The sequence below is a fragment of the Rhizobium sp. RHZ02 genome (genome assembly GCF_014851575.1).
Taxonomy (GTDB): Bacteria; Pseudomonadota; Alphaproteobacteria; order Rhizobiales; family Rhizobiaceae; genus Rhizobium; species Rhizobium altiplani.
Map to the genome: position 1 here is coordinate 170658 of NZ_JACUZX010000004.1, position 226515 is coordinate 397172.

Below are 226515 nucleotides of genomic sequence, written 5' to 3' on the forward strand. Positions count from 1 at the left end.
GGGCGGGTCGGTCTATGCCGCCGGCGGCGGCGGCTGGGCGGATCACGGACGCATGCTCGGCTATGCAGCGGTCAACGTCGGCAAGCCGGAACTTGTGTCGATCGACGAGCTGAAGGACGACGACTGGATCGCGACGGCCGCCGCGATCGGCGCGCCGGCTTCCACGACACCCTGGGAGATGCAGGGCATCGACTATGTGAAGGCGGTGCAGCTGCTGCAGGACGAACTCGGCGAAAAACTGTCCGGCCTGATCATCGGCCAGAACGGCAAGTCGTCGACGCTGAACGGCTGGCTGCCCTCCGCCATTCTCGGAACAAAAGTCGTCGATGCCGTCGGCGATATCCGCGCGCATCCGACCGGCGACATGGGCTCGATCGGCATGGCGGGCTCGCCCGAGCAGATGATCCAGACGGCGGTCGGCGGAAACCGCGCCGAAAGCCGATACATCGAGCTTGTCGTGAAGGGGGCGACGGCGAAGATCTCGCCGATCCTGCGGGCGGCTTCCGACCAGTCGGGCGGCTTCATCGCCAGCTGCCGCAATCCGCTGCGCGCCTCTTATGTGCGTACCCACGCAGCACTTGGCGGCATCTCGATGGCGTTGGCGCTGGGCGAGGCGATCATTGCGGCTGAGAAGAACGGCGGTTCAGCCGTGATCGATGCCATCTGCAAGACAACAGGCGGGCACATCCTGGCCGAAGGCATCATCACCAAGAAGGACGTCGTCTATACCAAGGAGGCCTTCGACATCGGCACGATCGTCGTCGGCTCCGGCGACAAGGCGGTGACCATGCATGTGATGAACGAATACATGGCCGTCGACGACATCGAGGGCAAACGGATCGCCACCTTCCCCTCGGTTATCACAACGCTCTCGCCCGAGGGCGAGCCGCTGAGCGTCGGTCAGTTGAAGGGTGGGATGCATGTCTTCATCCTGCATGTGCCGATGAGCATCATTCCGCTGTCGGCAAGCGTTCTCGACCCGACCGTCTATCCCCCGGTGGAGAAGGCGATGGGGATCGAGCTTGCCCGCTACGCGCTCGCGGCAAAGGCCTGATCGCATGGCGCGGGACGTCGGCCTCGAGGAATTGCTGAGGGAAGAGCTGGGTACTATGTCCGGTCTCAGCGAGAAGCCGATGTTCGGTGGTTTGGCCTTTCTGCTCGACGGCAATCTCCTTTGCGGCGCCCGACAAGACGGCATGCTGGTCCGCCTCGGCAAAGGCAATGACGGCTGGGCGCTCGATTTGCCCGGCGCGGTGCAGATGCTTTCCGGCGGTCGCGCCATGCACGGCTGGATCCGGGTCGGCGCGGAGATTTACGGCGATGACGATTTGCGGCGCCGCCTCCTGGAGACCGCGACGGCCTTTGTGCGCTCACTGCCCGCCAAGTGAACGGAGCTTGGGCCCAAGAGACCCAAAAAAGACAGAGATAGAGGAACGACCAAGATGCCGAAGCCCAATCCACGTCACCCGAAATTTCCGATACCGGGCGGGCCGGAGCTGCGCGCCAAGGGTTGGCGGCAGGAGGCGCTGCTGCGGCTCCTGGAGAACGTTCTCTCCGTCGGTGAGGATCCGGACAATCTCATCGTCTATGCCGCGCTCGGCAAGGCAGCGCGCAACTGGGCGGCGCACAAGGGCATCGTCAAGGCACTGACCGAAATGGACGAGGACCAGACGCTGCTGATCCAGTCCGGCAAGCCGATCGGCCTCGTGAAGACGCATCCGAAGGCGCCGCTTGTCATCATGGCGAACTGCAACATCGTCGGGCAATGGGCGAAGGCCGAGGTCTTCTACGAGCTGCAGCGCAAGGGGCTGATCTGCTGGGGTGGGCTGACGGCTGGCGCGTGGCAGTATATCGGCAGCCAGGGCGTCATCCAGGGCACCTATGAAATCTTCATGCGCATTGCCGAGCGCCGGTTCGGCGGTGATCTCTTCGGACGCTTCGTGCTGACGGCGGGGCTCGGCGGAATGGGCGGCGCGCAGCCGCTCGCCGGCCGCATGGCGGGGGCCGCCATCCTCTGCATCGACATCGATCCCGAGCGCGCGAAGAAGCGCCAGGAGATCGGCTACTTGCAGGAAATCGCGCCGGATCTCGATACGGCGCTTGCGATGATCGATGCTGCCGTGAAGGACAAGCGGGCGCTTTCGGTTGGTCTCGTCGGCAATGCTGCGGAAATCTATCCCGAGATCGCGCGGCGCGGCATCGTGCCGGATATCGTCACCGACCAGACCTCCGCGCACGACCTCGTCTACGGCTACGTGCCGAAGGGCATGAGCCTTGCGCAGGTTCGCGAACTGCGCGAGGACGGTCAAGGACAGCTGATGGCGGCAAGCCGAGCTTCGATCGTGCAGCACGTCACTGCCATGCTGGACTTCCAGAAGAAGGGCTCCGAGGTCTTCGACAATGGCAACCTTATCCGCACACAGGCCAAGGAAGGCGGCGTCGCCAACGCTTTCGACATTCCGATCTTCACCGAAGCCTATCTGCGACCGCTCTTTGCCCGGGCAATCGGCCCTTTCCGCTGGATGGCACTGTCAGGCGCGGAAAGTGATATCGCCCGGATCGACGTTCTGCTGCTCGAAATGTTCCCAGACAACAAGATCATCACCAACTGGATCCGGTTGGCGCGCGAGCACGTGCCCTTCGAAGGACTGCCGGCGCGTATTGCCTGGCTCGGTCACGGTGAACGCACGATGCTTGCCCGCCGGGTCAACGAGCTCGTAGCAAGCGGTGAACTGAAAGGGCCCGTCGCCTTCTCGCGGGATCATCTTGATGCCGGCGCGATGGCGCATCCGAACATCATGACCGAGCGGATGAAGGACGGCTCCGACGCGATCGCCGACTGGCCGCTGATCGACGCGATGATGCTCTGCTCGTCGATGGCCGATCTCGTCGTCGTCCATTCCGGCGGCGGCGGCTATGCCGGCTACATGACGAGCTGCGGCGTCACCGTCGTGGCCGATGGCACCGACGCTGCCGACGAGCGGCTCGACCATGCGCTTACCAACGACACGGCGCTTGGCGTCATGCGCTATGCCGATGCCGGCTATGACGAGGCGCTCGACGAGGTGGCCAAGAAGGACGTTCCCTACATTAGGCTCGGATAGCGCTAAGGCACCTGTCTCGGAAACATTTCTGTCCGATTACGCTATGGCGTGGCGCAACCGATCGATCGCAGGTCGTGCGCCTCTGATAGAGATCGAGTGTTGATTCGACGCTGCCCTTCCAACGAACGGACCCGCCATGCAGCCCCGCACCTACGGTATGCTCCTCGTCAGCATTGCTACGATCATGTGGAGCACCGCGGGGCTCTTCGTCCGCGCGCTCGATCTCGATGTCTGGACCGTGCTCGGATGGCGCTCGCTGTTTGGCGGTCTGGCGCTGACGATCATCATTCTGGCAAAGAAGCGGATCAGTGCGGAACCCGGCAAGGTACCGCTCTATTTCTATCCGCTGTTCGGTCTCATGGCCGCTATATCGATGTATGGCTACATCGGCGCGCTGAAGCTGACGACAGTCGCCAACGTGCTGGCGATCTATGCGACCGTCCCGTTCGTCGCGGCAGCCATCGCTTATGTCTGGTTGAAGGAGAAGATCAGCAGGCGTGTGCTCATCGCCAGTATGATCGCCTTCGTTGGCGTTCTGATCGTTGCAGGTTTCGGCGCGAGGCCCCAGGACATCGCCGGCAACGCGCTGGCGTTCTTGATGACGCTGACCTTCAGCATCCTGCTCGTCGCGGCGCGGCGCTACCCCGCACTGCGCTTGGCGCCGGTCAATGCGCTTGGATCCGGCTTCTGCGTGCTGCTCTGCCTGCCACTGATGTCGCACGCGATACCGAGCCTGCAGGAGATCCTCGTGCTTGCCGTCTTCGGGTCGACGACATCGGGAATCGCCTATCTACTGTTCATGACCGGCGGCCGCTATATTCCCTCGAGCGAGGCCGGGTTGATCGGTCTGCTCGACGTCGTGCTCGGCCCGCTCTGGGTCTGGCTCGCCTTCTCCGAGACGCCAACGCTTTCCACGATCATCGGCGGCGTGATCATCCTGATCTCGGTCTTCTGGTATCTCTGGAGCGGCATGGCGCGGTCACAGCAGCCACGCCGCACCTTGAAGAACGTTTAGCCGACCCATTATTTTTCGCGAAGATTACCGCTTCGCCAGCTTTGCAGCGGTGAGCGCCGCGACCATGCCAAGCGCCAGCAGCGACAGCGTGAAGGCGACGACGGCGTTCCAGCCATCAGCACCCCAGAAATAGCCACCGACCGAACCGGCAACACTGGAGCCGATGTAGTAGGACAATAGATAGAGCGCGGACGCGTGCCCCTTGGTGCCATGGGCAAGGCGACCAACGAGGGCGCTCGCCACCGAGTGGGCGACGAAGAAGCCCGATGTCAGCAACACGATGCCAAAGACGATCAGCGGCAGCGAGGATGACAGCGTGACCGCGACGCCGACCGCCGCAATCGCAATGCCGGCCGGCAGCACGATGAAATGGCCGATGCGATCTCCAAGCAGGCCGGCGATCCAGGATGCGGCGATACCGAACAGATAGACCGTGAAGATCAGGCCGAGTTCCGTCTGGTTGAGATTGTATGGCGGCTGAACGAGGCGGAAACCGATGTAGTTGTAGACCGTGACGAAGCTGCCCATGGCGAGAAATCCGATGGCGAAGAGCAATGGCAAGGCCGGGTTGCCGATGTGGCCGACCCAGGCCCTCACGTGAAAGCGGACATCAAAACCCTTACGCGGCGCAAAATTGCGCGACGCGGGCAGCAGCAGGAAGAAGCCAATTGCCGCGGCAAGGCCGAGTAGGCCAAGCGAACCCAATGCAATGCGCCATGAGAAGAACTCAGCCAATGTTCCGGTGACGACGCGGCCTGCCATGCCGCCAAAAGCATTACCGGCGATGTAAAGACCCATTGAGGCGCCAAGACCGCGGGGATCGATCTCTTCCGAGAGATAGGCCATCGCCACGGCCGGCACGCCACCCAGCAGCAACCCTTCTAGCGCGCGGATGACGAGCAGCGCGTGCCAGCTCGACACGAGGGCGCAGGCGATCGTGCAAAGGGCAGCCCCGAGCAACGAGGCGAATATCAGGATGCGGCGGCGGAAGCTTTCGGAGACGGCAGCGGCACAGAAGATCGCGAAGGCGAGAAAGCCGGTCGACAGAGATAACGACAGAGAGCTCGCGGCCGGGCTCACGCCGAAGTCCGCGGCAAAGATCGGCATCAGTGGCTGCACGCAATAGAGCAGCGAGAAGGTAGCAAAGCCGGAAAGGAAGAGGGCGAGGCTGGCACGTCGATAAGGTGACGTGCCGCGCAGCAAGAACTGCTTTTCCTGCATTTCCGCCGTCGTTCGCACGAGGTGGAGATTCGGACGGGGATGGGTTTCGGAGGCGTCTGGCGAGCTGTTTGCGGCGCGTTGCATTGGGGGTACCAACCTTTCACGCCTTTTGATCTAGCCAGCAGCGCGCCATTTGTCCAATATATGAAAATACCATTCTTCATAGCTTTTGGAGATACCGATGGAGTTGCGCCATATCCGCTATTTTCTCGCCGTCGCCGAAGAGGGAAATTTCACCCGCGCCGCAGCAAAACTCGGCATCGGCCAGCCGCCACTCAGCCAACAGATCCGCGATCTTGAAAACGAGATCGGGGCGGCACTGTTTCATCGCGTCCCACATGGCGCGGAACTGACGGAGGCGGGGAGCGCCTTTTTGCCGGAGGGTCGCGCTGCCATCGCGGCCGCCGAGAAGGCGAAGCTCGCCGCCCAGCGCGCCACCCGAGGCGAGACCGGTCGGCTGGCGCTCGGCTTCACGGCGTCCTCAGCCTTCAACACGGCGGTCAGCGGCACGATCCGTCGCTTTCGCGGGCAGTGGCCAGAGGTGAGCCTCTCCTTGACCGAGATGAACAGCAACTGGCTGATGGAGAAACTGCTGCGTGAGGAAATCGACGTTGCCTTCATCAGGCCCGGCCTGGAGGATCCGAAGAACGTCACGCTGAAACGCCTGGCGGATGAGCCGATGCTGATTGCCTTGCCGGCGCACCACCCGCTTGCGAAATACGAGAAGGTGCCCGTGTCGGCGCTTGCCGGCGAGCCGTTCATTCTGTTTCCGCGGACGGTTGGCCTCAGTCTCTATGATGATATCGTGCGTGGCTGCCGCGATGCCGGTTTCGAGCTTGTCGTGACGCAGGAGGCGCCGCAGATCCCATCCGTCGTCAATCTGGTCGCCGCCGATCTTGGCGTATCGATTGTGCCAGCCTCGATTGCCCACCTGACACTCGACGGGGTCGCCTATCGCCAGATCGAGGGGCCGCCGCTGGTGGCGCGTCTCGGGCTTGCGATGCTGAAGGCGCAGCGGTCGCGCGTCGCCGCAAACATGATGAGCCTCGTCTGATCAGCCGGCAGGATCCCAATAGGGCGGATCGCCGAAGGTCTTGCGCAGGTGGTCGGCGACAGCGCGCAGCTTGGCGGACGGATTGCGCCCCTCCGGATGCGCCATGTAGATAAACTCGGCTTCCGGCCTGTAGCCGACATCGATCTCCTGCAGCTGTCCCACACTGATAGCAGGCCCAGCAATGAAGGCTGGCAGAAGCGCGATACCGAGACCCGCAGCCGCGGCATCGCGGATCATGTCTCCATTGTTCATGCCGACGGCCTGGCTTGCCCGCACGACGATGGCTCCATCCGGCGTCTGGAACCGCCAGTCCGCAACGCCCCGGTTGGTGTAGAAGATGCCTTTATGGCCATCGAGATCGGCAAGGGTCTTCGGCACACCATGGCGGCTGAGATAATCCGGTGATGCGACCAAAAGCCGACGGCTGCGACTGAGTTTCCACACGACCAACCGGGAGTCGACGATCGGACCGTGCCGGACCACGGCATCATACCCTTCCGAGGAGACATCGACGCGGCGGTCGTCGATGTCGAGCACCAGTCGGATTTCCGGATGCGCGGCCAGAAACGGGTATAGCGCGGGGCCAAGATGCATGCGCCCGAAGGTAACGGGGGCGGCAATGCGCAGCGGGCCGGACAACGTGCCTCGGCGCACCGCCATCTCGGCGGTGGCTTCCTCGATTTCCTGAACGATCCGCGTCGCGCGCTCCAGAAAGGCCGTGCCGTCTTCTGTCAAAGTGAGTTTTCGCGTGGTGCGATGCAGAAGCACACCGCCAAGCGACTTTTCAAGCTCCGCAAGCCTCTCGCTGACGACAGACTTCGATAGGCGCAGGCGTCGGGCAGCCTCGCTGACCGAGCCGGATTCCACGATCGCCACGAAGGCCGTTATTCCCTCAACCCTGATCATCGTTCGGCAAATCCGAATTCGAGTTCCACCATTTGGAGACTAATCCGAACGAAAAGAAAATGCCATCTTCTGCCCATCGAAAGGGACGGCAATCGCCATCCCAACCCCATACTGGAGATGGAACAATGAACCGCTTGAATGGAAAAGTCGCCATCGTCACTGGCGCAAGTGCCGGCATCGGTCGCGCAACGGCCAAGCTCTTTGCGGCCGAAGGCGCCAAGGTCGTCGTCGGCGCCCGCCGCCAGGCTGAACTCGAAAGCCTGGTCGCAGAGATCAAGGCAGCCGGCGGATATGCCGTTGCAGTTGCCGGCGACGTCCGCTCGGAAGACTATCACAAGGCGCTGGTCGCCACCGCCGTCGAGCGCTACGGCAAGCTCGACATTGCCTTCAACAATGCCGGCATCCTTGGCGAAGCCGGCCCGAGCACCGGTGTTTCCGAGGCCGGTTTCACCGAAGCGCTGACGATCAACCTGACGGCCTCCTTCCTGGCTGCCAAGCATCAGATCGCGCAGATGGAAAAGGATGGCGGCGGCTCCGTCATCTTCACCTCGACTTTCGTCGGCTACAGCTTCGCCTTCCCCGGCGTTGCCGCTTATGCCGCCAGCAAATCCGGCCTTATTGGCCTGACGCAGGCGCTCGCTGCCGAATTCGGCCCGAAGAACGTGCGCGTAAACGCGGTTCTGCCGGGTGCGGTCGATACCGACATGTATCGCGAGATGAACGACACTGAGGGCAAGCAGAGCTTCATCACCAACCTGCATGCGCTGAAGCGTGTCGCAGCGCCAGAGGAACTTGCGCGCTCCGTACTCTACCTCGCATCCGACGACTCGAGCTTCGTCACCGGTACGGCCTCGTTGGTCGATGGTGGCGCATCGATCACCCGCACCTGATCCTGCGTTCGACTATCCGCTCTGACTGGACAAGCTTTCCGGAAAAGAGCGGATTATCGCGACGGCATTTTCATCACATCATCCAAGGCAGCAACGGGCGCTCGCCCAACGGGAACACAGGAACTCACGACAATGGCACGCTTACAGAACAAGACAGCCCTGATCACCGGCGGCACCAGCGGCATCGGCCTCGAAACCGCCCGTCAATTCATCGCCGAAGGCGCTCGCGTTGCCATCACCGGCAGCAGCGAAAAGAGCGTCGCGGCGGCCCGTGCCGAATTTGGCGACAAGGCGTTGGTCATCCAGGCGGATGCCGGCAACGCAGCCGGCCAGAAGGTCGTCGCCGGCGCGATCAAGGAGAGCTTCGGGCATCTCGACATTCTTTTCGTCAACGCCGGCGTGGCGGAGTTCGGTGCGCTCGAACAATGGAGCGAGGAAGCCTTCGACAGGTCGGTCGCGATCAACGTCAAGGGACCTTTCTTTCTGATCCAGGCCCTTCTGCCGCTGTTTTCGAAGCAGGCTTCGATCGTTCTCAACACGTCGATCAATGCCCATATCGGCATGCCGAATTCGAGCGTCTACGCCCTGACCAAGGGCGCGCTGCTGACGCTTGCAAAGACGCTCTCCGGTGAACTGATCGGCCGCGGCATTCGCGTCAACGCCGTCAGCCCCGGGCCCATCGCGACACCGCTCTATGGCAAGCTCGGCATGTCGGAAACCGACACCAAGGCAAGGGCGGCACAGATCCCGGTCGGCCGGTTCGGCGATGCCGGCGAAGTCGCCAAAACCATCATCTTCCTCGCCTCCGACGAGGCTCCCTACATCGTCGGCAGTGAGCTCGTTATCGATGGCGGGATGAGTAACCTCTGAGGACCGAGACCCATCAGAGGATGCCTGAGAAGGCCGCGGACCCCTCTCCTCCGCGGCCTTTCCGTGTTCATCAGCCGGCATCATGAGGACGACGGCGGGGAGGAGAAGCGCCGGATCGCGGCCCGCACTTACGCCGAACGCTTCGTCCTGCTCCTGATATAGACCCAGTCCGCTGCCAGCATGACGACCAGCGACAGGCCAACGAACGGGAAGAACACTCCGCAAACAGCGAGCATCGCGATCAGGCCGCGGACAACACGCTTGTCAGCAGGCATCGGCGGGACGCCGAGCGAGCCCGCTGGGCGTCGCTTCCACCACATGACGGCCGCCGAAACCGCAAGCAGGATGATCGCCGCGCAAGCGGCAAGCAGCACCAGTTGGTTCGCAAGCCCGAACTGCTGACCGAGATGAGTGTTGATGCCCCATTCGAGCGATTTGCCGAGCGGACCGTAGTCGGCATAGCTCATGTCGATCAGCGGCGTCCCGGAATATTGGTCGAGATGCACGACCCGCTGCTTGGAAAGATCGTCGGGATAGACCGATCCGGTAAACACCCCATCCGCTGTGGTTGGTATGTTGACGGCGTAACCCCGATGCAGGCCAAGACGATCAAAGGTGGCTACGGCGTCATCGAGGCCAATCGCCTGTGCATGATGGGCGTGCCCTGACGAGTGCGGTACTTGCGCCTGCTCCAGCGACCAGGATGTCTTGGCGACGTGGTCGAGATGCTCGTCGGACATAGGCACGGCAACCCGCACGCCCGCGGGATAGCCGAAGTTGTTGCCATTGGCCCATTCGTTGACCTTGCCGCCCCAGACCCCCGACCAAGGCATGCCTGTGATGGCCAGGAAGACGATGAAGAAGCCGACGAAGATACCGGTGACCGCATGAGTGTCCCGCCAGAAGACCCGCCGCTTAGGGGTGCCGCGAACGGAGAGAACACCGCCTGTCTGTAGGCGTGGCCACCAGAGGTAGACGCCGGTGGCAACCAACAGGATCGACCATCCGGCGGCGATCTCGATCAGCATACGCGCGTAGTTGCCGAAATATTTGAGGCTGTGGAGGTAGCGGATCGTCCACATGACAGTGCCGCGATCCGGCAACGCGCCCAGCACCTTAGCGGTATACGGATTGACGTAGACGGCAAGTTTGCCTTCCGCCTCGGTGCCGATGGTGACTTCGGCAGAGGCATCGGGCGTGGCAGGGTCGGTAAACTTGACTGCAATTCCGGGGTAAACAGCAAGGGCAGCAGCCACCATCGTGGAAGGTGCCGCGCGGTTTGCGCCTTGCTGCACTTCGACGCGCTTGAGTTCGGAATGGATCACCGCGTCAATCTCATCCTTGAACAGGTAGAGGCCGCCGGTGATCGCCAGCGTGATCATGAAGGGCAGGACAAGAAGGCCTGCGTAAAAATGCCAGCGCCAGACGGCGCGATAGAGGTCGGAGGCGGAGCGCGCGGAGGCGCTGACGCTCTCGCGACCGATGGTAAGATCGGACATGGAGGACTCCCAACGTAGGAAAATCGAACCTCGGCGTGACGCGCGCGAGGTCGAGCGATGACGTCAGGCAGTAATGGGAGGTGCTCGCGGTTCAGCGATCCGCCCGCGTAAAGCGGGCGAAACGTCAGCATCGGTTCGGATCGCTGCGTCGATTGCAGTTTCGACTGCGACGTAGAGGACCGCCGCCTGCGCGGCGAGAACTGCCGGCATGGCAGCCGATGCCAGACGGCAGAGCGTGCCGCACGGGCACTCGGGCGCCTTCTTGGCCGGCAAGTTGCCATGTCCGGCATCGTCGATGGAACCGTGTCCGCTTGAAGAGCAGATGATTGCGAAGGGATCGACGGCGGACGCCGCCATGGAACCCTGCACAGTGCCGCTCAGCAGTCCTTGGATCAGGAATAGACAGGCGACCAGCAGCGCGACGGCGCTGGCCGATACCCGATCCCGCAAGATGCTTCGCATGGTCCCCATGCTTCGCTCCATGCCACAAGAGGGCAGCATTGTCACTGCGACCAACGCGCTTCCGGTGCCGATTGCTTATTATTCCCCAAAGGCTTAGGGTTTGATGCAATCAGATAATCGATGGGAAAAGCCATGGTTCTCAGCGGCAAACGCATCCTCCTCATCATTTCAGGCGGGATCGCGGCCTATAAAAGCCTGGACTTGATCCGACGGCTCAGGGAGCGGGGTGCGTCCGTGCGACCGCTGATGACGACGGGGGCGCAGGAATTCGTGACGCCGCTTGCCGTCGGCGCGCTCGCCGCCGATCATGTGTTCACCGATCTTTTCTCCCGCCAGAAAGAGCAGGATGTCGGCCATATCCGGCTGGCGCGCGATTGCGACCTCGTGCTGATTGCGCCGGCGACGGCGGACCTGCTCGCCAAGATGGCGAATGGGCTTGCGGACGACCTTGCCTCGACGGTGCTGCTTGCGACCGACCGTCCGGTACTCGCCGCCCCCGCCATGAACCCGCACATGTGGGCGCATCCGGCAACCAAGCGCAACGTCGAGACCCTGCGCGGCGACCATATCCGTTTTATCGGACCGATGTCAGGCGAGATGGCGGAGAGCCGCGAAGCGGGCGTCGGCCGGATGGCTGAGCCGCTCGAGATCGTCGCGGCCGCGGAAGCGCTGCTCAACGATGGACCGAGGCCGCTTACCGGCCGCAAGGCGATCGTCACCTCGGGGCCGACTCATGAGCCGATCGACCCTGTGCGCTACATCGCCAATCGCTCTTCCGGCCGTCAGGGGCACGCGATTGCCGCCGCCCTCTCCGCCCTTGGGGCAGATGTGACACTCGTTTCCGGGCCAGTCTCTGTCCCTGATCCCATGGGTGTGAAGGTCATTCACGTCGAGCGCGCAGACCAGATGCGCGACGCCGTTCTCGCCGCGCTTCCCGTCGATGTCGCGGTGATGGTTGCGGCCGTCGCCGACTGGCGTGTTGCCTCGGCCGCCGACCAGAAGATCAAGAAGCATCCGGGCGAATCCATCCCGACGCTCGCGCTGACTGAAAATCCCGATATTCTGAAGACCGTCGGTCATCACACGCTGCGGCCGAAGCTGGTGATCGGCTTTGCGGCGGAGACCCAGGATGTCGAGAGCAACGCCATGGCGAAACTCGAACGCAAGGGGGCTGACATCATCGTCGCCAACGACGTTTCGCCCGCAACCGGCATCATGGGCGGCGTTCGCAACAGGGTGAAGATCGTCGCTCACAGCGGCATCGAACAGTGGCCAGACCTTGCGAAGGAAGAGGTTGCGACGAAGCTCGCGGCGATGATCGCTGAACGGCTCAAGCAGTAATCGCGACCGGGGCGGTCTTTGCCACGGCCAGCGCCGGACGAAACGGTGCGATATCGAGGCCAATGTCGGCAAGCGTAACGGCACTGCCATCCGGGATCTCCGCCCAGGCATCGACATCGTCGTTGAGCGGCTCGGACACCAGGCAATAGCCCCTGCCGACAGGAGACGCGTAGAGCGTCGGCGCCTTGCGGTCGGTCGCATAACGGATCGCATAGAGTAACTTGCCATCGGAAAAGGCGGCCGTGTAGCGCACCAAGACTGAACCCAGGACGTTTTCGGCAAGGCCCTCTACGAAGCGTATCATCTCCGCCATGGCTGCCATCGGCGTCTGGCGCAGGCCAAACTGCAGGGCGAGCAGGAACATCAGTTCGGAATCGGTGGTCCCGCCGCGCGCGTTGAAAAGCTCATCGTCTAGCATGGCCTCCATGGGACGGCGCAGCCGTTCGAAGCCTGAGATCTGGCCGTTGTGCATGAAGGACCAGTTGCCGAAGGTGAAGGGATGGCAGTTGTCGCGCCGCGTGCCGCCGCCGGTGGCGGCCCGCACATGCGCCAAGAACAACGGCGACCGGATCTGCCGCGCAAGGCTCTTCAGGTTGCAGTCGGACCAAGCCGGCAAGGTATCGCGGTAGCGCCCTGGCTCCAGCCGGTCGCCATACCAGGCGATGCCGAAGCCGTCGCCATTGGTGGGGGTTTTGGCGCGGGTGGCGCAATGCGACTGCTCGATCAAGGAGTGCGCGGGCGAGGACACCAGTTCCTCCAGATAGAGGGGGTCTCCACGATAGGCTGCCCAGCGACACATGCTCTTTCCACTCCCGAGCCCGCCCTGAGGCGGGAGAATGCCGAAACGCGACAGTGATTGTCGAATCCGATGGTTAATAAGACCTGAACGGCCTCGTGGCTTGCAAGCGGAAGATGACAAATTTCCGGCGGCGGACGCGATCACATTGCGCAATGGCGCATCTTCTTTTGTGAACAGTGCGTTGCCGGGCAGGCTGATTTCGCGGATGCCGGTCAGGCGGCTATAGTCCCGGGCAAGTTGAACCCTTCGAGAGGATGCCATGTCGATCCGTCCCGTAAAGCATATGAGCACCGCAACTCCGACGATGGAGGGCGCCGGCGTGAAGCTGCATCGCGTCTTCGGCTTCGGGGATCCGTCAATGACCGACCCGTTCCTTATGATGGACGATTTCCGCAATGACAATCCGGCCGAATACATCCGTGGCTTTCCCTGGCATCCGCATCGCGGCATCGAGACGATCACGTACGTGCTCGCCGGCACGGTCGAGCACGGCGACAGCCTCGGCAATCGCGGCCTGCTCGGCGCCGGCGACATCCAGTGGATGACGGCCGGCAGCGGCATCATGCACCAGGAAATGCCGAAGGGCGATTTCGCCGGACGGATGCACGGCTTCCAGCTGTGGGCCAACCTGCCCTCGTCGCTAAAGATGACGGCGCCACGCTATCAGGACGTCAAATCAGCCGACATTCCTGTCGTGGTCGACGACGACGGCACTGCCGTACGCGTTATCTGCGGCAACTTTTGGGGAAAGGCGGGCCCGGTTGACGGCGTGGCTGCCGAACCGATCTATCTCGACGTCTCGGTGCCGCCGGGCAAGAAGAAGCGCCTGCCCGTCGACACCTATCGCAACGCCTTTGCCTATATCTTCGTTGGCTCCGGAACGTTCCGCGACGCCTCCAAGCCGTTTGGCGTCCGCGTCGAGAAGGAGGTCAACGGGGAGGAGTTGAACATTCGCGATATGTCCGGCAACCGCACGCTCGTCGTCTTCGACAGCGGTGATGAAGTGACCGTGCAGGCCGGCGACGAAGGCATCCGCTTTCTGCTCGTTTCGGGCAAGCCAATCGAGGAGCCGGTCGCCTGGCATGGGCCGATCGTCATGAACTCGCGAGAGGAGATCATGCAGGCGATGCGGGAACTGCAGAACGGCACCTTCATCAAGGCCGCACATTGAGCCGGCTTATCCACAGGCGCTACCACTAAATCTGTATATCGACACAACGAAACAACATTTCATTGTAAACGTTGGCGTATTCCCGACAGCGAGGAAATGAAATCGGGCATTCCTGAAGATGTGGCAGCGACTCGGCCGAGGTTTTTTCTTGCATCGCGGACGAATCATCCTACCTTCTTTCCATCGACAACAGAACGAAAGGAAGGTGATCCAATGTCTAATGAGATTTCAGACCTCGTAAAAGGCATGGAAGTGGTGATGAAAGCGAGGCAGCCCTCGCTCTAAGCCCCACCTTCCTAGGATCGCTTTGACGGTCCGGCCATTTACAGGCCAGAACTCATGGAAAGGGTCGCCTCGAGCGGCCCTTTTCATTTTCCATCACAGGATTGACGACGCCCACGATCTTGGCGTATTCGTAAAGTCATCAAATGACTTTACGAATACCGACGATGCAACCACTCGCAAAAACGAAGCTTGCCGACACGGCCATCGAGGCAATCCGCGCCGAGATATTGGGTAAGCGTTGGGCCGTTGGGGAAAAACTGCCCAACGAGGCAACGCTGTCGTCCATGCTCTCCGTCAGCCGCGGCACCATACGGGAAGCCGTCCGCGTGCTGGTGTCGCAGGGCCTTCTCGAAACCAGGCAGGGCTCCGGAACCTACGTGCTGTCTACCACCGATACGAGGCTGCCGCTCACCATGGCGCGTCGTGCCGGTCTGCGTGATCTCTTCGAGGCCCGGTGTGCACTCGATGTCGAGGCGGCGCGGCTGGCCGCGGTACGACAAACTCCGCAAACCATTGCGGAATTGAGGGCGCTTCTCGCCAAGCGGGGCAATTTCGAAGGCGGCGACAAAAGCGGCTTCGTCGAACGCGACCTTGCCTTCCACCAAGCCGTCATTGCGGCTTCCGGCAACCGCGCGATGGTTGAGATCTATCAGTTCTTCTCCGCCTCGATCGCCGAAACGATCGCGGCGACTTTGGACAATGAGATTCCCGAGCCTGATCTGCAGGCGCATGCCGACATCATCGACGCGATCGCCACCGGCGATCCGCAACAGGCCGACGCGGCCGTTCGCCGCTTCATGGCTCCCATCATCAGCGCTCTCGACCGGATGCTCCATTCATGACCACCCCCCTTCAGGACTCCGCGGAGGTCTACGACCTCGCGGGCGAGCAACTTATCGATGCCGAAGCCGATAGCGTTCCCCAACCACAACCCCCAGTGGGCAGCAGTGCAGCGGCACGCTTCCTTCTCGGGGTTAGTCTCGTCCTGATCGCCTTCAATCTGCGGCCGGTCTTCTCCAGCGCCTCCGCGCTGCTGCCCGAAATCAAGACGGAACTCGGCCTCTCGTCGCTCGGCGCCAGCTTGCTGACCACCCTGCCCGTCGTCTGCCTCGGTGCTTTTTCACCAGTGGCGCCGCGGCTTGCCCAACGAATCGGAGCAGAGCGTACGCTTCTGGGGGTACTCATCCTGCTGGCCCTCGGGACAGCGCTCCGGGGCCTTTCATCCGTTCCGCTACTGTTTATCGGCACCGCGCTCGCCGGCGCTTCCATTGCTGTCGGCAACGTGCTGCTGCCTGGCTTGGTCAAGCGTGACTTTGCCGATCGCGCCGCGCTGATGACCGGCTTCTACACGATGGCGCTCTGCGCGGGCGCGGCAAGTGCTGCGGGCTTCACGTTGCCGCTCGAGCACGTTCTCGGCGACTCGCTCTCCAGCGCACTGGCCGCCTGGGGGCTGCCCGCGCTGATCGTCGGGATCATCTGGTTGCCGCAAGTGCTGTCCACCAAGAGCCAGGTCAAGCGCAGCGGCTTTTCCGTCCAAGGACTCTGGCGAGACCGGCTGGCATGGCAGGTCACGCTCTTCATGGGCCTGCAGTCTGCTCTGGCTTATTGCGTATTCGGCTGGCTCGTTCCCATCCTGCGCGAGCGCGGCGTTGACGGTGTCACCGCGGGAGCGATCGTTTCGGTATCGGTGATGGTTCAGGCCGCGGCTTGCCTTGTAGCTCCGCAGATCGCCGTGAGGGGCAAGGATCAGCGACTGATCAACGCGTCGCTCTGTGCCGTCGCCGTCGTCGCCTTGCTCGGCCTACTGTTTGCGCCGCTCTCGACGATCTGGGTCTGGGCCGTGCTGCAGGGCATCGGCCAGGGCGGCCTGATCGCCGTCGCCATGACGACAATCGTGCTGCGCTCCCGCGATCCGCATGTGGCGGCCCATCTTTCCGGCATGGCGCAATGCGTGGGCTACCTGCTTGCGGCGATTGGCCCGCTGGTCGTCGGGCTCATCCGCGGCTGGACCGGCAGCTTTGCGTGGTCGGCCGTGCTTTTCGTCGCGCTTGGCGCCGGGGCTGCGATCAACGGCTGGAACGCCGGCCGCGCGGAATATGTGAATGCGCAGACGATCGAAAAAATGGACTAACGCCCCCCTCACCATCTGTTGATTTCTCCCGCCAGACGGCGATGTTTAGGTTACGCCTCCAATACCGCTTCCGTCGGAGGACAAGTTTTGCGTTTCCTATCCGCCATCCTGCTTGCAACAGCCTTGCTGGCGCCACTCGCACCCGCCATGTCGCAGGAGGGTCGAGGCGAACCTGCCACACGGGCCTCATCGAGCGACGGCGTACTGAAGCTGCTGCCGGAGGACTCGGTCACCCAACACGCACTGAAGATCGGCGACCGGACGCTCGACTATGTGGCCACGGCCGGAACGCTTGATCTCTTCGCGCAAGACGGCACCAAAACAGGCGCTATATTCTACACGGCCTATGTCGCCAAGAAAGGCGCCCCCGACCGCCCGCTGACCTTTGCCTTCAATGGCGGCCCCGGTGCGGCGTCGGCATTCCTGCATCTCGGCCTGATGGGGCCGCGTATCCTGGACTTCGGCCCGAAAGGCGACGATGGGGCCGACGCGAAGTTGGTCGACAACCCGCACACCTGGCTCGACTTTACTGATCTTGTTTTCATCGATCCGATCGGAACTGGCTGGAGCCGGACCGCCAAGGCCGACGACGCCTCCAAATACTACAACGTCAATTCCGACGCAGAGAGCATCGCGAAGGCGATCGCTCTTTATGTCACTCACAACAATCGATCCGGTTCGCCCAAGTATCTTCTCGGCGAGAGCTATGGCGGCTTTCGCGCCGCCAAGGTGGCCGGCGCCCTGAAGGACAGCCAGGGCATTATCGTCTCGGGCGCGATCATGCTTTCGCCGCTGCTCGAGGGGCAACTGATGTTCAATGCTGATCAGTTTGCGCTCGGCGCGGCACTCGAATTCCCCTCGCTTGCAGCAGCGCACATGGACAGACGCAGCGCTTTCGATGAAGGGCAACAGCGCGATGCGGAGAAATTTGCGCTTGGCGACTATCTCACGACACTCGCCGGCCCGACGCCAACAGGCGAAGCCGCTAAGGCCTTTTACGAGAAAATTGCCGGCATGACCGGGATCCCCTCAGATGTCGTTGAGAAGAACCGTGGCTTCCTCGGAAATGCTTACGCCAAGCAATCAGAAGGGCAGGACGGGCGCGTTGTCAGCCCTTACGACGCGGCGTTCTCGACGCCCGATCCTTATCCGGAATCAGACTCCGATCGCGGCGACGACGCCATCCTCGACGGGTTCACCCGTGCCTATGGCGGGGCCTTCGCCGACTATGCGCGCAGTGAACTCGGATTCAAGACCGAGATGACCTATTCGCTGCTCGACAGCGATATCAATCGCAAGTGGGAATGGGGCGGGCGTGGCGGCGGTTCCATGCGGCAGGCGAGCGTTACCGACGATATCCGCCAGCTTCTCGCCTCCAATCCGAAATTCCGCCTGCTGATCGCCCATGGCTATAGCGATCTCGTGACGCCCTATGGGGTGAGCCGCTATGTTGTCGACCACCTGCCGGCGTCGCTTGCCGGCGAGCGCGTGGCGCTGAAGGTTTATCGTGGCGGCCACATGTTCTATACGCGGGCCGACCAGCGCGCTGCCTTCACCGCCGGGGCAAGGGCCTTCTTCGCCGGACGTTCTGCTGCAATGCCGGCTGAATGAACTGGGTATCCAACGCGAAAACCTGAGATTTTCTCGCGTTTTACGCCAAAATGGGTTGCCTTCGGCCGATGCCGACATAGGTAAGTCACCATGTCATACCCCAGTAAGCCATTTCCTGCCACGATGCCGCAACCGGCCTCGGGGCAGACGGAATTGCTGAGCGCCCTTTCGTCCTCCCCTCAAGACTGCGCTCTTTTTCTCGATATCGATGGGACGGTGCTTGACCTGGCCGAGATGCCGGACGCGATTGTCGTGCCGCCGTCTTTGCCGGCGGCGCTTGACGCGGTCTCGCGAAGGCTTGGCGGTGCGCTTGCCTTGGTAACAGGGCGAGCGCTTGCCTATGCCGACGCGCTGTTTGCGCCATTTCGTTTTCCGATCGCCGGCTTACACGGCGCCGAACTCCGTCGACCGGACGGCAGCGTCGCGAAAGCCGAGACCACTGGCGCATTCGAAGCGATGAAAGCGGATCTTCGCAGGGCGGCTGAAAGCCTGGACGGTGTCATCGTGGAAGACAAAGGCGCCGCCGTTGCCGCTCACTATCGCCTTGCGCCGCAGAGGCAGGCAGAGGTGGAGCCGATCATGGAGGCCATGCTGTCCAAGGTAGGGCCCGACTGGACCTTGCAGCGCGGCAAGATGGTTCTCGAAATCCGACCGGCCAGCGCCGACAAAGGTCAGGCCATAGAGGCGTTTCTTTCGATGCCGCCATTTGCCGGCAGGCGTCCGATCACCATCGGTGACGACGTCACGGATGAGGCGATGTTCCGTGTCGCCAATCGCCAGGGCGGCCTCTCCGTTCGGGTCGGCTCGCCCTCCGACACCACCGCCGCCTTGACGCTGCCTTCGGCGTCGGCGGTGCGGGAACTGATCGCGCAGCTCGCCGTTTGATCCCAAGCACCACGTGCTGCCCTCCCAGGAAAGGAATTTTCGTGTCCCGTCTCGTCATCGTTTCCAATCGCGTGCCAGCTCCCGTGACGGAGGGCGCAGCCTCGGCCGGCGGACTGGCGGTGGCGCTGAAGGCGGCGCTAGAAGAACGCGGCGGTATCTGGATGGGTTGGTCCGGCAAGTCGAGCGAAAACAACGAGCCCGGCCCGCTCTCCCTGACGGAGGAAGGCAAGATCACCTATGCACTGACCGATCTCACCGGCAAGGACGTCGAGGAATACTACTTCGGCTTCGCCAATCGCGTGCTTTGGCCGATCTGTCACTATCGGCTGGACCTTGCGGAATACGGCCGCAAGGAGATGGCGGGATATTTCCGCGTCAATCGCTTCTTCGCGCATCGGCTGGCGCCGTTGCTAAAGCCTGACGACATCATCTGGGTACATGACTACCATCTGATTCCGCTGGCCGCGGAATTGCGGCAGATGGGCTTCAAGAACCGCATCGGCTTTTTCCTGCACATTCCCTGGCCGCCCGCCGATGTGCTCTACACCATGCCGGTTCACGAGGAGATCATGCACGGACTTGCGGCCTACGATCTTGTCGGCTTCCAGACGGACCACGATCTGGAGAACTTCGCCGGTTGCCTTCGCCGCGAGGATATGGGCGATGCCATCGGCGACGGCCGCTTCACGGCGAATGGTAAGGTCTTCAAGGGCGGAGCCTACGGCATCAGCATCGAGACGGCCGCCTTTGCCGAGTTCGCCAAGAGGGCCGGCAGCCATCACATGGTGCAGAGGGCGCGGCAGAGCATCAAGGACCGCGACCTGATCATCGGCGTCGATCGGCTGGATTACTCCAAGGGCATCACGCAGCGGCTGGATGCCTTCGAGCGCTTCGTCGTCAACAATCCGGCCCACCAGCGCAAGGTAACCTATCTCCAGATCACCCCGAAATCGCGGTCGGAGGTGCCGGAATACGAACAGATGCAACGCACCGTCGCGGAGCAGGCAGGCCGCGTCAACGGTGCCTTGGGAACCGTGGACTGGGTGCCGGTCCGCTATATCAACCGCTCCGTCAGCCGCCCAATCCTCGCCGGTCTCTATCGGCTCGCCAAAGTCGGACTGGTCACGCCGCTTCGCGACGGCATGAACCTCGTGGCAAAGGAATATGTCGCAGCGCAGGACCCGGAAGATCCCGGCGTTCTGGTGCTCTCCCGCTTTGCAGGCGCGGCGCGCGAATTGAAGAGCGGCGCGCTGCTGGTCAATCCCTATGATATTGAAGGAACGGCCAACGCGCTGGCGCGCGCCCTGAACATGCCGATGGAAGAGCGCCGCGAGCGCTGGCAGCGGATGATGGACTATCTGCTTGAGCACGACGTGTCGCGCTGGTGCGACGACTTCCTCAATGACCTGGCTGCCTGAGCGCGAGTTCAGACGATTCCCGCCTCTGCCATAAGCCATGCCGTGAGCAGATCGCTTTGAGCGTCGCGTGTTCGCGGCGGCAACAGCCAGTAACCCCGGTCCGTCGCCTCCAGCGTCGGGCCTGCGGTTCTCAGCATCCCCGACGCGAGCAGCGGGTCGACGAGGCCCATCCATCCGATGGCAACGCCCTGCTCACCGATAGCGGCCTGCACGACCAGAGAGTATGTGTTGAAGCTCAGATCGCCCTGCCCCGCGTTAGGATTGCGACTGACCCCGAGTTGCGCGAAGTACCGCCGCCAATCGAACCAAGGCGAAGGCTCCGGCGCATCGAGATGGATCAGGCGTGCGCGGGCAAGGTCAGCCGGCGTGACGATAGCGCCATGGCGATCAAGGAAGCCCTGCGTACAGACGGGCGTGACCCTTTCCGGCAAGAGCAGAACGGCCTGGCGCTCGAACTCCGCGCGCGTACCAAAGACAACGGCAACATCGCCGTCATCAGAGCGGCCGCCCTGCACTCGCTGCGTCGCGACAATCTGAATATCGACGTTCGGGTAAAGGGCGCGGAACGCATGCATGCGCGGAATCAGCCATAGCGCGGAAAACGCATAATCCGTGCGCAACCGGATGATCGGCCGATCTGCTTCGTTGGCGAATCGCCGCGCCAGTTCATCGATGTCGCTGACACTCTTTGCCACGACATCGAGGAGACGCTGGCCTTCCGGCGTCAACTCCACTCCCCGATGCTGCCGCTTCAACAGGCTGACGCCGAGTTGCTCCTCCAAACGACGGATCTGATAGCTCACGGCCGGCTGAGTCAGGCCAAGAACACTTGCCGCCGCCGACAGGCTCCCAGTCTTGCCAATTTCCGCGAAGATGCGCATCCACCCAAGATCGAGACGACGGCTTTCCATAAAAATTCCTTAGAGGAGACGTCAAAAAATGCCTACTTCACAGGTCATGCGATATTGATAATCAATAAATCAAACAGATGGCAAACGTGAGGGATTCTCGAACTCTAAGCAGTCGATGCCAACTAGAAGACCTCCGCAGACGCGGCTAAGTTCCCGCTCTCGCAAACTGAAGGACGATACGCATGGCGCGCCCGAATATTCTCATTCTGATGGTCGATCAGTTCAATGGCACGCTGTTTCCAGACGGACCGGCTGATTTTCTTCACGCGCCTCATCTGAAGGCCCTGGCAGAGCGTTCGGTGCGCTTCGCCAACACCTATACGGCAAGTCCGCTTTGCGCCCCGGCACGGGCATCCTTCATGTCCGGGCAGTTGCCGAGCCGGACTCGCGTTTATGACAATGCCGCCGAGTTTGCGTCCGATATCCCGACCTTCGCGCACCACCTGCGGGCAGCGGGCTATCATACCGCCCTGTCGGGAAAGATGCATTTCGTCGGCCCCGACCAGCTGCATGGCTTCGAGGAACGTCTGACGACCGACATCTATCCCGCCGATTTCGGCTGGACGCCTGACTACACCAAGCCCGGCGAGCGCATCGACTGGTGGTACCACAATCTCGGCTCGGTGACGGGCGCCGGCGTTGCAGAAATCACCAATCAGATGGAGTATGATGACGAGGTCGCCTACAACGCGACCCGCAAGCTCTACGACCTCTCGCGCCGTCACGACGACCGCCCCTGGTGCCTGACGGTGAGCTTCACGCATCCGCACGACCCCTATGTCGCGCGCCGCAAGTACTGGGACCTCTACGAGAATTCCCCAGCGCTGGATCCTGAGGTCGGCACAATTCCGTTCGACGAGCAGGATCCGCACTCGCAGCGTCTGTTGAAAGCCTGTGACTATGATGCCTTCGACATCACGCCGGAACAGATCCGGCGCGCGCGACAGGGCTACTTCGCCAGTATCTCCTACATCGACGACAAGATCGGCGAGATCCTTGACGTGCTCGAGCGCGGGCGGATGGCGGACAATACGATCGTTCTGTTCGTTTCCGACCACGGCGACATGCTTGGCGACCGCGGCCTCTGGTTCAAGATGTGCTTTTTCGACGGTTCATCGCGGGTGCCCCTGACGATCGCGGCGCTGGGCTGGACACCGGCCTCTATCCGGCAGCCTGTCTCGACGCTTGATGTGACCCCGACGCTGGCGGCACTGGCGGGCATCGACATTGCCAAGCTGGCGCCATGGACGGATGGCGAGGACCTGACGCCACTTGCAACAGGCACTGGCGGTCGTGGCCCGGTGCCCATGGAGTACGCCGCGGAAGGGTCGGAAGCGCCGCTCGTCTGCCTGCGGGATGGCCGCTTCAAGCTGACGCTCTGCGACAGGGACCCGCCGATGCTGTTTGATCTGGAGGCGGACCCGAAAGAGCTGATCAACCTCGCCGGCGATACCGGGTATGCCGACGTCCTGGCGAAGCTCACAGCCCTGGCCGAGAAACGCTGGAACCTGCAGAATTTCGATGCCGCCGTGCGCGAAAGCCAGGCACGCCGCTGGGTGGTCTACGAAGCGTTGCGGAATGGGGCGTACTACCCTTGGGACTACCAGCCACTGCAGAAGGCGTCAGAGCGTTACATGCGCAACCACATGGATCTGAACGTACTGGAGGAAAGCCAGCGCTATCCGCGCGGCGAGTAAATTGCAGCAGCACACCTCAGCCACTACACTCCGCACGCAAAACAGGAGGCTTCGATGCAGATCAGTGCACGCAATCGCTTGAAGGGAAAGATCGTCGAGGTGAAGAAGGGTGCGACCACGGCGCACGTCCGGATCGATATCGGCGGCGGCTCCATCGTCACGGCCTCAATCACCAACGAAGCGGTCGATGAACTCGGGCTTGCCGCAGGCGGCGACGCCTATGCGGTCATCAAGGCCTCTGATGTCATGATCGCCGTCGACTGACGGTCAGGCTTTCCTGCAATAATGTGCTACGTCGTCGCCGGTCTGGAAATCGCCAGGCTGCGGCGGTGCGATCGGCTTGAACAGCGTGCGATCGGGCTTCAGATCGAGAAGCGGTGTCCCGTCCAGGCAATCCATCCCCCGCACCAGCAAGACGCCGACTTCGACCCCTTCCAGCTTGACGATCGAGGTACCGATCGGATTTGGCCGCACCGGCGAGCGAAGCGAAAACGTGCCATGGACTTTTCCGCTATTGGCGGGGCTTTGCAGAACAAGATCGCGCCGCGCCCGATCCAGCCAATAGAGTATTTCCAGCCGCTCGAAGGCTTCCACGCCCCTGAGAGCCTGTCTCCAAGGCTCGAATATCTCGATTTTGCAGAGCGGACCGTCGTGCCGCCCCTGGCGCGGTGTCTCCATGCGCGAGGTCCAGGGCGTCGAGATACGCCCGATGAACACTAGGCCAGCGTCGGTCGCCGGGGGCACTTCAACGGCGACCTCATTTTCCCTGATTTCATTCTCGCGAACCATGAACCGCTCCCTTTCGGAACGGCATCATGGCAGATCGTTGTATCCAATCCAATATCACGCCGCCTTGACGGCGTGATATTCCTTGAGGGCGGCCATCTTGATCGCCGGATAGCGCTCGGCCTCGTAACGCAGCGAGAAGCTGTCCTGCGCCAGGAACACCGGATCATGATCCAGATCCCGCGCGATATCGCCGCGACGCGCGGTGATGAACTTTTCGAGCTCCGCCGGCTGATCGGCCGAAATCCAGCGGCAGACGGAAAAGCGCGACATTTCAAAGGAAACCGGCAGGCCATATTCGGCCATCAGGCGCTCCTTCAGAACATCGAGCTGCAGGGCGCCGACAACGCCAACGATAGCCGGCGAACCATCTTCCGGCGAAAACAGCTGGACGACGCCTTCTTCAGCCATCTGTTGCAGCGCTTCCTTGAGCTTCTTCGCCTTCATGGCGTCTTCCAGACGTACGCGGCGCAGGATTTCCGGCGAGAAGTTCGGCACGCCCTGGAACACCAGCGACTCTCCTTCCGTCAGCGTATCGCCGATGCGCAGCGTGCCGTGGTTGGGAATGCCGACGACGTCGCCGGCGTAGGCCGTATCGGCCAGCTGGCGCTGCGAGGCGAAGAAGAACTGCGGCGCGGTGAGACCGAGCTGTTTGCCGGTACGCGACAGGCGAGCCTTCATGCCGCGCTCGAGCTTGCCGGAGCAGATGCGGGCAAAGGCGATGCGGTCGCGATGGTTCGGGTCCATGTTGGCCTGGATCTTGAAGACGAAGGCGGTCATCTTGTTGTCGGTCGCCTGCACGGTGCGGATATCGGCCACCTGGTCGCGCGGCGGCGGCGCAAACTCGCCGAGCGCGTCAATGAGGTCGCGAACGCCGAAATTGCGCAGCGCCGAACCAAAGAAAACCGGCGTCAGATGGCCTTCGAGGAAGGCCTTCTTGTCGAAGGGTTTGCAGGCCTCGATCGCCAGCGTCGTCTCCTCGACGAACGCGTCGCGCTCGTTTTCCGGCAAGCGATGGGCAACCATCTCGGGATCGGTGACCTTCGTCATGATCTCCTGCGTGTCGGCACCGCGCACCTCGTTCGTTGCGAGGTGATAGGAGCCGCAGAAGGTCTTCGACCGTCCGATCGGCCACGTCACCGGCGCGCAATCGAGCGCCAGCTTTTCCTCGACTTCATCCAGGATTTCGAACGGGTCGCGGCTTTCGCGGTCCATCTTGTTGATGAAGGTGATGATCGGAATGTCGCGCATGCGGCAGACTTCGAACAGCTTCAGCGTCCGCGGCTCGATACCTTTGGCGGCGTCTATCACCATGACCGCGGCATCGACGGCCGTCAGCGTGCGATAGGTGTCGTCGGCGAAGTCTTCGTGGCCGGGCGTATCGAGAATGTTGAAGACATTGTCCTTGTACTCGAACGTCATGACCGAGGTGACGACGGAAATGCCGCGCTCACGCTCGATCTTCATCCAGTCGGAGCGCGTCTGCATGCGATCCTTCTTTGCCTTGACTTCGCCGGCAAGCTGGATGGCGCCGCCGAACAGCAGCAGTTTTTCGGTGAGCGTGGTCTTACCCGCGTCCGGGTGCGCGATAATAGCGAATGTGCGGCGGCGGGAGACCGCCTCGGCGAGACTTTCGGCCATGATGTGAATCCTGTGGAATTGCGGCGTATCTAGCGATTAAAGCCCGTCATTGCAATTGACCTTGGCGCATCGGGCGCAAACTAATGCCCCATGACAATCCATACCGATACGCGCCCGACACTCAACATCATCCGCCTCGCCAATGGCCAGGGCCTCGATCTGCCCACTTACGAAAGCAAGGGGGCGGCCGGCATGGACCTGCGCGCCGCCGTTGATGCCGACGCGCCGACCATTCTACAGCCTGGCAAGCGTGCGCTGGTGCCGACGGGCTTCGTCTTCGAAATTCCGGAAGGATTCGAGGGCCAGGTACGCCCGCGCTCCGGCCTTGCCTTCAAGCACGGCCTCACCTGCCTCAATACGCCGGGAACGATCGACAGCGACTATCGCGGCGAGGTAAAAGTCCTGTTGATCAATCTCGGCGAAGAGCCGTTTGAGATCACAAGGGGCATGCGCATCGCGCAGATGGTGATTGCGCCGGCAATCCAGGCCCATATCTGCGAAATCTCCGAGGCGAGTGCCACGGCGCGCGGCGCTGGTGGCTTCGGCTCGACCGGCGTATGACCTCCAAGGGTATCGATCATTCCGGCCTGACCTTCCGCCGAGACTATTTCGGCGACCTCAAGGCCTGGCAGGCACTGGTCGATCTCCTGAAGGACACATTCGCTATCGATATCGGACCGTTGCAGCAAATGGGCGGGCCGGACCCGAGCAGCATGCCCTTCGGCTGGTTTGACGGCGATGGCCTGCTTGCCGCCAATCTTTCGGCCTTTGCAATGCCGCTTGTTATCAACGGTCGACCGCTGAATGCTGCCGCCTTCCAGTCCGGTGCGGTTCGCCCGCCTTGGCGTGGGCGCGGCTTGTATCGCGACCTGACCCAAAAGGCGCTCGCCTGGTGCGAGGAGAAGGGTTTCGAAGCCATCGTGCTCTACACCGACAAGCCGGCGCTCTATGGACCTTACGGCTTTCGCGTGCTGCCGCTGCACGCTTATTCCGGCAAGGCACCGACGGTACCGAAAGCACAGAGGTCGGCCCGGCGTCTCAATCCGCGAGAAACGGCTGACCTGAAGATGTTAAGCGCCGCCTTGAAGACGCGTCAGCCGGTCTCGGACGTGCTCGCCGTTTGCGAGAGCGCCGCGATGTTTCTGATCAACACCCAGCTCGATCCTGGCGTCAGGATCAGCTGGCTGGAACGGGAACGGGTCGCAGTTGCATGGAAGATGGACGCGCCGCGACATGTCATGCTGCTCGACGTCGTCGGCGGCAGTATCCCGTCGCTCGCGACGATCATTGGTGCACTCGACGTCGAGGCTGAGATCGTCGATGTGCTGTTTTGCCCGGAAAAGCTTGACTGGAGTGGACAGGCGAAGCCTCTTGAGAGCCACACGCGTCTGATGATCCGAGCGCCCGGCACCATCGCCTTCGATCGACCAGCCATGCTCTCGCCGATGGCCGACTTCTGAGCTACCGCTCGCGCGAAAGCGGAGGCAGACGCCGCTTGACCGGCGATGCCTTGACCATCGAGGTGCTTGTTTCGGCCTTCTCCGCAACCTTGTCGAGGATCGTGTCGAGCTGCGGCATCGAGCGGACGACGAGCCGGGCAATGAAACAGTCATCTCCCGTCACCTTGTCGCATTCCACGAACTGAGGCGTCTCCTGGATGATCCGCTGAACGACATGCAATTGCCCGGGCAGCGGCCGAACGCGCACGATCGCCTGCAGCGGATATCCAAGCGCCGCCGGGTCGATGTCGATCGTGAAGGCGGCGATGATCCCGCGCTCTTCCAGGCGGCGGAGGCGTTCAGCGGCACTGGGCGAGGACAGCCCGGCAGCCTGGGCCAGTTCCTTCAACGAGATGCGGGCGTTCTCCGCCAACGCCTCCAGGATCTTCTGGTCGACATCGTCGATCACATTATCATTAGGCAAAACAGACATTATCCCTCACAATGACAGGAAAGATCCGCAACCAACCTAATGCAAACTATATAATGCAGCGCACTGCCGCAATAGTCTTCATCCATCGAGATGGAGAGATGTGATGCAGAGCGAAATCCGCGCCGGCACGACCCAAATGACCGCCGCAATGCTGATATCGGGGACAATCGGTTGGTTCGTGGTGATGTCCGGCCAGCCGGTGAGCGGCGTGGTGTTCTGGCGCTGCCTCTTTGGCGCGATCAGCCTGCTTGTCGTATGCGCGGCAATGGGGCTGCTGCGACCGGGCGTCATCAGCCTGAAATCGGCAGGCATCGCTGTCCTCGGCGGCGTGGCCATCGTGCTCAACTGGTTGCTGCTCTTTGCATCCTACGGCCACGCATCGATTTCGATCGCGACGACCGTCTACAACACGCAGCCTTTCATGCTGCTTGCGCTGGGCGCCCTGTTCCTCGGCGAAAAGATCACCGCCGCAAAGCTGTTTTGGCTGACGCTGGCCTTTGCCGGCATGGCGGCCATCGTCGAGGCCAAGCCGGCCGCGGCGGGTGGCCATGAGGGATATGGCCTCGGTATCCTGCTGGCGCTCGGTGCCGCCTTTTTCTACGCTCTCGCGGCGATCGCGGCAAAATGGCTCAAAGGAACGCCGCCGCATCTTATCGCGCTGATCCAGGTGGTGACCGGTGTGCTGATGTTGCTGCCGACGGTGAATTTTTCTGAGCTGCCCACAAATGGCCAGTCATGGTCGATCCTGATTACCCTGGGTGTCGTGCATACCGGTCTGATGTATGTGCTGCTTTATGGCGCGATCCAGAAGCTGCCGATCCATCTGATCGGAGCGCTGTCATTCATCTATCCGATTGCGGCGATCCTGGTGGACCGTTTGGCCTTCGGACACGCCTTGCAGCCGCTGCAGCTCGTCGGCGCTGCCGTCATTCTGGTCGCTGCGGCCGGAATGAACCTTGGTTGGACGCCCGCGCAGCTGTTGCGTACGCGGGCGGGCTGATGATTTAGATCCTTTCAGGTTTAAAGGACCGGCTACTTCTGCTGCCGGGTCGTTTCGAACAGGAACCAGGTGCGGCGCTCAGCCTCGTCGATCCAGACCTCCAGCAGGCTTGTCGTCGCGAAATCATTATGCTCTGAGCAGACATCGTGCGTCTCGCGCAACAGCGAGACCAGCTGCTTGTTGTCATCACGCAGTTCCGCCAGCATGTCCTCAGGCGTGACGTAGTCTGCATCGTTGTCGTTGATGCGTTGCAGGCGGCCGATATGGCCGATCGAGCGCAGTGTCGTGCCGCCGATTTTGCGGGCGCGCTCGGCGATCGCATCGGTGGTGGCGAAGATCTGCTCGGCCTGCTCGTCGAGCATCAGGTGATAGTCGCGAAAATGCGGCCCCGACATGTGCCAGTGGAAATTCTTGGTCTTCATGTAGAGCGCAAAGACATCCGCCAGCAGCGCCGCCAGGGCGGCCGAAATATCCTGAATGGCATTGCTTTTCAGGTCGGTGGGGGTGGCGAGCGGGGCGAGTTTGCGCTTTTCGGCGGCAGTGGGGCTCATCAGTGTCTCCTTTGGCGAGCGGCGGGTGGCAGGTGTCGGCGCGGTTGGGGGATGCAGGCTCCACCAGCCATAATCACCGCCTTGGAACTAGAACCGCGACAGGCAGCGTCAATAGCGACAAGCGACCGCAGCATGATGACAGAACGACGCTCCTTGAATGGAGCGAGCCGCAGGCGTAGAAGGCGGCTGAAGCAGGAGTCCACATCATGTCATTCACCGCCCTTTTAGCTTACGCTGCGGCGCTGTTCATCGCGGCGGCAATTCCGGGACCGGGCATCACGGCGATCGTCGCGCGCGCGCTCGGTTCGAATTTTCGCGAGACGTTTTTCATGGGCCTCGGCCTCGTGCTGGGCGACATGACCTATCTGACTGCCGTCATCCTCGGGCTCGCCTTCGTGGCACAGACCTTCACCGAGGTCTTCATCGTCATCAAGGTCGCCGGTGCGCTCTATCTCTGCTACATCGCCTACAAGCTATGGACCGCCGGGCTGCTGCCCCAGGACATCGCGGCCAAGAAGGCAAGCAGTGCCGGCATGAGCTTCCTGTCCGGACTGCTGGTCACGCTCGGCAACCCCAAGACCATGCTTTTCTACGTCGCCCTGGTGCCGACGCTGATTAATATCAACAGCGTCGGACCTCGCGAATACTGCACCCTCCTGGCAACCACCTTCGTCGTCCTGCTCGTGGTTCTGGTGCCCTATATGCTGCTGGCGTCGCGGGCGCGCATCATGCTCAAGCAGCCCCGCGCGCTGCAGGCGCTGAACAAGACAGCGGCAGGCATTCTGGCCGGTACGGCAGCCTTTATCGCCACCCGTACGGCGTGAAAAATTCAACCGGCAAAGTTCGGTTCTTAAAGGTTTTTTTCTCAAAGGATGGCCTCAAGCGGGTGAAGCCAGACTGGTTTCCATGCGCCTTTGACCCTATTCTCTCCGCACATTTCACCCAGGGAGAGCCTAATGTCGAAGAAACCTGGCCGCGGCCGAATCTATTCCTCGATCACCGAAACCATTGGCGATACACCGATCGTGCGGCTCGACAAGCTCGCCAAGGCGAAAGGCGTAAAGGCGAACCTGCTGGCCAAGCTTGAGTTCTTCAATCCGATCGCGTCAGTAAAGGACCGCATCGGCGTCGCGATGATCGAGTCTCTGGAATCGCAGGGCAAGATTTCGCCCGGCAAGACGACCCTCATCGAGCCGACATCGGGCAATACCGGGATTGCGCTGGCTTTCGCCGCTGCGGCGAAGGGATACAAGCTGATCCTGACCATGCCGGAAACCATGTCCGTCGAACGCCGCAAGATGCTGGCGCTGCTTGGCGCCGAGCTCGTGCTGACGGAAGGTCCGAAGGGCATGAAGGGTGCGATCGCCAAGGCTGAGGAACTGGCTGCGACGCTCCCGGATGCGATTATCCCGCAGCAATTCGAAAACCCGGCCAACCCGGAAATCCACCGCCGCACGACGGCCGAGGAGATCTGGAATGATACCGACGGTACGGTCGACATCCTGGTTTCCGGCATCGGCACAGGCGGTACCATTACGGGCGCCGGCCAGGTGCTGAAGTCGAAGAAGCCCGGCATCAAGGTGGTCGCCGTCGAGCCGACAGAATCTCCGGTCCTTTCCGGCGGCCAGCCGGGACCGCACAAGATCCAGGGCATCGGCGCAGGCTTCGCGCCGGCAATCCTCGACACCCATATCTACGACGAGATCGTTACGGTAAGCGGCCCCGAGGCGCTGGACCTTGCCCGCGAAGTCGCCAGGCTCGAAGGCGTGCCCGTTGGCATCTCCTCCGGCGCAGCACTGGCCGCTGCTATCCAAGTCGGCCAACGAGACGAGAATGCTGGGAAGAATATAGTTGTGATCATTCCGTCCTTTGCCGAGCGCTATCTCTCGACCGCGCTGTTCGATGGCCTTGGAAGCTAGGCAACGCCTTTTCTGCAGCATCTGGGGCGCCTCGGCGCCCCTTTCTGTTCAGGCAGCCGTGCTTGGCCGCTCACCGGCGATGCGATAGGAAATTGCCTCGGCGAGGTGAATGCGGCCCACCGTCTCGTTACCGTCGAGATCCGCGAGAGTGCGCGCCACCTTCAGTACACGATGGTAGCCCCGCGCCGAAAACCTCATTTTCTCGGCCGCGTCGCGGAGCAGTTGCAGGCCGGCAGGTTCGGGCGCGGCGTAATTTCTCGATCATGGCGGTTGAGCAGCGAGCGTTGGTGCCGACGCCTCCAAGCCCGGCCGCCTCAAAACGGCTACGCTGGATATCGCGGTCACGGCCGACGCGGCGGGCGACATCCGCGCTCCTTTCAGCCGGCATCGGCCGGATGAGATCGACAGCGGAAACGGCGAGCACATCGATGCGGATGTCGATACGATCCATCAGCGGACCTGATATGCGCGCCTGATAATCCGTCATGCAGCGCGGGCCGCGGGCGCGCCGGCCATGCCGCAGCGGCACGGATTCATGGCCGCAACCAGCTGGATGCTGGCGGGGTAAGCCACGCGATGATTGGCGCGTGCGATGATGCACTCGCCCGTTTCCAGAGGTTGGCGAAGGGCATCCAGCGCCTGCGGCGAAAACTCCGGGAACTCATCGAGAAACAATACGCCGTGGCGGGCAAGCGACGCCTCGCCGGGCTTCGCTCGAAGACCACCTCCGACCAGTGCCGCCATGTTGCCGAATGATGGGGGGTCCGGAAGGGGCGTCGATCCGAAAGCTTTCCGCCGGACAATTGTCCGGCCACCGAATGGATCATCGAGATTCGAGCAGTTCGGCAGCCGAAAGCGATGGCAAAATCGAGGGCAGCCGAGCGGCGAGCATCGATTTTCCCGAGCCGGGAGGACCGACCATCAGCAGATTGTGGCCACCAGCCGCAGCCACCTCGAGCGCCCACTTGGCACTCTCCTGCCCTTTGATATCGGCTAGATCAGGCAGGTTCGCCGTATTCGCGCGGATCGCCGGTTCCGGACGGGCGGAACCTGGGTGCCACGAACGTGATTGGCAAGCGCGATGAGGCTGCGCGGCGCGAGGATGTCGATATCGGGACCGGCCCAGGCTGCCTCCGCACCGCTCTCGGCCGGACAGATCAAGCCCTTGCCGATCGCGTTGGCGCCAATGGCCGCCGGCAGTGCCCCCCGGCAACGGGAGCGATCGTGCCGTCGAGATTGAGCTCGCCGATAACCACGTAGCCGGAGAGCTCGTCCGCGGGGATCGCGCCGAGAGCGGCCATCAAGCCGAGGGCAATCGGCAGATCGAAGTGGGAGCCCCCTTTCGGCAAGTCGGCCGGTGCCAGATTGACGGTAATCTTCTTGGCTGGCAGAGCCAGGCCGGAGGCGTGCAATGCCGCGTGAACGCGCTCTCGACTTTCGGCAACGGCCTTGTCCGGAACCCCAACGATCTGGGTCACGACCCGCCCGGGCGCGACCATGACCTGAACTTCGACCGGAACACCCTCAATGCCCTGAAATGCAACCGTGCTGACGCGTGCGACCATGCCCCAATCCCCTGTGCCGCAACCCACTACACTACAGTTTAACGACGTATCATTGTCGACAATTGCAATCTTTCATAGAAAACAGAATGGAACAAGAACAATAAAAGAACGAATTCAAGCCTGCGCTGTAGTCAGGTTGTGGTTGGTTGCACTAGCAGAACAAAGTAAGGAAACGCCCGGATCGATGCCAATCTGGGCGCTCACAAACTCATTATAATTTTGCGGAAGAGCTCTCCTCACCGCGCATGAGGCGGCGAACCCAAGCGCTAGGCGCGCTTGCGCTCAATCGCGTCCCAAAGAAGGGCTGAGATGTCGGCGCCGCCAAATTTGCGGACCTCCCGAATGCCCGTCGGCGACGTGACGTTGATCTCCGTCATGTAGTCGCCGATGACATCGATGCCGACAAAGAGGAAACCGCGTTCCTTGAGCGCAGGGCCGATACGCTTGCAGATTTCGATTTCGCGGACCGTCAGGTCAGTTGCCTCGGCGCGGCCGCCGACATGCATGTTGGAACGGCTGTCGTGCTCGGCGGGGACGCGATTGATGGCGCCGACCGGCTCGCCGTCGACGAGCAGGATGCGCTTGTCGCCCTTGCGGACATCCGGGAGATATTGCTGCGCGATGAAGGGCTCGCGGAACAGCTGACCGAACATTTCGAGCAGCGACGACAGGTTGCGGTCGTCCCTGGTCGAATGGAAAACGCCGGCGCCGCCATTGCCGTAGAGCGGCTTCAGGATGATGTCGCCCATCTCGTCCCTGAACCGGCGAATTTCGGCCGCGTCCTTGGTGATCAGCGTCTTCGGCATCAGATCTGCAAATTCGGTGACGAAAATCTTCTCGGGCGAATTCCGGACCCACGCCGGGTCGTTGACGACGAGCGTCTTCGGGTGGATTCGCTCCAACAGGTGCGTCGAGGTGATATAGGCCATGTCGAACGGCGGGTCCTGGCGCAGCAGGATCACATCCATCGTCGACAGATCCACGCGTTCCGGCGCCCCCAGCTCGAAGTGATCGCCCTTGACGTCGCGCAGCACCATCGGCTCCACGGTGGCGTACAGATTGCCATCCCTGAAGCTCAGGCGCTCAGGCGTGTAATGGAAGAGCTTGTAGCCACGGGTCTGGGCTTCCAGGCTCATCGCAAAGGTGGAATCGCCTGCAATATTGATGCCGGCAACATGGTCCATCTGGACCGCTACATTCTTGATCTTGGCCATTTCCGTCCCTTAGCTGATGCCGGACAGATGTAGGCTGCAGATGCCTTGAAAGCAACGCCAATCAATGGCGTCCGGGGCGACGAGCGGGCGAATTCCTCAGGCCGCGATGCCGCTCTTCGGCGCCTCGCCGCGCAACAGGCTGCGAAGCCGGTAGACAAGCGCGACCGGCTTCGGAAACGGCTTTCTCAGGAATGCGACCTTGCGCACATAATTGTCGACGCGCCAGCAGGCCCAGGTGCCCGCCGCGAAGAACGCAACGTCGCCAGCCTCCAGCGTCCGCTCCGTGCCATCCTCGGCAACAATATGGACGCCACCTTCAAGGATCATCACCGTTTCGTCCCAGTAGAAGTGCCAGCGGAATTCGCCGGCTGTGCAATCCCAGATCGCCGTATATGCCGCATCATCATTGCTGCGCGAATGCTCGCCGGTGCGGGCCTGCGGCTCGCCGCTGATGATCCAGTCCGGGTTGATGGGCGTCGCGTGCATGACGAAGTTATCCCCGGACTTCGCCACGAAGGTCTTTGCTGCCGGTTGCGGAAGACTCGGAAAGGGCACCACTCGTGCGGCCATCGCGACCACGCTCGCCAGCATCACATGAATACCCATGAGTAACCCCCGCTGCTATCCAGTCCTTGTCGGGATAGCAGAGAGTCGTAAAGGCACCGTACAGGCGGTCGGTACAATTTGAATGATCAGCCCAAGGCGTCAGGCGATTTCCGTTTTCACCTGGACGACCTGCGGAGACACGGTATCGCCGATGCGCTTCCCCGTTTCCTGATTGAAGAAATGCAGCTTCTCGGTAGCCACCACCAGGCGCAACTCCGACTTCAGCTCTGTCTCAGGGGACAGGACTGCCGTCAATGATTGGTCGCCCAGATTTCCATGCACGAGACGCTGGGAACCAAGCTCTTCCACATAGTCTACCGCAACGGTCATGGCATGTTCGCCCGGACCGGCAAGGCGGAGGTCCTCGGCGCGAATGCCGACGGTGACCGGCCCCGATGTAGGAGCAAGCCCCGCAAGGTCGATCATGCTTGGCCCCAATGCGAGCTTGTCGCCATGCAGTTCGCCCTTGAGCAGGTTCATGGCCGGCGAGCCGATGAAGCTCGCGACGAAGGTCGAGGCCGGGGTGTGGTAGACCTCGAGCGGCGCGCCGATCTGCTCGATCTCGCCGCCGTTCAGAACCACCAGGCGATCGGCCAGCGTCATGGCTTCCAGCTGGTCGTGGGTGACGTAGATCGAGGTGGTGCCGAGCCGGCGTTGCAGGCGCTTGATCTCGCCGCGCATCGAGACGCGCAGCTTGGCGTCGAGGTTGGACAAGGGCTCGTCGAACAGGAAGGCCGCCGGCTTACGCACGATCGCGCGGCCCATGGCAACGCGCTGACGCTGGCCGCCGGACAAGGCGCGCGGCTTGCGCTCGAGGTATGCTTCGAGCTGCAGCATGCGCGCGGCTTCCGCGACGCGGGCGTCGATCTCGGCCTTCGGCGTCTTGCGATTGCGCAGGCCGTAGGCAAGGTTTTCATAGACCGACATATGCGGATAAAGCGCGTAGTTCTGGAAGACCATGGCAATGTCGCGCTCGGCCGGATCGATCTTGTTGACGACGCGATTGCCGATCTTCACGTCACCCTTGGAGATCTCCTCCAGTCCCGCGACCATACGAAGCAGAGTGGATTTTCCGCAGCCGGAGGGGCCGACGAGGACGATGAACTCGCCGTCCTTGATGTCGATGCTCACGGATTTCACCGCATGCACGTCCCCGGTATAGATCTTGGAGACCTGATTGATTTCGATGGCGGCCATCGGCGTTTCCTTTACTTGTCGCTTTCGGTGAGGCCCTTGATGAACCAGCGCTGGAACACCACGACGATGATGACAGGCGGTAGCATCGCGAGGATCGCGATCGCAAAGGCTTCGTTGTAATCGGGGATCTGAGCGCCGACCCAGACCAGCAGGATCTGCTTGATGCCGCGTACCAGCGTGTAGAAGCTCTCGTCATTGGTCATCAGCATTGGCCAGAGATACTGGTTCCAGCCATAGACGAACATGATGATGAAGATGGCTGCCACCATCGTCTTCGAGAGCGGCACGATGACGTCGAAGAAGAACTTGATCGGGCCGGCGCCGTCGATGCGCGCCGCCTCGAGCAGCTCGTCCGGGATCGATTTGAAGAACTGCCGGAAAAAGAAGGTGCCGGTTGCCGAGGCGAGTAGCGGCACGATCAGGCCGGTATAGGTGTTGATGAGGTGCAGTTGGTGCATCACCTCGTAGGAAGGAAGGATGCGGACCTCGAGCGGCAGCAGCAAGGTCGTGAAGATCATCCAGAAAAACAGCGTTCCAAGTCGAAAGCGGAAATAGACGATCGCATAGGCGGCGAGCATCGACAGCACGATCTTTCCGACGGCAAAGCCGATACCGAGGATCAGCGAGTTCATCAGCATCCGCATGCCGGTCACCTGTCCGGTGAAACCACCTTCGCGGTTCAGGACCGCATTGTAGGTCTCGACGAAATGGTTCCCCCACCTGAGCGTCAAACCGTTGCGGTGAATTTCGGCCGCCTCGTGCGTCGAGGTGAAGAAGGCGACAACGACGGGCGCCATCATGACGAAGACGCCCAGGAGCAGGATAATGTGATCGGTTATCTTGAGACGATACATTGCGCCCCCTCAATTGTAGTGAACGCGCCGCTCAAGGAAGCGGAACTGGAAGACCGTGAGCACGAAGACGACAATCATCAGGATTACCGACTGGGCCGAGGAGCCGCCGAGGTCGTTGCCACGGAAGCCGTCCATGTAGACCTTGTAGACAAGGGTGATCGGATTGTTGGCGGCCTTGTCCTTCACGATCACGTCGACGATACCGAAGGTATCGAACAGCGAATAGGTGACGTTGATGACGAAGAGGAAGAAGGCAGTCGGCGCCAGGAGCGGCAGGATGACGGTCCAGAAGCGGCGGAAGCCCGAGCGGCAGTCGAGCGCCGCAGCCTCGCGAACGGAAACGGGAATGCCCTGAAGGCCAGAGAGAAAGAAGATGAAATTATACGGGACCTGCTTCCAAACGGAGACGACCACCATCGCAAAGGCCGTGTCGAAGTAGTTCAGGCCGATCTTCATGTCCCAGCCGAACAAGGCGGCGAAACGCACGAAGGGGCCTATGTGCTGGTCGAAGAACATCATGCCGATCAGGCCGGCGACCGGCGGGGCGATCGCATAGACCGAAATTAGCACGGTCTTGTATGCCGAGCTGCCGCGAATGACAGCGTCCGCCTTGACCGCCAGCAGGAGGCCAAGCGACAGCGAGAAAAACGTGACAAGCGCCGTGAAGATCGCCGTAAAGCCGGCAATCGAGCGGTACTCCGCGCTTTCGAGGATGCCCTTGTAATTGTCGAAGCCCACGAAGGTGGAGCCGAAGCCGAAGGGATCCTCAAGGAAGAACGAGGACTTCACCGCCTGAACGGACGGCCAATAGAAGAAAATGAAAATCACCGCCATCTGCGGCAGCAGGAAGAGATAAGGCAGCGTTGGCGACGAAAACTGCACGCGCTTCATGGCGAGACCTTTTTGCAAAGCGGTTCCGGAGACGGCCAACGCCCCCGGAACCGTTGTCTTTCAGCAATGGGCTAGATCAGCCGGCAGTCTTGGCAAAACGCTCGAGGAGCTGGTTGCCTTCCTTCTCGATGGTGTCGAAAGCGTCCTTGACGGAGGTTTCGCCCGAGAAGATGCGGCCGTATTCGCGTTCCATTATTTCGCGGATCTGCGGGTAGAAGCCGAGGCGGTAGCCCTTCGACCATTCGCCATCATCCAGCTTCAGCTGCTTGATACCGACTTCGGCAACCGGCTCCTTGTCGTAGTAGCCTTCCTTCTTGGCGAGCTCGTAGGCTGCCTCGGTGATGGCGACGTAACCGGTTGCCTGGTGGTAGAACTTCTGGATCTCAGGCGAGGTCAGGAACTGGAAGAAGTCGGCAACGCACTTGTTCTCCTCAGCCGACTTGCCGGACATTGCGAAGAGCGCCGCGCCGCCGATGAAGCTGTGGGTGCCGGCGCCCTTGATCGCACCCCAATACGGCAGGAAGGTTGCCGAGAAGGGCATCGTTGCCGTCTTCTTCAGGCCGCCGAAGGAGCCCGAGGAACCAATCCAGAGAGCGACCTTGCCTTCTTCGAAGGGCTTCTGGTTGTCGTTCCAGCCGGCGCCGTAGTACTTGAAGTAGCCTTCGTCGGACCAGGCCTTCAGCTTGTCGAACATCATGATGAGGTTCGGATCGGTGACCTTGAGCTTGGTGTCGACAACGCTGTCGTAGCCGTTGTTGTTGGTGGCGAACTGGATGTTGTTGCGCGAGAAGAAGTTCTCGGTGAATTCCCAGGTCAACTGCGACTGGACGAGCGGGATATAGCCGGCCTCCTTGAGCTTCGGAGCAATTGCTTCGAACTCTTCCCAGGTCTTCGGAGCTTCGACGCCAGCCTTCTTCAGCGCTTCCGGATTGATGTACATAATCGGTGCGGAAGAGTTGAAGGGCATGCCGACGAACTTGCCGTCAGCGGCGGCGTAGAAATAGCGAACGCCGGGAATGAAGGCATTGCGGTCGAACTTGTAGCCGGCGTCCTTGATCAGGTCTTCGGCCGGAACGACAGCTCCCTTGGCGTTGATGATGGTTGCTGCACCTGCGTCGAAGACCTGCAGAATGTTCGGCTGTTCGCCCGAACGGAAGGCCGCGATGCCGGCGGCAAGTGCTTCTTCATATGTGCCCTTGCTGACCGGGGTCAGGGCGCAGGCGGACTGCGCAGCGTTGAACTTCTGTGCAACCTCATTGATGACTTCGCCGTTGCGGCCGCCCATGCCGTGCCACCAGGTGATGTTGGTCGCAGCAAAGGACGACGACGCCGAAAAGCTGACCGCCATGGCGGCCATAGAAATTTTCTTGAACATGGCTAATCCCTCTCCACCAATTGTTGGGGTGAGGAGTGCAATAGAGGCCTTCCATGACGCCTCCTTGATGGTTTCATGACAGGACTGTTACAGCCGGATTCTTTTGCACGCGATTGCAATGACGTCAGAAGGCATTCGGAAAGTTCGCGGCAGGCGGCCGGGCAGGATGGCCACGATGTCGTAACGCCGCGAAAGCAAAGCATAATCGCGTTGTCGCTGTAGCCACAGATCGCTGGCCGCTCTGATGCGGTTTTGCGCTGTAGGAGACACGGCGTCGATCGCGCTCATCTCCTCGCGCCGCGCCTTCACTTCAACAAAAATCGCCAGGTTGCGCTTACGTGCAATGATGTCTATTTCCCGGAGCTTGGTGCGATAGCGCAGCGCGACGATGCGATAGCCCTTCAGCATACGATAAAGAGCAGCGAGATACTCGGAGACCTGGCCCCGGCCGAGCGCCCTGCGGCGGTCGGCAGCAGCAGCCCTATCGCCCATCGCCGCCCTTCATGTCGAGAAGCCGCTGGTAGAGTTCCTTCTTGGAGACGCCAGTCAGCTTCGATGCCTCGGCTGCCGCTTTGGAGGTCGGCAGGGTTCTTGCCAGATAGGCCAAGATCGCATCGACATCGGCAGCTTCGACCACCCGTTCGGGAGGAGGACCTATGACCAGCACGATCTCGCCTTTGACGTTGTCGACATCGGCGTAGTGGGCAGCCAGCGTCCCTAGGGTACCACGGCGAAACTCTTCGAAGGCCTTGGTCAGTTCGCGACAGACGCAAGCCGACCGGTCTGCACCGAGCACATCGGCGGCGGCGGCAAGGGTCGCAGCAATGCGATGCGGCGATTCAAAGAACATCAGCGTCGCGGGGGCTGCCTCTAACTCCGCCAGCCGATCGCGACGGGCCTTGTCCTTGGTCGGCAGAAAACCGGCGAACAAGAATGCATCATTCGGCAGGCCGGAACCCACGAGAGCCGCAAGCGGTGCCGAGGCACCGGGGATTGGCACGACGCGATAGCCGGCCTCGATGGCGCTCTGTGCGAGGCGATAGCCGGGATCGGAGACCAGGGGCGTTCCGGCGTCCGAGACGAGAGCGACTGACTTGCCGGCCTCCAGCGCCTGCAGGAGCCGCGGACCAGCCTCGTCGGCATTGTGTTCGTGATAGGCATAGGGGCGGTTCTGAATGCCAAAACGGTCGAGCAAGACGCGGGTGACGCGCGTGTCTTCGCAGGCCAGCACATCGGCGCCGGCAAGCGTTTCCAACGCACGCAGCGTGATGTCGCCGAGATTGCCGATCGGCGTCGCAACGAGGTAAAGCGCCGGCTCCAACGGTCGTGCCGGAACGGACATATTGTGCAGGCGGAAGCTGCGTTGCCTGCCGCCATCGGCCATCACATCGTCATTGCTCAAGGTATCGATACTCTCCTCTGGTTTCCGCTTTTATGGGCGAGACCCCGCCGTTCGGCAAGGCCGCAGCAATTTCTGTGTGCATTGCACCGGAAAACGGCAAATGCACTGGCGCGGCCATTCGCGCCTCTTGCAATCGGTCTCAAAATCCTGCCATTTTGCCTATCCACTCTATGGTCCCTTTTGGGCAAAGGCATTCCTTGCGGCGCGCAACATGCGCGCTCAAGCAGTAACGGTCGAAAGCGGTAGCATCCCATGCGTATTACAATTGAGCGGTCCAACCTTTTGAAGTCGCTGAACCACGTGCATCGCGTGGTCGAACGCCGGAACACGATCCCGATTCTGTCCAACATCCTGCTGCGCGCCGACGGCCAGAATCTGGACATGAAGGCGACCGACCTCGATCTCGAAGTGACCGAAGCGACGCCTGCGAATGTCGAACAGGCCGGCGCCACTACGGTCCCCGCCCATCTTCTTTACGACATTGTGCGCAAGCTGCCTGATGGCTCCGAAGTTCTGCTGGCGACCAGCACCGACGGCGGCTCGATGACCGTCCAGTCCGGTCGTTCCAAGTTCTCGTTGCAGTGCCTGCCGGAGTCGGACTTCCCTGACCTCACCGCCGGCACCTTCAGCCATACCTTCAAACTGAAGGCGACCGATCTCAAGATGCTGATCGATCGCACCCAGTTCGCGATCTCGACCGAGGAAACCCGCTACTATCTGAACGGTATCTTCTTCCACACCATCGAGAGCAAAGGCGACCTGAAGCTGCGTGCCGTCGCAACCGATGGCCACCGCCTCGCCCGCGCCGACGTGGATGCACCATCCGGCTCGGAGGGCATGCCCGGCATCATCATCCCGCGCAAGACCGTCGGCGAACTGCAGAAGCTCGTCGATGTGCCTGATGCGATGGTGACCGTGGAAGTCTCGGACGCCAAGATCCGCCTCAGCATCGGCTCGATCGTCATGACCTCGAAGCTCATCGACGGCACGTTCCCGGACTACCAGCGCGTCATCCCGACCAACAACGACAAGGAAATGCGCGTCGATTGCACGACGTTCGCTCAGGCCGTCGACCGCGTGTCGACGATCTCCTCTGAGCGCGGTCGCGCCGTCAAGCTCGCCCTCTCCGACGGCCAATTGCTGCTCACCGTCAACAATCCGGATTCCGGCAGCGCAACCGAAGAAGTCGCGGTCGGCTACGACACCGACTCGATGGAAATCGGCTTCAACGCCAAATACCTGCTTGATATCACCGCGCAGCTTTCCGGCGATGAAGCGATCTTCCTGCTCGCCGACGCCGGCTCGCCGACGCTCATTCGCGACACGGCTGGCGACGATGCCCTTTATGTGCTGATGCCGATGCGCGTCTAGCCGCGCGTCGCATCTACGGTGCAAACTTTGCCAATTGCGACGTCAGGCCTTGTTTTTCGGCGGAACTGACTGCAATTAGAGAGCGGGCTGTTTTGTTGCATATCTAGGAGGACGGGCATGGCGTTGCGCCTAAAGGAACGGCTGGGCAAAAAATTCGATGAAGAAATCCGCTTCTTCAAAGGAATGATGCAGGGGCCGAAGACTGTCGGTTCGATTGTTCCCACCTCCTCCATAACGGCCCGCAAGATGGCAAGCGTCATCAACCCGCATTCGGGACTGCCGGTCCTTGAGCTCGGCCCGGGTACCGGCGCAATCACCAAGGCCATTCTTGGTCGCGGCGTGAAACCCGAGAAGCTGGTCGCCGTCGAATATTCGACGGATTTCTACGAGCACCTGGTCCGGCTCTATCCGGGCGTGAACTTCATCAACGGCGATGCGTTCAATCTCGACAAGACGCTCGGATCGATGAAGGATCAGACGTTCGATTCCGTTGTATCCGCCGTCCCGCTTTTGAATTTCCCGATGCAGGCGCGCATCGCGCTGCTCGAAAGCCTGCTCGACCGCTTGCCGGCAGGCCGCCCCGTTGTCCAGATCTCCTACGGCCCGGTGTCGCCGATCATCGCGCGGCCGGATCGCTACCATATCCAGCACTTCGACTTTATCGTCCGCAACATTCCGCCGGCACAGCTCTGGATCTACCGACGCGGCTGACCCGGTGTTCGGCCTCTACGTCACCCATCCGCAGGTGAGGATCGACGCAGCGGTTCCCGTGCCGAAATGGGGGCTGTCGGAGATCGGCGCCGCACGCGCCCACAAGGCCGCCGAACGCCGCTGGGCAAAGCAGCTGCGCCGCATCGTTTCCAGCGACGAGACAAAGGCGATCGAGACTGGCGAGATCCTTGCAGCCGCAGCGGAGGTGACCGTCGAGATTGTCCACGACATGCATGAGAACGACCGCTCGGCGACCGGTTTCATGCCGCCCCCCGAGTTCGAGAAGGCCGCAGATTGGTTCTTTGCACATCCCGAGGCGAGCTTCAAAGGCTGGGAGCGCGCGATCGACGCCCAGCGGCGTATCGTTTCCGCCGTCACAGATATCCTCGCGTCGCACAATCCCGCCCTTCCCATCGCATTCGTCGGCCATGGAGGCGTGGGCACGCTGCTCAAGTGCCACCTTGAGGGCCGCCCGATCCGGCGTGATGGCGATCAACCGGGAGGCGGTGGCAATCTCTACTGTTTCAGCCTTGCGGATCGACGCCCGTCGTGCGACTGGACGCCTATCGAAGAATGGCAGGGATGGATGTGAGATGGACGTACGCGAACGCCTGATCGTCGGGCTGGATGTTCCAACACTTGGCGAGGCCGAAAGGATCGTCCATACGCTCGGCGACGACGTCGTCTTCTATAAGATCGGATATCAGCTGGCTTTTGCCGGCGGCCTGGAATTTGCGCGCGATCTTGCCAAGAGCGGCAAGAAGATCTTCCTCGACATGAAGCTGCTCGACATCGACAACACGGTTGCATCGGGTGTCGAGAACATCGTCAAGATGGGCATGTCGATGCTGACGCTGCATGCCTATCCGAAGGCGATGAAGGCCGCCGTCGAGGCCGCCAAGGGCTCCGACCTCTGCCTGCTCGGCGTGACCGTACTGACGTCGATGGACGAGCAGGACCTGGTCGCGGCCGGCTACGAATACGATCCGCATACGCTGGTTTTGCGCCGCGCCGAACAGGCCCACCTCGCCGGTATGGGCGGCATCGTGTGCTCCGCAGAGGAATCGGCGGCCGTGCGCAAGATCATCGGCCCCGATATGGCGCTGGTCACGCCGGGCATTCGCCCTGCCGGCGCCGACAAGGGCGACCAGAAGCGCGTGATGACGCCGGCTGACGCACTGAAGGCCGGCTCCAGCCATCTGGTCGTTGCCCGCCCGATCGTGAAGGCAGCCGATCCCCGCGAAGCGGCTCGTGCAATCCTCGCCGAAATGTCGGCGGCCCTTTAATAGTCTGACAAACAGGGAGGACCTGAAATGGCAAAGGCATATTGGATCGCACGCGTCGATGTTCGTGATGTCGAGCGCTACAAGGACTACGTCGCAGCAGGAAAGCTAGCCTTCGATAAGTATGGCGCCAACTTCCTCGCCCGGGGCGGCGCGATCACCGAGCTCGAGGGCAAGTCCCGCGCACGCAATGTTGTGATCGAGTTTCCCTCGATGCAGCACGCTGTCGATTGCTATAATTCGCCGGAATACCAGATCGCTGCGAAAATCCGCCAGGAAATCGCCGACGCCGAAATGGTCGTCGTCGAAGGCATCTAAGACGAGTTCTCAGCCGTGAGATCTGCGGCGCGATGACCCTTTTCGTCGGGTCGCGATTGGTCTAAGACGAAACCAGATCGACCACACAACCGAGCCTTTCGAGGAGCCTGTCATGACCCTTGCCAACCTGCCGCCACTCGTTACCGTGTTCGGAGGGTCCGGCTTCATCGGCAGGCACGTCGTCCGTGAACTCGCAAAGCGCGGCTATCGCATCCGCGTCGCCGTTCGCCGCCCGGATCTCGCCGGCTTCCTGCAGCCGCTCGGCAATGTCGGCCAGATCTCCTTCGTTCAGGCAAACCTTCGCTACCGCAACTCCATCGACCGTGCCGTCGACGGAGCCGACTTTGTCGTGAACTGCGTCGGCATTCTGCACGAAGCCGGCCGCAACTCCTTCGAGGCGGTTCAGGAGTTTGGCGCACGTGCTGTCGCTGAAGCCGCTCGCGGCGTCGGCGCCAAGCTGATCCACATCTCAGCAATCGGCGCAAACGCGCACTCCGATTCAGCCTACGCCCGCACCAAGGGCCGCGCAGAGGCAGCGATCCACGCGATCAAGCCGGATGCCATCATCTACCGCCCGTCCGTCGTCTTCGGTCCCGAGGACAGCTTCTTCAACAAGTTCGCCGACATGGCGCGCATCGCGCCGGCGCTGCCGCTGGTCGGCGGCGGCAAGACGAAGTTCCAGCCGGTCTATGTCGTCGACGTGGCCGAGGCCGTGGCAAAGGCAATCGAGGGCAAGGTGACCGCAGGCCAGGTTTACGAGCTTGGTGGCCCCGAGGTGCTGACCTTCCGCGAATGTCTCGAGGTCATGCTCAAGACAACCTGGCGCAAGAATCGTCTGGTTTCGCTTCCCTTTGGCATTGCCTCGCTCATCGGCAGCATCGCCTCGCTTATTCCGTTCGTCACACCGCCGATCACCGCCGACCAGGTGCGTCTGCTGAAGAAGGACAATGTCGTTTCGAAGGAAGCAGAAACCGAAGGCCGGACACTGAAGGGTATCGGCGTCACACCGACGCTGGTGAACTCGGTCATCGGCTCTTACCTCGTGCAGTACCGCCCGCACGGGCAGTACACCGGATCGGGCAAGGCGGCCTGAGAGCTGCGACCTTCCCAAAGCAACACGCCGCTCGCGACCTTCACGGGCGGCGTTTCTCGTGGAAGGTTTTTTCAGAATCGCAGAAGTTGTGAACGCTTTTTTCCCTGTAGCAGACCGGCACTCGTTGCATAAAAGTCGCACGTAAAAATTAGCGGAATTAACACCAAATTTAGCAGGAACATTTATTGCTATTTGTCATTCCACTGACTACACACCCCGCGCGTTTCCCAATGGACTCAGCGCCTTGACGGCGCACTAACGACTTTTGAAAGGCTTTCTTCGATGGGTAGGTCAATCGCGCTCCTGTTTGCGTGTGCGGCGCTGGTTATTCTGGCAGGCTCCTTCATTGCGCCCGGATCGGTTGCAGCGGTGAAGGGTGAGTGCTCGCCGGCCTACGGTGTCGATCCCTGCGAGACCGGCTCGATCAGCCGATAATAAAAAACCGGCGCTCTTCACGCCGGTTTTTTTCTTGCCTTGCTTTCGGTAGTGGAACTGATCCGCATCCGCGCCACAAGGACTCGGATGCGTCGATCAAGTGCGTCTCAGGCGATCATGCCTAATGCCGCCATGCCGAGCAGGATAGCGCCGAGAATGATGCGGTAGATTGCAAACACCGTAAACCGGTTGCTCCTGATGTAGGACAGCAGCCATTTCACGGCGATAAACGCAACAATCGTCGAGACGATGAAAGCGATGCCGAGGCTCGTCCAATCCTCGTTTGCAGCCCCGCCATCCTTGAACGTCTTCAGCAGTTCGTAGCCGCTTGCGGCATACATGGTCGGGATGCCAACCAGGAAGGCGAATTCGGTCGCGGCGGCGCGATTGCCGGTGCCGGCCAGCATGGCAACGAAAATCGTGGCGCCGGAGCGCGACGTTCCCGGGAAGACGCCGGCCACCACCTGGGCAATACCGACCAAGATGGCGACGAGCCAGGTAATCTCCTTGTGAGGCGGTCGACGAGCGGCGGCCCATTCGGCAAAGATCATCCAGATACCGCCGATGATCAGCGCCCAGGCAATCGGCGTCGCATTCTCCGGCAGTTGGAAGCCGAGCTTCTTGACGACCAGTCCGAGGATCGCCGTGATGAGAAACGCGACGATCAGCTTGGCCGCGTAAGTGCGATTGCGCGGATCACGCCAGCCCAGGACGAGATCCAGGAGGCGACGCCAGTAAATAATGGTGACGGCGAGAATCGCGCCCGCCTGAATGACGATGTTGAACATGTCCGACCGGTGGCCGAGCCATTGCTCAGCGATGATAAGGTGGCCGGTGCTCGAAATCGGCAGAAACTCGGTAATTCCCTCTATTATGCCTAGAATTATAGAGTTCACATAATCCATACATTCTCTCCGTGGAGTTTGGTCGGGCTTTGATTGGGGTTATGGCGTCCGGAAATGACGAAGGCAGGGCGGGAAAACAAAAATCCGTTTTTCGAGCACGCCCACCTCCTTTGTCAGGGAGTTGGCTACCCGACTCGCTTGTATTGAAAGGGCCAAGCTCCTATAGCTTCAACGAATAAGTCATGACTAGGGCGCGATGATCATCGCGCTCCCGCAACATGCCACACACCTCAAAAAATCCGAGAATCAATGCCCACGCTCTATCATCATCCCATGTCATCCGCATCACGCTTCGTTCGGCTGATCCTGACGGAGTACGGCTATCAGGCGGACCTGATCGAGGAGCAGACCTGGGAAAAGCGCCGGGATTTCCTCGCGCTCAACCCGGCCGGAACCTTGCCGGTTTATGTCGATGACAGCATGCGGGCGTTGTGCGGCGCGGCTGTGATCTCCGAGTATCTCGACGAGACGCACGGCGTGCTCAAGCGTGATCGCCGGCTCCTGGCGGAAGATCCATTCCAGCGCGCCGAGATTCGCCGGCTGACGGAATGGTTCATGCAGAAGATGGAAACAGACGTGACCAAGCCGCTCGCCCGCGAGCGGGTCTACAAGCTGCAGATGACGGCGGACCAGGGCGGCGGCGCGCCTGATTCCAAGATCCTCCGCACGGCGCGGGCGAATATCCGCCAGCACATGAAATATCTGGGCTGGCTTGCCGGCTCCCGACAGTGGCTGGCCGGCGACCGCATGAGCTATGCAGATCTCGCTGCTGCCTCGGCCGTTTCCATTCTCGACTATCTCGGTGAAATCGACTGGTCGGAAGCTCCTCTCGTCAAGGAGTGGTATCAGCGCCTGAAGTCGCGTCCATCCTTCCGGCCGTTGCTCACCGAGCGCGTGCGGGGCCTGACCCCGGTTTCGCACTACGCCGACCTGGATTTCTGACGAGGGCCTTCAATGGCCATGGAAAACAAGGACCAGAAACGCCGCGATACCCTCACCGCCTTCGTTCGGTCGGAGGCGAAGGCCTTGGGTTTCGACCTCTGTCGCATCACGCGACCCGACGCCATACCGGAAGCCAAGGAGCGGCTCGGCGAATTCATTGACGCCGGGCGGCATGGAACGATGGAGTGGATGGCGGAGACCCGCGACAGGCGCGGCGATCCACGCACGCTCTGGAGCGACGTCCGGTCGATCGTCGTCTTCGGCCTCAATTACGGACCGGATGAAGATCCGCGCGAGATTCTGACAAAACCCGGCAAGGCTGCAATCTCGGTCTACGCGCGCAATCGCGACTATCACGACATCATCAAGGGGCGATTGAAGGAGATCGCAACACGCTTTGCGGCGCGCGCCGGGGCGGATGTGAAGGTCTTTGTCGACACGGCTCCGGTGATGGAAAAACCGCTCGCGGCAGCGGCCGGCCTCGGCTGGCAGGGCAAGCATACGAACCTCGTCAGCCGCGAGCACGGATCATGGCTTTTCCTCGGCTCGATGTTCACGACCGCGGATCTGAACATCGACGCGCCGGAGATTGACCACTGTGGCTCCTGCCGCGCCTGTCTCGATATCTGCCCGACGAAGGCCTTTCCCGGTCCCTACCAGATCGACGCACGGCGCTGCGTCTCCTACCTGACCATCGAGCACAAGGGGCCGATCGACCCGGCGTTGCGGTCCCTGATCGGCAACCGGATCTATGGCTGCGACGACTGTCTCGCCGCCTGCCCATGGAACAAATTTGCCCATGAGGCCTCCGAGATGAAGCTGCAGGCCCGGGAGGACTTGAAGGAGCCATCGATCGAGTATCTGCTCGGCCTCGATGATGCCGCCTTTCGCACATTCTTCAGCGGCTCGCCCGTCAAGCGTATCGGCCGCGATCGGTTCATCCGCAATGTGCTCATTGCCGCCGGCAATTCGAACGATCGCCGATTTGTCGAGCAGTGTCGGAAACTGTCAGAGGATCCCTCCCCGGTCGTACGCGGCATGGCAATTTGGGCCATGTCGCGCCTTCTCGAGGCTGGCGAATTTTCTGCCTTTGCGGCACAAAGGCCAGATGAGTCGGATAGCGATGTCCTGAGTGAATGGCGCCTGGCGGGAGCAGTTTGATGCAAGTGATGATTTTCGGCTGCGGCTATTCGGGCACGGCGATCGCCAAGGCTTTCATGGCGGACGGCGCGCGTGTCTCCGGTACGACGCGCTCGGAAGACAAGGCAGCTGCCCTGCGTGGCCAGGGCATCGACGCTTTCGTGTTTGACGGCGACGTGCTGGACGAGAAATTGAGCGAGGCGATGCGGGGCGCGACCCATCTCGTCCAATCCATTGCGCCGCGCGATAATGGTGATGCGCTGATCAGGCTCGCTGGCGACCGTCTGAAGGAGATGATGCCCAAGCTCCAGTGGATCGGCTATCTCTCGACGGTCGGCGTCTATGGCGATCACAAGGGAAATTGGGTCACCGAGGAAATGCCCTGCACGCCGGTTTCCGGCCGCTCGAAGGAGCGGCTGGAAGCAGAAGACGGCTGGATGGCCATCGGCGCCGCCATCAATGTTCCGGCGGCGGTTCTCCGCCTCTCCGGTATCTACGGGCCAGGCCGCAATGCCCTTTGCAATCTGGAACGCGGTACCGCACGGCGATTGATCAAGAAGGATCAGGTTTTCAACCGGATCCGGGTTGAGGATATCGGCGCGGCGACGCGGTTCCTCGCCGACCGTGGGCTCGGCGGCATATATAATGTGACCGACGATCTGCCCGGCCCGCCTCAGGACGTCATCGTCGAAGCAGCCCGGCTGCTGGGCGTCGAGCCGCCGCCGGAGCAGCCATTCGAAACTGCCGAGCTCACCCCGATGGCGCGGTCCTTCTACGGCGAGAACAAGCGGGTCTCGAACGCCAAGCTGAAGGCGGCGGGCTTTATCTTCGCCTTCCCGACCTATCCCGCCTCGCTCGCGCAGCTGATGCAGAGCAACAGCTGGCGAGGATAGCGACGCCTCAAATCGAGACGCCGAGCGCCGGCTCGGCCTTTACCCGTGCGAGCGGCGGGAATGCGAGGGCTATTGCGGCTGCGCCGAGCCCGACCAGAGCGGATCCGATGAAGAGCCACGAGTAGTTGTCAAAGGTGTCGAAGATCCATCCGCCGATAAGAGGACCGAAGGCCATCCCGAGGCTGGAGAGCATCGTCGCCGCGCCGAACACCGTACCGATGATGCGTGGCCCGAAATATTCTCGCGCCAGAACAGCATAGAGCGGCATCACGCCGCCATAGGCGCTGCCGAAGATAATGGCGAGGGCGTAGAATTCGCCGAGCCTGCTGACGAAGAGGTAGGTCGCAAGCGCAATCGCCTGGACGAGCAAACCGGCGACGAGCACCGGCTTCACCCCGACCCTGTCGGCCAGCCCGCCATAGAGAAGCCGGCCGCCGAGCCCCGCAAGTCCCTCGACGCTATAGATGCTGACGGCGGCCATTGGCGCTATGCCGCAGATCGTCGCGTAACTGACCATGTGAAAGATCGGACCGGAATGCGCAGCGCAGCAGGCGAAGAACGTCAGCCCCAACACAATGAATTGTGGCGATCGGAACACCCGCGAGAGCGAAGGCTGTTCCCCGCTTGTTGCAGTGGCGGTCGCGCCGTCCCCTGCCTCTGCCGGCGGGCGCCGAACCAGCAAGGCTGCCGGAAGCAGCAGGACCCAGGCAGTGATGCCGATCAGCAGCATCGCGGTTCGCCAATCATAGGCAGAAATGAGCCAGCGTGCGAAAGGTGAGATCGTCATGGGCGCGACACCCATGCCGGCAGAGACAAGGGAGACGGCGAGGCTGCGGTTCTCCTCGAACCACCCGGTCGTCGTCGCGATCATTGGCGCGAAGAAGGTGCTGGCGGCAAGCCCGACCAAAATCCCGTAGGTCAGCTGAAACTGCAGAAGCGATTCCGCGCGGCTTGCCAACACAAGGGCCAGGCCAAGGCCGGCAGCACCGATCAGAACGACAACCCGCGCGCCGAAGCGATCGCTCGCAGTGCCCCACAGGAAACCGCCAATCCCCATGACAATGAAATTAAGTGTCATCGCGCTCGCAATGCCAGCGTGCGACCAGCCGGTCTCGGTCGCGATTGGCTCCTGGAAGATTGCCAGGGAAAACATCGCGCCGAGTGCAACGCAGGTCATCAACGCCCCGGCAGAAACAATGATCCAACGATAAGGTATGCTCATGATTTCGCAGCCTCCCTGCCCAATTTGAACGAGGCGCGCACTGCTTGCGCGCTTGCAAGCTAAAGACGTTTGAATGTCACCGTTTTGGACACACCCGGGGCGTTTTTATGCTATGCCGCAGCGACTTCCGTCGACTTGCATATCACGACTTGCCTGCGGGGCGAGAGCGGGCGGCAGACTTTTCGTCTTGCGATTGTATTTGTCGATCACAAATAGCGCGGTTTCAGGGTAGGAAATTTCTACTTCCTGCATTCGGCGCATATAATATAGCGCCTGATTGTGGTTAACGGCCTCTGAATTTGCGCAAATGAGGCACTAATTATGGCAATCGCGCAAAATTATTTTCGTTAATTTTGTGATCTTTGGTTGCGTGGATCAGGCCTTGCAAAAAACGTTCTAATTTTACTTGATTTCATTATCTTTTTTCCCAATCATTCGATTTTCTGTGGCGCACATGCCGCGCATCTAGCCATCACGTATATTACACTTTGTAATATTCCGTGATAATTGGGGGCACTTTTTCGCCACACTTGGCCGGATTCAACCCTCCCACCGCCCACAAGGCGCGAGTTCAACAATTGAGGGGACAATCCGTTTTGAAGAAAATCTGCCGTTCTGTCATCGCCGCAGCAACAATTGCAGCTTGCTCTACTATCCTTCCCGTTGAAGGATTTGCTGCAAATGGTTGCGGTGGCGCTTCATGGTACGCACTTCGCTCCAAAACCGCCTCCGGGGAACGTATGAACCCGACCATCAATACTGCAGCACATCGTTCGCTGGCATTTGGCACGAAGCTGAAAGTTACCAACAGCAAAAACGGACGCAGCGTCGTCGTCCGCGTCAATGATCGTGGCCCATTCATTCGCGGCCGCGTGCTCGATCTCTCCCGCGCTGCCGCCCAGAACATTGGCATGGTCAGCAGTGGCACGGCAAAGGTCTGCTACGAAGTCATAGGCTAAGCGTTCGCCCGTACACGAACGGGTCGCTTGCTCTTGCCGCCAATCGCGTCTACGACGCGGTCTAGACTTGTGTACTATCCGCTGCGTCTGTCGCGCTTCCTGCGGATTGTTCACAAGCCCGGTATTTTGATCCAGGCGATAGGAGCTGTTTGAATGCGGTTGGGCGGTCGGCTCGAAGGGGCGATTTCGGTTCTTGCAGATATCGATGCCCGCAGACGGCCTGTCGCCGATGCATTGAAGGACTGGGGTCTTGCCCATCGGTTTGCCGGATCGGGCGATCGCGCCGCAATCGGCAATATCGTCTACGATGCCCTTCGCATGCGCCTCTCCCACGCCTGGCTGATGGACGATGACAGCGCATCCGCTATCGCCCACGCCGTGATGTTCCGGCAATGGGGTTTCACGCCAGAAAGCCTCGCCGCGGAACTCGCAGACGACAAGTTCGCACCAAGCCCGCTTTCGGAAGCTCAGCTTTCCGCTTTCAACAGCCGCCAGCTGGCCGACGCGCCCGCTCACATCCAGGGCGATATTCCCGAATGGGTCCAGCCCTCGTTTGAAAGCGCCTTCAACGATCACTGGATCGTCGAGGCGCAGGCCCTCGCCGAGCGTCCGACCCTCGATCTGCGCGCCAACATCCTGAAGGCGACCCGCGACAAGACAGTCAAGGCGCTCGAAAGAGCCGGCGCACAAGAGGCGGCGATCGCGCGTTACGGCATCCGGATTCCCGCCGGCGAAGGCGCCTCAAGGCTGCCAAACGTGACCGCCGAGCTTTCGTTCCAGAAAGGCTGGTTCGAAGTGCAGGACGAGGGGTCGCAGATCGTTGCCGATCTCGTGCTCCCAAAAGACGGCGAACAGGTTCTCGACTACTGTGCCGGTGGTGGCGGCAAGACGCTCGCCATGTCGGCGGCGATGCACAACAAGGGCCAGGTTCACGCCTATGATGCCGACCGCAAGCGGCTCGCGCCGATCATCGAACGGCTGAAGCGTGCCGGAACGCGCAATGTCCAGGTGCACGATGACGCCAAGGCTCTGAAGAGCCTGAGCGATCGCTGCGACAAGGTGCTCGTCGATGCGCCATGCACGGGAACCGGGACCTGGCGGCGGCGGCCCGACACCAAGTGGCGCCTGACCGCGAAGAACCTCGACGAGCGCACGACCCAGCAGCAGGACGCGCTCAAGCAGGCGAGCGCCTTTGTCCGTCCGGGCGGAGAACTGATCTACGTGACCTGCTCGGTGCTGCCGCAGGAAAACGAGGAGCAGGTCCGGCGTTTCACCGCAGAAAACGGCGACTACGAGATTGTCAGCGCCCTGCCTGCGTGGGATGGACTGTTCGGAAAGGACAGCCCACGTCCTCGTTCGTCCGACGGCAAGACCATCACGCTGACACCCGCCTCCACCGATACGGACGGTTTCTTCTTCTGCCGCATGCAGAGGAAAGGCTGAGCCCTCGCTCAGCCGGCAGACTTCTGACAAAGCCGTCAACTCAATTGATTTTCTGAGGGCGAGATACCCATCGCCGTCATACCGGCCTCGAGCCGGTATCCAGCGCGATCAAGTCCTTGATCGCGAAAAACTCTTCAGCCCCGCAGACGCGCGGCGGGCTGGATTCCGGCTCAAGGCCGGAATGACGGAGAAGCAGGGGGTGTCAAAACAACAAGAGGTTCGTCAGACCGCGCGAATACACTTAAAATCATTCCAAACTAGAGTGTTTGACACCAGTTTGCTTTTGGGCGAAGAGATTTTTCGTCGGACCTCAGACGGAAAGTCCGCACAGGAGAGGATCATGAAACTCAACAAGAATTTCCGCGCAGCCGTGGCGCTGGCGCTGGCCCCAGCCGCTCTGCTGGCCATTCCCGCTTACGCGGCCCCGGATGCTGCTGCAGTTGTAAAACACTACGCCGACGTTGCGCATGCCAAATACGAAGACTCGCTGACGACGGCCAAGGCCCTCGACGCGGCAATCGACGCCCTGCTCAAGGACCCGACCGACAAGACATTGAAGGCTGCCCGCGCCGCGTGGATCAAGGCACGCATCCCTTACCAGCAGACGGAAGTCTATCGCTTCGGCAACCCGATCGTTGACGACTGGGAAGGCAAGGTCAACGCCTGGCCCCTCGACGAAGGCCTGATCGATTACGTCGATGCGTCCTACGGCACCGAGAGCGACGAGAACGCGCTCTACGTCGCCAATGTCATCGCCAACAAGACGATCAAGATCGACGGCAAGGATGTCGACGCGTCCAAGCTGACTCCTGAATTCCTGTCCGGCACGCTGGCCGAAGCCGGCGGCGTCGAAGCCAACGTCGCAACGGGCTATCATGCCATCGAATTCCTGCTCTGGGGCCAGGACCTGAACGGCACCGGTCCCGGAGCTGGCAACCGCCCTGCCACGGACTACGACCTGAAGAATTGCACGCACGGCAATTGCGATCGCCGTGCCGAATATCTGAAGTCCGCCTCGACGCTGCTGGTCTCCGACCTTCAGGAAATGACCAACATATGGGCTCCGGAGGGCGAAGCCACCAAGCATGTCGAAGCCGATCCGAAAGCCGGTCTCGTTGCCATTCTGACCGGAATGGGCTCCCTCTCCTACGGTGAACTGGCCGGCGAGCGCATGAAGCTCGGCCTGCTGCTGCACGATCCGGAAGAAGAGCATGATTGCTTCTCGGACAACACCTTCAATTCGCACCTCAACGACGCGATCGGCATCGCCGCTGCCTACACGGGCGACTACACCCGCGTCGACGGCACGAAGATGAAGGGACCGTCGCTGCACGATCTCGTCGCAGACAAGGACGAGAAGCTCGACAAGGAAATGCGGGCCAAACTCGACGCGACGCTCAAGGCAATGAATGTCATGGCGAAGCGCGGTCTGAACGTCGAGAAGTACGACCAGATGATCGGCGAAGGCAACAAGAAGGGCAACGCCGTCGTTCAGGCCGCCATCGACGGTCTCGTCGACCAGACCAAGACGGTGCAGCGCGTTATTGCCGCACTCGATCTCGGCACGGTGAAGCTTGAAGGTTCCGACAGCTTGGATAATCCTGGCGCGGTCTTCCAATAAGTGAAAAGGCGGGCCGCTTCGTTCGACGCAGCGGCCCGAAACTCTCGAATGCCTCCCAGACCGGCTCGTCGTCTTCTCAGTTGCGCAGCATTTTGCGCCGCGATTGCCGGATTCTCCGTTGCGCTGGCATCCGGGTTCGATCTTCCGACGAAACGACGCGACCTTTCCGACGCGGATATGAAGCGCGTCGCCGATGTCACGCGGCCGACCACGGATTTTTCCAAGGCCGAGCAATACGAAGCGATGCAGGCCGGCGGCGCCACCTCCATCGATCCGGTCACGCAGGATTCCTTTTCGCATATCTCGGCGACAATCCCCTTTGAAGAAGAACAGCCGTTCCGGCTCGGAAATGCCCTTTTCAAGAAGCTCTGGGTCTCCGCCCCTTCCTCGACGCAGGCCTCAGATGGTCTGGGGCCACTCTTCAATGCCCGCTCCTGCATGAGTTGCCACTTGAACGACGGCCGCGGCAAGCCGCCGGAAGGTGGCGTCAGTGCCACCTCGATGTTCCTGCGCCTGTCGCGCCCGGCGACAACGCCTGATGAGCAGCGGGCGATTGCCAGCGCCGAAGTCGTCAATTTCCCGGACCCAATCTACGGCCACCAGTTGCAGGATCTTGCGGTTCCAGGGCTTCCCTCAGAGGGCAAGATGGCTATCCGCTACACCGAGGAGCCCGTGACGCTCGGCGACGGCGAGACCATCTCGCTCCGCCGTCCGACATACGAAGTGACCGACCTCGGCTATGGGCCACTCGACCCAACAACGACGATCTCGCCGCGCGTTGCGCCGGCGATGATCGGGCTCGGGCTGATCGAGGCCATCCCTGAAGCGGACATCCTTGCCCACGCCGATCCGGACGATGCGGACGGCGACGGCATCCACGGCAAGGCGGCCATCGTACGCGACCATCGCACCGGCAAAGTTGCGCTCGGGCGCTTCGGTTGGAAGGCACAGAATGCGAGCGTGCGCGACCAGAGCGCGGATGCCTTCTCCAATGACATTGGCATTTCGACGCCGGACCGAGCCGACCCGCATGGCGATTGCGCAGAAGCCGAAGCCAAGTGCGGGAAGATGCCGACCGGCGTGCAGAAGCGCCTTGGCAAGGAGGAGGCCCCCGGCCCGATCCTCGACCTCGTCACCTTCTATTCGGCCAACCTTGCCGTTCCTGCCCGCCGCAAGGCGAGCTTCCCCGCGACCCTTCAGGGCAAGAAAATCTTCTACCAAAGCGGCTGCATTTCCTGCCACATGCCGAAGTTCGTCACGCGGCGCGACAGCGCCGACAAGGCTCAAGCCTTCCAGCTGATCTGGCCCTATTCCGACTTCCTGCTGCACGACATGGGCGAGGGTCTCGCGGACGGACAACAAGTCGGGAGCGCGAACGGACGTGAATGGCGCACGCCGCCGCTATGGGGTATAGGTCTGACCCAGACTGTCAGCGGGCACAGCTTTTTCCTCCACGACGGCCGCGCCAGAAATCTCACCGAAGCGATTCTCTGGCATGGCGGCGAGGCTGAAAAGGCGCGTGACGCGTTCGCATCCCTGCCCGGGGATGACCGGCAGGCACTGATTACATTCCTGGAGTCCCTTTGATGCGCCTTTGGCAACCTCTTGTCCTCTCCCTTGTCCTTGCTACGTCTGCCTTCGCCCAGACTCCTCCCGCACCGCAAGCCGGTCTGAACGAGGAGGCGGTCTCCGGAGTCATGCAGCGGGCGGTCGATGAGGTGATCCGCCCAGGCTATCGCAATGCCCAGCAATCGGCAGCACGCCTGACAACGGCGATGAAGGACCTCTGCGAGGACGCGACGCAGCAGAAGCTGGACAAGGCGCGGTCAGCACTCGACGACATGATCCGCTATTGGTCGGTCATTGAAATCGTTCAGACTGGACCAGTGATCCAGGACAATCTCTTCGAGCACATCCTGTTCTACCCCGATCGCAAGGGCGTCGCCCTGAAGCAGGTTCAGGCTCTGATCGCCAAAGCCGATCCCAAGGATACGACTGTCGATGCAATCGCCGGCAAGAGCGTCGCGCTGCAGGGGCTGACTGCGCTCGAATACGTGCTCCACGGCACCGGTTCGGAAGACCTGACGACGCAGAAGAACAGCTTCCGATGCCTCTATGGCGCTGCGATTGCCGGTAACATCCAGCGTGAGGCGGGCGAGGTCGTCGCGGCTTGGGAAAAGCCCGACGGCGTGCAGGGAAGCTGGAAGCATCCCGGCCCGCAAAGCGAAGACTTCATGGACAACAAGGAGGCCATAACCGCTTTGCTCGGCATCCTCGTTCATGGCGCGGAGACCGTTCGCGATCAACGGCTCGAGCAGTTCTACAAGGGCAAGGACGCCACGCCTCGTCCACGCATGGCGATCTACTGGCGCTCCGGGAACACCTGGAAGTCGATGACGGCCAACGTCGAGGGACTTCGCACACTCTGGCAAAAAGCCGGCATGGCCGAGCTCTTGCCAGCCGACAAGAAGCCGATCGCCGACACGATCGATGCCAATTTGAAGTCGCTGCTTGAGGCGTTGCAGAAGCTCAACCCCGATATCGAAGTTGCAACAAGCGACGCCGAGAGGGCAAAGCTCGATGCTCTTCTGGTCAGCACGCGCGAGCTGATCACCAAGATCAGCGATGACTATGGCGCGGCAATAGGCCTTTCAGCGGGCTTCTCCTTCTCGGACGGCGACTGAATCCATGTGGAATAGCTCCGCGATCGATCGGCGCAGTTTCGTCAAGGCGGCCGGGCTGACTTTCCTGGCTGCCCTACAGCCGCGAGCGCTCATGGCACTTGAGCGCGCGGATGCGATCTATGCGTCAGGGATGCGGACCGCGAACGGATCCTACGCCGTTGCGACGGTCACGGAGCGCGGCGAGATCGTCGATCAAATCGCCCTTCCGGCACGCGCCCATGGCATGGCCTTCAGCAACGCGACGGGAAAAACCGTCGCGTTTGCGCGCCGCCCCGGCACCTATGCGATGATCTTCGATCCCCGCGGCAAAAACGAGCCGATCACCATTGCAGCCGCCGAGGGGCGCCACTTCTATGGCCATGGCGCCTTCTCGCCGGACGGCCGGATTCTCTATGCCAGCGAGAACGCCTTCGACGCCAACCGCGGCATGATCGGCCTCTACGATGCGACCGGGCGTTTTGAGCGCATAGGAGAGTTCGAGACCTACGGTGTCGGTCCGCATGACATGACCGTGGCCGACGACGGGCGCATGCTGATCGTTGCCAATGGCGGCATTGAAACGCATCCGGATTTCGGCCGCGCCAAGCTCAACCTCTCCAATATGCAGCCTTCGCTGACGCTGATCGATGCGGCAACCGGAGCCCTGATCGAAAAGCACTCCCTCCCATCGCAGTGGGCGCAGCTCTCCACCCGACACGTCGATGTCGACGCGAGGGGCCGCATCTGGTTTGCCTGCCAGTATGAAGGGCACCGCAACGACCTGCCGCCGCTCGTCGGCTCCTTTGCCAAAGGCGAAGACCTGCGCTTCGTCGATCTGCCGGAGGAGACGACGCGCCGGCTTGCCAACTATGTCGGCGCGATCGCAATCAATCGCGGTGAAGGGCTCGTCGGCGTCACGTCTCCCAAGGGCGGCGCGTCCGTGACAATCGATGCGAAGAGCGGACGCGTGCTTCGTGAAGAGATTGTGCCGGATGCGGCAGGGATTGCCGCAGCCAAGGCCGGCTTTGCCGTGTCATCCTATGAAGGCGGATTTTTGTCGACGCAGAGCGACGTTACCTGGGACCAGCACATCGTGCGCATTGCGGCCGTCTGAATTGTGCGCAAAAGATCGCTAGCGATCTGGCTGGAGAGTCCAGCCGCCCTATTTCCGGCGAATGAGCAAAGCCCTGACCTACGTCGTCTTCGTCGCCATCGCACTCGGCGGGGGGCTCGCCATCGGCGTCAACAATCTGCCGGAGGAATGGTATCAATCTCTCGCCAAGCCGCCGTTCAATCCACCTGATTGGATATTCGGACCTGTCTGGCTCACCCTCTATGTTTTGATTGGTATTGCCGGGGCACGGACGTGGTTGCGCGGGCATCTGTCTGTCGGCATGCTTATCTGGGCCTGGCAGATGGTGCTGAACTTTCTATGGTCGCCGTTCTTCTTCGGCCTGCGAATGCTGTCGGCCTCGCTCGTCGTCATTGTGCTGTTGCTCGGACTGATCCTCGGCTTTGCCGCAAACCGCTGGAATTCGGATCGGACCGCCGCCCTGCTCTTCGTGCCCTATGCAGCCTGGGTTGGCTTCGCGACCTTGCTCAACGCCGCGATCGTCTATTTGAACTAGCGATCAGCGAGAAAATCGAGCACGCGCCGTTCGAGAACGGCTGCCGCCGCTGGATCGAAGGCGGCGAGCGACCGATCGGAAAAAAGATGCGCGTCCCCTCGATAGAGGAAAAGCCTGACATCCGCCGACTCGGCAACCAACGCCTTCGCCGCCTCGATATCACCGTCTCCAACGAAGAACGGGTCGGCGTCCATGGCATGGATCTCAGCCCGCAAGCCTTTCGGCCAGGCCGAGCCGAATTCCGAACGCGGCAAGCAGGCGTGAAGGAAGATCGCACCCCGCGCACCGGCACGCGTCTGAGCCAGATATTGTGCCGGGAGCACTCCCAGGGAAAACCCGACATAGACGAGATCGGCTGCAAGGCCATCCACGGCGCGGGCTCCACGTTGGATGATCTCGCCGAAGCCGGTCTCCTGGGCGTGCTGCACGCCCTGCTCCAGCGTGTCGAACGTCCGGCCGGCAACCAGGTCAGGCGTATGTACGACGTGCCCGGCGGCCCGCAGATCGCCAGCAAAAGCGATGACGCCTCGCGTCAATCCAAGCGCGTGGTGAAACAGCACAACCTCTGCCATGGCGAACCTCCCGGTTGTTTCGCGCGGGCGAGACGAGCAGCACCTCAGTCCGATCTGGCGACCCAGTCGTGCCAGTCGGCTTCGCTGCCGTGGAACACATTCAGGTCAATGCGGCCATCAACGCCGTGCGAGATGCCGGAGCCCGAATACTGCCAGAATACCCACCGGCGTCCGGGATAAACCTTCGACGGGTGGGCTGCAACCGAACGCAGCCAGAAGGGATAGTTCAGGAAGGCGCCCTTGAGGTTGTCGCGATAGAAGTCCGGCGCGGTGTAGATGATCGGCCGCTGGCCATAGTGCTGCTCGAGCTTGTCCATGAAGACCTGCATCTTCTCGCGAACCTTCTCGGGCGAGACCCGCCGCTTGCAGCTCGACTCGCCGTTCCATTCGACGTCGATGACCGGTGGCAGAGCCCCGGCTTCGCGGGGAACGTTGCGGATGAACCAGTCCGCCTGTTCGCCCGCGGTGCGGCACCAATAGAAGAAGTGATAGGCGCCCCGCCTCATCCCAGCTTGCTTGGCGTCGCGCCAGTTCTTCCGGAACATCGGATCGAGATGGTCACCGCCGTCGGTCGCCTTGATGTAGACGAAATTCGCACCCTGCGTTCTCAGCTTGTCCCAGTCGATGTCGCCCTGCCAGCGCGAAACGTCGACGCCATGGACGGCAAGCTTTCTGGGCGAGGAAGAGCCGAAATTGATCGGTTTGACGTCGCGGAAACGATGACTGTAGACCCGCGAACGTGTGCGCGGCGTCTCGTCAATTTCGGGCGCTGCGGGCGTCAGGACGGCTGGCACTGCCGTTGCCATCGGCCTTTCCGACGGCACGGGAGCGGTGGCCACTCCGGCCTGTTGTGTGAAGGCTTGCGGCTGAGGCACCGGGCCGGCCCAGGCCAATTCCTCCTGTTGCGGCGCGGCTGGCGTTGGCGCCTCGGCGACATCAGCTGAGGGAACAGGGCTCACCGGCATGACGCTGGCCGGCACGGGCGCGCTTGGGCGTGCGACCGAGCTGGTCGTCTCCCGCGACGGGATTCCCGCGACGAGGCTGTCCGGTCCCAAACTGGACGTGCAGCCCGACAAGGCGAGACAAGCAAGGAAGAAAGCTGGCGCAGCCAATAGACGCATAAGAACCCGCACGCAAAACAATTGTCGACGACAGATTCGCTGCCGCCAGGGACCCATCGAAAAGCAATGGCTAACGGAGATTTACCAAAAAAGACTGAATCCAATCTTTACGCCGGGCACGTGCATGCGCGTCAGACAAGCGACCGCATGGCACGGGAGCACTCTGCCAACAGATTTCCGGGAAGCGCTTGTCTGATGCGGCGCAGCATGCCACTTTCGCGATCGCAAGAAAGGCGCGATGATGACCGACAACGACAGCGGCGATTTCCACGAGCGAATCCGCCAGAACTTTACCCGCCAGGCGGCGTTGCATACGCTCGGCGCCGAACTGACCCGCGTCGGGCGGGGGTTGGTGGAGATCGAACTGCCTTTCGACGTCAAGCTCACCCAGCAGCACGGAATTCTGCATGCCGGTGTGATCTCCGCTGCCCTCGATTCCGCTTGCGGCTTGGCGGCCTACAGCGTCATCGACGCCGAGGCGTCCGTTCTGACGATCGAATTCAAGGTCAACCTGCTGTCGCCAGGCCGTGGCGATCGCTTCCTCTTCAGGGGCGAAATCACCAAGCCGGGATCGAACATCATCGTTGCGGACGGGCGCGGCTATGCGATCGGCGACGGACCGGCAAAGCTGATCGCTTCCATGACAAGCACCATGATGATCATCCGTGGCAGAGAGGGCATTTCGGGATGAAGTTTGAGCTGAAATCGGTCGCCGGCAAATCCATTCTCTTCGTGATGGCGGCGGAGGCCGAGTACGGTCCGTTCCTACGCTCCCGCTTCGAGCCGCTGATGACGGGGGTCGGTCCCGTCGAGGCGGCAATCGTCCTCACCCGGGCGCTGGCGCAATTAGCGCAGGCCGATGAGTTGCCCGACCTCGTCGTTTCGCTCGGCTCGGCGGGCTCGGCAAAGCTCGAGCAGACCGAGGTCTATCAGGCCACCTCCGTATCCTATCGCGACATGGATGCATCGCCACTCGGTTTCGAGAAGGGGCGCACGCCGTTCCTCGATCTCCCTGCCACCATCGACCTGCCGCTTAGAATCCCAGGCATTCCGGAGGCAAGCCTGTCGACCGGCGGCAACGTCGTGTCCGGGCAGGCCTATAATGGTATAGCCGCCGATATGGTCGACATGGAGACCTTCGCAATCCTGCGCACCTGCCAGGCTTACGAACTGCCGCTGATCGGCCTGCGCGGGATTTCCGACGGTGTCGAAGAGTTGCAGCACATTTCCGGCTGGACAGAATACCTGCATGTCATCGACCGCAAGCTTTCCTATGCCGTCGACAGCCTGTTTACGGCTCTGGAAGACGGCGTATTCTGGTTCTAACCCCTGCGGGATAGGGACAATCAGCACAATAAAATCCTCGGCCGGGGGATTTCGCGCATTGCAAGACCGGGTGCTTTTCATTAAAGGCTCGCCATGACCCAGACAGCACATCCAGACAGCGTCCTCATCGTCGATTTCGGCAGCCAGGTAACCCAGCTGATCGCACGCCGCGTGCGCGAAACGGGTGTCTACTGCGAGATCGTTCCCTTCCAGTCCGCCGAAGAAGGCTTCAAGCGCCTGCAGCCGAAAGCCGTGATCCTGTCCGGCAGCCCGGCCTCGACGGTTGATGAAGGCTCGCCCCGCGCGCCCCAGATCATCTTCGACAGCGGCCTGCCCGTTTTCGGCATCTGCTACGGCCAGCAGACGATGTGCATGCAGCTCGGCGGCAAGGTCGAGAGCGGTCATCACCGCGAATTCGGTCGCGCCTTCCTCGAAGTCGACGAAGACAACCAACTGTTCGAAGGCCTCTGGTCGAAGGGCTCCCGCCATCAGGTCTGGATGAGCCATGGCGACCGCGTGACGGCGCTGCCTGAAGGCTTCAAGGTCGTCGCGACTTCGCCGAACGCGCCATACGCCTTCATCGCCGACGAGAAGCGCAAATATTATGGCGTGCAGTTCCACCCGGAAGTCGTGCACACGCCCGATGGCGCCAAGCTGATCGGCAACTTCATTCACAACATCGCCGGCATCAAAGGTGACTGGTCGATGTCGGCCTATCGCCAGAAGGCGGTCGAAGCGATCCGCGAGCAGGTCGGCGACAAGCGCGTCCTCTGCGCCCTTTCGGGCGGCGTCGACAGCTCGGTCGCAGCACTACTGATCCACGAAGCGATCGGCGACAAGCTCACGTGCGTGCTCGTCGACCACGGACTGATGCGCAAGGACGAGGCGGCCAACGTCGTCGCCATGTTCCGCGAACACTACAATCTGCACCTCATCCACGTCGACGCATCCGACAAGTTCATCGGCGAGCTCGAGGGTGTTTCCGATCCAGAGACCAAGCGCAAGATCATCGGTCGCCTGTTCATCGAGACCTTCGAGGAAGAGGCCAAGAAGCTCGGCGGCGCCGACTTCCTCGGCCAGGGCACGCTCTATCCTGATGTGATCGAAAGCGTTTCCTTCACCGGCGGACCGTCGGTGACGATCAAGTCGCACCACAATGTCGGCGGCCTTCCCGAGCGCATGAACATGCAGCTCGTCGAGCCGCTGCGCGAACTCTTCAAGGACGAAGTGCGCGTGCTTGGCAAGGAGCTCGGCCTGCCCGACTCGTTCATCGGCCGCCACCCCTTCCCGGGTCCGGGTCTCGCGATCCGCTGCCCGGGTGGCATCACCCGCGAAAAGCTGGAGATTCTCCGCGAAGCCGACGCCATCTATCTCGACGAGATCCGCAAGGCCGGCCTCTACGACGCCATCTGGCAGGCCTTCGCCGTGCTGCTGCCTGTCCAGACCGTCGGCGTCATGGGCGACGGCCGCACTTACGAGTTCGTCTGCGCGCTCCGCGCCGTGACGTCCGTCGACGGCATGACTGCGGATTTCTATCACTACGACATGGAATTCCTCGGGCGCGCCGCAACCCGCATCATCAACGAGGTGCGCGGCATCAATCGTGTCGTGTATGATGTGACCTCGAAACCGCCCGGCACCATCGAGTGGGAATGATTTGAGAGTCGCCTCAATCGAGGCGACATCCATCAGAAATCAAGTGACTGCTGCACCGGCTTTGGCGGCGCCAGGCTAACGCCTTCGAGCTCCAACATCCTCTGCTTGGACGTTGAGCCGCCGGGCGCGGAGAAGCCTCCGATCTTGTTTCCGGCCGCTAGCACGCGATGGCAGGGGATGATCAAGGCGACCGGATTTTTCGCCATCGCCTGGCCGACGTCGCGGGCGGCCTCCGGCCCTACGCCGAGTTGTTTCGCGAGCGCACCGTAGGTGGTCGTGTGGCCCCAGCCGATCTGGCGGGCAGCATCGTAAACCTGCCTGAAGAAGGCATCCTGACCAGCGAGATCGACCTTCACGGCTGAGAAGTCCGTCGGCTCTCCGCTGAAATAGCGCTTCACTGCGGCAACAGCTTCGGCAACGGCAGCCGTCGGCTTCGCCGGCTCGGCGCCGGGAATGCGGCGAAGGAGCAATCGCTCGGTTGCCTCGGCACTCGACGTCGGCAGCTGAAACCGCGTAATGCCGACATCATTCCAGGCGATGCCGCAGAAGCCACCGCTCGTCTCGAAAATCAGATAGTGATGCATTGCCTGTTGCATGGGTCATTGCCTCCCTGCTGCTCTTCTCCGAAGATCGTGCCGTCGCGGCCCGAATTCAACCCGTTTCTTGCTTCGCACGAGCTTGCTCCGGTCGATCGCTCGCCCGTATGTTCTTTTTTTGTTCTTGCCATTTCAAGATCAAATGTTAGCAGGCATCTTTCGATTTCGCTTCGCCGAAGACGCGCCAACAACCATCGCGCTTCGCCAGAGAGAGTCTTTTCTTTGCGATATTGCCGGATCCGCAATCGCTCGACGAATGCGTGTCGATCCAGCAGTGGCTACAGCGGGAACACCTTCCCCTCGCATCGCCGCGTCCGCCGGCGGCCGTGCATGTCTCGCTCTATTGTGTCGGCAAGAGCGCCCGCATTCCCGAAGGGGTCATCGCGGCGGCACGCCAGGCAGGAACGGCGATCGAGGCGTGTCAGTTCGAGCTCGTCTTCGACCATATCATCACCTTCCTGCTGCCGCAGGACAACGCGATCGTACTCGAAGGCAATGGCGGACGGGAACTGTGGCAACTGCATGTGCAGATCGCGATCGAGGTGCACCGGTTGGGCGCAGACGCCAATCTGAACCCGAACTTTCAACCTCACACCACGCTCCTCTGCGACAAGGACGTGGTGCCGCGGATCGCCCTGCGGAGGCCGGTCGTGATGGCTGCGCACGAATTCGTTCTGCTGCACAATCGCGTCAAGCAGGCTACGAAGAGCTCGGGCGCTGGCCGCTTCATGCGCGCGGATAACACCTTGCCTCCAGCTATCGAACTCGCTTAAAGCTCCTGCGACAAGGCATCAAGCGGAGAACGACATGAACACGTCCGAGATCATTATTGCCGGTGACACGGCGGGTATCGAGTGGCGTTTGCCGGTTCTTCATTTCAATGGCAGCGATCCCAAGGCACCGAAGGTCTACATTCAGGCGGCTCTCCACGCCAACGAGCTGCCGGGCACGGCGTTGGTTCACTTCCTGTGTGAAAGACTGCGCCAGTCGGAAAACGCCGGTCAGATCAAGAGCGACTTCATCGTCGTCCCGCATGCCAATCCGATCGGGGCGGCCCAGTCGCATTTCGGCGAACTTCAGGGCCGCTTCGATCTTGGATCGCGCACCAATTTCAACAGGGAGTTTCCGCTGATCTCGGTGAAAGATCGCGACGGGTTGCTTGAGGACCTCGAGCGCCGTTCGGCCGTCGAGAAACTGAAGCGCCAGCTGCTGCATATGGCGCTCGGCTGCGATCTGGTGATCGATCTGCATTGCGATGATGAATCCCTGCAATATGCCTATATCGACGAGGCATTCTGGCCGGAGGCGGCCGATCTGGCCTCTGCGATGGAGATGGAAGCCGTTCTTCTCTCCGATGGCGAGAGTTCCGCCTTCGAGGAGGCCGTCGGTTTTGCCTGGAAATACGAGACCCTAGAGAAACAATCGCGCCTGCCCGGCAAGCTGTCTGTCACCGTTGAGCTTCGCGGCCGGCGTGACGTCTATCCCGAGATGGCGAAGAAGGATGCCGAGGGATTGTGGAAATTCCTGGCAAGCCGCGGCGCAATCGATGCCCCGGTCTCGCTGCCCGCTTTCGATGGCCCCGCTGTCCCGCTCGACAATATCGAGGTGGTCCGCGCGCCGGAGGCCGGCACGGTTCTCTTCCAACGCAACATCGGCGAATGGGTTGGCGAAGGCGATGTGCTTGCCACGTTGATCACCCGCCCCGGCATGGCTGACGGCAGCATCGAGATTTGTGCACCACAGGCCGGCCTGATCGTGACGCGCAGCTCCGAACGGCTGGTTCGCCGGCGCGCCGACCTGATGAAGATTGCTTGCAAGACCGCCAGCAAGGCAACACGCAAGCCTGGAACGCTGGAGGACTAAGTGACCGTCACCATCTACGGCATCAAGAACTGCGACACCATGAAGAAGGCCCGAACCTGGCTGGAAGAGCATGACGTCGCCTACCAGTTCCATGACTACAAGGCTGTCGGGATCGATCGCGCGCATCTGCAGGCCTGGACGAAGGAAGCCGGGTGGGAAACGGTGCTCAACCGAACAGGCACGACCTTTCGGAAGCTGCCCGAGGCCGAGCGCGAAAATCTCGACGAGGGCAAGGCGATCTCGCTGATGCTGGAGCAGCCATCGATGATCAAGCGGCCGGTTGTCGAGGCAGACGGCAAGTTGCTCATCGGCTTCAAGCCCGAGATCTACGGCAGCTTCTTCAAGGCCTGATCGATGTCGAAAACCACACGCGCCACGCAGGTTCTGAGCCAAGCCGGAATTGCCTTCACGGTCCATACCTACGACTATGATCCGAATGCGGAGCGCGTTGGCCTGCAGGCGGCAGAAGCGCTTGGCGAGGAGCCGCATCGCGTGTTGAAGACGCTGATGGCGGAGGTCGACGGCAAAGCGGTCTGCGTCGTCGTGCCGTCGGATCGTGAAGTCAGCATGAAGAAGCTCGCAAGCGCCTTCGGCGGAAAGTCCGCCAACATGATGAAGCCCGCCGATGCCGAGCGCCTGACTGGCTACCACGTCGGCGGCATCAGCCCGTTCGGCCAGAAGAAGCTCGTCCCGACAGCAATCGAGGAAACAGCGCTGACGGAGGCGCAGGTCTACATCAACGGCGGGCAACGCGGCCTGCAGGTTCGGCTGGACCCGAAGGACGCGTTGAAGACGCTGAAGGCTGCCGCCGCGCCCCTCATTGCCTGATCTCAGCTGAAGCGTGACAGCAGCGAGGTCAGCGTCGCGACATCAACCTCGCTCAGCTTGGCGCCGAAGTTCTCCTCGATGGCTCTGGCATAGACCTTCCACATGCGCTTCTGCAGCGCGCGTCCCTCCTCGGTAACGACCACCCACTGCCCGCGCCCGTCCTGATCGAAGCTCTGGCGCTGCACCAGCCCTGCCTTCTCGAGGCGGTCGATCAGTCGCGAAAGATTGTATTGGGCTAGCAACGTTCGTTCTTCGATCTCGAATGGCCGCAACTTGCCCTGCGGCGACCGCACCAGTTCCCAGAGCACGTCGTACCAGCCGAGCGTTGGGAGCCCGGCCTGCTTGAGATCCGCTTCGATCTGACCGAGCAGTCGCTGCTGCGCGCGCATCAGCCCGATCCAGGCATCGATCACCGCATCGGAGGGCGTGGCTCTATTCGTCTTTCTACTCATACATGCATTTACATCTATCTTGAATTCTGGCGCAACAGCTATTACATGCAATTGCATCTACAATGGAGATTGCCACGATGGATCATTTGCCACCTCAAGTATCCGGTTCCGCTCTGCTGCTCGTCAGCCACCACCTTTGCCCCTACGTACAGCGCGCCGCGATCGCGCTTGCGGAAAAAGGAGTGCCGTTCGAGCGCGTGAATATCGACCTCGCGGACAAACCGCGCTGGTTCCTTGAGGTCTCGCCGCTCGGCAAGGTGCCTCTGCTTTGCATTCGCCTCAGCGACGGCAGTCAGGACGTGCTCTTTGAAAGCAGCGTAATCTGTGAATATCTGGAGGAGACGCAGGACGGCCGCCGCCTTCATCCATCCGACCCGCTGACACGCGCCCGCCACCGCGGCTGGATGGAGTTCGGCTCTTCGATCCTCTCCGATCTCTGGGTCTACGAAACGACGCAGGATCGCGCGCAGCTGGAGGCGAAGCGGCAGGTGCTCGCATCAAAGTTCGCCACCATCGAGGCGGAACTGAAGGATGGCCCCTACTTTGCGGGCGTGGACTTCAGCCTGGTCGATGCCGTGTTTGCGCCGATCTTTCGCTACTTCGACGTCTTCGACGCCATCGGCGGCAGCGGCATTTTTGCCGGCCTGCCCCGCGTCCAGGCCTGGCGGACAGCGCTGTCCGAGAGACCGAGCGTGAAGGCCGCCGTCGGACCTGACTATGCCGACCGGCTGATGGCCTTCCTGAAGCGCCACGACGCGGTGCTGTTGCAGCAGCCATCCGTTTCGGCGGCCTAATCCCGCGTGTGGGCCGATGGCGGCAAAGAGCTGCCATCGGTCGACAAGCGAGCTTCAATTTCGCCGTAAAGGGGTCTAAGTCTACCGGCCAATCCGTTTTGTTCGAGGAGTGACCGATCATGAATTTCATGCCGCAAAGCCAGACCTCCGTGGATCCCGTAAAGCTTGAGAAACTGGCGGAGGTGGCCGTCAAGGTCGGGCTGCAGCTGCAGACGGGCCAGGATCTCGTGATCACGGCCCCGGTCGTCGCCCTGCCCCTCGTGCGCCTGATTACCCAGCATGCCTATATGGCAGGTGCCGGGCTGGTGACAGCGTTCTATTCGGACGAGGATTCGACGCTGGCGCGCTACCGATATGGCAGTGATCAGAGCTTCGATCGCGCCTCCGACTGGCTCTACGACGGCATGGCCAAGGCCTATGCCAAAGGCACTGCACGCCTTGCGGTTTCTGGCGACAATCCGATGCTGCTTTCGGAACAGGATCCGGCAAAGGTCGGCCGTGCCAACCGGGCGAACTCGGCGGCCTACAAGCCGGCGCTGGAAAAGATCTCGAATTTCGACATCAATTGGAACATCGTCTCCTACCCCAACCCGTCCTGGGCAGCGCTCGTCTTCCCTGACGATCCGGAAGCAATCGCCGTTGCCAAGCTCGCCAAGGCGATCTTCGCGGCGTCGCGCGTCGATGTCGAAGACCCGATTGCGGCCTGGGCCGAGCACAATGCCAATCTCGCCAAACGCTCGCACTGGCTGAATGGCGAGCGCTTCGCCTCGCTGCACTTCAGGGGACCTGGCACCGATCTGACGGTCGGTCTTGCCGACGGTCACGAGTGGCACGGCGGCTCGTCGACGGCCAAGAACGGCATTACCTGCAATCCGAACATTCCGACCGAGGAAGTCTTCACGACCCCGCATGCGTTGCGCGTCGAAGGCCATGTTTCGAGCACCAAGCCGCTGTCCCATCAGGGCACGCTGATCGACAACATCCGGGTTCGCTTCGAAGGCGGCCGGATCGTCGAAGCGAAGGCTTCGCGTGGCGAGGAAGTGCTGAACAAGGTGCTGGATACCGATGAGGGCGCGCGCCGCTTGGGCGAAGTGGCGCTGGTGCCGCATTCCTCGCCGATCTCGGCCAGCGGCATTCTCTTCTACAACACGCTGTTCGACGAGAACGCGTCGTGCCACATCGCGCTCGGCCAGTGCTATTCGAAGTGCTTCGTCAACGGCGCAAGCCTGACGCAGGAGCAGATCAAGGCGCAAGGCGGCAACTCGAGCCTGATCCACATCGACTGGATGATCGGCTCCGGCCAGGTCGATATCGACGGCATCAAGCCGGACGGCTCGCGGGTTCCGGTGATGCGTCAGGGCGAGTGGGCCTGACCGACATCGTGCGCTGACTGAGCCAGACGCTCGCGAGCACCATCGCGAAGCCGAAGAGCTGCGCGGGCGTCAGGCTTTGCCCGAGAGCCAGCCAACCGATAAGGGTGGCGGTGACCGGGCTCAGGAAGCCCAACGAGGCCGCAGCTGACGGTTCGATGCGCGCGAGCCCCCGGAACCACAGCAAATAGGTGAACGCTGCGCCGATCAGGCCAAGATAGGCGATGCCCAGCACATTGGCCGCGGTCGGCACCGGCAGTGTGGGTTCGACGAAGAAGGCGACGGGCGCGAGCAGGATGCCGCCGGCCGTGAGTTGCCATGCGGTAAAGGCCAGATTCGAAACCGGCGGAACCCAACGTCGCGTCAGCACCGTGCCGAATGCCATCGAAACCGCCCCCGCAATGCCGGCGGCAACGCCGATCGGTTCGAGCGCCGCATTGGGTGTGAGCACGAGAAGTGCCACACCTGTCATCCCGACCACGCCGGCCCCAACGGCAACGGCGTGGATCGGCCGGCCGAGGAAAATGCGCGACAGCAGGATGACGATGAGCGGCTGAATGGCTCCGACGGTCGCGGCAACACCGCCCGGCAGACGATAGGCCGACACGAACAGCATTGCCCAGAAGAACGAGAAATTCAGGCCGCCGAGCACGAAGGCGCGAAGCCACCAGATTCCCTGCGGCAGCTGCCGGACGATCGCAAGCAGCAGAAGCCCGGCCGGCAGAGCCCGCAGGAAGGCGACCGTCAGCGGATATCCGTGCGGAAGAAAGGATGTCGTGACGAAATAGGTGCTGCCCCAGATCGTCGGAGCCAACGCCGTGATCAGCACCTCGGAAAGCGGTGCTTGAGTTTTCTTCATCTCAAGAATCTCTACATCAAGATAAATACAATGTAGCGCCATTTATCTTGACGTCAAGATACGCGATGATAACAGTCTTCGCAGAAGAACGGGCTGACCGATGGATCGCGTCGACAAGATACTTGCGCAATGGAAAAACGAGCGCCCCGACCTCGATACCCAGGCGATGGGCATCATGGGGCGACTGAAGCGGCTGACGACGCACCTCGCCCGCGAGGTCGACCAGGTGCTGCAGCAGCAGGGGCTCTCCTCCTCGTCCTTCGATGTGCTGGCAACCCTCAGGCGTTCAGGCGCGCCATATCGGCTCTCCCCCGGCGATTTGCTCTCCATGACGATGGTCAGTTCCGGCACCATGACCAACCGGATCGACCAGTTGGAGAAAGCGGGCCTGGTCGAGCGCGTTCTCAATCCGGATGATCGGCGAAGTGTTCTCATCGCCCTGACCGAAGCCGGATTTGCCGCCGTGGAAAGTGCCGTCGGCCTCCACGTCGCCAATCAGCAACGCTTGACGCAGGGTTTCAGCGCGGAGGAGAAGGCCCAGCTCGACGCCCTGCTGCGCAAGTTTCTGGCGACATTCGAGTAGCCGGGCCAGCGGCCCTCCTCGTGTGTGCCGTGGCATCGACGGACGGCAGCCTCCCTGTCTTTGGCCTCAGATGTGCAGGTCAACCCAGATGGCGGCATGATCCGACGCCGCGTGTTTCGGCTCGGTGAGTTCCGGATAGGTCTCCCAGCGTTTCGGCCGGCTTCCGGGCCAGGCGCCCTTGCGGAAGACACCGCCTCGCTCGACCTTGTCAAAAAGCTTCGGCGACAGGAACAGGTAGTCGATCTTGTTTCCGGCGTTGCCAAGACCGAAGGTCCCAGGAAAGCCGCCGTCATCGAACGCGGGATGCGTAAAGGCATCCTTCAACGTGCTCTCCTTCAACGGCGCCAGCGGGGCGCTATCCGGCGTGTCGTTGAGGTCGCCGATCAGTGCGATGTGGTCGAATCCTTCCGCGAGACGCTTCTCGTAGATCTCGCGCGCCCGTTGCGCTTGCGCGTGCCGGCGAGCATCGGAGGACTGAGCGCTGCCGAAACCCTTGCTCTTGAAATGATTGACCATGACAAGCAGCGTCGTTCCCCCGGGCGTCGTCACGTAATATTCGGGGCAATCGCGCGAGAAGATCGGGTTGCTTGACGCGTCCCTGTCATCGACGTGGCTGCGCATGATGTCGAGCGCTAAACCCTTTCGGGTCATCAGCCCGACATCGATGCCCCGCTCGTCATTTCCGTCGATCACCATGACCTGCGTGAAGGGGTTGCCGCCAACGGCCGGCAGCACCTGGGTGTTGAAAGCGGTGAGCACAGGCCGACTCTCGACTTCAACGATGCCGAGAATATCGGCCTCGAGATCACTCATGACGCGCGCCGTGTTCTGCATGGCGATCTCGTTGATCGGCTCGTCACGCAATTCCAGCGATCCGACCCAGTCGATGCGACCGTTGGCGGTGATGACCACGCCGCCGGCTCTCGGCCGTTTCAGAAGACTGCCCCTGTTGCGCCGAAGAATGACGAAGGGACCCGTATCACTCTCCTCCATGCCGAGCTCGATGATCAGCGTGGCCATGCGCGCCTTGTCGGCTTCGCTGTAGGTCACCTGCCCCAGCAATTTCTCCAGTTCGGCAAAGCGGTCGAGAACAACCCGGCCGTCGGCCCAGGTTTCCAGGTTCATCGCCTTTGCGCGGTCGAACAGGTTTTCGACATTGAAGGATGCAAGTCTCATGTCACGTCCTCCCGTTTATCGGGGATAATGACACGTATATGTTGCATTTCAATGATGTCGCCCAGGATTGGGTCGTCAGCACCTATCTAGAAGAGAGTGCCTTGCTTTGGCGGCGCCTGCTCATCCTGTGGTTTTTGTGCTCGTTTCTTCGGCGTGGATGAAGACGGGAGCCCCTCGGTGGTCACCGCGCCGACGCGACCATCCGCGAATTGGATTGAGATACCCGAGCCTGCGGACAACATTGCAGCCTGTGACACCGGCCTATTCTCATCGTCCCGGATAACTGCAAAGCCGCGCTTCAAGACATTCTCGTAGGACAACGACTGCAGCACGCGATACTGCGCCGCGACCTCGCCGCGTGCCCGCGTCAGCTGATGCGCCACCGCTGTGTCGGCGTGACGCGATAGATTGGCGAGACGGTCGCGCAGCCGCGATGTCTGCGTCTTCAGACGAGCCGGCAATGTCGCAAAAATAGCATCCGCACGACTGACTGGAGCTCTGGAACGCTCGATAAAACGCTCGATCGTGCGCTCCGCACGCGTGATCCGTTCGTTGAGATACTGGCGGCGCTCGGTGATGCGGTTCGAGAGGACATCGGGCCGCAAATGCGCCGCCGTTCGCTCGAAGCTGCGGCGCTTGTTGATCGTGTTGAGTTCGAGGCCGCGGCCGAGACCGGCGGCAGCCTCGTCGAACCGGCGACGCGGCAGCGCCAAGAGCTGATCCAGCGACGGCAGCGCGCGGACCAGCGCCCGGACGGACTGGCGATGGTGATCCATGCGGCGGCTCATGCAACCCTGTAGGCGGGCGCCAAGAGCGGCCGTCTGCGCCTCCAGTTCGGCCTTCACGGGAACGGCCATTTCAGCCGCACCGGTCGGGGTCGGTGCACGCACATCGGCAGCGTAGTCGATCAGCGTCCAATCCGTTTCGTGGCCGACCGCAGAGATCAGCGGAATCTGGCTTTCGGCCGTCGCGCGAACGACGATTTCGTCATTGAAGCTCCAGAGATCCTCGAGGCTGCCGCCGCCACGCGCGACGATCAGGACATCAGGGCGGGGCATGTCCCCACGCGTCTCGAAGCTATTGAAGCCTCGGATGGCATTGGCGACTTCCTCGCCCGAGCCTTCGCCCTGCACCTTTACCGGCCAGACAATGACATGAACCGGGAAGCGATCGGAGATGCGGTGGAGAATGTCGCGAATGACGGCGCCTGTGGGCGACGTCACGACACCGATCACCTTTGGCATGAAGGGAAGCCGCCGCTTGCGGGACGGGTCGAACAGGCCCTCGGCGCCAAGCCGGCGCTTGCGCTCTTCGATCAGCGCCATCAGCGCGCCGGCGCCGGCCGGCTCCAGCGTCTCGATGACGATCTGATATTTCGATGAACCCGGGAAGGTCGTGATCTTACCGGTGGCGATTACCTCCATCCCTTCCTCGGGACGGAATTTCAGCCTTGAGAAGTTGCCCTTCCAGACGACGGCATCGATACGGGCACGGTCATCCTTCAAGGAAAAATAGGCGTGACCGGAAGAGTGCGGGCCCCGGTATCCGGAAATTTCGCCGCGCACGCGCACCTGGTCGAAGGCTGTCTCGACCGTGCGCTTGATCGAGCCGGACAGCTCCGAAACCGAGTACTCGGTAAGATTGCTCGGCGAATCATTCTCGAAGACGTTGCTCATGATCCTGTTCTAGCCGATGAGGCGGCAAAGAGCAGCCTCCAAAGGGGGATGATTTTATGCGCTCTTCCGTAGCCAAAGCCGACGGCACCCTTATTTTTCGTTCAGCATCAACAGCTTAGATCGGCCGAACCGGAAAGCAGGCGAATCGATCACCTCTCCGTTTCCCCCGGCAATCCTTGCGGAGCGAAGATCGGACAACCGACAAGAGGAGTTTTCCATGTCCGACCGTTTCGCCTCCCATGCCCCTTCGCTCACCGGTCCCGCGAGCGCCGGTTTCGCCATCATCCCCAATGACAGTCTTGACCTCGTTGAGATCACGAGGGCAGTCTATGTCGGCATCGGTGGAGACCTTGTCGTGACCGTGGCGTCTGGGCAGGCGCTCACCTTTGCTTCGGTTCCAGACGGCTCGGTCCTGCCACTTCGAATCTCTCGGGTCCACGCCACCGGCACCACGGCAGAGAGCATTCTTGGGCTGACCTCGCTTGCCTTTGTGCTGCAGGCCGGAATCGTGCCGGTTGCAACCACTGGGGAAAAAGGTAATAAGCCGCGAGATTAATTGTTCGGTAAGATGGACACGCCTATGCTGCCGCGACTCAGGAGAGGCTGATGATCGCTCTGACGACCACAACACTTGGTTTCGCTACCGCGCCAATGCGCTCGATCTTTTCGATGGTGTTGGTTGGCTGCCTCATCTGCGTCGCCTATGCTGGTGCGGCCTGGGTCTCATCCACATCCATTCTTGATCTTGCGGCCGCCATCGTCTGCTATGACGCTGGTCTCATGATCTGCCTGCTTGGCCTCTACGCCTTCGATCGCAGCCGGGACCGCCGACGCTTCATCTAGGCCTTACGAGCCGGTGGGCATGTAACGGAAGAGCCGGATGGGCGCGCCCCCGGGCGTCGGTATGGATTGCAGGTAAGCCGGAACGACGCCCTTCGCCAGTTGCGCATAGAGGCCGTCCGGCTTCATTTTCGTAAGCTCCCTGGTCTGCGGATTGTCGGCGCAATAGGCAAGGACCGTAGCCCCGACCCCCTTCAGGAAGGCCTCGGCTTCCTGCGGTTCTGCCAGGCCAATATGTATTTCCGTCAGCATGCCGCCCTGGTTTCGATGATACGGCGCCGCCAGTATGCGATTGCCGGTAAAGCGAAGGATCGACACACCGACGTCCGACGGAGCGACCACCAGGCCGGCCGGCAAATCGGCCAAAGGCGCGATGGACGACTTCGACGAGCAGGACGGTTTTGCGGGTGCGGTCTGCAGGATGCTTTCACCATTCCCCATCTGCATGCCGATAAGCCCCCCCGCTAACCCCCACACCGCCGCCACGCTTAAGAGAACCGTGGAAAGGTAGCAAAAGGCGGCCGCGACATCTTCGCTGTCACTGGCCGATAACCGGCGCATGTCGATGATCAGCAATGTCAGCGGCAGGATTGCAAGAAGATTGGAAAACGCGGTGCCGCGCACTTGCACCGCGGCGATTGTCCAACTGACGGCGAGAAGGGACAGCAGAACAAGATGGACCCGCACGCGATCGCCGTAAGCGAGGCGGAACACGCAGACGGCAAGCGCAAAAGCCCCAGTCGAATAGTAGAAGCCAAGCGTAAAAGGGTCCTGCCAATTGGCGCCAAGGATCGACTGTGCCTCCTGCACGCGGTCCAACCAGAGCTCGACAAGAAGCGGATCGAGGTCGGCCAGCGGACTATGAAGGCACTGCGGAGCGATCGTGACGGCGGAGACGAGCACGACCGCGCCGATCCCGCCGACGGCCGCAAATCGCAGCAGTCGGCTCCGTCCGCTCGCGAACGTGGCGGCAAAGAGCAACAGCCCGCCGCCGATGGCCGCAAGACTGTAATAGCCGAGCGACAGGTTATCGCAGGTCACGGCCGAATAAAGCCTTGGCGGAACGGTTCCGACGAAAAGCAGGCTGATGGACAGAGCCAGGGCGAGCCCGAAAGCCTTGGCAGCGCGCGCGAACGGCTCGCCTTCCCAAGCCCACGAAACGGCGACGACAACGCATACCACCGCCACGAACGGCGTCGTTTCGGCCCCAATCGCGATCGCCATCGCGGCCGCCAGCCCGGCGACGGCGTAGCTGAGCGGCCGATGGTTTTCGTCGAGCAACATCGCCGTCATGATGGCGACCAGTGCAAACTGGACGTTATGGTGGTCGATGGCGCCCGGCAGAAAGCGGTTGTTCGGAACCAGGAGCAGAGCGGTGAGCCCCAAGGCGACATGCATGCCGAACGTGCCGCCGATGCGGCGGCCGGCAAGTCCCATGGCCCACAGGCTCGGAACGATCAGCGACAGCGGCCAGACGGCCAGCGCAACCGCCTCTGCCCGCTCTTGCGGGAAAAAGAAGCCGAAAAACCGGATCAGCGTCGCGATCGGAAGGTCGATCAGCCGGGACCAGTGCATCAGCGTACCATCACCGAGTCCCATGCGGTATTGCATGAGGTCGAACCAGCCCTGCCCGTTCAGGAAATCACGCACTTCGACAAGCCGCATCCCGTCATCATTATCGGCGCCGACATAGTCGGTCGCGCTAGGCAGCTTCAGAGCGAGGATCGCGGCAATAAGGACAGCGCTGTAAAAAAGCACCGATGGCCATAACCGGGTCATCATGGTGCGCAGCTTGGCGATCGGCGATGCCGATGTGGAACCAGGGATCATCTGGGCTACATTCGTCATGAAGCGGATCTCACCGTTTGAGTGCCAAGATCCTACCGTTCGCCGGTCAAGAAACCGTAAAAGTCCTGCTCACGCGCAGTTTTCGCCGGCTCCATAGCCACTTGTTAACGCGCGCCGTCTATTCTTGTCGAGATTTCTTCGCCGCGGGTGTGATCATGACCGGATCGCGTATCGACAATCTGAATATTGCCGTGCTCCTGCCCTGCTACAACGAGGCCTCGACGATCGGCGCCGTTGTCCGGGGATTCAAGTCTGCGTTGCCGGGCGCCCCCATCCACGTCTACGACAACAACTCCACGGATGGCACGGCACTCCACGCGATGCTTGCCGGTGCCCACGTGGTGCGCGAACGTCGGCAGGGCAAAGGCCACGTTGTCCGGCGCATGTTCGCCGACATCGACGCCGACATCTACATCATGGCCGATGGCGACGGCACCTACTCGCCCGACGATGCTGAGGAACTGATCCGCACCCTGCTGACGGAGCGCGCCGACATGGTCGTCGGCACACGGCGCGGCGTCCATTCGGATGCCGGCAGGCAGGGGCATGCCTTCGGCAACAAGATCTTCAACATGATGTACCGGACGATCTTCGGTACCGATTTCACCGATATCTTCTCGGGCTACCGCGTCTTCTCGCGACGCTTCGTCAAGAGTTTCCCTGCCGTCTCGGGAGGCTTCGAGATCGAAACGGAAATGTCCGTGCATGCGTCGCGTCTGAAGCTGCCTGTCAGCGAGCTGGAACTGGATTACGGCCGTCGGCCGGAAGGTTCTCACTCGAAGCTTTCGACCTTCAAGGATGGCGCCAAGATCCTCTGGATGTTCGCGATGCTGATGAAGGAAACGCGGCCCTTCGTGTTCTTTGGCATCATCAGCGCGATTTTTATGTCAGCGAGTCTCGGATTCATGACGCCCGTCCTCTTCGAGTATTTTGAAACGGGTCTCGTCAGCCGAATGCCGACATGGGTCCTGTCTATGGCACTGATCATGGTGTCGTTCATGATGTTTACCGCCGGCGTGATCCTCGATTCCGTTTCGCGCGCCCGCGCAGAGCAGCTTCGCATCCACTATATGAGCCTTATGGCTCCGCGCCCGCGCGAGCAGACACCCTTGCTGGCTGATGATCTCGACGATTATCATCAACAGTCGGCCAAGATCAGCACCAGATGAAGAAGCTGCTCCGCTTCGGGATTGCTGGCGGCCTTGGCTTTATGGTCGATGCGGGCGTTCTTGCGCTCTTGCTGCATATCACGCCGCTTGGCCCATTCATTGCTCGCGTGATCGCGATCGCTCTGGCAATGGCAGCGACGTGGATCTTCAACAGAACATTCACCTTCGATCGCTCGGGACACTCGCTCGCCGTCGAGGGATTTCGCTACGGCTCCGTCGGGGTGACGGCGGCGCTGGTGAACTATGGGCTTTATTCGGCGCTGCTGCTGCGGCTACCTGACTTGCAGCCACTCGCGGCGATGGTTCTTTCCACCGCCGCGTCCACGGTCTTCAGCTTCGTCGGCTATTCCCGCTTCGTTTTTCGAGGCGACTGAGCTCAGACGGGCTCCCAGCCGTCCTTCTCGCTGGCGCGGTAGATCGCATCGATGAACTTCTGGCTGAGCTTCGAGCTCTCCAGCGTCACCACCTCTTCATTCTCACCCTTGGCAGCGCGCGCAAAGGCCTCGGCTTCGCGCTTGTACTGGCGGCTGTCGGGGAAGCGGAAGATCGTTGATTCATTGTGGCTGCGGTTGGTGAGTTCGATCTCCTCGGCGCCCCAGCGGTCAGCATTGAACGGTGACTTCACCTCGATGAAGCCGTCGGTGCCATGGAAAACCATGACCTGGCGGTTCGCCATCTGGGTAGCGATATAGAAGGTCAGTTCAAAATCGCCGAAATCGGCCTTGACGCTGGAATAGATGTCGGTGCCGAATTCCGGGTCGCGGCGGGTGACGGCCTGGACGCGCAGCGGCTCCTTGCCGGTGGAAAAGCGTGTGCCGATCGTCGGATAGACGCCGATATCAGGCAGCGCGCCGCCGCCGAGTTCGGGAATGTTGCGCATGTTGCCGGGGTCGCGGTTGAAATAGGTGAAGGCGCCCTGAACATGCAGGAGTGTGCCAATCGCGCCGTCCGTTATCAGCGAGCGAACCTTCCGCCAGACCGGTGCGTAGGTGACCATGTAGGCTTCGGTGATGAGAACCTTGTTGCGGTCGCGGGCGGCAATCAGGCTGTCGATCTCGTCTGCCTTGAGCGCGATCGGCTTTTCGCAGAGCACGTGCTTGCCGGCATCGGCGGCCTTGATCGTCCACTCGACGTGCTGCGAGGTTGGCAGCGGAATATAGACGGCATCGATCTTGTCGGAAGCGAGCATCTCCTCGTAGGAGCCGAAGGCGTGCGGAACGGAAAAACGATCCGCCATCTCGCGAGCCCTCGCCAGATCGCGGCTCGCAACGGCCGTCACGACGCAGTTTTCCGCATCCTGAATGGCGGGTACGACGAGTTCACGGCCGATCTTTGCGGTCGAAAGAATACCAAAACGCAGCATAGCCTGGGTCCTTCTGGTTCGATTTTTGCGCACCTTAGTAAGCCGGCCACGGCGGCGCAATGGCGCGATCACAAATCGCGGAGTTGGTTTCCATTCGTTCGAAGCCACGCTAGGTTAGACTTCGGCGGTGTTCTGCCGCGTCAACGATTTCAATCAATCCTGCACTTTAGGAGAGCGCTATGGATATGCGCCGTCTTGGAAAAACCGGCCTTTCGATCGCCCCGATCGTCTTGGGCGGCAACGTCTTCAGCTGGACCGCCGACGAGAAGACGTCCTTCGATATTCTCGATGCCTTCTTCGACGCGGGCTTCAACACGATCGACACGGCCGACGTCTATGGAGCGTGGGTGCCGGGCAACAAGGGCGGCGAGTCCGAGGAGATCATCGGCAAGTGGCTGAAGCGCGGCAAGGTGTCCCGCCACAAGGCTGTCGTCGTCACCAAGGTCGGCTCCGACATGGGTCAGGGCAAGACGCTGAAGGAAACCTATATCCTGAAGGCGGTTGAGGATTCGCTGCGCCGGCTGCAGACCGACTATATCGACCTCTATCTCTCGCATTGGCCGGACGAGAACACGCCCTATGAGGAGACGCTCGGCGCCTTCGCCAAGCTGAAGCAGCAGGGCAAGATCCGCGCGATCGGCTGCTCCAATCTCGACGCCACGCAGCTTCAGGCGTCCTTCGATGCCGCCGAGAGGGCCGGCGTGCCGCGCTACGATGTCATCCAGCCGGAATACAATCTCTATGCACGCGCGAGCTTCGAGGGACCGCTGGCTGATCTCTGCGTCAAGGAAGATATCGGCGTCATCACCTATTTCAGCCTTGCCGCCGGCTTTCTCTCCGGAAAGTATCGCACGAAGGCCGATACGGAAGGCCGCGCCCGCGAAGGCCGGGTGGCGCAATATCTCGACGACAAGGGACTGCGCATTTTGGCAGCGCTCGACAAGGTCGTGGCGGAAACCGGCGCCAAGCCGGCAGAGATCGCGCTTGCCTGGCTGCTCAGAAAGAAGGGCGTGACGGCGCCGATCGCCAGTGCTACCAGCCTGTCGCAGCTTCAGAGCTTGACCAAGTCAGCGACGCTTTCACTCTCCGATGACGCGATGGCGCTGCTCGACAGGGCCGGCGCCGCCTGACGGGAGGGACCGATGACCGTGACGATCCGCGATGCGAAGCCCGAGGACGAAGCGCGCTGGCGCGAGCTTTGGGCCGGCTATCTCGCCTTCTACGAGGTCACGGTCGATCCTGACATCACCGATGCGACATGGCGCCGGGTCTTCGATCCGGCGTCTGCGATCTTCATGCGTGTCGCCGAGGTGGACGGCAAGATGATGGGTTTCACCCTCAGCCTGACGCATGAGGGCACCTGGATCCGTGGCAAGGACTGCTATCTCGAAGACCTCTTCGTCGATCCGGCCGCACGCGGAAAGGGTGCGGGCCGCGCCTTGATGGACGATCTCGTTTCGCTCTGCAAGAAGAACGGCTGGTCGCGGCTCTACTGGCACACCAGCGAACAGAACAAGACGGCGCGGGCGCTCTACGACAGCTATGTCGAGAACGACGGGCACATCCGCTACCGCATCAATTTCTGAGCGGCGGGAAGCCCTCATACAAGCCGGCGTGGCTGCCCTCCCAGTTCCCCATGCCCGGCTTCGTCAGGATGCCGCGTGGCCTCACATAGCTCTGGATGACCCGGCGCGGGCGTTCGTGCCATTGGATGTTGAAGGCCCAGAGCTTCGGGAAGAAGCAGAGCGAGGCATAGGGCAGATGATCGTGGATCCACCATGCCAGCCTCTGCCAGTCCTCTTCGTTGCTGTAGTTGTCGACCATCCACGGGACGACGACACAGGCGGTGGCACCCATGCAGCCATCGAAATCGCGCAGGTCCCAGATGTGATCGGCGGCCGTCGCGGCATTTAACGAGCAGTTGAGGTTGTTGCGGTTGCCGAACTGGTTGACCTCAGGCGAGCGATAGCCGGAACGGATGTGCAGCCGGCCGAACGTCGCCTGCAGCGGTTCCAGCAACTCCTCGCAGAGCCGCCTTCCCGCTTCGATCGCCAGATCGGGATTTTCGGGGATATTCGGAATGCGATAGAAATCGGCGATTTCGGAATGCAGGAAATCACGGAGGAAGAAATTCTTCGAAAGGCGCGCACGCCCGAGTTCCTCCAGGCCCTTCATCGATCCAGGTTTCTTCACGAAAAGCTCCCGTTGGTTGAACGTCTCACTCTGCCTCCCCCGGCGATCAACGCAACCCGAAAACGACCGGAACAATTAGCTACCTCTTGTCTTTCCCTAGCGTCCGTAGCTCCCCACCAAGGAAGCGCGGATCCCCCACACCCAGGAAGGTAGAGACAATGGCCAAAGAAAAGACCCTCGACGATCTATTCTACGATACGCTCAAGGACATCTATTTTGCCGAGCGGCAAATCCTGCGCACCCTGCCGAAAATGGCGCGGGCGGCTCAATCGCAAGAGCTGAAGGCCGGCTTCGAAAAGCATCGCGAGCAGACCGAGGGACATGTCGAGCGCCTGCAGCAGGTCTTTGACCTCGTCGGCAAGCGCGCCCAGGGCAAGACCTGCGAGGCGATCCAGGGCATCATTGCCGAGGGCGAAGAGATCATCGATGAGTTCAAGGGCTCGCCGGCTATCGATGCCGGTCTCATCTCCTCTGCGCAGGCAGTGGAGCACTACGAGATCGCCCGCTACGGCACGCTGAAGACCTGGGCGCAGACCCTCGGCAAGAAGGACGTCGTTGCCCTGCTCGACAAGACGTTGCAGGAAGAAGCGGCAACCGACAAGACATTGTCGAAGCTGGCCATGACGGCTGCCAACCAGAAGGCCGCGGCCTGACCGTCGATCCGGCGGGATGCCCAACGGCATCCCTCCGCTTCACCCGACATAACGGAAGAAGTCGATGAAGGCACGCAGAGCTGGCCGCATCTGGCGCCGGCTCGGATAGTAGATGAATGGCCCCGGATAGGGCGAACACCAGTCCTCCAGCACACGGACGAGCTTGCCGCTTGCCAGTTCGTGCTCGACGCGCAGGTCGAACAGATAGGCGAGCCCCACGCCATTCAGCGCCGCGATCAATCCCAGCCTGTCCTCACTGACGATCAAGGGACCATCGACTCCCACAACCAGCTCCTGGCCGTCCTTTTCGAATTCCCAGCGATAGATCGTGCCGTTTGTAAAACGCCGCTTGATGCAGCGGTGGTGAACCAGATCGGAGGGATGCAAGGGTTTCGGGTGCCGCTCAAAATAGTCGGGAGAACCCGCAATCACCGTGGTCAGATTCGGCGAGGCCCGCACGGCGACCATGTCCGCCTCGAGGCTCTCCTCCAGGCGAATGCCGGCGTCGAAACCTTCCCGAACGATATCGGTGAACCCATCCTCATTGGCGATTTCGAGCGTGATATCAGGATAGCGGTTCAGGAATTCGCCAAGCCGCGGCGCAAGCAGGATATCCGAGGCAAAACGCGGCGCGGAGATGCGCAGATTTCCGGCCGGCCTTCCGCCCGCCTCGGTGACCGCTTCTAGCGCGATCCCGATTTCATCAAGCGCCGGCTTCAGGCGCTGCAGCAGCAGACGCCCCTCCTCCGTCGGCGCGACACTGCGCGTCGTCCGTGCCAGCAGCCGGACGCCGAGGCTTTCTTCCAGGCGCGAGATCGCGTGGCTGACGGCAGATGGCGCAATTTCCAGCTCCTTGGCGGCCGCGCGAAAACTTCGTCGTTCGGAAACGGCGGCGAGAACGACGAGTTGGGCAAGCTGCGTGCGGTTCATTGATCGAACGATTAGAACAGCCTGTTACGGATTGCACCTATTTTTTGAAGGCTGATGGGGCGCTAGGTTTCATCAGTACCCGGCATCGACCGTGGTTTGACCTTTCGCTCACAAAGGAGCCCCGCATGAAAACCCGCAAACTCGGAAACGACCTTGAAGTCTCTGCCGTCGGCCTCGGCTGCATGGGCATGAGCTTCGCCTATGGTGCCAGTGACGAAAACGAGTCGATCAGGACGCTGAACCGTGCCGTCGATCTCGGTATCACCTTCTTCGACACGGCCGAAATGTACGGCCCCTACACCAATGAAGAGCTCCTCGGCCGGGCATTGAAGCCCGTGCGCGACCGCGTCGTCATCGCCACCAAGTTCGGCTTCAAGCTGGATCCGAATAAATCCGGCGCCGCAGCCCTGACCGGGGTCGACAGCCGCCCGGAAAACGTGAAGCGAGTGGCAGAAGCCTCTCTGAAACGGCTCGGCGTCGAAACGATCGACCTTTTCTACCAGCATCGTGTCGACCCCAATGTGCCGATCGAGGAGACCGTCGGCGCGATGGCCGAGCTGGTACGCGAAGGCAAGGTTCGCGCACTCGGCCTTTCGGAAGCCGGCAGCGCCACGATCCGCCGCGCTCATGCCGTCCACCCCATCGCAGCACTGCAGAGCGAATATTCGCTCTGGACCCGCGACCCGGAAAACGGCGTTCTCCACACCTGCCGCGAACTCGGGATCGGCTTCGTGCCCTATAGCCCGCTTGGCCGTGGCTTTCTGACGGGCGCGATCCAGAAGCCGGAGGATCTTGGCGCCGACGATTTCCGGCGCCAGCTGCCGCGCTTCCAGTCGGACAATTTCGACGCCAATGTCGCGCTCGTGGCCAAGCTCGAGGCACTCGCTAAGGAGAAGGGCGTGACCACCGCACAGCTGGCGCTCGCCTGGGTCCTGCACCAGGGCGACGACATCGTGCCGATCCCGGGCGCTCGCAAGGTGAACCATCTCGAGCAGAACGCCGCCGCAGCCGATATCGTGCTGAGCAAGACGGAGCTGACCGAACTGACAGAGACCATCTCGCTCGATAAGATTGCCGGCAAGCGCTACTCCGACGCGTCGCTCGCGATGACCAACCTCTAGCCGAAAGGCGGAGGCATCGATTGCCCCCTGCCGCATCCGGCGATCTTGCCGCACCCATTCGCTGCACTATGCTATTGGGCATGTTCCTGGCGAGGTGAGACATGTCGGACCAGCAGGCAATCGAAGCAGTCGTCCATCTCTACGTCGAGGGCATGTCCTTCGCCAACGAAGCTGCATTGCGGAAGGCCTTCCATCCGCAGTGCGACATCATCGGGCACTACGAGAACGCGGTCGAGTGGCTGAACCGGGAAGAATTCATTGCCGCGATCGTCGCCGAAGGTTCGGCACCACCCACAACCCAGCCGCACATGGACATCCAGATGCTTGACATCGTCGGCGATGCGGCGTGCGTGAAGGTCAGCGACGATTTCGCCGGCATGCGCTTCACCGATTACCTCTCGATGCTGAAAATCGACGGCCGCTGGACGATCGTCAACAAGCTCTACTATCTCCACACATAAAAAAGCCGGCGAGACGATCGCCGGCCCAGCTTGCTGACAAAGCCTTATAGCATATTGGGATGGAAGCTCTCTCCGTCGTCACCCCGGCCGATGAGCCGGGGTCGAGCGCGCGCAAGTCCTTGCGCGCAAAAGGCCTTTCGCACCGCAGGCGCGGTGCCGCTGGATGCCGGCACAAGGCCGGCATGACGGAGAAACCGAACGTTCCGCAAAAAGAACACTTCGTCAGCAGTCGGAGCCGGCGAAATGATCGCCGGCCCTTTGCTAAGGGAGATCTTGGCCTCAGGCTCTGAGAACACCACCGGTGAACTTCGTCACGCTGGCAACGATCTTCTCAGTCAGCGCCTCGAAATCCTCGTCGGTCAGCGTGCGCTCGACCGGCTGGATCTGCACTTCGATCGCTACCGACTTCTTGCCTTCACCGAGTGACGGACCCTCGAAGATGTCGAAGACATTGACTGATGTGACCAGCTTGCGGTCGGCACCGGTCGCGGCCTTGATGATCGCGCCGGCTTCCACCGACTTGTCGACGACGAAGGCAAAGTCGCGCTTGACGGCCTGGAAGGCAGACAGTTCCAGCGCCGGCTTGGTGCGGGTGGCTTTCTTCTTCGGCTCGGGCATGGCGTCGACATAGACCTCGAAGCCGCAGAGCGCGCCCGAGACATCGAGCGCTTCCAGCGTCGAGGGATGGAACTCGCCGAAATAGCCGAGCACGACCTTCGGACCCATCTTGATCGTACCGGACCGGCCGGGGTGGAACCATTCGGGACCGCCCTGCTCGATCTGGATGTTGCCCATCGGCAGGCCGCAGGCTTCGATCACGGCCAGCGCATCGGCCTTGGCGTCGAAGACGTCCACCGGCTTGCCGCCGCCCTTGGCAGCGTTCGACCACATGCGGCCTGCGCCTGACATCGATGCCGTGCCGCGACGGACGCCGCCGGCAACGCGGCGCTGGCCTTCGGGCCGGTCGTTCTCATAGGTGCCGGACACCTCGAAGATCGCAACGTCGCCATAGCCCTTGTCGCCATTCCGCTGGGCAGCCGTCAGCAGGCCGGGGAGCAGCGAGGGGCGCATGTCGGACATATCGGCAGCAATAGGGTTGGCAAGCTTGAGTGCCGGCAAGCCGCCGCCGAAGAGCTTTGCCTGATCCTCTGAGATGAACGACCAATTGACGGCTTCCAGCATGCCGCGCGAGGCAAGCGCGCGCTTGGCGATGCGAGTGCGGATCTGCAGCGTCGTCAGGATCCTGCCGTTGACGGCTGCATGGCTTTCCAACGGCGCCGGCTTGATGTTGTCGACGCCGTGGATGCGCATGACCTCTTCGACGAGGTCGGCCTTGCCATCGACATCGGGACGCCAGGAGGGAACGGCGACGGAAACGCGTTCGCCCGAACCGGTAACCTTGAAGCCGAGGCGCGTCAGGATCTCGGTGCTTTCCTGCGTGGAAACCTCAAGACCCGTCAGGCGCTTGACCTCGGAGAAGGGGAAGTCGACGATCTTTGCGTCATAACCCATGTAGCCGACGACCTCTGCCTTGGCGGCCGTGCCGCCGCAGAATTCGAGCACCAGCTCGGTGGTGCGCTCGAGACCGGGAACCATATACTCCGGATCGACCCCGCGCTCGAAGCGGTAGCGGGCATCGGTGATGATGCCGAGGCCGCGGCCTGATTTCGCGATGTTCATTGGATCCCAGAGAGCGCTCTCGATCAAGACGTCGGTGGTGTTCTCGTCGCAGCCGGAATGCTCGCCGCCCATGATGCCGCCAATCGACTCGATGCCATCGGCATCGGCGATCACGACATTATTCGGCCCAAGCTTGTACTCGCGCTGATCGAGCGCAAGCACCGTCTCGCCGTCCTTGGCGCGACGGACGGTCAGGTTGCCCTTGACCTTGGCGGCGTCGAAGACGTGCATCGGGCGACCCTGGTCGAAGGTCATGTAGTTGGTGATATCGACGAGCGCGTTGATCGGGCGAAGACCGATAGCGAGCAGACGCTGTTGCACCCATTTCGGGCTCGGGCCGTTCTTGACGCCGCGTACGAGACGCAGCGCAAAGCCCGGGCAGAGCTTCGGATCGTCAAGGTCGAGCGTCAGCCTCACCGGCGTCTCGCCTTCAACAGTGAAGGACGGTGCCGGGCGTGTCTTCAGCGTGCCGAGGCCGGAAGCAGCCAGGTCACGCGCGATGCCGTAGATCGAAGTGCAATCCGGACGGTTCGGCGTCAGGTTGATCTCGATCATGGGATCGTCGAGATGCGCGTAGGCGGCGTAGCTTTCACCAACCGGCGCATCCTCGGGGAGATCGATGATGCCATCGTGGCTGTCGGAGATCTGCAGCTCCTTCTCCGAACACATCATGCCGTGGCTTTCGACGCCGCGGATGTTGCCGACGGTGAGCGTCACGTCGATGCCGGGAACATAGGTGCCGGGGGCCGCGAAGGCGCCGATCAAGCCGGCGCGCGCATTGGGAGCGCCGCAGACGACCTGGACGGGGGCGCCCTTGCCGGTATCGACGGAGAGAACCTTGAGGCGATCGGCCTGTGGGTGTTTCTCGGCGGTCAGGATCTTGGCGATGACGAAGGGCTTGAACGCCGCCTTGTCATCGACGTCCTCGACCTCGAGCCCGATCTCGGTCAGGCGGGTGCAGATTTCATCGAGGGTCGCATCCGTTTCCAGATGATCCTTCAGCCAGGAGAGTGTGAACTTCATAATCTCTATCCTCCCTTACGCGCTCAGGCCGCCGAACAGCGTCGGCATGTCGAGCGGGCGGAAGCCGTAATGGGTCATCCAGCGGACGTCGGCGTTGAAGAAGTCGCGCAGATCAGGCATGCCGTATTTCAGCATGGCGATGCGGTCGAGGCCCATGCCCCAGGCAAAGCCCTGGTATTCATCGGGATCGAGACCGCCGGCGCGGAGCACGTTCGGATGCACCATGCCGCAGCCAAGGATCTCCATCCAGTCGGTGCCTTCGCCGAACTTGACGATCGGACCGGAGCGGTCGCACTGGATGTCGACTTCGAAGGACGGCTCGGTGAACGGGAAGAAGGACGGGCGGAAGCGCATCGTCACACTGTCGACCTCGAAGAAGGACTTGCAGAACTCTTCGAGCACCCAGCGGATGTTGGCAACATTCGCCTTCTTGTCGACGACCAAGCCTTCGACCTGGTGGAACATCGGCGAGTGCGTGGCGTCCGAATCCTGGCGGTAGGTCTTGCCGGGGATGATGATGCGGATCGGCGGCTTCTGCGCTTCCATGGTGCGCACCTGTACCGGCGAGGTGTGCGTGCGCAGCACCTTGCGCTCACCGTTTTCATCCGGATTGAAGAAGAAGGTGTCGTGCATCTCGCGGGCCGGGTGGCCTTCCGGGAAGTTCAGCGCCGTGAAATTGTAGTAGTCGGTCTCGACATCCGGACCTTCGGCGATCGAGAAACCCATGTCGCCGAAGATCGCGGTGATTTCGTCGATGATCTGGCTGATCGGATGGATACGGCCGCGCTCGGCTGGCGAAGAGCGTACCGGCAGGCTGACGTCGACCGTCTCGGCCTTCAGGCGCGCATCGATCGCGGCCTTCTTCAGCTCCGCCTTGCGGTCGGTGATTGCGTCGGTGACGGCGTTCTTCAGTGCGTTGATGGCAGCGCCGCGCGTCTGGCGCTCTTCCGGCGTCATTGCACCGAGCGTCTTCAGGAGCTCGGAGACCGAACCCTTCTTGCCGAGCGCGCCAACACGCACGGCTTCGATCGCCGGCTCGTCGGCAGCGGCTGCCACATCAGACAGAAGTTGCTTTTCCAGGGTTTCGAGTTCGGTCATCTTTTCCTGCCTCACAGGGCGTCAGTCTTGTCGATAATTCACGAAAACATGCATCGAATAGCTCAAGCGCCACGATGAAGCGTCGCAGATCACTACCCATGTGCACGCGGCCAATCAACCGGGCACACCACAAAAAGCCCGCGACGTCGAGAGAGGAACGGCCCATCGCGGGCAATGCCGTCTCAATCGCCATCGCGCCAAATGCAAAGAACCCGCGCAAGCCTGGCCAGCGCGGGTCCTAAATCATCGAAGCAAAAGCTCTGACAGCGCCGGCTTAGTTGACGGCTGCTTCAAACTCGTTCTTCGTACCGGCGTCCTTCAGGTACTCGAGAGCCTTCTTGGAGGCAGCAACGAGTGCACCGAATGCTTCAGGCTCATGGATTGCCATGTCGGAGAGAACCTTACGGTCGACTTCGATGCCAGCCTTGTTCAGGCCGTCGATGAAGCGGCCGTAGGTCAGGCCGAATTCGCGGACAGCGGCGTTGATGCGCTGGATCCAGAGGGCGCGGAAGTTGCGCTTGTTGATCTTGCGGTCGCGGTAAGCGTACTGCTTCGAACGATCGACAGCAGCCTTCGCAGCGCGGATGGTGTTCTTGCGACGGCCGTAAAAGCCCTTAGCGGCCTTCAGAACCTTCTTGTGCTTGGCGTGGGCGGTAACGCCTCTTTTTACACGTGCCATTTCATGATCTCCTTAATCTAAAGCGTTCGCGGAATAGTCTTAGAGACCGTTCGGCAGGTAGTTCTTCACGACCTTGCGGCCATCGGGTTCTGCGAGAACCATCGTGCCACGTGCATCGCGGATGAACTTGTTGGTACGCTTGATCATGCCATGGCGCTTGCCAGCAGCTGCAGCCTTGACCTTGCCGGTCGCGGTGATCTTGAACCGCTTCTTGGCAGCAGACTTCGTCTTCATCTTGGGCATTTTGCTACTCCGTTTCTGGACCCCCTGCTCTTCATCAAAGAAGCCTTCTTGCGATGCCCGGTTTCCGGCCGTCGCAACAAGGTGCGGGAGCGTTTGTTGTTGATCTGCGGCTCCGGTGATGAACCGTTCCGCAAGCATTCGAAACCGCCACGGCATGCCCTGCCGGTCAGTTCGGACGCGCGCTTATAACCGCAGCGTCATAAAAGTGCAACGGGGCGGCCAATGAATCTTCTAAGCAATGGCGGGAGGCCGGCTCGCCATGGCCGGAAGCATCAGTTTCACCTGCAGCCCGCCCCACCGCGAGGCGGAAAGATCGAGCCTGCCGCCGTAAGCCTCAAGGATATCGCCCGAGATCGCCAGCCCTAACCCAGTTCCTGCCGTGCCTTCATCGATCCTGACACCGCGCTTCAGCATCAGGTCGTAGCTACCAGGATCGGCGCCGGGTCCATCGTCGGAAACGCTGAGCACGACATCATCCTGTAAGCGACCGGCGGAAAGATCGATGCGCGTTCTGGCAAAGCGCACGGCATTGTCGAGTACGTTGCCGAGTGCCTCGGCGATGTCCGCGGGGTCCGCCTGAACCGTCAGGGCGGGGTCGATATCGAGATGCCAGTCGATCCCTTTCTCTTCGGTGAAAGGCGTCAGCACATTGACGAGCTTTCCTGCAATGCCGAGCAGCGACGTCGTGGCCATTTGCTCCACTCCCATGCGGGCGGCCTGCAGTTGTCGGTCGGCGCGCTGGCGGACCAGCTCGATCTGTTGCAGAGCCGTTTCGCGCTGGTCCTCGGGCAAGGCTTCAACCAGGTGAGACAGCACCGTGAGAGGCGTTTTCAAACCATGGGCGAGGTCGCTGGCACGCGCGCGGGCGCGCTCGATCGCCGTCTCCCGCTCGCTGAGCAGCAGGTTGATTTCACGAACCAGCGGCTTGACCTCGCTCGGCCCCTGCGTGCAGATATGTGAGCTGCGGCCGGCCCTGATATCCGCAACGCGCTCGCGAAGCCGCACCAGCGGGCGCAAGCCCACCCACCCCTGCAAGAACGCCGCGAGGAGCAGCATGCCGCCGGTCGAAAGCAGCATCAGCCGCAACGGCCGGTGATAGCTTTCAAGCGCCGCTTCCATCTCGGGCTTGGAGAAAGCCGCATAGACGGTGAAATTCTTCTTTGCGGCGCCTTCGCCAAGCGCCATCGTCTTCATCGACACCAGCAGCGGCGAGCCATCCGGCCCGTCCGTTTCCCGGAACCCGCAATACATGTCCTTCGACAGGTCATCCGCGGTGATCTCCTCGTCCCACAGCGAGCGAGACCGCAGCGGCTCCTCGTTGCCATCGGGAGAGATCTGCCAGTAGCGGCCGCCGGCGGGGATCTGGAAGCGCGAGTCGGCAGGCTCGTTCTTCAATTCAAGAGCGCCATTCTCCACGCTGAGCCGCGCCGCCAGCGAATCCATCACCGACGTCATTTCGTTGGAATACTGGTCGGCCAGATAATCCGCGAACAGGTGGCTAAGCACCGCCCAGACGAGCATCAACGCCAGCGCGATCGCGACAAGCGCTCCGGCAGCGAGGCGAAAATGCAGCGAGTGGATCACCGAGGTCGCCCCGGAAGAACATAGCCGAAGCCGCGCCGGGTCTCGATGGCGTCGCTGTCCGTCTTCTTGCGCAGCCGCGCCACCATAGCTTCCACGGCATTCTTGGCGGCATCGTCATCACGGCCCTGAACCTGGCTCGCCAGTTCGGTCGGGCTCAGGACCTCACCGGGCTTGCCGATGAAAAGCGCTATCATCCGGTATTCGAGCGGACTGAGATCAAGTTCGCGTCCATCGAAGGTGACGCGCCTTGCGCTTTCATCGAGAGTGAAGCGGTTGGCGGATTTGACGCGCGATGCGATGGCGCCGGTGCGCCGCAGGAGCGCTCTCAGGCGAGCCAGCAGCTCCTCGGTACGAAACGGCTTCGGCAGATAGTCATCGGCTCCCGCATCAAAGCCGTCGACACGCTCCATCCACGAGCCGCGGGCAGTGAGAACAAGAACCGGCGTGTTGATGCCCGCGCCGCGCCAGCGTTTCAGGATCGACAGGCCATCCATGCCGGGCAATCCGAGGTCTAGGATGATGGCTGAGTAATCGCCCGTCTCGCCCTCTTCCCATACAGCAGGCCCGCTTGCAAATACCTCGACGCGATAGCCTTCCCGCCCAAGCTGTTCGACCACATGGCCGGAAATATTGGGATCGTCCTCCGCCAACAGGATACGCATAGCCCCTACCCTCCCAGCAATGCTCCGTTGCGGGCGTCGACTCGCAATGTCCTGATCGCGCCCGTCCCGTCGCGAACTTTCACTTGATACACATCGCCGAACATGGATCGATGGAGATTGACGTCGATGACCCGACCGTAGCGTTTTGCGTCGATCCGCTGCAGAACGGTCTTCAGCGGCAGGATCCGGCCCTCGCGAACGGCGTCGCGCGCGCGATCGGAATCGGTGTTCCGGCCGCCACTGCCGCGGCCGCTGCTACCGCCGCCTCCGCCTCCGCCGTGGTCGTCGCCGCCGTCATCATCCGCGTGATCGTCGTGGCCGCCACGACCGGAATTGGAACTGCCGCTGCCCGAGTTGGAACCCGAGGATCCGGACGAACCAGAGCCCGACGAGCCGCTGCCTCCGCTCGAACCGCTCCCACCGCTGCTGCCGCCGCCATCATCGCTGCCACCATCCTTGGCCTCAGCATGGGAAACGAACATCGGGCCGGCCGCAGAGAGCGCTATGGCCAGCATCAACATCGTCATGAAACTGCGACGGCTTCTATTCATTGAACTTCAATGTACCTCAATGCTTCTGCAATCGCGGAACCTACACTGAACACTTTATCGCGACCAGACAAGGCTCCGATAAACCAGGAACTCCGCCGGGGCGCGGCGGAGTTCCTTCTTCCGAAGGGGTGGCCGGAAGACCGCGCCGGGCAGATTATTGCGCCGAAGCGGGAAGTATGTTGACGCTGGTGATTGCGCCAGGATTTCGAATAAAGTCACCTCTGTGAGGATGCGCGATCACCTCGTGTGCCCCATGCTCAAGCTCAACCTCGACCTCGAGGCGCCGGCCGAGTTGATCGACGGCGACAAGCGAACCGTTCAGCAGTCCCGTCAGGCTCGCTTCGGACACCGAAAGGGTCACTTCCGGGCGATTGTCGTTGCGGCCGCCGCGGTGCTCGCCAGGATTGTCGTCATGGTTGGCTCCGTCATCGCGTCCACGTCCACGGCCGTGATCGTCATCGCCGTCGTCATGACCGCTGCGACCGCTATGATCATCACCGCCACGCCCGCTGCCGCTGTTGTCATCACTGCCACCGCTATGGCTGGATCCACTGTTGCCGCTGCTGCTGCTTCCACCGCCATCATCGCTGCCGCCGCGAGCGAATGCCAACGACGAAAAATGGCCTGACGTGAACGTCTGCATTGTCGGGAGCGACAAGGTCACCGTGATTGCGGCGACGGAAGCCAATAACGCGTGTGAAATGGTCTTCTTCATGATCTTTGCCTTCTGCTCTCTTCTTGTTGAGAACAGATTGCCAAAGTCTCTCTGACAGACTGTTGAGTGCGTTTGTCAGCATCCTGTCAGATTGGTCCGACCACAGCCCCAAAATACAAAAGCCGCCCTTACGGACGGCTTTGATTGGAGAGTGGCGACGCGCCTCACTTCGGCGCGAGTACCATCATCATCTGGCGGCCTTCGAGCTTGGGCTCGGCTTCGACCTTGGCATATTCGGTCGTGTCGGCCTTCACCTGCTGCAGCAGCTTCATACCAAGTTCCTGGTGCGCCATTTCACGGCCGCGGAACTTCAATGTCACCTTGACCTTGTCACCGTCTTCAAAGAAACGGCCCATCGCCTTCATCTTCACCTCATAGTCATGGGTGTCGATGTTAGGGCGCATCTTGATCTCTTTAACTTCGACAATCTTCTGCTTCTTGCGCGCCTCGGCAGCCTTCTTCTGGTTGGCATATTTCAGCTTGCCCAGATCGAGGATCTTGCATACAGGCGGTTCGGCATTGGGGGAGATTTCCACCAGGTCGAGGCCGGCTTCCTCAGCCATTTTCAGGGCCTGGTCGGTGGGCACAACACCCAAGTTCTGTCCTTCAGCATCAATCAGCTGAACTCGGGGGATGCGAATTTCCCGGTTCGAGCGCGGCCCTTCCTTTACGGGCGCGTCGGCTTTAAAGGGTCTGCGAATGGTCGTATTCTCCTCGCGTTGTTTCGGATCGCTGCAGCCCGGGCACTCCCGATGACGGAAGTACAAATGTCGTTTCACCATTGCTGCAACGGAGTCGGTACCATCCTTTAGCGGAAAAATCACCTGCTGTCAGCCTGTCAAGAATCTGTTTTATAGGCCAAAACAACTGGAGTTCCGCGATGTCTGACGCAAATCTCACTTACAACCAACAATATCTTACCGTCGGACAGGGCGAAGCTGCGCGCGAGATCGCCTATATTGCGCGTAGCCAACCTGGCCAAACGGCCGGCCCAACCCTCGTCTGGCTCTCCGGATACCGCTCTGACATGAGCGGCAGCAAGGCGGTGGAGCTGGACAGGTTCGCGGCCGAAAACGGCCTTGCCTGCCTGCGCCTCGACTATTCCGGCCACGGCCTGTCCGGCGGCAAATTCACCGACGGGACGATCTCGCGCTGGCTCGAGGAGGCGCTTGCGGTAATCCTCCACGCGGCGCCCGAGCGCATCCTCGTCGTCGGCTCGTCGATGGGCGGATGGATTGCGCTCAGGCTGGCGCAGGAACTCGCCAAGCGGCAGGACGGGCCGAAGCTCGCGGGCATGGTGCTGATTGCGCCGGCTCCCGACTTCACCTCCGATCTGATCGAGCCGAACCTCACGAAGAAGGAGAAGGCCTCGCTGGCCGAGCGCGGCTACTTCGAAGAGCGGTCGGCCTACAGCCCCGAGCCAAACATCTATACGCGAACCCTGATAGAGGACGGGCGCGACAACAGCGTGCTCAACGGCATCATCGAGACCGGCTGCCCGGTCCATATCCTGCAGGGGATGAAGGATCCGGACGTTCCCTATCAGCACGCTATGAAGCTCGTGGAGCATCTCCCCGCCGACGACGTCGTGCTGACCTTCGTGCGTGATGGCGATCACCGGCTGTCGCGGCCCCAGGACATCGAGCGCATGCTCGCCGCCGTCAAAGGGCTTATCCGCTAGGCCAAACGATCCATGTGTGCCAAATCCTAACGGATTTTAACCATATTGGCGGGTAGTGGCACCTTCCCCAGAAGTAACGATTGACTCTCCGAGCCTCCGTCCGTTAACTTTTTGTTAACAATACATGGGCGATGCAAGGGAACAGCGGGCGTGCGGATCAAGGGTTTCGTCGTGGCCATGATGGCCATGTTTGCTATGTCTACAGCCGCAACGCCGGCTTCCACCAACAATCTCTCGATGGTTACCGGCGCTGCGACGTCCCAGCCGATCGGCCATTACGACTTCTGCCAGAGCCATCGCAATGAATGCGGCCCAAACCGCAACGTCTCGCCGGCCGAGATGTCGGAAGGGAAATGGGGAATGGTGCGGTCCGTCAACACGATGGTCAACAACAACATCACGCCGATGACCGACAAGGAAATCTACGGCAAGGATGAGGTCTGGGCTTATCCGACGACCGCAGGCGACTGCGAGGACTTCGCCCTGCTGAAGCGCCGCATCCTGATACAGCGCGGAATTTCGCCGGCTAATCTTCTTCTCACGGTGGTCCGCAAGCCCGATGGCGAAGGTCATGCCGTGCTGACGCTGCGCACCAGCAACGGCGACTTCGTGCTCGACAACCTGGCGTCCAACATCAAGCCATGGTTCGACACGCCCTACTCCTTCATCAAGCGCCAGTCGAGCAACAATGCCGGTCGCTGGGTCACCATCGAAAATGGCCGCGACGTTCTGGTCGGTGCTTTGCGATAAGCGATAGTAGATTGAACGAAAAAGGCCGGCGAAACGCCGGCCTTTTTTATGCACGACGCCAGTTAGTCTAGCCCGTCATTCCGGCGCATCGCCTGTGCATTCGCGCGCCAGATCAATTCACCGCGTCGATCGCTCCGTAGTGCCGGAGCTCGCTTTATCCATTGCCGATCAGAATGCCGGCACCGAGAACGAGACCGCCGCCCACGACCACCTGGAAAGCAGCGCGCAGGAATGGCGTTTCCATAAATCTGTTCTGGATGAAGGCAATCGCCCAGAGTTCGAAGATCGCGATGATCACGGCCATCGTCGTTGCGATCCAGAAGTACGGGATGAGATAGGGCAAGGTGTGGCCGAGACCGCCAAGCGCGGTCATGACGCCGCAGGCGATGCCGCGCTTGATCGGCGATCCGCGGCCTGAAATCTTGCCGTCGTCATGTGCCGCTTCTGTGAAGCCCATCGAGATGCCGGCGCCAACCGAGGCGGACATGCCGACAAGGAAGGTCTGCCAGGTGTTCTGGGTCGCAAAGGCGGCTGCGAAGATCGGCGCCAAGGTCGATACCGAGCCATCCATCAAGCCGGCAAGGCCGGGTTGCACATAGGTGAGCACCAGTTGGCGGCGGGCAGCGTGATCTTCCTCCGCCTTGACGTCGGCCGGCGTGTGCTTGTCGACAAGCATGTGAGTAATGTCCTCATGGCCCTGCTCCGCCAAGGCGAGGTCACCGAGCAACTGCCGGGTCTGCGCGTCCGTGACGCGCCGTGCCGCTTCGACATAGAAGCGATAGGCCTGCTGCTCCATCGCTTCGGCTTCACCGCGGATTTTCTCGAGCGACAGGTTGCGTCGCAGCCAGTCGGGTTTGCGCTCATAGAAACCCTGAACATGTTCCCGGCGAATGAGCGTGATGCGTTCACCGAACCGCTGGCGATAGATTTCGATCAGGGACTTGCGATGGGTGTCCTCGACCTCGGCCATCTCTTCGAAAATTTTAGCGGACGCGGGATAGTTGCTGCGCAGCATGTCGGCGTAGGCGAGATAGATGCGCGCGTCCTCCTCTTCGGCCCCAATGGCGAGTGCGAGTATTTCCTGTTCCGACAAAGAATCGAACGAGCGCTTGGATGACCAAAAAAGCCTGGACAGCATGACAACCTCAATTTTAGAATTATTCTAAAATAGAGGCTGCCGGCGCGTCGGTCAAGTTTTCACAGGCATGGAAGCCAGTGAATTGACGCATGGCCGCGGCAAGTAAAACGACGCACAGCTTCGCGTACGTGCACCGCCTTTAGCTGGCATCGGAAATAACGTGCACGCTACAGTCTACATCTACGCCGAAAGTGTATGATTACTGGGCAAAAAACCATAACAAAAGCGGGTTGAAATTTACAACTCATGGGATTGAGATATTATGGAAGGCGGGCATAGTACTATGCGTATTGATTGCATTTATAAGGGAACATAACGGTGCCAGATCCGGTAGATATTATTGTTGGTAAAAATGTACGGACACTGAGGGCCAAACGACGCATATCGCAGCTGGAACTGGGCGAGGCGCTGGGGCTGACTTTTCAACAAATTCAGAAATACGAGAAAGGCACCAACCGCGTATCCGCAAGCAAGCTTCACCAGATCGCGGTTTTTCTGGGCGTTGATATTTCGGAACTGTTCGAGGGCGCCAACCCGTCTGACGGATCAGCGCGGCCAGGGCTGAGCCCCGAAGCCTATGAGCTTGCCCTGCACTATGACAAGCTTCGCTCTGCGGCAGGCAAGGAGGCCGTCAAGACCATCTTGTCGATCATGACCGGTGAAAGCTACATCGAGGCTTTGCGCTGAACCCTGTCGGTCAGTGCAACTCGCACGCGTGAAGCGCGATGAGCAAGTCGTCCTGCGTCCGATGGCCAGCATGGTAGAGATCGATCGCGATGCTCGCGATGGAAAGTCCCTGCTGGCTGCGCAGCTTGATGTTGCGCTCGGCACACCAGGAATAGAGCGCGCCGGCGAGCACATCGACATCATCGGACTGCAATGACAAAGAAGTGGCTGCTGCCGTCATGGAAGTTGCCCTTGTTTTTGGTTTATCCCCGAAAGGATACTGGCCGCTTTGCTTCTATTTGCAAAGCGGCATTCACTGCCTGCGTTAACGCAAGGCAGACTTGCATTTTTGCTTGTTTCATAATGGAACACCCAGCAAGCGCCGGCGCTATTCTGACGCGACCCGGTACTCCAGCGAGGCCGAGCATGCCGCGATCGCATCCAGCATTTTCTCGAACCGCGGGTGATCGCGCACCGAATCGAGGTCCGAATCATGCTTGAACCATAGGATGTGATAGCAGGACGATTGCGGCAGCAGTTCTTCCAACAGATCGAGTGCGGCGTCGCATTCGTCCAACAAAGCATAGACACACGCGATGTTGTATTGCGCAACGATGTCATCCGGATCAATCATCTGCGCGCGCTTGACCCACTCCTTAGCGCGTTCCGCATCGCCCATGTGAGCCAATGCGAGCGCACCGCGATGGGCCGGCCCCGAGTTTTCCGGATGCCGCTCCAAGGCCTCTTCCGCACGCTCGATGCAGACGCGCGCCCAATGCGCTCGCTCCTCCTCGAGACCAAGCGACCGGCATGCGCTCATCAGATGAATGGGCGAGAGATAGTCGTCGGGGCGGATCTCGGCCGCCCTAGTGAAGAAGGTGATTGCCCCCTCGAACTTGCCCTCCATGAAAAGGAAGCGACCATAGTGGAAATTCGCTTCATAGAGATCGGGCTCCAGCGCCAGCGCCTTTTCGAACTCCACAAGAGCCTCCTCGTCTCGCCCGTCCTGGTGCAGCGCCAGTCCGCGCGACGCATGCGCCTCGGCAAGATTCGGATCGAGCGCCAGCGCCTTGGCACTCAGATTGAGTATCCCCTGCAGTGTAAACTCACCCGCATGCCAATCGCGCAGCGCCGACTCGCAATCCGCCATGCCGGCATAGGCACGGGCATATTCCGGATCCAACGCAACGGCCGTTGCAAACATGCGCCGGGCCAGAAGTAGATAGGGCCTTGTCCAGGTGTGAGACAGCTGTCGTCCACGCAGATAATAGGTGTAGGCCTCGACATTGCTTGTCGGCTCAGCTGCGATCGCCTGCCTCTCCTCGGGTAGCAGCTTGATCTTGAGTTGATCGACGATTGCGTGGGTGATCTCGTCCTGGATTGCGAAAATATCGGTGAGGTCGCGATCGAAGCGGTCCGCCCAAAGGTGCCCGCCATTTCTCGCATCGATCAGCTGTCCGGTGATGCGGACGCGCTGGCCGACCTTGCGCACGCTCCCCTCGAGAACGAAGTCGACACCGAGTTCCGACGCCACCTGCTTCACCTGCACGGACTTGCCCTTGTAGGTGAAGGCGGTGTTGCGGGCGACCACGTAGAGGTTCGACACCTTCGAGAGGTCGGTGATGATGTCCTCGGTGATGCCGTCGGAAAAATACTCCTGCTCGGCATCGCCGCTCATGTTGGTGAAGGGCAGCACGGCGACAAGCTGCTTGTGCTTTTTTCGGGCTGCGGTCAAAGCCGCCTTGTTCACTTTCAGTGGCAGCGCCCGCTGCGGCGAAATCATATAGACCCGGACCGGTTCCTTGATGTTCTTGAGGCGGTGTTCCCCGCGATCCTCGAAGGACAGGTCGAGCCGTGAGCCGACATGGTCCTTGACGGTGGCCGAAACGGCAATGCCTCCTGGCTCAGCCAGCGCCTCCAGCCGCGCAGCAACATTGACGCCGTCCCCGAAGATATCGCCCTCCTCGACAATGACGTCGCCGAGATGGATGCCGATCCGAAATTCGATACGTTTGTCTTCGAGCACCGACAGGTTTCGTTGCGCGGCCTCTCGCTGCACCTCATCGGCGCAGGCGACAGCATTCACGATGCTGGAGAATTCCGCCAGCATGCCATCGCCGGTCAGCTTGACGATGCGTCCGCGGTGCTGTGCAATCTTCGGATTGAGCAGCTCCGTGCGGCAGGTTTTCACCGCACTTAGCGTTCCGGATTCATCTATGCCCATCAACCGGCCATAGCCGACGATGTCGATTGCGAGGATGGCTGCGAGACGGCGTTCCAAGTGTCCCTCGACGCTATACGGTTTTCGTCACACTAATTTAGCCTTTTATTATCTCAATGTCCCACCATTCATTCGGTCGACCCGGGATAATAAGGTGTTTTTGACGTTCGAACGTTGAGACAACCCTGCGTAGGCGACCTGACGAAGCAAACAACAAAGGCCCGGCTGCAGCAGCAACCGGGCCTTTGTTACATTTCATATAGGGTCGATCAGCCCTCGAAGAATTCCTTCATGCGCGCGAAGAACCCGGTCGATTCCGGATTGTTCTCCTTCGAGGAGAGTTGCTCGAACTCCTGGAGAAGTTCGCGCTGGCGCTTTGTCAGCTTCTGGGGAGTCTCGATCTGGATCTGGATATAGAGGTCGCCCGTCTGCGGCGAACGAAGCACCGGCATGCCCTTGCCCTTCAGGCGGAACTGCTTGCCGGCCTGCGTGCCTTCGGGCACCGTCACACGCGACTTCGTGCCATCGAGCGTCGCCACGTCAAAGGTGCCGCCGAGTGCCGCCGTCGTCATCGAGATCGGAATGGTGCAGTAGAGGTCGGCGCCGTCACGTTGGTAAAACTCATGCGGCTTCACCGACAGGAAGATGTAAAGATCGCCCGCCGGACCGCCGCGCATGCCGGCTTCGCCCTCGCCCTGCAGGCGGATGCGGGTGCCGTCTTCGATACCGGCCGGAATGTTCACGGACAGCGAACGCTCTTCGGTGACGCGGCCCTGGCCATGGCACTTCGTGCACGGATCGGGAATGATCGTGCCACGACCATGACAGGTCGGGCAGGTCCGTTCGATCGAGAAGAAGCCCTGGGCAGCGCGCACGCGACCCGAGCCCTGGCAAGTGCCGCAGGTCTTCGGCTGCGTGCCGGGTTTCGCACCCGAGCCGGAGCAGACGTCGCAAGTGATCGAAGTTGGCACGCGGATCTGCGCGGTCTTGCTGGAGAAGGACTCCTCCAGCGAAATTTCCATGTTGTAGCGAAGATCGGCGCCACGCTCGCGGCCGCCCGAAGAGCGCTGCCGCTGGCGGCCGCCGCCCATCATCTCGCCGAAGATATCCTCGAAAATGTCGGAAAATCCGCCGCCGCCAAAGCCGCCGCCCATGCCGCCGCCGCCCATGCCGCCATGCTCGAAGGCAGCGTGACCATATCGGTCATAGGCCGCACGCTTCTGCGGATCCTTGAGCATTTCGTAGGCTTCGTTGATTTCCTTGAACTTGCGCTCGGCGTCGTGGTCGCCCGGATTCTTGTCCGGATGGTACTTCATGGCGAGTTTGCGGAAGGCGCTTTTCAGCTCTTTTTCGTCCGCCGTCTTGGCGACACCCAGCGTTTCGTAAAAATCGGCTTTTGCCATTAAGGATTAGACCCCGGAAATGGTTTTCCGGCTGCCGTGGTGGGCAGCCGGAACGTCAGTTTCAAGCTAGACCGTCTCGTCTCGCTTAGGCGGACTTCTTGCGGTCGTCGTCCTTGACTTCTTCGTAGTCGGCATCGACGACATTGTCGTCGCCGGCTTCCGCGGATGCGTCTGCTGCCGCACCGCCTTCAGCCTGCTGTGCTTCGTAGATCGCCTGACCGAGCTTCATGGAGACTTCCATGAGGGTCTGGGTCTTTGCCTTGATGTCTTCAGCATCCGGCTCGGTTGCTTCGACGGCAGACTTCAGAGCAGCGATCGCATCGGAGATCGCGGTGCGGTCGGCCTCGGAAACCTTGTCACCATAATCCTTCAGCGACTTTTCCGTGGAGTGGATCAGGCTTTCAGCCTGGTTCTTGGCTTCCACGGCCTCGCGGCGCTTCTTGTCGGCTTCGGCATTGGCTTCGGCGTCCTTGACCATCTTTTCGATGTCGGCGTCGGAGAGACCACCAGAAGCCTGGATACGGATCTGCTGTTCCTTGCCGGTGCCCTTGTCCTTGGCCGAAACCTGCACGATGCCGTTCGCGTCGATGTCGAAGGTGACTTCGATCTGCGGAACGCCACGCGGTGCCGGCGGCAGGCCAACGAGGTCAAACTGACCGAGCAGCTTGTTGTCGGCAGCCATTTCGCGCTCGCCCTGCGAAACGCGGATGGTGACGGCCTGCTGGTTGTCGTCGGCGGTCGAGAAGGTCTGCGACTTCTTCGTCGGGATCGTCGTGTTACGCTCGATCAGACGGGTGAAGACGCCACCGAGGGTCTCGATGCCGAGGGACAGCGGGGTTACGTCGAGAAGCAGAACGTCCTTGACGTCGCCCTGCAGAACGCCAGCCTGGATGGCTGCGCCGAGTGCCACGACTTCGTCAGGGTTGACGCCCTTGTGTGGCTCCTTGCCGAACAGCTGCTTGACGACTTCCTGGACCTTCGGCATGCGGCTCATGCCACCGACGAGAACGACTTCGTCGATCTCGGCTGGCGTGACGCCGGCATCCTTGAGAGCAGCCTTGCACGGTGCGATCGTGCGCTGGATCAGATCCTCGACCAGGCTTTCGAGCTTGGCGCGGGTCAGCTTCAGCGTCAGGTGCTTCGGGCCGGTTGCATCAGCGGTGATGAACGGCAGGTTGATTTCGGTCTGCTGCGAGGACGACAGTTCGATCTTTGCCTTTTCGGCAGCTTCCTTGAGGCGCTGCAGAGCCAGCTTGTCGCCCTTGAGGTCGATGCCGTTGTCCTTCTTGAACTCGGCAACGAGGTATTCGACGAGACGCATGTCGAAGTCTTCACCGCCGAGGAAGGTATCGCCGTTGGTGGACTTCACTTCGAAGACGCCGTCGCCGATTTCGAGGATCGAGATATCGAAGGTACCGCCACCCAAGTCGTAAACGGCGATGGTCTTGCCGTCCTTCTTGTCGAGACCGTAGGCAAGGGCTGCCGCCGTCGGCTCGTTGATGATGCGCAGAACTTCGAGGCCAGCGATCTTGCCGGCATCCTTGGTTGCCTGGCGTTGTGCGTCGTTGAAGTATGCGGGAACGGTGATGACGGCCTTTTCGACCTTTTCACCGAGATAGGATTCAGCGGTTTCCTTCATCTTCTGAAGGATCATCGCGGAGATCTGGGCAGGCGAATAGCCGGTGCCGCGGGCCTTGACCCATGCGTCGCCGTTGTCGCCCTTGGTGATCTCGAAAGGAACGAGAGCCTTGTCCTTTTCAACCGTCGGATCGTCGTAGCGGCGGCCGATGAGGCGCTTCACTGCGAACAGCGTATCCGTGGGGTTGGTGACTGCCTGGCGCTTGGCCGGCTGACCGACGAGGCGTTCGCCATCTTCGGAAAATGCTACGATCGAAGGCGTCGTGCGCGCACCTTCGGCGTTCTCAATGACCTTCGCGTCCTTGCCGTCCATGACAGCGACGCAGGAATTTGTCGTTCCGAGGTCGATACCAATTACTTTTGCCATGTCATTCTCTCCTTGAAGCAAGCTGTCGGAACCCCGAGAAGGCATTTCCCTGACAGCCCCTTACGGGATGGGTCTTTAAGATTAACGCAATCGTGATTGCGGTGATGCCGCGTATATAAGGAGCGGTTTTCGGGACTGCAAGGCGAGAACTAGCCAGAAAACCGGCAAAAAAAGCGCCCAACAGCTAATTTTGGCACGCACAGGACGATGGCGTTTTTCTGGCCAAAACCCGTCGACTATTGTCCCATGATCAAGTCAAGCAAGGTCGTCCGTTTCCGATGGTGCGCCGGCGACGGTTCAGGCTCGCCAATATCACCCCGCGGCAGCGCATCACCGTAGCCATAACCACCGTCATCGGCGATGTCGGCGGGCGGCACCGGACCGCCATTGACCGGGGCGATCGGCTGGCGTCTTGGCCGGTCATTCGCCTGTGGATAGCGCTCGGCGCTTTCACCAAAGACACCGGAGAGAATGCTGCCGATTGTCGTCGGCTCTTCAAGCGGCGGCGCCATACCGGGCTCCGCAGACGCCATCGGCTGGTCGCCGAAGCCGGGATTGGCTGCCGGATCAGCCATGAATTGCCCGTTGCCGAACAGTGGCGCCGGCGACAGTCCCTTGTGCGCGGCGACCATGAATTCCTGCCAGGCCTTGGCCGGCAAGCCGCCGCCCGTCACCTTCTTCATCGGCTTGCCATCGTCGTTGCCAAACCAGACGCCGGTTGTGAGGTTGCTGGTGAAGCCGACGAAGAGCGCGTCGCGCGAATTCTGGGTCGTGCCGGTCTTGCCCGCGGCCTGCCAACCGGAAAGCTTGGCGCTCTTGCCCGTTCCCTGGTTGATGACGCCCATCATCATCGTGTTCATGTTGGCAGCAATCGCCTCCGACAGGACACGGGGCGGGTTGTCGTAGGTATTTTCGTAGAGCACCTTGCTGCCGTCAGCCGTCGTTACGCGTCGGATCACATGCGGCGTCGCCTTGTAGCCGCCATTCATGAAGGCGGCATAGGCGCCGGTGAGCTCGGTCAGCGACACTTCCGACGTACCAAGAGCGATCGAGGCATTGGGCTGCAGTTCCGATTCGATGCCGAGGCGGTGCGCGAGCTTGATCACCTGGTCCGGCCCGTCATACATGACCAACTGGGCCGCGACGGTGTTCAGCGACTTTGCAAGCGCCGTCGCGAGCGTCACTTCGCCATTGTACTTCTTCTCGTAGTTCTCAGGCGTCCAATCGCCGATGCGGATCGGCGCGTCGTTGAACACCGAAAACGGCGTCAGACCTTTTTCCAACGCCGCTGCATAGACGAACGGCTTGAAGGACGAGCCCGGCTGGCGCTTGGCGGTGACGGCGCGGTTGAACTGGCTGTCGGCATAATCCCTGCCGCCGACGAGCGCGCGGATTGCGCCGGTGCCATCGAGTGAAACCAGGGCTGCCTGCGACGTATCGAGCTTGGCGCCGTCCTTGCCGAGCACATCGTTCAGCGACTGCTCCGCGCGCTTCTCCAGCGTCTTGTCGATCGTCGTATCGACGACGATGTCTTCCTTGACGTCGCCGATCAGGCCAGGGAGCTGGTCCATGACCATATCCGCGACATAGTGGCCGGCGCCCGACCAGTAGCGCTTCGCCTTGGCTGGCGTCTGCGACATCGCGGTCTTCACCTCGTCGTCGGTGATATAGCCTTGCTCGCGCATCGTCTGCAGGACCACCTGCGCGCGGGCATTGGCGGCCTCGGGATCGCGCGCCGGCGACAGCCGCGACGGCGCCTTGACGAGTCCGGCAAGAAGGGCTGCTTCACCGAGGTTCACGTCGCGTGCGGACTTGTTGAAGTAGCGACGCGAGGCCGCTTCGACGCCATAGGCGTTCGAGCCGAAGAAGACGCGGTTGAGGTACATCGCAAGGATCTGGTCCTTGGTGTATTTCTGCTCCAGCCATAGCGCGAGCAGGACTTCCTGCACCTTACGCTCAAGCGTGCGGTCCGGCGACAGGAAAAGGTTCTTTGCAAGCTGCTGTGTCAGCGTCGAGCCGCCCTGAACCATGTGGCCGGTCGTCAGGTTGGTGACGAGGGCGCGTGCGAGGCCAAGGGGATCCACGCCGAAATGCGAATAGAAGCGGCGGTCTTCAATGGCGACGATCGCTTCCGGGATGTAGGGCGACATGTCTTCGAGCGCGAGCGCTTCGCCGCCCGTCGTGCCGCGATTGGCGATGACGCTGCCATCGACGGCAGTTATCTTGACGTTCGGCGGGCGATCCGGAATGGCCCAGGTGCTGGCGCTCGGCATACGCGACCCGTAATAGACGACGAGGCCAGCCACGCCGATCCCGGCCCAGATGCCGAAAACGATGCACCAGTAGAGGATGCGACGAATGAAGCCGAAGAAGCTTCCACCCTCGCGTTCGCGACGACCACGTCTGCGTCTTTCGGGTTGGCGCGCGCGAGACGATTTTGACGGCGATCGCTTGGTCGAACGTCCCCTGACGACACGGTCATCGGCGTCGAGCGAAAAATCGTCATCATCGTCGCGGTCGTCGCGACCGCCGAAGGAAGGTTCGATCCTGTCGCGTGATTTGCCTCTGCCCGCCATCTAGTACCGGTACGCCCCTTCTTCGCTCCTTGCGCGGCGACGCCGCAGAAACCGTGCTTTGCCAAACGGTTCTCCGCCCGGTTGAACTTTAAATGCGGCGATTTAAGGGGTGGTTAAGAAGTGGCTAGACCGGCCCGCCCTTGCCCCAACAATGTCAAATTTGGTTCAGCCCCCGTTCACCGAACCGGCTCTCTAATCCATGTGCAAGGGACTTGCATAACAGAGGTGCAGAGATGCGTATTAGAATGATTGCAGCTGCGATCGCCATGTGTGGATTTGGCGTTACCGCGGCTGAAGCGATGCCGGTCGCGCCGCTGAACGGCGTTGCGGCCAAGAATACGGTACTCGTCGATTACGCCTGCGGGCGCGGCTATCACCTGACCCGGTGGGGCAATTGCCGGCCGAACTGGGACCGACCGCCACCGCCGCGTTACGGCTGGCGCGCCGATCGCCGCTACGGATGGGGCGGCCCGCCGCGCCATGACTGGCGCTATGAGCGATCCTACGGATGGGATCGCCCGCCACCGTGGGTGCGCGGACGCGATTGGCGCTGATTAAGACAGCAAGGCCCGGGCCGCTCAGCCTGGGCTTTGTTATAATTCGTTTACCAAGCCCCGCTTTTTTGGCATGGCTGCCATTCGTTGCGACTGTCACAAATCTGACGTATAGCACGCCGGATTGCGCCTGAGATTAGCGCAGCATGCGCAATATGTAGGCATTCATGACCATCGACATTACCAAAAGCGAAGAATTCAAGCTGCGTGAAGTTTGGGACGTGCACGAGTTTGCACGCCGCTACCGGCTGACAAAAATGGAAGAGAGCCGCCTGAAGATGCTTCACGGCCCGTTCGCGGAATTGCGCGACCTCCTCGCCGGTCGGCAGCGTTCCGTTTCTCTCTGGTAACAGGGAACCATTAGCGAGCTGGTGGATTAACGCCCTAGCGAAACACGCCCTACACGTTTCGCTAAAGGTCGGCCGTCTCCCCCTCAAACGCGCCGATCGCGATCAGGCCCGGTGTCTCTCCCAGAGCGCCGGGCCTTCTCATCTCCCCAATATAAAGGGCGGTCTCGCGGCCGCCCCGATGCGTCACTGCTGGTTGCCGCAGGCCGGATCACGCGGCGGGCAGCGTGGAGGCCCACGACGGCCCTCACCGCCGCGACGCCAGTTCCCATCGTCGTTGCCCTGCGGCGGGCGCTGGAAGTCCGGACGATTGTCATGGGGCCGTCCCTGGAAATCCTGGCGGCCGGGGCCGCGGTCGAAATTCGGTTGCTCGGGACGACGGTCCGGTCCGCGGTTTCCATCGAGCGTCCGATCGGGACCGCGATCAAAATCGGGTCGCGGACGCCCGGGGCCAGGGTTTCCGTCGAATTCTGGCGGCCGCACCACAGCGGGCGGGCGATCGTAAACAGGATTGCGACGCCAACGATCGCGCTCCCGATAGAAATCGCGACCGCGGTAATAGCGGTCCCAGTAATTTCCGACGCTGAAGACCACGGTCGGGATTCCGAGGGGACGGTAATATTCCGGACCCACATAGACGCGACGGCTCTGGTAGAGCGCCTGCACATAGCGACCTGCGACCCAGCCGCGCCCACCGTAGAACTCCACGTCGCACCAAGGCACATCGGCGAGGCAGCCATGGATTTCCACCGATTCACCGGCCGGAATGACGGTTACAGGGGGATATTGCGTGCTTGGTCCGGCCCGCATGTTGACGTTGGCTGTCGCATATCCCTCTGCCGCCTCGGCAATCGCCGGCGCGAGCAAGAGGGCGGCCGCTGCAGCGGCCTTCATCAAGATGGACTTCACGTTTCAACTCCTCTGACGACGCTGGCGACCGCGCCGCTTGTGTTTTCCGAAAAGGTGCGCAAGCGCCCGGGCACGGCTTCGGCGTTCGCCGCCTCGCGCCGATTTCAGCTCAATCACCTTTTCTTTCAATGATTTGTAGTCCGCGCCGATGAACCTGACTTGAACGCGTGGGCGCTTCAAAATTCAAAAATGCAACACATCTACTTGAAACGCGCGCTCGGCATTCCGACGTGCGAACCAACATATTGCAGCCGATGGAAAGCTGTGCGCGCCAGCAACGTTGCCGCTTCCACCGTCCTGATCGAGGCTCAGCGTTAACCGTTGGTTAACCTTTCCCGATCAGTCTGGCTGCAACATTCGCTTCCTCCTTGACCACGGATGTACTGGCATCGAAGTGAAGCGGATGACGAAAGGCCGGCTCGTTCCGGCCTTTTTGTTTTTCTGGCGTTCAAAGACGAACGCTTTTCCAGCCTATTTGGCCAACGCTTCCAGGATGCGGATCCAAGAACGGATGCCCTTGTGGTAGGAAGCGAGTTCGTACTTCTCGTTCGGCGAGTGAATGCGATCATCGCTGAGACCGAAGCCGACAAGCAGCGACTCCATGCCGAGCATCTTCTGGAAGTCGCCGACGATCGGGATCGATCCGCCCATGCCGATCACCACGGCCGGTTTCGGCCACTCGTCGGAGAGCGCATTCTTGGCCTTCGTCAGCACCGGCGAATCATAAGAGAGGTGGATGGCCGGCGAACCGCCATGCGGATGGAAGTCGACCGAGCAGTCCGCCGGGATTTTCGAGCGGACGTAGCTGCGGAAGCTTTCGCGGATGGCGTTCGGATCCTGGGTCCCGACGAGGCGGAAGGAAACCTTGGCCGAAGCCTTGGCTGCGATCACCGTCTTGAAGCCCTCACCGGTGTAGCCGCCCCAGATGCCGTTGATCTCGGCGGTCGGACGCGCCCATGTGAGCTCGAGAACCGACCGGTCCTTTTCGCCCGACGGGATCGACAGGCCGACCTCGCCCAGGAAGGTTTCCGCCGTTTTGCCGAGCGTTTCCCAGGATGCCTTGATATTGGCAGGCGTTTCCTCGACGCCGTCATAGAAGCCTTCAAGGGTGATGCGGCCGGTCTCATCGTGCAGTCCGGCAAGCGCGGCAGTCAGGATATGGATCGGGTTCGCCGCGGCACCGCCGAACAGGCCGGAATGCAGATCGCGGTCGGCGGCCGTCACGACGATTTCCTCGCCGACAAGACCACGAAGGGCTGCTGCGATTGCCGGTGTATCGCGATCCCACATGCTGGTGTCACACACGAGCGCATAGTCCGCCTTCAATTCCGCGGCGTTGGCCTCAAGAAAAGGCTTCAACGACGGCGAACCCGATTCCTCTTCGCCTTCGAAGAGGATGGTGATGCGGCAAGGCAGTGCACCCTTGACTTCCTTGTAGGCACGGCAGGCCTCGACGAAAGTCATCAACTGGCCTTTGTCGTCGGCGGTGCCGCGGCCCGTCAGGATCTTCCGGCCGTTGCCGACATCCTTGATCGACGGTTCGAAGGGATCATTCTCCCAGAGCTCGATCGGATCGACTGGCTGCACGTCGTAGTGGCCGTAGAACAGCACATGCGGCGCATCAGCGCTTGCGCCGGCGTGATGGGCCACGACCATGGGGTGGCCGGGCGTGTTACGCACGGACGCCTCGAAACCCAGGGTCTCGAGATAGGAAACCAGCCATTCAGCCGCCTTGCGGCACTCGGCCTTGTAGGCCGGGTCGGTGGAAATGGACTTGATGCGCAACAGCTCGAACAGCTTGTCGAGGCTCGATGTCAAATTCTGGTCCGCACGCGACAGCACCGGCATTACGTCAGTCATTTTCGACTCCTTTTGAAATTCGGCGGGACGATAGACCAAAGGCCGGTCGCTTTCGAGACGAAAAAGCAGGCAGGGAGCCAATGGCGAGAGATGGGCGCGTCAGACACACCCGGGGGACGAGAGCACGAATAGCTGGCGGCGGGCGAGAGTTCTTTTCAGCGCATGCGGAGGGGTTCGACCATAACGGCGGCGGAACAGTGTCGATTACAGCTTCTTGGCATTGTCGAGCAGGCGGCGGATGTACTCGAGCGTCAGTTCGCGCTCGAAGCTCTTGAAGCCCTGAAACAGGGCCAGGTCCGCTTCACGCGCCGCCTCGATGGCGTCGTCTTCCATGCCTTTGGCCTTGTCCGTGAGAAAGATCAGCTGCGCGCGCTTGTCGGACGGATGCGGACGACGATCGATCAACCCGTCGCGCGCCATGCGCGCAAGCGTGTTCGCCATCGTCGCCTGTTCGATGTCGACGCGGGCCAGCAACTGCTTCTGCGTCAGCCCGTCCTCGGCCCAGAGTTCGAGAAGAACGGGGAATTGCCCGGGCGAAAAGCCGAGCCGCGCCGCGCGCTGCTGGAGCGAACGAGCGAAGCCCTTGGCCAGCTGGCTGGCAAGGTAAGCTCCCGAGTCCATTCGATTAATTCCCATCTTCTCAATTAGTCGCAGAAAACTCGATGAAACAATGCAACAAATCGCATACGACGCATCACAAATGCTTCATCGCAGGCTATGTTCGAAAGATAGAGCAGCAAAACAAAGCCGCCATAGCCTGGAGGTCTGGCTATGGCGGCTTTAAAATGGGGACAAAGGCCCGGAGAGGGGATAAGGCCTTTGTCCAAGTCCGAAGCGGCGGGGGACAAGCCAGCTATCAGACCCTCGACGCGATCAAACACGATCAAACGCCGGTAGTAATCATTTGTGATCGGGAATGTGGCTTTTCAAGGGAAAGCCGAGGATTGACTATTACAAATTAGTAACACTTTGGTGAGCCAGAAACTTTTCACCCTCGGAACTTTATATGGACCTTCCAAGGTCGCCGCGCTATCCATGACGCCATGAAAAAAGGCGATCATCTCTTCCTAATCGACGGCTCCGGTTTTATCTTTCGAGCCTTTCACGCACTTCCCCCTTTGACCCGCAAATCCGACGGTTTGCCGGTGGGCGCCGTGTCGGGTTTCTGCAACATGCTGTGGAAACTCCTGACCGATGCGCGCGACACATCGGTTGGCGCGACCCCGACGCATCTGGCCGTCATCTTCGACTATTCGGCAAAGACGTTCCGCAAGGATCTCTACGACGCCTACAAGGCGAACCGCTCGACACCGCCCGACGAACTCATCCCTCAGTTCGGTCTCATCCGTCACGCCACACGGGCCTTCAACCTGCCGTGCATCGAGACGGAGGGCTTCGAGGCCGACGACATCATTGCAACCTATGCTCGCCAGGCCGAGGCGCTCGGCGCCGACGTGACGATCGTGTCTTCGGACAAGGATCTGATGCAGCTGGTGACGACCAACGTCCACATGTACGACAGCATGAAGGACAAGCAGATCGGCATTCCTGATGTCATCGAGAAGTGGGGCGTTCCACCCGAGAAGATGATCGATCTCCAGGCGATGACCGGCGACTCGGTCGACAACGTGCCTGGCATCCCCGGCATCGGCCCGAAGACGGCGGCGCAACTGCTTGCCGAGTACGGCGATCTCGACACGCTTCTCGAACGCGCGACCGAGATCAAGCAGGAGAAGCGCCGGCAGACGATCATCGAGAATGCCGACAAGGCCCGCCTGTCGCGCGAGCTCGTGCGGCTGCGCACCGATGTTCCGCTTGAACTCAAGGTCGAAGACCTGATCCTTGAGCCGCAGAACGGACCGAAGCTGATCGGCTTCTTGAAGGCAATGCAGTTTACCTCGCTGACGCGGCGCGTGGCCGAGGCTTGCGATTGCGATGCCAGCGCGATCGAAGCCGTGGATGTTCCGGTCCAGTGGGGTGCGGCAGCGCGCGGGCCGGATCTCGACGCCGCAGAGCCCGAGCCGGTTGCCGGCGGCATTCCCGACGTTGCCGGCGAGGCCGTGCCCGTTCCGGCAAAGGCGAACGGCGCGAATGGTCGCGAGGGTACCTTCCGGCCGGGCGATCTTGCCAAGGCGCGCGCCGAGGCCTTTGCCTCCCTGCCCTTCGACCACTCGCGCTATGTCACCATTCGCGACATCGCGACGCTCGACAAATGGATTGCCGATGCGCGCGACACCGGACTGGTTGGCTTCGACACCGAGACCACGTCGCTCGATGCGATGCAGGCGGAGCTCGTCGGCTTCTCGATGGCGATTGCCGACAACGACAGGAACGCCACCGGCACCAGCATTCGCGCCGCCTACGTCCCGATCGCCCACAAGACGGGCGTCGGCGATCTGCTCGGCGGCGGGCTTGCGGACAACCAGATCCCGATGCGAGATGCCCTGCCCCGGCTGAAGGCACTGCTGGAAGACGAGTCGATCCTGAAGGTCGCCCAGAACCTCAAATACGACTACCTGCTGATGAAGCGCTACGGGGTCGAAACCAAGAACTTCGACGATACGATGCTGATCTCCTACGTGCTCGACGCAGGCACCGGCGCGCACGGCATGGACCCGTTGTCGGAGAAGTTCCTCGGCCACACGCCGATCGCCTACAAGGACGTGGCCGGCAGCGGCAAGTCGAACGTTACATTCGACCTCGTCGATATCGATCGCGCGACGCACTACGCCGCCGAGGATGCGGAGATCACGCTCAGGCTCTGGCTGGTGCTGAAACCGCGCCTTGCCGCCGAGAAGCTGACCACGGTTTACGAACGCCTCGAGCGGCCCTTGCTTCCGGTCCTGGCACACATGGAAGAACGCGGCATCACCGTCGACAGGCAGATCCTCTCGCGCCTGTCCGGCGATCTCGCACAAGGCGCCGCGGCACTCGAGGACGAAATTTTCAAGCTTGCAGGCGGTCGCTTTACCATCGGCTCGCCGAAGCAGCTGGGCGACATCCTGTTCGGCAAGATGGGACTTGCCGGTGGTACGAAGACGAAGACCGGCCAATGGTCGACCTCGGCAAGCGTTCTCGAAGACCTCGCTGCCGCGGGCTTCGAACTGCCGCGCAAGATCGTCGACTGGCGCCAGCTGACTAAGCTCAAGTCCACCTACACGGATGCGCTGCCGGGATACGTGCACCCCCAGACGAAGCGGGTTCACACCTCGTATTCGCTGGCCTCGACGACGACAGGTCGCCTGTCCTCCTCGGAACCAAACCTGCAAAACATTCCGGTTCGGACGGCGGAAGGCCGCAAGATCCGTACTGCCTTCATCTCGTCGCCGGGCCATAAGCTGATTTCGGCCGACTACAGCCAGATCGAGCTGCGCGTGCTCGCCCACGTCGCCGAGATTCCGCAGCTGACACAGGCCTTCGCCGACGGCGTCGACATTCATGCGATGACCGCATCGGAGATGTTCGGCGTGCCTGTCGAGGGCATGCCGTCAGAAGTGCGACGTCGCGCCAAGGCCATCAACTTCGGCATCATCTACGGTATCTCAGCCTTCGGCCTTGCCAATCAGCTCTCGATCGAGCGCTCGGAAGCGGGCGACTACATCAAGAAGTATTTCGAGCGCTTCCCCGGCATCCGCGACTACATGGACAGCCGCAAGCAGATGGCGCGTGACAAGGGTTACGTCGAAACGATCTTCGGGCGGCGAATCAACTATCCGGAGATTCGCTCGTCCAACCCGTCGGTTCGCGCCTTCAACGAGCGCGCCGCGATCAACGCGCCGATCCAGGGATCAGCCGCCGATATCATTCGCCGGGCCATGATCAAGATGGAGCCGGCGCTGGCCGAAGCAGGGCTTGGCGACCGCGTGCGCATGCTCCTACAGGTGCACGACGAACTGATCTTCGAAGTCGAGGACGCAGACGTCGAAAAGGCGACGCCGATCATCGTTTCGGTGATGGAGAACGCCACCATGCCGGCGCTCGAAATGCGGGTGCCGCTGAGAGTCGACGCGCGTTCGGCCACCAACTGGGACGAAGCGCACTGAGCGCTTCGTCGAAAGTTCATTAAAATTTTCATTGCCTTCCAAGCCACTGATATAAAATGATTTTCCTTTTGTTTTTCGCCGAATGACCGCGCGGATGGAAGGAACTTATTAACCTTCATTTCCTAATTCGAAAGCCGATATTAGTTGCTAATCATGAGTGAGTAGCGGTCGTATGCGCTTTCCGAGAACCAATCTGACAGGGGCCGAGGAGATTTCCGCGGAAGTCGAAGGTGAACAGCTGCAGGAACACGCAGGCGAGAAGCCTACGGCACCAATCTGGCAGAGCAATTTTTCACTGGCTCCGAATGTGCGGTTCACCCGCACGCCCGAGAATCTGATCAATCCGAAGCGCGTACCGGCGCCGCCCTTTCGCACGCCGCCGCTTGCGCTGCAGGAACGCGTTGCGGCGGAAATCGGCGCGAGCGTGGAACAGCAGGCACCTGTTGTCGCGAACGCTCCGGTCGAGGTCTACGAAGCGGAGATCGCGCCGGCGATCGAGGTGCAGCCGACTGCCACCGCATTGCCGTTGATGTCGGTCGAGCCCGAGACTCACACCGTTGTCCGCGCATCCACGGAACTGGCTGCCATCTCGGACTTCGCATTCTGGGAGGTCATGGCCTTCGAGGAAGCGGCGGCCGAACCGATCCTGTTGCCGCCGGTCTCCCTGCCGAAGGCAGAGGTTAGCCCCGAATCGATCATCAGCCGGTTCCGCGTCATGGAGTGGCGGCCTGGTCGGCAACAGCCCGCAATGGCCGTAGCTTCGGTGCCTCAGCCGGTCGCCCCAGCCGCTGTCGCGCCTTCTCCCGGTTTGACGCGTGGCCGCGCCGCGCAAAACCCGGTCGCGACCGAACACAGCCGCGTGGAAGAAGCGGCGCAAGTCGAGCCGAAAGTGCAGCCTATCGCTCCGCTGCCAGTTCGCGCTTTGGCGCCGCAGCCGCTCGCACCGGCACCGCGTTTTGCCGCACCGAAGGTCGTCGCCTCGAGGGTCGATGCCTCAGGCTACGAATTCCCGTCGCATTCGCTGCTGCAGGAGCCGCCTGAACGTGTCGGCGAGATCATGTCGCAGGAGACGCTGGAGCAGAATGCCGGCCTTCTGGAAAGTGTTCTCGAGGATTTCGGCATCAAGGGCGAGATCATCCATGTCCGCCCCGGCCCTGTTGTCACGCTTTACGAGTTCGAGCCGGCACCGGGCGTCAAGTCTTCCCGCGTCATCGGCCTCGCCGACGATATTGCCCGCTCGATGTCGGCCCTGTCGGCGCGTGTCGCCGTGGTTCCCGGCCGCAACGTCATCGGTATCGAATTGCCGAACGCGCTGCGCGAGACCGTCTACTTCCGTGAGATGATCGAAAGCCAGGATTTCGAGAAGAGCGGCTACAAGCTGGCGCTCGGCCTCGGCAAGACGATCGGCGGCGAACCCGTCATCGCCGAGCTCGCAAAGATGCCCCACCTGCTCGTTGCCGGCACCACCGGTTCGGGTAAGTCGGTCGCCATCAACACCATGATCCTGTCGCTGCTTTACCGGATGTCGCCCGAGCAGTGCCGCCTGATCATGGTCGATCCGAAGATGCTGGAACTCTCCGTCTATGACGGCATCCCGCACCTTTTGACGCCCGTCGTCACCGACCCCAAGAAGGCCGTCATGGCGCTGAAGTGGGCGGTGCGCGAGATGGAGGATCGGTATCGCAAGATGTCACGCCTCGGCGTGCGCAACATCGACGGCTACAACAGCCGCGTGGCGCAGGCGCGCGACAAGGGCGAGACCATCCATGTCATGGTCCAGACCGGCTTCGACAGAAGCACGGGCGCTCCGATCGAGGAGAGCCAGGAGATGGACCTGACGCCGATGCCCTATATCGTCGTCATCGTTGACGAAATGGCCGACCTGATGATGGTCGCCGGCAAGGAAATCGAAGGGGCGATCCAGCGCCTGGCGCAGATGGCGCGTGCTGCCGGTATCCACCTGATCATGGCGACGCAGCGCCCGTCGGTCGACGTCATCACCGGCACGATCAAGGCGAACTTCCCGACCCGTATCTCCTTCCAGGTGACGTCGAAGATCGACAGCCGCACTATTCTTGGCGAACAGGGCGCGGAACAACTGCTCGGCCAGGGTGATATGCTGCACATGCAGGGCGGCGGGCGGATTTCGCGCGTGCACGGACCGTTCGTTTCCGATGCCGAAGTCGAGAAGGTCGTCGCGCATCTGAAGACGCAGGGTCGGCCGGAATATCTCGACACCGTCACCGCTGACGAGGAAGAAGAGGACGGGGAAGAAGAGGACAGCGCAGTCTTCGACAAGAGCGCCATGGGCTCCGAAGACGGCGACGAGCTTTACCAGCAGGCGGTCAAGGTCGTGATGCGCGACAAGAAGTGCTCGACCTCCTACATCCAGCGCCGGCTCGGCATCGGCTACAACCGTGCGGCTTCGCTCGTCGAGCGCATGGAGAAGGAAGGTCTCGTCGGCCCGGCAAATCATGTCGGCAAGCGCGAGATCGTCGCTGGACGCGGCGAAGGCGAATAACGCAGTGGCAGCGGCATCCCACAAGGGGTGCCGCTGCCAGCAGTAATGTCCGCGCCGGAGAATGCTCCGGTACGGCTTGGCCTGGCTGGGAATGGGCAGGCAGCGGTTGTGGTCTATGTGGGTTGTCAGGCGGTACCGCCTGCCCGATTGCATCGAGGTCCCCGCGCTTCCAGGCCGACAGGAGCGTCTCTCGGCCTTTCCGTTGCGGTTGATCGCCGGTCCTGACGCCTGCGATCCTCCTCCTGCAAACATCATCGAACGCTGGACTTTCAACCCGTTTTGTCAGATCCGGCTCGCGACCCGGCTCCCTGTCCAATGACGTCATCAATGTGCGCCAGATCGTTGGCGCGGGGATCGACGGGGAAGATCCGTTCGTCCAAATCACTGAAAGTTCATTCGATTTTTTCCACGCACAACAAAATTGCGCCGTGACATCAGTCCACTTCGCCAGCCGCGAGACGTAAGGTCTCGCGTACGAAGTCGGTCTTGCCGCCTGTGTAATAGGCCCAATCGTCGTTCGCCTCGCTCATCAGGCGAAGCTTCAGCGCCGCGTATGCTTGCGCCCGCTGGGGATGCGCCCGCAAGTAATCGCGGAAAACGATGCGATCGCGGAGCACACGGTTATCGGATGAACAGAGATAGAGCCGCGCGCCATAGGAGCCCTTGCCGCAGGTGAAGGTCCAGCTCTGGTCGTTGTATTTGTCACCGTGAAACGCGTAGACGGAGAGGCCTTTTACCCGCTCGATCGCGGTCAGCAGCCCATCCTCGTTGCGGAAAGCAGCGTGCAGATCGATCTTGGGCTTCGCGGCAAGGCCCGGAACCGATGTGCTGCCGACATGATGAAACACCGGTGCCAAGTCGGATAGCACCGGCTGCAGCTCTGCTTTGACCTCGTTGAAAAGCCGTGGCCACTCGGGATCGTAAGGAACGACAACGATTGCCATCGTACCTCCCGATCCTAAGCCACTTCGGTGAGGAAGCGGTTCAGCGCATCCACGATCCTGCGCTCGCCGTCTTCAAGCGAGCCGCTGTTATCGACGTCGGTCACGTCGTAGTCGCCACGCACCGTCAGCGGGCCGCGGGCGAGCCGCGCCATGATGTCTTCATGCGTCTCGCGACCGCGCGCCTCGAGTCGGCTTGCCAGAACCTCGGCAGTCGCCGTCACATTGATGACCTTGAGCCGCGGGAAAACAGCCTTGAAATGGTGAAGCGCCGAGCGCGAGCCATTGGCGATGACCAGATTTCCCTGCGCGAGCGACACCGACACTTCAGCTGGAATGCCATATTTCAAGCCGTGCGCTTCCCACCAGACCGCGAAGCTCCCGGCCTGCTCCATCGACGCAAAGCCCTGGTCGGACACGGCGAGATGCTGCTCGCCGCCGGCATGGGTGTGGCGAGTAATGACGCGTCGGACGAAATGCACCTCAGGACGACCCCGAAAGTGCTTGGCGGCGAGCGCCATCAGCGTGTCCTTGCCGGCGCCACTCGGGCCGACGACGACGACCATGATGCCGTGCTCGGTACCTGGAACGATGTGAGGTTCGTGCGACGGGTTCATGCGACACGGCGCCCTTCACGCCAAACAGCACGGGTGACCGGCACGCCGTGATCACGGAAAACGCGGACGAGATCGGCGCGCAGGCCAGTGGCGATGCGGCCGCGGTCGTTGAGGCTAACCGTGCGAGCTGGCGTCGCGGTGACCATGGCGATCGCCTTCGGCAGCGAAATGCACTCCACCTCGTCGGCAATCAGGAAGGGTGCGTAGAGCAGGCTGAGCGGGACGTAATCAGAGGACAGAACGTCGAGCACGCCGCGTTCGGCGAGATCGCGGGCGGCGATATTGCCGGAATGCGACTTGCCGCGCACGATGTTCGGGGCGCCCATCAGCACGCTCATGCCATGCTCGTGCGACGCCTTGGCGGCGTCGAAGCTGGTCGGGAATTCGGCGAGGCGTACGCCGTTCTCGATGGCTTCGTCGACATGGGCGAGCGTCGCGTCGTCGTGGCTGGCGACGGTGATGCCGCGCTCGGCGCAGACCTTGGAAATGGCCGTGCGGTGCGGCGTGGAATTGCGGTCAGATTCGGACACGCGACGATCAACGAACTTGGCGAACTCCGCATCGGAGAGACCGCGCTTCTTCTGGTAGTAGAAGATGTACTGGTCCATCGTCTGGAACTGCCGCTGGCCGGGCGCGTGGTCCATCAGCGAGACAAGACGGACATAGGGATCGTTCTCGAAATCGGCGAAGTGCTGCAGCACGTTGTCGGCGGAGACCTCGCAGCGCAGGTGAAGCAGGTGCTCTGCACGCAGGCGGCCCTCCTGCTCGGCCTTCTGGATCGCATCGGCCATTTCGCGCATCTCGCCATGTTCGAAGCCGCCGTCCTCGTCGGCGCCCATGCGCAGGCAGTCGAAAACCGTGGTGATGCCTGAGGTGACGATCTGTGCGTCGTGCGCCTGGATTGCCGCCGTCTTGTGCCAACGCAGGCCGGGGCGCGGCGAATAGTGACCTTCCAGATGGTCGGTGTGCAGTTCGACGAGACCCGGGATCAGATAATCGCCTTCGAAATCCTCACCGACGCGGGAACTGCCCGTCGAGATATCGGCGATCTTGCCATCGCGGACGAGGACCGATCCTTCAACGATCTCATTCTCGAGAACGATGCGGGCATTTGAGAAGACTGTTTCTTTGGTCATCGAATATGGTCTTTCAATTTTTAGCGCCGGCGAGCGGCCACCAGGAATGGGCTTTGAACGGCGCGCCCCGCGCCTCCTCGACGAAAACGGCAAGGCCGCAAATGGGGAGCGGGCGGCCGATAAAGGCGGCGAAACGCTCCGCCAGAATGGCCTTCATCACGCCTGCACGCTCCTGCGGCACCTGGCCGGTCAGCGTCATGTGGAACCCGAAATCATCCATCACATAGGGATAGCCCCAGCGCAACAGATTGGCCCTCTGGCTTTCGCTCAGTTTCTCCGGGTTGCGGCGCGCTATATCCGCATCCGACAACGCGGCGCGAAACGGTTCGAAGGATTTTACCACCGTGGCGGCGAAATCCTGAAGCGGCGGATGCAGAAAAGCGGGCACCAGCGCAAAGAATTTACCCAACTGCCCAAGCACCAGCTCGGGAATGTCGAAGGCGGACGTGCGGGCGGCGAAATCCTCGACCACCTGGATCAGGTCCTTTTCGGTGACGGAGGCGGCCAGATGGAACGGTGCCTTGATCGTCGCGTGGAAAGCGTAGCGGCGAGGATCGGCTGTCAGTTCGAACTGCTCGGCGGCTGGCAGGTCCGGACAATCGGGAGCCGGATAAATTTCACCGGTGAAGGCATCGCGGCCGAGCCAGAGCGCGGCCGTGCCGTTCAAGGGGTCATCCTTCGGCGGTGTGAAATAGAGTGCGTAGCGCAAGGCTCGTATCCTGGGAATCGCTCGGAATGCGGTCGCAGTCTTCAGTGATTTGACCACGACCGCAAGCTGGCTTCCGGCTAAAAGATTTCCGTGACAGAATGATGATGGTCCTGAACGATCCCGCGCTTTTTTCAGTGGGCCTTGGTCCCCATCAGACGGTGACGCAGGGCGTTCGACGCCATGTCGAAGAGGAACACGACGATCAGGATCAGCAGCACCATGTAGGCGACGTTTTCCCAGTTCGCGTTGGTGCGCATCGCTTCCCACAGCTTGAGACCGATGCCGCCAGCGCCAACCGCGCCGATGATCGTTGCGCCGCGTACGTTCGATTCCCACTGGTAGAGCGTCTGGCTGACGAAGACCGGGACGATCTGCGGGATGATGCCGTAGCGATGGGTGAGCACGGTGGAGGCACCGGTCGACTTGATGCCTTCGCGCGGCTTGTTGTCGACGTTTTCCAGACCCTCGGAATAGAGCTTGCCGAGCGTGCCCGTTTCCGTGAGGAAAATCGCGCCGGAGCCGGCCAAGGGACCGGGACCGAAGGCGCGGGTCAGAAAGAGCGCCCAGATCAACATGTCGACAGAGCGCAGGAAATCAAAGAACCGCTTCAGGACCTGGTTCAGGACCTTGTTCGGGGTGATATTGCGCGCAGCCAGAAAGGCCAGCGGGAAAGCAAGCGACGCGCCGAGCAGCGTTCCCAAAAAGGCCATCACGATGGTCTGGAACAGCTTGGTCCAGACGTCGCCGTGCTGCCAGGCGCTGTTGTGCCAGATATTATCGAAGGCAAGCGACAGGTTGGACTGGCCGGGCTTCAGGTCCGGACCCGAAACGATCAGGCTGATAACCTCGGTCGCCGGCTTGTCGAAGAACGGCGACTGCGTGTCGAAGACGAAATTCGCCCAACCGAGGAAGCGCTTGCGGACTTTCACGCGATCGACCGAGATGCTGACATCGCCGGCAAATCCGAGATCGGCAAGAACGTTGTCATCGTAGACCGTCATCCAGGCAGGGACCGGGCCGACGACCTTCGGGGCGCCGCTGGAGACGTCCACCGGCACGCTGATGCCATGAGCCGTGAGAACCGTTTCCTTGCTGGAGATCGTGACTGTGCGGCTTGTGCCCATGACGGAGGCTGTGACGCTGCCATCGGAATTGTTCACAACCCAGTCGGGATGCGGATCGTCGCCGAGCGGCGAGAAGCGCGGATACTTGACCGTGATGCCATCATCACCGATGCGGAACTCCGGCTGCACGTCATAGCTGACCCACTGGCTGAGATAGAGGCCGACGCGCTCCCAGTGAGCTTCGGCAAGCAGCTTCGGCAGGTCGAAGAACCAGGTCGCGTAAAGCGCATAGACGAGAGTCGCGATCACGATCATCAGGCCGCCGAAGCGCTGCTTGAAGGACCGCTTGAAATATTCCGGATAGCGCTGCTCGATCTCGTGCATCCGGTTGGCGTCGATCACCGTCATGGCGGACCTCAATGCTGCAAAAGGAAGGCGTGCTCGCCGACGAGGCGGCGGCGCAGCCATGCGGAGAACTGGTCGACCGCAACGATTGTGATGAAAAGCAGGAGAACGAGCGCCATCGTCTTGGCGCCGAATCCACGCGAGATGGAGAGCTTCAGCTCCTCGCCGATACCGCCGCCGCCGACGGCACCGATGATGGTGGAGGCGCGGACGTTGATCTCGAGGCGCAGCAGTGCGTAGGAGACGAAGTTCGGCATGACCTGCGGCATCGCGGCGAAGCGGACGCGCTCCGACCAGCTGGCACCGACGGCTTTCATGCCTTCATCCGGCTTCATGTCGATGTTTTCGACGACCTCATAGAAGAGTTTGCCGAGCGCCCCGATAGTGTGCAGGCTGACCGCGATGATCGCGGCAACCGGACCGATCGATAGGATGGCCGAAAACAGGCCGGCGATGACGATCTCGGGGAAGGCACGCAGGAATTCCGTCAGACGCTTGGCGACGATGCGAAGCGGATTGGATGGTGCCAGATTGCGGGCCACGAGAAAGCTCAGCGGCACGGCGAAGATGAAGCCGATGAGAGTCGAGACCAGCGCGACGTTGATCGTGATGATCATCAAATGGAAATATTCGGGAATATAGAAATCGCCCCAGACATAGACGCGACCCTCGGCGAAATTGTACTCCTCGCCGGTCTTCTGGATCGGGCTTGCGACATCGAACAGGGCGCGCCAGACGTCATTCCAATCCTTGGGAATGAGCCAGCTCAGAAAATCGAAGAGATGCGGCAGGCGTTCGAAGAAATGGCCGGCATTGCTTTCGTCTGCGAACCGTACCGAGGCGACAAAGGCAGCCAGCAGGATCACCAGCCCGAGACCGGTATAGAGTCGACGGCGGGCCACCATCTTGCTCCAGGCGTCACCGATTTCACTTGCGCTTTGCTGGACGGCGGGCGCTTGGGCGTTGGGATCGGCAAAAGTCATGAAGGGTGTCCGCTTTCTTCGCAGGAAAAAGGGCGGCTTGTGACGGCCGCCCTCCAACTGTCAGGATTGATCAACCGCCGATGGCAGCCTTACGAGCGTCGATGATGGCGTTGTAGAAGTCAGCCTGAACCTTGGTGTAGCCCTGGTAGTCGCCGCCTTCGATGGCTGCGAAGCACTTGGCATCCTTTTCCGGGAGCTTCATGAAGAAGTCGGTGAGCTTGGCCTGCCAATCAGCGCCGAGTTCGTTGCGAACGACGAGCGGGCCGTTCGGGATCAGCGGCGAACGCCAGACTTCAACCAGCTTGTTCGGGTCTACGGTGCCCTTGTCGACGGCCTTGCGGAAGGTGCCGGAGGTGTAGCCGTCCTTGAAATCGCCGATGCCCGAGGAGTCATCAACAGCGATGTCGACCTTGCCGTCGTAAGCGGCGAGAAGGTTGTTCTCGTGGCCGCCGTTGAACTGCGTGGACGCGAAGTACTGGTCGTTCGGCATGCCAGTGTCCTTCGGGATCTGCGTCAGCGGGATCAGGTAGCCCGAGGTGGAGTCCGGATCGGCGTAGCCGAGCTTCTTGCCCTTTGCGTCCTTGATGTCCTTGATGCCGGATGACTTCAGGGCGAGACCGATCGAGTGGTAGCCCGTCGAGCCGTCCTTCTGAACCGTCGTCAGGATCGGCGTAACGGCCTTGTCGTCCTTGATGGCGATGGCGGCGTAGCCGGAAGCGCCGAGCTCCGCGAAGTCGAGCGTGCCGCCGAGCAGACCCTGGATAACGCCGTCATAGTCAGCAGCCGGGAAGAGCGAAACCTTCTCGAAGCCGAACTCGGTCTTCAGGTGGTCAGCCAGGCAAGCGTAGTTGCGCAGGCGGTCGGCTTCGTTTTCGCCGCCGAGGATGCCGACGCGGAATTCCTTGAGGTCTGCGGCATGCGAGACGCCGGCAAGCGCAAACAGCGCCGTCGCGGCAAAGAGTGCTTTCTTCAACATGGTACTCTCCTGATTGACCGGTGTCCCCGGCGATCTCTGGTTAGAAGAAGGTGCCCATAACGCGGGCTTACGATCGAGGCCGCCCCTCTCAGAGACCGGCCAGCGCCAGCGGTTGCAAGCCGGCGGATTGATTGGCGGCAACGGCCGCGGGAATGTTGATCGAGGTCGAGGTCATCGTCTCGTCGATGCTGGCGCCATCCTTGTCGGTGCCGTAGATCTGCTTGACGGCATCGGCGGTCAATTCGGAAGGCCTGCCATCGAACACGACGCGGCCAGCGGCCATCCCGACGATGCGTTCGCAATAGTTGCGGGCCGTATCGAGCGTATGAAGGTTGGTGATGACGGTGATGCCTTCGCGCTCGTTGATATCGCGCAGCGCGTCCATGACGATCTTCGCATTGAGCGGGTCGAGCGAGGCGATCGGCTCGTCGGCGAGCACCATCTTCGGGTTCTGCATCAGGGCGCGGGCAATCGCCACGCGCTGCTGCTGGCCGCCCGACAGAGTGCCGGCCATCTGCAAAGCCGTCTGCTCGATGCCGAGACGCTCAAGGGCAGCGATGGCGTGGATGCGCTCTTCGCGGCTAAAAAGACCGAGCAGGCTCATCGTGGTCGAACGATGGTTGAGACGACCGAGCATGACGTTGGTCAGAACGTCGAGACGCGGAACGAGATTGAACTGCTGGAAGATCATCGCGCAATCGCGCTGCCAGTTGCGCAGCGCCTGGCCACGGAGACTGGAAACCTCGACGCCGGCGAAATGGATCGAGCCCGACGTCGGCTCCTGCAGGCGGTTGATCATGCGCAGAAGCGTGGACTTACCGGCGCCGGAACGGCCGATAATGCCGACCATCTGGCCCTGAGGAATGTCGAGCGTCACGGAATCAACAGCTGTCTTCTTTCCGAAACGGCGGGTGACATTCTTCAGTTCGAACATCATGCTCTTCCTCATAGTCCAGATGCGATATGAGGGAGTGCATTAGTCCCGGTTCATGAAGCTCCAATGTCAGTTTTATGTAAGGACTGTCATAATCGAGTTTTGGGGGATAACGAAGCCCGGCCGGTTTGCCTGAAGATAAGAGCCTGCCAGTCGGCGTCTCGCCTCGCGATTTCAACCCCCGGCCTGTCGCCATTGACGGTTGACCGGACCGCCAGTCGATGGCAGGCAATCCGGGACCCGACGATAGTGGAGTAAAGCGATGGACCAGACACTCTTCAAAAGCCTGTGCAAAGACGGGAAGTTCAAAGAGGCCCTCGCTCTCGCCATCCGCGGACACGAGGACGAGAAGTTCACGCCCAGCCGCTTTTCCATGGACAAGAAGACCGGACTGCCGATCTTCTACCGCGGCAACAAGCGCGTCGAACCTGACGAGACCGGTGAATGGCAGCTGGCGAAGAACCCATGGGCGTGAGGGCCGAAGCCAAGAGTTGATTGCGGCAACGGCGACGGCGGCGCGTGCAGCCACCTTGCCTCAAGGCGTTTCGGACAGCTGCGAGCGATATACGTGCTGGCGGCGCCTATCGGAAACCTGCACTTCCGCGCGCGGGCCGACTTGGGTCAACTTTCATCGGATACCCTTGCCACGCCGTGACAGGCGGCCGCGCTCGGCGAGTTCATCCGCGCGCTCGTTGCCGGCAAGGCCCGAATGGCCCTTGCACCAGGCGATCGTCAGCAGGCGATTGCGCGAGAGTTGAGCGTCTATCGCCTTCCAAAAATCCGGATTTGCGATGGTGCGGCTTCGGACCTTCGCGTTGGCGCTTATCTTCTTCCAGCCGTTGTTCTTCCAGATGTGGCGCCAGTGATTGCAGCCTTTGACGGCGTAAACGGAGTCGGACCAGATGACGGCTGTTTCCCCCGCCGCATTGCTGTTGATCCACGCCACCGCTTCGAGCAGCGCGATCAGTTCCGTCGCATTGCTGGCGGTGTCCCTGACGCAGCCAAAACCGGAGGCGACTTCGGCATCGTCGCGAAAGACCACAAATGCCCAGCCGCCCTCCCCTGAATCGGGTTCGTAACAACCGTCGGCGAAGACGTGGAGATCGTGCCTGGAGCCAATATTTTCAGCAAAGAGAATGGTGTCGGTGTTGTCGGTCATTTGCGCCTTGTGAAATCCATCCGCGAGGACGGATCGCGGGAGGCTCGGTCTTATACCGAACCACCAGGAACGCCAGACCTATTCGGCAGCCGCCAGAAACACCGTGTTCTCTGACGAAGACGCAAGGGCGCGAACCTTGGCTTCCGTCTTGGCGATCAACCGGTAGAACTCGTCCTGCGCGTCGACATCGAGCTGGATGACGGCATTTACGTCGTCCGGCGTATCGCAGACGCAGGCGACCGCCGATATCGGACAGATACCACCCGGATAGCGCTTGCCGGTTCCCGTGTAGGCGCGGCGGCCCCAATGCTCGGAATAGACCGTTTCCTCACGATCAAGCTCCAGGATCGTGCCCTTGCAGGCGGTCACGATCGCAGCCTTGCCGTAGGCGAACCAATGATAGTTGAGCTTGCGCAGAATATACTTACCAGTGATATCTTCGCCGGCCAATTCCGCCGGATCTTCAATCATTCTGATCATGATGACTTCCTCAAGACCAGTCTAATATCCATGAAGTAGGTTTACGAGACAAGTCGGAAAAGGGTAGCTTTTGTAAAGACTTAGTCACAATGTGTTTCCGATTCTTACAGGAATTGGCATTCACGCAAGCTCATCCACGCCCAAGACGCGTGGTTATCCTTGCGGCAAACAGGGGTCGTCTCCTGTTCTTTCTTAGCAGAGACAGGCGCGACTATTGTGACAATGGGGTGAGCCGATGCTTCGTCGGCTGCAAGTTTTAGGCACCCAGGCGTGCCGCGAGCAACGGCGGTCGGCCGGCCGATTTTGGGCCGGTCAAGCTCCGGGCAGAATGAGCGCCCCAGTCTGGGGCGCCCGATCATGCTTCGTAGCGGGCGAGGAAATCTTCGGCGCTCAGCGCGCGGAAATCGGCCAGCGCGACCCGCAGGCGGTCGTGCTCCCAATCCCACCAGGCGAGCTTGTCCATCCGTTCGCCGACCTCCTTCGGGAAGCGTTCGCGGATCAGCCTGGCGGGGACGCCGCCGACGATGGTGTAAGGGGCAACATCCTTGGAGACGACGGCACCGGCGCCGATGACCGCGCCATTGCCGACCGTAACACCGGGCAGGATGGTCACACCGTGGCCGATCCAGGCGTCATGCCCGATGACGACGCGGTTGGAGCGACGCCATTCGAAGAAATCGGTCTCCATATCGGCATCCGGCCAATAGTCGGCGGCGCGATAGGTGAAGTGGTGCAGCGTTGCGCGCCAGGTCGGGTGGTTGGTGGCGTTGATGCGCACCGAGGCGGCGATGTTGACGAACTTGCCGATCGTCGCGCACCAGATGGCGCCGTCCTGCATGACATAGGAATAGTCGCCGAACTCGACTTCCTCGATGCGGCAACGCTCCGAGACCTCCGTGAAGCGGCCGAAGGTGGCGTTCTTTACGGATGCCGTTTCATGGAAATAGGGCTCGAGGCCAATCCTGCGGCTCATGCGGCGATTGCCTTTCGCGGCGAGAACTTCTGAACGTCGATAATGCGGTCGGCGACGGCCTCGCGCACTTCCTCATCGTGGAAGATGCCGAGAAGGGCGACGCCCGCCTTCTTCTTTTCCTCGATCATGCCGACGACGACGGCGCGGTTCCTGGCGTCGAGCGAGGCCGTCGGCTCGTCGAGGAGCAGGACGGTATGCTCGGTGATGAAGCCGCGGGCGATGTTGACGCGCTGCTGCTCGCCGCCGGAGAAAGTGGCGGGCGGGAGCTGCCAGAGCGCTTCCGGCAGGTTCAGCTTCGAGAGAAGGTTTGCCGCCTTCTCCCGCGCCGTTTCCGCCTTCTCGCCGCGGGCGACCAGCGGCTCGGCAACAACGTCAATCGCCGCGACACGCGGCACGGTGCGCAGGAACTGGCTGACATAGCCGAGTGTGTGGCGACGAACGTCGATGATCGTGCGCGGGTCAGCGGTCGCCAGATCGACGATCTTGTCATGATGCTTGATGAGGATCTGGCCGCTATCGACGGCATAGTTGCCATAGGTCATCTTCAGGAGCGAGCTCTTGCCGATGCCCGAAGGGCCGCCGAGGACCACGCATTCCCCGGATGCCACGGAAAAGGATACGTCCGAAACGACCGGCAGCTTGATGCCGTCGCGCAGGTGCATGGTGAAGCCCTTGACGACTTCAGAAACAACGAGTGGCGTTGCCATGATTTCTTTCCTTAGTTTCGCTTGCCACGGACACCTGGAGCCGGAGTCCGAACAGCATTCGCGATCAGACCTGCAGGATGGAGGAAACGAGGAGCTGCGTGTATGGCTCGCGCGGATCGTCGAGGACGCGATCGGTCAGCCCATGCTCGATGACATGGCCATCCTTCATCACCATCATGCGGTGCGACAGCAGGCGCGCGACGGCGAGGTCGTGGGTGACGATGATCGCGGCAAGGCCTAGATCGTTGACGAGACCACGCACGAGATCGAGCAAGCGTGCCTGCACCGACACGTCGAGGCCGCCGGTCGGCTCGTCCATGAACACCAGACGCGGGCCGGTCACCAGATTGCGGGCGATCTGCAGACGCTGGCGCATGCCGCCGGAGAAGGCGCGCGGCTGGTCATCGATACGGCCTTCGTCGATCTCGACGCGCTGCAGCCAGTCGATAGCTGTGGAGCGGATGTTGCCGTAGTGGCGGTCGCCGATCGCCATCAGGCGTTCGCCGACATTGGCACCCGCAGACACCGTCATGCGCAGACCGTCAGCCGGATTCTGATGCACGAAACCCCAGTCCGTGCGCATCAGGAAGCGGCGCTCGGCCTCGTTCATGCGGTAGAGGTCGCGATAGGCGCCGTCGCGCATGTGGTATTCGACGCTGCCGGCGGTCGGCATCAACCGCGTCGAGATGCAATTGAGCAGCGTCGTCTTGCCTGAGCCGGATTCACCGACGATGGCGAGCACTTCGCCGGGCCAGAGCTCGAAGGAGACCTTCCGGCAGCCGATACGGTTGCCGTAGAACTTCGAGACGTCGTTGACTTTGAGAAGCGGGGTGTCGCTCATACGGCGGCCTCCTGATTGGGTGCCAACATCTCGCCGGCATGCCCATGGGCGCGGCGATCTTCGCAATGGTCAGTGTCGGAGCAGACGAACATGCGCCCGCCCTTGTCATCGAGGATGACCTCGTCGAGATAGACCTCTTCCGCGCCGCAGAGCGCACAGGGCTTGCCGAAGCGCTGGATCTCGAAGGGATAGTCGTCGAAATCGAGGCTGACGACTTCGGTATAGGGCGGAACGGCATAGATGCGCTTCTCGCGCCCTGCCCCGAAGAGCTGCAGCGCGTCCGACATGTGCATTTTCGGATTGTCGAACTTCGGCGTCGGCGACGGGTCCATGACGTAGCGGCCGGCGACCTTGACCGGATAGGCATAGGTCTTGGAGATGCGGCCGTTATGCGCGATGTCCTCATAGAGCTTCACATGCATGAGACCGTATTCCTCAAGCGCGTGCATCTTGCGGGTTTCGGTCTCGCGCGGCTCGAGGAAGCGCAGCGGTTCCGGGATCGGAACCTGGTAGACCAGCACCTGGTTGGCGGCGAGCTTTTCTTCCGGGATACGGTGGCGGGTCTGGATGATCGTTGCATCCTTGGTATGCGTCGTCACTGCCACGCTTGCGACCTTCTGGAAGAAGGCGCGGATCGAGACGGCGTTGGTCGTATCGTCGGCGCCCTGGTCGATGACCTTCAGCACGTCATCCGGCCCGACGATCGAGGCCGTGACCTGCACGCCGCCGGTGCCCCAGCCGTACGGCATTGGCATTTCGCGGGAGGCGAAGGGCACCTGGTAGCCGGGGATGGCGATCGCCTTCAAGATCGCGCGGCGGATCATGCGCTTCGTCTGTTCGTCGAGGTAGGCGAAATTGTAGCTGGCTAGATCGGTCATTCCGCAGCCTCCTTGATCGTGTCATCGCCGCCGATGCGGTTGGCTTCGAATTCGTTGCGCATGCGGCGAACTAAATCTAGTTCCGCCTGGAAGTCGACGTAGTGGGGCAACTTCAGGTGTTCGACGAAGCCGGTCGACTGCACATTGTCGGCATGCGAGATGACGAATTCCTCGTCCTGTGCCGGAGCCGTGATGTCCTCGCCGAGTTCTTCGGCGCGCAGCGCACGATCGACGAGCGACATGGACATCGCCTTGCGCTCGCTCTGGCCGAAGACCAGGCCATAGCCGCGGGTAAACTGCGGTGGCGCCTTGGACGAACCCTTGAACTGGTTAACCATCTGGCACTCCGTCACCTGGATGGTGCCGAGCGAGACGGCGAAGCCGAGTTCGGGAACATCGAATTCGACCTCGACCTCACCGATGCGGATTTCGCCGGTAAAGGGATGGTTTCGGCCGTAACCGCGCTGTGTGGAATAGCCGAGCGCCAGCAGGAAACCTTCGTCGCCACGGGCGAGCGCCTGGAGGCGCAGGTCGCGGGTCATCGGGAATTCCATCGGCTCGCGGGTCAGGTCGCCGATCTCGTGATCCTCCGGCATTTCGCCATCGCCCTCGATCAGGCCTTCCTGCGCCAGGATTTCCGAAACGCGCATGACGCGGCCGGTTTCTGCATCGCGAAGCGTCGGTTCTTCGACGGCTTCGTCGGTCAGCAGCGACGGATCGAGGAGGCGATGCGTATAGTCGAAGGTCGGGCCGAGTAGCTGGCCGCCGGGCAGATCCTTGTAGGTGGCGGAGACGCGGCGCTCGATCTTCATGCGGGCGGTATCAACAGGCTTGCCATAGCCGAAGCGCGGCAGCGTCGTGCGATAGGCGCGAAGCAGGAAGATCGCTTCGATCATGTCGCCGCGCGACTGGCGGACGGCAAGCGCTGCAAGCGTACGATCGTAGAGCGAGGCTTCAGCCATGACGCGGTCGACGGCCAGCGCCAGCTGCGCCACGATCTGGTCGATACCGATAGCCGGCAACGAACGGTCACCGCGACGGCGATCCGCCAACAGGCGATGGGCGTTGGCAATGGCGGCTTCGCCCCCTTTGACAGCAACATACATGGGTCACATCTCCGTCGCGGTGATCTTGGTGGTGCGCGGCAGGCAGACGAACCGGCTGCCCGAGGTCAGCACGATGTCGATGCCGCGCGGGAAGAGGGCGCGGTTCTCCGTCCAGAGGCGGAGGAAGGTATCTGGCAGGCCAAGCGGCGCGATGTCGGTGACCGTCTTGATGCCGGGGCCCATGAGCGCCAGCTTGCGGCCGCCTTCGATATCCGCCAGTTCGATGACAACAGTCGTCGAACGGTCCGGATACTCCTGCGTGCCTGCGGCGAAGAGACCAAACGACGACAGAGGTGTTCCGGCTTCGACAAAGGCGAAGCGCGCTTCGGCCTTCTCCGGCGTCACCGGCGCACCGGTATGGAAGCCGAGCCATTGCGGCACAGCGGATTTTGCCAGCCCTGATGACAGCCAGACGGGCGTGTCATGGTCGCAGAGCGTGAGGGCGATCGCGCCTGATGCAACGCCGAGCGGGGCCGGCGGCAGAGCATCGGGGGCGACCGTCTGGATCGTGCCCGGACGCGACATCGCATCCATCATCAGCTTGAACACGCTCTGGGCGTGGAAGACCGGCTCGGCGAAGCCTCCGGCCAACACGTCATTCTTAGGAACTTCCGTCTTGAGGCTCATCAGTCGTCTCCGCGAACCATGGTGAAGAAATCGACGCGGGTTGCTGCCGTCTCGTCGGCCTTGCGGCGATCGGCATCGGCGACGCGGGAAGCGATCGGCTGAAGAAGCGCCTGCTCGACAAGCGGCTGCGTTACCGGCTCCTGCCAGAGGGCGTCGAAGACGGCTGAAAGTCGGGCCTTCTCGCGATCGGTGCCGAGCGCCTGGGCGTGACCGACGGTGCCTGATGCGAGGCGCACGGTGGCGCGGGTGACCGTTACCTCGCCGAGGTTGAATGGCGCACCGCCGCCACCCATCCGGCCGCGAATCATGACGAGGCCCGTTTCCGGTCCACGCACCGGCTGGACCGCAGGCTTTTCCGCCAGCTTGTCCCATGCCGCCAGCAATTCCTGCCGTTCCGCGCGAGCAAGCAGGTCGACGACGCGCTTGCGCCCACCTGCCGCCGTCTCATTCTTTTCCGCTAAGGTCATCGCCACATCCTTTAAATGTCTATTGATATAGACAACTATACAAGATGTGTTTAGGCTTAAAACGCGGACGTGACAAGCGTGTGACATCGAGGAGCGAAATGGCTGGGCAGGTACAAAGACAGACGGGCGTGGCGCTCTGGCGGCAGATCGCCGATCGTATCCGCCAGGCGATCAGCGCCGGTGCCTATGACGAGACCGGCATGGTGCCGGCCGAGACGCTTCTGGCGCAGCAGTTCGGCGTCAACAGGCATACGGTCAGAAGCGCGATCGCAGCCCTTGCCCAGGAAGGGATCGTGCGCGCCGTGCAGGGACGCGGCACGCTGATTGAGCGCAAGGAGCGTCTGAACTTTCCGATCACCAGGCGGACGCGGTTCACGGCCGGGATCGGCGAGCAGGCGCGCGCGATGCGCGGGCTGCTGCTCAGTCACAGAGAGGAAAGAGCGGACGAAGAGGTGGCGCGCTGGCTGAAGCTGCGGGCGGGGGCGCCCGTGATCCGCATGGAGACGGTGCGCAAGGCCGACGACCGGCCGGTCTCGTGCGCAACGGCTTGGTTTCCGGCGGAACGCTTTACGGGCTTGCCCGCAGTCTACGAGAAGACGGAATCGATCACCCGCGCCTTTGCCGACCTCGGCCTCTCCGACTATGTCCGCGCGACGACGGAGATCACCGCCGCCCATGCCGATGCCGCCGACCTTGCCGCGCTCGAACTGACACCGGGAGCGATCGTGCTCATCACCAAGGCTGTCAACACCGATCTCGAGGGCGTTCCGGTGCAATACGCGATCACGCGGTTTTCAGCGGATCGCGTGCAGTTCACGATCGAGAACTAAGCGAAGGCGAGTCGTGTCGGGGACCCAGGGATTTCTGCCATAGCCCGCGAGCGAAAAGGCTATTTTCCCTCCCAAGGGAACTTTCCCGCACCCGCCCCGGGTTCGAAATCGGTGGAGACGCTGAGGTCGCGCCATTGCCGATGGGCCTCCGCCCTGACGGCATCGTTCTGTTCGACGCCGCGCACCGCATCGCTGCCGAGCAGTAAGCGCAGCGGCGGTTCGGCGAGGCTGGCGATGTAGACCACAGCAGCAGCCGCCTTCGCCGGGTCGCCCGGCTGCTTGCCGTTATAGTCGCGCTGGTAGCGAGCCATCTTGCCGACCGTGTCTTCGTATTCCGGGCGACCCTCGCGAAGTTGCGTGGACGCACCGGCGAAATCGGTCCGGAAGCCGCCCGGCTCGATGATCGTTACCTTGACGCCGAGCGGGCCAACCTCTCTGCTGAGAACTTCCGAGAAACCCTCGACGCCCCACTTGGCCGCGGCATAGGGCGCGCGACCGGCGGGGCCGATGCGGCCGCCGACGGAAGAAAACTGGATGATGTGGCCGAAGCCGTGCTCACGCATCAGCGGCAGGGCCGCCTTGGTGACGATGATCGTTCCGAACAGGTTGGTTTCGATCTGGGCGCGGAAATCGGCAAGGCTGGTGTCCTCGATCGATCCGACGTCGCCGTAGCCCGCATTGTTGACGAGCACGTCGAGGCGGCCGAACGTTTCTACCGCCGCCTTCACGGCGGAAGCAGCCGATTGTTCGTCGGTGACATCCAAAGATATCGTCAGGACGTTGTCCCCATAGCGCTCTTTAATGTCTTCAAGCTGCGAAGGATCGCGCGCTGTCGCGACCAGCTTGTGCCCTGCCGCCAGCACCGCCTCCGCAAGCGCCCTGCCGAGGCCGCGGGAACTGCCTGTAATCAACCAAACCTGTGACATCAGAAACCTCCTTGATCCGTCACGAGGGATATAGGCGAGGCAGTTTCATCTTGAAAGAAGGTACCCTGAGGATCTATACATACCTTATGGTAACTGTCCTGAACGATCATACATTCGACTTCTGTGAAACGCTGACGGACGAGCAGGACGCGCTTGCGCGCGCGATGCTGGAGCGCGCCAGTGCCAAATGGCCGCTGCGCGTCATGCACATATTGGCTGAGGCAAAAGGCCCCTTGCGCTTTTCGCGCGTTCTGGAACGGGTGGAAGGGATCAGCCAGAAGGTGCTGACGCAGACGCTGCGGACGCTTGAGAGCGACGGCCTAGTGACGCGGACGCTCTACCCGCAGGTGCCGCCACGCGTGGAATACGAATTGACGCCGCTTGGCGGTGAGCTTCTGGCGGAGGTGGTGACGCTCTGGCAGTGGATCGCCAATCGTCTACCGGATTTCGAGGCTGCCCGGAAGAAGGCGCCTCAGGCGGAAAGCACGTCAGAAGGCTAAAAAGCCGGTGCCAACAAGTTGGAAAAGCGCCGCGCAGCAACAACAGATGCGCGGCGCCTTGATGTCAATGCGCGCCGGACATATCGCCGAGCACTTCCTTGGAAGCGACGGTCGAGTCGGCGTTGAGCTTGTAGACCATGGGAACGCCCGTCGCGAGGTTGAGCGCGAGGATCTGTTCCTTGGTCAGGCGGTCGAGCACCATGACAAGCGAACGCAGCGAGTTGCCATGGGCAGCGACCAGCACCTTTTCGCCGCGCAGGACCCTGGGCAGGATTTCCGTCAGGTAGTAAGGCCAGACGCGGGCACCGGTGTCGCGCAGGCTTTCGCCGCCCGGAGGCGGTACGTCGTAGGAGCGACGCCAGATGTGGACCTGCTCCTCACCCCACTTGGCGCGGGCGTCATCCTTGTTGAGGCCGGAAAGATCACCGTAATCGCGCTCGTTCAGCGCCTGATCCTTGAAGGTCTTGAGGTCCGGCTGACCGACGTTGTCGAGAATGATCTTCAGGGTGTCCTGGGCGCGCTTCAGGTCCGAGGTGAAGGCGACGTCGAACTTGATGCCGTAATCGGCGAGCGCCTTGCCGCCGGTGTTGGCTTCCTGAATGCCGAGCTCGGTCAGTTCAGGGTCCTTCCAGCCGGTGAAAAGGTTCTTGAGGTTCCAGTCGCTCTGGCCGTGGCGAACGAGGACGAGAGTGCCGCTCATGAAAAATGCCTCCGAAATAGATTACTTTGAAGAAAGCCCGAGCACGTCGAGCATGGAATAGAGACCGGGCTTCTTGTCGCGCGCCCAGAGCGCTGCCTTGACGGCACCGCGGCCGAAGATCGAACGATCGGTGGCGCTGTGCGACATCGTTACCGTTTCGCCTTCTCCGGCAAAGATCACCGAATGCTCGCCGACAATCGAGCCGCCGCGCAGCGTGGCAAACCCGATTGTGCCCTGCTCGCGCGGACCGGTGTGGCCGTCGCGCACCCGCACCGAATGCGAGGCGAGATCGACGCCCCTACCCTTGGCAGCCGCATCACCCAAGAGCAGCGCCGTGCCCGAAGGGGCATCGACCTTGCGCTTGTGGTGCATTTCAAGCACTTCGATATCCCAGTCTGCGGGATCCAGCGCACGAGCGGCCTGCTCGACAAGAACGCTGAGCAGGTTCACGCCGAGCCCCATATTGCCTGATTTGACGACACGGGCGTGACGCGCCGCAGCCGCGATCTTCGCATCGTCATCAGCAGAGCAGCCGGTCGTGCCGATGACATGGACAATGCGCGCCTGCGCAGCCAGCGCCGCGAACTCCACGGTGCCGGCGGGCGACGTGAAATCGAGGACGCCTTCGGCATGCAGAAAGGCCGCCAGCGGATCATCGCCGATGATAACGCCATTCGCGCCGAGACCGGCAATTTCGCCAGCATCCTTGCCGACGAAGGGAGAGCCCGGACGTTCGACCGCGGCATGCAGCGTCACGCCATCGATGGCGTGGATGAGACGGATAAGCGTCTGCCCCATGCGCCCTGCCGCGCCAACTACAACCAGTTTCATCGCAGCATCGGTCATGTCAGTCGATCATCCTATCAGCGGGCATCCGAGGCGGCTGGCCTCTGAAGATTGTTGAGGCGAGCGTAAAGACCGTCGCTACGCTGCGCAAGGCTATCGTGATTGCCTTCTTCGATGACGCGGCCCTGTTGCATGACGACGATCTTGTCGGCGCGGACAACGGTGGACAGGCGGTGGGCAATGACAACCACCGTGCGTCCGACCATGGCGCCATCGAGTGCCTTCTGCACCGCGGCTTCCGACTCCGTGTCCAGTGCCGATGTCGCCTCATCCAGGAGCAGGATCGGCGCGTTACGGACAAGGGCGCGGGCGATCGAAAGCCGTTGGCGCTGGCCGCCGGAAAGCGTCACGCCGTTCTCGCCGACAGGCGTGTCGTAGCCTTGCGGCTGCGCCAGGATGAACTCGTGCGCATAGGCAAGGCGCGCGGCGCGCTCAACATCCTCATCCGTCGCCTCCGGGCGGCCGTAGCGGATGTTGTCGCGGATCGAACCTTCAAAGAGATAGGGCTGCTGGGAGACATAGGCCAACTGCTCGCGCAGCGACCGCTTCGTCACATGCGCAATGTCCTGACCATCGATCAGGATCTGGCCTGCCTTCGGATCGTAGAAGCGCGGAATGAGCGTGATGATCGTCGATTTGCCGGCGCCCGACGGCCCGACGAGCGCCGTCGTCTTTCCGCCATCGGCAACAAGGCTGACATCGCGAAGAACTTCATCGTCGCCATAGGCGAAGGAGACGTTGCGGAACTCTATCTTGGCTTCCGTCACGACGAGCGGCTTTGCGCCGGGCACATCGCGCTGATGCGGCACCGTATCGAGGAATTCATAGATCATGCGGGCGTTGACGACGGCACGCTCCATCTGCACCTGAAGACGTGCGAGGCGGCGCGCCGGATCATAGGCGAGCAGCAATGCCGTTACGAAGGAGAAGAAGGCGCCCGGCGGAATGTTGTTATAGATCGTCCCGTAAGCGGCATAGGCAAGGACGCTCGCCACAGCCAGGCCGGCGAAGCTTTCGGTAAGTGGCGCCGTGCGTTCGGACAGGCGGGCGATGCGGTTGGCGCGCCATTCCGCGCTTTGGACAAGCTTGTCGACCTTCTGCTCGAGCTGGCGCTCCATGGTGAAGGCCTTGACGATGGCGATACCCTGGATGGTTTCCTGCATCGCACCGGCGACGTGGCTGTTGACGTTGATCGCCTCCTTGGTTGCCACGCGAAGCCGCTTCGACACGTATCGCAGTGCATAAAGAAGAGGCGGCGCCAGAACAAACACCGCCAGGCTGAGCAGCGGATCCTGAATGATCATAACGGCGAGCAGGGAGACGAACGTCAGGAGATCGCGCACCGTCGACGTGATCGTCAGGTTCATCACATCACGGATGCCGCCGATGTTCTGATTGAGCTGTGCAACGACGTGAGCCGACCGTGTCTGGTTGAAGTATCCGAGCGACAGCTTCATCAGGTGCGCATAGGCACGCTGCTGGTACCGCGCCACGATGTTGTTGCCGATCTTCGACAGCACCACCGCCTGACCGTAGCTTGCAAAGCCGCGCAACACGAAGGCTACGAAGATGGTGAAACAGATCACCCAGACGATGTCGGCACGTCGGTGTTCGAACGCCTCGTTGATGACAGACTTCATGATCCAGGCGGTGTACGCCGTCGACAAGGCAACGATGACGAGGCAGCTGATCGCGAAAACATAGCCCCAGAGATGATCCCGGCCGTTCTCTGCGATGATGCGCTTCAAGATGCCGGTGATGCTGTCGCTGTTTACGGGCGTCTGCTTGGTGTCCGGTGCTTGCAAAAATCAGTCTTCCTGTGTGTCAGGACACGCATGTCCTCATGACTGCGTGCGCTCGCGCGGGTCTATAAAGAGTTGGCAGCCTTTTGACCAGAGTGTTACGCCCGCCAGCGGCGGCCGTCGGTCGAGACGCCGAAGCTCTCGGGGTTGCGGGCATAGGACGAGAGCCCTGCGACAGCCGCAAGCGGGTGGGTGACGACATAGGTCGGGATCGTCGAAAGCAGCTCGGAATGCGGCGCCTTGTCCTCGAACGCGGCACGGAATTCTGGCTTCTTCAGCGCCGGCAGGATCTTCTGCGAGATACCGCCGGAAAGGAAGACGCCGCCGCGGGCCATGAAGATCATCGCCATGTCGCCGGCGACACGGCCGAGATAGGTCGAGAACAGGCTGATCGTCTCGACGGCAACCGGGTCGGAGCCGGCGAGCGCGTGCGAGGTGATATCAGCAGGGTCGGCGTAAACGGGCTCGATGCCATCCGCCGTGCAGATCGCCAGGTAGAGATTGACGATACCACGGCCGCAAAGGATCTGCTCTGCCGAGACACGGCCCTCAATCGTTTCCACATGCGGGAAGATCTGCAGGTCTCGCGTGGTGCGTGGCCCGAGATCGACGTGACCACCCTCGCCCGGCACCGGAATCCATGAGCCGCGTGCATGGACGAGGCCGCCGACGCCGAGGCCGGTACCGGGGCCGAGGACGACACGGGATGCGACCATTTTGCCCGACGCATCGCCAAGGCGCTCGCGGTTCTCGTCCGAGAGGTTGGCAATTGCCAGGGCCTGCGCCTCAAAGTCGTTGACAACGAGCACGTCCTCGATGCCGAGGCCAGCGATCATCGTGCGCGGGCGGACAACCCAGTCGCAGTTCGTCAGCGGGATCTCGTCCGCGCTGATCGGTCCGGCGACGGCGAGAATCGCCGAGCGCGGCCGCAGGCTGCTCTTTTCGAGAATGCAGCTTCGGATCGCATCGTCGATCGTCTCGAAATCGGCGGTGCGGACATTCGGAAAATGGATCTGCTCTGCCGTGGCGTCGGGGATGATCGCAAAACGGGCATTGGTGCCGCCGATATCGCCGATCAGGATCGGGAAGGGCATGGCGGTGTCGCTGGTATCGAGCTGGGGCATGGCAGGTTCCGTGCGTGCGCGCTATTCAAGCGCCGGTTACGCGTGAAGGGTGGCAATAAGCTTGTCGGCGGTCGCTTCGTTCAGCGCCATCGGGATATCGTAGACGATTGCAAGCCGCATCAAAGCCTTGACATCGACATCATGCGGCATCGGCGTCAGAGGATCGACAAAAAAGATCAACACGTCGACTTCGCCTGTGGCAATCAGGGCACCGATCTGCTGGTCGCCGCCGAGCGGGCCGCTCTTCAAGCGTGTCACGTCGAGGTCTGGAGCAGCCTCCAACACGCGGCCGCCGGTCGTGCCGGTGGCGACAATCTTCCAGTTCGCGAATGTCTCGCGGTGGCGGCGTGCGAACTCCGCCATGTCGTCCTTCTTCTGGTCATGCGCAATCAATGCAAGGCACTTGCCGCCGGCCATGAAAAGGACCTCCGCCTGAAAATTCAATCGATTTGGCTGCTTCTATACGAAGCGTCCGTCTTTTGAAAGACCGTCGCCCCCATGGCAACGCCTACTCACCGGACGGCTTGTCGTCCGGCACCGGGCCGATGTCAGGCAGTGCATCGTCGGATGCCGCTGCAGGCATCACCGCCATCGGCGCAATCGCCGGAGCGCCGGGGGTTCCACCAAACGTCGCGGCCTGAATGGAGTCGACGGATGGCGCTGCGAGAACAGACGAGCAGGCGTTCGGAAGATCGGAGACCATGACTTCGCGCGGCTTGACGGGCTTCGTGCCGGGCTTTGGCGGCTTCGGCGCCGCCCATGGTTCCTTCGTGAACCACCATGCGAGCGGCTTGCCGCATCCATCATCGGCGGGCACCGGCGCTTGCGGCTTGCAAGAGGTTGTGCCCGGCGGGCACTTGATGCGGATGTGGAAGTGTGAATCGTGACCGTAGATCGGCCGCAGCTTGCCGAGATTGGTGCGGTCGCCCGTCCAGGTGTCGCACATCTTCTTCTTGATGGCCGGATTGACGAAGATCCGCTCGACCTGCGGATAGCTCGCCGCACGCATCAACAGGCGGGCGCGCGATTCGGTCCAGACATTGGGATTTATCGTCAGAAACGCATTCTTCTGCAACATCGTCGTGAAAGGCAGCGTTTCACGTTCCTCGATGCTCAGGGGATGAGCGGGCATTGGCGTCAGCCAGACATCTGCATCAAGTCCGATCTGGTGCGAAGCATGGCCGTTGAACATCGGCCCGCCGCGCGGCTGCGAGATGTCGCCGACGAGCAGGCCCGGCCATCCATCATACTGTGCCGCATCACGAGACAGCCGCTCCAGGAGCGAGATCATCGCCGGATTGCCCCAGCGGCGATTGCGCGAAAGCCGCATGGTCTGCCAGGTCGGCCCATCGACCGGCAGCGCGACAGCGCCGGACATGCAGCCTTTCGCATAGAAGCCGAAAGGCTGCGCCGCACCCTGGTTCGGCAGGGAGACGGAACCGAAAATCGCCTTGGCGCTCCCGGGACTCGGTTGCTTCTGTTCGGCGCCGGCTTCGCCGGCAACAAGGCTTGCGCCGAGCACGCCGGCGAATGCCAATTTCAAAAAAGTCTGGAAAGTGCTGGTGGTATGGAGAGCCATGCCATGTCCTGAGCGTCTGCGGGCCGCGGCCGAGTGATTTGCGATCGAATCTACCGTGAAAAGCAATTTTGGTGAATCGATGTTTTCGCCCATGCCCAGTCAGGCAGCATTGTGAGGCTCAGGCGTTAGCAAGAATGTCGGCGGTTTTGCGCACCCGGGCAAGGCGCGGGAAGATGCGCTCGCAGGCAAAGGCATGCATCTCGGCCGAGAACGTCGTCATCGCATCCTCGACGGCGATGACCGCATAATTGTGCGCGAAGGCATCGCGAATGGTGGCTTCGACACCGAAATTGGTGGCGATGCCGGTGAGAATCACGGTCTTGATGCCGCGGCGGCGCAGTTGCAGGTCGATTTCAGTCCCGTAGTAGGCGCTCCATTGATGCTTGGTGATGCGCACATCGGGCGTGAGCGCCGCGATCTCAGGCGGCTCGCGCAGGGCTTCGGCCGGCAGTCCACCCTGTGGGAAGACAATCGGCTCGTCAGTCGGCTGGTTGACAGCATCGGCATAGTCTGCGGAAAATCCGACGGTCACGAATATCGTAGTGCCGCCGGCGGATTTCAGCGACTTGGCGATTGCGGCGGTATTTTCGATTACCTGCTGGGCGGAATGGGGCGCGACAGGCCTGGAAATGATGAAGCCCTGCAGATCGATGGAGATCAGGGCCGTGGTCTTGGGATCGTAGAGGGACATGGAAGGCTCCAAAATAGATATGAGGATATCCTCACAATTGAAAGTATGAGGATGCCCTCACAAAAATCAAGCCTGGACCCGACGAAACGTTCGCCGAAGCAGAAGCGCGGGCGGGAGCGCGTTGCCGTTCTGACCGAGGCGGCAGCCAGGGTGTTTCTCGACAAAGGCTACGAAGCCGCGACGATGACCGAGATCGCTGCCGAGGCGAAGTCCTCGATCGGCTCGCTCTACCAGTTCTTCCCGACCAAGGTGCTTCTGGCGGAAGCGCTCCATCTCGAACGGCTGCGGCAGCTCAACGCGGCGCTGGTGGATCTGCAGGCGACCGTGGACGGCAAGCGTGCGGCGGAAATCGGCGACGCGATATTTGCCCGACTTGGCGCCTTTCTCGAGGAGCATCGCGAGTTCCCTGTGCTGGCGGCGCGCCGGGACATTCCCAAGGAACGCAAGGTGCAATCGCGGGCAGAACTGCGCGGCAATATCACCGCGCTGCTGCGCAAGGCCGCGCCGTCGATTGGCGACGACGTGGAGTTGCTTGCGGCACTGGTGCTTGAACTCCTTCGGATCATCGTGACCGCAGCGCACGATCCGGATCTCGGAGGCGACCCACGCATGACGGCGGAACTGCGTGGAATGCTGCGGAAACGACTGGAGGAAGCAACGAGCTGACGGGCCGCAGCCTTGGTCACGATCCCGCGAGCCGGACAAAAACTGTTCGCTCACCTGTTTTTCGCCTGTTTTTCGCCTATTGTCGGCGAAAGCAGAAAAACAATCGGGGTTGGCGAATGGCGCTTACGTGGTCGAAATTTGGTTTGGTGTTTTCTCTTCTCGGCGCAATGGCGCTGCCCTTGCAGGCCGTTGCCCAGGAGCCAAATTTCCAGATCGGCAGTTCCGTCATCAGCGCGCTGAAATACAAGCCGGGATTCAAGCATTTTGACTACGTCAATCCGGATGCGCCGAAGGGCGGTAACTTGCGACTTTCCGCCTCCGGCACGTACGACACCTTCAATCCGCTGCTTTCGAAGGGCGAAACGGCAGTCGGTCTGACGCTGCCTTTCGAAACGCTGATGAAATCGGCCGACGACGAGCTGCTCGCCTCCTACGGCCTGCTGGCGGAAGGGCTTTCCTTTCCCGACGACGTGTCGAGCGCGACATTCCGGCTGCGCACGGAAGCCAAGTGGGCCGACGGAAAGCCGGTGACGCCTGATGACGTCGTCTTCAGTTTCGACAAATCGAAGGAGCTCAATCCGCTCCTGTCCAACTACTACAAGCATGTCGTAAAGGCCGAGAAGACGGGCGAACGCGACGTGACCTTCACCTTCGACGAGAAGAACAACAAGGAGCTTCCCAATATCCTGGGACAGCTGACCGTGGTGCCGAAGCACTGGTGGGAGGGCGCGGGACCGGACGGCAAGCCGCGCGACATTTCCAGGACGACGCTCGAGCCGGTGATGGGATCCGGCCCCTACAAGATCGCTGCCTTCGCGCCGGGCGCGACGATCCGCTACGAGTTGCGCGACGACTACTGGGGCAAGGACCTCAATGTGAATGTTGGCCAGAACAATTTCGGCTCTATCACCTACACCTATTTCGGCGATCGGGACGTGGAGTTCGAGGCCTTCCGGGCCGGCAACAGTGACTATTGGCAGGAGACGCAGGCGGCACGCTGGGCAACCGGCTATGATTTCCCCGCCGTCAAGGACGGGCGCGTGAAGAAGGAGGACGTCCCCAACGCACTGCGCGCCACTGGCATCATGCAGGCTCTGGTGCCGAACACCCGTCGCGATATCTTCAAGGACGAAAAGGTTCGCGAGGCGCTGAATTACGGCTTCGACTTCGAGGAGCTGAACCGCACCGTCGCCTTCAACACCTACAAGCGCATCGACAGCTATTTCTGGAACACCGAGCTTGCCTCCTCGGGTCTGCCTGAGGGCCGCGAGTTGGAGATCCTTGGTGGCCTCAAGGACAAGCTGTCGCCCGCGGTCTTCACTACGCCCTATACCAATCCGGTCGGCGGCGATCCGCAGAAGAGCCGCGACAACCTGCGCAAGGCGATCGGGCTGTTCAAGGAAGCGGGCTGGGAGATCAAGGGCAACCGCATGGTCAATACCAAGACCGGCAAGCCGATGAGCTTCGAGATCCTGCTGTCGAGCCCGATGCTGGAACGCTGGGCGGTGCCTTATACCAACAATCTGAAGAAGATCGGCATCGATGCGCGCGTCCGGACCGTGGATGCCTCGCAATACACCAACCGGGTGCGCAGCTTCGACTACGACATGATCTGGAATGTGTGGGCGCAGACGATGAACCCCGGCAACGAGCAGGCCGACTATTGGGGCTCGGGATCGGCCAACCAGCAGGGCTCCCGCAACTATGCGGGCATTGCCGATCCGGCGATCGACGCACTGATCCGCATGGTGATCTTCGCCCCCAACCGCGACGAGCAGGTTGCGGCGATCAAGGCGCTCGACCGCGTGCTCCTAGCGGGGCACTATGTCGTGCCGCTGTTTTATCGCGGCACGCAATCGATCGCCTATTGGAACACCGTCACGCGGCCGGCCGAATATCCGACCTATGCGACCGGCTTCCCCGATGTTTGGTGGTCATCCGCCGCGGCAAAATGAGCAGGCTTGCATTGGCCTGACGGCTGGGCTCCAAATGAACCATGCGAATCAGGACAAGGCGTAACGTGCCTGCCCACACCACGAGGAGACCGCACGGATTGAACGGCGATAGACTGGACAGCGCTCGACGCAAGCTTTCCCGGAAGGGTCCTTACTAATGGGCGCCTATATCTTTCGCCGCCTGCTTTTGATGATCCCGACGATCATCGGCATCATGGCCATCTCCTTTACTGTCATCCAGTTCGCACCCGGCGGTCCGGTCGAGCAGGTGATTGCGCAACTGACCGGCGATGCGCAGGGCGCGGACTCGCGGCTTTCCGGAGGCGGCGGCGACCTTCTCGGCGGCGGCGGTCTTGACGAAGGCGGCTCGAAATACCGCGGCGCCCAGGGGCTCGATCCGGAGCTCATCGCCAAGCTCGAAAAGCAGTTCGGCTTCGACAAGCCGCCGCTGACGCGCTTCGGCGAGATGATGTGGAACTACATCCGCTTCGACTTTGGCGAAAGCTTCTTCCGCAACACCTCCGTGCTGAACCTGATCAAGGAGAAGCTGCCGGTCTCGGCTTCGCTCGGCGTCTGGATCATGATCTTTTCCTACGGCATCTCGATCCCGCTCGGCATCCGCAAGGCGGTCAAGGACGGCTCGACCTTCGACGTCTGGACCTCTGGCGTCATCATCATCGGCTATGCGGTTCCGAGCTTCCTGTTCGGTATCCTGCTGATCGTGCTCTTTGCCGGCGGATCCTTCTATGACTGGTTCCCGCTGCGAGGCCTCGTCTCCGACAGTTTCGACCAGCTCGCCTGGTGGCAGAAACCACTCGACTATTTCTGGCACCTGACGCTGCCGCTGATTTCGCTTTCGCTGGCAGCCTTCGCGACAACGACGCTGCTCACCAAGAACTCCTTCATCGAGGAGATCAAGAAGCAGTATGTGGTGACCGCCCGGGCGAAGGGGCTGAACGAACGGCAGGTGCTCTACGGCCACGTTTTCCGCAACGCCATGCTGATCATCATCGCCGGCTTCCCCGGCGCCTTCATCTCCGCCTTCTTCACCGGCTCGCTGCTGATCGAGAACATCTTCTCGCTCGATGGCCTAGGGCGGCTCGGCTATCTCTCGGTCGTCAACCGCGACTATCCGATCGTGTTTGCGACGCTCTACATCTTCTCGCTGCTCGGCCTGTTCGTCAGCCTGATTTCCGACCTGATCTACACATGGATCGATCCGCGCATCGACTTCGAGCGGAGGGAGGTCTGATGGACACCGCCGCCAATCCGACGACCGCAACGCCGGTCAAGCCGCCGCGCAAGGGCCTGCTGTCGCCGACCAACATCCGCCGCTGGAAGAATTTCAAGGCCAACCGGCGCGGTTACTGGTCCTTGTGGCTGTTCCTTGTGCTGTTCGTGCTCAGCCTGTTTGCCGAGTTCATCGCCAACGACCGGCCGATCGTCGCCAGCTACAAGGGCGAGATCCTCTTCCCCGTCCTGGTCAACTATCCCGAAGAGAGGTTCGGCGGGTTCCTCGCCGAAACGGACTATCGCTCCGACGTCATCGCGGACGAAATCAATGCCAATGGCTGGATGATCTGGCCGCCGATCCGCTACTCCTATCGTTCGGTCAATTCGAACATCCCGCATTCTGCGCCGACTCCGCCCTTCTGGCTGATGAGCAAGGAAGAGCGCTGCTCCGGATATCCGCAGGGAGCGGCCGATCCCGGCTGCAATTTCGGCAATCTCAATTGGCTCGGCACGGACGATCAGGCACGAGACGTGCTTGCCCGCGTCATCTACGGCTTCCGCATCTCCGTGCTGTTCGGTCTGGTGCTGACCATCTGCTCGGCCGTCATCGGCGTCACCGCCGGCGCCATCCAGGGCTATTTCGGCGGCTGGACGGATCTGCTGCTGCAACGCTTCATCGAGATCTGGTCGTCGATGCCGGTGCTCTACATTCTCCTGATCATCGCGGCGATCCTGCCTCCCGGCTTCTTCGTGCTGCTCGGGATCATGCTGCTCTTCTCCTGGGTTGGCTTCGTCGGCGTCGTGCGCGCCGAGTTCCTGCGGGCTCGCAATTTCGAGTATGTCAGGGCGGCGCGAGCGCTGGGCGTCGGCAACCGGACGATCATGTGGCGCCACCTGCTGCCGAACGCGATGGTCGCGACGCTGACCTTCCTGCCGTTCATCCTGTCGGGCTCGATCACGACGCTGACCTCGCTCGACTTCCTCGGCTTCGGCATGCCGCCGGGCTCGCCGTCGCTCGGCGAGATGATCGCACAGGGCAAGGCCAACCTGCAGGCGCCGTGGCTCGGGCTGACCGCGTTCTTCACCATGTCGATCATGCTGTCGCTGTTGATCTTCATCGGCGAGGCGGTTCGCGATGCATTCGATCCCAGGAAGACGTTTCAATGAGTGACGCTGCCGAAACATTGCTGTCCGTTCGCGATCTCTCGGTGGCATTCCACCAGGGCGGCGACACGTCGCTGGCTGTCGATCACGTCTCCTTCGAGATCCGCAAGGGCGAGGTCCTGGCGTTGGTCGGCGAGTCCGGCTCGGGCAAATCCGTCTCCGCCAATTCGATCCTGCGGTTGCTCCCCTACCCCGCGGCCAGCCATCCCTCCGGCGAAATCCTGTTCAAGGGCAAGGACCTCCTGAAGGCATCCGACAAGGCGTTGCGCGAGGTGCGTGGCAACGACATCACGATGATCTTCCAGGAGCCGATGACCTCGCTCAACCCGCTGCACACGATCGAGAAGCAGATCGCCGAGATTCTCGAGTTGCATCAGGGTGTGAAGGGACAGGCCGCGCGCAAGCGGATTCTCGAACTCCTCAACCAGGTCGGCATTCGCGAACCGGAAAAACGGCTGAAGGCTTACCCACACGAACTTTCCGGCGGCCAGCGGCAACGCGTGATGATCGCCATGGCGCTCGCCAACCGGCCGGAGCTTTTGATCGCGGACGAGCCGACGACCGCGCTCGACGTCACCGTGCAGGCGCAGATCCTTGAACTGCTGCGGCAATTGAAGGGCCAGCATGGCATGTCCATGCTCTTCATCACCCACGACCTCGGCATCGTGCGCAAGTTCGCCGACCGGGTCTGCGTGATGACCAAGGGCAAGATCGTCGAGACCGGCACGGTGGAAGAGGTCTTCCGCAACCCGAAGCACGACTATACCCGGCATCTCCTGGCGTCCGAGCCGCGTGGCGAGCCACCGCGTACAGACTCCTCGAAGCCCATCGTGATGCAGGGATCGGATATCCGCGTCTGGTTCCCGATCAAGGCCGGGCTCATGCGCAAGGTCGTCGATCATGTGAAGGCCGTCGACGGCATCGATCTGCAGCTGCGCGCGGGCCAAACGCTCGGCGTCGTCGGCGAATCCGGTTCCGGCAAGACGACGCTCGGTCTCGCGCTGACGCGGCTGATCTCGTCGCGGGGCCGGATCAGCTTCGTCGGAAAGGATATAGCCAGCTATTCATTTACGGAAATGCGGCCGCTGCGCAACCAGTTGCAGGTCGTGTTCCAGGATCCCTACGGCTCGCTCAGCCCGCGCATGTCCGTCGGCGACATCATCGCCGAGGGGCTCAAGGTGCATGAACGGTCGCTCTCCTACGAAGAGCGCGACCAGCGTGTCTGCTGGGCGCTGGAGGAAGTGGGACTCGATCCACTCACTCGCTGGCGATATCCGCACGAATTCTCCGGCGGACAGCGTCAGCGCATCGCCATTGCCCGCGCCATGGTGCTGAAACCCCGCTTCGTGATGCTGGACGAGCCGACATCGGCGCTCGACATGAGCGTCCAGGCGCAGGTCGTCGACCTCCTGCGCGATCTGCAGAAGAAGCACGATCTCGCCTACCTCTTTATCAGCCACGACCTGAAGGTGGTGAAAGCGCTGGCGAACGACGTCATCGTCATGCGTTTCGGCAAGGTCGTCGAACAAGGATCGTCCGCCGACATCTTCGGTGCGCCGAAGGACGACTATACCAAGGCCCTGATGGCTGCCGCCTTCAACATCGAGGCGGTCCCGACGCCCGCCGTCCAACAGTGAAGATTATCATGCCCGCAAAGCCGCCCATTCTCGTCGATCTGAAGTTCGATCCAGACACCGTTGCCCGCATCCTAAAAACCGCCTTTGCAGATCGCGGCAGCATCAATCTCGCCGATCCCGCCAACAAGGATCGCGATCTGACCGGCATCGACTATGCGCTTCTCTGGAAGCCGGACCCGGATCTTTTCAACCGCGCCCCCAATCTCAAGGTCATCTTCTCGGGTGGCGCCGGCGTCGACAGCTTCATGAACCTGCCGGGCCTGCCCGATGTGCCGATCGTTCGCTTCTCCGACCGCAGCCTGACGACTCGCATGAGCGAATGGGTGGTGATGCAGTGCCTCATGCATCTCCGGCAGCAGCAGCAGCACGACAAGGATCAGCGGGCGCGCATCTGGGGCAGGCTGGTACCGCCGGAGGCGGCCGAAATCACCGTCGGCATCATGGGCCTTGGCGTGCTCGGCCAGGACGCGGCCTACAAGCTGAAAGTCATGGGCTTCAACGTCATCGGCTGGTCGCGCAGCCGCAAGGAGATCGAAGGCGTCGAGACGTTCAGCGCCGATCAGCTCGATGAGTTCCTGTCCAAGACGGACTTTCTCGTCGGGCTACTGCCGCTAACGCCCGAGACGACCGGCTTTTACAATGCAGCGTTGTTTTCAAAGCTGCGGCAGGGCGGCGCGCTCGGCAAGCCAGTGTTCATCAATGCCGGGCGCGGAAGGAGCCAGGTGCAGGCCGATATCGTCGCCGCGGTCGAAGGCGGCGTGCTCGGCGGCGCCTCGATCGACGTCTTCACCGTCGAGCCCCTGCCCTCCGATGATCCGCTGTGGGGGCTGGAGAACGTGTTCATCACACCGCACGACGCGGCCGTATCCGACGAAACCGCCCTCTTCCGGCATGTCGAGCGCCAGATCGCCCGCTACGAGGGCGGCGAGCCGTTGCAATTCGTCGTCGACAGGCAGAGCGGTTACTGACGGCAGGAACCATGCCGCTTTCCATTCGTTTTTCTCCGAGATGAGGTGCCAGGCCGATGACGGCTCGCGCGACATCGGAAGGAGACAAGCATGGCTCAGCAGACGGAAACGCGCTGGGAAGAAGCGGATGGCAAGGTTCATACCGAGGAAACGATTTCGCCGGTCAAGGCGAAGCAAGGCCGCATGGGCACCCGTGTCCTGATGGTGTTGCTCGTCGCGCTGGTGTTCGCCTTCATCGTGTGGATCCCGGTCGAAATCTGGGGCAAGAAGGAAGCCGTGGAGGTTGCTCCGCAGCAGCCAGGACAGCAGATTCAGTCGCAGCAGCCAACACCGGCACCGTCTCAGCCGCCGGCATCGAACTCGGCACCGGCTACGCCGAATGCCCCCGCGCAATAGAAACGGGGCTGGTCAGGCGGTCACTACGAAGCATCCTGTCGGACGGGGCCGGCAGGTTGCGTTTGTTTGCGCTGGACTTTACCGGCTGATTTTTCGATAAGAAACGCACGAGCCGGTCTTCGTGCGTCGGCTTATGACGCGACGTGTCCGGTTTGGGAATGGGCGGAGTTCATGGCCAAGACCGATATCGCAAGGCGCGTTTACAATCACACCTGGAAGCTCGATCCGATTGTTCGCAGCCTGATCGACACAGACTTCTACAAGCTGCTCATGCTGCAGATGATCTGGAAGCTCTATCCAGACGTCGACGCGACGTTCACGGTGATCAACCGCACCAAACGCGTGCTGCTGGCCGAAGAGATCGACGAGGGCGAACTGCGGGAGCAACTCGACCATGCGCGTTCGCTCCGCCTCTCCAAGAAGGAGATGATCTGGCTCGCTGGTAACAGTTTCTATGGGCGCGCGCAGATCTTCGAGCCTGAATTCCTGGCCTGGCTCTCTCATTTCCAGCTTCCCGAATACGAGCTGTCGAAACGCGATGGTCAATATGTGCTCGACTTCCACGGATCGTGGAAGGACACGACCATGTGGGAAATTCCGGCACTTGCCATCATCAACGAGCTGCGCTCGCGCTCCGCGATGAAGGCGCTCGGACCGTTCACGCTCGATGTGCTCTACGCCCGCGCCAAGGCACGGATGTGGGAGAAGGTGGAGCGGCTGCGCGAATTGCCGGGGCTGCGGATCTCGGATTTCGGCACACGCCGCCGCCACAGCTTCCTGTGGCAGCGTTGGTGCGTCGAGGCTCTGAAGGAAGGCATTGGTCCTGCGTTCACCGGCACCAGCAACGTCCTGCTCGCCATGGACTCCGACCTCGAAGCCGTCGGGACGAACGCCCACGAGCTGCCGATGGTGGCGGCCGCATTGGCCAAGAACGATGCGGAGCTGCGCAACGCCCCCTACAAGGTTCTGCGCGACTGGAACAAGCTTTATGGCGGCAACCTGCTGATCGTGCTGCCGGATGCGTTCGGCACGGCCGCCTTCCTGCGCGACGCGCCCGAATGGGTCGCCGATTGGACGGGCTTCCGGCCGGATAGCGCCCCACCGATCGAGGGCGGCGAGAAGATCATCGACTGGTGGAAGAAGATGGGCCGCGATCCGCGCCAGAAGCTGCTGATCTTCTCGGACGGGCTCGATGTCGACGCGATTATCGACACCTACAAGCATTTCGAAGGCAAGGTGCGCATGAGCTTCGGCTGGGGCACCAACCTGACGAACGACTTCGCGGGCTGCGCGCCGACGGAGATCTCGGGGCTCAACCCGATCTCCATCGTCTGCAAGGTCAGCGACGCCAACGGCCGGCCGGCCGTAAAACTGTCGGACAATCCGCAGAAAGCGACCGGCGACCCTGCAGAGGTCCAGCGTTACCTGAAGTTCTTCGGAACCGAGGACCGCGTCGACCAGGCGGTGCTCGTCTAGCGCTGCCGCCTGGCTCTCTCCAAACACATTCCCTTGCGCTCCGGCCACATTGTCGCCCAACCGTGACTGATGCTCGGCGGGATGATTCCCGCTTATGGAGAAAGACTTTGAAGAAAGCCTCAGTTGCCGCAATCAGTATTGCCGCGGTGGCACTCGCGACACCGACCCTCGCTGCCGAGAAAGCCGCCACGTCTTCGCTGATTGGCACGCCGTGGATCGAGACCAAAGCCCAGTCCGACCTGCCAGGCCCGATGATGATCTTCCTGCCGAAAGGCAAATTGCTGATCGACTCCTGCTGGGAAACCTATGCTCTCAGGACTTGGAAACAGGCGTCTTCCAAGGAGATTTCATGGGATGAGGACGGCGCCATCATACACGCCAGGATCAAGGCCGTGTCAGCCGATGGCCTCACCCTTCAAATCACTGCCGGCAAGGATATCGTCGAGCGGACCTATGCTGCTGCAAAGGCTCCATATGTCTGTCCGGATATGAAGCGGTAGTTTTGAACCGCCAATCCTGAAACGGCGGCGGCGATACGCAGTCTGGCAAAATGCCACGCCAGTCCCCATTTAATGTCGCAAGAAATGGGTGCCGATGTTTACCGCCCATTGTTTGACTGGAAAGGACGTTTCCAATGACCGTAGAGCGTGCAGTACTGGCGGGCGGCTGCTTTTGGGGCATGCAGGACCTCATCAGGCGGTTCCCCGGCGTCGTATCCACTCGCGTGGGCTACACCGGTGGCGAGGTCGCCAATGCGACCTATCGCAATCACGGCAATCATGCCGAGGCGATCGAGATCCTGTTCGATCCCGCCAAGACCAGCTACCGCGACATCCTCGAGTTCTACTTCCAGATCCATGACCCGACAACGGTGAATCGGCAGGGCAATGATCTCGGCGCCAGCTACCGGTCGGCGATCTTCTACGCCAACGACGAACAGCGTGCGACCGCCGAGGACACGATCGCCGACGTAGACGCCTCGGGTCTATGGCCCGGAAAGGTCGTTACCGAGGTTGTTCCGGTCAGCGATTTCTGGGAAGCGGAACCCGAGCACCAGGACTATCTGGAACGCATCCCGAATGGCTATACCTGCCACTTTGTACGGCCAGGCTGGAAATTGCCGAAACGCGAGCAAAGGGCCGCGGCTGGCCAATGAGGCATTCCTCGATCCGCAGTGGGGATCGTATGCTCTAGACAAAATGAGGCCTTGCCGTCACGGCAGGGCCTTTTTTGTATGGACGTCGGTGAACAGCGGACAGCGACAGCACGCATTGAACCCGCGGCCGCAGGGTGCCACTTGACCACCGAACTGCAGCTTCGCATCGAGAATGAATCGGGTGGATCACTGTCGACAATCTGACGACATGATCGTATAGGCGGCTCACCATCCGGCTCCGCGAACAAGGAAACTCCGATATGTCCTGGTCCCATCCCGTTGCGAAGATCACCGATGACGAACGGCGCCAGCGCCTCGCGCGCCTGCAGGCCGCACTCGAAGATAAAGCTCTTGACGGCTGCCTGCTCGGCTCGACGGAGAGCCTCCGCTATTTCACGGGCCTCGACTGGCACCCAAGCGAACGATTGCTTGGCGCATTGGTGACGCCAAAGGGTGTACGCTACATCGCGCCGGGCTTCGAAAAGAGCAGGGTCGAGAGCCTGCCGCGTCTGCCGGGTGAAATTGTCATTTGGCAGGAAGATGAAGCGACCGCGGCGCTGATCGCCTCGCTGCTGCCGGCAAATGCCAGACTGGCGCTCGACGATGCCCTGCCGCTGTTCATCTACCACCAGCTTGCCGGCGCCTTCGGCGCCGACCGGCTCGTCGACGGCGGACGACTGATCCGCGACCTGCGGCTCAGGAAGTCCCAGACCGAAATCGCTCTTATCCAGTATGCCATGGGCCTGACGCTGGAGGTGCATCGCCGCGCGCATTCCTTCATCAAGCCGGGCGTCAGGTCTTCGGAAGTCGTGCGTCATATCGACGAACAGCACCGCGCACTGGGCGCCGAGGGCGGATCAAGCTTCTGCATCGTTTCCTTCGGACTAGCGACGTCGCTTCCTCATGGCGCCGATGGTGACCAGATCTATGCACCGGGCGACGTTGTTCTCGTCGATACGGGTTGCCGGCTCGACGGCTATCATTCGGATCTCACCCGAACCTACGTGCTGGAGGAGCCAACGACGGAATTCGCTGCCGCCTGGGCAATCGAGCGCGAGGCCCAGCAGGCGGTGTTCGAGGCCGCCCGGCTTGGCGCTTCTTGCGGCAGTCTCGACGATGCCGCCCGCCGTGTACTGGCCGAACATGGCCTCGGTCCGGATTACGCCCTACCCGGCCTGCCGCACCGCGCCGGACATGGTCTCGGGATGGAAATCCACGAAGAGCCCTATATCGTTCGCGGCAACGCCACCAGGCTGGAATCCGGCATGTGCTTCTCCAACGAACCGATGATCGTCTTCCCCGGTCGCTTCGGCATCCGGCTCGAAGACCACATCCACATGACCGAGACCGGAGCTGAGTGGTTCACGAAGCCGGCGAAGGGCCCGACCGAACCCTTTGCGTGATCTCTTGGTGCAGAGTTCGCAAGACTTGCACCTCGATAATTGCCTTTCTGTCGTCGGCACCTGGGATGCCTGGCGCGATCCGCGCTACCGGAATCGAGATTCAAAAACGCAATATGACGAAGCCACGTCGAGCGTCCGTCGAAAGGGTGACTGGCATGGCACGCCCTGATACGACTTGATAGAAATCCCGCGCGATTCCCGGATGGATCAAGGTAGCAACCCAATGAAGCGCAGACCCACGATCGCCGTCATCATGGACGAAAACACCAGTGCTGGTGGTGACCGGTATGATATTTCGAAACGCTACTTTGCAGCCATTGATCGTGCAGGGGGGTTTCCATACGGCATTCCCTACGTGCCAGACCTCGTAGACCAAGTGGTTGATGAATTCGATGGGTTTTTAAGTGTCGGAGGGCGCATCAACTTTCCGAAACAGTGGTACGTCGACGGCGATCAGTCTCGCTACCCGATCTCTGATCGTCTCGCAGTCGAGATAGCGCTGATGAAGGGGTTCCTTGCCCGCGATAAACCAGTGCTCGGCGTTTGCAACGGGATGCAGATGCTCGGGTGCCTACATGGTTGTCGCATGGTTTCGGATGTGCACTCCTCCTGGTCGGGTGCGATCAATCATGACCGCGGCAATCCGCTCCATGAGGTAACCATCCAAGCCGGCACAAGAATGGCTGATATCTTTGCTGCCGAGACATTCAGCGTAAACACCTTCCACAGGGAAGCAATCGTAGAGCTGTCCGACAGTGTCGTTGCTACTGCCCGTGGCTTGGACGGCGTTGTCGAAGCGATTGAGGTACCCTCGCTATCTTTCGCGATGGGGGTACAGTGGCATCCGGAATTGTTTGATCCCGCAGACCACCCTGGCTCTCGAATATTTGACGCGTTCGTCAAAGCGGCGAACCAGCGCTTGTAACGCTCCAGCAGAACAGCTCTTCTTCTGCGTACATCCATTTCAGCAACCGGCCTAACGCCATCGTCGCAGCTCTATACCGGTGATCTGCCACGGAGTTCCATGGATCAGCTTCCGGTTAGTCGAATGAAGAAGGCGAGGCTGGCGACGGCGGCCCGGTTATTTGACTGTTGTGCCGTGAGGTCGCGGACAACCGCGAAAATCAATTAGGGAAGCTCCACGAAGGAGCGAATTGTACTTCGGCTTGCATGGAATTGGAGAGCATACCCGAGCCGGCGCTCAGATGTTTTCAGGATAATACTCACCACGCGATTTCACGCAGTTTCACGTATCTGAGCGGTCACACACGCGTGAATTGACGGATGTCAAGCGCGACATATATCCCCTGAAAGATACAATATCATGAATGTTTTCATCATCTTATCCTGAAGATGGGCTTTTTCCTGTGGCTGCGCTTTCTGCCATCAGGGGAGCCGAGGAGCATTAAGTGAGATTGAAACATTTCCTATTCGGCCTGCTGGGTGTTGTGATCGTTGCCTGTGCCGGTTTCTTTGCAATTGCCTGGAAATCCGCGATAGCGCCGATCAGGCCGCCGGATCGCACATCCTTCGATCAGGCGCTAATCCACAAGGGCGCGATGCTGGCCGCGGTCGGCAACTGTACAGCCTGTCATACGCAACCGAGCGGCCGTTCCTTCGCTGGCAGTTTCGCCCTGCCGACCCCATTCGGCACCATCTATTCCAGCAATATTACGCCCGATCCGGAAACCGGCATTGGCACCTGGTCGGAGGCGGCCGCCGTGACGCTGATCGTGACGGGCTTCCAGGTCTCGCGACTGCTGCACCGACAAGAGGATGCTTCAACGATGGACGCGAACGATCGCATATCGAACAGCTTCAAGACGATAGCGACCTGGCTAGAGCGCATCCTGGCGCTGGTGATCCTTGGCGGGGTCGCCGTTTTTGGCCTGAGCAGCGCGCAGACTCTTTTAGCGATGAGTTGGGGGCAGACGGACACATTCTATGAGTTGATCTATCGGGTGTTGTTGCTGGTGATCGCCATAGAACTCGTCCGCACGCTCGTCACTCACGACCTCAGGGCGATACTGGAGCTGCTCGCGTTTGTCGTGGCCCGCAAAATGCTCAAGCCTGACTTGAACGTCATCGACATTGTCTTAAGCGTTCTGGCATTTGTAGCCCTGTTGGCAGCCAATTATTGGTGGCTCTCCCCTTCCTCGCCTCAAGGGAGCGACGGGTCCGATGTTGCGCCGTGAACTCAGAGCACTGCTTGAGGTCGAAGGGGCTTATTCTGGTGACCCAGAACGGGGACGAGCAAATGGAAGATTGGCGTGTACGCTTGCCCCGCCGTGTCCGTGCCCAGGTTCCCTCAAGACGTCATGATCGATAGGAATTCAGGATGACGGTTGTGTGTTTTCTCACGACCGATTTCAGGGCCTCGATCCTCTCGGGTGTGATCTCCTGCCAGCCCATCATGTCTTCCACATGCTCCCGAGCAAGATGGACGATAATCAGCTGCCCGTTGATCGTGGTACACACCATGCCGATCTCCTCGTCGGTTAGACGATTTCTGGAGACGCGAGCGACGATGGCAGCGCAACACTCCTGAATTCGCCTGCCCGTGGCACTTTTGCCGCTCGATTTACTGGTCGGCGAATTTGACGGCGAACGATGCTGGGCCACGAACAACGCGCGGCTGGCCGCATCCGGCATCGCGAACAGAAAATCCGCGAGAGCCTCCAGAATTCTGCAATAACCGTCGATGACCTTGTCCGCGTCCGCTTTGGCCGTGAGGAGTTCCTCGACCTCACACGTGACAGGTCCGATAGCTTCCCAAGCGGAGGCATGAATGTCCGCGATGCAGGCCTCGTAAAGACCTTCCTTGTTCTCAAAATAATACTGCAAGGACGGTGCCGGCACGCCTGCCGCGCTGGCGATCTCCCGGGCGGAAACGCCAGCAAATCCGTTCTCACCGAACAACGAGATTGCCGTCTTGATGATCCTCGCCTTGGTTTCGTCACCCCTTGGGTAGCCGCTCTCGGCATTGCGTCGTCTCAAACTCGTCATCAATCACTCCTTGTCCAGCGGACAATACCATGACGATAAAATTTATTCCATCTGTAAAAATTCTTCCAGTTGACAGAATTATTACGCGTGTAATAATTCACGCAATTCAACGAACACCAAGCGACTTGACCATGGACGCTATTGTCTCCCCAAAAACCGCTTCCTTGCCGGAAGCAAAAATACAAACGAAGCGCAGCCGCGCGCGATATGCGCTGGCCACCATTGGAGCCATTGTCGCCATCGGCGGCGGTTATTATGGCTACGACTGGCATAAGAACGGACGCTTTATCGAGAGCACCGACAATGCTTATCTTCGCGCCGATCAGGTCTCGATGGCCCCCGTGCTTTCCGGGCAGATCGCGGAGGTATATGTCTCCGATAACCAGACGGTCACGGCGGGCCAGCCGCTCGTCAAGATCGATCCCCGCCGCTACGAAATGGCGGTCCGCGAGGCCAAGGCCACCGTCAACGCCCGCCAGGCGGACGTCGCCAAGAGCGAGGCCGACATCAAGCAGCAGGACTCTGTGATTGCACAGGCTGCGGCCGACCTCGAAAACGCGACCGAGAATGCCGAACTCGCCCAGAAGGACTTCGACCGGACGTCGCCCCTCGCCGCCCGCGGCATCGAGAGCCAGCACAAGGGCGAGCAGGCGAGGAGCGCGCTCGAACAGGCGAAATCCGTTGTTCGTCTGAAGCAGGCTGTCCTTGCTGCGGCCCGGCAGCAGACGACCGCCCTGAAGGCGCAGGTCGAACAGGCCCATGCGCAACTGGTTGCCGCCCAAGAGAGCCTCGGCAAGGCAGAAATTGATCTCGACGACACGGTGCTTCGTAGTGCGATCTCCGGCAGGATCGGCGATCGCACGGTCCAGGTCGGACAGTTCGTCCAGCCGGGCACGCAGCTGATGACGGTCGTTCCAACCGACGACATCTACCTTGTGGCCAACTTCAAAGAAACGCAGATCGGGGACATGCGAGCAGGGCAACCCGCCACGATCACGATCGACGCCTATCCCAATTTCAAGGTCACAGGTGTCGTCGACAGCTTCGCGCCGGGAACAGGCGCGCAATTCGCCCTGCTGCCTCCGGAGAACGCGACGGGCAACTTCACAAAGATCGTCCAGCGTGTTCCGGTCCGCATCAAGCTGGAGACGGGACAGAAGATGCCGCCGCTGCTGCCCGGCCTCTCCATTGAAGTCTCGGTCAACACCAAGGTTTCGACCTTCGACAAGGTGGCGTCGGTGCAATGAGCGCGCAATCGATATCGGTCCAGGCGGCTGCGCCTCAGCCGGATGCCGCGAGCCTCACCGACTGGGTCGCCGTCGTCGCCGGCGCGATCGGCGCGCTGATGGCCACGCTCGACATCTCGATCACCAACACCGCGCTGCCGCAAATCCAGGGAGCCATCGGAGCCAGCGGCACAGAGGGGACCTGGATAGGCACGGGATACCTCGTTGCCGAGGTCATCATGATCCCCCTGACCGCATGGTTCACGCGTCTGTTGGGGCTGCGAACATTGCTTCTGGTGACGACCACGGCATTCGTTCTATTCTCCATGTTCTGCGGCCTGTCCGACAGCCTGCTCGCGATGATCATCGGGCGCGTCGGGCAAGGATTTTTCGGCGGCGCCTTGATACCGACCGCGCAGGTCATCGTCAGAACCCGGCTGCCGCCCCACCAGATGCCTGTCGGAATGAGCATCTTCGGCGTCATCGTGCTCATCGGGCCGATCCTCGGACCGGTGCTCGGAGGATATCTCGCCGAAGAGATCACCTGGAGATGGTGCTTCTTCCTCAATTTGCCTGTCGGCATCGCGCTCGCTGTTCTGCTGCTTGTCGGCCTGCCGCGCCAAAGTCCAAACCTTGGGCTGTTGGCCAAGGCGGATTGGTGGGGAATCGCGGGCATGACGTTGGCGTTCAGCTGCCTGACGGTCGTGTTCGAAGAGGGGCAACGCGAGGCCTGGTTCGAGTCTCCGATGATCGTGCAGCTGAGCCTCGCCTCGCTCCTCGGGTTCGTCGTGCTGTTCGTGACCCAGAAGACCAGTGTCGACCCGGTCATCAAGCTCTCGCTGCTCCGGAACGGTGCCTTCGCCAGCGCTACGCTGATCGCCCTCGCCGTGGGGGCAGCCACCTACGGCGCGACCTTCATCCTTCCGCAGTTCCTGAGCACGATCGCAGGATACAATCCAAGACAGGCGGGCGGCATCATGGCTTTGTCCGCAGTTCCAGTGCTGTTGCTCGTTCCGATCCTTCCCCGTGTCGTCGGCCGTTTCGACGCGCGGATCATGGTCGCGCTCGGCCTGGTCTTCTTCGCGGCAAGCTGCTTCGTCGACATCGGGCTTAGTCCGGATAGCGCCGGAGGTGATTTCACCATCTCGCAATTGCTGCGGGGCGTGGGACAGATCCTGGCTGCGATGCCGCTCAACCAGGTCTCCATGGCCGCTATCGGACGCGAAAATGCGGCCGACGGCGCGGGTATCTACAGCATGGCCCGCAATCTCGGGGGCTCGATGGGTCTTGCCTTGAGCGGCGTCGTCATCGACCAGCGCAGCGCTGCCCATTCGGACACCATACGCGAGGCGCTCACGGCAAATTCGATCGCCGGCCAAGCGCGCCTTGCAGTGAGCGGGGTCAGCCAAGGCATCGATGCGGCCACGGCGAAGCTTCGCGCAATATCGCAGCTGTCGAGCCTCATCGAACGCAACGCGCTCGTTATGACCTATAGCGATTGCTTCTGGCTGATGGGCGTTATGATCATCGCGATGACGCCTGTCGTCTTGCTGCTGCGGCAACCCAAGAAGACCGCTGCGGCGGGGCTCGTCGCTGGACACTGAATATGTCATGCGCGCGACATCGCAGTGTCGCGCCGATTGGCAAGCTCAAGACTGCGGTTCGATCCATCACAAGGATCGTACTCGGTGAATGGGCAAGGCAGAGGAAAAGGGGCGCCCAGTGGGCGCCCCTTCGTCATCGTATGTTCGCTTACTGTTGGGCGTTCTGGATCGCAGGCGGAACGTCGCGGATCGTCAGCGCCGGGTTGTGGGCGAAGAAGTTGTGCGGCTCGATGTGGATGGTCTTCCACTCGGTTGACATGACCGGCCAGTCTTCCATGCGCGGGATGTGGTGGAAGCCTGCAGTGAACCAGGTCACGACATCCTTGCCCATCAGAGGCTTATTCGCCTTCACCCATTCCGGCAGTGTGTCGGAGCCGTCGCTCTGCATGGCAAACTTGCCGCCTGCATACTGCTGGTCCGCATTGTAGACCGTATTCCAAACCGAGTACTCGATGTAGGCATTGCGCTTCATCGGCGGGTCCTTGGCGAAATCGAAGGGACCGTAGGCCACGTCGCCGTGATGGACCATCCAGCCCGGTTCCTGGCCGAGATAGCCTTCGCGGGACGGATCGGAGATCATGAAATAGCGCGGCTTCATCGCCGAGAGCTGATAGCGAGCTTCCATCTCCGTCTTCGGCATGGTGTGTTGCACTTCCCACATCGACCGGCGCGGGTTCTTCGGGTCGACCTTGGAGGGAACGATGTCCATGGTGCCGAAGTGGTTGGCCGGCTGGTCGACGTCGAAGTCGATGCGGAAGTTGAAGTAGTGGTCGTGGTTGGCGGCCACAAGGTTGGGCGCGATCAGCGTGCCGTGGGCGGTGTCCGCAGCGGCGGTCGGATCGTTCATCGAGGTCGATGCGACACCCTTCACCGCATCAAGGCCGGTTGCGCCGATCATGATGCGGATCTGGCCGTCCTGCTGCAGGCGATAGTCCATCAGGTAGTCGTAGTTGCCCACTTCAGAAGCCGTACGCACGACCAGCTCGGTGGCCGGGCGGCCTTCAGCCGGAAGCGGCTTTTCGGGCGTCTGGGCGAAGACCTCGAAGTGACGCCAGGCCGGATCACCGATCGAGCGCTCGAAGACGCAGATCGCATCCGGGATCGTCAGTGGATTGCCCTTGTCGTCGGCAATCGTCGCCGGCAGGAAGGTAGCGTAGCTCGGGCAGTCGACGCCGGCGCGCAGCGGGCTCAGGAACAGGCCGAAACCGTATTCTCCGCTATCCATGTAGGTGCGCCAGTACCAGCCTTCGGTCGGGTCCATGTAGGGCACGAAGACTTCCGACAGGTGCGACTGGTAGATGACCGAACGCCACTTGTCGCCGTCCTTGACGTCGAGGTTGGAAAGCACCAGGCCCGGACGCTTGTCGACGCGGAAGTTGAAGCGCCACAGGTCCCATTCGAGATGACTGCCTGTGATCTTGTAGTTCGGGCCGCCTTCCTGGGAAAGCGTGGCCATGTTCATCTTCGGGCGCAGCGGCTCGCGAGCCTCCACTTCCTTCTCGGTATAGCCCCAATTGTCCTTCGGGCCTTCGATGGCACCGTTGTCTATGACCTTCAGCACTTTCTTCTTGCCGATGTCGTAGACGGCGAAGAGACCTTCAATCGGCTTTGCGTAGTAGTTGGAGCCATCCGGCACACGATAGCAGGGCACCTTCATCAGGCGGGAATTCTTGTATTCCTCGGTGAAGAAGTTGCCGGCCGTCAGGGGCAGGCAGAAGGCCTGCTCCGGCGTCAGGCCGCGCTTCTTCAGGCCCGCCACCATGTCCGGATTCTGCAGCGCGCCGGCCAGCGCGTCCATGAATTCGGTGAAGAGGACCATCGGCTGGCCCTTGATCGGCGTCGTGCTTTCGACCTTGCCGGTGGTGATGTTGACGACGGCTTCCTTGAAGCCCTGCGGGCTCGTCAGCTGTACCTTCGCCTCGCGGTCGAGCGGCTTGTCGCCGTCCTTCCAGGAAAGCACGTCGGCCTTGGCCGGCTCCTTAAGCTCGATCAGCGGGTAGAGCGTATTGTCGTCCACCACCTTCTCGTCGCGCAGGATCTTGTTGATCTTCTGGTATTCCTCCGCCGTCAGGCCATCCAGCGGATGGGCGAAGGCAGCGGGTGCGCCAAGCGCCAGCACGAGGCTGGCCGAAGCCAGATATCGCTTCATTGTCATAATCTCCTCCCTTGTTATCTCAGGACTTGCATGCTCAAGCGAACACCACCTGGATGTCCGTGTATTCCTCTAGCCCCTCTACGGCGAACTCGACGCCGAAGCCGGAGGCCTTGACGCCGCCGAAGGGCGCGTTCGGCTGGATTGCGCCATGCTTGTTGATCCAGACCGAACCGCATTCCATGCGAGCCGCGACCTTCTTGGCGGCGGTGAGGTCGGAGGACCAGACCGAGCCGCCGAGGCCGTTCGGGCTGTCATTGGCCATACGGATCGCATCCTCGATGTCCGAATACTTGATCACCGGCAGCGCCGGGCCGAACTGCTCCTCGTCGACCAGCGCATCGCCGTTCGAAAGGCCCGAGACGATGGTCGGCGGGAAGAACAGGCCCTCGCCCGCTTCACCGCCGAGCAGCACCTTGCCGCGGCCCTTGGCGTCGGCGACGAGGCGGCTCACCTTGTCGAACTGCATGCGGTTCTGGATCGGCCCGAGAACGCTCGTTTCTTCAAGGCCGTTACCGACCGGGATATTCTTCGCATAGGCGACCAGCGCCTCGCAGACGGCGTCGTGGATGGACTCATGCACATAGAGGCGCTTCATGGCGGCGCAGGTCTGGCCGTTGTTGATGAAGGCGCCCCAGAACAGACCTTCGGCGATTGCCGCCGGATCGGCGTCCGGCAGCACGATGCCGGCGTCGTTGCCGCCAAGTTCCAGCGTCAGGCGCTTCATCGTTTCGGCAGCCGAGCGCATGACCTTCTGGCCGGTGGCGCAGGAGCCGGTGAAGACGACTTTGCGGATGTCCGAATGGGCTGCCATGGCGCCGCCGAGGTTGAATTCGCCCGTATCGTCGCCGGTAACGACGTTGAGCACGCCGGCCGGCAGCACTTCGTTCATGATCTCGACGAGGCGCAGCGTCGAAAGTGGGGTCAGCGGCGACGGCTTGACAACCACCGTGTTGCCGGTGCGCAGCGCCGGCATGATATGCCAGATCGCGATCATGACAGGGAAGTTCCATGGCGTGATGGACCCCACGACACCGAGGGGCTTGCGGTGCAGCTCCACGCGGCCCTGCTCGTTGTCCTGAAGCACCTTGACGGGCAGCGAAAGCCCGGTCGTGTAGCCGGCCCAAGCAACCGTGCCGCCGAGTTCCCAGCGCGAGCCCAGGCCGTTCAGCGGCTTGCCCTGTTCGCGGGTCAGAAGTTCCGCGAGTTCTCCGGCATGCGCTTCGATGCGGGCGGTGACGGCGGCACAGGCGGCCTGCAATTCTTCGTCGCTCTTGACCGACCAGGCCGGAAACGCGGCCTTGGCGGCGGCGACGGCGGCGTCAAGCTCGGCCGCACCCATGTTCGGCGCGCGACCCACTTCCTCGCCCGTCGCCGGGTTCAATACGCTGAAAGTCTTTTGGCCGTTGACCGGCTTACCGTTGATCGTCGCGCTGTGCAGCGTCATGATCGCCTCCTCCCTTCAAGCCCCACCTCATGCAGGACTATTGGCGGGATAGCCTATACGAAGTGCTCGAGCCCCACTTGGACGGGGCCGTCCAGCGCATTGGACAAATCCGTCAATGGCAGCGCTCGACAGGGCTGCGGACAACTGCGCCCGGCGTGATGCCGTATTTTTTGCGGAACTCGCGGTAGAAGTAGGAAAGGTCGTTAAAGCCGGCATCGAAGGCGATGCCCGCGATCCCCTGCCCGCCCTGGCCTTGCTGCGGCGCGCCAAGGCGCGCACGCGCAAGCTCCAGCCGGCGACCGAGCAGCCGGTGGCCGGGCGTCTCGCCGAGCGTCTGGAAATGCCGCTGCAGCATGCGTTCGGAGACATTGAGGCGGCGGGCAAGTTCGCTCGGGCCGAAACCAGGATCGGCGCAGTGGCGATCGATCAGGGCGAGCGCCCGCGACAGCAGCGTTTCGGCCGGCCGCGCTTTCTCCTGGGTCCGGATACCCTGGAGATACGCGCCCATCAGGCAGAAGAAGGCTTCGCCGAGCTGCGTCGTCGCGCCCGGCTCGGCGAGCATTTTCGTCAGCACCGCGCGCATGGCGACCCACAGCGGGTCGTCGCGGCTGATCGCGACGCCACCGGTGCATTCCTTGCCAAAGCGGTGCAGCATTTCGTGGCGCGGCATGTGCAGCGACACCTGGCTGGAGCGTACGCCGTCATAGACAAAGGAGGACGGCAGTACGGAATCGACAAGGAACATATCGCCGGGCAAAAGTGTGGCCGTCTTTTCGCTCTGCTCGACGCGGCAGTGGCCCTCGTCCTGGATCAGAAGGAAGAGATGCTCGCCTGGGTCCTGCCGGATCGAGCGGGTGCTGCGGCTGACATGGCGCGCGTCGAGCCCGACCACGGCCGTCTCGAAGTAGCCGATGCGGCGGCTCGCAACATCACCGGCCATGGTACCGTCGCGGCCCATCGGCTCGAGATCGAAGGCACCGCAAACCTTGCGCAGCTCCGCCTGCAGAATTTCCACCGGAACCGGTTTATGGACTGGTGTTATCAGTGACTGCATCATGCCCTCCCTGGCCTTTGCAGATGGCTTGCATGGGATCGTATCACGTTACCCGTCGCGGGCGCTGGATATGCCTCCACCCCCTGCCGGCCATCTCCGCCAGAAGCCACGCCCAAGCGGCCGGCAATGCCGCTTCCAGCGGCGCCCGGTGACGGTAGAACATAGTCTCGATGCGGATTTCCTCCCGCGTACGGCCCATAATTGACTGACCGGTCGGTTGATGCAAGTACTTTCTACTGGAGCCGGCTTTCGAATGTGATTGATGCTCACCCTTGGGTACGGCCGCGACTCTCCCACTTTCACCCCCTTCGATCGTGTCGGGACTGGATGGCCTCTTTTGGGTGGACACGGTGGCCAGGCGAGACGGCAGTGCAACCGGCTGGCAGCACTCCTGGGCACGCCTAAGCAGCCGCCGTGTTTAAGCTATTGCAACTTCAGCGATCTACAGGAATATTAGTGTCTACTTCGCCGGGGGAGATACGGGTCGTTCATAGGCGAGGCGCACGTGCATTACAGCTGAGGCGTTGAAGCGGTTGAGGCGGCAAAATGCGTGGTAAATTGTATCGAAGCCTACAATTATCGATCACGCTTGCTGCAACGGCAGCACTATCCGCGTGTGACGGCAGCAAGAACGAATACGTTCCGCCACCACCGCCGGTGGTCCATGTGGCCCAGCCACTGGTGCAGCCGGTAACCACCTATTTCGAGCTGACCGGCAATACCGCTGCCTTTAACAGCGTCGACATCGAGGCACGCGTCCAAGGGTTCCTCGACACGATCGACTACCGTGATGGCGCGTCGGTCAAACAGGGTGATCAGCTCTTCTCGATCCAGAGCAATACCTATACGGCGCAGCGCGATCAGGCGCAGGCATCGCTGACTTCCGCGAAAGCCTCCCAGGTCGGGCGTCAGCAGGAGTACCAACGACAGCTGGCGCTCATAAAGCAGCAGGCCACCACCCAGACCAATGTGGACAGCGCGACGGCCGCCTATGATGAAGCGAACGCGAACATCCTCAACGCCCAGGCGAGCCTGCAACTGGCGGAGATCAATCTCGGCTATACCCGTGTTCTGGCGCCTTTCGACGGCGTGGTGAGCGCTCATCTCGTGGATGTCGGCGCGCTTGTCGGCGTTGCCGGACCGACCAAGCTTGCCACGATCGTCCAGCTAGATCCGATTTATGTCTATTTCAACGTCAGCGAACCGCAGGTCCTGGCGATCAAGCAGGATTTGGCACGGCAGGGCAAGACATTCCGCGAAGTCGACCTTCCGAATATTCCTGTCGAGATCGGCCTGCAGGGCGAAGACGGCTATCCGCATAAGGGTCGCCTTGATTATGCGGCGCCACAGGTCGATGCCTCGACGGGTACGCTGCAGGTCCGCGGCTTGCTCGACAACAAGGACCGCGCCCTGCTGCCTGGCTTTTTCGCCCGCGTGCGGGTCCCGGTCGGCCATCGCGACGGCGGCATATACGTCCGCGACGAATCGATCGGTTCCAACCAGCAGGGCAGCTACGTGCTGGTTCTCGGCAAGGATGACGTCATCGAGCAACGCCAAGTCAAGACTGGCCAGCGGCAGGGAAGATTACGGGTGATCGAGGAGGGTCTCGATCCCGGTGACTGGGTGGTCGCCGAAGGTATTCAGCGGGCAATTCCAGGCGCGAAAGTCGCGCCGGAGAAGGTCAAACTGGATCCCGGCGAGGACGCAACCTCTGCTCCCCATGCAACAGTCGTGCCCCGGACCGATACGCCTGCACCCTCTGCTGCGGAAGCAGCCAAGCCATGATCTCGCGCTTTTTCATCGAGCGGCCGGTACTGGCCAACGTTCTCGCTCTGGTCATGGTGCTGATCGGCGCCGTGGCGTTGATCCAGCTGCCCGTCGCGCAATATCCGAACGTCGTTCCGCCGACCGTATCGGTGACGACGCGCTATCCCGGCGCCAGCGCCAAGACGCTCGTCGATACCGTCGCATTGCCGATCGAGCAGCAGGTGAACGGCGTTCAAGACATGATCTACATGCAATCGACGAGCGCCAGCGACGGCACCTACTCGTTGAACGTCACCTTTGCCATCGGCACCGATCCAGACCAGGCGCAGGTGCTCGTCCAAAACCGCGTGGCAATCGCCATGTCGTCGCTGCCGCAGGCCGTGCAGCTGCAGGGTGTAACCACGCAGAAGAAATCGACGTCCATCCTCGGCTTCGTCACTCTGACCTCGCCGGACAACCGCTTCGACAGTCTCTTCCTCTCCAACTATGCGGTCATCAACCTGCAAAGCGAGCTCTCGCGTCTACCGGGCGTCGGCAGCGTCACGGTTTTCGGCGCGGGCCAGTACGCGATGCGCATCTGGATGGATCCCAATCTTCTGCAGGCACGGGGCCTGACGCCGAACGACGTGATCTCCGTCGTGCAGCAACAGAGCCAGGAGGTGACGGCCGGCCAGATCGGCATACCGCCGGTGCCGACCGGCCAGGATTTCCAATACACGCTGAACGTCAATGGCCGCCTCAGCGAGGCGCCCGACTTCGAAAACATCATCGTCAAGGTCGATGCCGAGAACGGTGGCCGCATTACGCGCATCCGGGACATCGGTCGGGTCGAGCTGGGTGCCCAGACCTACAGCCAGACCTTCATGCAGAACGGTCATCCCGCGACCGGCATCGGCATATTCCAGCTGCCGGAAGCCAATGCTCTTACCGTCGCCCAGGAGGTGGGCGTCAAGATGGCCGAGCTCTCCAAGAGCTTTCCGCCGGGATTGCAATACCAGATGCCCTTCGACACCACAAAGTTCGTCACTGCCTCGATCGACGAAGTCTACAAGACGCTTATCGAGGCGGGTGTTCTGGTGCTGATCGTCATTCTCGTTTTCCTGCAGGACTGGCGGGCGACGCTTGTGCCGGCAACCACGGTGCCGGTGACGATCATCGGCGCCTTCGCGGCCATGGCCGCCCTCGGCTTCACCGTCAATCTGTCGACCCTCTTTGCCATCGTCCTTGCCATCGGCATCGTCGTCGACGACGCCATCGTTATCGTCGAAGGCGTCGCTCGCCACGTCGAGAGGGGCCTGCCGGGTCGCGAAGCCGCCGAGAAAGCGATGGATGAGTTGTTAGGGCCGGTGATCGGCATCACGCTGGTGCTGATGTCGGTCTTCATTCCCGCAGCGTTCCTGCCGGGTCTAACCGGGCAGCTCTATCGGCAATTCGCCCTTGTAATTGCCGCCACCGCCCTGATCAGCGCCATCAACGCCATGACGCTGAAGCCGACGCAGTGTGCCCTTTGGCTGCGGCCACCCGTCCCGCCGGAACAGCGCAACTTCCTCTACCGGGCCTTCAACCGCGCCTACGATCCGATCGAGCGCCGTTACGCCGGCCTGATCGGCCGGATGGTGCACCGCAGCGGCCTGATGGTCGTGATAGCGCTCGCGCTAATCGCGGTGGCTGGCTGGGGTCTGGCCCGCCTGCCGACCGCCTTCCTGCCGGTCGAGGATCAGGGCTATGTGCTCATCGGCGCTCAGTTGCCCGACGGAGCCTCCAAGGAGCGGACCGATCAAGTCATGCAACAGGTCGGCACGATCGCCGCGGCGACACCGGGGGTCGAAAACGTACTGACCATCAGCGGCATTTCGGTGCTCGATAACAATGCCAGCCTGCCGAACGCAGGCGTTGTCTATGTCGTACTGAAGGATTGGGGCGCGCGCGAGAAGGAGAGGGGGCAGGACCTACTGTCGATCTACGAGCATCTGAACGGCGCGCTGAAGGAGGTGCTCAACGCCAATACACTTGTGCTCGTGCCGCCCCCCATCCAGGGCATCGGCAATGCCAGCGGCTTCACCATGCAGGTGGAGATCCGCAATGGCGATTTCGACTACCCCCTCCTCGAATCTCTGGCCAACAGCATCGTCAGCAACGGCAACAGCCAGTCCGCTCTACAACGGCTGAGCACCAGCTTCCGCGCAGGCGTGCCGCAATTGGCGGTCACCGTTGATCGGATCAAGGCCGAGACCCTTGGCATTGAAGTCGGCCAGGTCTTCTCCGCGCTTTCCGGCTATGTGGGCTCCAGCTATGTGACGCAGTTCAGCAAATTCGGTCGCACCTTCCAGGTCTATGTGCAGGCCTCGCCCGACGCGCGGGTCAGCCCTGAGGACATCCGCAGGCTGATGGTCAAGGCGGGCAACGGCACCATGGTGCCGCTAGGAACCGTGGTCGACGTCACTCCCATGCAGGGCCCGTCCCTGATCAGTCTCTACAACCTCTATCCCAGCGCCACGATCGTTGGCGGGGCGGCGACGGGGTTTAGCTCCGGCCAGGCGCTCGATGTGATGGAGCAGATCGCCAGCAATACACTGCCACCGACCGCTGGCTTCGACTGGACGGCAATGTCCTACCAGGAAAAGGCCGTCGGTTCGCAGATCTACTTCGTCTTCGCACTCGCCATACTGCTCGTCTATTTCGTGCTCGCCGGCCAATATGAAAGCTGGATCCTGCCCCTCGCTGTGCTGCTGGCGGTGCCTCTGGCGCTACTTGGTACGGTCGGCGCACTCATGGCGATCGGCGTTGCCAATAACCTCTATACCCAGATCGGCGTTATCCTGCTGATTGCGCTCGCCTCCAAGAACGCGATCCTGATCGTTGAGTATGCCCGCGAGCAACGCATGCAGGGGATGGAAATCCTGGAAGCAGCCGTGGAGGCGGCGCGCCTGCGCTTCCGCCCGATCTTGATGACATCCTTCGCCTTCATCCTCGGGGTGCTTCCGCTGGTCCTTGCTACAGGCGCGGGCGCCAACGCGCGCCGGTCGATCGGCATCTCCGTGTTCAGCGGCATGCTTGCCTCGACCTGCCTTGCAGTCCTCTTCGTGCCTTCCTTCTATGTCGTTCTTCAGCGCTTCGAGGAATACCTCAAGCGTCGCAAAGCTCCAGCGCCGGCGTCAACCGCCTCCTCGGAAACCGAGGCAAGGGTTACCTCGGCGGGCTCCGACGGCGATTAGAAGATAGCTGATTCCGATGGCAGCCCATGAACGCTGGTCGCTGGGTGGCCCTCTGCCCTGCTGGAATTCTACGTTAACGGGGGGCGACGCGTTTGCTCCAACGGAGCGAGGCGCTCTGTCCGCATTAGCGAAGCGGCAGCTCTGTCGACGCAGGTAGCGACAAACTCAGCCGTGGACCGGCCGCGGGCTGAACGGCGGACCTGACGGACGCCAAAGAAACTATTCTAGTAAAAACAAGTATCTTCAGAAGATATTTGGCGGACAGAGAGGGATTCGAACCCTCGGTACGCTTTCACGTACACACGCGTTCCAGGCGTGCGCCTTCAACCACTCGGCCACCTGTCCTTTGGCGGTCTGCATCGGCGAAGATGCAAATCGTCGGAACGGCCGCGATATATACCGATGAATTTCTGTCGATCAACCCAAATCTAACAGTTTTTTGACTTCTTCCGGTAAAAGTGCGCTAACGCCCTCCATTGCAGCTCCACCCCTCCATCACTATCTTTTGTAGAGGTTGACGAATGGCGCGGCTGGCCGGGAAAATGCCTGCCATGTTTGATCGCCGGAGAGTTCGATGCGTTTCCTTTTACGTTTGACGAGTCTTGTCGCGCTGGCCGTTGCCGTCATCGCCGGAGCGGTCGATTCCATCCAGTCCGTTGCCGCCTCTTCCGTGGTCATTACCCCCATGGGCGACGCATGGCAGGACCTCAGCCCCTCCTCGCTGGAAAGCCTGCAATCGAGCATCGCCTATTATATCCACCCGCGCTTTTACACGCTTGCCTTCCAATGGCTGATGCTTCAGCCAGCATTCGCCGTGTTCCTGGTGTTGTCGCTGCTGTTGTGGATGGCAGGCTACAAGAGATCGCCTGCGGCTGGCCGATTTGCAGCATAACAAATAGCGTCGACCAGTTCCGGGGTTGGCTAGAAAAATCGCAACCCAACGATGATTTTGTGCAAAAAACAGCCCGCCTGAGCTGATTTTTGGCAATTGCGGCAAATTTTTACCAGTCGAAAAATTTCTCGTGAATTTTTTTTTGAGCCATGCAAGGATGCGCCCAGCCAGGCCTCCGGGGGGAGGTCGGTGGTTCCGCAGACATGCCTGAAACAGGCTTGCGGGAGGACCCAAACAAATAGAAACAATAGGGCTGCAACTCATGAAAAAATCCCTTCTGACTCTCCTGGCCGTGGCTGCCATGTCCACGACGGCGCTGGCCGCGGACGTCAAGCCGGCGCTCGTTTACGGCACCGGCGGGAAGTTCGATAAGTCTTTTAACGAAGCAGCCTTTAATGGCGCTGAGAAGTTCAAGAAAGAAACCGGTATCGCCTATCGCGACTTCGAGCCGACCGGTGACACGCAGGGCGAGCAGGCAATCCGCAACTTCGCAAGCCGTGGCTTCAACCCGGTTATTGCCGTCTCCTTCGCCTGGACCTCGGCCATCGAGAAGGTCGCAGCTGAATTCCCCGACACGAAGTTCGTCATCGTTGACGCCGTCGTCGACAAGCCAAACGTTCGTTCGGTCGTTTACAAGGAAGAAGAAGGCTCCTTCCTCGTTGGCACTCTCGCAGGCCTCGCATCGAAGTCCGGCAAGGTCGGCTTCGTCGGCGGCATGGACATCCCGCTGATCCGCAAGTTCGAATGCGGCTACGAGCAGGGCGCACGCTCCGTCAAATCCGATATCGAGGTGTTCCAGAACATGACCGGCACGACGGGCGCTGCCTGGAACGACCCGGTCCGTGGTGGTGAACTCACCAAGAACCAGATCGATCAGGGCGCTGATGTCATCTACGCGGCAGCAGGTGCGACGGGCCTCGGCGTGTTGCAGACGGCCGCTGACAACAAGAAGCTCTCGATCGGCGTCGACAGCAACCAGAACCACCTGCATCCGGGCTCCGTCCTGACCTCGATGGTCAAGCGCGTCGACCTTGCCGTCTACAACGGCTTCAGCGACGTCAAGGGCGACAAGTTCACGGCCGGCGTCCTGGCGCTCGGCGTCAAGGAAGACGGCGTTGCCGCCGCCATGGACGACAACAACAAGGCGCTGATCACGCCTGACATGCAGGCCGCGCTCGACAAGGCCAAGGAAGGCATCATTGCGGGAACCATCAAGGTTCACGACTACACGACGGACAATGCTTGCCCGAAGTGATCCGTGACTGAGACGGGCGTATGGCGGAGTCGCTCCGTCATACGCCCTTTTCGTATTTGGAGCCTGCTGTGACAGACACGCCCGCTATCGAACTTGTGGGCATCGACAAGAAATTCGGTGCCGTTCACGCCAACAAGGACATCAATCTTACCGTCGCCAAGGGTACGATTCACGGCATCATCGGGGAAAACGGTGCCGGCAAATCGACCTTGATGTCGATCATCTATGGTTTCTACCATGCCGATAGCGGCGAGATCCGCGTCAACGGCAATCCCGTCACCATCAAGGACAGCCAGGCTGCAATCGCAGCCGGGATCGGGATGGTGCACCAGCACTTCATGCTGGTCGATAATTTTACCGTGCTTGAGAACGTCATGCTTGGCGCCGAAGGCGGCGCGCTGCTCGCCAGGGGCGTTTCTTCCGCGCGCGCCGAGCTGCGCCGCCTGGAGAAGGACTACGGCCTCGAAGTGAACCCGGATGCGCTGATCGAAGAGCTTCCGGTCGGGCTACAGCAACGCGTCGAGATCCTCAAGGCCATGTACCGCGGCGCCGAAATCCTGATCCTCGACGAGCCGACGGGCGTGCTGACACCTGCTGAAGCGGACCATCTTTTCAAGATCCTTCGCGTCCTTCGCGACCAGGGCAAGACCGTCATTCTGATCACCCACAAGCTGCGCGAGATTATGGCGATCACCGACACGGTGTCGGTCATGCGCCGCGGCGAGATGGTGGCGACCCGCAAGACCTCCGAAACCACGGTCGAGGAGCTTGCCGAACTGATGGTCGGTCGCCGTGTCCTGCTGCGCGTGCAGAAGGGTGAAGCCAATCCGGGTAAGGTGATCCTGTCGGTTCGCAATCTCACGGTCAAGGACAACCGCGGCGTCATCATGGTCGACAACGTATCCTTCGACGTCCGTGCCGGCGAGATCGTCGGCATTGCCGGCGTCGCCGGCAATGGGCAGTCCGAATTGCTGGAGGCGATAGCAGGCATCCGCAAGCCGCATTCCGGCGAGATCTTCCTCGACGGTCAGCCGATCGACAAAGCCGATCCGGCGCGGTTGCGCGAGCTCGGCCTAGCCCACATCCCCGAGGACCGGCATCACATGGGGCTGGTGCTGAAATTCGAGGAGTACGAGAATTCCGTTCTCGGCTACCACCGCAATCCCGGCTACAGCAAGGGCCCGCTGCTCGATCTCGACGCGATCCGTAGGGACGCCATGGAGAAGATCGAAAAATACGACATCCGCCCGCCGAACCCGCGGCTGAAGACCGCGAACTTCTCCGGTGGCAACCAGCAGAAGATCGTCGTCGCCCGCGAAATCGAGCGCGATCCGACGGCGCTGATCATCGGCCAGCCGACGCGCGGCGTCGATATCGGCGCCATCGAATTCATCCACCGCCGGATCATCGAGATGCGCGATGCAGGCAAGGCGATCCTGCTCGTCTCCGTCGAGCTCGACGAAATCCGCGCCCTTTCAGACCGTATCCTTGTCATGTTTGCCGGCCATGTCGTCGGCGAGAAGACGCCCGATGCCGGTGAACAGACCCTCGGCCTGATGATGGCCGGCATTGCCGCGTGAGGCCTTGATGAGCACTGCTTCAGTTCCACTTCCAAATTGGATCAACTACGGCCTCATTCCGCTGTTGAATCTGCTTGTCGCCTTCCTGATCTCCGGCTTCGTCGTCTGGCTGATCGGCGAAAGCCCGCTTGCGGCCCTGTCGCTGCTGATCGAGGGCGCACTCGGCAGCGGCGAAGGCATTGGTTTTACGCTCTATTATGCGACGAGCTTCATCTTCACCGGCCTCTCCGTTGCGGTCGCCATTCATGCTGGCCTGTTCAACATCGGTTCGGAAGGGCAAGCGTATCTTGGCGGTCTCGGCTGCGCGTTGGTTGCGCTGGCGCTCGACCACTATGTCCCCTGGTATGTCACCATGCCGGTGGCCGTGGTGGGTGCCGGCCTGTTTGGCGCCGCCTGGGCCTTCATCCCCGCCTTCCTGCAGGCAAAGCGCGGCAGCCACATCGTCATCACCACCATCATGTTCAACTATATCGGCGCGGCGCTGATGGTGTATCTGCTGGTGCACGTTCTGATCGTCCCCGGCAAGATGGCGCCGGAAACCCGCACCTTCCTGGAAGGCGGCCAGTTGCCGAAACTCGGCTGGTTGATGAACCTGTTCGGTGCCAAGCTCGGCGCAGCACCGTTCAACGTCTCTTTCCTCATTGCCCTCGTTGCCTCCTATTTCGTCTGGCTGCTGATCTGGCGCACCAAGCTCGGCTTCGAGATGCGCACCCTTGGCGTCAGCCACAGCGCGGCGGCCTATGCCGGCATCCCGTACGCCCGCATCGTCATGACCGCGATGCTGCTGTCAGGGGCGCTCGCCGGCATGATGGCGTTGAACCCGGTCATGGGATCCTCGGCCCGCCTGCAGGTCGAGTTCGTGGGCGGCGCCGGTTTCGTAGGCATCGCCGTGTCACTGATGGGGAGAAATCATCCGGTCGGGATCATCTTCTCGGCGATCCTCTTTGGCATCCTCTATCAGGGTGGCGATTGGATCTCCTTCGAGATGCCCAACATCACGCGCGAAATGATCCTGGTCATTCAGGGTCTTGTTATCCTCTTCGCCGGTGCGCTCGAATACATGTTCCGCCCCGCGATGGTTCGCGTCTATCAACAGTTCAAGGCCGCGTGAGGGGAACGGACGATGGATTATTTTGACATCTTCATCAGCGTTCTGAGCTCCACGATCCGTCTGTCGATCCCGCTGATCTTCACGGCGCTGGCTGGTCTGTTCTCCGAACGCGCCGGCATCTTCGATATCGGCCTCGAGGGTAAAATGCTCGGCTCTGCCTTTGCGGCAGCCTGCGTCGCCTACCTGACGGACTCGGCATGGCTCGGCCTCGGTGCTGGCATCATTTGCTCCGTGGCGCTCAGCCTCGTCCACGGCTTCGCCTCGATCACCAATCGCGGCAACCAGATCATCTCGGGCGTTGCGATCAACTTCTTCGTCGCCGGTATCACAATCGTCCTTGGGGGCGCCTGGTTCGGCCAGGGCGGCCGTACGCCACAGCTAACTCAGGAAGCCCGCTTTGCGCCGATCGTGCTGCCGGGCGCCGATGCCGTCCGTGAAGTTCCGATCATTGGCCCGCTCTACGCGAACGTGATCTCAGGCAACAATATCCTGACCTACCTCGCTTTTCTTGCGGTTCCGCTTTCTTGGTGGATCCTCTATCGCACCCGCTTCGGCCTGCGGCTGCGCGCCGTCGGCGAAAATCCGGGCGCGGTCGATACGGCCGGCATTTCGGTGGGCTGGCTGCGCTATCGCGCGGTCATGTGCGCCGGCATCCTCTGCGGCTTCTCGGGGACCTATCTGTCGATCGCGCAGTCGGCTGCCTTCATCAAGGATATGTCGGCCGGTAAGGGCTACATTGCACTTGCGGCACTGGTCTTTGCGAAGTGGAGACCGGTGCCCGTCATGTTCGCCTGCCTGCTCTTCGGCTTCCTCGATGCGCTGGCAAACTTCATGCAGGGCAAGCAGGTTCCGCTGATCGGCGAAGTGCCGGTACAGATCTTCCAGGCATTGCCCTATATCCTGACCTGCATCCTGCTCGCCGGCTTCATCGGCGTGGCAATCCCGCCGAAAGCGGGTGGTGTGCCCTATACGAAGGAACGCTGAGAACATGTCCCACGATCTTTTCGAGGCCGCTCGCGGTGCCATGGCTTTCGCTCATGCCCCCTACTCGAAGTTCCCCGTCGGCGCCGCGATCCGCGCCGAGGACGGCAAGGTCTACACCGGCGCCAATATCGAGAACCTGTCTTTCCCGCAAGGCTGGTGTGCGGAGCCAACCGCCATCAGCGCCATGATCATGGCCGGCGCCAAGAAGATCGTTGAAATGGCCGTGATCGCCGAAAAGCTGCCGCTCTGCCCGCCCTGCGGCGGCTGCCGGCAGAAGATCTCGGAGTTCGCCTCCAAGGACACGAAGATCTACCTCTGCGATGAGGTCGGCGTGAAGAAGACGATGACCATGGAAGAGTTGCTGCCGTTCAGCTTCGAGACCGAACTCGGATGAGTGCCGCTCTCGACGTGCTTGCCGGAAGGCTCGGCGGCCTTTCGCCGCGCTACGGCATCGTGCTTGGTTCCGGTCTCGGCTCGCTGGTCGGCGAGATGACTGATGCGCATCGCATCCCTTATCACGACTTGCCGGGCTTTTCTGTTAGCGCGGTTTCGGGCCACGCCGGAGAAGTCGTCGCGGGTTTGCTTGGCGGTGTGCCCGTCATCATGCTGTCCGGTCGCGTCCATTTCTACGAGAAGGGCGATGCCAGCGCGATGCGGCTGCCGATCGAGGTGCTCAAAGGTCTAGGCGTCGAGACGCTAGTCCTGACCAATTCCGCAGGGTCGCTCCGAGACGACATGCCTCCTGGCTCGGTGATGCAGATTAGCGATCACATCAACTATTCCGGCATGAATCCGCTGATCGGCGAGGAAAGCGATCGTCGTTTTGTCGGCATGACGAGTGCTTATGATGCAGCTCTCGCCGACAGGATGCGCAATGCTGCGGAGAAGCTCGGTATCGCCTTGTCGCAAGGCGTCTACATGTGGTTCTCAGGCCCAAGCTTCGAAACACCCGCCGAAATCCGCATGGCCCGTATCCTCGGCGCCGATGCCGTCGGCATGTCGACCGTGCCGGAAGTGATTATCGCGCGAATGCTTGGCTTAAGGGTTGCGGCGGCGTCTGTAATCACCAACTATGGAGCCGGCATGACCGGCGGCGAACTGAGCCATGAGGAGACCAAGGATATGGCTCCGATCGGCGGTGCGCGCCTCGCCGCCATACTGAAGGAAATGATTGCAGGAGAACGCGAATAATGACCAACCATTCCAGCAAGGAAACGGCCGCCGTCGCCCTCTCCCTCCTCGATCTTACCAACCTCAAGGATGACTGCACCGAGGCGCAGATCGACGCGCTGTGTGCGCGCGCCCAAACCCCCTATGGCAACACGGCGGCGATCTGCATCTGGCCGCGCTTCGTTGCCCGCGCTCGCGCAGTTCTCGGCACGGGTCATCCGGTGCGGATTGCGACTGTGGTCAATTTCCCGTCGGGCGATATGGAAGTGGCCGACGTTGCCGCCGAAACACGCGAGGCGATCGCCGACGGCGCCGACGAAATCGACCTCGTCATCCCCTATCGCAAATTCATGACCGGTAGCGGCAAGGCTGTCACCGACATGGTTGCGGCGGTCCGAGCCGAGTGCAAGGACCCGATCCTGCTGAAGGTCATTCTCGAGACCGGCGAGATAAAGGATGCGGCGCTGATCCGTCGTGCCTCCGAACTCGCCATTGAGGCGGGTGCCGACTTCATCAAGACCTCCACCGGCAAGGTCGCCGTCAATGCGACCCTGGAAGCTGCCGACATCATGCTGCGGGTCATTCGCCAGAGCGGCCGCAAGGTCGGCTTCAAGCCGGCGGGTGGCATCGGTTCGGTGGCAGACGTAGCGCTTTACCTGAGCCTTGCAGAAACGATCATGGCGCCGGACTGGCCAATGCCATCCACGTTCCGCTTCGGCGCATCCGGATTGCTCGACGACATTCTTGCCGTGCTCAGCGGCACGCAATCCGCGCCCGCCGCTGCATCGAGCTATTGAGATGATCCCCCAGGAGATCATCCGCCAGAAGCGAAATGGCGGAACGCTTTCCGAAGAGGATATCCAATCGTTCATTGCCGCACTTGTGGCCGGTCAGCTCTCCGAGGGGCAGATCGGCGCCTTCGCCATGGCGGTCTGGTTCAAGGGTATGTCGCGCGACGAGGTCGTGGCGCTGACGCTGGCAATGGCCCGCTCGGGCGACACACTGAGCTGGGCAGACATAGACAGACCTATTGCCGACAAGCACTCGACAGGCGGCGTCGGGGACAATGTTTCCCTGATGCTCGCACCGATCGCGGCAGCGTGCGGCCTCGCCGTTCCGATGATATCAGGGCGTGGTCTCGGCCATACCGGCGGGACGCTGGATAAGCTCGAAGCCATTCCTGGCTATACCATCACCCCTGACGCAACAGTTTTCCGCAAGGTCGTGAAGGATGTCGGCTGCGCCATCATCGGCCAAACCGGCTCCCTCGCTCCAGCCGACGGCAAGCTTTACGCTGTCCGGGATGTGACGGCGACCGTTGACTCGATTCCCCTCATCACCGCCTCGATCCTTTCGAAGAAGCTTGCGGCCGGTCTGCAGACGCTGGTGCTCGACGTCAAGGTCGGCACGGGCGCGTTCATGGCCGAGCCTGACGATGCCGAGATGCTGGCCCGCGCCCTTGTCGATGTCGCCAACAGTGCAGGCGTCAGGACATCGGCCCTGATTACCGACATGAACCAGCCGCTGGCGGATGCTGCCGGAAACGCCGTCGAGATCCGAAACTGTCTGGATTTTCTAGCGGGCAAAAAGAAGAACACCCGCTTGGAGGCTGCCGTGCTGGCCTTCGCAGCCGAGATGCTGGCGAAGTCAGGTGTGGTGTCGTCACTTCAGGACGGTGAGGCAAAAGCCGTGGACGCGCTTTCTACGGGCAAGGCCGCCGAAAGCTTTGCCCGCATGGTCAGCCGCCTCGGCGGCCCCTCGGATCTGTTGGAGGCACCGGACAAGTACCTCGTCGAGGCGCCGCTGACGAAACCTGTCCCCGCACCTCGGTCCGGTTGGCTTTCCGGCTGCGACGTACGGGAGATCGGCATGACCGTCGTCGACCTCGGCGGCGGACGGCGTCATCCCGCCGACAGGATCGATCATCGCGTCGGGATATCCGACATTCTGCCGCTTGGCACGCGTGTAGAGAAAGGCGACCCCATCGCGCTTGTGCATGCCTCAAGCGCGGATTCAGCAGATGCGGCGGTTGCCGCCCTCGCCAAACATTACCGGATCGACGAACACCAGCCTGCCACCCCCGCCGTCATTTACGAGCGCATCGTGGCTCTTTCAGCAAGCTAAGGATCGCGTTCCGAAAAGGAGGCAGGCTTCGCCAGGAAGCGCATCCATCCCCTGAGAGCCAGTAACCACGACCTCAACGGCTATTTTGTCATCAAAAACAACCAGGGGAGGTTTGGGAGGCAAACAATTTCGCCCTTACGATGAGTTCGCCGTTTACTTGCATCGGAATTGCGCAGAATATTAGCGTATGGGAGGAAGCCTTCGGCCCTCACTCTCTGTAAATTGCGCTCGAACGGCTTTCCTTCCTTGACTCAAGGGAGGACTAATCATGAGGCGGACTTTGCTGTATGCGGTGTCAGCCGCGCTACTATCGCTCGGCGTCTCGCATGCATTTGCGCAGTCGGGCAGCGTCGAGAAAGCAGTTGGCGGCTATAATTTTGCCGAAGCTGCCAAGGAAGATCCCAACACGAAGAACTTCCATTCGGCGGACGGTCATTTGACCTTCGCGATCGTGACTCATACGGCAGGCAATGGCTTTTTTGATCCCGTCTATGTCGGCGCAACCGTCGCCGGCAACATGATCGGCGCCAAGATCCTGCTGCTCGGCTCGGAATCGCCAGTTGACGATCCGGCGCGCGCAATCGAGATCCTCAACCAGATCGTCCAGGATCCGACGATCGACGGCATCATAATGACGACGCCGCAGGTCGGCGCCTACAACGACATCGTCAAAGCTGCCGAGGCGGCCGGCATACCGATCGCCACAACCAACTCATTCGATGCAACCATCCTGCATCGCAGTGCCATCAGCCATACTGGTCAGGACGCATCGGCCGCGGCAATCGGCGGCGAGGCTCTTGCCAATTGTGTGATTGCGAGCGGCGCAACCAGCGGCTCGATTCTGTTGCCGTCGTCAACCGCGATGGGCAACATCGAGGTCAACAACCGGGTCACCTCCGCTTTCAACGCCATCGTCAAAACATTGAAGGAGGCCGGCAAGCTTGACGCTTTCAAGGTTGACGCTGGACCGGAGAACGTCGGCATCGACACGAACCCCAACGATCCGGTCAACGCGCTTGTTTCGCTCTTCGAATCCCGTGGTGACGTGGTCGGTGCCTTCACCGCCAACAACGTCTTCACGCCACCGCTCGTCAAGGCCGTCGCACAGATGGGCAAGACCGGCAAGCTCTGCGCATTCGGGTTCGACCTCGGCCCGGCACAGCAGGAGGGAATCGCCGCCGGAAACCTGACCGGTTCGCTGGGACAGCAACCCTTCCTGCAGGGCTTCTGGCCTGTCATGCAGCTTTACCTGCAGATCGATCGCGGCATTTCCGCCGCCAACCTGGACACGCGTGCCCAGTTGGTGACGAAGGAGAACGTCGCAAAGGTTGGCAAGCGCTTCGAAAACTAACGCTCCGAAACGCCTGAAATCGACGCGGGAGGTGCAAGCCTCCCGCATCGCGACGGCGAGATTGATCGGCAGACACCATGGCGCCCACGACGACATCGCTAGGCCGTGCGCCGCCCCAGCTCGTCGGCGGCTGGGAGGCTGGGCTGCTGATCTTCCTCGCCTTGCTCTACCTCGGCGGGGCTATCGTCAATCCGGCCTTCTTTGGATCAACGGAGGCCCTGTTGGCGCTACTTCGCGACACGTCCCGTGTCGGGATAATCGCGGTCGGAATGACCTTTGTCATCGCCAACAAGGACCTGGATCTTTCGGTCGGCTCGACCTACGGCCTGATCGCCGTCGTTTTTGCGAGGCTCTTTGCGTCAAACGTTCTCGACTTCGGCGTCATCGAGTCGGTGATCTTCTGTGTGCTGCTCGGCACGGTGATTGGCCTCGTCAACGGCGTCCTCGTGACGATGCTGAAAGTGCCCGCGTTCATTGCAACGCTGACGATGCTCTTTATCGGTCGAGGCTTCGTTCTTGCGCTCACGCATGGCCAAGCGATCTACTACTCCGGCAAGGCGGCAGACTATCCGCTCTTCTTTCATCTCGGAGAGATCAACGCTCTCGGCTTCAATAACCAGATCGCGATCTTCCTCCTCGTAGCTGTCATCGGCGCCTATGTGCTTGCCAAGACCCGCTGGGGCTATGAGACCTTCGCGACCGGCGGCAACGAGCAGGCCGCAGCCTATGCCGGCATCAACACCCAGTGGGTGCGAATTCGCGCCTACCTGATCTCGTCGCTCTGCGCGACCCTTTCCGGTCTTCTGGCTGCGGCGCAGGACAAGGGCGTCACCCCTCTTTACGGCGTCGGCTGGGAGCTTACCGTGATCGCATCTGTCGTCATCGGCGGTGCGTCGATCCTTGGCGGGCGCGGGCGCGTGCTCGGGTCCTGCCTTGGCGCGACAGTCGTTGTGCTGATCGACAAGGTGCTGCGCGAAGGTTGGCCGATCACGCGGACCGTCATCATCGATGGAGAGAGCGTTGCCGTCGGCGCCAGGTTCACCTTGCCAGCCGGTGCCGTCATGGTCTTCCTGGGGCTGCTTCTGGTCGTGGCCGTGCTGATCGAGCCCTTCCTCATTCGACGCCAGATCGCGGCCCGGTTCTGGGCCTGGCTCCGCGGTCGGCCACCGCCGCCGGCCTACGAAACCGGCGGCGTCGCTCTGGAAGGCGTGCAGACCAAAGGGGCGATGGCGGCCGACATGGCGCTCTCGGCCACGGGGCTCGGCAAGTTCCTTGCACGGCGCGACGCACTCGCGATCATCCTGACGGTGCTGCTCTGGCTGACCGGCCTGGCGCTAAGGCCGGACTACTGGTGGAACCTGCCCAACACCTTCGCGATCCTGCTCAACTACACAGAGCTGGCGCTCGTTACCGTCGGGCTCACCTATGTCATTGCGGCCGGTGATATCGATCTCTCCGTTGGCTCGGTGCTTGCGCTCGCCGGCAGCACGGCCGCCTATTTCCTCAAGGTGCTGGGCGCCGATCCATTCACTGCCGTGGCGATGGGTCTGCTTGCGGGGACGGCTGCCGGCCTTGTCAATGCCGTCATCACCGTCGGCTTCAAGCTGCCCGCCTTCATTGCCACGCTCGGCATGTTCTACATTGCCCGAGGTCTTGCCGCTTGGTTTGTCGCCGGCCAGCAGCTGACCGGCTGGCCGGAAGGCTACAACCTGCTTGGCCGCAAGGTGAACGACATTTTCCTGCATTTCGGTGTTTCGCTGCCCCCGGGGATGATCCGTACGGTAGCCGAGGTCGTCAGCATCCAGACGATCTTCATGTTTTTCGTCGCCCTCATCGCCGGCATCGTGCTTGCCTACACACCATTTGGGCTGAAGGTCTGTGCAGCAGGCGGCAATGTCCGCGCTGCCGCCTACGCCGGCATCAATACCAACCGTGTTCGCTTCATTGCACTAGTACTGTCCGCGTTCTGCGCAACCATGGCCGGGATCATCAACGTCGCTTATTTCCGCAGCTTCAACCCGGTTGCCGGCCAGTTCCGCGAGCTTGACGCCATTGCCTCCGTGATCATCGGCGGCGGATCAATCTTCGGCGGCTACGGCACGATGATCGGCTCGCTTGCAGGCGCGGCTGTAATAACGCTTGTCCGCGCGCTCCTGCAACTCAATGTCCAAGGCTTCAGCATGCCCCAGCACTGGATCAATGTCTTCATCGGGGTCATCCTCATTGTGGCAGTGCTGATCGACATATGGGTGCGGCAGGCGAATATCTTTGCGCGCCTGCGCGGTCGTTTCACGACAGCAGCACGAACGGGAGAAGCCATCCATGGCTGACGTGACGCCTTCGCGGCCGCTTGTGGAAATGCGGGGCATCGAAAAGGCTTTCGGAGCCGTGCAGGCACTCCGCAAGGTCGATCTCGTGCTCTATCCCGGGGAGATTCTTGGCCTGGTCGGGGACAACTCTGCCGGCAAGTCGACGCTGATGAAGATCCTGACAGGCGCCTATCAGCGCGACTCCGGCGAAATCCTGGTCGCGGGGCAGCCGGTCTCTTTCAAAAGCCCGCACGAGAGCCGCGACGCAGGGATCGAGATGATCTATCAGGACTTCGCGCTCTGCGGGAACATGGATGTCGGCCAGAACATTTTTCTCGGCCGCTGGCCTCTCAGAGGCCCCTTCGTCGATCGGCAAAAAATGTATGCCGAAGCGGACAACGTGTTGAAGCGGCTCAAGGTCGACGTGAATTCCGTCTATCAGAAGGTCGAGAGCCTGTCGGGTGGCCGCCAGCAGTCCGTGGCGATCGCCCGCGCGATCTCCTTCGAGCCGCGCGTCGTCATTCTCGACGAGCCGACCGCCAATCTTTCGGTCATGGCGACCGAGCGGCTGCTCGAAACCATGCTGGAGTTGAGGAAACAAGGCGTTGCCCAGATCATCATCTCACACCGCCTCGTCGACATTTTCGCCGTCGGCGATCGCGTCATGGTCCTCAAGCGCGGTGAATATGTCGGTGACCGCTACGTCAAGAACACCGACGAGCACGAGGTCCTGGAGATAATTGTCTCCGGCACCCGGGAGAGCGCGCTGACGGCCGACGAGGCAAGAAACCGGCCATCGACGCCCTGACGCCTATTGCTTCAAACTGAGCGATCCATCGGCAACGGAATAGGAAGCGAGCTTGCGCAGGAAGCTCATGCCGACGAGCGTGGAGGACAGGGCGCCATCCTTCAGCACAAAGGCCTCCACATCACGCACGCGGATGCCGCCAATCTCCACCCGATCCAATGTCACGTGCGCTGCCTTCGTCTTCCCGTTGGCTGTGTCGACCGAGTAGCGGAAATCAAGCTGGTTGCCCGTATAACCCAGGCGTCGAGCGAAGCTCTCATTCAGAGCGACGTAGGTCGCGCCGGTATCGATCAGGCCCTGCACCTGACGACCATTAATTCTGAAATCACCGGAATAGTGGCCTTGAGCATCAGCCCGCAGGCGCATTGTGCCGCCACTTGCCGTGGCTCGCCCCTGTTCTGCATTGCCGGTTACGAAATTGGCCGAGGCGACCATTTCGCCGCTGCGTTTTCCCATGAGGGTCGGTATCTGTGTTGCAAGCACCGCAGCCACGCTTGCAAAAATGATGGTACGCACGAGCATCGGGACAGAAATCCTTCCTGTATAAACCCCGCGTCATGCGTGGCCATGCTTACACGTCCTACGCCCTAATCGCTGACAAGTTGCTAATGCCTGCAAAGCAAATGGTCCGGCACGCGTGTCCGGACCTTCGACTGCATCCGAATGGTAAACAGATGACGAATTACTTCGTGCCGTACATGCGATCGCCGGCATCGCCGAGACCCGGCATGATGTAGCCCTTCTCGTTCAGATGGCTATCGATCGAAGCGGTGAAGACGGGCACATCTGGATGCGCCTCGCGGAAATTCTTGATGCCCTCTGGCGCCGCAAGAAGGCAGAGGAAGCGAATGTTATGGGCGCCACGCTCCTTGAGCTTGTCGATCGCCGCGATCGACGAGTTGCCGGTGGCGAGCATCGGGTCGACGACGATGATCAAGCGTTCGGAGATATCCTCGGGAGCCTTGAAGTAATACTCGACCGGCTGCAACGTTTCATGATCACGGTAGACGCCGATATGCGAAACGCGCGCCGACGGCACAAGGTCGAGCATGCCTTCGAGAAGGCCGTTGCCGGCACGGAGGATCGAAGCAAAGACGAGCTTCTTGCCTTCCAGGATCGGCGACTCCATCGTCTGCAGGGGCGTCTCGATGGTCTCCATGGTGAGTTCGAGATCACGGGTCACTTCGTAGCAGAGCAAGGTGGAGATTTCGCGCAGGAGCCGACGGAAACTCCCGGTCGATGTCTCCTTACGCCGCATGATCGTGAGTTTGTGCTGCACAAGCGGGTGATCGATGACCGTTACGCCGTCCATGGCCGAGCCCTTCCTATCGTTGTTCTTATCGGATGTTTCTTCCATGGAAATTGCCTTCACCGCAAGAGCGGAGGCAATTTTGCGGCATCGATCCCCAGGGCTAGCCGGATTACATCCGGGCGAAGAGCGCCTGTCGCGTCGGCTCGTCGACGAAAGCAGCCTCAATTCCCGTGCGGGTCATCTCGTTGATCGCCGCATCGCTGAAACCGAAGGCGTCGGCGGCCAATTCGTACTCGCGCTTCAGCGAAGTATGGAAGAAGGGCGGGTCGTCCGAACTGATCGTCACGCGAACACCTGACGCCTTGAGCTTTCGCAACGGATGAGAAGCGAAATCCGGAAAGACGTTTAGTGCAATATTGGAGCCGGGGCATACCTCCAGCACCGTTCCGAGATCGGCGAGCCGCTTGACGAGATCAAGGTCCTCGATCGCCCGGACGCCATGGCCGATCCTGGAAGGTCTGACAACGTCGAGCGCATCGGCGACGCTGAACGCACCGCACACCTCGCCGGCGTGAATAGTGAGGCCGAGGCCTGCATCGCGCGCGATGTCGAAGGCACGCGCATAGTCGGCAACCCGACCCATCCGTTCCTCACCTGCAAGATTGAAGCCAGTGATAAGCGGATTCATCGCTTTGGCAGCATATTCGGCGGCGCCGATGACGCTCTCCGGGCCGAAATGACGCTCTCCGGTGACAATCAGGCGTGCCTCGATGTCGCTTTTCGCCTTTGCACGACGCACGCCTTCGCACACGCCCTCGATGTAGGCATCCGCTCCAAGCCCGATCCGCTTGCCGTGATCGGGGGAGACGATCAGCTCGCTGTAGATCGTACCGATCGCGGCAAGTTCATCGAGATAGGTTTCCGTCAGCAGTGCGTAGTCTTCCTCGGTCTTGTAGACCTCCGAGACCTTGTCGTAACACTCCAGAAAGCTCGCGAAATCATGCCAGACATAGGTGCCGTCAGCGAGGTAGGGGCTGATGTCGATGTTATACTTGCGAGCCTGCGCCACGGTGAGCGTCGGCGGCGCCGCGCCTTCCAGATGGCAGTGCAGCTCGACCTTCTTCAAATGCGACGTCATAGAAAGCTTCTCCCATGCGCGCCCGCCGGAATGCGCAGATGGCGGGCAATCGTCTCGCCGATATCCGCATAGGTGGTACGAATGCCAATATCACGAGAACGCAGTCCCGGCCCATAGGCAATGATCGGCACGCGCTCGCGCGTGTGATCGGTGCCGCGCCACGTCGGATCGCAGCCGTGGTCGGCGGTCAGAATGACGAGGTCGCCGGGCTTCAACTTGCCACCCACTTCGGGAAGCCTGCCATCAAAGGCTTCAAGCGCTGCGGCATAGCCGGCGACATCCCGGCGATGGCCGTAGACCATGTCGAAATCGACGAAATTGGTGAACACCAGCTCGCCATCCTCGGCGGAATCCATCGCCGCAAGGCTGGCGTCCATCAAAGCCTCATTGCCATTTGCCTTGACCACTCGCGAGACGCCCTTATGCGCGAAGATGTCGCCGATCTTGCCGATGGCATGGACCTTGCGCCCTTCCTTGACCAGCCGGTCGAGAAGCGTCGGTTCCGGCGGCGGCACCGAAAAGTCGCGACGGTTTCCGGTGCGCTGAAACTTGGAAGCGGTTTCGCCGACGAATGGTCGTGCGATGACGCGGCCGATATTGTAATGATCGAGCAGCGCCCGGGCGATCGTGCAGAAGGTCATGAGCCGGTCGAGGCCGAAATGCGTCTCATGCGCGGCAACCTGGAAGACAGAGTCGGACGAGGTGTAGCAGATCGGCTTTCCGGTCCGGATATGCTCCTCGCCGTGGCGGGCAATGATGTCGGTACCAGAGGCGTGGCAGTTGCCGAGTATCCCGGGAATGTCGGCCGCCCTGCAGAGCGCCTCGACAAGCTGCGGCGGAAAGGCATCGCCCTCTGTCGGAAAGTAACCCCAGTCAAACGTTACCGGTGTTCCGGCGATTTCCCAATGACCGGACGGAGTGTCCTTGCCACGCGAGACCTCGCTGGCGGAACCGTACATCGCGTACACCTTCTCCGGCACCGGCATTCCGGCCGGAAACCTGCCAGACGCCGCCTTGGCGAGATGGACCAGGCCAAGAGCCGACATATTCGGAAGCTGGAGCGGGCCTGAGCGCAATCCCTCGCGATCGCCAGCACCGGCAGCGCAGAATTCCGCGATATGCCCCAGCGTGTCAGCGCCTTCGTCGCCATAGGCTGCCGCATCCGGCGCGCCGCCGACACCAAAGGAATCCAGAACGAAAAGAAAGGCTCGCGCCATGCACCACCTAGCGACAGGAAATTGACGTCCCGCGCATCGCGGGCCACTTCTCAAGCCTTATAACGGCCGAGCGGACTTGGCAAACGAGGCTGACGCGTCAGCAATCGCCGCACGCTATCGTGGTGCTCCCGCGGGGTAGAAAGAAATTACTGTGGCTGATCGTGATGGTGCTGCCGTTCGGCAGCAAGTTGGGTGCGTTGAGCCGGATCAGAAGTCTAACGGAATTCGCAGATAATCAGCAGCTATTGCTGGCTTGCCGTTGCGGTCTCTGTGCCTTGTTGGCTATGCTGTTCGCAATTCGGAGTACAAGAAAGAACAGAGCGCTCCGTTTGGCGAAAGACGCGAACAGTGTTGGCCTCATCAATCGACACGAGGATGCTTTCATCCAGTATTGCGTTGCCATCCGCATCGAGCAGCACAAGATTGGTCGTTCCGAAACTGCGCCCGGTCAGGACGATCGTCTTGGAATCCCCCACGGTTGCGTCGGCAACCTTGGCGTTTCCGACGATGACCTTGCTCACCGGCCGATCGAGTTTCAAAACGCGGGCTTGATCCATGTAGACCCGCAGAATGTCCTGTTGCGCGAGCGCGGATCCGCCAAGGCCGAGGGCGGTAAAAAAGCTGGCCAGGATGATCCTCTTGCCACTCGGCGACATTTGATTCTCTCTCGGGTTACGGCGATTTTTGCAAAACAGGATGAGAAAAATTGGTGAATGAAGTCTTAAGCCTATTATGGTTTATCGAAGACGCCAGTTTTATGCGCCATATTGCGACAGGGGCTTCGAGGGTATTATCCTGTTCACCGCCATTGAATATCGGCACGAGGACATTCACTAGCAGCGAATGCCTTTACTACCCGGCGCGCGGGACTTTTCTATAAAATTCTAAACAATTGCGATAGGGAATACTTACCATCCTTAGGCATCGGCCAGAATTTACCGGACGGTAACCTAACTCTTTAAGTTGATAGAAACAGGGTCACGCTAAATTGATGCAATCCGATCAACGGCAACAGTTGGCGGACTGCTGAACATCAACTGGAGTTAGGAGTTACCATGACCAAGCTTGTTAGCCGTTTTCTCAAGGACGAATCCGGTGCGACCGCAATTGAATATGGCCTGATCGCAGCGCTTATCTCTGTTGCGCTGATCACCGGAGCAACCGCGCTGGGCAGCAAACTGAACAATCTCTTCAACGGCATTTCCGGCAAGATGGGTGACGCCTGCACGACCGGCGGTGTCACCGGTTGCTGATGCCACGTCGCCTTTGAGAAGAGAAGCCGTCCTGATACCTCAGGGCGGCTTTGCATTTTTGTTCGGCCTCATGGGGTAAATCGGATCATGACTGCCAGCGTCATCATTACCATCTTTCCGATGTGCCTAACATTCGCGGCGGTAATGGATACTTTAACCATGACCATCCCGAACCGAATCTCGGCAATTCTATTGGCATCTTTCTTTGCGCTAGCCCCCTTCGTCGGCATGGATTGGCCGACATTTGGCTATCATCTACTCGGCGGCGCTGTCGTCTTCGCTGCCTGCTTTGTTTTCTTCGCGCTGAACATCATGGGCGGGGGAGACGCCAAGCTGCTAACCACCGCCGCCGTTTGGGTCGGTTTCGGAGATCCGCTGGTAGAATTCATCGGCTACGTAGGTGTCACCGGTGGTCTCCTGGCCGCCGTCATCCTCCTGTTGCGAATGCAGAACGACATGATTACGGCGATCGGGTTACGGGTGCCGGATTCGCTCCTCGTCGCTAAGAAGATTCCCTATGGCATCGCGATCGCGATTGGCGGCTTCGTGGCCTTTCCCTCTTCACCGCTCTTTCTTGCGGCACTTGAGGGCCTGAAGTAACGGCAAGTTAATCCTCCGTTAACTTAAAATCGAAGGCTTTCATTAACTATAATTATACCAATTGCAGGCCATTCTTCGGGTATCGCGAATCCCCGAGGAACGATTAATGAAGCCCGCCCGCCTTTTGATACTAGGAGTCGCTGTCGTTGCGGCCGGCCTTGCCGGCGTGCTGGCGATGAGCCTCGCGGGTCGTGGCTCCGTTGTCACCCAGGTCAAATCAGTCGTCGAGAAAGAGCCGACCGTCAAAATACTGGTCTCCGGTGCCAACCTCCCGGTCGGCGCACGATTGGATGATAAAGCCGTTCACTGGATGGCCTGGCCGCAGAGCGGCGTCGTCCAGGGCTTCATTACCGAAACCGACAAGCCAGATGCCCTGAAAGACCTGCAGGGCGCTGTCGTTCGCCTGCCGATTTTCGAGGGCGAGCCCATCCGCGCGGAAAAGATCGCGGATTCGAACAGCCGCATCCTGTCCTCCCTCTTGCCCTCCGGAAAACGTGCCGTCGCAACCGAGATTTCGGTTTCGACAGGTGCCGGCGGGTTCATCCTGCCGAATGACCGCGTCGACGTGATTATGGTCCGCAAGTCGAAGGAAGCCGACAAGTATCTGACCGAGACTGTGCTCAGCAATGTGCGCGTACTCGCGATCGACCAGCAGATCCAGGAAAAGGAAGACGGCTCCAAAGCCGTCGTTGGTACCACGGCAACGCTCGAGCTAACCCCCGACCAGACCAAGGTACTGGCCGTTGCGCAGCAGATGGCCGACCGGCTGTCGCTGGCATTGCGTTCCGTTGCCGACGCCCAGGAACAGGATACCAGCGCTGCTGACTACCTCCTCAGCGGCGATAATGGCAGCGCCATCGTGCAAGTCATCAAATCAGGCTCAATCGTCACAGACAGCAGCAGCGCGCCGAAGGCCGAGTAAAGGAAGTGGGAATGGGCAATTTGAAGCGCTACACAAAGCCCTTGATGGCAGGTTGCTTGTCCTTTGCGATCGCATTCACGGGCGCCGCTCCGGGCGTTCTCGCTCCTGTTCTCGGTGCAAGAGCTGCGTACGCGGTTTCCGATGGGATCGTTAACATCACCCAGGCTGGTCCTGGCGCACACCGCAGCTTAAAGCTCGGTTTGAAGAAGGCGATTGTCGTTGACCTTCCGGTCGATGCACATGACATCCTCGTCTCGGACCCCTCCATGGCCGACGCGGTCACGCGTAGCTCCCGTCGTATCTATCTCTTCGGCAAAACCGTAGGCCAGACGAACATATTCATTTTCGGCGCCGATGGGCAGCAGATCGTCAGTCTCGATATAGCGATCGAACGCGACGTCGCGGGCCTGGAGGCTAATCTCCGGCGCTTCATCCCCGACTCCTGCATCAAAATCGAGATCGTGTCCGACAATATCGTGCTAACCGGCACAGTTCGCACGCCACAGGACGCGGCACAAGCCGCAGACCTCGCGCAAGCCTTCCTGAAAGGTGGCGAAGCAACAACGCGTACGGAAACAGCCAGCGCTTCTGGCGGAGACGGTTCGGTGGCCCTTTTCGCCGAAGGCCGCCAGACCTCACAGGTCGTCAATCTGCTGCAGATCCAGGGCGAAGACCAGGTCACGCTGAAGGTCACCATCGCGGAAGTTCGCAGAGAGGTACTGAAGCAGCTTGGCTTCGACAATCTCGTTTCCAATTCCAAGGGCCTCTCGGTTGCCCAGCTCGGGTCCCCGAGCTCCGACAGCGCCGCCGCAATCGTTGGCGGCGGCCTAGCGGCCCTCTTCAAGAGCTCGATCGGAAAATACGATATCTCGACCTATCTCAACGCGCTTGAACAAGCGAAGGTCGTGAAGACGCTGGCCGAGCCGACACTGACGGCGATTTCCGGCCAGGCAGCGACCTTCAATTCCGGCGGCCAGGTGCTTTATTCGACGACGGACAATGACGGCAACGTCACGATCGTTCCTTACAACTACGGCATCAATCTCGCCTTCAAGCCGGTCGTCCTGTCCTCCGGCCGAATCAGCCTGGAAATCAAGACGAACGTATCGGAGCCTGCCCCTTCGGTTTCCGGCTCAACGCCAACCTACCAGCGCCGCTCGGCCGAAACCTCGGTTGAGCTTCCCTCGGGCGGCTCCATCGCGCTTGCCGGGCTGATCCGCGACAACGTTTTGCAGACCTCGAACGGCACGCCGGGCGTCAACAAGATCCCTCTGCTTGGCACATTGTTCCGGCAGCGTACGGTCGAGCGCGACGAGACCGAACTTGTCATCATTGCAACGCCCTATCTCGTTCGCCCGGTTGCTCGCGATCAGCTCAGCCGCCCGGACGACAACTTCAGCCCGGAAAACGACGCGGCAACCTTCCTGCTCAATCGCGTCAACAAGGTTTACGGCGGCCGTGAAACGCCCGTCGCCGACGCGCAATTCCATGGCTCCATCGGGTTTATCTACAAATGAGCGCGGCAGGATCAGCAATGGCACAATACAGAGATCAGCCGATGGCCCACATGCAGAACACCGCACATGATTCCCACCGCTCGAAATCGCTGCTGACCTTGGTCGCGGTGGCGGCGGCCCTGCTTTCCGGCTGCGCCTCGCACGACCAACTGACGACCGGCGGTATTCCTGACGACTATCGCCAGCGACACCCGATTGTGGTTGCCGAAGCCGAGCAATCGATCGATATCCCGGTCGCGTCGACAGACCGCCGCCTCAACATCGCCCAGCGCGACATGATCCGCGGCTTCGCGCAGAATTACACGTCGCGGGCAACCGGGCCGGTCTATCTGCTGACGCCCGAGGGATCGCCGAATGCGGCGGCAGCACGGCAGCTGCGGGGTCAGGTACGCGCTGAGCTTTCCGCCCGCGGCATCGCAAGTTCCAAGATCGTCAACAGTTCCTACGGAGCGGCCGGCGCGGGTGACGCAGCGCCCATTCGCCTGACTTTCGTCGGCACGACAGCAATGACGTCGCAGTGCGGTCAATGGCCGAGAGACATCATCAACGATTTCACCAACCAGAATTATTACAATTTCGGTTGTGCAACGCAGAACAACCTGGCTGCACAAGTGGCAAACCCGGAAGACCTGATCGCGCCTCGCGGCATGACCCCGATTGATGCGGCCCGCCGCAACGCTGCGATCAAAGAGTATCGCGAAACGACAAGCACGATTGAAGACGTCACCAGCAGCTCCAACAGCTTCTGATCAGTTTAGGACCGAACGATGAGTACAGTCGAATACGAGATCAAGAATACGACGGAGCTGCGCAACGCAGAAGACGCCGTTCGTATGGCCGAGCTCGAGAACATGCGGCCCTTGCCCCGCATATCGGTCCACGCCTTCTGCGAAAGCGAAGAACTGCAGCGTGTGATGGAGCGTTGCAGCCATGACCGCCGCATGTCGAAGGTCAGCCTGCGCATCACCAGCGGCGGCATTGCGGCGGCCGCGAACATGTTCGCCACGGCGCCAACGCCCAATCTGATCATTCTCGAAACCAGGACGGTATCTGCAAGTGTGCTGAACGAGCTGGCGCCGCTTGCCGCCGTCTGCGACCCGTCCACCAAGGTCATCATTGTCGGCTATCACAACGACATCGCGCTCTATCGCGAACTCGTGCGCAACGGCATTTCCGAGTATATGGTCCAGCCGGTCGCCATGCCCGATATCATGATGGCGATGGCGACGATCTTCGTCGACCCTGATGCCGAGCCGCTCGGCCGCAGCATCGCCTTCATCGGCGCCAAGGGCGGCGTCGGTTCCTCAACGATCGCCCATAATTGCGCCTTCGGCATCTCCAATCTGTTTTCGACCGAAACGATCCTGGCCGACCTCGACCTGCCCTACGGCACGGCCAATATCGATTTCGACCAGGACCCGACCCAGGGCATCGCCGAGGCGGTTTATGCGCCGGAACGCCTGGACGAAGTGTTTCTCGATCGCCTGCTGACGAAGTGCTCCGAGCATCTGTCGCTGCTTGCGGCCCCTTCCCTTCTCGACCGCGCCTATGATTTCGAAGGACAGGCGTTCCAGCCCGTGCTTGAGGTCCTGCAGCGCAACGCCCCCATCACCGTGCTCGACGTACCGCATGCCTGGTCGGAATGGACACGCTCGGTGCTGGCCAGCGTGGACGAGGTCGTCATCTGCGCCTCTCCCGATCTTGCCAACCTGCGCAACACCAAGAACATGATGGATGCGCTGCGCAAGATGCGGCCCAACGACAAGATGCCGCATCTGATCCTCAATCAGGTCGGGATGCCGAAGCGGCCGGAGATCAGTCCGGCCGATTTCTGCGGTCCGCTGGAAACCGATCCGATCGCGATCATCCCCTTCGATGCCAACCTGTTCGGCAACGCGGCCAACAGTGGCCGGATGATTTCGGAGATGGATGCAAAGTCACCGACGGCGGAAACATTCTCGCAGATATCGCACATCGTGACCGGGCGGATTGCCATCAAGAAAGCACGCAAGGGCGGATTGCTCGGCCTGCTGAAGCGCAAATGACGCCCGCCAAGATCGGATTGGAATAAGGCATGTTCGGAAAACGCGGAAACGAGGGTTTTGGCAAGGCGGGCGGCACCATCGCGCCGCCTCCGCCGGTTCCACAGCCCTCCCCGTCTGCCCCTGCGATTCTGGTCGAGCCGCAGCGCGAGCCCCCGCGCCAGCAGGTTCCGCCGCCGCCGATGCAGACGCCGCAGCGCAAGCGCCCGACCCGCACGGATGAATATTACGACACGAAAGCGCAGGTCTTCTCGGCGCTGATCGATACGATCGATCTGTCGCAGCTTGCCAAGCTCGACGGAGAAAGCGCGCGCGAAGAAATCCGCGACATCGTGAACGACATCATCACGATCAAGAACTTCGCGATGTCGATTTCCGAGCAGGAAGAACTGCTCGAAGACATCTGCAACGACGTTCTCGGTTACGGCCCGCTCGAGCCGCTGCTCGCCCGAGACGATATCGCCGACATCATGGTCAACGGCGCCGGCCAGACCTTCATCGAAGTCGGCGGCAAGACCATCGAATCCGAAATCCGCTTCCGCGACAATTCGCAGCTGCTGTCGATCTGCCAGCGCATCGTTAGCCAGGTCGGCCGCCGTGTTGATGAATCAAGTCCGATCTGCGACGCCCGTCTGCCCGACGGCTCCCGTGTCAACGTCATTGCGCCTCCGCTCGCGATCGACGGGCCGGCACTCACCATCCGTAAGTTCAAGAAGGACAAGCTGAACCTCGAACAGCTCGTTCGCTTCGGCGCCATCACGCCTGAGGGAGCGACGCTTCTCCAGATCATCGGCCGCGTCCGCTGCAACGTCGTCATTTCGGGCGGTACCGGTTCGGGCAAGACGACGCTGCTCAACTGCCTCACCCGCTACATCGACGTGGACGAGCGCGTCATCACTTGCGAAGACACCGCAGAACTGCAGCTGCAGCAGCCGCACGTGGTACGCCTCGAAACCCGGCCACCGAACATCGAAGGCGAAGGCGAGATCACCATGCGCGATCTCGTCAAGAACTGCCTGCGTATGCGTCCGGAGCGGATCATCGTCGGCGAAGTGCGCGGACCGGAGGTTTTTGACCTGTTGCAGGCAATGAACACCGGTCACGACGGCTCGATGGGCACGATCCACTCGAACTCGCCGCGCGAATGCCTCAGCCGTATCGAGTCGATGATCGCAATGGGCGGTTTCACTTTGCCGGCAAAGACCGTACGCGAGATCATCTCCGGTTCGATCGATATTATCGTCCAGGCGGCCCGCCTGCGAGACGGCTCTCGTCGCATCACGCAGATTACCGAGGTGATCGGGATGGAAGGCGACGTCATCATCACCCAGGACCTGATGCGCTACGAAATCGACGGCGAGGATGCGTCGGGTAAGCTGATCGGCAGGCACAAGTCGACCGGTATCGGTAAGCCGCATTTCTGGGATCGCGCACGCTACTTCAACGAAGAAAAGCGCCTTGCCGCGGCACTCGACGAAATGGAAGCGAAATCCAAGGATTAGTGAGATGTTCGGGTTCGATCCTGTTGTGTTGGCCATTGTCGCGCTTGCCGCCATTGCGGCTGGCGCCGTTTGCTATGGCCTTCTCTTCACGCGGATGGAAACCGAAAAGAAGTCGGCCAATCGCGTCAACCGCGTCGCTTCGGCGGAGGCTGACAAGGCCGGCGTCAAGGCAGCCCGCGACCGCGTCCAGGAAATGTCGAAGCGCCGGAAATCGGTGCAGGACAACCTGAAGGACCTTGAGAAGCGCCAGCAGGAAAACACCAAGAGGAAGCTGTCGCTGAAGTCGCGGCTGACCCAGGCCGGCCTCAAGACCACGCCGGGACGGTTTTACATGTTCAGCGCCATTGTTGGCCTTGTCTTGATGTTCGTTGCCTTCCTTGCCGATGCGCCTGTCATGGTCGTGCTCGGTCTGCCCATCATTGCGGGACTTGGCATGCCGCGCTGGGTACTGGGCTTCCTGATCAAGCGGCGCCAGAACAAGTTTCTCGATGAGTTTCCCAACGCTCTCGACGTCATCGTACGCTCGATCAAATCAGGCCTGCCCTTGAACGATGCCATCCGGCTCATCGCCAATGAGGGCAAGGATCCCGTGAAGAGCGAATTTCGCCGCGTCGTCGAATCGCAGCAGGTAGGCCTCAGTGTACCGGATGCCTGTGCACGTATGAGCAATTTCATGCCTCTGCAGGAGGTCAGCTTCTTTGCAATCGTTATTGCGATCCAGTCGCAGGCAGGCGGCAACCTTTCTGAAGCCATCGGCAACCTCGCAAAGGTCCTGCGCGACAGAAAGAAGATGAAGGCGAAGGTCAAGGCACTGTCGATGGAAGCAAAGGCGTCGGCCGTCATCATCGGCGCGCTGCCGTTCATCGTTGCAACCCTCGTCTATCTGACATCGCCGGAATACATGCTGATCCTCTTCACCGACCCTCGCGGCCACCTGATCATGGGTATATCGGCGGTCTGGATGTCGATCGGCATTTTCGTCATGCGCAACATGGTCAATTTCGACATCTAGTGGAGAACGGGCGTGTCATCTGACCTCGCGACCAAACTGACAGACCCCTCCATGCTGATCGCAGTGTTCGTGGCGATCGCTGTCTTCGCCAGCCTGTATACAATCGCTGTCCCGTTCTTCGAGCGCGGCGACCTCAACAAGCGCATGAAGGCCGTATCGACGGAGCGCGAGCAGATTCGCGCTCGCGAACGCGCGCGCATGAACACCGATTCCGCCGGGAAAGCTTCCCTTCGTACCCAGAACAACCGCTCAGTGCGACAGATCGTGGAGAAGTTCAACCTTCGCGAGGCACTGGTCGACGAGAACACCATGAACAAGCTCCGGGCAGCCGGGTTTCGTTCCGAAAATGCCTTGAACATGTTCCTTGTCGCGCGTTTCCTGTTGCCGTTCCTGTTCTTCGGCCTTGCAGTTTTCTGGGTCTTTGGTCTCGATCATCTGGCCGACAAGCCAACGACGATGCGCTTCCTGGTGACGCTCGGCATCGCCTATGTGGGCTTCTATGCACCGAACATTTTCATCTCCAATCGCATGTCAAAGCGCCAGCACTCGATCAAGCGTGCCTGGCCCGACGCGCTCGACCTGATGCTAATCTGCGTCGAGTCGGGTATTTCGATCGAGGCCGCCATGCGTCGTGTATCCGAAGAACTCGGCGAGGCCTCGCCGGCGCTGGCGGAAGAGATGATTCTGACGACCGCCGAGCTTTCCTTCCTTCCCGATCGGCGGGTTGCGCTTGAGAACCTCGGCCTGCGCACGCAGATCCCACTGGTGCAGTCCGTCACCCAGGCCCTGATCCAGGCGGATCGCTACGGCACGCCGGTTTCCCAGGCGCTGCGCGTCCTCGCACAGGAAGGCCGCGACGAGCGCATGAACGAGGCAGAGAAGAAGGCTGCGGCACTTCCCCCGAAGCTCACGGTGCCGATGATCCTGTTCTTCCTGCCGGTTCTCGTCGCCGTCATCCTCGGGCCAGCTGGCATCCAGGTCGCGGATCGCTTCTAGTATTTCGACGAGGCTGGCGATCTACACGCATTGGGCATAGGGTCGGGCGTTTTCCGAGTCAGCTGGAGCCCGCGATGTCGTCTGTAAGCATCTTCCTGAGTATCATTGCCGCCCTTTCGATAGGGGCGATGAGCCCCGGTCCGAGCTTTGTCCTCGTTTCACGCATTGCAATGTCGCGTTCACGTCTGGACGGGCTTGCGGCAGCACTCGGCATGGGCATTGGCGGCGTTGCCTTCAGCGCGTTAGCGCTGGCGGGGCTGACGGCACTGCTTGCGCAATTCGAGTGGCTTTATCTGGCGCTGAAGGTGGCGGGCGGCGCCTATCTCGTCTACATCGCCCTCAAGATCTGGCGTGGCGCAGGCGAGCCGATCCATATCGGCGACGCGGCAAGCGACCATCGCTCACTCGCCCGCAGCTTCATCACCGCTCTGCTGACACAGCTCAGCAACCCAAAGGCGATCGTCGTTTACGCCAGTATCTTCGCAGCCTTGTTGCCGAAGACGGTTCCGCTTGGACTGATTTTTTCGCTGCCGATCGGCGTGTTTGCCGTCGAAGCCGGCTGGTACACGATCGTCGCGCTCGCATTCTCGGCCAGCCATCCGAGGCGGCTTTACCTCGCTGCGAAGACGTGGATCGATCGCCTGGCAGGGACGGTCATGGCCGGCCTCGGCGTGCAGCTTGTCACCTCGGGGCTAGCCGGCCGCTAGCGTCAGTTCGTGGCGGTGGGACCGCTACCGCTATCCTTGGCCGCAAGCTTTTGCCAGGAATTCTGCTGTGACAGCATCGAGCGCAGATAGGCGACGTTGGCGTCGGCCTGTTCTTGCGAAAGCTCGCCACGCGCAATCTTTTCCGCTTCAGGGAACCGGCCTTGAAGGCCAATGGCGAGCGCCAGATTCTGACGGACCCGACTATCGGCGGTGGGCTGGCCTGCGGCCTGACGCAGATAGGTCTCGGCCGTTCGGAGGTCACCGGTCAGCACATAAGACATACCGAGGTTCGACAGGATCGATGCTTCGTTTGGCTGGATGCCGAGCGCTTCGCGATAGCGCTGGCGCGCTTCGGCAGAGCGGCCGAGCTGATCGAGGATCGCGCCCTCCGCCGATGTGAGCTTCCAGTCCGGACGATCCGGCGTCTGAGCGCGACCGATCGTATCAAGCGCCTGCTGTAGTTGACCGGCAGCAGCCTGGGCCTTTCCGTAGGCCGCGAGCACTGTTCGATCGGTTGGGTTGGCAATGGCAACCTGCTGCATGACCGCCAGCGCCTGGGCGTCGCGGCCCTGCATGCGCAAGAGGTTGGCATAGTTCATGCCGTTGACGGCATCGCGCGGGTTCTTTTCGTAGGCCTGTCCGACACGCTCGGACGAGCTGCGTAGCTCGGCTTCGTTCATCGCTTCGACCGGCTTGGCGAGGGTCGGCACCGATCCCGTCGTCATCCGATCCTTGGTTGTCGTGCAGCCGGCGAGTGCCAGGGCGACGAGCGCGGTCGCAGCGCCCTGAAAAACCCGAGTTTTGAGCGAAGTATTGGCCGAAGCAGGCATCATGTGTCCCTGAGATCCGAATCGGCGTCTGACCTCAAAGCGGAACAGGGAAAGGCTTTGACGCAATCTTCACTCCAGCAATAGTCTGTTAACCCTAACATACCGTTAAGACGCGATTCCCGGACTTGCCTCGAAGGAAACACATGGCACCCTATCAGTTCATCGAGAGACCGACCCCGTTCAACACCAAGGGCGGCTCGACCCTGCCGATCTTTGCCGTCACCCCGGCGCATATTGAAACCGGCACGATCGATCCCATCGCGCTCGATTGGGCCAAGAAGGCGGGATATAAGGCCGAAAGCGGCTCACTGCTGCTCATTCCGACAGAGGACGGTCATCTCGGGGGCGCGTTGTTCGGGCTCGGCACCAATCCGTCCGAGCAACCTTACATTACCGGTAAGCTTGCGCGCACGCTGCCGGCCGGCGACTGGCACATCGAAACCGCACCGCTGACGGCCAACCGTCTCTCGCTTGGCTTCGGCCTCGGCAGCTATCGCTTCGACCGGTACAAGTCGGAGAAGGCGTCCGCTCCAACGCTGATGATCCCGCGCGATGCTGACGGAGCGGATATCAAGCGACAGCTTGCCGGCGTCTTCCTGGCGCGCGACCTGATCAACACGCCGACTAACGACATGGGACCGAACGAACTGGAAGCCGCCTTCCGCGGGCTTGCCGCCCATTACAAGGCGGAAATCAATGTCGTCAGCGGTGACGATCTGCGGCAGAACTTCCCTCTGGTCCATACGGTCGGCCGCGCGAGCGCCGATGCGCCGCGCCTGCTCGAAATGCGCTGGGGCAAGAAGGGTCACCGCAAGATCACGCTCGTCGGCAAGGGTGTCTGCTTCGACACCGGCGGTCTCGACATCAAGCCGGCCTCTTCGATGCTGCTGATGAAGAAGGACATGGGCGGCGCGGCAAATGTCATGGGGCTGGCGCTGATGATCATGGACGCCAAGCTCAAGGTCGATCTCAGGGTTATCATTCCCGTCGTCGAAAACTCGATCTCGTCCAACGCCTTCCGCCCGGGCGACATCTACCGGAGCCGCAAGGGGCTGACGGTACAGATCGACAATACCGATGCCGAAGGCCGGTTGATCCTCGCAGATGCGCTTGCCTACGCTGACGAGGATGCTCCCGACCTCCTGATCGACATGGCGACGCTGACGGGTGCGGCGCGCGTGGCTCTCGGCCCTGACCTGCCGCCCTTCTTTACCGACGATGCCGAACTCGCCCAGGACTTGACCGAAGCAAGCCTTGAGACGGACGACCCCCTGTGGCGACTGCCGCTCTATGCCGGCTATGAAAAGGATATCCGCACCAAGTTTGCCGACATCACCAATGCGCCGGCGGGCGGCATGGCCGGTGCAATCACCGCCGCCCTGTTCCTCAAGCGCTTCGTCTCCAGCGCCACGAGCTGGGCGCATTTCGATATCTACGGCTGGGCGCCATCAGAACGACCGCACTCCCCCGGCGGCGGCGAGGCGCAGGCCATTCGTGCGCTCTATCACCACATCCGGCAAAGTGTGCGTTAACGCGATCGTTAAAATTTTATTCACCCTTTGGGGCGGCAGATTTGCCACCCCATTGCGTTGCGCGACCACGTGCCGGAAAATGGAACGCGGGGCGTAACGAGTTTCCGGAGGAGCCATGCCGATCGCACTGACGGCTTCGCAGGCATTGGGCCTGTGGCATGGTGTGACGCTCGATCAGGTCAGACTCGATGATCGCGATTTGACGTTGCGCCAGATGGCGATCCTGCTGCATATCTATCTCGTGCCGCCGCCGCATACCGTGCGCGGCCTAGCTGCGACGCTCAACGTGACCAAGCCTGTCATCACCCGGGCATTGGATACGATGGGGGAAATGGGTCTGGTCGACCGTGTGCGCGACGAACGCGACCGGCGAAATGTCGTGATAAAGCGTACCGTCGGAGGGGCGCTCTATCTGGAAAAGCTTGGCGATCTCGTGCGCGACCAAGGTCGCCGCCTGACGCCGTGAAAGGGATACAATGACGATGCTTGATCGCCGCTTGCATGCCTACCGACCGGATCTCGCCGAGGCGGGGCTGGAAGGACGTGTGGAAGCCCTGCGCTTCGTTGCCGGCACACCGGCCCGGGTAGCCGTGCCGGTCATCGGTTTGCGGCCAGTGCCCGATCTCGCCAAGGGAATCGATACGGAACTGCTCCTCGGAGAGGAGGTCACCGTCTACGATCGCGCCGACGGATGGTGCTGGGTCAAGGCCAGCGGCGACAACTATGTCGGCTATCTGCCGGAGACCGCCCTTTCGGACGTGCTTGTTGCGCCGACACATGTCGTCACGGTCCAGCGGACTTTCCTCTATCAAGAGGCGGAGCTGCGCAAACCGTACCAATCCATCCTATCCATGGGCAGCCGCGTCCGGATTGTCGGTGAGGCAGAAACACGCGGCAACCACTATGTGATGCTGGAAGACGGCACGGCGATCTTCGCAAAGCACGTGCGGCCGATCGGCGAAGCTCAAGGTGGCGACTATGTCGACGTCGCAAGCCGGTTTCTTGAGACCCCCTACCTCTGGGGTGGTCGCTCCGGACTTGGCATCGACTGTTCGGGCCTCGTTCAGCTCTCGATGCTGATGACGGGACGAAGCGTGCCGCGCGACACCGACATGCAGGCGGCGGGCCTTGGCGAGCCGATCGACAGGGCCGACCTGCGCCGAGGCGATCTGGTCTTCTGGAAGGGGCACGTTGCCATCCTGGAAGATCCGGAGACGATCATCCACGCCAACGGCCATACAATGACCGTGGGTCGCGAAAACCTCCAGGATGCCATCAAACGCATCGGCTGGCTCTACGAGCAACCGACAGGCTATCGCCGCCCGGTCATCTGACCGGCGGCTTCGGCCATGACCTGATCCCGCCCGTCCACGTTTCGAAAGCCTTCGACAGCTTCAAGACAAACATGTCATTGAAGCGGGGGCCGACGATCTGCAGCCCGATCGGCATCCCTGATCGCGAAAAGCCGCAATTGATCGAGGCGGCGGGCTGCTCGGACAAGTTCCACGGCACCGTGAAGCAGATGTGCTCGAAGGGACGCGCGGGATCGTTCGTCGGCGAAGCCCATTCGGCCGGATAGGAGACGATAGGGTTGGTTGGCGAAATCACGGCGTCGACCTTCGTGAACAGTCTACCGCAACTCCTGCGCATCTCGATCGTCTGATTGAAGCCCCTGACGGCGTCCACGCCGCTTACGGAAGCGCCGCCCTCGGCCCAGGCGTAAATGTAGGGGAGGATGCTGTTTCTGCGCTCACGGCTTAGCTTCTCGATTTCGCCCCAGAAGCGCGCACGCCAGAAGCTATCCAACCCGTCCAGCATCTCCCGCGTCAGAACAGGCTGAACAGGGATGACAATCGCGCCGGCCTCCTCAAAACGTCGGCCGGCAGCCTCAACGGCCGCCCGCACCTCGTCCTCGACCGCGAGGCCACAGCCGGCATCAAGCATCAGCCCAATCTTCAATCCGCGAACATCGATCTCAAGATCCATCCAATCGAGATCCGCTGGAGGCAGGCTGGTGCCATCGCGCCAGTCCGGACGCGAGAGCGTCGCCATCGCGTGGGCCGCGTCTTCGACGGTACGTGTCATCGGTCCGGCGCAACGGCCGACATAGAACGGATCGATCGGGATGCGACCGTGGCTCGGCTTGAAGCCGAAGATCCCTGTCCAGCCTGCCGGCAAGCGCACCGAACCACCGATGTCGGTACCGATGTGCAGGGGCCCATAGCCCGCAGCGGCCGCAGCGGACGCCCCGGCGCTCGATCCTCCGGGATTCTGCGTGGTATCCCAAGGATTGCGGCTTAGGGGGTGGAAGCTGGAAAGACCCGAGGAAAGCATCCCGTAATCGGGGCAGGTCGTCTTCGCAAAGAGCACCGCGCCGTCCTCGTGCAACCTGGCCGCGGCCGGCGCATCCTCGGTCGCAGGCTGCAGTTCGACCGCCTTGGTCCCGAGCGGCACCGGCTGCCCCTTGGTAGCGATCAGTTCCTTCAGCGTCGCCGGGATGCCATCGAGGAGCCCAAGCGTTGCTCCCCTCATCCATCGGTCGCTTGACGCTTGCGCCTGCTTGCGCGCCGCCTCCGGGTCATAGGCGTAGAGCGCGCAGATGGCAGGCTCCCACGCTTCAATGTGTCGTTCCAGCGCCAGCCAATATTCAAGCGGAGACAGGCTTCGATCGGCGAAGCGCCGCCTCAATTCGTGGATCGTCAAGTCGGTTTCGGACATGGCACTCTCATCCGCACCTGTGGTTTCGAACACTGACGGCACTCGTCTCGCGCGGGTCGAGCATGTCGCGCAGGCCATCGCCAAGCATGTTGAAGCCGAAGACGCAGAGTGCGATGGCAAGGCCGGGCAGGATGGCCAGCCATGGCGCGAGCGCCAGGTAGGTTTGCGCGTCGGCCAGCATACGGCCCCAGGTCGGGGCGGGTGGTGCGATCCCGAGGCCAAGGAAGCTGAGCCCGGCCTCCGTCAGCACGGCCAAGCCCAACTGGATCGTCACTTGGACAATGATCTGGCTCATGATGTTCGGGAGCACGTGGCGGACGGAGATCGCGAAGCGGCTGTTTCCGATTGCGCGGGCAGCGAGCACGTAGTCCCGGCTCCAGGCTTGGAGGGCCGTGGCAAGCGTGACGCGGGCAAAGACGGGAATCATGAACGTTGCAATGGCAACGATCGCAGTAAGCCGGCCCGGACCGAGAAAGGCGCCCAGCATCATCGCCGAAAGAATCGGCGGCAGCGCGAAAACGACGTCGCAGGCGCGCATCAGCAACGTTTCGAACACGCCCCGCACGGCAGCGGCCGAGATACCGGCGATCGAACCGAGCGTCCCGCCGATCGCCACGGCGGCAACGGCGATGGAAAGGGAATTCCAGCAGCCGACCATCAGCATCGAGAGGACATCTCGGCCGAATTGGTCCGTGCCGAGAACGCCGAACGCGAAAGGGGGCTGCAGCTTGTGAATGATCTGCATCTTCGCTGGCGGCAGCGGCGTCCAGACCAGCGACAGCACCGCGACGGCGACAAGAAGGGTGATGACACCGCCGCCGACGACCAAATTCATTCTCCGGCTAATGTCAAATCGCCGGCGCTTGAGGCCTATTGGATTGGAGGCGATCGGCGCCATGTCAAATGCCTTTCCGCAGGCGCGGGTCGATCGCCAGATAGGAGAGATCGACGATGAAGTTCATGACGATAACGAGCCCAGCAAAGAGCAGGACGACATCCTGCATGACGATGATGTCGCGCTGCGACAGCGCCTGATAGGCAAGGCGACCGAGGCCCGGAAGGTTGAAGACATTCTCGACCAAAACCGCGCCAGCAACCAGGAAGGTGAACTGCAGGCCGAGGATCGTCAGAACGGGAACGAGGGCGTTCGGCACCGAGTGCCGCCACAGGACGCGCCGCTTCGACAATCCCTTGGCAAGGGCTGTCCTAGTGAAATCCTCATGCAGGGTTTCCAGAACGGCAGAACGCGTGACGCGTGTCAGGACCGCCGCTTGCGGTAATGCGAGCGCCACCGCGGGCATAAGAAGCGCTTTGAGGGCTGGCAGGAAGCCGGCGTTCCAACCCGGGAAACCTCCGGCCGGCATCCAGCCGAGCGCCGTCGAAAACAGCATGATCAGCAGTAGAGCCACCCAGAAGCCCGGAACGGCGATGCCCATCTGCGAAAATATCGAAGCGACAGCGTCAGGCAATCCGCCTCGATGCGCCGCCGCAAGGGCACCGAGAGGGATCGCGATGGCGACGGAAAGCATGATCGCCATCAGCGCCAGCGGAAGCGTAACCGCCAGTCTCTCAAGAATCAGGCCGGCAACGGGCACACCGTAGGTGTAGGATTGGCCGAGGTTTCCACGGAATACGCCAGCGAGCCATTCTCCATAGCGCCACAGGAGCGGCTGATCGAGCCCAAGCTCGTGACGCAGGTTTGCGAGCGTTTCCGGTGCGGCTGACGTGCCCAGCATGATGGAGGCCTGATCGCCCGGCAGCAGATCCATCACCGCAAAAATCAGCAGCGAGACGACAGCGAGCGTGACAATCAGACCGACAAGGCGACGAGACAGAAGCGTTATCATTTCACGTCCGGTACGATCCGCCGCCTCACCATATCATCAGCCCGTAATCAGTCTTCCCAGGAGACGTTCGTAAGGACGTTCGAGGGAATGGGTTCATTCTCCCAGAGACCCTTCAGCTTCTTGTCCCAGACGCCCAGCTTGGGCATGACGAAGAGATAGAGCGCCGGCACATCCTCGGCCAGAATCTTCTGGGCGTCGCCGAAGATCTTCGCTTGCGCTACAGGATCCGAGGTCTCCTGCACCTTCTTCATCAGCTCGTTGAACGCGGGATTCTTGTAGTTGAAGTAGTACGGATCACGGGCGTAGATGTCGATGTCGAGCGGTTCGGCGTGCGCTACGATCGTCATTTCGTAGGCGCGGTCCTTCATGACATCCTGCACCCACTTGGCCGGGAATTCCGTCGGTTCGATGTTCATGGTTACGCCGATTTCAGCCAGCATCGCCTGCATGACCTGCGCGCTACGTGGCGCATAAGCCATTTGCGGCGACTTGATCGTGAAGGTGAAACCATCAGGATAGCCGGCTTCGGCAAGCAGCGCCTTCGCCTTTTCGGGATCATAGGGCAGGGCGCCGGTGAGATCGACGTAGCCGGGGTCGTTCGGCGTGTAGTGGCTGCCGATCGCCGTACCTAGCCCCGACCAGGCGCCGTCAATGACCGTCTTCCGGTCGATCGCCATCATCAACGCCTGACGGACGCGTTTGTCGTCGAAAGGCTTCTTCGCGTTGTTCATGCCGGCGACAACCTTCAGCTCGGTATTGCCGATCTTGGTCGTAAGCTTCGCATCGCCGTCAAACGAACTCATCAGCTCAGGCGCCGCGAATTCCGGAATGGCGTCGACATCGCCCGACTTCAAGGCCGCGGCCTGGGCCTGCGGATCGGCGATGAAGCGGAAGGTCACCTTGTCGAGCTTTGCCGCGGCGTCCCTGCTCCAATAGTCGGCGTTCCTTGCGAGCTCGACCTTGTCGCCCTTTGCCCAATTCACGAACTTGAACGGGCCGGTGCCAACGGGCGTCGTCTTATCCCCGGCGGCAGACTTCGGGCCGACCATCACCGAGGCCGGCCAGCCGAGCCAGTAGAGGAGACTGCCTGTTGGAGCCGAGAGATGCAGGACGAGCGTTTCCGGGTCCGGTGTCTCTATGGAAGTGATCGAGGCGAAGAAGCGCTTTTGCGGGTTTACCGAGTCAGCACCGCGCGCGCGATCGAGCGCAAATTTCGCTGCAGCGGAATCGAAAGCCTCGCCATCATGGAATTTGACGCCGCTCTGCAGCTTGAACGTATAGGTTAGACCGTCCGGGGAAACCTCCCAGCTCTTGGCGAGCTGTGGCTGGATCTTCCCGGTCTCGTCAATCGTTACAAGGCCTTCGAAAACGTTCTGCCAGGTGACCTGGCCGATCGCGACAGGGGCTGCGATCGTCGGATCAAGGCCGGTTGGCTCCACCGTCATGCCAAGGGTCAGCGTGGTCTTGGCGGCTTCCGCGGGGGTCTGCCCCAGCAGCACGAGGCCAACTGAAACCGCCGCACCGAGATAAAATCGCCGAGCCAACAGCGCCGACGGCGCACGCGAAACCTTCATCAATTTATTCCCCTGTCTGCCCGCCGCCGTGGCGATGACTTTTATGAGCCAACTTGTCACTCCCAAAACGCACACCGCCTGGCGCGAATTAAGGCCGGGATCTGCATTCGGGGTCTCCGTCGATTTAGGCGCCTTGTTTAGACGAACTTGCGCGATCAGGGTAGCGGTCTCGCCAAGCCTGCTGGGCGCCAGCGACTGGCAGTGCGGTGGCCTCAAAGACTCCCCGCGCAATGGCGCGTGCCATGACCATCGTGGCGAGATGGCAGAGCTCGAAAAAGGCTGGCAAATCCGGTCGGGGCCTCCTGCCCGTCGAGGCAGCAAAGACAGTGTCGCCGTCGAAAGGCAGGTGCGCCGGCAGCAGGGCGCGGGCGAAACCGTCATGGGCCATGATCGCGAGACGGTGCGCCTCCTGCTTGGTCAATTCGGCGTCGGTAACGATGGCGCCAATCGTTGTCGCTATCGTGTTCATGCCCTTTAGCCGCATGCGGATGTCGGCTTGTGAGATCGGCGCGGGCAAGCCGAGGCCGCCAAACTCCCGGCCCTGCTCGAACGGCGCCGACCAGAAATGCGGCCCCTCGCCCACTGTCGCCGAGCCAAGCGCATTGACGGCGACGATCGCTCCAATCCGCAGGCCGGTGCTGGTCTCGCCACTTGCCGAACCGAGACCACCTTTGACGGTCGCGGTTGTGGCACCGGCTCCCGCACCGACGGAACCGAGGGTAAACGGCACTTTCGCCGATGTCTTGAAGGCTTGATAGCCCATGTCGCGATAGGGCGACTGCAGCCCCCAATCCTTGTCGCCGCCGTTCAGCAGGTCCATCAGGATCGCCTGCGGAACGATCGGCACCTTCACGTCGCCGACGGGAAAACCTCGCCCGGCTTCCCGAAGTCCCGCCTGAACGCCGCCAGCCGCGTCAAGACCGAAGGCCGAGCCACCTGACAGCACGAAGGCATCGACTGCGCCGACCGTCATCGACGGATCGAGAAGCGCCGTGTCACGACCGCCCGGAGCGCCTCCGAGAACCACAGCGGAGGCCGTTGCCGGTTCGTCGAAGACGATCGCGGTCACACCTGAGCCGAGCCTCAGATCCGTCGCGTTTCCGACCGAGACGCCATCAATGTCGGTAATCAGATTGAGCAAGCGCGCCACCCTTGTTGAGCAAGAGCGCGATAGGACCGCAATGGCGGTCAAAACACAAGACCGGCCTCACCTTTGGCAAGACCGGTCTGAAATCTGTCAGGGCTGGTTGGGCCGTGCTTCATGCCCTCAGGCATGGATAGGCTTCGGGTGACGGCGGGTCATCAGATCATGGATCGCGAGCTTCACCTCAGCCGGCGAGCTGAAATGCTGCTCGTCCAGATCGTGAACGTGAAACTTCACTGCGATGAACTTCAACCGGTTCTCATCCGGGATGACGATCCCGACGGGAACGCCTGCGTATTCGATTACTTCTTTTTTCATGCGTAGAACTCCTGCCGCGCGGTATGCGCTGGCGATGGCGAATTGACTTGTCTGATTCCGTTAAGGGTGGACGAAGGTCACATTCGACAGTTCGGGCGGGAGAGAGCGCCCGGACGGTCATTGCCAAGCACAGATCGCCCAGGGAAATTGGCGAGAGTGTCGATGTCAGTCATGTCTCGTTCCTTTCTCTGGCGTTGCGCTTGTTTGAGGCCCTGGTGTTCCAAGACCGGCGACGGCCGCGCTATTAATCTACTTTGTTGGTAGACTATAGCTAGCAGCCTACAAGAAACATATTCCGAAACGTGTCAAAATATCGACCATTCGGAAAATTTCATTCCATTAAGATCGAATTGACTGAAAGAACTCTATCAAGTCTTTGTGCAATTCGCGTGACAGTCCGACGGTCTCTTTCGATCACGGCGCAGAGATAGGAAGTCCCGCTGATTCCGGCAATGGGCATCTGATGAAAAAACGGGAAAGCCTCGAAATGACCGAAATGGTTAACGCGGGCAAAAAACAGGCTACCACCCCTCGGAGAGAACCTTTTCCAGCATGTCGACGAAGAAATCGGCGCTCTCCACTGTCAGGCAAAGGGGAGGCTTGATCTTCAACACATTGAGGTGATCGCCGGTCGGCTGCATCAAGACCCCGAGATCGAGCAGGCGGCCGCAGATTGCCGCTGTCTCTTCGCTCGCGGGTTCCAGCGTCGTTCTGTCGCGGACGAGTTCGAGCCCGAGGTAAAGTCCCATGCCGTGCACCGCGCCGACGATCGGATAGCGGTCGATCAGCGCGACCAGACGGCTCTTGAGATGATCGCCAACATCGCGCGCATTCGCCTGCAGTTCTTCATCGGCCATGATATCGAGGACGGTCATACCCACCACGGAACTGACCGGACTGCCGCCAGCGGACGAGAAGAAATAACCTTCCTTCTCCAGCGAATCGGCAATGGCCCTGGTCGTGATCACAGCGCCGAGCGGATGTCCATTGCCCATGCCTTTCGCTACCGTGATGATGTCGGGGACGACGCCCTGTTGCTCGAAGCCCCAGAAATGGTGCCCAAGCCGACCGTAGCCCACCTGTACTTCGTCGGCGATGCAGACGCCGCCGCGGGCCCGCACCTGCCTGTAGACTGCGGCAAGGTATCCGTCCGGCAGCGATATTCCGCCGGCATTCCCGTAGACCGGCTCGGCGATGAAGCCGGCCAACCCCTCGCCCCGTGCATCGACGGCTTCAAGGGCGTCGACGACGGCCTCCACGTAACCAATCGTCGATTCCGAACCGCGGAACGCACCACGATAGGTATTGGGCGAGAGGACGGCGTGCACCCAGTCGGGCCGCGTCGTCAAAGCCTCCGGATTGTCGGCGATCGAGGTGGACACCGCATCGCTCGCAACCGACCAGCCGTGGTAGGCTTCGAGAAGGCTGAGCATATGCTTGGCGCCCGTGTGCGCCCAAGCTAGTCGCAGGGCGAGGTCGTTGGCTTCCGATCCGCTGTTGACGAGGAACACCGCATCCAGCCCTTCCGGCGCCAGGGAGGTCAGGCGCTCGGAAAATTCCGCAATGGCGCCATAGTGAAAGCGTGAATTGGTGTTCAGCCGCAGCCACTGTTCGCTGACCGCCTCCGCCAGGCGCGGGTGGCCATGCCCCAGAATGGTGACGTTGTTCAGCATGTCGAGATAGGCACGGCCCTCGACATCGAACATATGCTCCTGCCAGCCGCGCTCCATTTGCGGCGGTATTTCGTAGTAGTTCTTCTGCGGCCTTGCGAGATGGGCCTGCCTGAGCGCGAACAACGCTGCCGACGCCAGCTTCGGCGCATTGACGCCAACGCCCAGAAGGGCAGCCGGCGATGGACATAGTTCCGACCAGGCCATGGCCTCCTGCGGAGTGCAGAACAGCGGCGGTTCGACGCCTGGCAAGGTGGAGAGTTGTACGCGCAGCCCGCCGAGAGATCCGCTCTCACCGGATATGGTCCCGAGCGGTTGCCCGGGCTCGACCTCGGCTTCGTTTTCAAGCGACGGCTCAATCCCGTCGAGATGAAGGCTGACACCCTCGCCTGCCAGAACGAAATGGTGATCCTTCCGAATGACCTTCCCCGCGAATGGAGCAGCAACCGTGCTGCCGCCCGCAAGACAGACGTCGGAATGCAGCGTGAAGGTTGCGGATGGGGTGGCGCTCCGAGGCTTCGAGCGCGACAATCGGTATTCGCCGTAACGCGTGGCCGCAGTGCCCGTCTCGGCTGCCGCGCGCGCGAGCAGGCGCCAATCCATGTCGGACTGCGCCCAGTTTCCCGCAGCGAAATGCGGGCTTTGGACACCGAGATCGACGAAGGATATGGTCGCCGGGTCGATGTCGGGCAACAATGGACGCCAGTCCTCCATCGAAACCGCGGCCGTTTCGATGCCCACCGCCTTCAGGACCGCGACTTCCATGAGTTCGAATGGAACGGATACCGCCATATCGAATATGCGGCGTTCGAGCTCGAGATTGCCGCGAACATAGTCGTTCTCGGGATCGATCGAGATCTGCTGCTCGCTGCTGGCGACCAAAATGACCGCGCGGGCAACGACGAGCGGCCAGAGCGCGCGCAGCTCCTCCTCGGTGAGCGGATAGACCTCGTGATATGCCTTCACTGCAGGAAGAATGTACTGCGGATCGCCATCAGCCTGATGTAGCAGCGAGGCGCAGGTGACCGCCAGATCGCCGATCAGCCAGCCGCGAATGATGTCGCCGAAATCGATGACGCCGTCAGGGACCAGATGGCCCCGCTCATCACGACGGCTGACAACGTTGTCGCCGGTCACGTCATGGTGCACGGCCTGTAGCCGCAAGGACGGCGCCAGGGGTTGGATTCGCCTCACGGCTGACACCATCGTCTTGGCGATGCGATCACGTGCGGCGCTGTCGGTGATCGCCGACAACAACTGGACCGCGACCGGACCGGCGCGGCGCAGGTCCCATTGCAGGCTGCGGTCGAGACCAGGATGCGTGAAGTCGGCCAGCGACTGCGCCAGGCGGGCGCAGAGAGCTCCCAGTGCCGCCACCGACTCTTTCGGCAGGTGCTTGCGGTGCGTCAGCCCCTCGCCTTCAAGATACTCCAGCAGTCGAACCTGAAAGGTCTGGTCGCGCACGGTGACAGCGACGATGTCCTGCCCGTCCGTCGATGGGATGACGTGAGGAACGCGCGGCGCATCCTCTTTCGTGCCGATGTGGCGGATGGCTGCGTTCTGCGCCTCGAGCTCCACCGTCTCATAGGTCACATGGCATATCTTGAGCACGTAGCTTCGTTCGCCGGTATCGAGGCGATAGTTGCGATCCTGCTGGCTGCCGAGCTCGGTGATCGCTCCTGACAGGCCATAACGCGACTGAAGGATGTCGCCGGCTTCCGCAGCGGTCACGTCAGGGCGTGGCAACGTCGCGCGATCGGCAAGCGTCTCGTCAGTCATGGCATCCCCCGCGGCATGATTCGATTTCGCAGACTACGCAGATAATCGAATCCTTGCCACCGGCAAGCGAGGAGATCGCGGTCGATCGACGGCAAAGCCGCCGCGGCGATCAGCCCATGCGTTCCGATGCGTAGCTGCCCGGACTTGCGGGAAATACGATCGTGCGGTTGCCGTTCAGGAAGACGCGGCGATGGATATGCGCATGGATGGCGCGTGCCAGAACCTGGCTCTCCACGTCGCGGCCGATGGAGACGTAATCGTCGGCGCTCTGAGCGTGGGTGATGCGGGCGGTATCCTGCTCGATGATTGGCCCCTCATCGAGATCGGCCGTCACATAATGCGCCGTGGCGCCAATGAGCTTCACGCCGCGCTCATAGGCCTGCTTGTAGGGGTTGGCGCCCTTGAAGCTCGGCAGGAAGGAGTGATGGATATTAATGATCTTGCCGGACATCTTGCGGCACATGGCATCGGAAAGGACCTGCATGTAGCGGGCGAGCACAATCAGTTCGGTGCCGGTCTGGTCCACGAGATCAAGGAGCTGAGCCTCGGCCTGCGGCTTGTTTTCCTTCGTCACCTTGATGTGGTGGAACGGAATATCGTGGTTCACCACGACCTTCTGATAATCGAAGTGATTGGAGACCACGCCGACGATATCGATCGGCAGCGCACCAATCTTCCAGCGGTAGAGCAAGTCGTTCAAACAGTGGCCGAAGCGCGACACCATCAAAAGCACCTTCATGCGGCTGGCGCCATCATGGATTTCGGCTTCCATGTCGAATTTCTCTGCGACCGGCTTGAAGCCTTCCTTGAGTGCCGCAAGACCGACGCCTTCTTCTGAAATGAAGCTGACACGGGTGAAGAACTTGCCGGTATCGAGATCGTCGAACTGCGACGAATCGACGATGTTGCAGCCCTGATCGGCCAGGTAGTTCGCGATCGCCGCCACGATCCCGCGCGTCGACTTGCACGTCACCGTCAATACATAGCTCGTCATCTGTTTCCGTCCTTCTCGCGCCGCCTGTCGGCCGGCTGCTTAGATCAAAGCGAAAGTCACGGATAGAGCACCGCGCCTTCATTCGTGCAACTATTTGCAAGAGACGCCATCAGAAGCTTTCAGGTTCCTGGCGCCTCCCCGTCGCGATCAACTTACGGCAGAGCGTGCAAAACTCCGTTCCGCTTGCGTCGTCAAGACGCGTATCCCCGCCGTGGGCCGCACTTGCGCGGCCCCTTCGACGAAGTCACGTTTTCGAGATGACGGCCAACCGAGCGAAGCGCTCGCTTGATGGAAGCCGACGCCGCGCCTACATCGACAATAAAGATGTAATACGACGGATCCGGCGATATGCGGTTCGCAAGAGTGTGGTTGATAGCCTTGGCAGCAACCGGCGCAAGTTTGGCGCCCGGCGCGAGCTTTGCCGCGGATTGGCGGCGAGCCGGCGAGCCGCAGGTCCAGTCGATCTATCCCTATGCAAACCTGCCGGGCGTCAAGGCGCAGCCGGATCCAAAGGACGAGGAACAGTATAGCTGCCGGACGGAGACACGGCCGCTGCGCCGCGGATATGACAAAATCTTCCGGACCGGCGGGCTGCCAACCCTCGTCTACGTCTGCGATCGTGACGGCGTGGAAAGTGTCGGCACGCAGGTGCCGCTGCGCGGACACTATCAGCCGGTCCGCTGACCCGTTGGGCTGCCCAGGCGGTCGCCCCTACTGCGCATTATGAGTGTCCGGGAGCCCGTGCAGCCGGATTTTGCGCCCAGCATTGTCCGAACGACAGCTCGCTGACGACAGCGCGCCCAAGTCCTGATCGCAACCGCAATCAGCAGCCTGATCCGACGTCTTTACCTGCGCTGCTAATGTCTTTGGGGGAAGAAATGGGAAGACCTTATATCGGCCTTCACTTTGCATTTCTTAGGGAAATGGTGCCCAGAAGAGGACTCGAACCTCCACGCCTCGCGGCACAGGTACCTGAAACCTGCGCGTCTACCAATTCCGCCATCTGGGCGACGGAGAGCCATGTACGGGGGCGGCCCCTTGCTGTCAACAGGGTTTTTGAAGTTTTCCTGACAGGCAGCAAAAAAGTCGTTGATGCCACTCTTCGCCAGCGCGGTTGCAATCTGAGGCGGCCGCGATAGCGATTGCTGCAAAGGCGTCCTATATACACAGCAGAAAGGATCGTCTGATGGCCGGCTCTCGTAATTTTTGCCTGATCGCGCTCTTCTCCCTGCTGCCCTACACGGCGTTTGCGATGCCGCTCGGCGTGTCTCCGCCCGCCGCCGGCGCATCGGACATCATCCGTGTTGGGTCGACGATGTGTGACGCGCGCGGCTGCTTCACTTTCGGGCCGGTCCAATCGTTCCGCCCGTCCTATGTGCAGCCGAACTATCGGCCGCCGACGGCCACCGGTCCGACCTACTATCGGCCGGCTGCGCGAGGTCGCGGACCGCTCTATTACGATCCCCCGCCCGTGCGCACGGTGCAGCCGAAGGCACAGGGACAACAGTTCCATGTGGATTGGTGCCGTAACCAGTACCGGACCTACAATCCGAAGACTGATCGGTTCCTGACCTATGAGGGTATCTACAAGACTTGCAATTCGCCTTACGACTAGGCTCAGCTTTCCAGCGAAGTGCGATCGACATGGCCGAGATCCCGGCCGGGTTCGATGATGTCGCGCACGCGCTGCTTCAACTCCTTCGGACCGGGAAAGCCGCCATCGCGCTTGCGCTCCCAGATCAGGTCGCCATCGACCCGGATTTCGAAATTGCCGCCGGTGCCGGGAACGAGCGCCACTTCGCCGAGACTGTCGGTGAAGGTCTGCAGAAGTTCCTGCGCCATCCAGCCGGCGCGCAGCAGCCAGTTGCATTGGGTGCAGTAGAGGATCGTCACGCGGGCTTTCTTGTCGCTCATATCAGGGGTTTCCTTTCGTCACTCCGATTTAAGAACTGCCGTGGCGTGGCGCAATCCGTATTGCAATCACCGGGCGCTTGGTGTTCCTCTCGGAGCCAGAAATCGTACTGGAGATGCTGATGCGGGTCGCCGTCATCGAAAACATGAAAAGCACGCCGCTCGGCTCGCTGGGGCTGGCGCTGGCGGAAGCCAAGGCCGAGATCGAGCACTTCTACCCCTGGATCGACGGCAAGCTACCGGCAGGCATTGCCGATCATGACGCCCTGGTGGTGCTCGGCGGCGAGCAGAATGCGATCGACGACGCGAACTATCCCTACCTGCCAGGACTTGCACAGCTCATGCGCGACTTCGCCGAGGCCGACAAGGCGGTGCTCGGCATCTGTCTTGGGGCGCAGATCCTGGCGCGCGCCTACGGTGCGGAGAACCAGCTGAATGCCGGACTGGAGTTTGGCTGGCACTCGGTCAGCAAGTCCGAGGATGGGCACGCGGATCCGTTGCTCTCCAACCTCGAGGCGGATTTCACGACATTCCAGTGGCACAGCGACACCTTCACACTGCCGCAGGGTGCGACGCGTCTTGCAGTGAGCGAGCTTACTCAGAACCAGGCGTTTCGTATCGGGCGCGCGGCCTACGGCACTCAGTTCCATTTCGAGGCCAGCGCATCTGTCATCGATAGCTGGAAGGGCGAGTTTGCGGAATCGATCGAACAGATGGAGCCGGGCTGGCATGAACGCTACGCGGCGCTTGCCTCCGCGCACGCCGCGGCATCAGATGCCACCGGCCTTGCCATCGGCCGCAATTGGGTCCGCATGATCCGAGCGGAAGTCCGATCACAGCCCATGGTCGCCGGCGTTTAAGCCGGCGACTTGACATCCCTAGCCGGCTTAGGTGGCGGAGCGGATCCAGACGAGCATTTCGCCGGGCGCGCGGTTGTCCCACAGATGGTAAGGCACAAAGCGGGCCGTACCCGTTCCGGCTGCCGGCGGCTTGGTCCGATAGAGTGTCGCACCCCAATCCGACTCATCCTTGGTCACAGCGATATCGAGAGCCACCGCACCACCGAGTTCGGCGATCTCAGCCGTCTTCGCGGATATATCCTCGCCGAGCCTGATTCCGTTCAGGCCTGCGCCGTTATCCGTCGCCTCGACGCAATAGACGAGCGGGCCACGCATCAGGGCAGTCCGTCCGGCATCTTGGCGCACCAGCGGGTTTGCCCAGAGAGCGCGTGCTTCGAGCGGAATGTTCAGGTCGATCTTGTCGCCATCGCGCCATTCGCGTTCGATGCGGGCGTAACCATCGAGTTCGACCGAGCCGAGATCTATTGTCTCACCGTTGACGGCAAGTGTCGTCCCCTTTGCCCATTCTGGGATGCGCAGCGAAACCGCAAAGCGTGCCTGCTTGCTCGTCTTGATGTCGAAGTGGACGGCCCCGTGCCAGGGATAGCGGGTCTTTTGCGTCATCTCGACATTGGCATCCGCGATCTTGAACCGCGCGCGTCCTTCGCCATAGAGGTGGACGGCGATCTCGTCATCCGCGACGCCATACATGTAGGAACCGATAGAGGCGAGCAGGCGGGCAATGTTCGGCGGGCAGCAGGGGCAATGGTGCCAGACCCAGCGATGATGCTTGCCGGCACTTTCCAGCGGGTTCTCGTAGAAGAACGTCTTGCCGTCGAGCGAGAGCCCGGCCATCGCGCCGTTGTAGAGTGCCTGCTCCATGATATCCGCATAGCGCCGGTTCGGGCCGCGGCCGAGCATGCGGTTTGCCCAGAACACCAGACCGACGGAAGCGCAGGTCTCGGCATAGGCGCTTTCGTTCGGCAGATCATAATAGTCGGTGAAGCCCTCATTGGCGGCCGCCGGCCCGATGCCGCCGGTGACATACATCTGCTTGGTCGTCAGATCGTCCCACAAGGTTTCTAGGGCGCCGGTCAGGCTGTCATCGTTGTATTCCGTCGCGATGTCGGCCATGCCGGAATAGAGGTACATGGCACGAACGGCGTGGCCGACGACCTTTTTCTGCTCGCGAACCGGCTGATGAGCTTGGCCGTACTCATAGGTCTTCTGGTGAAAGTCCGCTGCACTGCGGCCGTCGCGGTTCGCCTCGTCGGTGAAGAAGTGCGGCTCGGTTCCGCGCTCATCGACGAAGAACTTGGCAAGGTCCAGATACTTCTTCTCGCCGGTCGCGCGGGCAAGCTTGACCAGTGCCAGCTCGACTTCCTCGTGGCCGCAATAGCCGGGAATCTTGCCCGGGCCATGACCGAAGACCGTAATCATGTAATCGGCAAAGCGGCACATGATGTCGAGCAGCTTGCGCTTGCCGGTGGCCTGATAGTAGGCGACGGCGCCTTCCATCAAGTGGCCGGCGCAATAGAGTTCGTGGTGGTCACGCAGGTTGGTCCAGCGACGCTCGGGCTGAACCCGCTGGAACCAGGCATTCACATAGCCGTCCTTGTCCTGCAGTTTCTCATACATGTCGACGATGGCGTCGACCCGGGCTTCGAGCTCCGGATTGGCCCGGCGATAGAGCGAATAGGCCACTGTCTCGATCGATTTGCCGAGGTCGCTATCCCAGAACATCTGCGTCGAGCCGCCCCAGGGACCGATGGGGATCACGACGCCGGGGCTCGGCTTGGTGACGTCGATCGCCTGCAGCATACCCGCCGCGACGCAACGGTCGAGCAGCGTTTCAGCGGTGCTGTCGCAGATCGCGTCCTGGCGCTCCCCGAACAGCCCGTGCACATCGACATCCGGCACGGGAAGCGGGCGAAACTGGCGGTCTCTTTTCAACTTGTTCATGGCTTGATCCATCTTTCTTCAGAAGTCATTTCACTGCGCCGGCCATCAGCCCGCGCATGTAGTAGCGTTGCAGAAGCAGGAAAACGATGAGGCAGGGGATCGTCATGACGGCGACACCTGCCTGCACGGCGCCCCAGTTGATCGCCCCGAGACGGCCGGCGCGCACCGCCATCATCAGGACGGGCAGCGTGTATTTCTCATTGCTGGAGAGCAGCACGAGCGCGGCCAGAAATTCGTTCCAGGCATTGAGGAAGGCAAAGATCGCCACGGTCGCGACGCCCGGCAGCACAAGCGGCAGCAGAACCAGCACGAGCATCTTCAGGTCATGGGCGCCGTCGATACGCGCGGCCTCCTCGATCTCCTTCGGCACCGCGTCAAAGGCGTTGCGCATCATGAACACCGAAAACGGCAGCTGCAGCGTCACGTAGACGAGCGTCAGGCCGAAGAGCGAGTTATTGAGCCCGAGCTTGGCGAGGATGATGAAGAGTGGCGTGAGGATCGACTGGAAGGGGATCATCAGCGTCGCGATGATCAGGATGAAGAAGACATTCTTCATCGGAAAGCGATAGCGCGAGAAACCGTAACCGGCGAGCAGGCTGATGACCACGGTCAGCACCACGGTCGCAACCGACACGATGAGCGAATTGAGTGTGTGCTGCCAGATGCCGGCACCGAAACTGTCGAGCGAGCGATAGGAATCGAAGCTGATACCGTTCGTCGGCCATGGCGGCAGCGGTGGCAGCCGCGCCTCCGTGCCATGCCGGAGTGAGGCCAGCAGAGTGATGACAAAGGGAGCGAGAAAGAAGATGGCAATAGCTATGCCGGTGCCGTGATAGGCGGCCTGCCCACGGATTTCACGGCTTCGCTTGCGACCGGTGACGAGGCTCATCAGCGCTCCTCCCCGACACGCAGCAGCCAAAGCTGCACGACACTGATGACCACGAGAATGGCCAGAAGCGCAATCGACAGCGCCGCGCCGTACCCGAGATTGAAGGACACGAAGGACTGGTTGAAGATATAGTAGACGACAGAGATCATTCGGTTTTGCGGCCCGCCTGAGGTCATGATGTAGAACTGATCGAAGGCGAGGATCGAGCCGGTCACGGAGATGATCAGCGCGAGTGCGATCGTCCTGCGCATCAACGGCAGCGTCAGAAAGCGGAAGCGCTGCCACCAATTGGCGCCATCGACGACGGCGGCCTCCGTCAGATCGGTCGGGATCGCCTGCAGCCCGGTCAGCAGGATGATCATTGTAAAGCCGGCTATCTTCCACACGACCATGACGCAGATCGTCAGGAATGCGCTGTCGAAGGTGGCAAGCAGATTGGGGCTCTTCTCGACAAGTCCGAGCGCCTTCAAGGCCGGACCGATGAAACCACTGTCGACATTGGCCAGCCACACCCACAGCAGCGATGCAGAGGCCAGACCGACGACGACGGGCAGGAAGATGACGGTGCGATAGGTGCTGACGAAGGCCCGCTGCCGCTCGACGAAAAGAGCAAGCGGAAAGGCGACCGCGAAGATAAGGATCGTCACGATGACCGTATAGTAGGCGGTGAAGTTCAGCGCCGCGACGAAGCGGCCGTCATTGAACATGCGGAAGTAGTTGTTGAAGCCGATCCACCGCTGGGCGCCCATCAGCGGCCAGTTGTGAAGGCTCATCCAGGCGGTAAATCCGACCGGCAGCACGAAGAACATGATCACCAGAAGCATCGCCGGAGCGATATAGAGGAGGCCCGTCCATTCCGGTCGTGGGGCACGTCTGCGCACGCATGCTGTCTGCTTTCGACCCGTCACGGTCATCGAAACACTCCGCATCATCCTAGTAAAATCGGCCGGAGGACTGCCACACCCTCCGGCCACGGCCTCTGGGAGATTATTGGCCGCTGTCGATGATCGACTGCATCTCCGACTGTGCATTCTTGAAGGCGCCGTCGACGTCGTCACCGAAGATGGCCGCATTGGTAAAGGTCGCCCACGGACCGTTGGCGCTGTTGATCAGATCGTTGAACTGCAGCGTGTAAGGTGTCTTGGCGACCGATATGGCCTTCAGGCCGACCTGCAACCTCGGATCGAGGCCCTCGAGCACCTTGTCGGCGATATCACCACGGGTCGGCAGGCTACCGTACTTCGCCATGATCTTCTGGCCGTCCATCGAATAGATATATTCGAGGAATTCCTTCACTGCGTCGATCTTCTTGGTGCCCTTGGTGATGACGAAGTTGTCACCGCCGGCAAAGGAGGACGGATTGCCGTCAACGCCCGGGATGAGCGTCACGCCGAAGTTGATATCGGGATGCTCGGTCACCAGCGTGCCGATCGCGAAGGCGCCAAGGCTCTGCTGCCCAATCTTGCCGTTGGTGAAGCTCAGGAAGTTGGCACCGTTGTCGCTGGCGGCACTTGCCGGGACGAGGTCCTTCTTCACCATGTCGCGATAATAATCGACCGCCTTGCGCATCTGCGGGGTGTCGAGCGTCGCCGTCTTGCCGTCGGCCGACAGGATATCGGCACCTGCACCCCAGGTGAGCGGCGTGAACGTGAAGATCATGCAGCCGCCGCAGCCGCCGCCGGAGAAATAGAAACCGTAGGTATCGTCACCGACCCTGCGGATCTTCTCGGCGTTGGCGGTGATTTCCTCCCAGGTCGCGGGCGCCCTTTCAGGATCAAGTCCCGCCTTCTTGTAGAGGTCCTTGTTCCAGGCGAAGACCGAGGTTTCGACCGACAGCGGCAGGCCGTAGACGCGGTCCTGATAGGTGCCGAGGCGGACGTGCGACGGCGACAGCGAATTGAAATAAGGCAGCTTCTTTGCCCAGTCTGTCAGGTCTTCCAGCTGTCCCGCAGCAGCAAAGGCCGGGTTATAGATGAGGTCCATCGACAACGCATCCGGCGCCTGGCCGCCAGCGATGGCGGTGGCGTATTTCTGGACAAGCTCCGAGAACGGCACCTCGGTCGCGACGACCTGGTTCTCGTGGCTGGAGTTGTAGGCTTCGACAACCTTCTTGAAGGATTCGCCGATACCGGAACGAACCCACATTTCGACTTTCTCGGCGGCCGATGCTCCGGACACCAGGCATAGGGTGGCAACGCTTGTCGCAGCCAACAGACGCTTAATCATGGCACTCCTCCCAAATTGGCGCACTCCTCCGCGCCGGTTCCTCATCTCCTGGGGCTTTGGGCCCCGCATGACTGCCGCACCACGAGGCGGCACGGCAATTTCCTGACGCCCGGCTCCACTGGGCGTCCCTCGGCCAGCGCCAGAATCGTCAATCCGGCCTGGCGCCCCAGCTCCTTCAACTCCATGTCGACGGAAGTGAGCGGTGGCCGCGTCTGGCCGGCGACAATCTCCCAATTGTCGAATCCGACTACGGAAACATCTTCCGGCACCCGAATACCGCGCTCGCGCAACGCATCGACAGCACCACGCGCGATCTGATCGTTTCCGCAGAAGATCGCGTCCGGCTTTTCGTCCTGACGGCTCCATATCAGCGCGACGGCCTCGTGGCCCCAGGCTTCCGCCCACCGGCCGAACATGACGATCCCCTCCCCGCCGATAACATTGCGGTAGGCACCCGCGCGCTCGCGAACCGAGAAGAAATCCTCCGGCCCCGTGATATGCGCGATCCGTCGACGGCCCATCTTCACCAGCCACTCCACCGCCAATCGCGCACCCTGCGCGTCGTCGGAGCGGAAGGTGACGCTCGTCGGCGTCCCTTCGGTGAAGGCGTAGACCACGGGGACATGCAGGTTCGACAGATCGACCGGAAGCTGCCGGTCCAATCGCTTGCCGGTGGCGATAATGCCATCCACCTGCTTTTCCAGCATGGCATCGACATGGGTCTGACCGAGCGCCGGATCGTCTTCGATGGCGCAGAGAAAAACCGACACGCCGTGATCGACGAGCGCTTCGGAAATACCGGCCATGACCGGCAGCGTGAAGCGCCCGTAGGTATCGTTGGTCAGCAGCCCGATAGTGAAACTGCGCTTGCTCAAGAGGCCCCGGGCGAGCGCATTCGGGCGGAAACCGACCTCGCCGGCAATGCGCTTTACCCGCTCCCGGGTTTCGACGCTCATCCGACCCGTTTCGTTCAGCGCCTTCGAGGCGGTGGAAATACTGACCCCCGCCGCCGCCGCGACGTCGTGGATGGTAATCCGGCCTCTTTTTCCTCCCGCGACGTTCACCGCGCTTCTCCCCATTTGCAGATGAGAAAAGCTTTTCCCAACCGAAGCGTCAAGTGAGAAAAGGTTTTCTCAAGCAAAAATCATACAATTGCCATCAGCGCCTCAGGAGCGGCCGCGAGTAACGAAAATCGCGGCAGGCCATGCCCGCCGCGATCCAAAGCTTGAGCGATGTGAGCTTCGATCAGCCTTTGATCGTCTCCTTGCCTTCTTCCAGCAGACGGGCGGCCGCTTCGGCAGGCGTCGTCCGCTCGAATGCAAGCTCATCGGCAATCGGGCGGAAGACGCGCTGGTCGAATTGCGTCGAACCGAGCGGCGCAGGAGCAGGGTACTCGCCCACCTGATCCTTCAGCAGGTTTACATACTGCACGGTAGCCTGTTCGGCTGGATTGAGTTGCGGAAGAATCGCCTCGCGCACGGTAGGCGACATAGGCACGCCGCGCTCCACGCCAAGGATCTTGCCGGCCTCGACGTTATTGACGAAGAAATCGATGAACTTGGCGGCAGCCTCACCGTTCTTCGTGGCTCCGCCGACGCTCCAGATCAACGCCGGGCGATAGTAGTGGCCGGAAGGACCACCCTTCTTTTCGCGCGGCAGGAGCGTGATCGCAAGCTTGTTCTTGGAAATCAACTGGTAGCCGACGAGCTGATTGGAATAGGCCATGCCCATCGCCGACTTGCCGAGCGCGAGTGCGTTCGTGTCGATGGTGTTCTGGTCGAGCGTCTGAACGTCGGCAGCGACCGTGCCGCCCTTCTTGCGCAGATCTTCCCAGAACGTGTACCACGCCGTTGCATCGTCGGCATTGAAGCCGAGCTTGCCGTCGGCATAGAGGCTCTTGCCGCGCTGGCGCAGCCAGGCATCGAAGACGTAGGTGTAGCGCGCGCCATAAGGGCCGCCCCAGTAATTGTTCTTGCCGCCGGCCTTCGTCAGCTCGACTGCGATCTTGGCGTACTCGTCCCAGGTCAAATCCGCCGTCGGTACCGGAATGCCTGCCTTTTCAAAGGCCGTCTGGTCGAAGAACAGCGCGAAGGAGTTGAGGCCGAGGCCGATGCCGTAGAGCTTGCCGTCGACCGTCGTCAGCTTCAACATATCCTTGCCGAACGAGTCGACCTTCAGCGTCGAAGGCACGAATTCGTCGAGCGGCAGGCATGCGCCGCGCTTCGAATAGTCGGAGATCGTGCTCGGTTCGAGCTGGAAGACGTCGGGCACGGCGCGGCCGGCCATCTGGGTGGCGAGCTTTGTCCAGTAGCCGTTGCCGTCAAGCGATTCGCCGACGATCGATACGCCGGGGTTCTCGCTTTCATAGAGCCTGGCGACATCAAGCGTGCGTTTGGCGCGATCGTTCGATCCCCACCACATGGCGCGCAGCTTGGCATCTTCCGCAAAGGCCGGAATTGAGCTTGTGGCACCAAAGGCCAGCCCGGCAGCGACGCCTGCCGAACCCATCAGAAATGAACGGCGATTGACCTGCATGTTTCATCCTCCTCTTTCATTGCCCCGCCATCCTCCAACAGCTCTACGGGCTTATGCGGCGTAGATTACGCAAAAAATTCATCAATGCAACAAATTATCTTTTGCTTGCAAATTTGCATTATTTGCATAATCTTCGCCGTATGAACGAGATCAAGACCAAGAGACTGCGACAGGCCGACATTGCCACCATGGCGGGGGTTTCCGTATCCACCGTTTCCCGCGTGCTCGCCAATGAGCCCGGCATCAGCGAAAGCGTCCGCCAGCACATTCTCAAGGTGGCGGCCGAAAACGGCTACTCGGCGCGCACCGCAACCGGCGCGCTTCGTGGCACCCTCGCCCTGATTGCGAGCGACGGGGTGACGGGCGGGCTTAGCGTCTTCTACGAAGGGATCGTCGAAGGCTTGCGCGCCGGGGCGCTCGATGCCGGTGTCCCCTTCGAGGTGCGGCTGATCCGCGAGAACAGGGCCACGCCTGATGTGGTCCACGAGTACATGCAGACGGCCGGCGCCGGCGGCTTGTTCCTGGTCGGGATCGATCCAAGCGCCGAGTTGCGCGCCTGGTTCGAGGACGCGGCAATCCCGACGGTGCTGGTCAATGGCACCGATCCGAAGCTCAGGCTCGACGGCGCGTCACCCTCCAACTTCTTCGGCGCATATGAAGCGACGACCCGACTGCTGGATGCCGGCCACCGCAAGATCCTGCATCTGACGGGATCGCATCGGAACACTATCCGCGAGCGTGTGCGCGGCTTCAAGGCCGCGATCACCGACGCGGACGGTGCGGAAGGGCGCCTTGTGTCGATGAGCTTCCAGGGCAGCGCAATTCATGAGGCGCACGAACTGACGTCCGCAGTACTCGCGGAGAAGGCCGGCTTTACCGCCGCCTTCTGCATGAACGACTTCATCGCCGTCGGCGTTCTCGAAGCCGTCACCGAAGCCGGGCTTCGGGTGCCCGAGGATTTCGCCATCGTCGGCTTCGACGATCTTCCCTGCGCGCTGATGACCAACCCGCCGCTATCGACCATGCGTGTCGATCGCGTGGCGCTTGGCAGGGAGGCGGTCAGTCTCATCGTGGCGCGATTCAGGGACCGCAACGCCCCCGCCCGCCAGATTTGCCATGCCGTCGTTCCGATTGCCGGCGGCACCGTTCCGAACCCCTGACATGAGCAATGCCGATGACCTATGATCCCGCCAGTTCAAATCCGCTTGCCAACAATCCGCTGAAGACGCGCGAGGACATGTCGCGCGCGCTTCGCGACCTCTTCGATCCGCTGCTCCCCTATTTCTCGGCCGGCAATGCCCGCGTCCGCCTTGACGGCGCAGCTGCGCATTTCGACCGCGCGGCAGCGGATCTCGAAGGCTTTGCGCGGCCGCTCTGGGGATTGGCGCCGTTTGGCGCCGGTGGCGGCGACTTTGCCGAATGGCATCGTATTGCCGAGGGTATCGCCAACGGTACGGACCCAAAGCATCCGGAATATTGGGGCACGGTCAACGGCCGAGACCAGCGCATGGTCGAGCTTGCGGCGCTCGGATTTGCCTTGGCGCTTGTGCCGGAGAAGGTCTGGGAGCCGCTTGGCGGCCGGGCGCGCGACAACGTGGTCGCCTATCTCAAGCATGCCCGGCAATTCGACTACGCCGATAACAACTGGAAATTCTTCCGCATCTTCGTCGACATCGCGCTCGACTGCGTCGGCGCCAATTTCGACCGGAGCCTGACCAAGCAGTATCTCGAGGAGCTTGAGGGCTTCTATCTCGGCGACGGCTGGTACCGCGACGGCAATGTTCGCCGGATCGACCATTACATTCCGTTCGCCATGCACTTCTATGGGCTGATCTATTCCAAGCTCGTCGATGACGACTACGCACAGCGTTACCGAGAACGCGCTCTCCTCTTTGCAAACGACTTCAAGCATTGGTTCGGCTCGGATGGCGCGACGATTCCCTTCGGCCGCAGCCTGACTTACCGCTTCGCCTGCGCCGGCTTCTGGTCGGCCCTCGCCTTCGCCAATCTTGAAGCGCTGCCCTGGGGCGAAATCAAGAGCCTTTGCCTGCAGCACCTGCGCTGGTGGAAGGACAAGCCGATGACCAACCGCGACGGCATTCTGTCGATCGGCTTCGGCTATCCCAACCTGCTGATGTCGGAAAATTACAATTCGGCTGGTTCGCCCTACTGGGCGTTCAAGGCGTTCCTGCCGCTGGCCCTGGCCGAAGATCACCCTTTCTGGACGGCTGAGGAAACGCCGCCTTTGGAAACTGTAAGCGTCCTGCCGCAACGCCATCCCGGTATGGTGCTCATGCGCAATGGCGGCGACGTCGTCGCGCTGTCCTCTGGCCAGGAGAACCTGCAGATGCGGTTCGGCACGGAGAAATACGCGAAGTTCGCCTATTCCAGCCGCTACGGTTTCAGCGTCGAATCCGACGAGCGCAACTTCGCCGGCGCGGCCTTCGATTCCGCCCTCGCCTTCAGTGATGATGGCCTGCACTACCGCGTTCGCGAGACCAACCGCGAAGCCAAGCTTGCGGGTGATGTTCTTTATTCCAAGTGGTCGCCATTCCGGGATGTGGATGTCGAAACCTGGCTGGTGCCGGCGGCGCCATGGCACATCCGCGTCCACCGCATCAACACGCCCCGGCCGCTGCAGACGGCGGAGGGTGGCTTTGCGATCGCACGCCGGGATTTCGAGCTCGATACGCTGGTCGCGAATGGCTCAAGCGCCTATGCGATCGGCGAAGCCGATTTCAGCGGGATCACCGATATCGGCTCCCTGACGCCGCGCGCCGGTCTCACGCAGAAGGCTCCGCCGAATACCAACATGATCGTTGCGAAAACGCTGGTGCCGCAACTGCGTGGTGAAATTCCGGCAGGCCAAACGATCCTGATGACCGCCGTCCTCGCCGCCAACGACGCGGGCACTGTAACCGGCGCTTGGACCACTCCCCCAAAGGCTCCTGACGTTGCGGAGCTTGAAGCGCTTGTTGCGAGCGCGGGCATAAGGGTCAGCGCCATCGAGGCGCCGGGGCAGATGCCATGAGGCGCCCCTCCATCGCACTTGCGATGCAGCCTTCGCGAACGGAGCATGTCCTCACCGCGGAGGCCCTGCACCGGCTTGCCGAGATCGGCCAACTTCTCGATCCTCAACCGCTCCGGAGTTTTAGCGACGATCGCGCCCGGCGCATTCTCGCCGAGACTGACATTCTCATCACGGGTTGGGGATCGCCCTATGTCGGGCGCGAGGTAGTTGCGGCGGCCCCACGGCTGCGGCTGATCGCCCATGCGGCCGGAACAGTTAAGGGAATTGTCGACGAGCAGATCTTCGATGCCGGCATAGCCGTGACGCACGCCGCCGAGGCAAATTCGGTTCCCGTTGCGGAGTTCACGCTTGCGGCAATCATCTTCGCCGGCAAGCAGGTATTTCGCTTCCGCGACCTCTATCTGGCGGATCGCAATCGCGACCGGACGCACCCGATGCAACGGTTGGCGATCGGCAACTATCATCGCACGGTCGGCATCATCGGCGCCTCACGCATCGGCCGACGAGTGATCGAGCTCTTGCGACCGTTCGAATATCGCGTCCTTCTTTTCGACCCCACCGTCGATGCGATCGAGGCAATCAGCCTCGGAACCGAGAAGGCAGATCTGCCGACACTGATGACGCAGTCCGACATCGTCTCCGTGCACGCACCGTCGCTGCCATCGACGCGCCATATGATCGGAGCCCGGGAGCTGTCGCTGATGAAAGAAGGAGCGACGCTGATCAATACGGCGCGTGGCGCCTTGATCGACGAAGCCGCGCTGCTGGAGACGCTCAGCACCGGGCGGATCGACGCGATCATCGACGTAACGGATCCTGAAGTCCCGGAGACGGAATCGGCCTTCTATGACCTGCCGAATGTGTTCCTGACGCCGCATATCGCCGGCGCGGTAGGGCTGGAGCGCGGGCGGCTCGGGGATATGGCAGTCGATGAAATAGACCGGTTCACCAAAGGCAAACCGCTCCTCTATCAGATCCTGCGTCGCGACCTCGCCTTGATTGCTTAGCCGGCTTTCAGATTCGTCGAAGCGCCGCCCGCGACGATCTCAGGCATCAGGTCGGCGATCTTGACAACCTTGCCGCTGCGCGAGCTCGTCAGAGCAGCAATGCCGCACAGCACGGACATGGCGCCGGCGCGCGTCCCGGCACGCTGACCAAGCTTGTCTTCCATGCCCTGCTTGAAGATCATGTTGCGCATCCGGTCGTCACCGCCGTAGTGGCCGCCCGAAGAATGCGGCACGACGATGCGTTCGACGGCCGGCTTGTCCTTCGGGAAATTGCGGACGAGCAGGATCGTGTCCTCGTCAGGCGTCTCCCATGGCTGCTTCTCGTATTGCCTGAGTTCGATACGCCCATGCGTGCCGTTGAAGGCGATGTGGTGGCCTTCGATCGGCTGGAAGGTGTTCAGCGAATAGGAAACGTGGACGTCGTTCTTGTAGCGGATGCTGACGACCATGGTGTCGGGGATATCGATATCCTCGCGATAGACGCAGCCGTCTCGGAAGTAGCCGTCAATCTTCGACGGATCCTCGTAGAGCGTGTCGAGGAAGGGATCGGCCTCGAGGTCGAGGAAGTAGTCGCACGCACCCGAATGCGGACAGAGCTTGCAGCGTGGACCACGGAAGGGGCCCTTGCGCCCGTAGTTCTGCAGGTCGGCAAAGGAGGTGACGGCATCCGGATCGCTATCCAGATACCAGTTCAAAAGGTCGAAGTGGTGGGTCGCCTTGTGCACGAAGAGGCTGCCGGAATTTTCCGTGTAGGCGTGCCAGCGGCGGAAGTAGTCCGCACCGTGCTTGGTGTCGAGGTACCAGTGGAAGTCGACCGAAGTGACGCGGCCGATCTCGCCGGCGTTCAGCAGTTCCTTGATCCTGGCGGCCGTCGGCGAATAGCGATAATTGAACGAGACATCCACCCGCTTGCCGCTGCGCTTCTCCGCATCGAGGATACGGCGGATTTTGTCGACCGCTGTGGTCATCGGCTTTTCGGTGATGACGTCGATGCCCGCTTCCAGCGCGCGCACGACGATATCGTCATGCGTATAGTCGGGCGTGCAGACGATGACGAGATCGACCTGCTGCTCGGCGAGCATGGCATCGATGTTTTCGTAGATCGGCGCATTGCTGCCGATCATCGTGCGGGCTCGCTCGGCCCGCAGCGAGTTGGTATCCACGATCGCGACGAGATCCACATGCTCGCGCCAGCCGGCAAGCAGTTCCTTGCCCCACATGGTCGTGCCGCGGTTTCCCGTTCCAATCAAGGCAAAGCGACGTTTCTCCATCGAATGATCCTCCTCATGCGTATGAAACGAACAGCGTCCTGACGCCTGGCCGACAAAAACCGCGCCCCCTACTCGCGGCTCATGGCAAGGCTGTAACTAAACGGTTACCTGACGGCAGAGATGGTTTCCTGTCAATAGCCGATCTCGAATTTCGCGGATCAGGCAGAAATCGATGCGAGGGTCACGTGGACGATGTGGCGTTCCCAGGCATCGAGATTGCCGGGCTCGACCAGGTCGCGGCCGAAAATCGTCGAAAGCGTGTACTGATTGGACAGGTAGAAATATCCGAGCGAGGCAATCGTCAGATAGACATTGAGCGGATCGGCGTTTGCGATGAAGACACCGGCCTTCTTGCCGCGCTCCAGCACGTCGGAGAGTTCTCCAATCAGATGCGAATGCAGCTCCTTGAGCCGGACGGATTGGCGCAGCCAGCGCGCGCGGTGAAGGTTCTCGGTCCCGAGCAAGCTGAGGAATTCGGGATGCTTCAGAAAATACCGCCAGGTAAACAGCGCCAGTTCGCCAATGCCTTCCTGCGGCGTCCGGTCGCCGATATGCAGCTCGCGCTCGGCGGTGCGGATACCAACATAGGCCTCCTCGAGCACCCTGAGATACAGCTGCTCCTTGTCGCCGAAGTAATGGTAGAGCATCCGCTTGTTTGTCCCGGCACGCTCGGCGATGGCATCGACACGAGCCCCGCCCATGCCGTTCTCGGCGAATTCCTTGGTCGCGGCCTCGAGGATTGCTGCACGAGTCCGTTCCGGATCGCGTTGCAGTACACGCTCGGGCGATTGCCGCCTTACTCTCTTCTTTTCCCCATTTCCGCTGGCGCCTTCCATCGGCTCACCTTTCTAATTTCCCCATTGCGCTCATAATACGTTGAGAACAGATTGTAAAAACGAGAAGCGAGAGGAGGGCTATCACATCAGCGCTTGACAGCCCCAACGCTTCTCCATAGCTTGTAACCAATTAGTTATTTGTTGCAAGAGAAACCAGCAAGGAGCGTGTGGAGGCGCTCCCCAAGGGAGGAGGAGAACAGATGACACTACGCGTAAGCAGACGTAACTTCATGGCGGGGGGAGCAACGCTTCTTTCACTGTCCGCACTGGGATCCAAGGCTTTTGCCGCCGACACCCGCTTGCGGCTTCTATGGTGGGGTTCGCAGCCCCGCGCCGACCGCACCAACAAGGTCTCGCAACTCTATCAGACAAAGAATGCGGGAACGTCGATCACCGGTGAATTCCTCGGATGGGGCGACTATTGGCCACGCCTGGCGACGCAGGTCGCCGGCCGCAATGCGCCCGACGTCATCCAGATGGACTACCGCTATATCGTTGAATATGCGCGGCGCGGCGCGCTCGCCCCGCTCGAGTCCTACATGCCGTCGAAGCTCAATCTTGGCGATTTCGACCCGGCGCAGATCGAGGGCGGCAGCGTTGACGGGCACTTCTACGGCGTCAGCCTCGGCGCCAACGCCGCAGCGACCGTTCTGAACACCACCGCGTTCCAGGAAGCTGGCGTCGATCTGCCGACGCAGGCAACCACCTGGGAAGAGTTTGGCAAGATCGGTGCCGAGATTACCAAGGCCGGCAAGCGCAAGGGCTTCTTCGGCTTTGCCGACGGCAGTGGCAACGAACCGCTCTTGGAAAACTATCTCAGACAGCGCGGCAAGGCACTCTACACGGCCGATTCCAAGGTCGCCTTCGGCGCAGAGGACGCTTCTGAATGGTTCGACATGTGGAGCAAGTTCCGCGAAGCGAACGCCTGCGTGCCACCTGATGTCCAGGCGCTCTACAAGGATACGATCGACACTAGCCCGGTCACGCTCGGCAAGGCTGCTGCCGACTACGCGCACAGTAACCAGTTCGTCGGCTTCCAGGCCGTCAGCAAGGACAAGCTGGCGCTGAACAACTATCCGCGCATTAAGTCGGATTCGAAGGGCGGCCACTACCGCAAGCCGTCGATGTTCTTCTCCGTATCCTCG

General features: G+C 61.3%; 217 protein-coding genes, 2 tRNA genes and 1 pseudogene (2 of these 220 running past the window's edge). 117 read left to right on the plus strand and 103 right to left on the minus strand.

Features of this window, described 5'->3' with window-relative positions:
* The 4 genes from IB244_RS08530 to IB244_RS08545 form a co-directional block, all read left to right on the plus strand.
* Window positions 1–1054: the 3' portion of a DUF917 domain-containing protein gene (locus IB244_RS08530; protein WP_113470552.1), read on the plus strand. The gene continues 44 nt to the left of window position 1, outside the view; only the last 1054 of its 1098 coding nucleotides appear in the window; the start codon falls outside the window, past its left edge; the stop codon is at window positions 1052–1054.
* Between the two features lie 4 nt (window positions 1055–1058).
* Entirely contained in the window at window positions 1059–1388 is a 330-nt protein-coding gene (locus tag IB244_RS08535; protein WP_018855144.1) for a TfoX/Sxy family protein, read from the plus strand.
* A gap of 54 nt (window positions 1389–1442) precedes the next feature.
* The gene (locus IB244_RS08540; protein WP_169679267.1) at window positions 1443–3104 is read left to right on the plus strand and encodes a urocanate hydratase; all 1662 of its coding nucleotides are present in this window, start codon (window positions 1443–1445) and stop codon (window positions 3102–3104) included.
* Between the two features lie 136 nt (window positions 3105–3240).
* A complete protein-coding gene (locus IB244_RS08545; protein WP_112824782.1) occupies window positions 3241–4119 on the plus strand; it encodes a DMT family transporter in 879 nt (292 codons plus the stop codon).
* A 24-nt stretch (window positions 4120–4143) separates the two neighbouring features.
* On the opposite strand, the gene IB244_RS08550 is transcribed toward IB244_RS08545, so the two are convergent.
* The gene (locus IB244_RS08550) at window positions 4144–5424 is read right to left on the minus strand and encodes an MFS transporter (protein WP_192303915.1); all 1281 of its coding nucleotides are present in this window, start codon (window positions 5422–5424) and stop codon (window positions 4144–4146) included.
* Between the two features lie 97 nt (window positions 5425–5521).
* Between IB244_RS08550 and IB244_RS08555 the strand changes: the two genes are divergently transcribed.
* On the plus strand, window positions 5522–6394 hold the full coding sequence (locus tag IB244_RS08555; protein ID WP_018855148.1) for a LysR family transcriptional regulator: 873 nt from the start codon (window positions 5522–5524) through the stop codon (window positions 6392–6394).
* On the opposite strand, the gene IB244_RS08560 is transcribed toward IB244_RS08555, so the two are convergent.
* Complete coding sequence (locus tag IB244_RS08560) at window positions 6395–7300, minus strand: LysR family transcriptional regulator (protein WP_018855149.1); 906 nt, start codon at window positions 7298–7300, stop codon at window positions 6395–6397. It lies immediately after the preceding gene.
* Window positions 7301–7425: 125 nt separating this feature from the next.
* Here IB244_RS08560 and IB244_RS08565 point away from each other — a divergent pair, with 125 nt between their 5' ends.
* On the plus strand, window positions 7426–8190 hold the full coding sequence (locus IB244_RS08565; protein ID WP_018855150.1) for an SDR family oxidoreductase: 765 nt from the start codon (window positions 7426–7428) through the stop codon (window positions 8188–8190).
* Window positions 8191–8322: 132 nt separating this feature from the next.
* Window positions 8323–9060: an SDR family oxidoreductase gene (locus IB244_RS08570; protein ID WP_018855151.1), complete on the plus strand. Its 738-nt coding sequence runs from the start codon at window positions 8323–8325 to the stop codon at window positions 9058–9060.
* 128 nt (window positions 9061–9188) lie between these two features.
* Here the strand turns inward: IB244_RS08570 and IB244_RS08575 are convergent, their stop codons facing one another.
* The gene (locus tag IB244_RS08575; RefSeq protein ID WP_192303916.1) at window positions 9189–10559 is read right to left on the minus strand and encodes a PepSY-associated TM helix domain-containing protein; all 1371 of its coding nucleotides are present in this window, start codon (window positions 10557–10559) and stop codon (window positions 9189–9191) included.
* Window positions 10560–10622: 63 nt separating this feature from the next.
* Window positions 10623–11030 (minus strand): DUF2946 family protein, encoded by a 408-nt coding sequence (locus IB244_RS08580; RefSeq protein WP_169679276.1) that lies wholly within the window; start codon window positions 11028–11030, stop codon window positions 10623–10625.
* A 123-nt stretch (window positions 11031–11153) separates the two neighbouring features.
* Between IB244_RS08580 and coaBC the strand changes: the two genes are divergently transcribed.
* Window positions 11154–12362, plus strand: coding sequence for a bifunctional phosphopantothenoylcysteine decarboxylase/phosphopantothenate--cysteine ligase CoaBC (coaBC, locus tag IB244_RS08585; protein WP_192303918.1), 1209 nt, complete (start codon window positions 11154–11156; stop codon window positions 12360–12362).
* Here the strand turns inward: coaBC and IB244_RS08590 are convergent.
* Window positions 12352–13161 (minus strand): class II glutamine amidotransferase, encoded by an 810-nt coding sequence (locus tag IB244_RS08590; RefSeq protein ID WP_025658667.1) that lies wholly within the window; start codon window positions 13159–13161, stop codon window positions 12352–12354. The genes coaBC and IB244_RS08590 overlap by 11 nt on opposite strands.
* 259 nt (window positions 13162–13420) lie before the next feature.
* On the opposite strand from IB244_RS08590, the gene IB244_RS08595 reads away from it, so the two are divergent.
* The 6 genes from IB244_RS08595 (at window position 13421) to otsA (ending at window position 20662) form a co-directional block, all read left to right on the plus strand.
* The gene (locus tag IB244_RS08595; RefSeq protein ID WP_169679279.1) at window positions 13421–14332 is read left to right on the plus strand and encodes a pirin family protein; all 912 of its coding nucleotides are present in this window, start codon (window positions 13421–13423) and stop codon (window positions 14330–14332) included.
* Between the two features lie 449 nt (window positions 14333–14781).
* On the plus strand, window positions 14782–15459 hold the full coding sequence (locus IB244_RS08600) for a FadR/GntR family transcriptional regulator (RefSeq protein ID WP_018116802.1): 678 nt from the start codon (window positions 14782–14784) through the stop codon (window positions 15457–15459).
* The gene (locus tag IB244_RS08605; protein WP_192303920.1) at window positions 15456–16748 is read left to right on the plus strand and encodes a CynX/NimT family MFS transporter; all 1293 of its coding nucleotides are present in this window, start codon (window positions 15456–15458) and stop codon (window positions 16746–16748) included. Before IB244_RS08600 ends, IB244_RS08605 begins: the two co-directional genes overlap by 4 nt.
* Before the next feature lie 147 nt (window positions 16749–16895).
* Window positions 16896–18359, plus strand: a complete 1464-nt coding sequence (locus tag IB244_RS08610) for a S10 family peptidase (RefSeq protein WP_192304089.1) — start codon at window positions 16896–16898, stop codon at window positions 18357–18359.
* 90 nt (window positions 18360–18449) lie between these two features.
* The gene (otsB, locus tag IB244_RS08615; RefSeq protein WP_192303922.1) at window positions 18450–19244 is read left to right on the plus strand and encodes a trehalose-phosphatase; all 795 of its coding nucleotides are present in this window, start codon (window positions 18450–18452) and stop codon (window positions 19242–19244) included.
* A 41-nt stretch (window positions 19245–19285) separates the two neighbouring features.
* Window positions 19286–20662 (plus strand): alpha,alpha-trehalose-phosphate synthase (UDP-forming), encoded by a 1377-nt coding sequence (gene otsA / locus IB244_RS08620; protein ID WP_192303924.1) that lies wholly within the window; start codon window positions 19286–19288, stop codon window positions 20660–20662.
* 8 nt (window positions 20663–20670) lie between these two features.
* Here the strand turns inward: otsA and IB244_RS08625 are convergent, their stop codons facing one another.
* Complete coding sequence (locus IB244_RS08625; protein ID WP_192303926.1) at window positions 20671–21573, minus strand: choline sulfate utilization transcriptional regulator; 903 nt, start codon at window positions 21571–21573, stop codon at window positions 20671–20673.
* 182 nt (window positions 21574–21755) lie between these two features.
* Between IB244_RS08625 and betC the strand changes: the two genes are divergently transcribed.
* On the plus strand, window positions 21756–23270 hold the full coding sequence (gene betC / locus IB244_RS08630) for a choline-sulfatase (RefSeq protein WP_192303928.1): 1515 nt from the start codon (window positions 21756–21758) through the stop codon (window positions 23268–23270).
* Between the two features lie 54 nt (window positions 23271–23324).
* Window positions 23325–23534 (plus strand): molybdopterin-binding protein, encoded by a 210-nt coding sequence (locus tag IB244_RS08635; protein WP_018855162.1) that lies wholly within the window; start codon window positions 23325–23327, stop codon window positions 23532–23534.
* 3 nt (window positions 23535–23537) lie between these two features.
* Here the strand turns inward: IB244_RS08635 and tsaA are convergent, their stop codons facing one another.
* Both tsaA and IB244_RS08645 read right to left on the minus strand, forming a co-directional pair.
* A complete protein-coding gene (tsaA, locus tag IB244_RS08640) occupies window positions 23538–24059 on the minus strand; it encodes a tRNA (N6-threonylcarbamoyladenosine(37)-N6)-methyltransferase TrmO (RefSeq protein WP_192303930.1) in 522 nt (173 codons plus the stop codon).
* A gap of 54 nt (window positions 24060–24113) precedes the next feature.
* The gene (locus tag IB244_RS08645) at window positions 24114–25697 is read right to left on the minus strand and encodes a peptide chain release factor 3 (RefSeq protein WP_018116811.1); all 1584 of its coding nucleotides are present in this window, start codon (window positions 25695–25697) and stop codon (window positions 24114–24116) included.
* Window positions 25698–25787: 90 nt separating this feature from the next.
* On the opposite strand from IB244_RS08645, the gene dut reads away from it, so the two are divergent.
* Window positions 25788–26258, plus strand: coding sequence for a dUTP diphosphatase (gene dut, locus IB244_RS08650; protein WP_018855164.1), 471 nt, complete (start codon window positions 25788–25790; stop codon window positions 26256–26258).
* A complete protein-coding gene (locus IB244_RS08655; protein ID WP_169679292.1) occupies window positions 26255–27157 on the plus strand; it encodes a GNAT family N-acetyltransferase in 903 nt (300 codons plus the stop codon). Before dut ends, IB244_RS08655 begins: the two co-directional genes overlap by 4 nt.
* A gap of 1 nt (window position 27158) precedes the next feature.
* Here IB244_RS08655 and IB244_RS08660 read toward each other — a convergent pair whose 3' ends face one another.
* Complete coding sequence (locus IB244_RS08660) at window positions 27159–27629, minus strand: Lrp/AsnC family transcriptional regulator (RefSeq protein WP_192303932.1); 471 nt, start codon at window positions 27627–27629, stop codon at window positions 27159–27161.
* Window positions 27630–27732: 103 nt separating this feature from the next.
* Between IB244_RS08660 and IB244_RS08665 the strand changes: the two genes are divergently transcribed.
* Complete coding sequence (locus IB244_RS08665; protein WP_169679296.1) at window positions 27733–28629, plus strand: DMT family transporter; 897 nt, start codon at window positions 27733–27735, stop codon at window positions 28627–28629.
* Window positions 28630–28661: 32 nt separating this feature from the next.
* On the opposite strand, the gene IB244_RS08670 is transcribed toward IB244_RS08665, so the two are convergent.
* Window positions 28662–29180: a Dps family protein gene (locus IB244_RS08670; RefSeq protein WP_018855168.1), complete on the minus strand. Its 519-nt coding sequence runs from the start codon at window positions 29178–29180 to the stop codon at window positions 28662–28664.
* 206 nt (window positions 29181–29386) lie between these two features.
* On the opposite strand from IB244_RS08670, the gene IB244_RS08675 reads away from it, so the two are divergent.
* Window positions 29387–30004 carry a LysE family translocator gene (locus tag IB244_RS08675; protein WP_018116817.1) on the plus strand — a complete coding sequence of 206 codons (618 nt, stop codon included), beginning with the start codon at window positions 29387–29389 and terminating at the stop codon, window positions 30002–30004.
* A 132-nt stretch (window positions 30005–30136) separates the two neighbouring features.
* Complete coding sequence (gene cysK / locus IB244_RS08680) at window positions 30137–31099, plus strand: cysteine synthase A (RefSeq protein WP_018855169.1); 963 nt, start codon at window positions 30137–30139, stop codon at window positions 31097–31099.
* Window positions 31100–31147: 48 nt separating this feature from the next.
* On the opposite strand, the pseudogene IB244_RS32750 reads toward cysK, so the two are convergent.
* The 9 genes and pseudogenes from IB244_RS32750 to rsmI form a co-directional block, all read right to left on the minus strand.
* A pseudogene (locus tag IB244_RS32750) lies at window positions 31148–32664 on the minus strand (YifB family Mg chelatase-like AAA ATPase).
* Window positions 32665–32930: 266 nt separating this feature from the next.
* Window positions 32931–33878 (minus strand): glutathione synthase, encoded by a 948-nt coding sequence (gshB, locus tag IB244_RS08690; protein WP_192303934.1) that lies wholly within the window; start codon window positions 33876–33878, stop codon window positions 32931–32933.
* Between the two features lie 96 nt (window positions 33879–33974).
* Window positions 33975–34484 carry a cupin domain-containing protein gene (locus IB244_RS08695; protein WP_018116824.1) on the minus strand — a complete coding sequence of 170 codons (510 nt, stop codon included), beginning with the start codon at window positions 34482–34484 and terminating at the stop codon, window positions 33975–33977.
* Window positions 34485–34583: 99 nt separating this feature from the next.
* On the minus strand, window positions 34584–35681 hold the full coding sequence (locus IB244_RS08700; protein ID WP_112641913.1) for an ABC transporter ATP-binding protein: 1098 nt from the start codon (window positions 35679–35681) through the stop codon (window positions 34584–34586).
* Window positions 35682–35692: 11 nt separating this feature from the next.
* A complete protein-coding gene (gene ugpE / locus IB244_RS08705; protein ID WP_018116826.1) occupies window positions 35693–36535 on the minus strand; it encodes a sn-glycerol-3-phosphate ABC transporter permease UgpE in 843 nt (280 codons plus the stop codon).
* Between the two features lie 9 nt (window positions 36536–36544).
* Entirely contained in the window at window positions 36545–37426 is an 882-nt protein-coding gene (locus IB244_RS08710) for an ABC transporter permease subunit (RefSeq protein ID WP_169679302.1), read from the minus strand.
* A gap of 76 nt (window positions 37427–37502) precedes the next feature.
* Complete coding sequence (locus IB244_RS08715; protein WP_113470533.1) at window positions 37503–38801, minus strand: extracellular solute-binding protein; 1299 nt, start codon at window positions 38799–38801, stop codon at window positions 37503–37505.
* Window positions 38802–38888: 87 nt separating this feature from the next.
* The gene (locus IB244_RS08720) at window positions 38889–39293 is read right to left on the minus strand and encodes a YraN family protein (protein WP_169679305.1); all 405 of its coding nucleotides are present in this window, start codon (window positions 39291–39293) and stop codon (window positions 38889–38891) included.
* On the minus strand, window positions 39283–40185 hold the full coding sequence (gene rsmI, locus IB244_RS08725; protein ID WP_018116830.1) for a 16S rRNA (cytidine(1402)-2'-O)-methyltransferase: 903 nt from the start codon (window positions 40183–40185) through the stop codon (window positions 39283–39285). The genes IB244_RS08720 and rsmI overlap by 11 nt, the downstream gene beginning before the upstream one ends.
* A 270-nt stretch (window positions 40186–40455) precedes the next feature.
* Here rsmI and dnaN point away from each other — a divergent pair, with 270 nt between their 5' ends.
* The 7 genes from dnaN (at window position 40456) to IB244_RS08760 (ending at window position 45414) form a co-directional block, all read left to right on the plus strand.
* Window positions 40456–41574, plus strand: a complete 1119-nt coding sequence (dnaN, locus tag IB244_RS08730; RefSeq protein ID WP_169679308.1) for a DNA polymerase III subunit beta — start codon at window positions 40456–40458, stop codon at window positions 41572–41574.
* Window positions 41575–41691: 117 nt separating this feature from the next.
* The gene (gene pmtA, locus IB244_RS08735; RefSeq protein ID WP_018116832.1) at window positions 41692–42285 is read left to right on the plus strand and encodes a phospholipid N-methyltransferase PmtA; all 594 of its coding nucleotides are present in this window, start codon (window positions 41692–41694) and stop codon (window positions 42283–42285) included.
* 4 nt (window positions 42286–42289) lie between these two features.
* Entirely contained in the window at window positions 42290–42877 is a 588-nt protein-coding gene (locus IB244_RS08740; protein ID WP_192303936.1) for a histidine phosphatase family protein, read from the plus strand.
* A 1-nt stretch (window position 42878) separates the two neighbouring features.
* Window positions 42879–43571: an orotidine-5'-phosphate decarboxylase gene (gene pyrF / locus IB244_RS08745; RefSeq protein WP_062371405.1), complete on the plus strand. Its 693-nt coding sequence runs from the start codon at window positions 42879–42881 to the stop codon at window positions 43569–43571.
* Window positions 43572–43598: 27 nt separating this feature from the next.
* Window positions 43599–43886: a DUF1330 domain-containing protein gene (locus IB244_RS08750; RefSeq protein WP_018855186.1), complete on the plus strand. Its 288-nt coding sequence runs from the start codon at window positions 43599–43601 to the stop codon at window positions 43884–43886.
* A gap of 112 nt (window positions 43887–43998) precedes the next feature.
* Entirely contained in the window at window positions 43999–44979 is a 981-nt protein-coding gene (locus IB244_RS08755) for a complex I NDUFA9 subunit family protein (RefSeq protein WP_169679311.1), read from the plus strand.
* A 282-nt stretch (window positions 44980–45261) separates the two neighbouring features.
* Window positions 45262–45414 carry a hypothetical protein gene (locus IB244_RS08760; protein WP_007799501.1) on the plus strand — a complete coding sequence of 51 codons (153 nt, stop codon included), beginning with the start codon at window positions 45262–45264 and terminating at the stop codon, window positions 45412–45414.
* Window positions 45415–45521: 107 nt separating this feature from the next.
* Here the strand turns inward: IB244_RS08760 and IB244_RS08765 are convergent, their stop codons facing one another.
* Window positions 45522–46319: an undecaprenyl-diphosphate phosphatase gene (locus IB244_RS08765; protein WP_018116837.1), complete on the minus strand. Its 798-nt coding sequence runs from the start codon at window positions 46317–46319 to the stop codon at window positions 45522–45524.
* A 249-nt stretch (window positions 46320–46568) separates the two neighbouring features.
* On the opposite strand from IB244_RS08765, the gene IB244_RS08770 reads away from it, so the two are divergent.
* The 3 genes from IB244_RS08770 to IB244_RS08780 are packed head-to-tail and all read left to right on the plus strand — an operon-like array spanning window position 46569 to window position 49294.
* The gene (locus IB244_RS08770) at window positions 46569–47261 is read left to right on the plus strand and encodes a glutathione S-transferase family protein (protein ID WP_018116838.1); all 693 of its coding nucleotides are present in this window, start codon (window positions 46569–46571) and stop codon (window positions 47259–47261) included.
* A gap of 12 nt (window positions 47262–47273) precedes the next feature.
* A complete protein-coding gene (queG, locus tag IB244_RS08775) occupies window positions 47274–48422 on the plus strand; it encodes a tRNA epoxyqueuosine(34) reductase QueG (RefSeq protein ID WP_169679314.1) in 1149 nt (382 codons plus the stop codon).
* Window positions 48422–49294: an SDR family oxidoreductase gene (locus IB244_RS08780; protein WP_018116840.1), complete on the plus strand. Its 873-nt coding sequence runs from the start codon at window positions 48422–48424 to the stop codon at window positions 49292–49294. The genes queG and IB244_RS08780 overlap by 1 nt, the downstream gene beginning before the upstream one ends.
* Window positions 49295–49301: 7 nt before the next feature.
* Here the strand turns inward: IB244_RS08780 and IB244_RS08785 are convergent, their stop codons facing one another.
* Entirely contained in the window at window positions 49302–50516 is a 1215-nt protein-coding gene (locus IB244_RS08785) for an MFS transporter (protein WP_062371411.1), read from the minus strand.
* 596 nt (window positions 50517–51112) lie between these two features.
* On the opposite strand from IB244_RS08785, the gene IB244_RS08790 reads away from it, so the two are divergent.
* The 7 genes from IB244_RS08790 to IB244_RS08820 all read left to right on the plus strand — a co-directional run bounded on the left by IB244_RS08790 (window position 51113) and on the right by IB244_RS08820 (window position 58830).
* Window positions 51113–51475, plus strand: coding sequence for a septal ring lytic transglycosylase RlpA family protein (locus IB244_RS08790; RefSeq protein WP_018116842.1), 363 nt, complete (start codon window positions 51113–51115; stop codon window positions 51473–51475).
* 153 nt (window positions 51476–51628) lie between these two features.
* Window positions 51629–52918, plus strand: a complete 1290-nt coding sequence (locus IB244_RS08795) for an RsmB/NOP family class I SAM-dependent RNA methyltransferase (protein ID WP_192303938.1) — start codon at window positions 51629–51631, stop codon at window positions 52916–52918.
* A 340-nt stretch (window positions 52919–53258) separates the two neighbouring features.
* Window positions 53259–54539, plus strand: coding sequence for an imelysin family protein (locus IB244_RS08800; RefSeq protein ID WP_192303940.1), 1281 nt, complete (start codon window positions 53259–53261; stop codon window positions 54537–54539).
* Between the two features lie 48 nt (window positions 54540–54587).
* The gene (locus tag IB244_RS08805; RefSeq protein ID WP_192303942.1) at window positions 54588–56126 is read left to right on the plus strand and encodes a di-heme oxidoredictase family protein; all 1539 of its coding nucleotides are present in this window, start codon (window positions 54588–54590) and stop codon (window positions 56124–56126) included.
* A complete protein-coding gene (locus IB244_RS08810) occupies window positions 56126–57223 on the plus strand; it encodes an imelysin family protein (protein ID WP_018855194.1) in 1098 nt (365 codons plus the stop codon). The genes IB244_RS08805 and IB244_RS08810 overlap by 1 nt, the downstream gene beginning before the upstream one ends.
* A gap of 4 nt (window positions 57224–57227) precedes the next feature.
* Window positions 57228–58316, plus strand: coding sequence for a DUF1513 domain-containing protein (locus IB244_RS08815; RefSeq protein ID WP_192303944.1), 1089 nt, complete (start codon window positions 57228–57230; stop codon window positions 58314–58316).
* Window positions 58317–58377: 61 nt separating this feature from the next.
* On the plus strand, window positions 58378–58830 hold the full coding sequence (locus tag IB244_RS08820) for a TspO/MBR family protein (protein ID WP_169679328.1): 453 nt from the start codon (window positions 58378–58380) through the stop codon (window positions 58828–58830).
* Here IB244_RS08820 and IB244_RS08825 read toward each other — a convergent pair.
* Together IB244_RS08825 and IB244_RS08830 are read right to left on the minus strand one after the other, a co-directional pair.
* Window positions 58827–59402 (minus strand): dienelactone hydrolase family protein, encoded by a 576-nt coding sequence (locus tag IB244_RS08825; RefSeq protein ID WP_113160466.1) that lies wholly within the window; start codon window positions 59400–59402, stop codon window positions 58827–58829. The genes IB244_RS08820 and IB244_RS08825 overlap by 4 nt on opposite strands.
* A 44-nt stretch (window positions 59403–59446) precedes the next feature.
* Entirely contained in the window at window positions 59447–60523 is a 1077-nt protein-coding gene (locus IB244_RS08830) for a GH25 family lysozyme (RefSeq protein ID WP_192303946.1), read from the minus strand.
* Window positions 60524–60764: 241 nt separating this feature from the next.
* Between IB244_RS08830 and IB244_RS08835 the strand changes: the two genes are divergently transcribed.
* From IB244_RS08835 to guaA, 3 genes are all read left to right on the plus strand, one after another.
* Window positions 60765–61214, plus strand: a complete 450-nt coding sequence (locus IB244_RS08835; RefSeq protein WP_025658634.1) for a PaaI family thioesterase — start codon at window positions 60765–60767, stop codon at window positions 61212–61214.
* Window positions 61211–61849 carry a 5'-methylthioadenosine/S-adenosylhomocysteine nucleosidase gene (locus IB244_RS08840; RefSeq protein ID WP_018855200.1) on the plus strand — a complete coding sequence of 213 codons (639 nt, stop codon included), beginning with the start codon at window positions 61211–61213 and terminating at the stop codon, window positions 61847–61849. Before IB244_RS08835 ends, IB244_RS08840 begins: the two co-directional genes overlap by 4 nt.
* A gap of 93 nt (window positions 61850–61942) precedes the next feature.
* A complete protein-coding gene (gene guaA / locus IB244_RS08845) occupies window positions 61943–63505 on the plus strand; it encodes a glutamine-hydrolyzing GMP synthase (RefSeq protein ID WP_018855201.1) in 1563 nt (520 codons plus the stop codon).
* 32 nt (window positions 63506–63537) lie between these two features.
* On the opposite strand, the gene IB244_RS08850 is transcribed toward guaA, so the two are convergent.
* Window positions 63538–64101 carry a methylated-DNA--[protein]-cysteine S-methyltransferase gene (locus tag IB244_RS08850; RefSeq protein WP_192303948.1) on the minus strand — a complete coding sequence of 188 codons (564 nt, stop codon included), beginning with the start codon at window positions 64099–64101 and terminating at the stop codon, window positions 63538–63540.
* Between the two features lie 260 nt (window positions 64102–64361).
* On the opposite strand from IB244_RS08850, the gene IB244_RS08855 reads away from it, so the two are divergent.
* From IB244_RS08855 to ybaK, 4 genes are read left to right on the plus strand one after another with little or no spacing between them, the layout of a single operon-like run.
* Complete coding sequence (locus tag IB244_RS08855) at window positions 64362–64874, plus strand: 2'-5' RNA ligase family protein (RefSeq protein WP_246734386.1); 513 nt, start codon at window positions 64362–64364, stop codon at window positions 64872–64874.
* A gap of 34 nt (window positions 64875–64908) precedes the next feature.
* Complete coding sequence (locus IB244_RS08860; protein WP_018855204.1) at window positions 64909–65964, plus strand: succinylglutamate desuccinylase/aspartoacylase family protein; 1056 nt, start codon at window positions 64909–64911, stop codon at window positions 65962–65964.
* Entirely contained in the window at window positions 65965–66315 is a 351-nt protein-coding gene (locus IB244_RS08865) for an ArsC family reductase (protein WP_018855205.1), read from the plus strand. It abuts the gene before it with no gap.
* 3 nt (window positions 66316–66318) lie between these two features.
* Window positions 66319–66792, plus strand: coding sequence for a Cys-tRNA(Pro) deacylase (gene ybaK, locus IB244_RS08870; RefSeq protein WP_018855206.1), 474 nt, complete (start codon window positions 66319–66321; stop codon window positions 66790–66792).
* Window positions 66793–66794: 2 nt separating this feature from the next.
* Here the strand turns inward: ybaK and IB244_RS08875 are convergent, their stop codons facing one another.
* Window positions 66795–67244 (minus strand): MarR family winged helix-turn-helix transcriptional regulator, encoded by a 450-nt coding sequence (locus IB244_RS08875; RefSeq protein WP_246734387.1) that lies wholly within the window; start codon window positions 67242–67244, stop codon window positions 66795–66797.
* Window positions 67245–67321: 77 nt separating this feature from the next.
* Between IB244_RS08875 and IB244_RS08880 the strand changes: the two genes are divergently transcribed.
* Entirely contained in the window at window positions 67322–68038 is a 717-nt protein-coding gene (locus IB244_RS08880) for a glutathione S-transferase family protein (protein WP_192240278.1), read from the plus strand.
* Window positions 68039–68157: 119 nt separating this feature from the next.
* Window positions 68158–69411 carry an aminopeptidase gene (locus IB244_RS08885; RefSeq protein ID WP_018855209.1) on the plus strand — a complete coding sequence of 418 codons (1254 nt, stop codon included), beginning with the start codon at window positions 68158–68160 and terminating at the stop codon, window positions 69409–69411.
* On the opposite strand, the gene IB244_RS08890 is transcribed toward IB244_RS08885, so the two are convergent.
* Window positions 69359–70267 carry an EamA family transporter gene (locus tag IB244_RS08890; RefSeq protein ID WP_113470616.1) on the minus strand — a complete coding sequence of 303 codons (909 nt, stop codon included), beginning with the start codon at window positions 70265–70267 and terminating at the stop codon, window positions 69359–69361. The genes IB244_RS08885 and IB244_RS08890 overlap by 53 nt on opposite strands.
* 100 nt (window positions 70268–70367) lie before the next feature.
* Between IB244_RS08890 and IB244_RS08895 the strand changes: the two genes are divergently transcribed.
* Window positions 70368–70850 carry a MarR family winged helix-turn-helix transcriptional regulator gene (locus IB244_RS08895; protein ID WP_192303952.1) on the plus strand — a complete coding sequence of 161 codons (483 nt, stop codon included), beginning with the start codon at window positions 70368–70370 and terminating at the stop codon, window positions 70848–70850.
* 66 nt (window positions 70851–70916) lie between these two features.
* On the opposite strand, the gene IB244_RS08900 is transcribed toward IB244_RS08895, so the two are convergent.
* Complete coding sequence (locus IB244_RS08900; protein ID WP_192303954.1) at window positions 70917–72026, minus strand: endonuclease/exonuclease/phosphatase family protein; 1110 nt, start codon at window positions 72024–72026, stop codon at window positions 70917–70919.
* 86 nt (window positions 72027–72112) lie between these two features.
* Window positions 72113–73702: an exodeoxyribonuclease VII large subunit gene (gene xseA, locus IB244_RS08905; protein WP_018855213.1), complete on the minus strand. Its 1590-nt coding sequence runs from the start codon at window positions 73700–73702 to the stop codon at window positions 72113–72115.
* 217 nt (window positions 73703–73919) lie between these two features.
* Here xseA and IB244_RS08910 point away from each other — a divergent pair, with 217 nt between their 5' ends.
* A complete protein-coding gene (locus IB244_RS08910) occupies window positions 73920–74258 on the plus strand; it encodes a hypothetical protein (protein ID WP_192303956.1) in 339 nt (112 codons plus the stop codon).
* A gap of 50 nt (window positions 74259–74308) precedes the next feature.
* Entirely contained in the window at window positions 74309–74545 is a 237-nt protein-coding gene (locus IB244_RS08915; RefSeq protein ID WP_018855216.1) for a hypothetical protein, read from the plus strand.
* Between the two features lie 3 nt (window positions 74546–74548).
* Here the strand turns inward: IB244_RS08915 and IB244_RS08920 are convergent, their stop codons facing one another.
* Entirely contained in the window at window positions 74549–76390 is a 1842-nt protein-coding gene (locus IB244_RS08920; protein ID WP_192303958.1) for a hypothetical protein, read from the minus strand.
* Between the two features lie 155 nt (window positions 76391–76545).
* On the opposite strand from IB244_RS08920, the gene IB244_RS08925 reads away from it, so the two are divergent.
* Entirely contained in the window at window positions 76546–77559 is a 1014-nt protein-coding gene (locus tag IB244_RS08925; RefSeq protein WP_192240273.1) for a glycosyltransferase, read from the plus strand.
* Window positions 77556–77933: a GtrA family protein gene (locus IB244_RS08930; RefSeq protein WP_018855219.1), complete on the plus strand. Its 378-nt coding sequence runs from the start codon at window positions 77556–77558 to the stop codon at window positions 77931–77933. The genes IB244_RS08925 and IB244_RS08930 overlap by 4 nt, the downstream gene beginning before the upstream one ends.
* Window positions 77934–77935: 2 nt before the next feature.
* On the opposite strand, the gene IB244_RS08935 is transcribed toward IB244_RS08930, so the two are convergent.
* Complete coding sequence (locus IB244_RS08935) at window positions 77936–78922, minus strand: Gfo/Idh/MocA family protein (RefSeq protein WP_113470515.1); 987 nt, start codon at window positions 78920–78922, stop codon at window positions 77936–77938.
* Window positions 78923–79101: 179 nt separating this feature from the next.
* Between IB244_RS08935 and IB244_RS08940 the strand changes: the two genes are divergently transcribed.
* Together IB244_RS08940 and IB244_RS08945 are read left to right on the plus strand one after the other, a co-directional pair.
* Window positions 79102–80052 (plus strand): aldo/keto reductase, encoded by a 951-nt coding sequence (locus tag IB244_RS08940; protein WP_018855221.1) that lies wholly within the window; start codon window positions 79102–79104, stop codon window positions 80050–80052.
* A gap of 12 nt (window positions 80053–80064) precedes the next feature.
* Window positions 80065–80508: a GNAT family N-acetyltransferase gene (locus tag IB244_RS08945; RefSeq protein ID WP_018855222.1), complete on the plus strand. Its 444-nt coding sequence runs from the start codon at window positions 80065–80067 to the stop codon at window positions 80506–80508.
* Here the strand turns inward: IB244_RS08945 and IB244_RS08950 are convergent.
* On the minus strand, window positions 80498–81115 hold the full coding sequence (locus tag IB244_RS08950) for a hypothetical protein (RefSeq protein WP_025658617.1): 618 nt from the start codon (window positions 81113–81115) through the stop codon (window positions 80498–80500). The genes IB244_RS08945 and IB244_RS08950 overlap by 11 nt on opposite strands.
* Before the next feature lie 158 nt (window positions 81116–81273).
* On the opposite strand from IB244_RS08950, the gene IB244_RS08955 reads away from it, so the two are divergent.
* Window positions 81274–81768: a ferritin-like domain-containing protein gene (locus IB244_RS08955; RefSeq protein ID WP_018855224.1), complete on the plus strand. Its 495-nt coding sequence runs from the start codon at window positions 81274–81276 to the stop codon at window positions 81766–81768.
* Window positions 81769–81807: 39 nt separating this feature from the next.
* Here the strand turns inward: IB244_RS08955 and IB244_RS08960 are convergent, their stop codons facing one another.
* Window positions 81808–82698, minus strand: a complete 891-nt coding sequence (locus IB244_RS08960) for a LysR family transcriptional regulator (protein WP_192303960.1) — start codon at window positions 82696–82698, stop codon at window positions 81808–81810.
* A 125-nt stretch (window positions 82699–82823) separates the two neighbouring features.
* On the opposite strand from IB244_RS08960, the gene IB244_RS08965 reads away from it, so the two are divergent.
* Both IB244_RS08965 and IB244_RS08970 read left to right on the plus strand, forming a co-directional pair.
* On the plus strand, window positions 82824–83819 hold the full coding sequence (locus IB244_RS08965) for an aldo/keto reductase (protein WP_018855226.1): 996 nt from the start codon (window positions 82824–82826) through the stop codon (window positions 83817–83819).
* Window positions 83820–83920: 101 nt separating this feature from the next.
* Window positions 83921–84280, plus strand: a complete 360-nt coding sequence (locus IB244_RS08970) for a nuclear transport factor 2 family protein (protein ID WP_192303962.1) — start codon at window positions 83921–83923, stop codon at window positions 84278–84280.
* Between the two features lie 279 nt (window positions 84281–84559).
* Here the strand turns inward: IB244_RS08970 and pheT are convergent, their stop codons facing one another.
* From pheT to IB244_RS09005, 7 genes are all read right to left on the minus strand, one after another.
* Window positions 84560–86983 carry a phenylalanine--tRNA ligase subunit beta gene (gene pheT, locus IB244_RS08975; protein WP_192303964.1) on the minus strand — a complete coding sequence of 808 codons (2424 nt, stop codon included), beginning with the start codon at window positions 86981–86983 and terminating at the stop codon, window positions 84560–84562.
* Window positions 86984–86998: 15 nt separating this feature from the next.
* Entirely contained in the window at window positions 86999–88081 is a 1083-nt protein-coding gene (gene pheS / locus IB244_RS08980; RefSeq protein WP_018855230.1) for a phenylalanine--tRNA ligase subunit alpha, read from the minus strand.
* Window positions 88082–88355: 274 nt separating this feature from the next.
* Entirely contained in the window at window positions 88356–88760 is a 405-nt protein-coding gene (gene rplT / locus IB244_RS08985; RefSeq protein ID WP_007798644.1) for a 50S ribosomal protein L20, read from the minus strand.
* Between the two features lie 39 nt (window positions 88761–88799).
* A complete protein-coding gene (gene rpmI / locus IB244_RS08990; protein WP_007529267.1) occupies window positions 88800–89003 on the minus strand; it encodes a 50S ribosomal protein L35 in 204 nt (67 codons plus the stop codon).
* Between the two features lie 231 nt (window positions 89004–89234).
* Window positions 89235–90587, minus strand: coding sequence for a sensor histidine kinase (locus IB244_RS08995; RefSeq protein WP_192303966.1), 1353 nt, complete (start codon window positions 90585–90587; stop codon window positions 89235–89237).
* Window positions 90584–91249: a response regulator transcription factor gene (locus tag IB244_RS09000; protein WP_018855233.1), complete on the minus strand. Its 666-nt coding sequence runs from the start codon at window positions 91247–91249 to the stop codon at window positions 90584–90586. Before IB244_RS09000 ends, IB244_RS08995 begins: the two co-directional genes overlap by 4 nt.
* Before the next feature lie 5 nt (window positions 91250–91254).
* Complete coding sequence (locus IB244_RS09005) at window positions 91255–91800, minus strand: PepSY domain-containing protein (RefSeq protein ID WP_192303969.1); 546 nt, start codon at window positions 91798–91800, stop codon at window positions 91255–91257.
* Window positions 91801–92053: 253 nt separating this feature from the next.
* Here IB244_RS09005 and IB244_RS09010 point away from each other — a divergent pair, with 253 nt between their 5' ends.
* The gene (locus IB244_RS09010; protein ID WP_192303971.1) at window positions 92054–92428 is read left to right on the plus strand and encodes a hypothetical protein; all 375 of its coding nucleotides are present in this window, start codon (window positions 92054–92056) and stop codon (window positions 92426–92428) included.
* Window positions 92429–92679: 251 nt separating this feature from the next.
* Here the strand turns inward: IB244_RS09010 and infC are convergent, their stop codons facing one another.
* Window positions 92680–93216: a translation initiation factor IF-3 gene (gene infC / locus IB244_RS09015; RefSeq protein WP_025658610.1), complete on the minus strand. Its 537-nt coding sequence runs from the start codon at window positions 93214–93216 to the stop codon at window positions 92680–92682.
* Between the two features lie 179 nt (window positions 93217–93395).
* On the opposite strand from infC, the gene IB244_RS09020 reads away from it, so the two are divergent.
* The gene (locus IB244_RS09020) at window positions 93396–94196 is read left to right on the plus strand and encodes an alpha/beta hydrolase (RefSeq protein ID WP_018855237.1); all 801 of its coding nucleotides are present in this window, start codon (window positions 93396–93398) and stop codon (window positions 94194–94196) included.
* A 150-nt stretch (window positions 94197–94346) separates the two neighbouring features.
* Window positions 94347–94946: a transglutaminase-like cysteine peptidase gene (locus tag IB244_RS09025; protein ID WP_018855238.1), complete on the plus strand. Its 600-nt coding sequence runs from the start codon at window positions 94347–94349 to the stop codon at window positions 94944–94946.
* A gap of 154 nt (window positions 94947–95100) precedes the next feature.
* On the opposite strand, the gene mbfA is transcribed toward IB244_RS09025, so the two are convergent.
* Window positions 95101–96084: an iron exporter MbfA gene (gene mbfA / locus IB244_RS09030; RefSeq protein WP_018855239.1), complete on the minus strand. Its 984-nt coding sequence runs from the start codon at window positions 96082–96084 to the stop codon at window positions 95101–95103.
* Window positions 96085–96402: 318 nt separating this feature from the next.
* Here mbfA and IB244_RS09035 point away from each other — a divergent pair, with 318 nt between their 5' ends.
* Window positions 96403–96771, plus strand: coding sequence for a helix-turn-helix domain-containing protein (locus IB244_RS09035; protein ID WP_018855240.1), 369 nt, complete (start codon window positions 96403–96405; stop codon window positions 96769–96771).
* 10 nt (window positions 96772–96781) lie between these two features.
* On the opposite strand, the gene IB244_RS09040 is transcribed toward IB244_RS09035, so the two are convergent.
* From IB244_RS09040 to IB244_RS09060, 5 genes are all read right to left on the minus strand, one after another.
* Window positions 96782–96991 carry a hypothetical protein gene (locus IB244_RS09040; protein ID WP_025658607.1) on the minus strand — a complete coding sequence of 70 codons (210 nt, stop codon included), beginning with the start codon at window positions 96989–96991 and terminating at the stop codon, window positions 96782–96784.
* A gap of 147 nt (window positions 96992–97138) precedes the next feature.
* Window positions 97139–99031, minus strand: coding sequence for a TPR end-of-group domain-containing protein (locus IB244_RS09045; RefSeq protein WP_018855242.1), 1893 nt, complete (start codon window positions 99029–99031; stop codon window positions 97139–97141).
* 209 nt (window positions 99032–99240) lie between these two features.
* Window positions 99241–100374: a molecular chaperone DnaJ gene (dnaJ, locus tag IB244_RS09050; protein WP_018855243.1), complete on the minus strand. Its 1134-nt coding sequence runs from the start codon at window positions 100372–100374 to the stop codon at window positions 99241–99243.
* Window positions 100375–100459: 85 nt separating this feature from the next.
* Window positions 100460–102379 carry a molecular chaperone DnaK gene (gene dnaK / locus IB244_RS09055; protein ID WP_018855244.1) on the minus strand — a complete coding sequence of 640 codons (1920 nt, stop codon included), beginning with the start codon at window positions 102377–102379 and terminating at the stop codon, window positions 100460–100462.
* Between the two features lie 236 nt (window positions 102380–102615).
* Window positions 102616–104955: a transglycosylase domain-containing protein gene (locus tag IB244_RS09060; RefSeq protein ID WP_192303973.1), complete on the minus strand. Its 2340-nt coding sequence runs from the start codon at window positions 104953–104955 to the stop codon at window positions 102616–102618.
* A 233-nt stretch (window positions 104956–105188) separates the two neighbouring features.
* Between IB244_RS09060 and IB244_RS09065 the strand changes: the two genes are divergently transcribed.
* Both IB244_RS09065 and IB244_RS09070 read left to right on the plus strand, forming a co-directional pair.
* Window positions 105189–105509, plus strand: a complete 321-nt coding sequence (locus IB244_RS09065) for a GCG_CRPN prefix-to-repeats domain-containing protein (RefSeq protein WP_113470511.1) — start codon at window positions 105189–105191, stop codon at window positions 105507–105509.
* 167 nt (window positions 105510–105676) lie between these two features.
* A complete protein-coding gene (locus IB244_RS09070; protein ID WP_018855247.1) occupies window positions 105677–105859 on the plus strand; it encodes a hypothetical protein in 183 nt (60 codons plus the stop codon).
* Window positions 105860–106042: 183 nt separating this feature from the next.
* Here the strand turns inward: IB244_RS09070 and IB244_RS09075 are convergent, their stop codons facing one another.
* The 3 genes from IB244_RS09075 to IB244_RS09085 form a co-directional block, all read right to left on the minus strand.
* Entirely contained in the window at window positions 106043–106765 is a 723-nt protein-coding gene (locus IB244_RS09075; RefSeq protein WP_409564055.1) for an SH3 domain-containing protein, read from the minus strand.
* A gap of 471 nt (window positions 106766–107236) precedes the next feature.
* Window positions 107237–108625 carry a M20/M25/M40 family metallo-hydrolase gene (locus IB244_RS09080; RefSeq protein ID WP_113160519.1) on the minus strand — a complete coding sequence of 463 codons (1389 nt, stop codon included), beginning with the start codon at window positions 108623–108625 and terminating at the stop codon, window positions 107237–107239.
* 204 nt (window positions 108626–108829) lie between these two features.
* Window positions 108830–109246: a MarR family winged helix-turn-helix transcriptional regulator gene (locus tag IB244_RS09085; protein WP_016552356.1), complete on the minus strand. Its 417-nt coding sequence runs from the start codon at window positions 109244–109246 to the stop codon at window positions 108830–108832.
* Between the two features lie 422 nt (window positions 109247–109668).
* Here IB244_RS09085 and polA point away from each other — a divergent pair, with 422 nt between their 5' ends.
* Together polA and IB244_RS09095 are read left to right on the plus strand one after the other, a co-directional pair.
* Window positions 109669–112668, plus strand: a complete 3000-nt coding sequence (gene polA, locus IB244_RS09090; protein ID WP_192303975.1) for a DNA polymerase I — start codon at window positions 109669–109671, stop codon at window positions 112666–112668.
* A gap of 172 nt (window positions 112669–112840) precedes the next feature.
* Window positions 112841–115189: a DNA translocase FtsK gene (locus tag IB244_RS09095; RefSeq protein WP_192303977.1), complete on the plus strand. Its 2349-nt coding sequence runs from the start codon at window positions 112841–112843 to the stop codon at window positions 115187–115189.
* 434 nt (window positions 115190–115623) lie between these two features.
* On the opposite strand, the gene IB244_RS09100 is transcribed toward IB244_RS09095, so the two are convergent.
* The 8 genes from IB244_RS09100 to phnC form a co-directional block, all read right to left on the minus strand.
* Window positions 115624–116133 carry a GrpB family protein gene (locus tag IB244_RS09100; protein ID WP_018855255.1) on the minus strand — a complete coding sequence of 170 codons (510 nt, stop codon included), beginning with the start codon at window positions 116131–116133 and terminating at the stop codon, window positions 115624–115626.
* Between the two features lie 14 nt (window positions 116134–116147).
* The gene (phnN, locus tag IB244_RS09105; protein ID WP_018855256.1) at window positions 116148–116747 is read right to left on the minus strand and encodes a phosphonate metabolism protein/1,5-bisphosphokinase (PRPP-forming) PhnN; all 600 of its coding nucleotides are present in this window, start codon (window positions 116745–116747) and stop codon (window positions 116148–116150) included.
* A complete protein-coding gene (locus IB244_RS09110; RefSeq protein WP_192240639.1) occupies window positions 116744–117883 on the minus strand; it encodes an alpha-D-ribose 1-methylphosphonate 5-triphosphate diphosphatase in 1140 nt (379 codons plus the stop codon). Before IB244_RS09110 ends, phnN begins: the two co-directional genes overlap by 4 nt.
* Before the next feature lie 13 nt (window positions 117884–117896).
* Complete coding sequence (locus IB244_RS09115) at window positions 117897–118592, minus strand: DUF1045 domain-containing protein (protein ID WP_192240640.1); 696 nt, start codon at window positions 118590–118592, stop codon at window positions 117897–117899.
* A gap of 131 nt (window positions 118593–118723) precedes the next feature.
* Window positions 118724–120064 (minus strand): phosphonate ABC transporter, permease protein PhnE, encoded by a 1341-nt coding sequence (phnE, locus tag IB244_RS09120; RefSeq protein WP_192303979.1) that lies wholly within the window; start codon window positions 120062–120064, stop codon window positions 118724–118726.
* A gap of 8 nt (window positions 120065–120072) precedes the next feature.
* Window positions 120073–121044 carry a phosphonate ABC transporter, permease protein PhnE gene (phnE, locus tag IB244_RS09125; protein WP_113470507.1) on the minus strand — a complete coding sequence of 324 codons (972 nt, stop codon included), beginning with the start codon at window positions 121042–121044 and terminating at the stop codon, window positions 120073–120075.
* 70 nt (window positions 121045–121114) lie between these two features.
* The gene (gene phnD, locus IB244_RS09130) at window positions 121115–122020 is read right to left on the minus strand and encodes a phosphonate ABC transporter substrate-binding protein (RefSeq protein WP_018855261.1); all 906 of its coding nucleotides are present in this window, start codon (window positions 122018–122020) and stop codon (window positions 121115–121117) included.
* An 88-nt stretch (window positions 122021–122108) separates the two neighbouring features.
* Window positions 122109–122954: a phosphonate ABC transporter ATP-binding protein gene (phnC, locus tag IB244_RS09135; RefSeq protein ID WP_018116733.1), complete on the minus strand. Its 846-nt coding sequence runs from the start codon at window positions 122952–122954 to the stop codon at window positions 122109–122111.
* Between the two features lie 262 nt (window positions 122955–123216).
* Here phnC and IB244_RS09140 point away from each other — a divergent pair, with 262 nt between their 5' ends.
* The gene (locus tag IB244_RS09140; protein ID WP_016552344.1) at window positions 123217–123429 is read left to right on the plus strand and encodes a hypothetical protein; all 213 of its coding nucleotides are present in this window, start codon (window positions 123217–123219) and stop codon (window positions 123427–123429) included.
* Between the two features lie 153 nt (window positions 123430–123582).
* On the opposite strand, the gene IB244_RS09145 is transcribed toward IB244_RS09140, so the two are convergent.
* From IB244_RS09145 to phnG, 9 genes are all read right to left on the minus strand, one after another.
* The gene (locus tag IB244_RS09145) at window positions 123583–124113 is read right to left on the minus strand and encodes a ribonuclease H (RefSeq protein ID WP_192303981.1); all 531 of its coding nucleotides are present in this window, start codon (window positions 124111–124113) and stop codon (window positions 123583–123585) included.
* Window positions 124114–124191: 78 nt separating this feature from the next.
* Entirely contained in the window at window positions 124192–124593 is a 402-nt protein-coding gene (locus IB244_RS09150; protein WP_018116731.1) for a hypothetical protein, read from the minus strand.
* A 355-nt stretch (window positions 124594–124948) separates the two neighbouring features.
* The gene (locus tag IB244_RS09155; protein ID WP_192303983.1) at window positions 124949–125566 is read right to left on the minus strand and encodes a DapH/DapD/GlmU-related protein; all 618 of its coding nucleotides are present in this window, start codon (window positions 125564–125566) and stop codon (window positions 124949–124951) included.
* Window positions 125563–126273 (minus strand): phosphonate C-P lyase system protein PhnL, encoded by a 711-nt coding sequence (gene phnL, locus IB244_RS09160; protein ID WP_192303985.1) that lies wholly within the window; start codon window positions 126271–126273, stop codon window positions 125563–125565. Before phnL ends, IB244_RS09155 begins: the two co-directional genes overlap by 4 nt.
* Before the next feature lie 64 nt (window positions 126274–126337).
* Window positions 126338–127114 carry a phosphonate C-P lyase system protein PhnK gene (phnK, locus tag IB244_RS09165; RefSeq protein ID WP_113160426.1) on the minus strand — a complete coding sequence of 259 codons (777 nt, stop codon included), beginning with the start codon at window positions 127112–127114 and terminating at the stop codon, window positions 126338–126340.
* A complete protein-coding gene (locus tag IB244_RS09170; protein WP_192303987.1) occupies window positions 127111–127992 on the minus strand; it encodes an alpha-D-ribose 1-methylphosphonate 5-phosphate C-P-lyase PhnJ in 882 nt (293 codons plus the stop codon). Before IB244_RS09170 ends, phnK begins: the two co-directional genes overlap by 4 nt.
* Window positions 127989–129098, minus strand: coding sequence for a carbon-phosphorus lyase complex subunit PhnI (locus tag IB244_RS09175; RefSeq protein WP_192303989.1), 1110 nt, complete (start codon window positions 129096–129098; stop codon window positions 127989–127991). Before IB244_RS09175 ends, IB244_RS09170 begins: the two co-directional genes overlap by 4 nt.
* Before the next feature lie 3 nt (window positions 129099–129101).
* Entirely contained in the window at window positions 129102–129725 is a 624-nt protein-coding gene (phnH, locus tag IB244_RS09180) for a phosphonate C-P lyase system protein PhnH (protein ID WP_192303991.1), read from the minus strand.
* Window positions 129725–130192: a phosphonate C-P lyase system protein PhnG gene (gene phnG, locus IB244_RS09185; protein ID WP_192303993.1), complete on the minus strand. Its 468-nt coding sequence runs from the start codon at window positions 130190–130192 to the stop codon at window positions 129725–129727. Before phnG ends, phnH begins: the two co-directional genes overlap by 1 nt.
* A gap of 98 nt (window positions 130193–130290) precedes the next feature.
* On the opposite strand from phnG, the gene phnF reads away from it, so the two are divergent.
* Window positions 130291–131022, plus strand: a complete 732-nt coding sequence (gene phnF / locus IB244_RS09190; RefSeq protein ID WP_169679414.1) for a phosphonate metabolism transcriptional regulator PhnF — start codon at window positions 130291–130293, stop codon at window positions 131020–131022.
* Between the two features lie 59 nt (window positions 131023–131081).
* Here the strand turns inward: phnF and IB244_RS09195 are convergent, their stop codons facing one another.
* Window positions 131082–131948 carry an oxidoreductase gene (locus tag IB244_RS09195; protein WP_192303995.1) on the minus strand — a complete coding sequence of 289 codons (867 nt, stop codon included), beginning with the start codon at window positions 131946–131948 and terminating at the stop codon, window positions 131082–131084.
* 86 nt (window positions 131949–132034) lie between these two features.
* Here IB244_RS09195 and IB244_RS09200 point away from each other — a divergent pair, with 86 nt between their 5' ends.
* Complete coding sequence (locus IB244_RS09200) at window positions 132035–132448, plus strand: winged helix-turn-helix transcriptional regulator (RefSeq protein ID WP_192303997.1); 414 nt, start codon at window positions 132035–132037, stop codon at window positions 132446–132448.
* A gap of 64 nt (window positions 132449–132512) precedes the next feature.
* On the opposite strand, the gene IB244_RS09205 is transcribed toward IB244_RS09200, so the two are convergent.
* From IB244_RS09205 to IB244_RS09235, 7 genes are all read right to left on the minus strand, one after another.
* Entirely contained in the window at window positions 132513–133148 is a 636-nt protein-coding gene (locus tag IB244_RS09205) for a 2,3-bisphosphoglycerate-dependent phosphoglycerate mutase (protein ID WP_018116720.1), read from the minus strand.
* Window positions 133149–133169: 21 nt separating this feature from the next.
* The gene (dapB, locus tag IB244_RS09210; protein WP_192303999.1) at window positions 133170–133994 is read right to left on the minus strand and encodes a 4-hydroxy-tetrahydrodipicolinate reductase; all 825 of its coding nucleotides are present in this window, start codon (window positions 133992–133994) and stop codon (window positions 133170–133172) included.
* 17 nt (window positions 133995–134011) lie between these two features.
* On the minus strand, window positions 134012–135799 hold the full coding sequence (locus IB244_RS09215; RefSeq protein ID WP_018855275.1) for an ABC transporter ATP-binding protein: 1788 nt from the start codon (window positions 135797–135799) through the stop codon (window positions 134012–134014).
* Between the two features lie 95 nt (window positions 135800–135894).
* Window positions 135895–136920, minus strand: coding sequence for a glucokinase (locus IB244_RS09220; RefSeq protein ID WP_192304001.1), 1026 nt, complete (start codon window positions 136918–136920; stop codon window positions 135895–135897).
* A gap of 36 nt (window positions 136921–136956) precedes the next feature.
* A complete protein-coding gene (locus IB244_RS09225; RefSeq protein WP_018116716.1) occupies window positions 136957–137337 on the minus strand; it encodes a methylglyoxal synthase in 381 nt (126 codons plus the stop codon).
* A 91-nt stretch (window positions 137338–137428) separates the two neighbouring features.
* Window positions 137429–138499 carry a penicillin-insensitive murein endopeptidase gene (mepA, locus tag IB244_RS09230; RefSeq protein WP_192304003.1) on the minus strand — a complete coding sequence of 357 codons (1071 nt, stop codon included), beginning with the start codon at window positions 138497–138499 and terminating at the stop codon, window positions 137429–137431.
* A 118-nt stretch (window positions 138500–138617) separates the two neighbouring features.
* Window positions 138618–139190 (minus strand): hydrolase, encoded by a 573-nt coding sequence (locus IB244_RS09235; RefSeq protein WP_169679423.1) that lies wholly within the window; start codon window positions 139188–139190, stop codon window positions 138618–138620.
* 51 nt (window positions 139191–139241) lie between these two features.
* Here IB244_RS09235 and IB244_RS09240 point away from each other — a divergent pair, with 51 nt between their 5' ends.
* The 13 genes from IB244_RS09240 to IB244_RS32095 all read left to right on the plus strand — a co-directional run bounded on the left by IB244_RS09240 (window position 139242) and on the right by IB244_RS32095 (window position 153439).
* Window positions 139242–139856 (plus strand): TetR/AcrR family transcriptional regulator, encoded by a 615-nt coding sequence (locus IB244_RS09240; protein ID WP_113160417.1) that lies wholly within the window; start codon window positions 139242–139244, stop codon window positions 139854–139856.
* A gap of 116 nt (window positions 139857–139972) precedes the next feature.
* The gene (locus IB244_RS09245) at window positions 139973–141811 is read left to right on the plus strand and encodes an extracellular solute-binding protein (protein WP_192304005.1); all 1839 of its coding nucleotides are present in this window, start codon (window positions 139973–139975) and stop codon (window positions 141809–141811) included.
* A 157-nt stretch (window positions 141812–141968) separates the two neighbouring features.
* Window positions 141969–143063 carry a microcin C ABC transporter permease YejB gene (locus IB244_RS09250; protein ID WP_169679429.1) on the plus strand — a complete coding sequence of 365 codons (1095 nt, stop codon included), beginning with the start codon at window positions 141969–141971 and terminating at the stop codon, window positions 143061–143063.
* A complete protein-coding gene (locus IB244_RS09255) occupies window positions 143063–144211 on the plus strand; it encodes an ABC transporter permease (RefSeq protein ID WP_018116710.1) in 1149 nt (382 codons plus the stop codon). The genes IB244_RS09250 and IB244_RS09255 overlap by 1 nt, the downstream gene beginning before the upstream one ends.
* Window positions 144208–145845 carry an ABC transporter ATP-binding protein gene (locus IB244_RS09260; protein WP_192304007.1) on the plus strand — a complete coding sequence of 546 codons (1638 nt, stop codon included), beginning with the start codon at window positions 144208–144210 and terminating at the stop codon, window positions 145843–145845. The genes IB244_RS09255 and IB244_RS09260 overlap by 4 nt, the downstream gene beginning before the upstream one ends.
* Window positions 145846–145853: 8 nt before the next feature.
* Window positions 145854–146813 (plus strand): 2-hydroxyacid dehydrogenase, encoded by a 960-nt coding sequence (locus IB244_RS09265; RefSeq protein WP_192304009.1) that lies wholly within the window; start codon window positions 145854–145856, stop codon window positions 146811–146813.
* A gap of 90 nt (window positions 146814–146903) precedes the next feature.
* On the plus strand, window positions 146904–147209 hold the full coding sequence (locus IB244_RS09270) for a hypothetical protein (RefSeq protein WP_192304011.1): 306 nt from the start codon (window positions 146904–146906) through the stop codon (window positions 147207–147209).
* 171 nt (window positions 147210–147380) lie between these two features.
* A complete protein-coding gene (gene pncB / locus IB244_RS09275; RefSeq protein ID WP_062375730.1) occupies window positions 147381–148685 on the plus strand; it encodes a nicotinate phosphoribosyltransferase in 1305 nt (434 codons plus the stop codon).
* A 107-nt stretch (window positions 148686–148792) separates the two neighbouring features.
* Complete coding sequence (locus IB244_RS09280) at window positions 148793–149185, plus strand: hypothetical protein (protein WP_018116705.1); 393 nt, start codon at window positions 148793–148795, stop codon at window positions 149183–149185.
* A gap of 134 nt (window positions 149186–149319) precedes the next feature.
* Complete coding sequence (gene msrA, locus IB244_RS09285; protein WP_169679443.1) at window positions 149320–149841, plus strand: peptide-methionine (S)-S-oxide reductase MsrA; 522 nt, start codon at window positions 149320–149322, stop codon at window positions 149839–149841.
* A gap of 260 nt (window positions 149842–150101) precedes the next feature.
* Window positions 150102–151244 carry a M24 family metallopeptidase gene (locus IB244_RS09290; RefSeq protein ID WP_169679446.1) on the plus strand — a complete coding sequence of 381 codons (1143 nt, stop codon included), beginning with the start codon at window positions 150102–150104 and terminating at the stop codon, window positions 151242–151244.
* Between the two features lie 223 nt (window positions 151245–151467).
* Window positions 151468–152169 (plus strand): gamma-glutamyl-gamma-aminobutyrate hydrolase family protein, encoded by a 702-nt coding sequence (locus IB244_RS09295; RefSeq protein ID WP_246733555.1) that lies wholly within the window; start codon window positions 151468–151470, stop codon window positions 152167–152169.
* Between the two features lie 484 nt (window positions 152170–152653).
* A complete protein-coding gene (locus tag IB244_RS32095; RefSeq protein ID WP_246733556.1) occupies window positions 152654–153439 on the plus strand; it encodes a hypothetical protein in 786 nt (261 codons plus the stop codon).
* Between the two features lie 121 nt (window positions 153440–153560).
* Here the strand turns inward: IB244_RS32095 and IB244_RS09310 are convergent, their stop codons facing one another.
* On the minus strand, window positions 153561–154250 hold the full coding sequence (locus IB244_RS09310) for a CerR family C-terminal domain-containing protein (protein ID WP_113470499.1): 690 nt from the start codon (window positions 154248–154250) through the stop codon (window positions 153561–153563).
* A gap of 131 nt (window positions 154251–154381) precedes the next feature.
* Between IB244_RS09310 and IB244_RS09315 the strand changes: the two genes are divergently transcribed.
* Together IB244_RS09315 and IB244_RS09320 are read left to right on the plus strand one after the other, a co-directional pair.
* Window positions 154382–155497 carry an HlyD family secretion protein gene (locus tag IB244_RS09315; RefSeq protein ID WP_169679452.1) on the plus strand — a complete coding sequence of 372 codons (1116 nt, stop codon included), beginning with the start codon at window positions 154382–154384 and terminating at the stop codon, window positions 155495–155497.
* Window positions 155494–157080, plus strand: coding sequence for a DHA2 family efflux MFS transporter permease subunit (locus IB244_RS09320; protein ID WP_169679454.1), 1587 nt, complete (start codon window positions 155494–155496; stop codon window positions 157078–157080). Before IB244_RS09315 ends, IB244_RS09320 begins: the two co-directional genes overlap by 4 nt.
* A 148-nt stretch (window positions 157081–157228) precedes the next feature.
* Here IB244_RS09320 and IB244_RS09325 read toward each other — a convergent pair whose 3' ends face one another.
* The 3 genes from IB244_RS09325 to IB244_RS09335 all read right to left on the minus strand — a co-directional run bounded on the left by IB244_RS09325 (window position 157229) and on the right by IB244_RS09335 (window position 161733).
* The gene (locus IB244_RS09325) at window positions 157229–159229 is read right to left on the minus strand and encodes a tyramine oxidase (RefSeq protein WP_192304013.1); all 2001 of its coding nucleotides are present in this window, start codon (window positions 159227–159229) and stop codon (window positions 157229–157231) included.
* Window positions 159230–159269: 40 nt separating this feature from the next.
* Entirely contained in the window at window positions 159270–160679 is a 1410-nt protein-coding gene (locus IB244_RS09330; RefSeq protein WP_192304015.1) for an aldehyde dehydrogenase family protein, read from the minus strand.
* 112 nt (window positions 160680–160791) lie between these two features.
* Window positions 160792–161733 carry a helix-turn-helix domain-containing protein gene (locus IB244_RS09335; protein WP_018855296.1) on the minus strand — a complete coding sequence of 314 codons (942 nt, stop codon included), beginning with the start codon at window positions 161731–161733 and terminating at the stop codon, window positions 160792–160794.
* Between the two features lie 546 nt (window positions 161734–162279).
* On the opposite strand from IB244_RS09335, the gene IB244_RS09340 reads away from it, so the two are divergent.
* Window positions 162280–163518 (plus strand): efflux RND transporter periplasmic adaptor subunit, encoded by a 1239-nt coding sequence (locus IB244_RS09340; protein ID WP_246734388.1) that lies wholly within the window; start codon window positions 162280–162282, stop codon window positions 163516–163518.
* Complete coding sequence (locus IB244_RS09345; RefSeq protein ID WP_192304017.1) at window positions 163515–166715, plus strand: efflux RND transporter permease subunit; 3201 nt, start codon at window positions 163515–163517, stop codon at window positions 166713–166715. Before IB244_RS09340 ends, IB244_RS09345 begins: the two co-directional genes overlap by 4 nt.
* Before the next feature lie 255 nt (window positions 166716–166970).
* Here the strand turns inward: IB244_RS09345 and IB244_RS09350 are convergent.
* Window positions 166971–167060 (minus strand) — tRNA-Ser (locus tag IB244_RS09350).
* A gap of 229 nt (window positions 167061–167289) precedes the next feature.
* Here IB244_RS09350 and IB244_RS09355 point away from each other — a divergent pair.
* From IB244_RS09355 to IB244_RS09410, 12 genes are all read left to right on the plus strand, one after another.
* Complete coding sequence (locus tag IB244_RS09355; protein WP_192304019.1) at window positions 167290–167607, plus strand: hypothetical protein; 318 nt, start codon at window positions 167290–167292, stop codon at window positions 167605–167607.
* 262 nt (window positions 167608–167869) lie between these two features.
* Complete coding sequence (locus tag IB244_RS09360) at window positions 167870–168862, plus strand: BMP family protein (protein WP_018855300.1); 993 nt, start codon at window positions 167870–167872, stop codon at window positions 168860–168862.
* A gap of 68 nt (window positions 168863–168930) precedes the next feature.
* Entirely contained in the window at window positions 168931–170442 is a 1512-nt protein-coding gene (locus tag IB244_RS09365; RefSeq protein WP_025659799.1) for an ABC transporter ATP-binding protein, read from the plus strand.
* Window positions 170443–170449: 7 nt separating this feature from the next.
* The gene (locus IB244_RS09370) at window positions 170450–171553 is read left to right on the plus strand and encodes an ABC transporter permease (protein ID WP_018855302.1); all 1104 of its coding nucleotides are present in this window, start codon (window positions 170450–170452) and stop codon (window positions 171551–171553) included.
* A 12-nt stretch (window positions 171554–171565) separates the two neighbouring features.
* Window positions 171566–172537, plus strand: coding sequence for an ABC transporter permease (locus tag IB244_RS09375; protein WP_018855303.1), 972 nt, complete (start codon window positions 171566–171568; stop codon window positions 172535–172537).
* A gap of 4 nt (window positions 172538–172541) precedes the next feature.
* Entirely contained in the window at window positions 172542–172931 is a 390-nt protein-coding gene (locus tag IB244_RS09380) for a cytidine deaminase (protein ID WP_062375681.1), read from the plus strand.
* The gene (locus IB244_RS09385) at window positions 172928–173728 is read left to right on the plus strand and encodes a purine-nucleoside phosphorylase (RefSeq protein WP_192304021.1); all 801 of its coding nucleotides are present in this window, start codon (window positions 172928–172930) and stop codon (window positions 173726–173728) included. The genes IB244_RS09380 and IB244_RS09385 overlap by 4 nt, the downstream gene beginning before the upstream one ends.
* Entirely contained in the window at window positions 173728–174504 is a 777-nt protein-coding gene (gene deoC / locus IB244_RS09390) for a deoxyribose-phosphate aldolase (protein ID WP_018855306.1), read from the plus strand. Before IB244_RS09385 ends, deoC begins: the two co-directional genes overlap by 1 nt.
* A 1-nt stretch (window position 174505) precedes the next feature.
* Window positions 174506–175831, plus strand: a complete 1326-nt coding sequence (gene deoA, locus IB244_RS09395; RefSeq protein WP_018855307.1) for a thymidine phosphorylase — start codon at window positions 174506–174508, stop codon at window positions 175829–175831.
* Between the two features lie 268 nt (window positions 175832–176099).
* Window positions 176100–177182, plus strand: a complete 1083-nt coding sequence (locus IB244_RS09400) for a substrate-binding domain-containing protein (RefSeq protein WP_018855308.1) — start codon at window positions 176100–176102, stop codon at window positions 177180–177182.
* Between the two features lie 77 nt (window positions 177183–177259).
* On the plus strand, window positions 177260–179512 hold the full coding sequence (locus IB244_RS09405) for an ABC transporter permease (protein ID WP_192304023.1): 2253 nt from the start codon (window positions 177260–177262) through the stop codon (window positions 179510–179512).
* A complete protein-coding gene (locus IB244_RS09410) occupies window positions 179505–180299 on the plus strand; it encodes an ATP-binding cassette domain-containing protein (RefSeq protein ID WP_192304025.1) in 795 nt (264 codons plus the stop codon). The genes IB244_RS09405 and IB244_RS09410 overlap by 8 nt, the downstream gene beginning before the upstream one ends.
* Window positions 180300–180302: 3 nt before the next feature.
* Here IB244_RS09410 and IB244_RS09415 read toward each other — a convergent pair whose 3' ends face one another.
* The 5 genes from IB244_RS09415 to IB244_RS09435 all read right to left on the minus strand — a co-directional run bounded on the left by IB244_RS09415 (window position 180303) and on the right by IB244_RS09435 (window position 184562).
* Entirely contained in the window at window positions 180303–180821 is a 519-nt protein-coding gene (locus IB244_RS09415) for a TIGR02281 family clan AA aspartic protease (protein ID WP_192304027.1), read from the minus strand.
* A 160-nt stretch (window positions 180822–180981) separates the two neighbouring features.
* Window positions 180982–181611 (minus strand): uracil phosphoribosyltransferase, encoded by a 630-nt coding sequence (upp, locus tag IB244_RS09420; protein WP_018855312.1) that lies wholly within the window; start codon window positions 181609–181611, stop codon window positions 180982–180984.
* Between the two features lie 109 nt (window positions 181612–181720).
* Window positions 181721–182689 (minus strand): adenosine deaminase, encoded by a 969-nt coding sequence (locus tag IB244_RS09425; RefSeq protein ID WP_192304029.1) that lies wholly within the window; start codon window positions 182687–182689, stop codon window positions 181721–181723.
* The gene (locus tag IB244_RS09430) at window positions 182686–183906 is read right to left on the minus strand and encodes a phosphopentomutase (RefSeq protein ID WP_192304031.1); all 1221 of its coding nucleotides are present in this window, start codon (window positions 183904–183906) and stop codon (window positions 182686–182688) included. Before IB244_RS09430 ends, IB244_RS09425 begins: the two co-directional genes overlap by 4 nt.
* Window positions 183907–184148: 242 nt before the next feature.
* A complete protein-coding gene (locus IB244_RS09435) occupies window positions 184149–184562 on the minus strand; it encodes a pilus assembly protein N-terminal domain-containing protein (RefSeq protein WP_192304033.1) in 414 nt (137 codons plus the stop codon).
* A gap of 399 nt (window positions 184563–184961) precedes the next feature.
* Between IB244_RS09435 and IB244_RS09440 the strand changes: the two genes are divergently transcribed.
* From IB244_RS09440 to IB244_RS09485, 10 genes are all read left to right on the plus strand, one after another.
* Entirely contained in the window at window positions 184962–185159 is a 198-nt protein-coding gene (locus IB244_RS09440) for a Flp family type IVb pilin (protein ID WP_025659788.1), read from the plus strand.
* A gap of 87 nt (window positions 185160–185246) precedes the next feature.
* The gene (locus IB244_RS09445; protein WP_025659787.1) at window positions 185247–185759 is read left to right on the plus strand and encodes a prepilin peptidase; all 513 of its coding nucleotides are present in this window, start codon (window positions 185247–185249) and stop codon (window positions 185757–185759) included.
* A gap of 106 nt (window positions 185760–185865) precedes the next feature.
* Window positions 185866–186681, plus strand: coding sequence for a Flp pilus assembly protein CpaB (gene cpaB / locus IB244_RS09450; RefSeq protein WP_025659786.1), 816 nt, complete (start codon window positions 185866–185868; stop codon window positions 186679–186681).
* Between the two features lie 5 nt (window positions 186682–186686).
* The gene (locus IB244_RS09455) at window positions 186687–188198 is read left to right on the plus strand and encodes a type II and III secretion system protein family protein (protein WP_409564056.1); all 1512 of its coding nucleotides are present in this window, start codon (window positions 186687–186689) and stop codon (window positions 188196–188198) included.
* A gap of 17 nt (window positions 188199–188215) precedes the next feature.
* On the plus strand, window positions 188216–188947 hold the full coding sequence (locus IB244_RS09460) for a CpaD family pilus assembly protein (RefSeq protein ID WP_409564057.1): 732 nt from the start codon (window positions 188216–188218) through the stop codon (window positions 188945–188947).
* 18 nt (window positions 188948–188965) lie between these two features.
* On the plus strand, window positions 188966–190243 hold the full coding sequence (locus IB244_RS09465) for a CpaE family protein (RefSeq protein ID WP_025659783.1): 1278 nt from the start codon (window positions 188966–188968) through the stop codon (window positions 190241–190243).
* A gap of 29 nt (window positions 190244–190272) precedes the next feature.
* Window positions 190273–191742 (plus strand): CpaF family protein, encoded by a 1470-nt coding sequence (locus tag IB244_RS09470; RefSeq protein WP_025659782.1) that lies wholly within the window; start codon window positions 190273–190275, stop codon window positions 191740–191742.
* 4 nt (window positions 191743–191746) lie between these two features.
* Entirely contained in the window at window positions 191747–192754 is a 1008-nt protein-coding gene (locus tag IB244_RS09475) for a type II secretion system F family protein (RefSeq protein WP_018855323.1), read from the plus strand.
* Between the two features lie 12 nt (window positions 192755–192766).
* Window positions 192767–193750, plus strand: coding sequence for a type II secretion system F family protein (locus IB244_RS09480; protein ID WP_018855324.1), 984 nt, complete (start codon window positions 192767–192769; stop codon window positions 193748–193750).
* A gap of 74 nt (window positions 193751–193824) precedes the next feature.
* Window positions 193825–194457 (plus strand): LysE family translocator, encoded by a 633-nt coding sequence (locus IB244_RS09485; RefSeq protein WP_113470489.1) that lies wholly within the window; start codon window positions 193825–193827, stop codon window positions 194455–194457.
* 2 nt (window positions 194458–194459) lie between these two features.
* Here IB244_RS09485 and IB244_RS09490 read toward each other — a convergent pair whose 3' ends face one another.
* Entirely contained in the window at window positions 194460–195287 is an 828-nt protein-coding gene (locus IB244_RS09490) for a tetratricopeptide repeat protein (protein WP_192304095.1), read from the minus strand.
* 143 nt (window positions 195288–195430) lie between these two features.
* On the opposite strand from IB244_RS09490, the gene IB244_RS09495 reads away from it, so the two are divergent.
* The 3 genes from IB244_RS09495 to IB244_RS09505 all read left to right on the plus strand — a co-directional run bounded on the left by IB244_RS09495 (window position 195431) and on the right by IB244_RS09505 (window position 198153).
* Complete coding sequence (locus IB244_RS09495; protein WP_113470488.1) at window positions 195431–196819, plus strand: leucyl aminopeptidase family protein; 1389 nt, start codon at window positions 195431–195433, stop codon at window positions 196817–196819.
* A gap of 115 nt (window positions 196820–196934) precedes the next feature.
* Window positions 196935–197285: a MarR family transcriptional regulator gene (locus IB244_RS09500; RefSeq protein ID WP_018855328.1), complete on the plus strand. Its 351-nt coding sequence runs from the start codon at window positions 196935–196937 to the stop codon at window positions 197283–197285.
* A 10-nt stretch (window positions 197286–197295) separates the two neighbouring features.
* Entirely contained in the window at window positions 197296–198153 is an 858-nt protein-coding gene (locus IB244_RS09505) for an NlpC/P60 family protein (RefSeq protein WP_192304039.1), read from the plus strand.
* Here the strand turns inward: IB244_RS09505 and IB244_RS09510 are convergent.
* The 8 genes from IB244_RS09510 to purU form a co-directional block, all read right to left on the minus strand.
* Window positions 198146–199537: an amidase gene (locus tag IB244_RS09510; RefSeq protein WP_192304041.1), complete on the minus strand. Its 1392-nt coding sequence runs from the start codon at window positions 199535–199537 to the stop codon at window positions 198146–198148. The genes IB244_RS09505 and IB244_RS09510 overlap by 8 nt on opposite strands.
* Window positions 199538–199544: 7 nt before the next feature.
* Window positions 199545–200435 carry an ABC transporter permease gene (locus IB244_RS09515; RefSeq protein ID WP_192304043.1) on the minus strand — a complete coding sequence of 297 codons (891 nt, stop codon included), beginning with the start codon at window positions 200433–200435 and terminating at the stop codon, window positions 199545–199547.
* A 1-nt stretch (window position 200436) separates the two neighbouring features.
* Window positions 200437–201384, minus strand: a complete 948-nt coding sequence (locus IB244_RS09520) for an ABC transporter permease (RefSeq protein WP_192304045.1) — start codon at window positions 201382–201384, stop codon at window positions 200437–200439.
* 47 nt (window positions 201385–201431) lie between these two features.
* On the minus strand, window positions 201432–202961 hold the full coding sequence (locus tag IB244_RS09525) for an ABC transporter substrate-binding protein (protein ID WP_192304047.1): 1530 nt from the start codon (window positions 202959–202961) through the stop codon (window positions 201432–201434).
* A gap of 121 nt (window positions 202962–203082) precedes the next feature.
* Window positions 203083–204108: a P1 family peptidase gene (locus IB244_RS09530; protein WP_192304049.1), complete on the minus strand. Its 1026-nt coding sequence runs from the start codon at window positions 204106–204108 to the stop codon at window positions 203083–203085.
* Window positions 204109–204225: 117 nt separating this feature from the next.
* Complete coding sequence (locus IB244_RS09535) at window positions 204226–204420, minus strand: hypothetical protein (RefSeq protein ID WP_007529092.1); 195 nt, start codon at window positions 204418–204420, stop codon at window positions 204226–204228.
* A 521-nt stretch (window positions 204421–204941) separates the two neighbouring features.
* Window positions 204942–207869: an aminotransferase gene (locus tag IB244_RS09540; RefSeq protein ID WP_018855335.1), complete on the minus strand. Its 2928-nt coding sequence runs from the start codon at window positions 207867–207869 to the stop codon at window positions 204942–204944.
* 109 nt (window positions 207870–207978) lie between these two features.
* Window positions 207979–208863, minus strand: a complete 885-nt coding sequence (gene purU / locus IB244_RS09545; protein ID WP_018855336.1) for a formyltetrahydrofolate deformylase — start codon at window positions 208861–208863, stop codon at window positions 207979–207981.
* A gap of 348 nt (window positions 208864–209211) precedes the next feature.
* Between purU and IB244_RS09550 the strand changes: the two genes are divergently transcribed.
* On the plus strand, window positions 209212–209547 hold the full coding sequence (locus IB244_RS09550; RefSeq protein WP_026371533.1) for a hypothetical protein: 336 nt from the start codon (window positions 209212–209214) through the stop codon (window positions 209545–209547).
* Between the two features lie 240 nt (window positions 209548–209787).
* Here the strand turns inward: IB244_RS09550 and IB244_RS09555 are convergent.
* Window positions 209788–209872 (minus strand) — tRNA-Leu (locus IB244_RS09555).
* Window positions 209873–210049: 177 nt separating this feature from the next.
* Between IB244_RS09555 and IB244_RS09560 the strand changes: the two genes are divergently transcribed.
* Window positions 210050–210478, plus strand: coding sequence for a BA14K family protein (locus tag IB244_RS09560; protein WP_018855338.1), 429 nt, complete (start codon window positions 210050–210052; stop codon window positions 210476–210478).
* A gap of 2 nt (window positions 210479–210480) precedes the next feature.
* Here IB244_RS09560 and IB244_RS09565 read toward each other — a convergent pair whose 3' ends face one another.
* Window positions 210481–210777 carry a SelT/SelW/SelH family protein gene (locus IB244_RS09565; protein WP_018855339.1) on the minus strand — a complete coding sequence of 99 codons (297 nt, stop codon included), beginning with the start codon at window positions 210775–210777 and terminating at the stop codon, window positions 210481–210483.
* A gap of 119 nt (window positions 210778–210896) precedes the next feature.
* Between IB244_RS09565 and IB244_RS09570 the strand changes: the two genes are divergently transcribed.
* Window positions 210897–211634 (plus strand): type 1 glutamine amidotransferase, encoded by a 738-nt coding sequence (locus tag IB244_RS09570; protein ID WP_018855340.1) that lies wholly within the window; start codon window positions 210897–210899, stop codon window positions 211632–211634.
* A gap of 27 nt (window positions 211635–211661) precedes the next feature.
* Here the strand turns inward: IB244_RS09570 and IB244_RS09575 are convergent, their stop codons facing one another.
* From IB244_RS09575 to IB244_RS09600, 6 genes are all read right to left on the minus strand, one after another.
* Window positions 211662–213575, minus strand: a complete 1914-nt coding sequence (locus tag IB244_RS09575; RefSeq protein ID WP_192304051.1) for a glycoside hydrolase family 127 protein — start codon at window positions 213573–213575, stop codon at window positions 211662–211664.
* A 25-nt stretch (window positions 213576–213600) separates the two neighbouring features.
* Complete coding sequence (locus IB244_RS09580; protein WP_192240679.1) at window positions 213601–214464, minus strand: carbohydrate ABC transporter permease; 864 nt, start codon at window positions 214462–214464, stop codon at window positions 213601–213603.
* A complete protein-coding gene (locus IB244_RS09585) occupies window positions 214464–215378 on the minus strand; it encodes a carbohydrate ABC transporter permease (RefSeq protein WP_018855343.1) in 915 nt (304 codons plus the stop codon). The genes IB244_RS09580 and IB244_RS09585 overlap by 1 nt, the downstream gene beginning before the upstream one ends.
* A gap of 73 nt (window positions 215379–215451) precedes the next feature.
* Entirely contained in the window at window positions 215452–216690 is a 1239-nt protein-coding gene (locus IB244_RS09590; protein ID WP_192240680.1) for an ABC transporter substrate-binding protein, read from the minus strand.
* 41 nt (window positions 216691–216731) lie between these two features.
* The gene (locus IB244_RS09595) at window positions 216732–217754 is read right to left on the minus strand and encodes a LacI family DNA-binding transcriptional regulator (RefSeq protein ID WP_169679499.1); all 1023 of its coding nucleotides are present in this window, start codon (window positions 217752–217754) and stop codon (window positions 216732–216734) included.
* Window positions 217755–217935: 181 nt separating this feature from the next.
* On the minus strand, window positions 217936–219225 hold the full coding sequence (locus IB244_RS09600; protein ID WP_018855346.1) for an ABC transporter substrate-binding protein: 1290 nt from the start codon (window positions 219223–219225) through the stop codon (window positions 217936–217938).
* A gap of 140 nt (window positions 219226–219365) precedes the next feature.
* Between IB244_RS09600 and IB244_RS09605 the strand changes: the two genes are divergently transcribed.
* From IB244_RS09605 to IB244_RS09615, 3 genes are read left to right on the plus strand one after another with little or no spacing between them, the layout of a single operon-like run.
* Entirely contained in the window at window positions 219366–220385 is a 1020-nt protein-coding gene (locus IB244_RS09605) for a LacI family DNA-binding transcriptional regulator (RefSeq protein WP_192304053.1), read from the plus strand.
* 14 nt (window positions 220386–220399) lie between these two features.
* Window positions 220400–222256, plus strand: coding sequence for a DUF2264 domain-containing protein (locus IB244_RS09610; protein ID WP_192304055.1), 1857 nt, complete (start codon window positions 220400–220402; stop codon window positions 222254–222256).
* Window positions 222253–223263: a hydroxyacid dehydrogenase gene (locus IB244_RS09615; protein WP_192304057.1), complete on the plus strand. Its 1011-nt coding sequence runs from the start codon at window positions 222253–222255 to the stop codon at window positions 223261–223263. Before IB244_RS09610 ends, IB244_RS09615 begins: the two co-directional genes overlap by 4 nt.
* On the opposite strand, the gene IB244_RS09620 is transcribed toward IB244_RS09615, so the two are convergent.
* Together IB244_RS09620 and IB244_RS09625 are read right to left on the minus strand one after the other, a co-directional pair.
* Window positions 223260–224534, minus strand: coding sequence for a Gfo/Idh/MocA family protein (locus IB244_RS09620; protein WP_192304059.1), 1275 nt, complete (start codon window positions 224532–224534; stop codon window positions 223260–223262). The genes IB244_RS09615 and IB244_RS09620 overlap by 4 nt on opposite strands.
* 158 nt (window positions 224535–224692) lie before the next feature.
* Window positions 224693–225370, minus strand: coding sequence for a TetR/AcrR family transcriptional regulator (locus tag IB244_RS09625; protein WP_169679505.1), 678 nt, complete (start codon window positions 225368–225370; stop codon window positions 224693–224695).
* Window positions 225371–225570: 200 nt separating this feature from the next.
* Between IB244_RS09625 and IB244_RS09630 the strand changes: the two genes are divergently transcribed.
* On the plus strand, window positions 225571–226515 hold the 5' portion of the coding sequence (locus IB244_RS09630) for an ABC transporter substrate-binding protein (RefSeq protein ID WP_025659755.1). Its footprint extends 342 nt past the window's final position; 945 of the gene's 1287 nt are visible here — the first part of the coding sequence; its start codon is at window positions 225571–225573; the stop codon falls past the right edge of the window.

Excerpts from the sequence above, each read along its gene's own strand:
- IB244_RS09560 (WP_018855338.1), top strand. The coding sequence starts at position 210,050 with ATGGCCGGCTCTCGTAATTTTTGCCTGATCGCGCTCTTCTCCCTGCTG.
- pheS (WP_018855230.1), bottom strand. The coding sequence starts at position 88,081 with ATGACCGAACTCGAAACCCTGGAAAAGCAACTTCTGTCTGATGTGGCA.
- IB244_RS08625 (WP_192303926.1), bottom strand. The coding sequence starts at position 21,573 with ATGGAAAGCCGTCGTCTCGATCTTGGGTGGATGCGCATCTTCGCGGAA.
- IB244_RS09465 (WP_025659783.1), top strand. The coding sequence starts at position 188,966 with ATGAGTACAGTCGAATACGAGATCAAGAATACGACGGAGCTGCGCAAC.
- IB244_RS08795 (WP_192303938.1), top strand. The coding sequence starts at position 51,629 with ATGCGGTTGGGCGGTCGGCTCGAAGGGGCGATTTCGGTTCTTGCAGAT.
- IB244_RS08840 (WP_018855200.1), top strand. The coding sequence starts at position 61,211 with ATGAAGTTTGAGCTGAAATCGGTCGCCGGCAAATCCATTCTCTTCGTG.
- IB244_RS09490 (WP_192304095.1), bottom strand. The coding sequence starts at position 195,287 with ATGCCTGCTTCGGCCAATACTTCGCTCAAAACTCGGGTTTTTCAGGGC.
- IB244_RS08660 (WP_192303932.1), bottom strand. The coding sequence starts at position 27,629 with ATGTCTGTTTTGCCTAATGATAATGTGATCGACGATGTCGACCAGAAG.
- IB244_RS09515 (WP_192304043.1), bottom strand. The coding sequence starts at position 200,435 with ATGGCGCCGATCGCCTCCAATCCAATAGGCCTCAAGCGCCGGCGATTT.
- IB244_RS08765 (WP_018116837.1), bottom strand. The coding sequence starts at position 46,319 with ATGGATTATGTGAACTCTATAATTCTAGGCATAATAGAGGGAATTACC.
- IB244_RS08825 (WP_113160466.1), bottom strand. The coding sequence starts at position 59,402 with ATGGCAGAGGTTGTGCTGTTTCACCACGCGCTTGGATTGACGCGAGGC.
- deoC (WP_018855306.1), top strand. The coding sequence starts at position 173,728 with ATGACCAACCATTCCAGCAAGGAAACGGCCGCCGTCGCCCTCTCCCTC.
- IB244_RS09460 (WP_409564057.1), top strand. The coding sequence starts at position 188,216 with ATGGCACAATACAGAGATCAGCCGATGGCCCACATGCAGAACACCGCA.
- dut (WP_018855164.1), top strand. The coding sequence starts at position 25,788 with ATGACAATCCATACCGATACGCGCCCGACACTCAACATCATCCGCCTC.
- IB244_RS09430 (WP_192304031.1), bottom strand. The coding sequence starts at position 183,906 with ATGGCGCGAGCCTTTCTTTTCGTTCTGGATTCCTTTGGTGTCGGCGGC.
- IB244_RS09065 (WP_113470511.1), top strand. The coding sequence starts at position 105,189 with ATGCGTATTAGAATGATTGCAGCTGCGATCGCCATGTGTGGATTTGGC.
- IB244_RS09495 (WP_113470488.1), top strand. The coding sequence starts at position 195,431 with ATGGCACCCTATCAGTTCATCGAGAGACCGACCCCGTTCAACACCAAG.
- IB244_RS09325 (WP_192304013.1), bottom strand. The coding sequence starts at position 159,229 with ATGAAGCGATATCTGGCTTCGGCCAGCCTCGTGCTGGCGCTTGGCGCA.
- IB244_RS09625 (WP_169679505.1), bottom strand. The coding sequence starts at position 225,370 with ATGGAAGGCGCCAGCGGAAATGGGGAAAAGAAGAGAGTAAGGCGGCAA.
- IB244_RS09095 (WP_192303977.1), top strand. The coding sequence starts at position 112,841 with ATGCGCTTTCCGAGAACCAATCTGACAGGGGCCGAGGAGATTTCCGCG.
- IB244_RS09610 (WP_192304055.1), top strand. The coding sequence starts at position 220,400 with ATGACCTATGATCCCGCCAGTTCAAATCCGCTTGCCAACAATCCGCTG.
- IB244_RS09565 (WP_018855339.1), bottom strand. The coding sequence starts at position 210,777 with ATGAGCGACAAGAAAGCCCGCGTGACGATCCTCTACTGCACCCAATGC.
- pheT (WP_192303964.1), bottom strand. The coding sequence starts at position 86,983 with ATGAAGTTCACACTCTCCTGGCTGAAGGATCATCTGGAAACGGATGCG.
- IB244_RS09205 (WP_018116720.1), bottom strand. The coding sequence starts at position 133,148 with ATGAGCGGCACTCTCGTCCTCGTTCGCCACGGCCAGAGCGACTGGAAC.
- pmtA (WP_018116832.1), top strand. The coding sequence starts at position 41,692 with ATGGCGTTGCGCCTAAAGGAACGGCTGGGCAAAAAATTCGATGAAGAA.
- IB244_RS08860 (WP_018855204.1), top strand. The coding sequence starts at position 64,909 with ATGAACACGTCCGAGATCATTATTGCCGGTGACACGGCGGGTATCGAG.
- IB244_RS09005 (WP_192303969.1), bottom strand. The coding sequence starts at position 91,800 with ATGAATAGAAGCCGTCGCAGTTTCATGACGATGTTGATGCTGGCCATA.
- IB244_RS09175 (WP_192303989.1), bottom strand. The coding sequence starts at position 129,098 with ATGTATGTTGCTGTCAAAGGGGGCGAAGCCGCCATTGCCAACGCCCAT.
- mbfA (WP_018855239.1), bottom strand. The coding sequence starts at position 96,084 with ATGCTGTCCAGGCTTTTTTGGTCATCCAAGCGCTCGTTCGATTCTTTG.
- phnE (WP_113470507.1), bottom strand. The coding sequence starts at position 121,044 with ATGACTTTTGCCGATCCCAACGCCCAAGCGCCCGCCGTCCAGCAAAGC.
- phnC (WP_018116733.1), bottom strand. The coding sequence starts at position 122,954 with ATGTTCGAACTGAAGAATGTCACCCGCCGTTTCGGAAAGAAGACAGCT.
- IB244_RS08885 (WP_018855209.1), top strand. The coding sequence starts at position 68,158 with ATGAATTTCATGCCGCAAAGCCAGACCTCCGTGGATCCCGTAAAGCTT.
- IB244_RS09575 (WP_192304051.1), bottom strand. The coding sequence starts at position 213,575 with ATGAACAAGTTGAAAAGAGACCGCCAGTTTCGCCCGCTTCCCGTGCCG.
- IB244_RS09405 (WP_192304023.1), top strand. The coding sequence starts at position 177,260 with ATGGCGCCCACGACGACATCGCTAGGCCGTGCGCCGCCCCAGCTCGTC.
- IB244_RS09400 (WP_018855308.1), top strand. The coding sequence starts at position 176,100 with ATGAGGCGGACTTTGCTGTATGCGGTGTCAGCCGCGCTACTATCGCTC.
- IB244_RS09535 (WP_007529092.1), bottom strand. The coding sequence starts at position 204,420 with ATGAAAAAAGAAGTAATCGAATACGCAGGCGTTCCCGTCGGGATCGTC.
- phnL (WP_192303985.1), bottom strand. The coding sequence starts at position 126,273 with ATGGCAACGCCACTCGTTGTTTCTGAAGTCGTCAAGGGCTTCACCATG.
- IB244_RS08935 (WP_113470515.1), bottom strand. The coding sequence starts at position 78,922 with ATGCTGCGTTTTGGTATTCTTTCGACCGCAAAGATCGGCCGTGAACTC.
- IB244_RS09345 (WP_192304017.1), top strand. The coding sequence starts at position 163,515 with ATGATCTCGCGCTTTTTCATCGAGCGGCCGGTACTGGCCAACGTTCTC.
- IB244_RS08700 (WP_112641913.1), bottom strand. The coding sequence starts at position 35,681 with ATGGCCGCCATCGAAATCAATCAGGTCTCCAAGATCTATACCGGGGAC.
- IB244_RS09240 (WP_113160417.1), top strand. The coding sequence starts at position 139,242 with ATGCCCTCACAAAAATCAAGCCTGGACCCGACGAAACGTTCGCCGAAG.
- IB244_RS09415 (WP_192304027.1), bottom strand. The coding sequence starts at position 180,821 with ATGCTCGTGCGTACCATCATTTTTGCAAGCGTGGCTGCGGTGCTTGCA.
- IB244_RS09600 (WP_018855346.1), bottom strand. The coding sequence starts at position 219,225 with ATGCAGGTCAATCGCCGTTCATTTCTGATGGGTTCGGCAGGCGTCGCT.
- IB244_RS09150 (WP_018116731.1), bottom strand. The coding sequence starts at position 124,593 with ATGATCAGAATGATTGAAGATCCGGCGGAATTGGCCGGCGAAGATATC.
- dnaJ (WP_018855243.1), bottom strand. The coding sequence starts at position 100,374 with ATGGCAAAAGCCGATTTTTACGAAACGCTGGGTGTCGCCAAGACGGCG.
- IB244_RS08760 (WP_007799501.1), top strand. The coding sequence starts at position 45,262 with ATGGGTAGGTCAATCGCGCTCCTGTTTGCGTGTGCGGCGCTGGTTATT.
- IB244_RS08610 (WP_192304089.1), top strand. The coding sequence starts at position 16,896 with ATGTCGCAGGAGGGTCGAGGCGAACCTGCCACACGGGCCTCATCGAGC.
- IB244_RS08835 (WP_025658634.1), top strand. The coding sequence starts at position 60,765 with ATGACCGACAACGACAGCGGCGATTTCCACGAGCGAATCCGCCAGAAC.
- IB244_RS08635 (WP_018855162.1), top strand. The coding sequence starts at position 23,325 with ATGCAGATCAGTGCACGCAATCGCTTGAAGGGAAAGATCGTCGAGGTG.
- rsmI (WP_018116830.1), bottom strand. The coding sequence starts at position 40,185 with ATGGCCGATGGCGGCAGGCAACGCAGCTTCCGCCTGCACAATATGTCC.
- coaBC (WP_192303918.1), top strand. The coding sequence starts at position 11,154 with ATGGTTCTCAGCGGCAAACGCATCCTCCTCATCATTTCAGGCGGGATC.
- ugpE (WP_018116826.1), bottom strand. The coding sequence starts at position 36,535 with ATGTATCGTCTCAAGATAACCGATCACATTATCCTGCTCCTGGGCGTC.
- phnD (WP_018855261.1), bottom strand. The coding sequence starts at position 122,020 with ATGTTGAAGAAAGCACTCTTTGCCGCGACGGCGCTGTTTGCGCTTGCC.
- gshB (WP_192303934.1), bottom strand. The coding sequence starts at position 33,878 with ATGGCCAAGATCAAGAATGTAGCGGTCCAGATGGACCATGTTGCCGGC.
- IB244_RS08895 (WP_192303952.1), top strand. The coding sequence starts at position 70,368 with ATGGATCGCGTCGACAAGATACTTGCGCAATGGAAAAACGAGCGCCCC.
- phnK (WP_113160426.1), bottom strand. The coding sequence starts at position 127,114 with ATGAGCGACACCCCGCTTCTCAAAGTCAACGACGTCTCGAAGTTCTAC.
- IB244_RS09320 (WP_169679454.1), top strand. The coding sequence starts at position 155,494 with ATGAGCGCGCAATCGATATCGGTCCAGGCGGCTGCGCCTCAGCCGGAT.
- IB244_RS08780 (WP_018116840.1), top strand. The coding sequence starts at position 48,422 with ATGCAAGTGATGATTTTCGGCTGCGGCTATTCGGGCACGGCGATCGCC.
- phnF (WP_169679414.1), top strand. The coding sequence starts at position 130,291 with ATGGCTGGGCAGGTACAAAGACAGACGGGCGTGGCGCTCTGGCGGCAG.
- cysK (WP_018855169.1), top strand. The coding sequence starts at position 30,137 with ATGTCGAAGAAACCTGGCCGCGGCCGAATCTATTCCTCGATCACCGAA.
- dnaN (WP_169679308.1), top strand. The coding sequence starts at position 40,456 with ATGCGTATTACAATTGAGCGGTCCAACCTTTTGAAGTCGCTGAACCAC.
- IB244_RS09010 (WP_192303971.1), top strand. The coding sequence starts at position 92,054 with ATGCTCAAGCTCAACCTCGACCTCGAGGCGCCGGCCGAGTTGATCGAC.
- IB244_RS08945 (WP_018855222.1), top strand. The coding sequence starts at position 80,065 with ATGACCGTGACGATCCGCGATGCGAAGCCCGAGGACGAAGCGCGCTGG.
- IB244_RS08965 (WP_018855226.1), top strand. The coding sequence starts at position 82,824 with ATGAAAACCCGCAAACTCGGAAACGACCTTGAAGTCTCTGCCGTCGGC.
- IB244_RS08920 (WP_192303958.1), bottom strand. The coding sequence starts at position 76,390 with ATGACGAATGTAGCCCAGATGATCCCTGGTTCCACATCGGCATCGCCG.
- IB244_RS08605 (WP_192303920.1), top strand. The coding sequence starts at position 15,456 with ATGACCACCCCCCTTCAGGACTCCGCGGAGGTCTACGACCTCGCGGGC.
- IB244_RS08590 (WP_025658667.1), bottom strand. The coding sequence starts at position 13,161 with ATGTGTCGCTGGGCAGCCTATCGTGGAGACCCCCTCTATCTGGAGGAA.
- IB244_RS09335 (WP_018855296.1), bottom strand. The coding sequence starts at position 161,733 with ATGCAGTCACTGATAACACCAGTCCATAAACCGGTTCCGGTGGAAATT.
- IB244_RS08595 (WP_169679279.1), top strand. The coding sequence starts at position 13,421 with ATGTCGATCCGTCCCGTAAAGCATATGAGCACCGCAACTCCGACGATG.
- IB244_RS09615 (WP_192304057.1), top strand. The coding sequence starts at position 222,253 with ATGAGGCGCCCCTCCATCGCACTTGCGATGCAGCCTTCGCGAACGGAG.
- phnH (WP_192303991.1), bottom strand. The coding sequence starts at position 129,725 with ATGAGCCTCAAGACGGAAGTTCCTAAGAATGACGTGTTGGCCGGAGGC.
- ybaK (WP_018855206.1), top strand. The coding sequence starts at position 66,319 with ATGTCGAAAACCACACGCGCCACGCAGGTTCTGAGCCAAGCCGGAATT.
- IB244_RS09510 (WP_192304041.1), bottom strand. The coding sequence starts at position 199,537 with ATGTCCGAAACCGACTTGACGATCCACGAATTGAGGCGGCGCTTCGCC.
- IB244_RS08560 (WP_018855149.1), bottom strand. The coding sequence starts at position 7,300 with ATGATCAGGGTTGAGGGAATAACGGCCTTCGTGGCGATCGTGGAATCC.
- IB244_RS08720 (WP_169679305.1), bottom strand. The coding sequence starts at position 39,293 with ATGGGCGATAGGGCTGCTGCTGCCGACCGCCGCAGGGCGCTCGGCCGG.
- IB244_RS09265 (WP_192304009.1), top strand. The coding sequence starts at position 145,854 with ATGCCCGCAAAGCCGCCCATTCTCGTCGATCTGAAGTTCGATCCAGAC.
- xseA (WP_018855213.1), bottom strand. The coding sequence starts at position 73,702 with ATGAGCAACGTCTTCGAGAATGATTCGCCGAGCAATCTTACCGAGTAC.
- IB244_RS09270 (WP_192304011.1), top strand. The coding sequence starts at position 146,904 with ATGGCTCAGCAGACGGAAACGCGCTGGGAAGAAGCGGATGGCAAGGTT.
- IB244_RS08710 (WP_169679302.1), bottom strand. The coding sequence starts at position 37,426 with ATGAAGCGCGTGCAGTTTTCGTCGCCAACGCTGCCTTATCTCTTCCTG.
- purU (WP_018855336.1), bottom strand. The coding sequence starts at position 208,863 with ATGACGAGCTATGTATTGACGGTGACGTGCAAGTCGACGCGCGGGATC.
- IB244_RS09355 (WP_192304019.1), top strand. The coding sequence starts at position 167,290 with ATGCGTTTCCTTTTACGTTTGACGAGTCTTGTCGCGCTGGCCGTTGCC.
- IB244_RS08550 (WP_192303915.1), bottom strand. The coding sequence starts at position 5,424 with ATGCAACGCGCCGCAAACAGCTCGCCAGACGCCTCCGAAACCCATCCC.
- IB244_RS08695 (WP_018116824.1), bottom strand. The coding sequence starts at position 34,484 with ATGGGTATTCATGTGATGCTGGCGAGCGTGGTCGCGATGGCCGCACGA.
- phnE (WP_192303979.1), bottom strand. The coding sequence starts at position 120,064 with ATGACGGTGATCGACGCCAACCGGATGCACGAGATCGAGCAGCGCTAT.
- IB244_RS08665 (WP_169679296.1), top strand. The coding sequence starts at position 27,733 with ATGCAGAGCGAAATCCGCGCCGGCACGACCCAAATGACCGCCGCAATG.
- IB244_RS09425 (WP_192304029.1), bottom strand. The coding sequence starts at position 182,689 with ATGACGTCGCATTTGAAGAAGGTCGAGCTGCACTGCCATCTGGAAGGC.
- IB244_RS09245 (WP_192304005.1), top strand. The coding sequence starts at position 139,973 with ATGGCGCTTACGTGGTCGAAATTTGGTTTGGTGTTTTCTCTTCTCGGC.
- IB244_RS09500 (WP_018855328.1), top strand. The coding sequence starts at position 196,935 with ATGCCGATCGCACTGACGGCTTCGCAGGCATTGGGCCTGTGGCATGGT.
- IB244_RS09235 (WP_169679423.1), bottom strand. The coding sequence starts at position 139,190 with ATGTCCCTCTACGATCCCAAGACCACGGCCCTGATCTCCATCGATCTG.
- IB244_RS09195 (WP_192303995.1), bottom strand. The coding sequence starts at position 131,948 with ATGTCACAGGTTTGGTTGATTACAGGCAGTTCCCGCGGCCTCGGCAGG.
- queG (WP_169679314.1), top strand. The coding sequence starts at position 47,274 with ATGGCCATGGAAAACAAGGACCAGAAACGCCGCGATACCCTCACCGCC.
- IB244_RS08805 (WP_192303942.1), top strand. The coding sequence starts at position 54,588 with ATGCCTCCCAGACCGGCTCGTCGTCTTCTCAGTTGCGCAGCATTTTGC.
- IB244_RS08875 (WP_246734387.1), bottom strand. The coding sequence starts at position 67,244 with ATGAGTAGAAAGACGAATAGAGCCACGCCCTCCGATGCGGTGATCGAT.
- IB244_RS09250 (WP_169679429.1), top strand. The coding sequence starts at position 141,969 with ATGGGCGCCTATATCTTTCGCCGCCTGCTTTTGATGATCCCGACGATC.
- IB244_RS09155 (WP_192303983.1), bottom strand. The coding sequence starts at position 125,566 with ATGAGCCGCAGGATTGGCCTCGAGCCCTATTTCCATGAAACGGCATCC.
- IB244_RS09200 (WP_192303997.1), top strand. The coding sequence starts at position 132,035 with ATGGTAACTGTCCTGAACGATCATACATTCGACTTCTGTGAAACGCTG.
- IB244_RS08925 (WP_192240273.1), top strand. The coding sequence starts at position 76,546 with ATGACCGGATCGCGTATCGACAATCTGAATATTGCCGTGCTCCTGCCC.
- IB244_RS08890 (WP_113470616.1), bottom strand. The coding sequence starts at position 70,267 with ATGAAGAAAACTCAAGCACCGCTTTCCGAGGTGCTGATCACGGCGTTG.
- IB244_RS08915 (WP_018855216.1), top strand. The coding sequence starts at position 74,309 with ATGATCGCTCTGACGACCACAACACTTGGTTTCGCTACCGCGCCAATG.
- IB244_RS08785 (WP_062371411.1), bottom strand. The coding sequence starts at position 50,516 with ATGAGCATACCTTATCGTTGGATCATTGTTTCTGCCGGGGCGTTGATG.
- IB244_RS09570 (WP_018855340.1), top strand. The coding sequence starts at position 210,897 with ATGCGGGTCGCCGTCATCGAAAACATGAAAAGCACGCCGCTCGGCTCG.
- IB244_RS09340 (WP_246734388.1), top strand. The coding sequence starts at position 162,280 with ATGCGTGGTAAATTGTATCGAAGCCTACAATTATCGATCACGCTTGCT.
- IB244_RS08800 (WP_192303940.1), top strand. The coding sequence starts at position 53,259 with ATGAAACTCAACAAGAATTTCCGCGCAGCCGTGGCGCTGGCGCTGGCC.
- IB244_RS09580 (WP_192240679.1), bottom strand. The coding sequence starts at position 214,464 with ATGAGCCTCGTCACCGGTCGCAAGCGAAGCCGTGAAATCCGTGGGCAG.
- IB244_RS08810 (WP_018855194.1), top strand. The coding sequence starts at position 56,126 with ATGCGCCTTTGGCAACCTCTTGTCCTCTCCCTTGTCCTTGCTACGTCT.
- IB244_RS09620 (WP_192304059.1), bottom strand. The coding sequence starts at position 224,534 with ATGGAGAAACGTCGCTTTGCCTTGATTGGAACGGGAAACCGCGGCACG.
- IB244_RS08600 (WP_018116802.1), top strand. The coding sequence starts at position 14,782 with ATGCAACCACTCGCAAAAACGAAGCTTGCCGACACGGCCATCGAGGCA.
- IB244_RS08955 (WP_018855224.1), top strand. The coding sequence starts at position 81,274 with ATGGCCAAAGAAAAGACCCTCGACGATCTATTCTACGATACGCTCAAG.
- IB244_RS09255 (WP_018116710.1), top strand. The coding sequence starts at position 143,063 with ATGGACACCGCCGCCAATCCGACGACCGCAACGCCGGTCAAGCCGCCG.
- IB244_RS09440 (WP_025659788.1), top strand. The coding sequence starts at position 184,962 with ATGACCAAGCTTGTTAGCCGTTTTCTCAAGGACGAATCCGGTGCGACC.
- IB244_RS08540 (WP_169679267.1), top strand. The coding sequence starts at position 1,443 with ATGCCGAAGCCCAATCCACGTCACCCGAAATTTCCGATACCGGGCGGG.
- IB244_RS08880 (WP_192240278.1), top strand. The coding sequence starts at position 67,322 with ATGGATCATTTGCCACCTCAAGTATCCGGTTCCGCTCTGCTGCTCGTC.
- upp (WP_018855312.1), bottom strand. The coding sequence starts at position 181,611 with ATGGACGGCGTAACGGTCATCGATCACCCGCTTGTGCAGCACAAACTC.
- IB244_RS08655 (WP_169679292.1), top strand. The coding sequence starts at position 26,255 with ATGACCTCCAAGGGTATCGATCATTCCGGCCTGACCTTCCGCCGAGAC.
- IB244_RS09290 (WP_169679446.1), top strand. The coding sequence starts at position 150,102 with ATGTCCTGGTCCCATCCCGTTGCGAAGATCACCGATGACGAACGGCGC.
- IB244_RS08900 (WP_192303954.1), bottom strand. The coding sequence starts at position 72,026 with ATGAGACTTGCATCCTTCAATGTCGAAAACCTGTTCGACCGCGCAAAG.
- IB244_RS08830 (WP_192303946.1), bottom strand. The coding sequence starts at position 60,523 with ATGCGTCTATTGGCTGCGCCAGCTTTCTTCCTTGCTTGTCTCGCCTTG.
- IB244_RS09040 (WP_025658607.1), bottom strand. The coding sequence starts at position 96,991 with ATGACGGCAGCAGCCACTTCTTTGTCATTGCAGTCCGATGATGTCGAT.
- msrA (WP_169679443.1), top strand. The coding sequence starts at position 149,320 with ATGACCGTAGAGCGTGCAGTACTGGCGGGCGGCTGCTTTTGGGGCATG.
- IB244_RS09445 (WP_025659787.1), top strand. The coding sequence starts at position 185,247 with ATGACTGCCAGCGTCATCATTACCATCTTTCCGATGTGCCTAACATTC.
- IB244_RS09370 (WP_018855302.1), top strand. The coding sequence starts at position 170,450 with ATGAGCACTGCTTCAGTTCCACTTCCAAATTGGATCAACTACGGCCTC.
- IB244_RS09330 (WP_192304015.1), bottom strand. The coding sequence starts at position 160,679 with ATGACGCTGCACAGCGCGACGATCAACGGTAAGCCGGTCAACGGCCAA.
- IB244_RS09260 (WP_192304007.1), top strand. The coding sequence starts at position 144,208 with ATGAGTGACGCTGCCGAAACATTGCTGTCCGTTCGCGATCTCTCGGTG.
- rplT (WP_007798644.1), bottom strand. The coding sequence starts at position 88,760 with ATGGCACGTGTAAAAAGAGGCGTTACCGCCCACGCCAAGCACAAGAAG.
- IB244_RS08580 (WP_169679276.1), bottom strand. The coding sequence starts at position 11,030 with ATGGGGACCATGCGAAGCATCTTGCGGGATCGGGTATCGGCCAGCGCC.
- betC (WP_192303928.1), top strand. The coding sequence starts at position 21,756 with ATGGCGCGCCCGAATATTCTCATTCTGATGGTCGATCAGTTCAATGGC.
- mepA (WP_192304003.1), bottom strand. The coding sequence starts at position 138,499 with ATGGCTCTCCATACCACCAGCACTTTCCAGACTTTTTTGAAATTGGCA.
- IB244_RS09385 (WP_192304021.1), top strand. The coding sequence starts at position 172,928 with ATGAGTGCCGCTCTCGACGTGCTTGCCGGAAGGCTCGGCGGCCTTTCG.
- IB244_RS09475 (WP_018855323.1), top strand. The coding sequence starts at position 191,747 with ATGTTCGGGTTCGATCCTGTTGTGTTGGCCATTGTCGCGCTTGCCGCC.
- IB244_RS09605 (WP_192304053.1), top strand. The coding sequence starts at position 219,366 with ATGAACGAGATCAAGACCAAGAGACTGCGACAGGCCGACATTGCCACC.
- phnG (WP_192303993.1), bottom strand. The coding sequence starts at position 130,192 with ATGACCTTAGCGGAAAAGAATGAGACGGCGGCAGGTGGGCGCAAGCGC.
- IB244_RS08910 (WP_192303956.1), top strand. The coding sequence starts at position 73,920 with ATGTCCGACCGTTTCGCCTCCCATGCCCCTTCGCTCACCGGTCCCGCG.
- dapB (WP_192303999.1), bottom strand. The coding sequence starts at position 133,994 with ATGACCGATGCTGCGATGAAACTGGTTGTAGTTGGCGCGGCAGGGCGC.
- IB244_RS09435 (WP_192304033.1), bottom strand. The coding sequence starts at position 184,562 with ATGTCGCCGAGTGGCAAGAGGATCATCCTGGCCAGCTTTTTTACCGCC.
- IB244_RS09085 (WP_016552356.1), bottom strand. The coding sequence starts at position 109,246 with ATGGACTCGGGAGCTTACCTTGCCAGCCAGCTGGCCAAGGGCTTCGCT.
- guaA (WP_018855201.1), top strand. The coding sequence starts at position 61,943 with ATGACCCAGACAGCACATCCAGACAGCGTCCTCATCGTCGATTTCGGC.
- rpmI (WP_007529267.1), bottom strand. The coding sequence starts at position 89,003 with ATGCCCAAGATGAAGACGAAGTCTGCTGCCAAGAAGCGGTTCAAGATC.
- IB244_RS09220 (WP_192304001.1), bottom strand. The coding sequence starts at position 136,920 with ATGCCCCAGCTCGATACCAGCGACACCGCCATGCCCTTCCCGATCCTG.
- dnaK (WP_018855244.1), bottom strand. The coding sequence starts at position 102,379 with ATGGCAAAAGTAATTGGTATCGACCTCGGAACGACAAATTCCTGCGTC.
- IB244_RS09110 (WP_192240639.1), bottom strand. The coding sequence starts at position 117,883 with ATGACCAAAGAAACAGTCTTCTCAAATGCCCGCATCGTTCTCGAGAAT.
- IB244_RS08545 (WP_112824782.1), top strand. The coding sequence starts at position 3,241 with ATGCAGCCCCGCACCTACGGTATGCTCCTCGTCAGCATTGCTACGATC.
- IB244_RS08555 (WP_018855148.1), top strand. The coding sequence starts at position 5,522 with ATGGAGTTGCGCCATATCCGCTATTTTCTCGCCGTCGCCGAAGAGGGA.
- IB244_RS09585 (WP_018855343.1), bottom strand. The coding sequence starts at position 215,378 with ATGACCGTGACGGGTCGAAAGCAGACAGCATGCGTGCGCAGACGTGCC.
- IB244_RS09140 (WP_016552344.1), top strand. The coding sequence starts at position 123,217 with ATGGACCAGACACTCTTCAAAAGCCTGTGCAAAGACGGGAAGTTCAAA.
- phnN (WP_018855256.1), bottom strand. The coding sequence starts at position 116,747 with ATGAACCCGTCGCACGAACCTCACATCGTTCCAGGTACCGAGCACGGC.
- IB244_RS09505 (WP_192304039.1), top strand. The coding sequence starts at position 197,296 with ATGACGATGCTTGATCGCCGCTTGCATGCCTACCGACCGGATCTCGCC.
- pyrF (WP_062371405.1), top strand. The coding sequence starts at position 42,879 with ATGGACGTACGCGAACGCCTGATCGTCGGGCTGGATGTTCCAACACTT.
- IB244_RS09225 (WP_018116716.1), bottom strand. The coding sequence starts at position 137,337 with ATGGCCGGCGGCAAGTGCCTTGCATTGATTGCGCATGACCAGAAGAAG.
- IB244_RS08575 (WP_192303916.1), bottom strand. The coding sequence starts at position 10,559 with ATGTCCGATCTTACCATCGGTCGCGAGAGCGTCAGCGCCTCCGCGCGC.
- IB244_RS09000 (WP_018855233.1), bottom strand. The coding sequence starts at position 91,249 with ATGCGTATCCTGTTGGCGGAGGACGATCCCAATATTTCCGGCCATGTG.
- IB244_RS08850 (WP_192303948.1), bottom strand. The coding sequence starts at position 64,101 with ATGCAACAGGCAATGCATCACTATCTGATTTTCGAGACGAGCGGTGGC.
- IB244_RS08750 (WP_018855186.1), top strand. The coding sequence starts at position 43,599 with ATGGCAAAGGCATATTGGATCGCACGCGTCGATGTTCGTGATGTCGAG.
- IB244_RS09485 (WP_113470489.1), top strand. The coding sequence starts at position 193,825 with ATGTCGTCTGTAAGCATCTTCCTGAGTATCATTGCCGCCCTTTCGATA.
- IB244_RS08940 (WP_018855221.1), top strand. The coding sequence starts at position 79,102 with ATGGATATGCGCCGTCTTGGAAAAACCGGCCTTTCGATCGCCCCGATC.
- IB244_RS09315 (WP_169679452.1), top strand. The coding sequence starts at position 154,382 with ATGGACGCTATTGTCTCCCCAAAAACCGCTTCCTTGCCGGAAGCAAAA.
- IB244_RS09070 (WP_018855247.1), top strand. The coding sequence starts at position 105,677 with ATGACCATCGACATTACCAAAAGCGAAGAATTCAAGCTGCGTGAAGTT.
- IB244_RS09310 (WP_113470499.1), bottom strand. The coding sequence starts at position 154,250 with ATGACGAGTTTGAGACGACGCAATGCCGAGAGCGGCTACCCAAGGGGT.
- IB244_RS09170 (WP_192303987.1), bottom strand. The coding sequence starts at position 127,992 with ATGACCGATCTAGCCAGCTACAATTTCGCCTACCTCGACGAACAGACG.
- IB244_RS09520 (WP_192304045.1), bottom strand. The coding sequence starts at position 201,384 with ATGATAACGCTTCTGTCTCGTCGCCTTGTCGGTCTGATTGTCACGCTC.
- IB244_RS09410 (WP_192304025.1), top strand. The coding sequence starts at position 179,505 with ATGGCTGACGTGACGCCTTCGCGGCCGCTTGTGGAAATGCGGGGCATC.
- IB244_RS09540 (WP_018855335.1), bottom strand. The coding sequence starts at position 207,869 with ATGACTGACGAGACGCTTGCCGATCGCGCGACGTTGCCACGCCCTGAC.
- IB244_RS08565 (WP_018855150.1), top strand. The coding sequence starts at position 7,426 with ATGAACCGCTTGAATGGAAAAGTCGCCATCGTCACTGGCGCAAGTGCC.
- deoA (WP_018855307.1), top strand. The coding sequence starts at position 174,506 with ATGATCCCCCAGGAGATCATCCGCCAGAAGCGAAATGGCGGAACGCTT.
- IB244_RS08820 (WP_169679328.1), top strand. The coding sequence starts at position 58,378 with ATGAGCAAAGCCCTGACCTACGTCGTCTTCGTCGCCATCGCACTCGGC.
- IB244_RS09590 (WP_192240680.1), bottom strand. The coding sequence starts at position 216,690 with ATGATTAAGCGTCTGTTGGCTGCGACAAGCGTTGCCACCCTATGCCTG.
- IB244_RS09100 (WP_018855255.1), bottom strand. The coding sequence starts at position 116,133 with ATGGCAATCGTTGTCGTTCCTTACGATCCCGAGTGGCCACGGCTTTTC.
- IB244_RS08670 (WP_018855168.1), bottom strand. The coding sequence starts at position 29,180 with ATGAGCCCCACTGCCGCCGAAAAGCGCAAACTCGCCCCGCTCGCCACC.
- IB244_RS08930 (WP_018855219.1), top strand. The coding sequence starts at position 77,556 with ATGAAGAAGCTGCTCCGCTTCGGGATTGCTGGCGGCCTTGGCTTTATG.
- IB244_RS09060 (WP_192303973.1), bottom strand. The coding sequence starts at position 104,955 with ATGGCGGGCAGAGGCAAATCACGCGACAGGATCGAACCTTCCTTCGGC.
- IB244_RS08535 (WP_018855144.1), top strand. The coding sequence starts at position 1,059 with ATGGCGCGGGACGTCGGCCTCGAGGAATTGCTGAGGGAAGAGCTGGGT.
- IB244_RS08815 (WP_192303944.1), top strand. The coding sequence starts at position 57,228 with ATGTGGAATAGCTCCGCGATCGATCGGCGCAGTTTCGTCAAGGCGGCC.
- IB244_RS08675 (WP_018116817.1), top strand. The coding sequence starts at position 29,387 with ATGTCATTCACCGCCCTTTTAGCTTACGCTGCGGCGCTGTTCATCGCG.
- IB244_RS09375 (WP_018855303.1), top strand. The coding sequence starts at position 171,566 with ATGGATTATTTTGACATCTTCATCAGCGTTCTGAGCTCCACGATCCGT.
- IB244_RS08970 (WP_192303962.1), top strand. The coding sequence starts at position 83,921 with ATGTCGGACCAGCAGGCAATCGAAGCAGTCGTCCATCTCTACGTCGAG.
- pncB (WP_062375730.1), top strand. The coding sequence starts at position 147,381 with ATGGCCAAGACCGATATCGCAAGGCGCGTTTACAATCACACCTGGAAG.
- IB244_RS08645 (WP_018116811.1), bottom strand. The coding sequence starts at position 25,697 with ATGGCCGAAAGTCTCGCCGAGGCGGTCTCCCGCCGCCGCACATTCGCT.
- IB244_RS09360 (WP_018855300.1), top strand. The coding sequence starts at position 167,870 with ATGAAAAAATCCCTTCTGACTCTCCTGGCCGTGGCTGCCATGTCCACG.
- IB244_RS09470 (WP_025659782.1), top strand. The coding sequence starts at position 190,273 with ATGTTCGGAAAACGCGGAAACGAGGGTTTTGGCAAGGCGGGCGGCACC.
- IB244_RS08755 (WP_169679311.1), top strand. The coding sequence starts at position 43,999 with ATGACCCTTGCCAACCTGCCGCCACTCGTTACCGTGTTCGGAGGGTCC.
- IB244_RS09295 (WP_246733555.1), top strand. The coding sequence starts at position 151,468 with ATGAAGCGCAGACCCACGATCGCCGTCATCATGGACGAAAACACCAGT.
- polA (WP_192303975.1), top strand. The coding sequence starts at position 109,669 with ATGAAAAAAGGCGATCATCTCTTCCTAATCGACGGCTCCGGTTTTATC.
- IB244_RS08715 (WP_113470533.1), bottom strand. The coding sequence starts at position 38,801 with ATGTTCAAGAAAATTTCTATGGCCGCCATGGCGGTCAGCTTTTCGGCG.
- cpaB (WP_025659786.1), top strand. The coding sequence starts at position 185,866 with ATGAAGCCCGCCCGCCTTTTGATACTAGGAGTCGCTGTCGTTGCGGCC.
- IB244_RS09550 (WP_026371533.1), top strand. The coding sequence starts at position 209,212 with ATGCGGTTCGCAAGAGTGTGGTTGATAGCCTTGGCAGCAACCGGCGCA.
- IB244_RS08960 (WP_192303960.1), bottom strand. The coding sequence starts at position 82,698 with ATGAACCGCACGCAGCTTGCCCAACTCGTCGTTCTCGCCGCCGTTTCC.
- IB244_RS08770 (WP_018116838.1), top strand. The coding sequence starts at position 46,569 with ATGCCCACGCTCTATCATCATCCCATGTCATCCGCATCACGCTTCGTT.
- IB244_RS08570 (WP_018855151.1), top strand. The coding sequence starts at position 8,323 with ATGGCACGCTTACAGAACAAGACAGCCCTGATCACCGGCGGCACCAGC.
- IB244_RS09020 (WP_018855237.1), top strand. The coding sequence starts at position 93,396 with ATGTCTGACGCAAATCTCACTTACAACCAACAATATCTTACCGTCGGA.
- IB244_RS09145 (WP_192303981.1), bottom strand. The coding sequence starts at position 124,113 with ATGACCGACAACACCGACACCATTCTCTTTGCTGAAAATATTGGCTCC.
- tsaA (WP_192303930.1), bottom strand. The coding sequence starts at position 24,059 with ATGGTTCGCGAGAATGAAATCAGGGAAAATGAGGTCGCCGTTGAAGTG.
- otsB (WP_192303922.1), top strand. The coding sequence starts at position 18,450 with ATGTCATACCCCAGTAAGCCATTTCCTGCCACGATGCCGCAACCGGCC.
- IB244_RS09080 (WP_113160519.1), bottom strand. The coding sequence starts at position 108,625 with ATGACTGACGTAATGCCGGTGCTGTCGCGTGCGGACCAGAATTTGACA.
- IB244_RS09380 (WP_062375681.1), top strand. The coding sequence starts at position 172,542 with ATGTCCCACGATCTTTTCGAGGCCGCTCGCGGTGCCATGGCTTTCGCT.